We start from the raw sequence: 230,686 nt of genomic DNA on the forward strand, positions 1-230,686 counted from the left end.
CAGGCCCTGGTCGTGCAGGGTGAGCAGGAATTGTTTGACGAAAAAGGGGTTGCCGTTGGTTTTCTTCAGGATCAACTGGGTCAGGCCAATGAGGGAACTGGCAGGCTGATTGAACAGATCCGCCAGCATTTCGCCAATGGCCTGATTGGGCAGCGGCCTGACCGGCAGAATCGCCACAGGCGTCTCGGTGGCCTGAATCCGCTTAATGGTCTGGCTGAGGGGATGGGTGTCGTCGACTTCATTTTCCCGGTAAGCCAGAATCATCATCAGCAAGTTTATCTTACTGTCCTTAAGCAGTTCCTCGAGCAGCCGCAGGCTGGCCAGATCGCTCCATTGCATGTCATCGAAGAAAATCACCAGGGGCCGTTGCCGCTCGCTGAACACACGGAAGAATCGCAGCAATACCTTGCTGAACCGGCTGTCTGTGTAATCTGAGGGCTTGCCGAGGCTCTGCTGGCCCAGTATCGGCAGCAATTCCGGGACGAAGCCGGTAAGCAGATGGCCATCCTCACCTACCGCTTTTTGCAGATCCTGCCGCCAGCTCTGCAACTGCGATTCATTCTCCAACAGAAGTTGCTCGGCCAGCTCGGCGAGCGCCGCAAGCAAAGCTGAAAACAGGCTGCTGTTCTGGAACTGGTCGAACTTGCCCTTGATAAAGTTTGCCCGTTTGGCCAGCGTCTGGGTATCCAACTGTTCGATGATGCTGCTCTTGCCCACCCCTGAATAACCCCTGATCACCACCATGGAACTGGTGCGCTCGCGCAGCATTGCGGCGAAGTGCTCGCCAAGTTGCCTGACCTGCAGGTCCCGGCCATACAAGCGGTTGGGGAAATGCAGTTTCTGGCTGCCCAGGGCCACTGACAGGGGAAACATGGCCAGCTCCCCCTTTTGCTGCCATTCGGCCTGACAGTAGGCCAGGTCATGGCAGACGCCGCTGGCCGCGCCATATCTGTCATTGGGATTTTTCTGCAACAGTCGGTGGATCAAATTCGCCAGAGCCAGGGGGATATCGGGATTCAGTTGCCTGACCGGCGTAGGTTCCTGGGCAATCTGCGCATGCACCAGTTCGATACTGTCGTCCATCTCGAAGGGGAGCTGGCCGGTGGCTATCTGGTAGAGCAGACAGCCCAGTGAGTACAGATCCGAGCGGCTGTCTATGGGGCTGTTGATACGGCCGGTTGCCTCTGGCGACAGGGTACGCAGTACCCCGCTGTCGAGCAGGTTGGCCATATGATGACGGCTGACCTGCGCCACCTGGGTAGGATGGCCAAGCTCCAGAATCCCCACTTGCCGGCCATCCTTTGACCAGTAAATGGCTCTGGGATTCAGACCGCCGAAGATCATCTTCTGGGCATGAATGGACTCCACAAGGCGGCTCAGGGCCAGCATCATATCCAGCCGGCTGAGGATATCGTCCCCACTGAGTGCCGACGTCGTCTGCCAGGTGTCCAGCTCCAGGTCACCGGCTTCCAGCACTTCGTAGTCCGCATCCTGATCATGGAGTCTGTGCAAGACTCTGGGTAAGGCCGAAAACAGGGGAAGTTGCTGTTCCATCCCCTGGCCGGTGCCGGTTTTGCTGGCCTTGAGAAACACAGTCCGGCCGTCCATGTCCTGCGCCCTGAACAGCTTGATTTGACTGGTCAGAGCAGGTTTTTCGCTGATATTTTTGTAATTCTTCAGGCTGTCCATTACTAAGCCACACCAGGACGGATTCGGAGCCCTAGCTTAATGGACATTGATGACATTATTAAGGGATAAATTGCTCTCATGCCGGGCTTTTTTACGACTTATTTACTTTTTCGATGCACTATTTGTCATAAAAATCTGCTAATCTGCGCCATTATTTGAGGAAAGCAGGCAAAGGAAAGTGGTCATTGTCTGTCCGCTAGGGAAAGTGAAACGCGCATCTTGCTGCGAAGAAGGGACGTTTCGTGATGATGTTCAACTACAGTATTAACATTCATAACAACGATTAACGGCTTTCCTGGAACTTAACATGCAGCAACCCCTACTGAGCCTGCTCAGTTTTTCAATTCTCAGCACTTTGTCCGCAGCCAGCCACGCTCAGTCCGCACGGGTTCAGGCAGACAAGACGGAAGTCATTCATGTGTATGCCCAGAAGCGTCAGCAGGATATTCATGATGTGTCCGTCGCCGTCACGGTGGTGGACGGTGAAGACATCGCCCGCCAGCATATCAAGGATACGGTACAGCTTTCTGCACTGGCGCCAAATTTCAAGGCCTCATCGGTAGCGGGGGAGGGTACTACACCTTCATTCAATATCCGTGGCGTGGGGATGTTTGATTACAATACTTCCACTGTTTCGCCTATTGCCATTTATTCGGATGAGGTGGTCAGCGGCGGCGCCAACTTCCTGGCCACCAATCTCTACGATCTTGAGCGGGTCGAGATTCTGCGTGGTCCCCAGGGCACCCTGTTTGGTCGTAACACCACAGGTGGCGCTATCCTGTTGATGTCAAAGATGCCGGACAGCCAGTTCGGCGGTTATATCAGCGGTTCGGTGGCCGAGCGTGACCACCAGTCCGCCGAAGGCGCCCTGAATCTGCCTGTCAGTACCGATACCGCCCTGCGTTTTTCCTTCAATCACCAGGATTATCAGTATTCCATGGACAATCTGTTTCCCGGAGGACAGGACGGGGGCTTGCGCCAGAGCAGTATGCGCCTGATCGTTAAATCTGAATGGCAGGATGTAACGCTGATTGCCAAATTACATGGAGATGACTGGTCCGGAGCGCCAAAACCTGTGTACAGCGCTGGGATCCTTAAAGATCCTGCGACCGGTGAGCGCTGCGCGCCTTCTGAGGTCGGTACCCCGGCTTGTGTGGATGCCTTCGGTTTCTCCGTGGATTCGGACGACTACTGGGACACGGTTGCCGATACCGGCGACAAGCGCCACGATACCCAGAGCTGGGGCGGCAGCCTGAACCTGGCGTGGCACCCGGCGGACAACCTGACCCTGAAGTCCATTACCGCCTATAAGGACTTTGAACGTTTCCATTCGTTCGATTCGGACGGTCCGGGTAATTTTATCGAGGGCAGCCTGGGCTCAGAGAACGATTTCTTCAGCCAGGAGTTCAGTCTCAGTTTGCGTACTGGCCGCCAGTACTGGATAGCGGGTCTGTTTTATCTGCAGGAGGAACTCTGGCAGGACAGCGATCTGGACCTGTTCCGCGATTTCCGCGCGGTGGACGCCCTGGCCTCAGTGCCGGCGCAGTTTTTCTATCATAACCGGCTTAAAAGCGAATCCCTGGCCTTTTACAGCCAGGTGGATCATGAACTGACCCAGTCCCTGACCCTGACCGCGGGGGTGCGCTATACGGATGATTCTACCCGCTATCATGCTGTCAGCGATCTGGACGTGGTGGGCGCCTTTATCCCCGGTCTGTGGGATATTGAGGGCGAAGTGGCCGATGACGAAGTGTCCGGAAAATTGGCCCTGGTGCAGGCGCTGGATGCCAATGCCAGTGTGTATTACAGCTATTCGCGGGGATACAAGAGCGGCGGTTATAACGGCGGCTTTTCCACCAGTGAGGAGCAGGCGCGTAACTCCGAATATTCCCCCGAGCGGCTGGATGCCTTCGAAGTGGGCGGGCATTTTTACTTCACGCAGATGGATCTGAATCTGGAACTGGCTGCGTTTTACTATAACTATCGGGACCAGCAGGTGTTTGTAAACTACACCACCGGCGCCGCCCCTTACCATGTGCTGAAAAATGCCGGCGATTCCACCATCTATGGTCTGGAGGCGGCTTTTTCCTACACTCCCACCTCTGCTTTGCAACTGGATCTGAATCTGGGCTATATCCCGAAAGCCAAACTGGGTGAATACCGGGAAGGAGCGCTGTATGTGGCCAACACCCAACTGCCCTTTACCTCCGAATTGAATATCAGCGGTCTGCTTCAATATGAACTATCGCTGGGAGAGGGGCGACTGTTGAGCCAACTGGGATTTGATTACCAATCGTCCTTCTATTTTGACCAGAACGAAAATCCCTATCTGGAGCAGGAAGGCTACAGCCTCTGGCATGGTCGTATCGCCTGGTTGCCTGACCAGAACTGGGAACTGGGGCTGTGGGCCAGGAACCTGTTTAATGAAGAGTATGCGGAGCTGATGTTCGACTCCATTGCACCGCTCTCGGCGGTGACTCAGTTACGCGGGGAAGCCCGTCAGGTGGGTGTCGACTTCACTTTCCGCTTCTAGTCAGAGCACGGCTGGGGATCAGTCGAAGATCCTCAGCCAGTCATTTTGCATGTCTATGACCTGCCATTGATGGGCGCTGGCTGCCTGCAAGGTATCCTCGCCAGGGCTGTAACGGTATTCCCGCGCCTCGTCCGTATGATGCACCAGCATACATAAAGACACCGGCGCCATGCCGGCCCAGCGCAGCATGGGAATATCACCACTGCTGTTGCCAAAGGCGGCGATGGGCTGACGGGCGATCTGGCTTTCGATGGCAAGGACCTTGCCGGGCCCGTTGTCGAAGTAGGTGGGGATGGGAGTCATCTCCACTTCCAGTCCGTGGGCCTTCTCGTTCAGGCGGGTCAGCAGGGTACTGCCGATGACCTGCTCAGGCGGGATGCCATAGGCTTTTTCACACCAGGGACGGATAAAGTAACAACTGCCCCCGGAGACCAGGTAGGTACGAAATTCATGTGCCTGGAACAGAGCCAATACCTCACGCATGGGGGTGTAGGTCAGATCTGTGTAGGCTTTGTCGAATCGCGGATGCCTGGCTTTTTGCAGCCAGTCGCTGACCCACTGGTGATAATCCCGGGTACTGATACCCTGCCTGAACTCTTTCAGCAGCAGGTGACAGTCTTCAATCACTTCGTCATAGAAGCTGTCCCACCAATGTTCTATTCGTTGTCTGAGGCCTGCGGTGTGCAGCAGTGGCTGGATTTCATCATGACGGAACAGGTCATGGATAAACACCAGCTCAGTAATATGGGGCTTTTCCAGCCACAGGGTGCCGTCGTTGTCGAAGGTGGCGATTCTTTCTGCCGGCGGCACGAAATCCGGTGAGTCCGGGCTGCTGATGCGGCGGAGAAAATCCAGTATGGCGTTGCGGGCCGGGCCATCCTGCCAGGACGGGAGGGGAGTTGAGGTCATTTATCTGTCTTATTCGAGCCTGCGGTGCTGGCATCTTCCAATCAATTGACCTGGCCTGTCAATCGGCGCCCAGCCAGAGGCCGGGTTATGTCATCTGCTCCGATCTTTATCTAATGCTTTGACCAGTAAGGAAAAACTGGGCAGACTGATATAGCAAACGGCCGATCCGGCAGATAATGATTGTGAGGTCGCAGGATCGATAACAACAATAAATGGATTGTATTGGAGAAAACTCATGCGTTGGCAACTTATCTGGCCCGTGCTTCTGACCCTGCTGGTGCCTCTGGCAGTCGCCTGGTTCGTCTATCCTTCCCACCTTCCCCCCGGTTTTGGCATATTTCCGCCCCAGTTCATCGAAGATGCCCCGGGCTTTAACCTTTGGGTATTTCTGGCCACCGCGGCAGGCGGTGTGTATATCTTCGGCTTGATCCTGTTTCCGAAGAAGTACGGTTTTGCGGGTGCCCCCCCTAAACCGGCCGCCGCCAAAAAGCCGTTGCCCTGGTGGTTCTGGGCGGGTCTCGTGGTGATGCTGTTTTTCTGGTGGCTGCAGTGGTCCCACTCCACGGCCTTTGGTGAACTGGTTTACTGGTCCTTTACCCCTCTTTGGTGGGGTTTTATCCTGGTGCTGGACGGCCTGGTCTATCATCGCAATAACGGCCGCTCACTGGCATCCACCAAGACCCTGACCCTGCTGATTGCCGGGCTGGTGTCTATAGTCGGCTGGGCCTATTTCGAGTTCTACGATTACTTTGTGCTGGGCAACTGGTATTACCCATATGCCAATGACGCCCCCTGGTCACAGACCCTGTTGAGTATCGAGTTTCTGATCACTTACAGTACGGTTACCCCCGTCTTGTTTCAATGGTATAACCTGTTTAATACCTTTACCGCCTTTCCTGCCCGGTATAAGAACGGTCCCAAAATGGTTCTTAACGGCAATACCCTGATCCTGGTCGGCACGGTACTGATTGGGCTGATGGTGATCTGGCCTTATCCGTTCTTCTGGGTGGTGTGGATTGGTCCCTTTGCCGTGATTACCGGCATTTTGATGCGCCTGAATATCTGGAATCCCTTTATCGATATCGCCCAGGGCAACTGGAGTGCTGGAGTATTGATTGGCGTGGCGTCCATCTGCAACGGCCTGTTCTGGGAGTTCTGGAACCATGGCAGCATGTTCTTCCATACCACCCACACCAATCCCAACTTCTGGGTGTACAACATCCCCTACGTGGATGTGATTCACCTCTTCTCAGAGATGCCGCTGCTGGGCTATCTGGGCTACATTCCCTTCGGCGTGCTGGTCTGGCAGTTTTTTATCTGGAGCGGCAAACTAGTCGGTTTTAATACAGAGATAGACGTGGTCAACTGATGGCCACGCCCGTCCACTTTACCGTGGTAAAAAACCTGTTGCTGGGTGCAATCCCTTTTTTGCTGGCTTTGCACCTGTTTGTACTGGCGAGGGGACGCAATTTTCTGTGGTGGCTGCTGGCGGCGATATTCGTCGCCTTTCTGCCCAACGCCGCCTACGGTCTGACCGACATTATCCACTTTATTGCGGCGGTGAAGGACCCGGCACTGGATCGCACCCTGGTGTGGGGTGTCCTGTTGCCTGCCTATCTGATCTATATGCTGATCAATTTCGAATTCTATGTGATCTCAATCCAGTTGATGCAGCAATATATTCGGCGTCAGGGCTGGCTTCTGGCGGCCCGGTGGAGCATTCCTTTGATCCACTTGCTTTGCGCCTTTGGTGTCTACCTAGGCAGGGTGCAGCGCCTTAACAGCCAGGACATACTCGAACGCCCGGTGCTGGTGCTGATGGATTCCGTCCGGGATCTGACCCACGCCCAGCCCCTGCTGATAGTGCTGGGCTTTTTTGTTCTTTTTTACGCCCTGTCTCTACCGGTGTCCCGCCTTAACCTGATCCTGCTGGCTTATTTCCGGCACAGACTTCCTTCGTCCTTCGTCTGACCAAGTTCCGGCTCCGACAGTTGTCAAAGGCCGGATGTGGGACTAACTTCAAAGTCATGACTGAAGTGCAGGGAGAATCAATGATAGAGCTCTTCACCGCCGCCACACCCAATGGCCACAAGGTATCCATCACCCTGGAAGAAATGGGCCTGCCTTATAGTCTTAAGGTCCTCGACCTGGGTAAGAAGGAACAGAAGCAGGCCGATTTTGTTAACCTCAATCCCAATGGTCGTATTCCGGTGATCCGGGACAAGGACAATGATGATTTTGTGGTTTTCGAGTCAGGCGCCATTCTTGTCTATCTGGCAGAAAAGACAGGCATGTTGATGCCCACCGAACCCAAAGGCCGCAGCAAAGTCATGCAGTGGCTGATGTTCCAGATGGCGGGGGTCGGTCCCATGATGGGCCAGGCCAATGTCTTCTACCGTTACATGGAAGAAAAAATCCCCGCGGCTATCGACAGATACCAGCAGGAAAGCAAGCGACTGCTGAGTGTGCTGGACCGTCGCCTGCAAGACAATCAGTACCTGGCCGGTGACTATTCCATTGCCGATATTGCCAACTGGTGTTGGGCCAGGTCCTATGAATGGTCCGGCGTTGATATAGACAATTTGCCTTATCTTCAGCGCTGGCTGATGGATATTGGTGAGCGCCAGGCGGTGAAAAAAGGGCTGCAGATGCCGCCAAGGGCCGAAGACGAAACCATAGTGACAGGCGCCAGGAAGATGTTGGGAAGCTAACAGTATGATATTCCGGGATCGCAGTACCGAGGAGTGGATCCTGCTGAGTATCAGTGGCCTTGGCGCAATTAGCATTCTGCCCTTCAGTGTGTTACGTCTGATCGAAGAAGAATGGCTGCTCGCTGCACTGGACTCCTTCGCGGTTGTGGCCATGGCCAGTATCTTTCTGTATGTCTATCTCACCGGCCGCGCTGTATTGATGGCCCATCTGCTGTCCCTGATCTGCTTGCTCGTGCTGGTCGTGACTGTGTCGCTCAAGGGAGCGGCCCAGACTTACTGGACCTATCCGGCCGTACTGGTGGTGTTCTTTTTGCTGCGTCCCGCCCTGGCGCTGGCGTCAGTGTTACTGGTCATTGCGGCACTGACAACCCTGCTGGTGGGCGAAATGCCGCCGTTGATCTTTGCAGCCTTTCTGTTGTCCGTACTCGCCACCATTGGTTTTACGGCCATCTTCGCCTGGCGTACCCGGGCCCATAAGGAGCAGTTGTTGCGGTTGGCCACCAAGGACCCCCTGACCGGTGCCGGTAACCGAAGGGCCATGGAGGAAAAACTGCTTGAATGTCTGCACTCCTATCAGCGCACCCCCCTGCCCATGTCGCTAATCCTGTTGGATCTGGACAACTTCAAGGCGGTCAATGATAAGTTCGGTCATGAGGAAGGCGACAGGATCTTAAAGGCGGTTACTCGTTGTATCCAGCAGCGACTGCGTCGGATAGACCAGCTTTACCGCTTTGGCGGCGAGGAGTTTGTGGTGATTACCGAAAACACTTCGTTGCGCGAGGCAGGTCTGCTGGCCGAAGCCCTGCGCCAGGAGGTGGCCGATGCCAGTGCAGAGTTAAACGCCGTCACCATTTCACTGGGAGTAGCCCAGTACCACCCCGGGGAAACGGGCTATGAATGGCTGGGCCGCGCCGATCGGTGCATGTACCAGGCCAAGGGACAGGGCCGTAACAGCCTGTGTATCTGCAATCAGCCTGACCAAGCCACAGAAAGATACAAAGATCTGGGCTCTCCGACAAAATAGCGGTACTGACCAAAACCGATATCGGCCCGCTCCGCGTAATCCCGGTCAGTCAGGTTCAACAAACGGGCCGACAGAGTCCAGCCATCCGACAATTGCCAGTTGCCACGCAGGTTAAGCAGACTATGGCCTGGATACTCGGCGCTGTTTTGCGGATCCAGGAAGTAGGCGCCCATTCGGTTCCATTCCAGCTCCAGCCTGTAGCTTTGCTGCTGCCAGCCAAGTCGTGCATTGGCCATCAGTCTGGGGGCGGTGTCCATATCGTTGCCCAGGATCTCACCTTCTGCCAGCCCGGGATTATTGCGATACTGATGGCGCGCCCAACTGCCGCTGATCCTGGCATACCAGTGTTCGCCAGGTTGCCAGTTGAGCAGGGCCTCTAGGCCCTGATGCCGGGTCTTACCGTTACTGACATTCTGCCGCTCGGTGTCCTGGAAAATCACATTGTCTTTTTGCATATGGTACAGGCTGAACTCGTAGCTGAGCGCTCCGGTCTGACCGCGCAGACCAAGCTCAAGGCTGTCCATCTGTTCGGCGTCAAGCTCAGCCACCTGTTGCCCGGCCTGCAGGCGGAACAACTCGGTGGCCTGGGGAGCCCGGTAGCCACGACTTAGCTGCAGATAAAACTGGTGAGTATCGGCGAACTGCCAGACCAGTCCCGTGCTGGGTGACCACTGATGATAATCGACCTGCTGGCTGGCCGGCCGGAAAAAACGGCAACTCTCTACTTGTGGCGCACAGACACTGCCCGTGGGCAGGCGAGTCTGGTAATCGTATTGCTGCCAGTCATATCGAAGGCTGGCGGTCAGCTCCAGATCGGACCTGAGTGTCCAGGCGATGCTGGCGTAGGGAGATAGGTTGCGGGCTATGACCTGGTAGTCGTAATGCCGGCCTGCTGGGATGCTAGGCGCAAAATCCTGTGCCTGGGTTTCCACCAGTTCGCCATCTGTCCATTCCGTGTCCAGACCCAGGGTCCAGCTCAGCAATTCTGTTTGTGCACGATAGCGGCCCTGAAGGCCGACACCCCGCTGGTTATTCTGCTCGGTGGCTTGCCAGGGTAGGTAATGCTGCAGGAACTGCATGTCCTGAAAGCGCAGATAGGGGGTCAGGGTCAGGCTATGCCCCGGGGCCGTTTCCAGATGCCAGTCGGATGACAGGCGGGCGGATCGGGCGTCCCGATAGGCTTCGGGGTTATCGTTGCTGCGGCGAAGCGCCGGATCCCGATAGGCGTCCAGGCCTTGCACATAGCCGGCGGTTTCCTGATTGAGGTTGGTCAGGGCCAGCCGGGTATTACCCTGCCAGTCGCCCTGCTGGTGTCTGTGGATCAGATTCACTTTCTGCTGTTGGTAACCAGAGTCATCCTGATAGCCGCCATCATGGGCCAGGTTGCCGTAAAACAGCAGGTTGCCGGTTCCCAGGGCAAAGCTGCCCCTGAGAAAGTCGTGGGGGCCTGTTTCCAGGCCCAGCCTGGCCATGGGGCTGTCGGGTACCGTCGGCGAAACAACGTTGATCACCCCGTGTACGGCGTTGGAGCCATATCCACTGCTGGCAGGCCCCCTTAATACTTCAACTGCACCGGCCTGTTCGGTATTCAGTTCAAATAGCTGATTGGCATTGCAAAAACCGCTGGCGCGGGTGGGAATACCATCTTCGCTGACAAGAAAAGCCCCGCATGAACCCGCACCGGTCAGCACCGGGGAGCGGATGGCTGTAAGGTGTTCCTGCCCGTTTCCACGACTGATCCAGGTGCCCTGTACCTGATTGAGCAGTTCATTGATATGTACAGCCTGAAAAAGTGCGATATCGGTTTGCGCTATCCGGCTGACACTGAGGGGCTGTTGACCTTTGTTTGCCGGTTGACGGGCCGTAACGCTGATACGCTCCCACTGCTGAGGTGTGGTTTCAGCAGCGACGGGGGGGGTAAGGGCGCAGAAGCAAAGCAGGGTCAGTAGCCGGTTTATCAAAGCACAGTTCCTTTGGCATTGGAGGTTGAACACCCAAGGATACCTTATCGATGGGGCGTAAAAAAATATCAGTTGCCTGTTACCTTATGGACCTGGACTGGTTAGACTCTTAACCAATGGAGGCGCTCATGGAGGTCAGAGCTTGACGAGGGGTTGGCTGGGATTCATTGTCTGGTGCTGGATGACTGCTGCAAATGCATTTGAGCAGGAGGCAGATGTGCTGGTGCTGCCTATCCATGAACGTGACAAGCCGCCACTGGCCTACCTACAAAATGGTCAGCACACTGGCATTTATACCGAGTTGTTTCGTGCTGTGCTGGAGGGTGCCGGTATCCCCTTTCGCTTTATTCCCACTCCCAGCAAGCGCAACCAGAGAATGTTTTTGCAGGGGAAGATCCCCATGGCCTGCTGCGTCAATCCCGCCTGGTATATGGAGCCAGAGGAGCAATTGGTGCAGGTGTTCAGCGACCCACTCTATGTGACCCGTGACCTGTTTGTGTTTCCCCCCGGTAAGGCATTTGATGTGGACAGGACGGATGCATTTAAAGATAAGCGGGTTGCCCTGGTGCTGGGGTATGGCTATTTGGGTGAGCAGGCCTTTGTTGATCGTATCGATCTGCTCAATGAGGAAGCGGTACTGGGCTTTCTGGCCCTGGGCCGGGCTGATGTGGCCATTGTCAATGAACACATTCTGGACTACTGGCTCAGTCAGCATCCCGGAGAAGTCGAGCGTGGGCCGGTGCATGACCGGGCCACGCTGCATATCCAGTTGCATCGCAACTGGATCCATCTCCTGGAGTCTCTGAATCAGGCTATTAATGACTTGATTCAGGACGGGGCAAGGGACAGGATAGTCCAATCCTTTTTGCACGAGGGTGCACCAGATAATGAATAAAGGTTTATTGTTACTTCTGTTTTTCAGCTTTCCCCTGCTGGCTGAACAATGGCGGGATCCCAATCCGGACGACCTGGTTTATATACAGCTTCCCAAGGGCCAGATAGTCATCGAGCTGGCGCCTTTTATGGCCCCCCATCATGTCAGACAGTTCAAGGCGCTGGTCAGGGAAGGCTTTTATGACGGGCTGGACTTTTACCGGGTGATCGAGGGTTTTGTTGCTCAGGCCGGCGATGTGGAAGAAACCCGTCCGTCGAAATACAAGGGCATGCTCAAAGCGGAATTCAGCCGCAATATTGCTCCGGACTCGGCCTATACGCTGGTGCAATCGCCCGAATTCATTGCTCCCCAGACCGGCTACCTGCAAGGCTTTGCCGCAGGGCGCGACCCACAGGCGGGGTTGGAATGGTTGCTTCATTGTCCCGGCACTGTGGCCATGGCGCGCAACAATGAGGCCGACAGCGGCAGCACCGACTTTTATATCGTCATAGGTCAGGCGCCCAGGCATCTGGACCGCAATATGAGCGTATTCGGCCGTGTGATCTACGGCATGGAGTATGTGCAGGCCCTGCCCAGGGGCAACCCCGAGGTGGAGATGGGCGTAATTAAAGACGCTGGCCAGCGCGGCAAAATCGAGAAGGCCTGGGTGGCCAGCGACATGCCGGCCGACCAGCGCCTTATACTGCAGGTGCAGGAACAGGACAGCGAGGCGGTACAAAAGCGCCTGGCCAGTGCCCGCACTATGGATAGTCCGTTTTACCATTTCAGAGGCAACGGCAAACTGGATATCTGTTATTACCCGTTGAAAAGCCGTCTTCGGCCCTCTGACCAGCCGCCAGCCGGCACGGAGTGACGGGACCCGGTCGAATTTCTTAAAACATCAGGTTCAGCGTTACGCCATACACCCAGAGGGTTTTGCTATCCACTCTGTCGAGACTGACCGTCGGGCAATACCTAAGTTTTCTGTCAGGTGAAAATCATAGGCGGCGCTGAGCCTGAATAATACCAATCGGATTAATCTTTAGTGCCTTCAGCGAAAGCCAAAATGTTCGATACCAAGGCACCTGTATGAAGGTCGTCGTGCAATTCCGGGGTTTTCTCCCATATCAGGCCGGCGCCCCAGGCAGGGGTGAAAGGGTATTCGTATTCCAGACCCAAGGTGTCTTCACTGGCATGGTTCGTATCTGTGATGCCGTAAAATACCCCCAGTACCTGAGCCTTGAATGGGCCGGAGGCAGCGGATAAGGACGAGCCGCTTAACAACTATAGCGGCCCACAGCAGGTTAGTTCGGGCGGTCGGCATGGGAATATCCGTCAGGTCAAAATGCTATGCTAACCATTCCCGCCTTGGCGAAAAAGCCCAACAGCCCCTTAGTCAGGATGCTGCCATTTTTAGGGCTGGGCCTGCATATGAAACTCATACTGGTCTTCGCCGGTTATTTTAAAGCCAAGGCGCAGGTACAGATTCAGGGCCGGGTTCTGCTTGAGTACGGTGAGTTTCACCGGGCGTCCGTCCGCCCCGGCCAGTACCTGCCTGACCACCTGAGCCCCCAGTCCGCGACCCTGATACTCCGGATCGATTTGCAACTGCATAATAGTCACCTCGTCCCGACTTAACCGGTATTTCAGGTTGCCTATGCGCTGTCCCTGCCAAATCACCAGATGATAACAGTGGTAATCATGGGCAATCCGCCGCCAGTGTTCGTCATCGGAAAGAAACAGACCTGCCGCTTCCAGGTGTTCGACCATGGTCCGTTTTCGAAGGTCAAACAGATAGTCCTTGTCGGCGGTGGTCGCCGGCACCCAGGACAGGGTGGCGGATTTTTCCATCAGGTCTTTTTGCCCGCCTGGGGCTCCTCTATGGCATTCAAATCGACCAGATTCCAGGGCAGGTCTTTATTGCGGAACAGGCGCTTATTCAGCCTGGGATAGTCGGCCACATCATGGTCCAGCCGTTGTCCCACCACCAGACATCTGAGCACGACCTCGCCGCTGTTCTTCAGACTGTGGGCCAGACCGCCGGCCCGGTAGCCGATAAAGTCGCCGGGTCCGACCGCAAAAGTCTCATCGCCAAGGGTCGCCAGGGCTTCGCCTTCCAGAATATAGACGCACTCGTCCTCATGGTGATGGCAGTGCAGCTCTGTACTTTCAAAGCCCGGCTGTACTTCGATAAGGTGAATACCAAATCCGCTAAGACCGGTAGCATCACCCAGGGATTTATTGATCCGCCTGGCTTGGTCGTTCAGATAATGGGTCTTGACCAAGCCCTGCATGGATTCAATCTCTTCTTTTGTCAGCAGGTATTTTTCCATTGTCATTTTTTCGGTTGGAAGGCTGTCTCGCATGTTGGCGGGTCCGGTGCGTCATTGATCCACCACTTCCTCTCGGGCCTTCTCATATTCCTCATAGGAGCGATCCATCCCCTCCATGCAGCGATCATATTCAGTGGGCGGCAGCTTCAGGCATTCGTTGCGTTTATTGATCTGAAAATTGTTGTAAACGGCCTTGTTGCTGCATCCTGTTATGCAAAGAACGAGCAGCATCAAGGTCAGGGTGGTTTTCATATGAGGCTCTCCTTGGAATTAATTATCAGGGTAACTTCTATCACTGAAGGCCAAATTGCAAAACAAGATTTGTATGTTTTTTGTAACATCGGCAGATCAGCTCTGGGATGAAACATCTCTGGCTGACGTTTGTCCGGGGTGGCGTCTTTGTGGCGCGTACAGGAGATATCCCGGGGCCCAGTGCAAACCCCTGTCAGAACTCATGAATTGCTCACGTACCGGCATGGCAGATTTACAAGACAGTGAGTTGGGTGATAACGCCAACGGAAGAATTTCCTGAATCACAGACGCCGTATTCCTGTTCTGTCAGTTAACTCGCCCTTCCAATGCACCAACAAAGGCTGCATGCACAGGGGTGGAGGGATCCAGAAATCTGTAGTCCAGCAGATGGTCCAGGTCCTGATAATTGAGATGCCGGCATGTTGTCTGTCTAGTTGCATTCATACGCTGGCACACTGCCTCAGCCATTTGTGATGAAGGCCAGATCTCATCTTGCGTGCCGGTCAACAGGGTAACCCGTCCTTTGATATTTTCTACTGGAATATCCGCCTGGACTCCATCCTTGCGATTGGCCAGGGACTGATCGTAGAGATCCCGCAGGCTACTCACCGGACCGCCGGGGTTGAAGGGTACATGGGACAGCGGTTTGCCATCCAGAGTCCAACTGGAATCCGGCACTTTCTGCCAGTCCTTAAGGATCCCAGCCCACAATACTGAGCTGGGCGCTATGGCGACCACCCGCTGGATGCCTGCATCGTGCGAGGCGAGCAACAGCGCCAGCTCCGCTCCTTTGGACCAGCCTACCAGGATGATCCCATCTCGGCTGCCTCTATGCTTAGCGGCCAGCCAATCCAATGCCCGGTGGAAGTATTCCAGTGGGATTTTTTCCAGCTCATCGGGCAACCCCGGCGCATTAAAATACGCCAGCGCCAGGACCGGGAAACCCGCCTCTGCCACTGGTTTTGCCAGCTTATCCGGGATCCCTCCCTCGGAACCACCCAACACCAACACTGGCTGTTTCCCGCTCTGGCTGGCGGGTGTGTAGTAGTGGCCGACCAGTCCCTTGTCCCGCACAGATACAGGTCCAGCAGACTCGGCTAATGCAAACAGCGGCAGTACCAGCAAACAGATAATGCACAAAGTTCTTATCAGCATGATCCTCTCTTTAGATAAGACATTGAAACAAAACAAAAATTCAGTATCCACAATCAGCTAGTGCTTGCAAGCCGCAGGGGGCAATTCACAGCCATCCAATTAGGCAGTGAAAGTGCGCAGGGCATTGACAGGGCGTGGGTTGCTAGCGACAAAAGCAGGGAGTCTATTGTTTAGCCAATAAAGTTCAGAGTAATTGCGGCTAACCTTGTTCGGTAAAATCACCGGGAAGAGAGTAAGCCGCTCCCTGGCATTCCATATAGGCCAGGCAGGTGCCCTGGCGGGTGATTCCGCAGGCATCTACCACCGGCGCCTAAATCCAACGCTTTAATTTTTAGCTCGTTAATCAGGGCGCGACGGCTGGGTTTACCTTCGTCTGCCCTGGCCTGGCAATAAGATGCTCCTGTTATTCCCAGAAGCTCGGCGTTAAAACCGGCTATCTCGGCAACAAGAGTATTCTTCGACAATCAGGGTTTTTGTTTTGGCAAGAGTATAGGAACCAAGATTGCTGTTAAATGTCACCCCATGACAGCCGGCCAGCAGAGCAGATATGAGTAAAAGCCCGCTTTTTTTCATTTGCTTATCCTTCATTGTCTTTCCATGACTCCCCAGCATTATTCCAACCGGTGTGCCATTTTACACGCCATGGCAATAGGAATGCCCACTGCCAAGATATGAACCAACAGGGAAAACCCTTGCCAAAGGGGATCCTCCGGCGACGGGCCTGCCGCCGATAAAGGGACTACCACATAGGTCATGACCAGATACAAAAGCATGCCATATATGGCCCCCCAGACAAGCGGAGACCGATGCAGTCTGGCATAGCGTTGTGCCATCACAAAATAAGTGGCAGCCATCAGCAAGGCGATCATAAAATGCAGCAGCAGACCTGCCGCAGCAGTTCCCAGGCCACCCTGAAAACTCCCTTGCCCGAGCAGACCCGCGGCAACGGATTGTAAAATTCGCGTCGGGGGGAGTCCGGCTTTGACATACCAGAACAGGCAGGCATACAGAATATCCAGGCTACCGGCGATCAATCCTGCCATGAGGATAAAAGGAGAGAGGTAGGATCGGAGCATTGATGTTTGTGCCTGGACGGTGGATTTGCCCAAATTAGCAGACCGGACCATAAATCCCAACTTTGTTTGGATGCCTCAAGGTGCCTGGCGGTTTGCAGATGAGGATCTCTTTTGGGTCAATGAAAATGACTGCCATTTACATCCTGCTACCAGTATTCCTAGTCGACTGACTTGGGCAACAGCAGCCGGAAACGGGCTCCGCCCAGGTCACTGCGGTCAACCTGGATCCGCCCGTCGTGCCAGCTCAGTACCCGTTCAACTATAGCCAGACCCAGTCCGTAACTACCCGACTGACGGCAGTGCTGAAGGCTGACAAAAGGCTTGAGTATGTTGTCCTTCTGGCTTGGCTCTATGCCTGGTCCGTTGTCTTCTATGGTAACTCGATACCAGTCGCCCTGCTCATCAAGGGTGACCTGTAGTTTTCCTTTGGCGAAGCGCGCACCGTTGGCCAGCACATTGGTAATTGCCCGGCTGAGCCAGTGGCTGTCGCCCGTTAGCAGCAAGGTCCGTTCAGGAAGTTTGGCCGTCAACTCTGCACGGTGTTGGCTGGCCAGAGGCGCGAAGGCCTGCAAGTTGGTCTGCAGCAGCTCGGTCAAATCCAGGCGCTGGCGTTGAATCCTGGTTCCCTGACGCTCCAGGCTGGCAAAATCCAGAAAGGCGGCCAGCATTTTTTCCATTCGTTCCAGGTCCGCTTCCAATCGCTGCAGATACTGGTTTTTCTCGGCCAGGTCATTACTGTCCAGGGCCGCATCCAGGCCAAAGCGGAAACAGGCCAGCGGGGTGCGCAGATCGTGACTCAGGCTGCTGGCCAGGAGGCGGTTTTCGGCAATCAACTGCTCGATACGCTGGGCCATCTGGTTGAAGCTATGCTCCAGTTCGGCCACATAGGACGTGCGACTGGGAGGCACCCTGGCCTGTAGCTCTCCTTTGCCGAAGCGGGAGGCAACGTGAGTGAGCAGGGACAACCGGCGGGTCAGCGGCAGCAGCCAGATGCCCATCATCACTGCCAAACCGGAGTACAGGGAAAGGGTCAGGAGCAGGTCCCGTTCGCTGTCTGTTGGTTGCAAGGGGGGCAGGGCCAGTTTCAGCAGGTACTGGGGATGCCCGGGCAGGCTGGCCAGCAGATAGGGTCCGTCGCTGGACTCCAGCAACAGTCCACCTGGCTGTTGCAATGCGGGCTTGAGATCGCCGGGCAGCGCCAGGTCTGATGCGCCCTCCAGGCTCAACTGCAGGGGCAGGGCAGCGGCCAGCAGTGCGACTTGTTGTGGCAGATCCCGGCTGGTATCCAGATTGTGGCGCAGCCCTTCGAACAACTGGCTCAGGTGGGTATAGTCCTGGTGATTGGGTGTATCTCGGTGCTCCTCCACCCATCTGTCTATGCCCCAGCCCAGCAGAAACAAGGTGAGCAGGGCGGTCAAGAGTAAACTCACATAGATACGGCTCATGTCAGACCCGATCCTGGTCAGTCATACTTTTATTCCCAGGCGTCGGCGACAAACAGATAGCCCTTGCCCCAGGCCGTTTTTATCCGTTTTGGAGTATGGGTGTCGTCCCCGAGCTTCCTGCGCAGGGTGGAGATCATCACATCGAACCAACGATCCAGTCCGTCGTATTCACGTCCCTTAAGCTGTTTGAATGCTTCATCCCGATCGATAATCCGCCCGGCATGACTGGCCAGATACCACAACATGGCAAATTCGTTGCTGGACAGCTCCACTTCCTCGCCGGCCAGGACTGTACGGTTGGCATGGCGGTTCAGGTTCAACTGGCCAAACTGCAGCATATGCCCGGCTGGTTCCGCCTCCGGCTGCCGGCGCAACAGACCCTTGATACGGGCCAGTAAGGCACGCGGGCGCACGGGTTTGACCAGGTAGTCATTGGCACCCACCTCCAGGCCTAATACCTCGTCCAGCTCTTCGCCCTGGGCTGTCAGCATGATAATGGGAAGATCACTGTGGCGGCGCACTTCCCGGCAAACGGCCAGCCCGTCCATGCCCGGCAGCATCAGGTCCAGCAACATTAAATCTGGTTGGATCTGTGCGGCAACCTTCACCGCTTCATCACCCCGCAGTACATGAGTGACGGAAAAACCCTGGTTGGTCAGATAGTCGCTGACCCAGCGGGCCAGGGAGGCATCGTCCTCCACCAGCAGCAGTCTGGCGTAGGGTTCCTGACTGGCGCTTGGCAGGTCAGAAGAAGAATGCAGCGGAATGGACATGATAGGTGACCTCGTTATATCAGGCTCAGAACAAACGCCAGCCGCGCTTGCGTCTTTGCGATTTGTAGACCCAGTTTACCTGGATTTCATGTTTGGCCAGGGTCTGTTGGCCGTTGGTCAGCAACAAACGGGTGGACTGCTCGGCGGCAAATTCAAACTGCCAGTGTCCCTGATTGGCCTTCTGCCAGCAATGCAGCGGCTGTGTCTGGTCTTCCAGTTGCAGACAGTAGTCGCCAGGCAGCTCACTGTGCCAGGTGACAGCGATAGTGGCATAGCAGGTTCGCCCCTGGTTCAGGGCCACACAGGTATCCGGTGTGACGGTCAGAAGTCGGGGTTCGGCAGCCGTCTCACCGGATAACGGCAGACTGGCCAGCAGCAGCAAGGCCCGGGAGATTCCATTAGAAAACATAACGGATACTGACCATGCCGAGCGCTTCCACATTGCTCGCGACGATTGGGCTGTTGGCAATACTGCTACTATAACGGTTGAGACCCATTCCCAGGTCCAACAGCCAGTGCTCATTCAGAGGATAAAGGGCCGACAGGCCCAGGTGCAGCATATGGGCTGATCTGCCATGGTAAACGGGCCGGCGGGCAGTCGCCTCGGTGGGTAAAATGCCGAAGTAGTAATCCACCAGTTCGCCGCTGTAAAGGTGCAGACCTGCGGTCAGTTGTAAGTCCCAGTTTCGTAGTTGGGCCAGATAACTGTAATAACCCTGGAAAAGATAGCTGCTGTAGCGTTGGCTGATATCGTTGCCCAGTTCCAGGGACAGGTGGTGGGGGCCTCGGAAATGCTGCACCCGCAAGCCCAGGCTGCTGTCGCTGCCGCGGGTGCGGATACCTTTCAGCTCCGGCACTATCGTGTCGCCATGGTAACTGTAGCCGGATTCGCTGATGCGGTTCATATGAGAGCTCAGCACCACATCGGTCTGCCAGACTTCGTCAGCGTAAATCCGGTAACCGACCAGGGCGGAATCAAACAGGCCTGTGACCCGCCGCCGGACGGTTTCGAGGAAAAAATTCCGATACTTCAGATCGATCTGTAAGGTGACAATAACCGGATAGGCGTCATTGCCCTTTGCACCTGCCAGCAGGGACTTTTCATCCCAGACTGCCAGTCCGGGTGAGATCTGCCACTGGAAATCCTCGTCGGCCTGCACCGGCGCAACCAGCACTATCAGCAAAAGTAGAAAGATCCGGCCGATTCTCATCCGTGGAAAATCCAACAAGGGAAGTAATCCGGTTGGTATAAAACTAAAAAAGGTGGCCGCATCTTACCAGAGTGATGGCAGGGCGCGAGGGACAAACAGGGCAAAATTGTAGGGAAATTGTAAAGTCGGGTGTCTGCAGCATGGTTTGGGCAGGCATCAGCGCAAAAAAATGAAAAACCCGGGCGGGCCATGGAGAGCCCACCCGGTAAATGCCCCAAGAAAGACCAGTAGACTTGGGTAAGTAGTGCAGGATTAGAATACGGTTAATGATAACGATTATCAATAACTATTTTAAACTTTTCTATACTGAAGCAGAATAGCGTCGCCATTACCGCTCAAAGAATCGCTTAGAAACGGAAACACCGTTGCAGCAGTTTCAAATCACAGGAGGGAAGATGATACAGCCAAGTTCGAACACCAGGAGTGAGAAGGACAGTATGGGTGAGCTGCAGGTGCCTGCCGATGCTCTGTATGGTGCCCAGACACAGCGCGCCATAGAGAACTTTCAGATCAGCGGCCAGGGTATGCCGGATAATTTTATCCGCGCCCTGCTGCGTATCAAGCAGGCAGCGGCGCGGGCCAATCATAAGCTGGACTGTCTGGACAAATCGGTCAGCGAGGCCATCGCCGCCAGTTGCGAGGACTTGCTGCAGGACCGTCATCTGCTCAGGCATTTTCCCGTGGATGTCTTCCAAACCGGTTCAGGTACCAGCACCAATATGAACGCCAATGAAGTGATTGCCCGCCTGGCCAGCGACAAGCTGGGTGACAAAGTGGGGCCCAATGACCATGTGAATTATGGTCAGAGCAGCAATGACGTTATTCCCACGGCAATCCATGTCAGCGCCGCGATGGCCGTCAGAGAAGATTTATTGCCGGCCTTGCAGCATCTGGCCGATTTGCTTAAAACCCGGGGTATTGAGCTTAAGGATCACTGCAAGACCGGCCGCACCCACCTGATGGACGCAATGCCAATCCGGCTGGATCAATGTCTGGGTTCCTGGGAAGGGCAGATTCGGCAGAATATCCGCCATCTTGGCAGTCTGCTGCCGGCATTACAGACCCTGGCACAAGGTGGCACGGCGGTGGGCACCGGCATCAATGCCCATAAGGATTTCGCCGCGACGTTCTGTGAAGCCCTGAATCATCAGACCGGTATGGACTTTACCCCGGCCGACAATCCTTTTGTCCTCATCGGCTCTCAGGACACCGCCGTGTCCCTGTCGGGACAACTGAAAACCACGGCTGTGTCCCTGATGAAAATAGCCAACGACCTGCGCTGGATGAATTCCGGCCCCCTGGCCGGACTGGGGGAAATATCCCTGCCGGCCCTGCAGCCGGGTTCCTCCATTATGCCTGGCAAGGTCAACCCGGTGATCCCCGAGGCGGTGGCGATGGCGGCCGCCCAGGTAATGGGCAACGATACCGCGGTCAGCATCGGCGGTCAGGCCGGTAACTTCGAACTGAACGTGATGCTGCCGATGATCGCCCGTAACCTGCTGGAGAGCATCAAACTGCTCACCCACTGCGCCACCCATCTGGCTGACAAAGCCGTTGCCGGCTTTAAGGTCAACGAGGATAACCTGAAGCATTCATTGCATCGTAACCCCATTCTGGTTACGGCGCTCAACCCGGTTATCGGCTATGACAAGGCCGCAGAGATTGCCAAGCAGGCCTACAAGGAACAGCGTCCGGTGGTGGATGTGGCGGAGGAAAACACAGACCTGTCGCGGGAGGAGCTGGAGCAGTTACTCGACCCCATTAAGCTGACCGGCAGCGGTGTGTAACTCCTAAATCTGCAAGGGCGTGTTGCACAGAGGGCGCAATAACAAGGAGACAGTCTTCTTTGCGTCTTGGCGGCCTCTGCGCTGCTACCTGCTGACTTACATGGCCTCCTCTTGCTGTGCCACCAACTCAGCCCGCAGGGTTCTGGCGGAAGCCACCATATTTTTCAGGGCCGCCTCGGTTTCGGGCCAGGTTCGGGTCTTCAGGCCGCAGTCAGGATTAATCCAGAGGCGCTCGGCCGGAATAACCTGGAGGGCTTTCGTCAAGAGTCGCTTGATCCCTTCCTGGTCAGGTACATTAGGCGAATGGATATCGTACACGCCGGGCCCGATATCATTGGGATAGGCGTTGTCCCGGAAGTCGTCCAATAACGTCATATTGGACCTTGATGTTTCCACCGTCAGTACATCGGCGTCCAGGGCGATAATGGCGTCGAGAATATCCTTAAACTCCGAATAACACATATGGCTGTGGATCTGCACCTCAGAAGGAGCGCTGGCACAGGACAAACGGAAGGCGGTCACTGCCCAATCCAGATAGGCACCCCATTGACTCCGCTTGAGCGGCAGGCCTTCACGAATGGCCGGTTCATCGATCTGGATGATGTGGATACTGGCTGCAATCAGATCCTGGACTTCGTCGCCGACCGCCAGGGCAATCTGGCTGGCCACCTGGTCGCGGCTTAAGTCATCACGCACAAAACTCCAGCATAAAATGGTCACGGGCCCGGTCAACATGCCCTTCACCGGTTTATCGGTCAGGCTCTGGGCAAAACTCAGCCAGTGGGCGGTCATAGGCTCCTTGCGCTGAATATCGCCATAGATGATTGGCGGCTTGACACAGCGTGAGCCATAACTCTGTACCCAGCCGAAACGACTGGTGGCGACCCCCTCCAGGTAGTCGGCGAAGTATTCCACCATATCGTTGCGCTCCGGTTCGCCGTGCACTAACACATCCAGACCGATGGATTCCTGTTTACGGATGCAGCTTTCAATTTCCTGCTGCATCAGCCTGGTGTATTGGTCCCGGCTGATCTCCCCCCGTTTGTATTGCGCCCGGATATGGCGGATATCGCCGGTTTGCGGAAAAGAACCGATGCTGGTGGTGGGCAGCAGGGGCAGACCCAGAGACTGTTGTCGGGATTTACGCACGTCAAACGGCTCCGAGCGGGTAAAACTCTGCAGGTTTTGCAGACGGTCACGCACAGTGGGATTCACCGCCTGACTGGATTGCAGTCTGTCCCTGACTGGCGCTGAGTAATCTTCGATGGCCCGCGTATCGCCGCTCAGCAGGGCTTGTTTGAGCAGGGCAAGTTCCTGGCACTTTTGTCTGGCGAAGGCCAGCCAGGGTCTGATAGTTGTATCGAGATCGGACTCCAGTTCCAGATCCACCGGGCTGTGGAGCAGTGAGCAACTGGGGGCCAGCCAGGTGCGGCCGTTCAGTTGTGCATAGATGGGCTCAAGTTTCTGGTACAGGGCCTCCAGGTCCGTTTTCCAGATATTGCGCCCATCGATGACCCCCAGGGAGACCACCCAGTGCCTGGGCAGTATATCGATGGCTAACTGGATATCGGTCGGCTCGGCCACACAATCCAGGTGTACCCCGTGCAGGGGCAATGAGGCGATAAGGTCGAGATGATGGTCGACGCTGGCAAAATAGCTGGTCAGCAGCAGCTTGAGCTGGCCTTGTCTGAGCTGACTGTAGGCGCTGCGAAACGCCTTTTTCCAGCCTTCGTCCAGTTCCAGTCCCAGGATGGGTTCGTCAATCTGCAACCAGTTCACTCTGTCCCGGTTTAACGCGTCGAATATCTGCTGATAGCCCGCCAGCAACTGCGGCAGCAGTTCCAGTTTGTTCCCGGTGTAAGTGCCAAGGTAAAGGTAGGTGAGGGGGCCGAGCAGCACAGGTTTAACCTCATGTCCCAGGGCTCTGGCTTCCTCAATCTGTGCGAGCAGGGGCGAACAGTCAACCTTAATGGCAAGCTGAGGTTCAAACTCAGGCACCAGATAGTGATAGTTGGTGTTGAACCATTTGGTCATATCGCTGGCCTGCCCACAGCACCCCCCGGCGGACTGACCACGGGCTACCTGGAACTCCAGATCCAGTCGGCTTTGGCCACTTTGAACAAAACGGCTTGGCACGATACCCAGCATCAGGCTGGTGGCCAGTACATGATCATAATGGGCAAAGTCGCCCGCCGGCAGCAGTTCGATACCGGCTTCTTGTTGAAGCCGCCAATTGTCCTCACGCAATTGCCTGGCGGTGGACAGCAGGGCTTTCTCATCTGAGTCGCCCTGCCAGTAAGCTTCGAGGGCGAACTTTAGCTGGCGGTGCGTGCCAATGCGGGGAAATCCGAGGTTATGGAGTCGCATAGATTTGATTCCTTGTAGACGTCTGGATGTTTGGATGTTTATACTGGCCGGCAACGGTGCACGCCTCAAGCGCAAGATTTTCAACTTTCAATTGAAGGAAATTCATCTTGGCCGGGATAACGACAAAACAAGGATCTCTGTGCTGGAAGTCAAACACCTGAAAACCCTGCTGGCGCTGGAGCGGGCCGGCAGCCTAGCCCAAGCGGCGGATCTGCTGTTTGTCAGCCAGTCAGCCCTGTCTCATCAGTTGCGGGAGCTGGAGAATCGCATCGGTACCAGGCTGTTCGAACGCAAGACAGACCCGCTGCAGTTCACTTCCCAGGGAACTAGCCTGCTGAATCTGGCCAGGGAGGTGATACCCAGAATCCGCGCAGTGGAACAGGAGCTCAGACAGCACCAGGGGAGCGTCAGGGAACTGAAAATCGGCATAGAGTGCCACGCCTGCTTTCAGTGGCTGTTGCCGGCCATTGCCCAGTTCAATGGTCAGCAACAGGAAGTGAATCTGGACTTAATCGGTGAAAACCTGTTTGACGGTATCGGTGAGCTGGAACGGCAGTCGCTGGACCTGTTATTTACCGATGACAGAATAGCCGCCGACCGTCTCAGTTATGAGGCCATCGGGGAGTTTGAACTGGTACTGGTGATGGCGCCTCAGGACAGCCTGGCGCAAAGGCCGTTTATCCAGCCTGAAGATCTGCGCGACAAGAAGTTGCTCACCTATCCGGTGCCCCTGGCCAAGCTGGATATTTTCCGGCGCTTTTTGCAGCCCGCCAGGTGTCAGCCCGGCTCGGTGAAGACGGTGGCCAACAGTTCGGTGATGCTGCAGATGGTCGCGGCTGGGCTGGGAGTGGCGGCGGTACCTGACTGGCTGGTCAGGGATTTCGATCGCCAGCAGTTGCTGGTGGTAAAAACGCTGGCCAGGGAAGGGCTGTTCAGACCTCTCTATGCCGCGTATGCCCCTGAGCGACAAGACCTGCTGAGGGCTTTCCTGCCACTGGTTAAACAACGTTTTGCCGATCTGATGGCTGGCACCAGCTAAAAAATGCTTACCCCGCCCCTGATTCGGGGTAAGTGACAAAATGCCCTGTTCCCTGGTCACCCTGGATAAGGGCCGATTTACCGACCCCGTACCATTACCACCAAGTCCTGCTCCTGTTTGCCCTGACTCTGGCTGGCCACATCTTTGATTTCAGTATGGCCCTTTTGGATTTCCAGTCGCTGTAAAAGCCGAGCCACCCTATTGTTACCTGTCTGTTGGGCAAAATCGCCAACCAACTGATCATTACAATGCAGGTTATTGGCGAGGTAGCGCATCTTGTAACCTGAGCCCTTCTGCTTAATCAGAAAAGAAACCTGCGAGTCCATTGCTACACTGAGGCAAAGTTGTGTGGCCTTGGAGTCGTCGGCAGCCACGTAAGTGGTCTTAGCCAATGCGGTTAAGGGCAGACAAAGTAAACCGGCAATGGCAATGGTTTTGATACGAAACATAAGTAAATCCCTCTTGGTATTCAGGCGGATTGCCTGAGTTAAGTGTGCACTTTGTTGCTCCGAATGCTGTTAACCGCTGATGACCATCTGTAACAAGCCGTTTAAGTAAATTTACCAGTACTTATCTATATGATGTTAAAGAAGTTATTTTGTGTTGTTTGTAACAGGCTTGAAGTCCTGTTCGACAAGTGGCGGCTATCTTCCGATAACTGCCTGGAGGTTTTTTTTCTGTTGCGATTAAGGGGGGATTTTCAGGGTTAAGCGCAGGGCCGGGCCCCCCATCGGGACGTTGGTGGTGTCAACCCTCTTGCTTGGTGCAACTATCGCTTGGCAAGGACTGGCACATTTCACCAGTAAGCTGCGTTCTGTAATAAGTGGGAAAGGGTAGCAGGGGCTGTCTGCTCTTTCCTTCAACTTGTTGTTTGGCCGGGTCCGGCATTGTCTGACCCGGTCTTTTTTATGTGGCTCAACAAGTACTTGTCCCTGCGCCCCTGCTAAGGGGGTAATTCTCTGGCACATCCCCTTCCCGCTTTTCGATAACTGATTGCGCCCTGAACAGGTGCAGGCACCCCACCGGGCTCTGCATCGGGCTGAATTTATCCAATCAGAGGAAAGTTATGAGTGACCAGAACGTAACAATCGAACAAGTGCAGGAATTTGCCGGCAAGGTAATGGCGGATATAGGCGGTGCCTATGCGGTTTTACTGTCTTATCTTGGCGATCAGAGCGGCATCTACCGCACCCTGACAGAACATGGGCCCATGAGTTGCCAGGCCCTGGCAGATAAAGCCGGTGTGGATGGCCGTTATCTGCTGGAATGGCTGAGTGCTCAGGCTGCGGCAGGTTACGTGGAATATGATGAAGCCAGTGAGTGTTTCTCCATGTTGCCGCACAAAAGCATCGTGCTGGCACAGGAAGGGCATCCCGCCTGTATGCAGGGACTGTTTCAATGCCTGGTTGCTCAGTACGCCACCCATGACAAAGCTCTTGAGATCTTTGTTTCCGGTGCTGGCAGGCCCTGGGGAGAGCACCACAGCTGTTGTTTCTGCGGCACGGATCGTTTCTTCCGTCCAGGCTATGAGGCCAATCTGATCACCGACTGGCTGCCTGCACTGGATGGTATGACAGAGAAACTGCAACGAGGCGCCAGAGTGGCGGATGTGGGTTGCGGCCATGGATCGTCCACTATCCTTATGGCCGAGGCGTTCAAAAGCAGTCACTTTGTAGGATACGACTTCCACGCAGAATCCATTGCTGCGGCAGCGGAAAAAGCCGACAAGCAACTGGACCACCCAAACTGGCAGTTTGTCACCGCCAAAGCCACCGACATTCAGGAAGGAGACTTCGATCTTATCTGTCTGTTCGATGCCTTACATGACATGGGGGATCCCGTTGGCGTGGCCAGGCATCTGCGCTCAAGGCTGGTGGAAGGCGGCAGCCTGATGCTGGTGGAGCCGCTGGCCGGCGATAAACTGACCGACAACCTGCATTTGCTCGGCCAGATATTCTATTCGGCTTCCACCTTGATCTGTACCCCTGCCTCCAAGGCTCAGGAAGTGGGTCTGGCGCTGGGTGCCCAGGCTGGCGAAAAGCGCCTGACGCAGGTACTTACCGAAGCCGGCTTTACCAGCATCAGGCGGGTGGCTCAAACGGATACCAATATGGTGCTCGAAGCCAGGATGGTCTGATCTTAAATCCTTGCCAATACGCTTGCCGGAATCCTCCGGTAAGCGCTACTGATCTTCGCCGCATGGCACAAGGTGGGACGGACAATCTCTGTCTCCCACAGCCGGTTAAACAATCCCTGTATACCCTGGTATAGATTCGCATACCTGTTTGCTGGCGCAATATCGCAGTGAATTCCGAACAGCTTAATGTGGCGCTGTTGCCACTTGGCGCACGCGCCAAATTCAACGCATTGCGAGGAATAACCATGATAAAACGTTTCAGCACCGACCGGTTCAGGTGGGTCCTGCTGGCCGCAGGGACCCTGACGCTTGGGTCCGTCCTGGCTCAGGACGGCCCGTCGGCCTTGCCGCATCCTGTTGCCGGTATCTCTGGGGTTTATCCAGCGCCCTCGTCCAGTGACGTCAATGTTGAGGTGACGCCGGAGATCTTCTTTACTGCCAGCAGTCATTTTTCCTATACGGACGGCCAGATAGAACTATGGGATCTGACTAAAGGGCACCTGGTACAGAGTTTCGACCCTGAGCCCGGCGATGCCCAGCAGGGCCAGAGTTCATTTAAGCTGAACCTGCCGGATGGCTTGCTGCAAGCGGGCCATCAATATGAGGTCCGTGCCGGCCACTTGTTTGCACGAATTAACGGCTCACCCTGGAACATCAGTGGCATTGAAGCGGGCAACTGGCAATTCAGTATTGCCGGCGGAATGCCTGAACCTGAACCGGCTCCTCAGCCTCCCGCAGAAGAACCCAATGAAACGCCTGCCGCTGAGGTGGACATTGGCGGCATTGTCAGCTTGATGCCGGCGCCCGGTGCCACAGCAGTCGCGCTCAATACCCTGCCGACCATCCATTTTGTCGCCAACAGCCACTATGGCTACACAGATGCCTCCAGTATCCGTCTGTTCGATCTGAGCAGAGGAGAACTGGTGGCGACCTTTAATCCCGAATCCGGCGACGCTCAGGAGGGAACTGACAACTATCAGTTGCAGGTCAGCCTGCAGGCCGATACCGACTATGAAATTCAGGCCGATCATCTGTTCGCCAGGGTCAATGCCGAGCCCTGGAATGTCAGTGAAATCCCATCTGGTGCCTGGCGCTTTACCACCGCGGCCAGTTTTGGCGAGGATCCTGAAATGCCGGGCGACGATCCTGAGCCCCCTCCTGGTGACGGGGATGGCGACAATGACGATGGCAATGATGACGGCAGCGGTGGAGAGCGTGACTGGCGCGACATCGACACCGACCTGAGCTGGACTGCCAATATCCCTCAGACCAGGCCCCGTTTGTTGTTTAACCAACAGAGCCTGCAGCAGGCCCAGAGCTGGTATGCCAGCAACAGCTTCGAGCCTCGCAATACCACCAATCCGGTGTACAGCTCGTTCGATCCTGTGGGTAATGCCTTCAAATACCTGCTGACGGGGGAGGACAGATATGCCCAGGTAGCCATTCAGGGTGCCCTGAACGCCGCACAAAGCATCTACAACCAGATTGGCGGCCATTGTGATGAATGCCGCTGGCATGGCGACAGTGTTATTCTGGTCTATGACTGGTTGTATGAGGTGATGACCGAATCCCAGCGTGAACAAATCCGCAGCCAGATGGACGAGGCTTTCGCCTATTACCTGGACTTCTTCTGGGGTGCCGCCGAACCGCGTTTTGCCGAGAACAACTACTTCTGGGGCTATTTTCGCAATGCCGCCATGTGGGGCATCGCTAACTTCCACGAAAGTGATCGGGCCGAAATGTTCTTGCGCCGCTCACTGGGTGAGCGCTGGGATGAAATCGGCTTGCCTCATTTTAATCAGAAATCGCCATCCGGAATTGCCGCAGAAGGGGTCAACTACGGTCCGACCATGTTGTACTACAAGATATCCCTGCAGGAGAGCCTGAAGAATCTGGGCCGCGACCTGAACCAGGAAACTTACTGGTATCGCAACGCTGCCTGGTGGCTGCAGTATGCTTCCTTGCCAAAACAGACCTGGGACAATCCCACGTCCGGTGAACCGGGTTGGAGTTGGTTCCCCTACGGAGACGCCGGCGGTTTCTGGAACGGCAACAACTTCTTGAACGGCGGTATCAGCCGGTTCCTGACCTACGTATTGAGCCGCTGGAACGAGACCAACCTGGAAGGCTACAGCCGCCATCTGCTGGCGCGTACCGGATTGGATGCTATGGCGCCGGTGACGTTGAGGGCGTTGGATGACGGCGGCGAGCCCCGCAGCCCGGCTGATCTGCCGCTGGATTACTTTATTGATGGTGAACTGGCCTACGCCTATGTGCGCAGCAGTTGGGAGGACGATGCCACAGTGCTCAACCTGCAACTGGTATCTCCGCCTATGGTCGGGCATGAACACCAGGATTCCGGCAACTGGCAGCTTTGGAAAGACGGCGTATGGGCCAGTCGCGAGTCGCCGGCCCGCGGGTATGGCTCCAATAACGGGCAGATTCCGGGATTTGGCGGCGAGGGCTCGGTGAATGTTAACCATCCGCTGGCCCACAATACCCTGCTGGTGGACGGCCAGGGGCCGCGCTTTGCCGGCGGAGGCCATGTGACCGATATTACCAGTGAGCCGGAGTACTTTTTCGCCACGGTGGATTTGAGTGACGCCTACGATAGCGATAAGGCCGGCAGCGTGAAACGGCATTTCCTGTTTATCCGTGAGCTGGAGGTACTGCTGATTTCCGATCGGGTGGAGCGGCAGACTGAAGAGGTACAGTTGTCCTTTATCACCCACTTCCAGCAGGATGTCAGCCAGCAGGATGATGTCCACCAAAGCAGTAACCGCCATATCCAAACCAGGCTGCATACCCTGGTACCAGGCCAGTTTGACAGCCGCCAGGTGGATGAGCAGCGGGAACACCTGGACAATGCCCGGCGCCTGATGATCGAGAGCCGCAACGATCACCTGTTGCATCTGGTGAAAGCCTCGGGTGTCCAGGACGCAGAACTGGACGTCAGCAGAGTGGATGGGCAGATTCAACTGTCCACAGAGGGTCAAACCTGGACGGTACAACTGGACAACCAGGGGCGGTTCAGCCAAATCAGTGTTTCTGATGACGAGGGTGTCTCACGTCAGTTACCGATCCCCCAGGGCATTGAACAGCTGAATATCAGCGACAATGACCTCAATTGGACTAACAGTTATCACTAATAGCGTTTGGGGCCGCTTCGGCGTGCTTCTTTCTCTGTTTGTTGGGTCCTGCCGGCTTGCCGGCAGGGCCCAATACAACTCATGAGGTGCCCTGTTGGTCGCAGAGAGCAAAAGATCACTGGATTTCACGCACAGATGGATCATGTGGAGCCTATATGGGAGTATAGCAAGTAACCTCTGTACCCTTAGCGACGGACGTTCCCTTTGACAGCATTCCCTCAAATCCTGCCTGTTCTGGCTGTTATGGTCAGTTCCTGCCAATAAGACTAAGATAAATCAGAATTCTAAAATACAGCTGCCCATGAACAGTGAGTTGATAACCGGAGGGGGTGTTTCCCTGCTCGGGAAGGAGGATGATCCGGAGATTGAGGTTGCCCGGGTGGGTGATGTTTATGGTGCTTATCGCGCAGAGAAACTGATCTCAGAGACAAACCTGTCAAGGGTATTTCTGGCCAGCCGCAATGACGGCTTGTATGAACAGACCGCAGTCCTGAAAATCTTACATCCGCAACTGACCTTGTTTCATGCCGAGGCCTTTCGTAATGAATGGTCTATCCTGGCCCGACTCAGCCATCCCAATATCGCTCAAATTATCAATGCTGGGATCAGTGCGAATGGCTCACCTTATATGGTGATGGAGTATGTAGATGGCCAGCCATTGCACCAGTATCTTAATAATAAGAAAGCCTCGGTTAAACAGCGGTTGGTCTTGTTCCTGCAGGTGTTGGATGCAGTGGCCTATGCCCATACAAACCTATGCGTACATCAGGATTTAAAGCCCTCCAATATTCTGGTAACCCCCGACGGGCAGGTGAAGCTGCTGGACTTTGGTATTGCCAGCCTGCTCAACAGGGAAAGCGGTGATACCCGGCATCAACCATTGATTGGTTACACCCCAAGATATGCCAGTCCTGAACAATTGCGCGGTGAGAAAAGCAGTGTGTCGGTGGATATATGGCAATTGGGCATCATGCTTTTGGAAGCCGTGCTGGCCATAGACAGTAAAAGTGTTGGTTTGAAAAAGATCCGTGATGGTGAAACCAAGTCATTGCGCAAACAGTTATTCTCTGATTTGGGGATGAAGCAATGGAGACGTTGCGCCATTCGTACCGGACAGACGCCAAGACAAATTATTCGATATCTGAATTCAGAACTTTTATGGATCATTGATCGTTGTCTGTCTCAAGAGGCGGCAGCTCGCTACCCATCAGTGGAATCCCTGAGTGCCGATCTACAGGCATTTCTGAACCAGTATCCTGTCAGAGCCTTTCCCAAATCCGGTGTCGGTTATCGCACCAGGAAGTGGCTGGTCCGGAATAAAAGTGCGGTATTTGCTGCAAGTATGGTTGTGGGAGGAATAGCCACAACGACAGGGTGGTATATCAATGCACTGCAAACTTATAACCAACAACTTATCCTTGAGCGTAGCCGCGCTAATGAGCTGTCGCGTTTTCTGATCAGTGTCGTTGAGACAGTCGGAGTCGATACAATTGCCAAACATCCAGAGTCGACGGAAGAATTGTTGGCTAAAGCCGAAGCTTTTCTGGCCCAACAGGGCAATCGCAGCCAAAGCGCCCAGACAGAGCTGATGTCCATATTGGGCAACATCTATATTTCTATCGGCCTCAAAGAAACGGGTATCCAGCAGCTTGAGGCAGCACTGCAACAGTATAAGAGCCTGGGCACTGAAGATGTTCTGGTAAAGGCCAAAATTCTGCGCAATCTGGCCAATGGTTACAGCTTTGTCGGGGATTTCGTCCAGGCAGAAAGTCATATTATCGATTCCATCTCCCTGCTGAGCGACGAGCCTGGAAATGAACCCGCGTCACAGCTTGTCAGCTCATATCTGGCCCACTCGTTGATAAAAATAGCTCAGGGCCAGTATGACAAGGCCGTCATATTGGTTGAACAGGCGAAAAGGGTGTTTGAAAGTCGGACGCAACAGGATGAGGAACTGAAGCATCAACTGCTCTATCAAATGGCGTTTGCCTATCATTACAATGCCCGCTTTGATGAAGCGGAGCCGCATTACCAGCAGGTGTATGAGTTCTTTTTGCAACGCTATGGCGCAGGCAATCTGGAAACAGCGGAGCTGGTTGTGGATTACGGCTATTTACTGGCGCAACAGGGAAAGTTTGCTGCGGCGCGCAATCTGGTGAGTAATATGTTGCAGCAGATCCAGCAAAACCTGTATCCAGACACGACAGTGAAGGCAAAATTGCTGGGTTTGAGTGGATATATCCATTATGAACTTAATGATTTTGCCAACGCTTATGAACGATTTCACCAGGCTTACAGTTTGAACCGTAAACTTCTAGGCGATGAGCATAGATTTACCCTTGGTGATCTGTCCCGCTCAGCCGGGGCAAAAATAGGCCTGGGTCACCTTGATGAAGCCCGGCTCATGCTTAGTAAAGTGGAGCAGGGATATGCACAGACTCTGCCTGACGAGCACCCACGTTATGCAGGGCTGTTCGTTAATCTTGGTCTGTTGGCCCTGGCGGAAGGTGAAAATAAGACAGCCGTTTCCTGGCTTACCCAGGCTCTGTCATTACGGCGCAAAGTCTATGAGGAAGGCCATCCTTTGATCTCCAACATAAAAAGACACCTGGGCAAAAGCTATTGGTTGTTGGGAGATCCGGTGCGAGCGGCAGATTACCTGCGTGAGAGTTACAATGCATTGGTGATAGTGCCCGGCGAGCACCACCCCTATGTGGAAGAGATAAGCCAGATGTTGCAAAGCCTTGCCAGTCAGGCTCAGAGCAACAAACAGGATCTCTGAGCGCCCACCAAATAAACTGAAAGTCGTTGGCACTTTTTACAGCCAGAGCGCGTTAACAGGGTATCATCGTCGCCAAGGAATACCCCCGTGCTCTATCAGAATGTCCTCGACACCATAGGCAACACGCCGGTTATCAAGTTGCAACGCATGGCGCCGCAAGACGTCAATGTCTACGTAAAACTGGAGTCCTTCAATCCCTCTGGATCTGTCAAGGATCGTATGGCCAGGGCCGTGATCGAAGAGGCGGAAAATACCGGCGAGCTCAGGCCGGGTCAAACCATTGTTGAGGCCACCAGCGGTAATACCGGCATTGGCCTGGCGATGGTTTGTGCGCAAAAAGGTTATCCGCTTGTCATCGTGATGGCGGAGAGTTTCAGTATCGAGCGACGCAAACTGATGCGCTTTCTGGGTGCGAAAGTCGTGCTGACGCCCGCCTCCGAGAAAGGCACAGGCATGATCAGGAAAGCCGAAGAACTGGCCAGGCAGCATGGCTGGTGGCAGCCAAAACAGTTTGAAAACCCCGTTAACAGCCAGATTCACGAACGGACCACTGCGGTGGAGATACTGCAGGATTTTAAGGAGCTCGGACTGGACTATTTTGTCGCCGGTTTCGGTACGTCCGGTACCCTGGCCGGAGTAGCGCGGGTACTGAAGGACCAGTCGCCCCGCACCCGCATCATCGCCTGCGAACCCGACAATTCGCCGGTGCTGGCTAACGCACGGTTGCAACCCAGGGATGAACAGGGAAAAGCCATTGGCAGTCATCCGCTTTTCCGCCCTCACCTGATGCAGGGCTGGGCGCCGGATTTTGTGCCCCCCCTGATTGAACCTGTTATGTCTGATGGGCTGATCGATCAGATTTACGGGATCGAAGGTAACAAGGCGTTGAATACAACGCGGATGCTGGCACAACAAGAAGGCATCTTTGTGGGTATTTCCTCCGGTGCAGCGTTGTCTGGCGCGCTGGCGTTGGCGCAAAAGGTCCCTGCCGGCAGCAATATCCTTTGCCTGCTGGCTGACACCGGCGAGCGTTATCTGTCGACGCCCTTATTCGCTGATATCCAGGCGGAGATGGATGCGGACGAACAGGCCATCAGCAAGTTCACCGCCAATTACCGTTTTGACAGCAAAGGTTCACCAGCAGCCACCTTAGCGGTGTTTGAGCCGGATCCGGCCATTCGAGACCTGGTACAAACCGAGATCAGCGGCAACGAGGTTGTGATGTTCGCCCTGGAGTGGTGCGAATTCTGCTGGTCGGTACGCAAGCTGTTAGACAAATTGGGCATCGCGTTTCGCTCGGTGGATCTGGACAGTGTGGCCTATCAGCAGGACAACCTGGGGGGCGAGATACGTAAGGTTCTGACGGCGGATTTCGGTATTGCCACCCTGCCCGTAGTGCTGGCCAGGGGGAATCTGATAGGCGGTTGCACCGAAACCTTCGAAGCATACAAGAGCGGCCAGCTTGCTCACTTGCTGGAACGGCAACTGAAAGTACCGGACGCGGGTTTTGATCCTTACAGCCTGCTGCCGGCCTGGCTTCACAGCCGTTAAGGCAAAGGACTGAGCATGGAAATGATCATCGCCCTGTGCGTATTCGCCTTCTCGACCAGCATCACGCCAGGTCCCAATAACATCATGCTGATGTCATCCGGCGCCAATTACGGTGTGCAGCGAACCTTACCGCATCTGTTTGGGGTGGTGTCCGGCTTCGCTCTGATGCTGGTGTTGGTCGGTCTTGGCGGAGGTGTACTGTTCGAACAATTTCCGCTGGCTTATCAGTTGATCAAGTTTGTCGGCATCGGTTATATGGCTTACCTGGCATTCAGGATCGCTACTGCCAGCCGAGGCCAGTTGGACGATGCTGCCGACCGGCCTATGACAGCCATGCAGGCCGTGCTGTTTCAGTGGGTCAACGGTAAAGCCTGGATTATGGTCACCGGTGCCGTGGCAACCTTTACCAGCGCTGGTGACCACTACTGGCTGCAACTGGTGCTGATTACGGCTACTTTCTTCATAGTCGGAGCGCCGTGTAATCTGGCTTGGGTGCTGTTCGGTCGTTCTATGCAAAGCTTCATCAACGAAACCAGTAAGCAACGATTGTTCAACCGCATGATGGGGGGACTGTTGTTCCTGTCCATCTTACCGGCAGTGGTGGAAATAGCGCAGGAGTGGCAATAGCCCTCTCCCGGTTGAAGGTTGTCGGAAGGTTCTGTCAGATGGTCCTGTACAGCAGCAGTTATGCCCCTGTCAGCGGTATCAATCTGACCGTTAGTGTGGGCGTGGCCCAGCCAAACTGCGAGGCAGGAATCAGGTGGTGCTGACGCATAAGAGAGGTTGCTGACCGGACCTGGTCAACGATCCAAGCTCAGGGTTTAGTATTCTTGGCCTGACCCTGATCTCAGGAGGCTATCATTGGCACTTTTTACCACAAGCAGGCTGACCATCAGGGAAATAACAGGCAGCGACCTTAGTCAGTTAGCACCCATATTGTCAGATGCGTTCACCATGCGATACACCGCGACCGGTGCACAGAAGCCTGAACAGATGAAAGCCTTTGTTCAGCGTTGCCTGCGCCAATATTCTGAGCAGGAATTCGGTCACTGGGCCATCTTTGTTACCGGCACACAACAGCTAATCGGCCTTTGTGGCCTGAACCGGCACCAGGTTGACGACGAAGAGCTGGTCCACGTCAATTACCGATTAGGCAGCCAGTGTCAGGGCCGGGGATTCGCCACCGAGGCCGTCACCGGCTTAATGGGCTTTTGCTCTGAGGCATTCAATATCAGGAGGCTCTCCGCCATTATCGAACCTTCCAATACCAGCTCGATTAAGGTGGTGGAGCGGCTGGGCTTTGAGTTTTCCAGACGCACCGAATTCAAAAACCTGCAGGTAAATATTTACGGGAAGTGGCTTTGAAACAGCAATGGGTGGATATTCCAGGCTAACAGTTCTGTGGCGCATAGTTCTCGCGCAGATAGGTTTCTTTGAACCCTGCCCTGAGTAAATTTCTGTAGGATTGCTGGGGAAAGTCCGGTAATGCCTCTCCCGTGCAACTGAACAGCTGGGTGCAGCCCAATGTCCGGGCAAAGTTCAGGCGATGTGCCAGCAGTACCTGCTGACTGCCAAGCCGGCGCATCTCAGGGCGGGTAGCGGCAAAATCCAGCCATCCATATTTGCCTTCCACGAACAGCGCCGCCACGCCCGCCGGGATATGGCCTTCGTAGCTCATAAAAATATACCAGTTGGGATGCCAGACCAGCTCGCTGAGCCAAGGCACGGCTTCCTCTCCTAATGCGAATGTGCGGCCAACAATCAGACCAAAATCCCAGATGTTCTGCGGATTCAGGCGTCTTACCCGCAATTCACTGCTCGCGGGGTGAATACTATGCAGATCATGTTCAAACTTCTGCCAGCCACGTTGGCGTCGCAGGGCTCGCGCACTCAGGGCATCTTCAGGGACAGGCGGGTGACGCAGATTCTGGTGCAGGAAATACCGATTTACTCCGCGGGCATGATACAGCAATTGAACTTCCGTCAGTGACAGGGCTCCGGCGCTGCCATTGCCCATCAATGCCCGGTTTATCAGAACGGCAGTCGACGGCAACTTGCCGGCAATGGATACCAGACAGCCATCATGATCGATAAGCTCCAGACCCAACCTGGCCCGTATGGAAGGGCTGGCCACCTCATGCATTGCCCGCAGGGCCTGAGCCTCAAGTTGTTCACAGCGAAGCAGCTCAGGCCTGGTATTGGCCGCAATTATCTGATCCATCTTTATTCTTGTTTTTGTTGTTAGGCCTTTAAGAACACGCAAAACCTGAGTGGACTGTGCCAGGGGTAATTTCTTTTTCGGTCTGCCTGCCACCGAGGTCCACATCGGATCAAGTAGCGATATGAGTTGTTGCACAGGCTGGATCATCTGCGAGCTATGGCTTTGAGACCTCCTATCTGGGTGGACAGGGTGGGGTGGTCGTCCCATGGCTGCCCTTCAAAATATTCCCGTGGTTCCTGTCACATTGGGTCAGCACAACCCGTTATTGGCTTTGTAACATCAGCGGCAATCACAGGTCTTGTTCCTGTATGACCGCACCCGAGTTAATTCAATTGAGAGTGCTTCCATGCCCAAGACTGAAAATCTTAATTATCGTATCAATGCTATCGACCAGGTGCGGGGTATTGTCATTCTGCTCATGGCGCTGGATCATGTGCGGTTCTTTCTGACCGATGTGCGCTTCGATCCCATGGATATCGAGCAAACCAATGGCTGGTTGTTTTTCAGCCGGGTCATTACCCATCTGTGCGCGCCGCTGTTCGTGCTGCTGGCCGGCATGAGTGCCGGATTGATGCTGACCCGTCGCTCTGCAGAAGAGGTGCAGACCTACCTGTTCAAGCGGGGAATCTGGCTGGTTGTGCTGGACTTCGTATTGATTTCCACCCTGTGGAATGCCGGCGCTACTTCCCTGCCCGAGTTCGGCAGCGGCATTCCCCTGTACTTCCAGGTACTGGGTGCCATTGGCGTGGCCATGATAGTGCTGGCCTTGGCCCTGCGTTTGCCCAGATCTGTGCTGTGGGTAGCGGCTTTGTCGATAATCGGCCTGCACAATCTTCTCGACCCTATCTGGCCGGTGTCCAGCGGTGATAACGATCCGGTTTGGTACGCGCTGCACGGCTACGCCTCAGTGCCGGTGGGGATTTTCAGCATTGTCTTCTACTATCCAGTGTTGCCTTGGATTGGGGTGATGTTGCTGGGCTTTGTCATGTCACCCATGTACGCCGGACCAATGGCTAACCGCGAGCGTTATCTGCTGCTGGCCTCAGGTGCCGGGCTGGGCCTGTTCCTGCTGCTGCGCTGGTTCGGTCTTTACGGTGACAGACACAGCCAGTCACTCAGCCTGGCCAGTCCGGACTGGATGATGCGGTTACTGTCGGTGGAAAAATATCCACCCTCCCTGCATTACCTGCTGCTGACCCTGTCAATCGGCTTTCTATTGCTGGTCCTGGCATCGCAAAGCAATGGCCCTTTGCAACGCCTGCTGATGATGTTTGGCCGGGCGTCGCTGTTTTTCTACCTTTGTCATTGGGTGGTACTGCGCCTGAGCGTGACCCTGCTGGCCTGGCTGCAACTGGAAGACCCCCTGCCCAGCATGACCTTTCCGTTTTTCCTCCCCCAGGGGTTGGGAGTGAGCCTGCCGCTGGTCTATCTGTGTACAGCACTGTTGATCCTCGGTATGTGGCCCGCCTGTCGTTGGTTTGAGCAGAAACGGGCGGCCAGGAAGAGCTGGACCCGCTGGTTCTGACCAGCGGACCTGCAACTGTATTATCAGGGGCCTGCCGCCAAGGCATCCTGTGTCTATTTGTAAAGGGGTGAGGCGTCTGGGTTGTTCGTGCACAGATTCTGGTTGGCCTGAACATCGAAGGAAGGTCGATCTCATCTTGTTTTGCCGCAGAGATCCTCAGCACCAAATTACCCACAACCAAAGCAGGAGAAAAAGTATGGCAGGCTACACTTGTATTTGGGAGTTTGAGATTAAGCCTGGCAGTGAAGCCGAATTCCTTCGCCATTACAATAACGGTGGCAGTTGGGTGGCGCTGTTCCTACAGGCGCAGGGGTTCCGGGAAACCCTCTTGTTGCAGGACCGGCAGTCGCCTCTGCGGTATCTGACGATTGATCGGTGGGACAGTGTGGAGGCTTATGGCGCATTTCGTAGACAGTTCGCGGCGCTGTATGCTGATCTGGATGCTTTGTGCGAAAACCTGACGTTGACGGAGAACTGTATCGGTGAGTTTGGCGATAGTCTCTGAATCAGTAAACAGGTTTCTCGTTCCGCTACTGCACCCAGGCAAATACTGACCGATTTATGTTCAAAAATTGCCAAGAGTGGGGAGTCAAAATCATGATGTCACTCACCGGCGGCTGCCACTGTGGCAGGTTGCGTTATGTGGTAACAGGAGAACTGGTGGAGGCCGGTTATTGCCATTGCAATATCTGCCGCCGGACAACCGGCGCCCCGGTGCTGGCCTTTGCCTCCTTTGCTGTGGAAGGATTCAGCTATAGCCAGGGACAACCTGCTGTGTATCTTTCCTCATCACGGGGACAGCGCGAATACTGCGCCAGTTGTGGTACGCAAATCTGCCACCGGGCCTTGGCACCTGTCACCATAGACATCAACACCGGCACACTGGACAAGCCTGAGATGGCGCCGCCACAATTTCATATTCATGTGCAGGAGGCCCTTTCCTGGCTGCTAACAGACGACGGACTGCCACGTTATCAGCAGGGGCGCATGTCCGGTGGGTAAGGCAAGTCTGCTCACAGACCCACTGCCATCATTTTTCCCACAAAAAGCCGCACAATGCCATTGACTCGTCTATTGGCTGTGGAGTGAAGGCCGCCCGTGGAGTAAGCGGAAAGCCTGATGCTGACCATTGCTAACCTGGTGCGAGTCTGCCGGATATCGCGTGTGAGGTTGTTGTATGACGAGATAGAAGACCTGTTGCAACCGTCGCTGCTGGAGCATCAGGTTGAGCGATCAGGCGGGTGTCAGGTACGAACGACCTAGCCAGTTTGAGCAGGTGGAACCAGGGGCTCATCAGGAGTTTCTGGAACCCTTAGTATCTCGCCGGAGGAAATCGCTGGTATCCGGGCCCGTTGCCAGCCCTCAGGGGGAAAAGATGCCGCATCTCAGCTTAATGGGCAGAGCCTAAAAGGCTCTGCATTTAGTCCTGAGCTTGGCTCGTGGGGGTACAGACCCTGGCGCCAAAGCGTGAGCCGGTTACTTTAACCCGTTCGCAGGTTTGACCTTCCTCTGATGCTTTGGGTGCATGGCGAGCGATACAGGCCTGACGCTCATCTCCTTCAGGTGTATCAGCGCACTGATTCAGTACCTTGTTGCGTTCCGTTTCTGATAAATGTTCAAGATTGGCATGTTGACTGGTGCTGGCGCAGCCCCCAAGCAATGCAATAGCGGCCGCAATCGTCAGTGTGCGCAGAGTCATGGTTTTTCCTTCCATTAGGATTCAATCAGGCCACAGACTGACGCCCACAGGCGCAACAAACATATGGCAGGTTACTGTCCATTGCCATAAGCAAAGGACAAAAGGGCGCCTAAGGTAACAGAGACAGAGTTGAACATATACAGGGAAAACCGGTTTAATTGTGACGAAATGTAGCCAACATCATCGATACTTACTTTTGAATCAAGTCGAGCAGCGCCTGCCAGCCTCGTCCTGCAGTTCAGGCTCTCCCTTAGTAGATAGGGGCAGATGTCGGATTATTTGCACAAGTGAAGCCTGGCTTGGGGCCAGGCTCGGGTAATTATCGTTTATCAATCCAGATCTGGTGGTAACTGGTAGCTGGCTTCTATCCCCATCTCCAGGTAGAGCTGGTTGATAGCACGCTCAATGGCGCGTCGGGCCTCGGCGGCGCGGGCCTGGTCAGTGCTGGAGAACTTACTCAGATTGCGATACACCGCATCGTAGTCAAAGCCATGCTTGGCCGGATCGAAGACTACCTCGTCAATCATGCTTTCTTTACCCGCCAGCGGCGCCGCCATGGAAACCTGGCTTGCCTGGGCGATACGTTCATCACACCAGCTTGTATAGAGCGAGTCCTGGCTGGCGAAACTGAACAGGCTCTTCAGGGCCACCTGGTAGCCGATAGCATTATTACCCATGCCGTCCACCTGGCCGGGTGCCAGCGACTCGTCCTTTTCCATGTAGCCATCCAGCCGACAGCCAGGATACAGGCTGTGTACCAGTTTCACATCCTGATAGAAGTCGCCTCCAAGCAGACTGTTGAGCTGAGCAGGGAACTGAGCGGGATCAAACAGGCCGTTTTCATTGGGCAATGGTTGGGTGTCGGGCAAAGAGGCTGGGGACGGCAGGATCTGGGTGCCAGCGGCATATAGTTGCAGGGCTTGACCCGCGTCCAGTCTGGCGCGGACATCGGAGGCATGCAGTTGCGACAGCATCTGTTCGAAGGCCTCGGTAAGCTGCGGATCGGCCATCACATCCGCCAGGGTCAGAGTCGGTTCCGGCTCTGGCTCTGGGATGGGCTCGACGATCACCGGTTCAAGGTTTCTGGCCCAGAAGTCACGTATATGCTCTGGCCAGATATGGTAGTCGGCAGCCAGGGCCACCATGGCCGAGCCGCCGTTGGAGCGCCCTTCTATAACCAGGTTGTCCAATGACACGTCAGGGAACTGCTCCCTGACGGCTTTGTACAGGTACATATTGTCGAAGGCGCTGATATCCGGGGCGGCGTGCATGGGCCTGTCATCGCCGTCAATGTCCGAGACGCCATAGCCCTCAAAGTTGTAGGGTGGCAGGGTGTCGCGGCTCACACTGTCTTCATCGGTACGGTTCAGCCAGTAAAGGGCGTTGTCAAAATGGGCAGGGGAAGTGGAAATGTTGTAACGGCCCACCATAAACACATTGACCGGCGAGTCGAACTGGCTGAAGGCATCCTGCCAGTACCAGGCGGCAAACCTGCTGCTGCCGACAATCTTCTTCAGCATAAAACTTTCCAGCTTGCTGCCTACCGGAACGTGCTGATCACGGAAATCGGCCAGATACAGGCGCTCGCCATTGTCGCCGATCTCACAGAGTCCGGCATAAGGGGTGCCGTCGAAATCCCCCTCGGCGTTGACATGATCCGGTCCACAGGGACCAAAACTGCTGTCAATTTCATCGTACCATTCGCCGCCTGAGCCGTGATTGATAAAGATAGTGACAGGCTCACCCGTACCATCCGGGTTGAATACCCAACGATAAGCCTGTTTGTAGTATCCGTCACCTGTGTAGATGGCGAAGCGTTGCATGGCGTCGGGCTTAAAGTCGGAATCCACACTGGCCTGGGCCATCAAGGGTAGGTTGGCCAAAATCAGGCCAAACAGAAGTTTTTTCATCGGGTTGCTGCTCCGTTAAACATGTGCGGGCCAAAAGCTTGCCCGCATCAGGTATATATACGGATTAACAGATTAAATTGTGCCGGTAACGCAGACAGTATCTGGTATTGGCGTGCCAATTACAGGTACTCCTGTATGCTCACCTCACGCCTTTGATCATCCAACGCCAGCAAATCACGAAGAATGGCAATATGTCCCTGACCTCCCAGGGCAAACACCCGGCTGCCGGGTATAGCATGACGCTGGATATTGGCGTACATACGAAAGTTACGGTGCCACCAGCTAGCAGCCGCGTCTGCGCCCTCAAAATTTTCGCCGGCGCCCAGATGATTGGTGCTCAGATACAGTGCCTTGTTCAGGCGATCCCGCTCTGCATTGTTGTGGATCTGTAGCAGGGCCTGCAGCGTCATGCTGGCATGCTCCCTGGCCAGAAGGCTGGTGATCTCGGCGATTTTTTGCTGAAAGATGACCTGCTCTTTTGGGTAGTGGGCTGCCATCAGCTCAAACAGGGGCTTAGCCGCCCACTGTATCTGCCTTTCGTCGAATCCTTCTACCCGCTTGAGATTGGCGGCCATGGCGATACGAAAGCCCAGCTGATAGATCTCATTGGCCGGCAGGGTGAAGTGGCCGGCCAGATACGCCTGGTATTGTGCATTGATGCGCTCATCGTCCTGTGGCGCATATTCAAGCAACACGGGAGTGGGCTGAAAATCGGCGATTCTTGCTGCCAGTGCTTGCAGGTATTGCTGACTGGCGCTGCTCATCACATCGATTTGGTCTGTCTTGACCATATCGGCGCCAGGGTTGGCAAAATGAAAGCTGCCCATGAACAGCACCTGGGCTTTATCGGTATTGGCCTGGACCATGCCGGTATGTATGAAAAACAGAAGAATCAGTAGTCGGGGGATAAGGGTCATTGGCAATAGTCCTGCAGATTAAAGTCAAGGCAAACTCTTTAAATCCTGTATACGTAAAGCCAGCAAATAAACGGCCAGAATCACGCAGCTTCGTTCAGCGAAAAAATGAGCTGGGTAAGGTGCCTGTTTACTTCGCTGGGGCGTTGTGCCAGCTGGGCACATTGCCCTTGGCTCCCCAGGCGCAGGTAGTAAGGATGGCCAGGTTTCCTGCAAAATCCAGCAGCATAAGCTCTATTTCCCTTAGGCTTAGCGATAGCAGCCTGGTGGGCGGTGGAGAGTTGGCACAACTGAGGCTCCCTTTGCGTATAGCTAGTGACGAAACAGACAGACGGGGTAGTGACCTGATGGCAGAGACACCGTCCCCTGTTAGCCACTGAAATCTCAATTATACGGAGCGTGCCATGCCGGCGAATCAATCAGTCTTTGCAAACAATCTGATGTATCTGACAGATGGTGGACTGGAAACCACCCTGATCTTTCACGAGCAGTGTGAACTTCCCTGCTTTGCGTCCTTTATCTTGCTGGAAACCCCCCAGGGGCGCGAACAGCTTTACAAGTATTACCGGGAATATCTGGAACTCTACCAGGGCAGAGAATGCGGTTTTGTGCTGGAAACACCCACCTGGCGTGCCAACCGGGATTGGGCCAGAAAGCTTGGTTACGACGAAGAGCAGACAGACAGGTTCAATATTGAAGCGGTGGGTATTTTCCGGGAACTGGCCAAGGAGTACGAAAAACCGGGCTTTCCCATTCTGATCAGCGGCAATATCGGACCCAGGGGCGATGGTTATGTATCTGGAAAGATCATGTCGGTCCGGGAGGCGGAAGAATATCATAGTGACCAGATCAAGGCTTTCAAGAGGGCTGGGGCCGATCTGGTCACCGCCGTGACTATCAATTATCCTCAGGAAGCGATCGGGATCATCAACGCCGCCGTCAAACAGGATATTCCGGTGGTGATCGCCTTCACCGTGGAAACAGACGGGCGCTTGCCATCCGGCATGTCCCTGCAGGAAGCCATTGAAGAAACCGACAAGGTGACCCATGGCGCCTGCCTGCACTTTATGGTTAATTGCGCCCATCCCAGTCACTATCTGCAACCGGTTATCCGCGGTGGCGCCTGGCTGGATCGTATTGGCGGGGTCCGATCCAACGCTTCGGTGCTCAGTCACGCAGAACTGGATGAAGCCGAAGTGTTAGATGAAGGAAATCCACAGGAATTTGCTCTCCTGCATCAGGTTTTTGCCCAGCGTCTGCCCAATCTTAAGGTGTTCGGCGGTTGTTGTGGTACTGACTGCCGGCATGTGCAGGCCCTTGCCGAGACTTTTTTATATTAAGCTCAAGCGATGGTGGAAATGATGATTGAACCCAGACAGGTGCAACTGAAGTGCGAAGACGGGGTGGTAGTGCAAGGCACTCTGTTTAGCCCGGCGCAAGCGGCCAAAGCCTCAGTGCTATTGCTGCCCGGGGTAGGGATTAGTCAGCCGCTCTACCGTCCCTTCGCCCGATATCTGGCACACCGGGGCTATCAGGTTCTCACTCTGGATTACCGGGGTATCGGTCAGTCCTTTCTGGCAGATCTCAAACCCAGTCAGGCAAGTCTGAGCGCCTGGGCGAAAATGGATGCAGTGGCGGGCTTCCATTACCTGCAGAGTCTGGACGGCCAGGCCCCCTTGATATTTGCTCATTCATTTGGCGGCCAGGCCCTGTGTGTCGCTGATGCCCTTGGCAGCGCGCGGGGAGTCGTCATGGTGGCCAGCCAGTCCGGTTACTGGCGGCATTGGCAGGGCCTGGGACGATTAAAACTCTGGTTCTTCTGGCATCTGTATTTGCCCTTTATCAGTCGGCTGGGAAGCTATACGCCGTCCACCCTTTTGTTTAAGGGACGCTTACCCGCCGGAGTCGCCAGCGAATGGGCGAAATGGGGGCGGCACCCACACTACCTGAAGGGTTACCAGCACTCGGTGACTGACCAATTGCTTAATACGGAAGTTCCGATTATCGCCTATGCGTTCAGCGACGATGACTTTGCTCCACCAGATGCCGCCAAAGCACTCTGGCAGTGGTTTCCACAGCGCTGCCTGCAAAGCCACGTTCTGACACCTGATGAGCTTTCTGTGCCCAGGATTGGTCATTTCTCTGCCTTTAACCCATCCTTCGAGAATAGCCTGTGGCGACGCTGGACTGACGACTTCGACAGCCTCCTCAGCCAGGGCTTATCAACAGCCTGCTCGCAAAGGACTTAAAACACCCCTATCACAATGAATTGGTTTTTCTAAAAATTATCTTAGATCAAATAGCTATGTGGCAATTGGCACATTTTTCGATTTGGATTGACGACGGACACAACCAGTACAAATAAGTGTCTTCCTGTCTGCAAGGGAGTAATACTGAGCTAAGACACCAGGAGAGAACCGTGAAACCAGGGCAAAACAATCTGTTGTTAACCGGCGGTGGCGATATCAGTCAGCCTTTCCAGCAAGGGGGGTGGGGCGCTGCCGAGCAATTGCTGGGCTCCCTGGTGGGTGAGTTCCGGCTGGAAGAAGTCCTCGCCGTGTCTCATCAGTCCTGGGTCTATCTGGCGGTGAAAGATGATGGCCATGTACGCCAGCAGGTGGTGGTCAAGCTGCTGGCGCCCACTACCCTGAGCCCCCTGCAACAACAGCTGTTTGAACGCGAGAAACAGCTGCTGGCCAGCTTGTCCCACCCTGGCATTGCCACTTTTATCGATGCCGGCCGGGCTGCTAATGGCTGCTCCTACATTGTGATGGAATATATCGAAGGCACTAATATCCGTCGTTTTTGCGACCGTAAGCGTTTATCGGTGGCTAAGCGTGTGCAGATGATTGTTGAGGTGCTGGATATCCTTAAATTTGCCCACTCCAGACTGGTTATCCATCGCGATTTGAAGCCGTCCAATATTCTGGTTACCGATGACGGTTATATCAAGTTGCTGGACTTTGGTATTGGCAAATTAATCGATGATGTCAGTGACGAGCAAGGTGACAACACTTTAGTATTCACCCCCCAGTATGCGGCACCGGAGCAACTGTGTAATCAGCGGGTATCGGTGACCACTGATATCTATCAACTCGGGCATGTGCTTTATCTGTTGCTGGCCGGGGCCCCTGCGTTTAACGCCAGTGAAGGCAATATGGCCGAGCTGTATCAGGCCATCCTCAACAGCGATCCGCCGCCCCCTTCTCTACGTTTCAGGCGTTTTCCTTCGCGACTGGGCCGGCAACGCATTGCCCTGCGTCGGGATGTGTCGACAAGGGAACTGGGCACTACCCTGGATACGGATCTGGATAAAATTACCCTTAAAGCCATTGAGAAGCGTCAGGAGCAGCGGTATCTGACCACCGATGCCCTCAGTCAGGATCTGCGTGACTGGCTCGAAGGCAGGCCTATCTCCCTGTCGCATCATCTGTGGACCTATCGTCTGCGCAAATACCTGCAGCGTCACCGGCAGGTGGTGGCCTTGTCCCTGCTCTTTCTCGTCCTGATGACAGGGGGGCTGGCGAATCATCTCTACCAGTTGCAGGTGGAACAACAACGGACTGAACTGCAGGCCAGAAAAGCCGAAGAGGTAGCCAGCTTTCTTACCGACGTGCTGCTGAAGATGGAGGTTGGCCTGGAAGACGCCGCCCAGCCCACCATGGCCGATCTGGTCGGGTATGCGGGGCAGCGGCTGGATGCCGCCAAGGACATGACTGAGGATGTACGCACCAGGCTGGCAGTTATCGTTGCCAATGCCCAGGGGCGGGTGCAGCAGTTTGACCAGGCCAGGCAAACCCTGGAGAAACATACCGGAGTGACGCACTGGCTAAGCAGCGAGAGCCCTGGTGATGCCCGTATCCTGCTGGAATATGCCGAGGCCATGTTTGATCTTGGGGATTATCTGGCAAGCCGACAGCTCCTCGACAAGGTCCTCCTGGAACAATCGCTGACATTGTCGTTCCCCCTGAACTACCAGTTATACAAACTGGACGCCGAGGTGAACCGCAAGCAGGGGAATTACGAGCAGGCGTTGACCAGTGCTGAACAGGCCAGGACGATTCTTGTCGAGCACAGCGGAGATGACCTGTCAGGCCGGGATATCAATAATCTGCTTGGTGGGATCCTGATCAACCTGGGCCGTTACGAACAAGCCAGCGCCGCTTTCGAACAGAGCCTGGCCCTGTCCCATAAGATGGGGCAGCAGCGTGCTTTCGGCACCCTGGTTATCCAGAGCAACATGGCGATCCTGTACAATATTACCGGCAATACCGCTCGTGCTGAGGAACTGGTCAGGGAGAGTCTGACCCAAATGCGGGAGCTTTTCCCCGATCGCTATTCCAACATTGCCACCCTGCATAACACTTATGCCATGGTGTTTAAAAAGAAAGGCGACATTACGGCAGCGATTGAACAGGTGGAGCAGGCCATTGAACTCTACCGGCGCCATTTCGGCCCGGACTATGCCAAACTGATTTCCCCTTACTCCAACCTAAGTGAGTTGTACCGCCAACAGCAGCAGTGTGATCAGGCTCAGCTTGCCCATGATGAGGGGCGGCGTATCAGTCAGGTGGCATTTCCGGACAAACCGGTACCGGATTTCGACTGCCAGAGTGTTGCCAGTAACGAAAAGGTCTACTGACGGCACAAACCACCAATGATTTGCGTAATCCAGGGTAGATAAACCCACCAGGAGATGTCGCATGGCTCAGCCCCCTGTTCATATTCGTCCCGCTACCCGGGACGACGCTCTCGATCTCGCCCAGCTCATCGATATTGCCGGTGAAGGCATTCCTTCCTACCTCTGGCAACAGTCCTGCGCGCCGGAACAAACTGCGCTGGAAAGAGGATGCCAGCGCGCGGCCCGTGACGAGGGTGCGTTTTCCTATCGCAATGCGAGGGTGGCGATCGTCGATGAACAAATGGTCGGCATGGTACTGGATTACCCTATCCTGGAGCCCACTGAGCAGGAACTGGAGCAGGTCCCGACGCTGCCGGAAGTCGTCAGACCTTTTGTGGAGCTGGAATACCGTGCCATAGGTAGTTGGTACATCAATGCCCTGGCGGTATACGCACCATACCGTAACCTTGGGATCGGCAAGTGCCTGCTGAAGGATGCGCAGCAAAGGGCCATGGAAAAGGGATGTGACCTGCTGAGTATTCAGGTTTTTTCGCAAAACCTGGCAGCGGTGGCGCTCTACCATAAAATGGGATTCAGGCTGGCCCGATCCCGTCCTGTATTGTTACATCCCTGCCCGCCTTTTTATGATGAAGACGTGTGGCTGATGATTAAACCCTGCTTCAACCCGGCCGGTTGAGAAGCGGTGTCACTCTTTGACCCTGATCTGCGTTATGAAAAAGAGATGCTAACAGGAGCGGATAAAATGTCAGTCAATAACCATAATACTGCCCATCGTCTTTCGCCTGAGGATGAGGAATTTCGGCACAGGGTCGAAAATGGCCAGTTTCCTCTGGCGGAGTTTAATCATCTTGCCCACCTTCAACTTGCCTATTGCTACCTGTTGAACCAGGATGTGGTCGGCGCGCTAGACCGCTATCGGCAAACAGTAAAACGGTTGTTGGAGCTGAATAACAAGGACCCGGGCAAATATCACGAAACCTTGACCTGTGCGTGGTTGATGACGGTGAGTCAGAGAATGCTGGATGCTTTGCATGTCCGCTGTTTCGGGGAGTTCATCAGACTGCATGGGGATTTGACCGACGTGGGGCTAATACAGTAGCACTATTCTGAGGCGAGGCTGTTCTCGGCGCTGGCCAAGGAACATTTTCTGATGCCCGACAGACAACCATTTGGTCTGTTGGGTCAACACAGTGAAAGGAGTTTCACCCCGGCTCAGCCACCGGCCAGTTTTGTTTGAATCAACGCTTTGGCTTCGTCCCAGCGCCTGTGTACCGTGCGCCGGGAGACGTTGAGCGCTTCGGCCACTTCTTCATTGGACAGGCCCATATAGAACTTAAGCTCCACAATTCTGACCAGATCCGGGTTGGCAGCTTCCAGTTCGGCCAGTATTTCATTCACCTGCAGGACCTGTTGCTCCTTGTCATCGCTGGCAGCCAGTTCTTCCGAGTAGGTCACCTCCTGAACATTGCCTCCTCGTTTCAGGGCATTCTGGCCGCGGGCAATGTCCACCATTATCTGGCGCATGGCGGTAGAGGCGACGGCAAAGAAATGATCGCGGTTGTGCCAGGTCTGCTCGTTGGCAAACAATTTGAGGAACGACTCATGAACCAGTACTGTAGGGCTGAGATCCGCGCCGTTGAACTGTCTTAGCCTGACGCAGGCCGCCCGGCGAAGCTGATGATATATCTTGCTCATCAACTGATTCTGCTCCACCAGGGATTTCTGCTGGTAGGCGTTGAGCGCCATAGTGAGTTCTTCTTCGGCGATGCGTTTCATGGACAATTCTCCAATGCCGTCACGCTTTGATACTGCTTTACGTATTAGTTAAATAACATCATACCCGGAACCAGCCATTTGCGACTACATCAATTGGTTACCCTGGACACACAAGCCGGCCGCTTTCTTGTGGTTGGCGATGTGCACGGCCAGTTTGACTGTCTGCTGAGGCTGCTCGGTCACCTTGAGTATGATCCGCACAGGGACAAACTGCTGTTTGTCGGCGATCTGATTGACCGTGGCCCCGATTCCCTGGCCTGTCTTGAGATGCTGGACTCCCCTGCCGTCTATGCCTGTCTGGGCAACCATGAACAGATGGCCCTGGACAGTATGGCCGACAGTAGCGGCCTGATGCAGGAGTTCTGGTCCGCCAATGGCGGACGTTGGTTTGATAAACTGACCCATGAACAGCAACAGTCTGTGCAGTACCTGATTGTAAGGCACATGAGTTACAGCCTGGAATTCATCTGGAAAGGTTATCGAATTGGCCTGGTGCATGCCGAATTCCCCGCTGAACTGAGCTGGCAGGATATTCAGTCTTCAGGAAAGCCAAGCAAAACCCAGCTCAATCAGATGCTTTGGTCAAGGAACCGTATTCGCGGGCACATCCGAGGCAAGATCCCTGGTGTGGACCTGTTGGTGGTCGGGCATACCATGCTCGAAGACGCCCATCTTGAGGATAACGTTTTTTATCTGGATACGGGGGCGGCCTCCATGCAGCGGGACAGCGCATTGAGTTCGCCCAGGCTGTCTGTGCTGGTGTTTGATGACCAAGTGCGTCTGTACGGAATCGATCGGCAGAAAAATATTAGCCAGTATCCACAGCCGCTAAACGACTTTCTGAAGGCCTGTGGGGGAAAGAGTAAGGTTACTATTGTGTAATTGGCACATTATTTATCCGTCCTCCGTTAGTTTACAGAAGAGGAAAACTTCTTCTGCTGGGCAATGGATCCCAGCTTGGGCTTTTCAGAAATGATGAATTAAATGAGGATGTGAAGATGCGAGTAACTGTGTTGTTCAGCGCCATGGCAATCACCCTGCTGGCAGGTTGCGCCACCGATATTGAATCCAAATATGCCAGCCTGGATAACTTGTCGGATACGGATCGCAATAACGCCCTGAAGGAATGCTTTAAGATATCCGAAAAGACAGAGCGACAGGACTGTATTGCCCATTATGCGGATCCGGCAATAGGCTTTGAGTGCGAAAGGGTCCAGGTCACCGGCACCCGGTTCGGTTCCAGGGTCTGTACGACCAAGCGTCAGCGCGAGGAAGTGGCAACTGACAGCCAGGCTGCCTTCAGCCAGGTCCAGCAAAGAAATAAATTTACCAAGGATCAAGTGGCCCCCTCGCCACGCAGAGGCAACTAGCAGCGTTGGAAGAGGGGTAAGACGGCATTTTCCGGCCAGACTATGGTCTATTTGTTCCCTCTTGTTTTGTCAAATCTTTGCTAAAGTTAGGATTTGGACAACAATGGGGAACAGAATGAAAGCTTTGCTAATGGGGTTGGCAGTGACGGTCACTTTGGCCGGTTGTGCCAGCGATCCTGAATCTAAATATGCCAGCCTTGATAATCTTTCTGACACTGAGCAGAACCAGGCGTTGAAGGAATGTTTCAAGCTGGATAAAAAAAGCCAGCGGCACGAATGCATCGCGGCCTATGCCCCGCCGGAAATCGGCTTTCGCTGCGAGCGGGTGCAGGTGACCGGCACCCGGTTTGGAGAACGGGTCTGTACTACCCAGAGGCAACGGGACGAAGTACAGACTGACAGTCAGCGATCTTTCAGCGAAGTGCAGCGACGCAACAAATTTGTAAAAGATCAGGCTGATCTGTAGTTGGAATGAAGTAGTGAGAAAGCGCCGTTGGCGCTTTTTTTATTTGTTCAGCCGCACCGGGTTGGCTGCTGCCAGCAAAGGCGAATCAAAGGAGTGGGCGGTATTTAATATCGTCTGTTGGATCGGGTACTGCAACTTTATCGTTTGGCCGACGTACTGGAAGTTGAGCATGGTATTGTTTAGGGACGGAATGGATCCAAATAACAACAGTTTGAATGATTTGCTGGCGCGCACCGCATTGCAGGACAGGCGGGCTTTTCAGGAGCTCTATCGAATGACCAGCGCCAAGTTGAATGGCGTGGCATTTTGCCTGATGAATAATGTTGACTTTGCCAATGAAGTCACTCAGGAGGCATTTATCCAAATCTGGAGAAATGCCGCCGACTATCGGCCGGAAATGGGTGAGCCGATGACCTGGATGTACGCCATTGTGCGCTACCGGGCCTATGACAGGCTCAGGGCCGACAAACGCAGAGCGGAGACGAAACAGATAGTATCCTTTGAGCCGGATGAATATGCCTCCCACGACAACGATCCCGCGGCGAACTGTGGCGTCCGGCAGAGATTGGCCGAGTGTCTGCAAAGCCTGGAAAGGAATCAGCGCCAGGCCGTGTTACTGGCCTATTACAATGGGTACAGCAGAGATGAATTGGCGGCCAGGTTTAAAACGCCGGTCAACACCGTAAAGTCCTGGTTGAGACGCGCTTTGATGAGATTGCAGACATGTCTGAGTCAATAACCCGGTACGAGCGGGAAGAGATACTGGACCATCTGGCCAGTCAGTACGTATTGGGCACCTTGCCGGTGCGAGTCAGAAAGCGGGTAGAGGGTCTTTGCCGCACCAACCTCCGGCTCAGGCAGAAGATTCAGTACTGGCAGGCTCATTTCAGTGAACTTGATGAAGCGGTGCCGCCCCTGACGCCGGCAGCAACCCAGTGGCAGGGGATTACTGAAGCGCTGTTTGAGCCCGCCCGGGACAATGACAGGCGTTCTTCGGCCCGGCAACTGATGTTCTACCGCTGGCTGAGCGCCGGTAGTCTGGTGATTGCCGTCCTATTCGCCCTGGCACTTTGGCTTCCAACCCACCGCACCGACCCGTTAAGTTATGTGGCGGTGATGACGGGGCAGGCGCAGTCCGCCAATCTGGTAGCCACTACCTATGGGGACAGTCGCCTGCTGGCCCTGGAAGTGATCGAATTACCGCCCCTGGCCGAGAATGAAAGCTTCGAGCTATGGGTCAAATCGAAAACCGACCGGCAACTGCGCAGCCTGGGCACCCTGCCCAAGGATCAAACATCCTGGCAACGGCAGTTGAGTGAAGCCCAGTGGCGGTTAATCAAAGATTCCCATTCTTTGTTGCTAACGCGCGAGGAGAGGGGCGGCTCGCCCATAGGCGAGCCCATGGGCGAAGTGGTTTCCAGCGGCTTGTGTGTGCGGCTTTCCATGTGGGAAGATAAGGTTTGAGCCAATAACAGCAGCCAGGGAAAGATGCTTTTGACCAAATTTCGTTGGTGGTTACTGACCTTGCTCAGCCTTTCATATGGTCTGTCACAGGCGCAGGAATTCAGCCATGAGACTTCCCTGCGCTGGCGGTATCATGAGGTGCGTGATCCGGTCAGGGGGGACGCCCGGGCCCATACCCTCAGGGCTGCTGTCGGCGGCCAGTGGACCCTGGACTCCTGGCTGGTGAAGGCTGAACTCGAAGGGGTGGCGGCCTTTGAGGACGATTACAACTCAGTAACTGTTACCCGTCCCACCAGCCCGATTCCCGATCCTCAGGGTCTCGAACTCAACCAACTGTTTTTGCGCTACGACAGCTCAGCCAACTGGGTTCTGGATATGGGCCGCCAGACGCTTGCCCTGGCTGAGGAGCGCCATGTGAGTCCGGCCAGCATCTGGCAGAACGATCAGACTTTTGATGCTCTGTCATTCAACTACCGCGACCTCATGCACTGGTCTTTCCAATACAGTTATCTGCATGGGGTTAACCGTATTTTCGGTTCGGATGCGGATCCCCTGTTGCCGGAAAATGACATCCGCTACGAAACAGATCCCCAACGGCCGGTGGGAGAATGGGGCCGCCATCGTCATCAAAGCCATCTTCTGCACCTGACCTATAAACATGGGCCAGGACTGTCCGTCAGCAGCTATCTGTACAGCCTGGACAACCAAGATGCGGCCATCTTCAGCACCAATACCCTGGGGCTGAGGCTGGAACATGTATTCAAGCCCGCCTCTGTTAAATATGAATACAGCCTGGAACTGGCTCACCAGTGGGATAAAGCCGACAACCCCTGGGACTACCATGCGGATTTCTATGTCATCGAGGTGGGTGCCCAGTACCAGAGCCACCAATTGAGTCTGGCCCAGGAGCGCAGAGGTCAGCAGAATGGGTTTGCCTTTATTACCCCCTTGGGCGATAACCATCGCTATCTGGGGTGGGCTGACCTGTTCAGCGGATATCAGATCTCCCTGGGCATTCGCGACACCTTCGCCACTTATCGGGGAAGGTCGGGTAAGCTTCGCTGGCGTCTGGTGGCACATGAGTTTTCCGGCCTGTCTGACAGCTTACGGATAGGCCATGAGCTGGATCTGGAACTGGCTTATCGCTTCGACCGCAAATGGGAAGGCAAAATGGTTCTGGCCAGATACTGGGCGGATCAGGGTTACCCCGGTCTGACTCATACCACGGAGGACCTGACCAGTTGGTTCCTCTCCCTGTCCTATAATCTGTGATCCCTTGGTTGGCTACTTGACAGGAGACAGGCTTTGTCAGGACGGTTAATGTTTTTCGTTCTTTGTATGTTGTCACTAACGGTGCGGGGCGCTGGTCTGGAAGGCCCCTGGGCAGACAACAGGTTGCAGGCTTGCATACAGGATCTCATGCAGCAGAATCGCTGGCAGACACCGGAGCAGGTGACCAAGATCCAATGCCACAGCATGGAGATTCAACGGCTGGACGATCTGGCCCGCTTTACCCACCTTGAATCCCTTTCTCTTTTTAACAATCTGGTGACGGAAGCGGATCTGACTGCACTGAGCCGGTTGACCTTCCTGAATCTGGCCAACAACAGATTACATAGCCTGAAGATTGCCGGGCTGGCGAAGTTGCAGAGTCTGTATCTGTTTCGTAACGAGCTAAAGGGACTGGATCTATCAGGCTTGCATTCCCTCGAAAAAATGCGGGCCATGCAGAACCGCTTGACGGCGTTGGATGTCACGCCCCTTGTCAGTCTTCAGGAAGCCTATCTTTTCGATAATCAACTTGAGGATCTGGATATCGACAGCCTGTCCAAGCTGACATTTCTGGACGTCAAGCAGAATCCTATGTCCGATGAACTTTACGATCATTATGACAGCCTGGAAGGCATTACTATCATCCATGACGGCAATGCCGACGACTGGCAGTAGTTCTGTCCGCCGGCAGATCTAAAAATAGAGGTGGGCCTGGGCAAACAGCTTCTTTGTTGAGCGCTCGGGTTGTTGCGGGATCCCTTGTGAACTTCGCCATCCCATTCTCAGTTGCAAATTGGAAAGGGGGGTATACTCCACCACCACTGAGTAACGGGTCTGCTGGTTTTCCTCTATATCCCGGTCGGGATCCAGGTACTCGGAGGTCAGCTTCAGGTTCAGGCCGGGGCGCCACTGATAATTGACTTCAAACAGTCCGGCCCATCGCTCGTTATGGGTGCCGTCCTCATGATCGACGCGAATCAGATCGGCCTCCGCCAACAACGTCCATTCCCGCCAGCTCCAGCCGCCGTAGAGGTTGACAAGCAATTCATCTGCCTGATCCCCGGGATTACTGAGCAGGGTACTGCCCAGCCTGAAACCACCCAGCAGGTATTCTCCCCTGAGTCCGTAGAGGAAGTGCTTATCATTGTTGCTGACCGCCGAGGTGCCGTTCATGACGAACAGGCTCAGGCTGGCCCGATCAAACTCCAGCCCCACTTCCACACCGTTGTCACTGCTATCGAAGTTGTAACCGCTGGTCTGGCGAACAAGGGCCTCGTCGTCTTCCAGCCGCAGACCTACAGGCGCATACATCTTGCCGGCTTTGACATAATGACCCGAATCGAACCGGTACATGAGCAGGGCTTCCCGATTGATCGCCGATCCGGGAGCCACCCGCTGGTCCAGGTAGAAAGTGAGATTGCTGGAAGGCTTGAGCGCCAGATAGAGTTGGGCCGAATCCATCCGGAAGGTGGATGCTTCTGTATCAGAGTCGTCTTGCTGATACTCAGCGTTATAACGCAGATCTCCCCCCAGGCCCACAAAATCTGTGAGGCGACCCATTTGTGCGCTCGACAGATCGGAGACCGAGGCAGGCAACTGGTTGTAGCCGAAATAAGCGCCGAACTCGTTACGCATGCCACCACCGAGGGGATTGACATGGCAGGTTGAGCACTTGGCTTGCATACGGTACGCCAGATAGGGCTCTGCCAGCCCCGTCGGGCTGAACAGGTACAAAAACAGGGCACAAAGCATGCCCGGGCCGGCTCTAGAATTGATAAACATGACTGAATGCGCCTCCCTCAAAGTGATCGCCGTCTCCGTCCAGCAGTATCCCCTGCTGGCTTACCAGATTGGCCACGGATGGATGGTTGAGTTGAATGCTGAGCCGATCTGCCCCCAGATCCTGGCTGTCGATTCCGATACGCAGGCGATTTTGCTGTGGAAAATGCAGATGCACGTGGCTTACGTTCACCAGCCTGGAAGCGCTGCCGGATTCTGCCCATACAAGCACTTGTCCTTCCTTCACGCTGCCAGGGTCCAGGGTCGTGTTGAAGGTCAGCTCCAGGCGCAACTCGTCTGCAACCAGGTTGGTTTGGGCTGTGGTGACAAAGAAACGGCTGGCCTGGGTCTCCACTATTGCTCCTTGCTCTATCCACAGCCGGAAGGATTCCAACGCCGTATCTGATAAGGGTGCCTGGCCCAGTGGCATGCGGGATCCCACCGCCGGATCTCCGCTTAGCTTCAAATAAAGAACGCTGGCAAGAGCATCTCCTGGTTCCACCCGCCTGAGACTGGGGTCGGTTACCGAATCCACGCCTATAAGGTTGGCCGCCGATTGCTCCAGGCTGTCCATGCGCAGGCCCAAGGGTGCATTGGCGCCGCTATGGCAGGTGGCACAGACAGGGGTCAGCACTTGTTGCTGGAGCTGGGCGAGTGTCGGCTGGGGGGAGTCGGGGGGCGGCGGATTATCGGCCACCGGCTGGCCCGATTCATCCAGGCCAGTGCCGTCTCCTGCCCTGCAACCCGCCAACAAGAGAAGCAAAATGAGTCTTTTCATTATTCTCTCCTTGGGCCGGCGCGGCTGGTGCCGCGCCGGTTATGGCTTTGTTAAGGCTGAGCAATCACCCAGGTGCCGTAGACGCCAGTCACATCACCCGGCTGGCTGTCACCTATGTAGAAGTACAAAGGCCAGCCTTTGTAAGTCCATTGCAGGGTCTGTTCGCCGCCGCTTTCAGTGCGCTCAATGATCTCAAACTCACCAAACGCCTGATCGCTGGAACTGGCGTACAAAGGTGGCCAGACATTGACACAGCCGGTAAAGCAGGTGGACTCACCAGAACCTTGGGTGTCCTCGAGGAAGAAATAGAGACTCAGACCTTCCAGGTCATCGGCGCTGTGCCCCTGGCTCGGTAAAACCCCTGGAGTGGAAACCAGGCCCGGCCCATGGGCCTCGTGGTTCCTTACCCTGACAGGTGTCGGGCGGGCTGCCCACCACACTGAACCGACCGCTTCACCATTGGTGTCGGCGGCGCTTTCGTCGCCTGCAAAGAAATAAAGGGGTTTGCCGTTTATGGCCCACTGGTCCAGGCCGTCAGCACGGGTGAAGATGGAATAGGGAGCTGTTGCCTGGTCCCCTGCCTGGGCCAGCAACGCCGGCCAGTTGTTCATGCAACTGAGACTGGTGCACAGGCTGGTGCCTTCGGTGTCATTGTCAAAGGTATAAAGCTGGAAGCCGCTCTTGTCCTGGAGCTGGGCGCTGAAGCTGTCATCGCCGTTGTTAAGCAGGACAGAGACTGTGCCCTGTACTGTCAGGGTGGCGCCCAAAGTCGCGTCTTCCTCGCCAATCTGGGTGGTGGGTTGCACCGCATGCCAGACCCCGCCGACACCATCGCCGTTGGCCTGACCTTTTTGGCTGTCTCCGGCGAAAAAATACAATGGCATGCCCTGGTAGGCCCACTGCATCAGACCCTCTCCCCGGTCAAAACGGCTGAATGCGCCGATATCCTCATCGCCCTCTTTGGCCAGAAAGGCCGGCCAGTTGTCCAGGCAGTCGCCGCTGCAATTGGAGATCAGTTGTTCATCATTGTCGAAGGTGTAGAGGGTAAACTGGTCCTTGTCCATCTGGGTGGGGGTCATGTCTGAGGTCGCAATCTGCACCAGGCCAGTGGCGGACAGGCGGGTGCTGTCTTCCTGCGTACGCATAATCGCCGGCTCCAGCGTCGCCAGGTGCCACAGGTTGGCCACCCCGTCGCCGTTGGCCTCTCCTGGCTGCTGATCCCCTGAAAACAGGTACAGGGGCTTGCCCCTGAAGCTCCATTGCACAAATTCGTTGTCCTGGACCTCCAATGTCAGTTCTGCCTCTGCCTTGGCCTGTGCGTCGGCAATCAGTGGGGGCCAGTTGCCCATACAGGACTCAGAAGTACAAGTGCTGGTGGCGATGGGGTCATTATCAAACAGATACAGGGAGAAACCGTCTTTTTCCTGGCGCACGGTCTCAAGTGCGTCGCCGCTTAAGGACAGAGTCCGTACAGTGCCGTTGGCCACCTGACTGGACAGGCCACCGACCTGGGCCTGTTTTACCGGCGTAGGCCGGGCAAGATGCCAGACATTATTGATGCCTTCGCCGTTGATATCGCCTTGGGCACTGTCTCCGCTATACAGGTATACAGGGTAACCCAGGTATGCCCACTGCTGAGTGCCGTCGTTGCGCGTGACCATTTGCCACTGATGCATGTCCTGACTGTCAGGGAGGGCCTGGGCGCTGTCGGCTGCCAGCAATGGCGGCCAGACTCCCGCACAACTTTCCGGATCATTGGTGCCCCCCGCAGGATCATCCTCGGCGCCAAGACATGCAGACTGGCCTTCAACGTCATTGGCGAAGAAATACAAGGACAAGCCACTTTCGGCCACCAGTATGCTGCCTTGTGTGGAATGGGCAAAAGTATCAGGAGCCCCTGTCTGCATGGGAAATTCCACTTCCGGAGGAGTTGGAGTTGGAGTTGGAGTTGGAGTGGGTGTCGGGGTTGGAGTAGGGGTGGGCGGCGTATAATCGTCGTTGCCGGAATCACTGCCACCACAACCCGTCATCAAACCTGTGCTTAATGACATGATAATTAATAGAGATAATTTGCTGAGATTCATGGTTTACCTTCCTGTTGTTGGCTGTCTTCATTGCCTCCATACGCCAACAGATCGGGAAAGTTGCAGGTGGTGTAAATTTACCTGGCGTCATTGGCGCCGGCTCTACGGGAAAATGCTGAGCTACACTGTAACCAGGTCGGTTTGTGGATTATTCAGATGAAAACCTCTCATCTGGCTTTTGTACTTGTCTGGCTGTTCTGTCCGCTTTGCCAGGCTCAGGCTTTCCAGGCTGCGAGTAATAGTTCACTCAGTCCCCTGCCCAGGCTCACCATACTGACAGAGGACTACGGTCCTTTTAATTATCTCGATGGGACGGCGCTTCAGGGATTCTCCACCGAATTGGTCAGACTGATTCTGCTGGAGTTGGGTAGTGACATCAGTCAACATGATCAGCAGGTCATGCCCTGGGCCAGGGCCTATCAGATTGCGTTGGTGCGCCCGAACACCCTGCTTTATACCGTCACCCACACGGAGCAACGGGACATGCTGTTTCGCTGGGTTGGTCCGCTGGTGCATACCAGGGTGGCCATCGTCGCCAAAAAGTCCAGGAAGCTGCGTACCGATGATCTTAACCAGCTTGCCGGACTGCTCATCGGCACCATTCGTGATGATGTAGGAGAGCAATTGCTGGTGGAAAAAGGCTTTCCCCTGCGCAATATCGTCAGTAATACCAGCGCCAGCTATGTGGTGGAAATGCTCAGGATGGACAGAATCGACGCCCTGGCCCACGGGGAGATTGCCAGCAACTGGTACTTGTCCAGAATTGGAGAGAAGCTGGAGGATTACGAAGTCATCCATACCCTGCAGCGCTCGTTCCAATACCTGGTATTCAGCCGCAGTACCGGTAAAGAACTGGTGGATAGATTTCAGGAAGCCTTTATGCGGATCAAACTGTCGGATCGTTATCAGGCGCTGATAGATAAATATCCGGCTATTTCCTACAGTCTGGCAACAGGACTGGCGCAGGCTGATGTTGCCTCGCGGGATGTGACCCCGCAGCGGAGATAGGCCGGTTTAACGCAGTTCTTGATTTATCGAGACTTAAACGATTAAGATGATACTTCCCGTAGTCCTGCCCTGGAGAATCCCGTGCGTGTCATCTGTCCCGGCGAAATGCTGATTGATTTTGTCTGCCTGGAGGCGGGTAAAGAACTGAGTCAGGGGGAGACCTTTGTCAGGAAACCGGGGGGAGCCCCGGCCAACGTGGCAGCCTGCATCGCCAGACTGGGCGGAGAGGCAAGCTTTGTCGGTGCACTGGGCAGTGACGGATTCGGCGACTACCTGTTCGGACAACTGGAAAGGTATGGGGTGGAGCGGTGTGGCGTTCAGCGGGTGGATAAGCCCACGACCATGGCGTTCGTTTCCCGCCGGGAGGACGGTGAACGGGAGTTTCAGTTTAACCGCGGTGCTGACGCCGAACTGACCCTGAGCCAGCAGCAGGTGGAGGATTTGCTGGACAACAGTATCCTGCATCTGGGTGCTGCCACTGCATTTTTGCCGGGTCCGCTCAGACAGAGCTACCTGCAACTGGCCAGACGGGCGAGACAACGACAACAAATAATCTGTTTCGATCCCAATTACCGCCAGGATCTCTGGTCGGGGAACCCGAAGCAGTTTGTAAAGGACTGCCATTCCTTGCTGGCCCTGGCCAATCTGGTCAAAGTCAGCGAAGAGGAACTGGAGCTGTTAAGCGGTGAGTCAGACCTGGAGGCGGCTTGCCAGACACTGCTGCAGATGGGGCCTGAGCTGATACTGGTTACGCGGGGAAGTGAAGGTTGTCTGCTTTGCAGTGCCGGGCAATCCCAGATGATTCCAGCCAGCAGTGTAAAAGTGGTGGATACCACGGGGGCAGGGGATGCCTTTATCGGCGCTTTTCTCTACCAGGTGGCCCGGCTGCCTGAACCAGGCGCCTATCTTGAACATGCAGCCGCATTTACGGCCTTTGCCATCAGGGTCAGCGGGCTGGTCTGCACCCGTCTAGGAGCCATGACGGCCCTGCCCACCCTGGAGGAAGTCAGCCGGCGGTCGTGATCTGTCCGGCAACAGACTTAACCCTTTAAGCGCCCTCTCAGCCATGGTATACCTGCACTTCCATTTATCCACAAGCCAGCAGGATGCCCAAACGTCTTACCCTAAAACAAGTGGCGGAGGTGCTTCAGGTCTCCACTGCCACCGTATCCAATGCCTTTAACCGGCCGGATCAACTGTCAGCCAACCTGCGCGAGTCTATTCTCAAACGCTGCAGAGAGCTGGGCTACCACGGCCCCAGCCTGGCCGCACGCTCACTGCGGCGTGGCGAGTCCAACGTGATTGCGGTGATGCTGGCCGACAGCCTCAGCTATAACTTTTCTGATCCCGTGGCCAATCAGTTTCTGCAGGGGGTGGCCGATATCCTGGAAGTGCATAACAAGCAGTTGCTGCTGCTGTCCAGTGACGCAGATTCCTTGCAGCAGAGCAGCGCCGAATCGCTGCCAGACGGAATTATTTTCTACGGGACCCCCCACAAAGAGATCTTCGAACGCATTCTGGCTACCGGCAAGCCGGCTATCGCCGTTGACTTTGAGCAGGACAGACTGGCATCGGTCAATGTGGACAACTTCAGTGCCGCCAGGCAAGCCGCAGAGCACCTGTTCAGTCAGGGGATCCGCCACATCGCCGTGATGGGCCTGCGGCTGGTGGAGTCAAGACGGGTGTGCAGGCTGGTGGAAGCTGACCTGCATGCGCCATCCACCGAGATTTCCAGTCGTCGCCTTCAGGGGTATCTGGCTGCTGCCGAAGCAGCCGGTGTCAGCCTGTCCGCCGAACAGATCTGGCACATTCCCCTGAATAAGGAAGAGGTGGCCCGTCAGGCAATTCGCGAGGCGCTGACCAGCCAGCCCAGGCCCCAGGCACTGCTTTGCATGAGCGACGTCATCGCCCTGTGCGCAGAGCAACAGGCCAGGGAGTTGGGCATCTGTGTCCCTGATGAGCTGAAGATAGTGGGCTTTGACGATATTCCACAGGCCAGTCAGGCCGCTGTACCGCTGACCACAGTCTGCCAGCAGAGCCGGGAAAAAGGCCGGCTGGCTGCAAAACGCCTGCTGGATGGGGATCTCAGTGGGGAGTTATTGCTGGAGACCAGGTTGGTGGTCAGGGGCAGTTCCGTTCAGGCGGGCTCGTCTGCCACCAGCCAGAGCATTTCGTAGGGGGTAAGGATCAGACGCTGATCCTGATGCAACTGACGGGCTGACAGCAGGTCCACGGCCCTGGACGCCGCCAGGTGATCCAGTAAGCGCCCGTCCAGTTCCTGTGCCGCTTCGCTGAAGTTGGCCACTACCAGCAGCCGTTCGCCTTCTTCGTTCTGCCGGCTGAAGGCAAACAAATGGGCGCTGTTGGTGGTCAGAATCTGGGTCTCGGCCCGGCCAAATACGCCATGGCTCTGGCGACAGCCGATCATGGACAGGAGGCCCCGGTTGACCCTTTGCTGGGGGCTACCCTGTTCGTTTGCCTGCCCAAGTCCCTCACTGGTGAGGGGGATGCGATGTACCCAGCGATCGTCGTGGGCCTTATGGTCGTCCTGACGATATTGATAGTCGTTTAGCAGGGCCAGTTCATCACCGGCATAGATAAGCGGAATGCCGCCGATGCTCAGAATGATGCCGTGCAGCAGCAGGATGCGCTTGACGGCATTGTCCGTCAACAGACTGTCCTGCTGGAGCAACGCCTGTTCCAGACCGGCCAGGGAGGCGAGGGAGCCGCATACCCTGCAATCGCCGGTGCTGGGGTTTGCGCCAAACGCGACCCCCCTGGCAAAACTGCCTTCGAACTGGCCGGTATAGAACTGATTGAGAAAATGCCGATGATCATAGCCGTTAATGCCGAGTGCGCCGGCCACCGCATCATCGAACGTCCAGCCGATATCATCATGGCAACGCACATAGTTGACCCAACTGCAGTCGGGATGGATGGCAAAGCTCTTTTGCAGGGACTCAGTCAACAGACGGGTTTTACGCGTGGCCAGGCTGTTCCACAACAGGGCCATCAACAGAGGATTGTAGGAAAGCTGACATTCACCGGGGTCGATATACCTGACGACTTCATCAGGGTGGACGATGGCCTCTGACTTGAACACCACGGCCGGGGCGGCAATCTGCAGGCAGGCATTAAAGGCCCGGATCAGGCTGTGAGCCTTGGGGCGGTTCTCGCAGTTGGTGCCCATTTCCTTCCAGATAAAGGCCAGAGCGTCCAGGCGCAGGGCTTCACAACCTGTGTTCGCCAGAAACAGCATCTCGTCGCAGATGGCGTTGAAAACCGCCGGATTGGCGTAATTGAGATCCCACTGGAAGCTGTTGAAGGTGGTCCATACCCACTTATCCATCTGCTCATTAAAGGTGAAGCTGCCACGGCGCACCTGGGGAAATATTTCACGCAGATTCTGCTCATAAGCATCCGGCAGGCTGCGATCATCAAACAGATAGTAGTAGTCCTGGTATTCGGTATCCCCGTCCTTGGCGGCCAGGGCCCAACGGTGTTCGTCCGAGGTATGGTTAAACACAAAGTCCAGCACCAGGCTGATACCCGCCTTGCGCAGGGAATCGGCCAGTGTGCGCAGATCTTCCATGCTGCCCAGCTCATCGTTGACCTTACGATAATCCGATACCGCATAACCGCCATCGCTGTCGCCTTTGGGGGCGTCATACAAGGGCATCAGATGCAGATAAGTGACGCCCAGTGACTGCAGATAAGGGATTTTATCCAGCATGCCTTTGAGATCGCCGGCAAACAGATCCACATAGCAGGCCATGCCCAGCATCCCGGGATCCTGATACCAGTCAGGCCGGGACAACCGCTGTTTATCCAGTCGTTTCAGGGCGGGAGAGCGTTGCCTGTGGGCGAGCAACAGGTTGTTGATCAACTGTTGCAGATGGAAGTAGAAGTCATAGCGATGACCGTAAAGCTCGAACATCAGGACAAACAGATCGGTGAAATGATCATCCAGACGGGAGAGGAAGAGCTGCCGATCTTTTTCCTTTATGTTGTCCAGCTTCAACTGCTGCTTTATCCGGGCCAGGGATTTACGGCTTTCCAGGGTTAAATTCATAGTTATCTCTGATTCGTTTAAGCCTTGTGCTCTATTCAGGGTAGGCGTCTTCAAGCTTTTACATAAAGTATTTTTTCACAAACAATTTACATGATGTGAAATATTTGCTAACTTCATCTTAAACGTTTAAGTTAATTTTTCAAGTTGTATTTCAAACCCGGTTTATAACCATAACAGAACTGCTGCTTGCCTCCGGGCGTTTAGACTGGCAGAAAGTAAGAGGACAATCCATGCGAGTGAACCTGATGAAGACCCCTCTGGCCATTTCCCTGGCCGCCATTTTGAGTCAGCCCCTGCTGGCCCAGGAAGTTGAATCGACTGAATCGAAGAATGATGCCCTGGATTTTGAGCAGATCATGGTGACCGGTGTAGTCCGGGCCACCACCAAGATGGACTCCAGTGTGTCGGCCAGTACGATCAACCCGGGGGATGTGCTGATTGCCACGCCCCGGGCCACCGCCGAGATATTCCGCTCCATTCCCGGCATCCGTTCCGAGAGTACCGGCGGTGAAGGTAATGCCAATATTGCCGTACGCGGTCTGCCTGTGGCGGCTGGGGGAGCCAAGTTTCTGGTGCTGCAGGAAGACGGTTTGCCGGTGATGCAATTTGGTGACATTGCCTTTGGCAATGCAGATATTTTCCTGCGTGCTGACAGCACCATTTCAGGGATCGAAGCCATTCGCGGCGGTTCGGCATCCACCCTGGTCAGCAACTCCCCGGGCGGAGTCATCAACTTTATCAGTAAGACCGGCGATTTCGGTGGCGGCAGTCTCTCCACCACCTTTGGTCTGGACTACGAAAGCTACCGTACCGACTTCGAGTATGGTGACTATCTTAATGACGATACCCGCTTCCATATCGGCGGTTTCTACCGCGAAGGCGAGGGGCCAAGGGAAACCGGCTACACTGCTAATTCCGGTGGTCAAATCAAGGCCAATCTGACCAAGGAGTTTGATAGCGGATATATTCGCCTGTACTTCAAACATCTGGACGACAAGAGCGCGGGTTACCTGCCCATGCCCATGTATGCCAATGGCGATTCCATTTCCGGATTTGACGCCCAGCAGGACACCCCCCATTCAGTGTACCTGCAGTCCACCTTGCGGTTGAACGGCCAGAACCAGATCAGCAGCGGCGACATGGCTAACGGTATGCATCCCAAGGTCAGCAGCGTTGGCTTCGAAGCCTCTTTCGATGTGGGTGACAACTGGAGTCTGGAGAATCGCTTTCGCTTTACCGACGCCGCTGGAGAATTTATCGCGCCCTTTCCCGCAGAAGTGGCCGGTGCCTCGGGCATTGCCCAAAGCCTGGCCGGTGAAGGGGCCTATCTGACCTATGCCAACGGGCCGGACGCCGGGGAAAACTTTACTGACAGTACCGGCAATGGCTTGGTAATTCGGGTGCATACCTTCGATGTGGAAATGGAGAATTTCGACTCCTATGCCAACGACCTGAAGCTGAACAAGACATTTGGCGATTCCAGCCTGACCCTGGGCTATTACAAGGCCAGGCAGAATATCGATATGGCCTGGTTGTGGAATTCCTACCTGATGGAGGTCAAAGGTGACAATGCCGCTTTGCTGGATGTCTTTGCCGCCGATGGCACACCTTATTCACAGAATGGTCTGACAGCCTACGGGGTGCCGTTCTGGGGTAACTGCTGCCAGCGCAGCTATGATCTCAAGTACGATATTGACGCCCCCTACGTGGCGTTTTCCACTCAGGTGGACAACCTCACCCTGGACGCCAGTGTTCGCCATGACATGGGCGATGCCTTCGGCACTTATGCCGGCGCGGCCATCAGCACGGTGGACATGAACCGCGACGGCCAGATCAGCATCCCTGAGCAGAACGTGGCAGGTATCGATCTGGCCAATCCGCAGCCGGTCAACTATGACTGGGGCTATACCTCTTATTCGGTGGGTGCCAACTATCGATTTGACCAGGATATGGCACTGTTCGCCCGGCTCAGTCGCGGCGGCCGTGCTAATGCGGATCGCCTGGCCTTCGGCAAGATCCGCCAGGACGGTTCGGTGGCTGACGAGGATGCGGTGGATATGGTCAACCAGGCAGAATTGGGCCTGAAATACCGCAACGGCGGCCTGGGCCTGTTTGTGACCGGCTTTTTTGCCGAAACTGAAGAACAAAATTTCGAAGCGACTACCCAGCGCTTCTTCGACCGCGTCTATGAAGCCATGGGAGTTGAACTGGAAGCGGCTTACATCTGGCAGGACTGGACCTTTAAGGGCGGATTCACCTGGACTGATGCGGAAATTACTGAAGATGAGATTACCCCGGATGTGGTGGGTAACACCCCCCGGCGCCAGGCGGACCTCATCTATCAACTGACCGCCTCCTACAACTATGATGATGGCACCGCCGGGATCAACCTGATCGGCACCACCGATGCGTATGCCCAGGACAATAATGATCTGAAGTTCGACGGCTATACCCAGGTCAACGCCTTTGCCAGTTATTATCTGACCGATGCCCTGTCTGTGGCGCTGAACGTCAATAACCTGTTCGACGAAGTAGGGCTGACCGAGGCCGAGGAAGGCAGTATTCCGGCTAATAATATTATCCGGGCGAGAGCCATCAACGGGCGAACCACCTCACTGACCCTCAAGTACCAGTTCTGATGGTAAGCAGTGACAAACCCCTGGGGCCGCCGGCAATTGTCGGCGGCAACTTACCAGGCCTGACGGTATTCACAGAGGTGACCAATGCCTGATTTTCAACTCGGCAACCTGGATATAGGCCTGATCCTGGCCTATTTTGCTCTGGTGCTGTACATCGGCATCAAAGTTGGCGGCAGTCACAAGAATGCCGAAGATTACTTTCTGGCCGGACGGGGCATGGTGTGGCCCTTTATCGGCATCTCCCTGTTTGCTTCGAATATTTCCAGCACCACCCTCATTGGCCTGTCCGGTGACGCCTATGCCTCTGGCATTTCAGTCTTCAACTACGAATGGATGGCGTCTATCGTGCTGGTATTCTTCGCCATTTTCCTGCTGCCCCTGTATCTGCGCTCAAAGGTATACACCATGCCTGAGTTTCTCGAGCGCCGGTACGACAGTCGCAGCCGGTACTACTTTTCCATTCTGACCCTGATCGGCAATATTCTCATCGATACGGCCGGCGCACTTTATGCTGGCGGCATCCTGCTGAAGCTGATCTTTCCGGAGTTTGAGCTGTGGAGCATTATCCTGGTGCTGTCCCTCTGCGCCGGCGCTTACACTATCATCGGCGGACTGAAGGCGGTCATCTACACCGATGCCATCCAGACACTACTGGTATTGATCGGGGCGGTATCAGTGACCTGGCTGGCCTACGACAAAATCGGCGGCTGGCAGGCTGTGCAGGCGGTCACTCCGCCGGAGATGCTCAGTCTGGTCAGGCCTGCTGATGATCCCAGCCTGCCCTGGACCGGGTTGCTGTTCGGCGTACCTATTCTGGGATTCTATTTCTGGTGTACTAATCAGTTTATGGTGCAAAGGGTGCTGTCGGCCAAGGACGAACAGCATGGTCGCTATGGGCTGCTGCTGGCCGCGCTGCTGAAGCTGCCTGTGCTCTTTATCATGGTCTTTCCCGGCAGCATGGCCAGGGTCCTGTATCCTGAGCTGGACAATCCAGACCTGGTCTACCCGACCATGATGTTTGACCTTTTACCTGCCGGCTTGCTGGGATTGGTTGTGGCTGGCCTGCTGGCGGCGCTGATGTCCAGTATCGATTCCACCCTTAACTCGGCGTCGACTTTAGTGACCATGGATTTTGTCGCCAAGGCCAAACCCGAGCTGGATTCAGTGGCCCTGATGAAGGTGGGGCGCATTACCGCCTTCGTATTCATGCTGCTGGCGGCGGCCTGGGCGCCCTTTATCGAGCAGTTCGGCTCGCTGTTCAAATACCTGCAGTCGGTACTGGCCTATATTACCCCGCCCGTGGTGTCCATTTTCCTGCTTGGTGTGCTGTGGAAACGTATGACCAATAACGCCGCTTTTTTCAGCCTTATTGTCGGGGCCCTGCTGGCCGTCACCATGCTGGTGGCCCAGTCTCAGGGCTGGCTGGAATTGCACTTCCTGCATGCGGCAGCCTGGCTGTTTTTGGCCTGCACCATAATAGGAATAGTGGTCAGCCTGCTGGGTCAGGCGCCTGAGCTGTCCGGCAAACAGGTCTGCCTGTGGCATCCGGACATGCTCAAAGAGGACATCCAGCGTCAGGGTGCGTTACCCTGGTATCAGAACTATCTGGTATTGTCGGCCCTGCTCTTACTGGCAACCACAGCCCTGGTGGTGACCTTCTGGTAAGGTCACCACTTATTTCGCCTCGGGCACCCTGGCGATGACTTCAATTTCAATCATCATGTCGGGCATAAACAACCGGTCGATTTGATACCAGCTTGACGCCGGGTACTGACCCTCCCCGAACAGGGCCTTCCTTGCCGGGATGGCCGCTTTCAGAGCGTCCATATCGGTAGTGGAAATGCGTTCCTGCAGGATATCCGACAGACCGGCACCCTGTTCGTTGAGCACCATGCCAATCACTTTGTAGGCATTGAGCATCTGCTCTTCCACTGTTTTGCCGCCCGAGCCCACCCCGGACAGATACAGCATATTGCCGTCCCGGACCACCTGGGCGTAGCCAATGTCCTGCTGGTAGGGTTGTGTAAAGGTGCGTTTCAGCTCTGCGGCCTGCAGCGTGGTGGCTAAACAGGTCAGCAGCAAGCCCGTCAGGGCGGTTTTCAGGGGGGCTGTTTTCTTCATCTGCTGTTGGCTCATGAAATGGGAAACAGGCCTCAGTAGAGCAGAATCCTGACTTCCGTCGCCAGTTATTAATTGTTTCATTTTACGAACGCTGGTTTTATTGCTATCTAAGTGGGCAAGCATTTGTTTCAGAATATCTTTTTATCATGCCAAGAGCCGCGCTCAGTTCTTTAGCTTCGCCCCTTATCAGCCTGCTGATTTATTCGGTGGGCCACGGCCTGCTGACCACTTTGCTGACCCTGCGGCTGGCCGAAGAGCAGGTGTCGGTGACGCTGATTGGTCTGGTCTCCACGGCCTACTTTGCCGGGCTGATGGCCGGCACTTTCATCAACAGCAAGCTCATCGTGCGGGTCGGGCATATCCGGGCCTATGCGGCCTATGCCTCTATTCTGTGCAGCCTGGCGTTATTGTACGGGCTGTTTTTCAGTCCCGGGAGCTGGATTTTGTTTCGCCTGCTCGGCGGTTTTGCCGCCGGAGGCCTGTTTGTGGTGATCGAATCCTGGATTATGGTCTCCAGCCCGGTGCGATTGCGCGGAAGGTTGATGGCCTTGTACATGGTGCTGTTCTACGCAGCGATGGTGTTGGGCCAGTTACTGCTCAAACAGATGGATATCCTTGAGTTGCTGCCTTTTGTGGTGGCGGGCCTGGCAGCCTCCCTGTCGGTCATCCCGCTGGCCTTGTCGCGGGTGGATATGCCCAGGTTTGAGCGGCACGAAAAACTGTCCATTCCCACCCTGATTCGCCTGACCCCCACCGCGGTGTTCGCCTGCTTCGCCTCCGGGCTGACCCTGAGTGTGGCCTATGGCCTGCTGCCGCTGTTTTTCGCCAAAGAAGGCATGGCCAATGAGGATATTGCCGATATGGTGGCCTTTATGATCTTAGGCGGCATGTGTCTGCAGTATCCCCTTGGGCGGTTGTCAGACCGGTTTGACCGGCGTCTGGTGTTGTTGGGATTGTTCGGCGCTATTCTGGCGGTCAGTCTGGTATTTATGATGTTCAATACGGCCAGTAATGTGGGCCTGGCCAGTCTGATGGTGGCCTGCTTCGGCGGGGTGATTTTTGCGGTGTATCCCATCAGTCTCAGTCAGGCCTGTGACGAACTTAACCCTTCCCAGGTTATTGCCGGTAATCAGGGTCTGTTGCTCTGTTACAGCATCGGTGCCATGAGCGGGCCGATACTGGCACCGCTGTTTATGAATGCACTGGGAGCCAAGGGCATGTTTATCTACTTCGGTACCATTGCCGGTCTGACGGTATTGTTTCTGATCTGGCGTCGTGCGGTGCGGGCACCGGTACCCATAGAAGAACATGTGGCTTTCTCCGCTACCACTCCGAACAGTCCTGTCATGGCAGAGTTGGATCCACGCTCTGAGGCCCTGGAACCTGAGGAAAATATCGAAGAGGAGCCTGATAAACTAAAGGTTTAATTGCCCTGAGCAAAATCAGTTTTAATTTAAATCAAATAAGAATGGTTTGCATTTGTATTTAAGTCTTTGTATTGTGCTTGCGCACATAATCACGGACAAGGATACAAGATGACTGTCAAACCGCTCCCTCTGGCAATTTCCCTGCTTTTCACATCCACTGCCCTGTTAGCCGATGACGGTATCGAACACCTGCAGGTCTGGGGGACTCAGGTTAAGAGCTCATCCGTGTATGTGGGTGAGCAGGATATCGCAGCCAAACAGGTGGATCACCTCAGTGACCTGCTGCGGGATATTCCCGGGGTGGATGTGGGCGGCACACACTCACTCAATCAGCGCATCAATATCCGAGGCCTGGATGACACGGACCTGGCGGTGATAATCGATGGCGCCTCGCAGAACAACTACATGTTCCATCACATGGGTAACCTGCTGCTCAACCCGGATCTGCTTAAATCGGTGGATATCCAGGTGGGTACCAACTCGGTGGTCCATTCCGGCCTTGGTGGCGCGGTGGAGTTTCGCACCAAGCAGGCCCGCGATCTGCTGATGCCGGGTCAGCAGTTCGGTGGCCGGGTACTGGTGGGGATTAACTCCAATGCCTCCCGCTACCTGACCCTGACAGGTTTTGGCCAGTTAACAGACTCGGTGGATCTGTTGGTCTACGGCTCGGCCATGAACCGGGATAATTTCGAGGATGGCGAAGGCGTCGAAGTGCTGGGCAGTGACGGCAATATCTACAACGGCATGATCAAGCTGGGATGGACCATCGATGCCAATCAGCGCCTGTCTTTTAAGTATGATGCCTATCGGGACAAAGGCGACTACACGGCTCGCCCAGATATGGGAGTGCGCACCAATGCCGCCATTGGCAACGGGGAGGTGCCCCTTTATCCCACCGAATTTGACCGGGATACCTTAAGTGCCCATTACGAACTGGAACTGGGCAGCAGTCTGGATCTGCGCGCCGACCTCTACCAGAACAAAACCAACCTCTGGCGTATCTACAGTCCCTGGGAAACCGAGGGTACTGCCACCAATACCGGCCTGAACCTGATAGCCAACAGCAAATTGACAGGGGCCGGCCTGATTCATCAGCTCACATACGGTCTTAAATGGCAGAGATCAGATACCGACAGCTTTGATACCAACGGCACCGTCCTGTCTGTGGGTGGCGAGCAGTCCAAAGAGCTGGCCCTGTTTGTGGAAGATGAACTGGATTTCGGCAACGGTTTGTATATTACCCCCGGACTCAGATTCAACCGTTACAGCAAGACCCCTGACGTGGATCGCATGGAGGACAGTTGGACCGAGTGGCAAAGCGCCCTGGCCACAGAATATCGTTTCGACAACGGTCTGACGCTGCTGGCCAGCACGACCGAGCTGTTCAAGGGGCCCCAGTTGGGGGAGGTCTTTATCAACGAGCAATCGGGCAAGGTGCGCAACCCGGATCTTGAGCCTGAGACGGGCCGTAACAACGAGCTGGGTCTTCGTTATCATGCCGGGGACAAGCTGGGCGCCGACCAACTGACCTTCGCCTTTACCCGCTTCGATACCCGCATTGAGGGGTATATTGAGCCGGTGGATTACCCGCTGGATGACTGCAGCGGCCGGGGCTGTGTGCAGTGGGATCAGAATCTGGGCGAAGTGGAAATCCAGGGCTTCGAGGCCAGCCTGCTGTATGTCATCGGCAATCTGGATGCCCTGCTGACCTACGCGGACTCCGACTCCAGACGCATCGACGGTGGCAGTGAGGCCCAGCCCCTTGAGCGGGAAGTGGGGGATAGTGCCGGTATCTCCCTGAGCTATCTGTGGAGTGAATACGATTTGTCACTGTCCTGGCAGCTTCAGCATACCCGCCGCGAAGGTGACAAACCCAGTTACCATGTGCACACCTTGTCTGCTTCGTGGGCCCCTTCGGCGCAACTGGACGGCCTGACCCTGACCCTGGGGGTGGAAAACCTGTTCGACGAGTTTTATGTGTCACATGCTTCCCGTACCGGTTTTTCCAACCACCCGGTATTCGGGGTATTGCAGCTGGACGACTATGAACCGGGCCGCAATATCAAGGTTTCCGCGGCGTACCATTTTTAGGATTAAGCCGTGGCTCGCAAGTCATTAAGAAGCCTGTATCAGGTCTGTCGCTGGTTGCATATTTACCTGTCGACTGCCCTGTTCGGTCTGCTGCTGTTCTTCTGCATCAGTGGTCTGGTACTCAATCATATGGGCTGGCTTGAGGACAGCGGCCGGCAGGGCCAACTCAGCCTGCCAATGCCGACAGACTGGCAGCGTTTTCAGGCTACCCCTGTACAACTGATGCCGTTGATGCAGGACTATCTGTATCAGGAGTTTTCCCTGCGGGCACCGCGCAGTACCGAATGGGACGCCGACATGCAGGAAATCCTGTTCGACTATGCGATGCCGGCGGGCTATGCCCTGGTCAGCCTGGACCTGGCTTCTTCCACCCTGACACTGGAGTACCACCAGGGGAACTGGCTGGGGGTGTGGGCCGATTTGCACAAGGGCCGCCACAGCGGTGAAGTCTGGAGCTGGATCATCGATCTGTCTGCCGTGTTGATGCTGCTGTTTGCCCTGACAGGCCTGATTATCCTGTTTCAGAACCGCGCTAAATGGCGCACCGGGCTGCTGGCTGCGCTAACGGGGATAATCACGCCTCTGCTGTTTTATTACCTTTGTGTTCCCGCCATTTCAGGAGTCTGAAAATGAGAATTCACGGATTGTTACTCGTCCTGGGACTGTCGGTCCTGGTCAACCCGGCAATCGGCATGGAGATGCAAATAACGCTGATCCAGCCGCAACTGGATGTGCAACCCTATCATCGACCTTATATCGCCGTGTGGGTGGAAGATGAGAAGCGCCAGCCCAGAGCCACCCTGGCCCTTTGGAAGCAGCTTGAGAAAGGCGACAAATGGCTGAAGGACCTGCGCCAGTATTGGCGAAAGGCAGGCCGAAATGCCGGCGCTGAAATCGACGGCGTCACCGGCGCTACCCGCCGCCCCGGACAGCACCGCCTGGTCTGGGACGGCCGGGACAATCAGGGCCGCCCCTTACCCGCCGGTGAGTACCTGCTGAATATCGAGGCATCCCGCGAAGAGGGTGGCCGGGACTACCACCGGGTGCCTTTCCAGCTAGGGGGGCAGGGTCAGATTGAGCTGCCCGCCACAACCGAACTGGGCACCATACAGATTCGCTATCAACCCTGAATAAGGAACTTTCCATGCTTCTGAATCCCGTTAAAGTCATCGTTATCGCCGCCATGCTGCTCGCCAGTCAGGCCGCCTTTGCCCACGCACGGTGGATAGTGCCGAGTCACACCAACCTGTCCGGCGACGAAATCCATAAGATTGCCGTGGACTTCAGTATCTCCAACGATATTTTCCATCCGGATATGAGCTTTGGAAGCGCAGGAGATCCGCGAAGCCCGCAATTGGTGCTCAACGCGCCCGATGGCAGTCGTCAAGCGAAGCTACCCTTTGTGGATCTGCTGCGTAAAAGTGCCGCCGGCCTGACCCTGACGCAATCCGGCACCTATCGCATAGGCCTTGAACAGCCACCTGTGCTGTTAACCTTTTTTAAGCAGGCCAATGGCGAAAGAGGACGCATTTTTGGGGGTAAAGGCAGCCCAGACCTGCCACAGGGGGCAACGGATCTGTTTACCACCCGTATGCACGTCAGAGTGGAAACCTTTGTCAGCCGTAACCAACTCAATGCCTTAGTGCCTCAAAACCAGGGATTGGAACTGGGGGAAGGTACCCATCCCAATGATCTTTTTACCGGTGAGCCGGTGACCTGGCAGCTGATTCTGGACGGCAAGCCGGTGGGTGCCGATCTGGACGTCACCCTGATTCGCGGCGACAGCCGCTACCGAAACATCCGGGATGTCATCAGGCTGAAAACCGATCAGGAGGGAAGAGTTTCCCTGAGCTTTGACGAGCCCGGCCTGTATCTGCTGGAGAGTTCGCTGGACAGCAAGAGCCAGGCGGAAGGTATAGATAACGAGCGTGCGGCTCTGTTTGTTACTCTGGAAGTCAATCCGGCCTGAGGGCTATGATACCAGATCTGTCTCTTATTGGAGACGGTTAAATTGTTGTGTCCTGGTTGGGCAGGCGGGCAGAACGGACAGACTTCATTGCAGACTGTCTTCATTTGAAGACAGTTTGTGGCTGAGCTTCTAGCCTAAAAATGAATTGTCCGGGGGAATACCCTGGTATGCCTCGGCTGACCTAAGCTGGAACGAATCTTGAGTAGACTCTGTGGTGAACCTGATTAAGGAGTCTAACGATGATTCACACAAGCACTAAAATTATGAGCCTGGCTTCGGTACTGCTGCTGACCGCCTGTGGCGGTTCGAGCAGCTCGGATACCCCCGAATCGCCCGAGCCTCAGCCCCAACCTACCAGTACCAGTTTTTCCCTGGCCGTATCTGACGCGCCCATAGACGATGCCATCGCTGTGGTGGTGTATTTTGACGAGGTGGAGCTGATGGGCAATGGTGATCCGGTAAGTTTTACCGTCACCGGGGAAGATGACGGCCCCCGCAGTATCGATCTGCTCAGCGTGCAAGGCACCGACTTCGCCACGCTGGTTACCGACGAGGAGATCCCTCTTGGCGAATACACCCAGTTGCGGGTATCAGTCACTGAAGAATCCTATATTGAGATGGAGCAGGGCACCTTTCCGTTGGTGGTACCGAGCAACGAGTTAAAGCTGGATGGTTTTACCGCCATGGCCAATGTGACCGCCGCCTACACCCTGGAGTTTGATCTGCGTAAGTCTTTGGTGGATCCGGTGGGTCAGCCGGTGATTTTCCTCAAGCCCCGAGGCGTTCGCCTGGTTGCCAATACCGAGGTAGGGGTAGTAGAGGGCACGGTGGCAGAAAGCCTGGTGCTGGATGAGAGCTGCGCCAACAAGGAGGATCCCCTCAAAGGCAATGCCGTGTATCTCTACCAGGGTACCGATCTGAGCCTGGAGGTGCTGGGGGATGATGCCGACCAGCCGGCCGATGAGAATGAGGTCAGCCCCTATGCCATTGCGGAAGTGACCTATGATGAAGAGGCTCAGGTCTATCAGTATCAGGCCGGTTATGTTGACGCAGGAGACTATACCCTGGCCTTTACCTGCCAGGCCGCCCTGGATATGCCGGAAAGTGACGAAGGAACCGAAGACGGCTTTACCTTCCTGTTAGAACAGGAAGCTGCAGTGGTCGCCGAACAAACAACCGAGGTGCACTTTCCCTGATTAACTGGTCATTAAAGCAACAACAAAAGCCCCGGGATTCCGGGGCTTTTTATTGGCTGTCGCGGATTAACAACAACACATTGTACCAATATATTGCTTTTTATAATTAAGACATTGATAAATAAGGTCTATTAAGAGTTGGCCCGGCAATTGAATAGTAATGGTTCCTGGCAAGTCTGGCCCAATCACCGGGCTTGCTGGGATTCCAAACGGGCCGACATCCGCCCTTTTTAGGATGTCATTCCCTGAAGGTGTTTTGGCCGTACCGAAAGGTACGGCCTTTTTTATGTTCAGGACGAACGGTATGCCGTGGGCGCAGGACGCGCAGGAGCGGCGATGTTCAGGACGAACGGTATGCCGTGGGCGCAGGACGCGCAGGAGCGGCGATGTTCAGGACGAACGGGCAGAAAACCGTCTCCCTGAGTTTTCTGCACTTCCACCGTCCCTAGCGGTCGTATACGTGGGCGCAGGATGGAGCGGCAATCCCCGTTAGGAAAATGCACGGCTTCTTTAGGGGACTGGGCGAAGGCATGTGCGTTGACGTCGTGCCTTGCTGGAGGTCGCCAGTCTAACGGAACAACGTGGACTAACCCCAGGTTTTCATCATCAGGATAACCAATCCCACTTCAGTCGCATTGCCTATCCCATGTGCAATGATGGGGGCCAGCAGGCTTCCCGAACGTTCCATCAACCAGACATATATCAGACACCACACGAATGCATAAAGCTGTTGGGCTATTGCCAGATGCAGGGGATCCACCAGAAAGCTGTGGTAGTGAGCCACGGCAAACAACAGGCCAACAACAAAGGCGGCCACAGGTAAATCGACCGACAGGAAGCGGATCCTTCCCGGGATCAATACCACCAGCATGCCTACAAGCAACCCTCTGAAGATGGTTTCCTCGGCCAGGCCTGTAGCCATCATGATGGCCAACCAACCAGATGCTCCGGATAAGTCCGTATCATAACCAGCCCGAGGCGCCGTCTGAGACATAATCTGCGGCCAATAGTCGGCGAAAAGCATGGTCAGCCCCATAGCCAACCCAATGAGTACGGCCGCTCCGGTATACGAACGGCCAGGAGGCCAGCGTAAATGACCATCTGCCTCTGGCAGGCATTTGCGCATCAATAGTATGCCAACAAGGCCACTCAATGCCTGCAGCAGCATAGCCAGGCCTACAAAAGCCCAGGTCTCGCCCATCAACAGGCCGGGATAATTATGGTATGTCCAACGGGCGATCTCCCGGGCTGGCCACAGACATAGCTGCATCACCGCTGCAGCCAAGAGTATTGGCCATAAGCTGAATTTAACGTTGTAAGTTTGTATTAAGGCACTCATTCCAGTCACTTAGAGATTGATAATGGGCCCAGATTAACAATCTCCGAGTCGCGGATTCTTGAACGCATGTTGCAAGCTTGCCTGTCTGCGCCATTGGCCTGGTGAAAAACCTGTAAGACGTTTGATTGCCCGACTCATATGCGCTTGATCGGCAAAGCCGCAGTTGAGCGAAATTTCCGCCAGGGGTGTTGCACTGGTCAAGGTTGCCAGCCAGGCCTGACGGGTCCGGCTCTCGATTCTGTATTGGGTGGGATTAACGCCGTAGGCGGCCTGGAACTGCCTGAAAACCGTCTCTCGCCGAATGCCCTGATGCCGGGACCAGGCACCGATGGCCGGCGCATCCGACTGACAGAGCTGGTGTGCCAGTTCATCTATTTGATCCGATTCCCCCGCATCTGCCGGTTGAATGGTTTCCATCAGCCTGGCAACGGCCTGTACCGGATCTTTTTCTGCCTCCTGCACCACCATGTCCACATTTTCAACTCGCCAGAATCCCCCTCGTAACGACTCAGTCAGGTGCAGGGGCAAATTCAGTACTTCAGTGGGGGTAAAATGGATTCTGTCCATATGAAAAGAGAAGGGGGCGTGGATCAGCACATCGCCAGCGCTCACCCGCCACCGCCCGGCTTCCCCTGCTTCTGTATAGCCACCTTTTAACACTACTGCGGCGTAGGGTTGTCTATGCAAGTGGCGGGGAAGATGAGCTGACGGACTGAGGACTTGGCGCTGTTTCATACTGAGTAGGCTGACGACGACATGGTGGTAGCCTAAAGGGCAAGGCAGCTAAGTTCAACAATCAGGTGATGATTACAAAATGCCCTGCATCTGGCCCTTTTTCAGGTGGCCCACCAGAATGAAATAGTGCCGGCGAGAAAGGAAAGGGTGGCCAGGCAGATACCCCGAAAAGGAATACTGAACCAATAACAGGTAGCTAGAGCCAGCAAACTAAACAGCATGACTAATCCTGTACCAAGCAGAAACCAGGAATGAAACAACAGCACAGGGTGAACCAGTGCCAGGTAGCCATAGACTAAACCAAATAATATGGCGCCCAGGCTGTGGCTGGCATTAAAGCCGATCCAGGCCTGCCACATGCTGGTTTGTGAGGTAATTACCGGGCTTACCTGCTCCATTTGCGATTGCAGACTGGGATGGCGGGGCTTGAGCTTATTGCCGCTGAACGTATAAATCAGATGAACAGTGCCCAGCAACAGAATAATACCTGCACTGAGACATATCAGAATCTGCGCAATCATCAAATCTGCTCCTTGCCCTCACCGGGTTCAGTAATACTTCAATTCCGTCACCTTGCCCCAGAATACCCGGTAAGACCAGATGGTGTAGCCGAGGATGCAGGGCACCACAATGGCCGCCCCCACCAGGATAAAGCGAAGGGACTCTGGTGCACTGGCCGCTTCGAAGATGGTCAGTTGGCCGGGCACTATATGGGGGAAGAAACTGAAGGCCAGCCCCTGGAAGCAGCAGATAAATATCATCAGGGCGATAATAAAAGGCAGCCAGCAACCGGCGTCGTCCTCCAGAGGCAGTCGTTTGAGCACCTGATGACAAATCAGGAACAAACACAGGCTGACAAAGGGTATGGGCCAGATAAACAGGGCAAAGGGCAGGCTGGTCCAGCGCTCCCAGACCAACTGGTTGATCAGCGGGTTGACGGCGCAAACCGCCACTACCCCGGCAAAGCAGACCCAGGCGGCTTTGCGCGCCCAGTGGATGGCCTTTTTCTGCAATTCGCCCTCGGTCTTCATAATCAGCCAGCAGGCACCGATAAAACAGTAGGCAGCGGTGACGCCAATGCCGCTCAGAAAGCCAAACAGATGGGCTTGAATGCTTTGTTCAAAGGCCATGATATACATTCCCAGCATATAGCCCTGCATAAACCCGGCGAGCAATGAACCAAACTTGAATGCCTTGTCCCACACCGGCTTGCTGGTCTGTACCACCTTGGCGCGAAAATCAAAGGCTACCCCACGCAGGATCAGCCCCAGCAGCATCAAAGTGGCGGGCAGATACAGGGCCTTAAGCACGATATTGTGCGCAGAGGGAAAAGCGATAAATAAAATCCCCACCGCCAGCACCAGCCAGGTTTCGTTGGCGTCCCAGAAAGGACCGATGGAGGCGATCATTTTGTCGCTGCGATCTTCGTGGCCCAGCGGCAGCAATATGCCCACGCCCAGATCGTAGCCATCGAGAATGGCGTACACCAGTACCGCCAGGCCCATCAGGCCGATAAAGATATAGGGCAGGGATTCATCGGTAATCATGCATTCTCTCCATGGGCCAGGGGGACGTCCGGCTGTTCCTCAGGTTGTATTTCCTCGATTTCCACCGATTTGCGCGCCAGCAGAAACAAGGTGCGCAAATAGGCAATCAGCAATACCGCATACAGACTCACATACAGGCAGAAGGTAAACAGCACATTGCCCGACGGCACGTCGGTTACGGCCTCGGCAGTGCGCAGGATGCCGCTGACCAGGTAGGGCTGACGACCAATTTCGGTCACATACCAGCCTGCCAGGGTGGCCAGCCAGCCGGAAAAGGTCATGCCGATGGTGATATTCAGCATCCAGGGCGACAGGCTGCCTTTGCGGATTAGCTGGATGCTGCCACACCAGGACACCAGCAGCATCAGCAGGCCGATGCCGACCATAATGCGAAAGCCGTAGAAGACCGGCGCCACCGGCGGATGTTCGCCGATAAATTCATTCAGGCCGCGGATCTCGCCCTCCAGCTCATGGGTGAGGATAAAGCTGGCCATATTCGGTACTGCAATGGCCAGATGGTTGGTGCGTCGTTCCTCGTCAGGGACAGCAAACAACAGCAGCGGCGCCCCTTTTTCTGTTTCCCATACCCCTTCCATGGCGGCCACTTTCTGCGGCTGGTGCTCAAAGGTATTCAGGCCGTGCAGATCGCCGATCAGCACCTGTGTGGGTGTCAGGATGGCGGCCGCAAAAAGTGCCGTTTTCAGGGTCAGTCTGGGTGCCCGCTTGGGATCGCCCCGTTTGATCCGATAGGCCGACAGACCGGCCATCAAAAAGCAGGCGGTGAGACCCGAGGCCACCAGCATATGGGCGAAGCGATAGGGAAAAGAGGGATTGAAGATGACCGCCCACCAGTCAAGCACATGGGCCACTCCGTCCCGCAACTCGAAGCCGGCCGGGGTCTGCATCCAGGAATTGAGCGCCAGGATCCAGAAGGCCGATAGCGAGGTACCCACCGCCACCACCAGGGTTGCCAGGGTGTGGGTCCAGTTGGGCACCTTACCCTGGCCGAACAGCATCACGCCCAGGAAGGTCGCCTCCAGAAAGAAGGCAGTCAGTACCTCGTAGCCCAGCAAGGGACCTGACACATTGCCGACTGTTTCCATATAGCCGGGCCAGTTGGTGCCGAACTGGAAGGACATGGTAATACCGCTGACCACGCCAAGAGCAAAGGACAGAGCAAAGACCTTCACCCAGAAGCGATAGGCGCGCATCCATACCTCGTCACGGCTCAGATCATAACGGATCTTGAAGTAAGCCAGCAGCCAGCACAGGGCGATGGTGATAGTGGGAAACAGAATATGAAAGCTGATATTGGCGGCAAACTGCAGCCTGGATAACAGCAGGACGTCGTCCATTGTCGCTCTCCGGAAGGTTGAAATTAATTCAGGCCGGGCCGGTCAGTGGACCCTTGGAGCAAACCTGTCAGGCAGAACAGATCATGCCGAATCCTTGCCGATAAACTTGTCTTTCATGTCCAGCACTTTGCCCACCCCCGAGCTTAGCTTAAGCAAAGTGTTGAGCTTGTCCGGACTCAGCCGCTGAAGCTCGTTGGTCCACTTGGTCACCGACTCCAGCAGATCGTGGATCTCCTGCAGGCGTTGCTGGGCATAACGCTCCTGATCATTGGCCGGCTGGTCGAGCAGCATATCGCGCAGCAGCGACAGGGTAGGATCGATCTCCCGTTTGCGCCGCTCCTCCATGACCTTTTTGGCCATATCCCAGATAGTGCCCACGGCGCGGAAATAGTCCTTACGGTCTCCTTGCTGATGCTGCACCTGCACCAGTTGCCAGGATTGCAGTTCCTTCAGCCCCATACTGACGTTACCGCGGGAAATATTCAGGGCCTCGGCAATGTCATTGGCGCTCAGGGGGTGTTCGTGAGCCACCAGCAGGGCATACATCTGCCCGACAGTACGGTTAAAGCCCCAGCGGCTGCCCATCTCGCCGAAGTGCATCACAAAAGATGCCAGCATAGGTGTGAGTTTCATGGTGGTTTTCGAACTTTCAGTAATTTCTGAAAATTATAAATGTTGTTTGATGCAGATCAAGAAGTTTTGGAAAAAGTTTGTGTGGATTCTCATGAATGCTGTCAGAACGTCTCAAGCCGTTGTCATGAGTGTCTCAAGGCTTTGTCTTGAAAGGTAACAGAAGTGCCAAAAGCAACCAAACCAGGGATTTGTTCGCTGTCACTGCCTTACTACGGGCCAGCGGGATCAAACCTCTTGATCTCAACCATTATTGAGGTTTTACCCTGCCGCTTCGTTAAACAGGAGGCACTTTATGACGCAGCAATTCGATCAACGACAATATCTGCTGAGAATTGGTTATTCGGGAGTTCTGGCTCCCACCCTGGAGGTGGTCAGTGAGTTGGTGGCCCGCCACACCCGTTCCATTCCGTTTGAAAATCTCAGTTCGTTTATGGGGCAGCGGGTCGGGTTGGATCCGTCTGAGTTGCAGCAGAAAATGCTGCACGACGGACGGGGAGGCTATTGTTATGAGCAGAACGGGTTATTTCGCATGATGCTTGAGTCTCTGGGGCTGAAGGTGGAAGGTCTGGCAGCCAGGGTTCTGTGGAACGCGGACCCCGCCGTGATGCCGGCCATCTCTCATATGCTCCTCAAGACCCATATAGAAGGACAGCCTTACCTGTTCGATGTGGGCTTTGGCGTGCAGACTCCCACCGCGCCCCTGCGCCTGGTTACCGGCACACAGCAGATGACGCCGCATGGTCTCTACCGGCTCAGCGAATCGTCAGGAGAATACCTGCTGGAGGCTGACATCGCAGGCAAGTGGGTGGCTGTTTACCGCTTTGACCTCAAACCCCGGTATCCTGCCGATTATCAGATGTTCAACTGGTACGTTTCCACCCATCCCGAGTCGGTCTTCGTTAAAAATCTGGTGGCTGCAAAAGTGGTACCCGGTGCCCGCTATACGCTACGCAACAATGAACTGAGCATCTATCCCAATGGGGGCCCCAAGCAACGTAAGACCCTGCAAAATCCTGCGGAGATCGCCCACAAGCTGACCAGTCTGTTTGCGATCCGCCTGCCGCACAATCCCGGGCTGATGGTCGCTCTTGAACGTCTGTGTCAGTCAGCTACAGTCATATAAAGTGTGGAACACTCAGGGGATAAGGATGCCCATACCGCTCCGGCCTTTTCAACCTTGCCGACTGATAGTTGGCACAATCGTTCTTTCTTCTGCGTTCAGTTATACAGCAATCTGATCGGACTCACGCCCGGTCCCTACCGCCAGTTTCAATACTTAGTCGAGGAGTTTGTGATGGTTGAAAAATACCTCCCCCTGCTTTCAGTTTGCCGGATGAACAGTAAGTGGATCATTGTGATTTTGCTGAGCCTGGCGTCGTCGGGGTGTGGATCCGACGATATCAGAATCACCCCTCCCGACGTGCCGCCCCCGGCGGAGCCTGATTCCCACTTTGAATATCTGGGCCTTGAGGGCACCACCGTCAAGCATTTCGCACAGACAGACACCGAGTTGGTGGCGGCCACTGACCAGGGCATATTTGTCTATGAGAATAATGAAAACTGGCAACTGACGACTCCGGACGACTGGAATATCAATGCCATTGAGGCCCTGTATCCGTCGCATTTTATTGCATCGGTGCAGAGGGGGGAAACCGAGACATTCCTGGCCGAGAGCCTGAACTCCGGCAGGACCTGGCAGGTGATAGACAGTAACTTCGCTAGGAGCAACGGTGCTGACAGCGCCGAAGCTGTGACGGCTTTGTATTTCAGTCAACAGACTGGCGAGTTGTTTGCCACAGGCACCCAGGTGCTGGCACGGTCGGATGACTTCGGCAGAACCTGGACGGTGATAGAAGGGGAATACGGCGGCTTTGCCAGCGGTTATGACACCCTGGTTTACAACCAGGACACCAACGACTTCTGGTATGGCGGCCAGGGAGCGATAGAAAATCCGGTGTTGAAGACGCTGAACAACGATTCATTGGCCTCTGAGGATTTGTCGGATCGTATCAATGAGCATCTGCATAGTCCCAGTGTGGTCAAGAGCATCCACTTTGTCGGGGATGCCGTCTATGTGACCGCGGAGGGCGGCATTATCAAGTCCACCGATGACGGGACGAGTTGGGACTCAGTGATCAGTAGTGAGCAGTCCAGGTTCTATTTTGATCTCCTCGTTGATCCCGGCACCGGCACCCTTTACACGGCCGGCTGGGACAAGGATTTCGACAACCCTCAACCCTTAATTGTAGAGGTCAGTGAGGATGAGGGGGCAACCTGGACCGAGGTCGAATACCAGGGAGAGCCGATCCAGGGAGGCGTCTGGAGTATGCACCGGATGGAAACTGTCAGCGGCGCACAGATTTACCTGGGCTTGCAGGGCGGCGGGGTGTACCGCTTTTTACCCGAACAGGAGGGGTAGCCAGCCTGGATAAGGCCAACCGTCCATTCGTCCGACAGGCTGCTGACTCTGCCTCCTCGCCATTTGCTGGCGTTGGTCTTTCCTACTTTCGGAGATACTTATGATTGAACCGATAAGAAGTGAAATAACAGTCCCATGTTCTGTTAACAGAGCCTTCGATGTGTTTACTTCAGGCTTTGGGAACTGGTGGCCCCGGGAATATTCCTGGTCCGGGAAAGGGATGGAAACCATTGGTATTGAGCCCAAGGTAGGGGGGCGATGCACTGAAGTGGGTCCCCAGGGGTTTCAACTGGACTGGGGAATAGTTCTTGAATGGCGGCCCCCTGAGCAGTTGACTATCTCCTGGCATATTGGTCCTGACAGGGTTCCACATCCAAATCCGGAGCAGGCAAGTACCATTGCAGTGGCGTTCAAGTCTGTAGCAAAAGACAAAACCCGCGTTGTTCTTGAACACAGAGATCTTCATAAGCATGGAGAGCGTGCCCAAAACTACAGGGATGCACTCAATTCGGAATACGGGTGGCCATTTATTCTCAATAAGTACCTGGGTTGCGCTTGTGCCTAATGCCCTGGCAATTGATAGTCTTAGGAGGAACCATGATTGTCACTCTCGCCTATGTGACCGACTTCGACCAATTTCTGCGGACTTTTTCGAACGAAGGGGTTGAGAAGAGAAGGGAACATGGTTGTAAGGGCGCCCATGTGGTTCTGGATCCCGATGACGCCCACCGGGTGTGGGTGTTTTTCGACTGGGCAGACGAGGATTACGAGGGATTTCTAGCGGATCCGGAGATCCCCGCAATAGCACGGAAACTGGCGCTGCGGGAGCCGCCGGTGAAGATTGATCCTGTGGCACAATACGACGCCTGAGGCAGACTACTAAGATGCCTCCGCCCCCTTACCTGTAAAAAAACAATGAGCGGGCTTTGACAAGCCGACAACGACAGGTCGCCCAGTTGGAAGCAAAACTGCGAACGGAGGACCTGTTTTATCTCCCGGCAATCAGAGCCTGATACTGCGCTTCATTGGCCAGGCTGGCAAACTCCTCGCCCCTGATATCCTGCCAGGTGGCGATCTGGCTGAAGCCGGGGTCACGGGTCACCTGCTGTAAGGCGGCGATGGCCCGTTGTTTGTCCTCAATGCTTTGTGACTGACCGGCACGTCTGGCCAGGGTCCTGGCCAGCAGATAGTTCAGTTCCAGTCTGACTTTGTTCCAGCCTCCTTCGAACCAGCCGCCCTCAAAGGTTTGGGTAAAATGCAGCATATCCCGGGTCAGAGCCAGCGCCGTATCGATCTCTTCCTGAGTGAGTCTGATATCAACCAGCAATTGATTCAGTTTGACCAGATTCCACCTGGCGTTGTCGTGCATGGAAATATTGTACCCGCTGCTATAAGTACCGTTGCGGGCATGATCATCTCCTTCGAAGACGGCTGTTTGTGTCCTTTTGATGGCCTGTTCCAGTACCTCAGACAAGGGTGCGCTGGACGGGGCGGTTTGATTTTCAGGCAGGGAATAGTATTCCAGGGCCTGAAGCAGATTATCCGGCAGGTATTTGGGGTTAAAATGCAACAGGGTTTGCTGGTGGAAAGCCGCCGGATTGTTCTGGTCTACCGGGTCGTCAATATAGGTTCGGGCCAGGGCCCTGCTCGGCAATTGCCCTGTGGTGCGCAGCAGCCCCTGGTCCACCAGTTTATCCAAAGCACCGGAAGAGTATGCCGCTTCGTTTTCCAGAAGTTGCTGGTAGTCGCTGCTGGCGGCCGCTTTCTGGCCAGCCGCCTCTTTCAGCCTGGCCCGGATATAGAGATCCCGCCAGACAAAATCCCGCTGCCAGTGATGATGTCGAGGCTCACCGGCAACCAACCAGTTATACAGATGCAGATGTTGATCTGGGGGCAAAACGGTGATGGCCCCTTCCAGCAAAGTAAAGTGCATCCGGTCCGAGTATTCGTTCAGGATCCTGGTGCGTAACTCCTGTGTCAGTTGGAAGCCGCTTTGCATGGCTTGCTCAAGCGCCAGGATAAGGTAGCCAAAGGCTTTCTGCTGAGTGCCATTGGCGCTTCGCTCTGTTGCACGATGCAGCCACCATAACTGCAATTCCCGGGCAAAATGGTCATCTGGATCCTGATGGACAGCCAGAACAAAGTGATTTCTGGCCTGATCCAGCTTCTCCTCCGTTACGCCGCCTTGTCCGAGCAGCCAGGCAGCATAAAAAAGGTTGGCGTAAGTGCTTTTCTCATCCAGTGCCAGTGCCTGTCGGTACAGGCTCTCAATGTCGGCGTGTTCAATCAGCTGATTGTATATGCGGTATTGCGCCAGCCGGGCGATATGCGCCAGGGAATCTGCCTGTTGTGAGGCCGGCTGGCTGGAGATACTTTGATACAGGGCTTCGATAAGATCATTGGACAACGCATTCCCTTCTTCCACCGGTATGCCGAACTCCCTGGCCCAGAGCCGGGCCAGATCCTGTTGCTTTTGTCTGATGGTGGTTGCATTCGGGCTCAGGAGAAGTGCCCGGTGGTAAAGCTGCCAGGCCCGGCGGTAATCTTTGGCCTGAATCAGCCAGTGAGCGGCATCAGACAGCTCAGCCACGGCCTGTTCGCGGGCCACCCAGTCGCGGAAGATGCCGGACAGGGTCAGGGCGCCGATCACCAGTGACAGCACGGTGACCACCCCGCCCACCCATTTTAGCTGGGTAGCCAGACGTTCAGACCAGCTGTGATGCTGCTTGCTATGGCAATAGCGGCAAACGCCGGCCTGTTTGGGAATCGCAGAATGACAGGCCACACAGGACTTGGTTTGCAGATTACTGTCGGACATGGAGATCTCTGGTTGGATAACCATCAGGCAGTATAGTTAAGGCCTGCAAGTGGCGCTTATAGAAGGAGCTGCTGCCATGCAGCCAATCTTTGGTATCCGGCGTTTAAACCAATGCGGACTGTCGCACGACTAAAGTCTGATAAAGGTATGTCATAACCACAAATCGACGGAGGAGATTCCATGCTCAGCACCACAGGACGACTGTCTGTCTTAATTATTCTGGTCTTTGTCACAGCCTTCAGTTTGCCGGCCCGGGCCACCTGGTCTGTGATCGCGGTGGACAGAGATACCGGTGAAATCGGTATCGCCGGCGCGTCTTGCACTTTTGATGTTTCCGGGGTCGCCTCTATTGTGCCCGGCAAGGGCGCTATTGTGGTGCAGGCAGCGAGCAACTACTTTGCCCGTATGGAAGGGGTAAAAAAGATGCAGGAAGACAGCTCCGCTGAGACCATCCTGGAGGCCATGAAGGCGGATAATTTCAGCCCAGAACGGCAACAATACGGCGTTATTTTACTTCAGCAAAACACTGCCCCCTGGTTTATTCCGGCAAGGAAATCACATCATGGCAGGGTTCCAGGCTTGGCCATGACGTTGCGGTACTGGGCAATATCCTGGTGGATGAAAAGGTGATCAGTCAGGCCTATGCCGCGTTCGAGCAGGGCAGGAAAGGCGCCTTCGCCACCCGGCTGATGCTTGCACTGAAGGCCGGTGAGGAACAGGGGGGAGACAATAGATGCGACAAGCAGGCCGCGCGCTCTGCCTTTGTTTCTGTTTATAACCCGCATACAGGCGCCATTACTGAGCTGTCCGTATTTGGCACAGATAAGGGCGGCCAGCCGGCCGTGACCTTGCTGAAAAACAAGTTCGATAAGCTTTATCAGACTGACCAAGGAACGAACTAGCCGGCTATGTCCGCCTGTTGCGCAAAGGCCGCCAGCGGATGGTTGGTGGTGATGGCGATGCTAACCCGTTCGCCGGGCTTGCTATGTTGTTCATGGCTGACCCTGACGCGCAGGCTGTGTCCTGAGTCCAGAGTCACGCAATAAAGCTTGCTGCCGCCTTCGTAGCGGACCCAGTCTACCACCGCGTTGCCTTTATCGGTTTCAGCGACCAGTGACAGATCGTCCGGACGTAGCAGCAGTTCCACCTGTCCGCTCGCGCAGTCCATTGCCTTGCCCGGTACGTTACCCAGTTCGGTGAGCACGTCCTGTCCTTGAAGCTGGCCGGGCAGGAAGCTGGCTTCGCCTAAAAAGCGGGCAACAAAGCGATTCGCCGGCTCGGCAAAACAGGTTTCAGGATCGGCTATCTGTTCCAGCCTGCCGCGGTTGAGAATGCCGACCCTGTCGCCCACCGACAGGGCTTCTTCCTGGTCATGGGTGACCCAGATGGCCGGTACGCCGGCGGTTTTGAGGGCATTGCGGATTTCCCAGCGCAGACTGTCCTTAAGGGCGGCATCCAGGTTGGAAAGGGGTTCGTCCAGCAACACAAAGGCGGGTTCGTGGGCCAGGGTCCTGGCCAGGGCTACCCGCTGCTTCTGTCCGCCGGAGAGATTGGCCGGTTTGGCCCGACGCAAGCCTTCAAGGCCAAGCAACTTCAGCCAGTGATCGGCCAGTTCGGTGTTTTTCAGACGAAAACACACGTTCTGCTCCACCGTCAGATGGGGAAACAGGGCAAAGTCCTGAAACACCATGCCCACATTGCGCTTCTCCGGTGGCACCATCTTGGTGGCGGTAGCCGACCAACTGCCCAGATTGATTTCGCCTTCGGTAATGGGGATCAGACCGGCAAGCGCCTGCAATATAGTGGTTTTGCCACAGCCGGTGGGACCCACCAGCATCATGATTTCGTCCCTGTCCAACGCCAGGTTCAGTTGCTTCACCACTGGGGTGTCGCCATAGTTTACGGACAGATTGCTAACCTTCAGCATTAACGGCGGTGATCCTCTGTAAGTGCAAATTCGGCCCGGCGTTCACCGGATAACATCAGCGCCAGTCCCACAGCGGAAATCAAAATCAGCAACAGCCCGGGGACAGCGGCACGACCAAAGTAACCGGCTTCATAAACACGCCACAAATAGGTGGCCAGGGTTTCAAAGCCGGTTGGACCCAGCATCAGGGTGGCCGGAAGTTCGCGCATGGCTTCCAGGAAGACCAGGGCGGCACCCGCCACCATACCACGCATGGTCAGGGGCAGGGTAATACGGCGAAAAGCTTCAGCCGGACTGGCGCCAAGCAGACGGGCGGCCTTGACCATGCTGGGATCGAGTCGCTCGGCGGTGGAACGCACCGTGCCCACGGCAAGGGGCAAAAAGCGCATCACATAGGCCAGCACCAATAAGGCCAGGGTCTGATACAAAAACGGCAGTTGCAGGCCCAGATACACCAGCGCCGTGCCCATGACTATCCCTGGTACGCCAAAGCCCAGATAAGTAATACGCTCCAGCAGACGACCAAAAGGGCCGGCAATGGCGGCCAGCGCCACGGGTACCGCCAGAATGACCGCCACCAGGGCGGCCAGCAGGGAGGCATGGGCGGAATTCCAGGCAAACTGCCATTCAAAACCACCGGTGCCTTCGCGGATCAGCCAGGCGAAGAAAATCGTCAGCGGCAACACGATGGCCAGCAAAACAACCGGCATGGCACTTAACAGCATCAGGCTGGTCTGCCAGCGGGCCGGCCAGAGGGTCAGTTGTCGTCCCGGACGTTCGGTACTGCCTTTGACACGGGATTCCATAAACAGCACCAGACCGACGATCACCATCAACTGCAGCGACAACATGGCCGCCTGACCCAGGCCAAAAGCGTTGTACTCCACAAAGATTACCCGGGTGAAGGTATCCAACTGCATGATGGCCGGGGTACCGAAGTCCGACAGGGCATACAGGGCGGCCAGTAACGCACCGGCGGCAATGCCGGTGAACACCCTTGGCAGCACCACCCACCACAGACAGGCGATAAGCGACATACCCAGGGTGCGGGCGGCATTGACCAGGCTGGCATCCAGACTCAGCAGGGAGGCGCGGGTGGTCATCATCACAAAGGGATAGGTGTACAGGGACATCACCAGCGCCGCCCCCCATAAGCCATCCATGGTTGGGGTGGGCAGACCGAGCAGATTTTCGATTTCACCGCCGGGGCCAAAGGCGGCATACAGGGTGAAGGCGCCGATATAGCTGGGCAGGGCAAGGGGCGCTGCCAGCAGAATCAGCCACAGGCGAGGCCAGGGCAACTGCACATAGGCGGTGAGTAGCGCCAGGGGCACCCCAATCAGGGTGGCGCCAAGCATAGTCAGCACCAGGAGCAACAGGGTGTTGGTCAGCACCCGCAAGTTATGGCTGTCGAACAGCGCCAGGCTGTCTGAAGCCAGGGCAAACAGCACGCCGATCGGGGCCAGGGCCAGCAGTGCAATCAGCAGTGCGGGCAGGTAGGATCTGGGCCATCGGCTCATAGCACGCCGACTTTTCGCATCAGGCTGAGTGTGGGCCTTAAGTCCGCCAGTTGTCGCAGATCCACTTTTGGTGGCGACAGACTGGAAAGCAGGGGCAGGCCCTCTGGCGGTGAGAGCCCGGACACCATGGGGATCTCGTAGGCCTCGGAGGACAGATAGGACTGCACTTCTTTGGTCAGCAGGTAACGGATAAAGTTAATCGGCAGGTCGCCCTCGCTCAGCGCAAGGACCCCTGAGGCGTTGACCAGACAGCCGGCATCGTTGCGGGTAAAGGCCAGATCCAATCTGGCATCGGGCTTACCCGATTTCAGGCGCAGGGTGTAATAATGATTGGCCAGGCCGAGATCTACTTCGCCCCGTTCTACGCCCATCACTACGCCTAGCTCACCGGCATAGGTTTTGGCATGACGGCTCACACCGCGCAGCCAGTCCGCCGTGGCTTTTTCACCTTCGAGCAGGCGCATGGCGGTGACAAAGGACTGGAAGGCGGCATAGGCAGGAGCCCAGCCGATGGACAACTTACTGTCGGCCAGAGCCATAATGCTGTCTGGAATCTGTTCCTTGCTCAGTTTTTCGGTATTAAAGGGCAGGGTACGGATACGGCCGGTGACCGGCGTCCAGCGGGGGTACTGAAAACCAGTTTTGAGCTGCGCGGTCAAATCAGTGGGCAGCTCACGAGCCAGCCCTTCATCTGTGATAAGGCCAATGGCACCTGAGTCCACCGCCCAGAACAGATCGGCCCGGCGTACACCGGCCTTGGCCTCAGCAACGATGGTATTGGTCAGCGCCGCGGTGGCGCCGCGGCGGATTTGCAGATTCAGTTTTGGATTGCGCTTACGGATAGCATCCAGCACATTTTCATAAAGACCGCCTTCGCCGCGGCCCAGATACAGCGTCAGGTTACCTTCCAGGGCTGGTAACTGCTCCACCGACAAGGCTTGTGCCTCCTGTGCCAGCGCACGACTGACGCCGGAGGGCAGAAAGCCAAGGGCACCTACGGCAGCCAGCGACTGGATAAAGGTTCTGCGTTGCAAGGGAATGTCCTCTAGAATACGTCTTGTCGGTTTTTCTCGGCTTTTTCGAGCAAGGCCTTGGCCTCGTGCAGTTTGGCCTGCATGCTCTGCACTATTTGGCGGACTTCTTCCACATCGGCTTGGGCCTGCAAGGCTTTTGGCAGAGTCACGTTAAAATCTTTTTCCAGGGACTCGACCAGAGCGGCATCCTGCTCGATCAGTGCACCTTCCACTCCTTCAAAACGCTGCAGATAGGTGTCATGTACCATAGTGGTGGCCACATCAACGAGTTTTTCTGCGTACTTGGCGACTACCCGGTCGAGCTGATGCTTTATCTCTTCGAGCGTCTGTGGCCCTGAGGCCATTTCGGTTTCAGTAGTTTGCACTTTGGCCAGCAAACCCTGCTGCTGATACTGGGCTGCCAGCTTGACCGCGCCCAGGGCCTGGAAAAGGGCCTGCTCCAGTTTGAGCTGTTCTTCACGGACTTTTGCCACCGGCACGCCCTGGTCAATGGCTTGCTTGACCCCATAAATACCCTGCCAGATCAGGGCGTAGACAGGCACATAGTTGGTTTCGATGGCAGCGTGGAAGTTTACCTCTTCCCAGTACTCGATCATCACATCAGTGTTGGCTTCTTTGCCGGCTTTTTGGTAGCTGTCCACCACCGCGTCAAATTTATTCACCAGCCAGCTCACCTCTTCTGTGTACTGACTCAGGTGGGCGTGAAGATTGTTTACATGCTCGCCGACTTCACCGTTAGCCAGCGACGGCTGGCTGACCAGTCCAAGGGACAAACTCAGGACGATAAATAAACTGCGCGAATGTCTGATTAACTTAGTCATTATTTTCCCAGCGGAATTGTGGTCCGCAAATGATACTTATTATCATGTTTAAAGTAAAGTCAGGGGCCGGCAAGATGGCATCTTACTGCCCCGGAATCAAGCTGCTATCAAGAGGTACCTCCTCTGGTGAGGCAATACCTCCCGGGGAGGATTTCAGTGGTCACTTGCCAGTTGATAAAGCGATGTTAAGTATTCAGTGCTTTTCATTGTCAGGGTAAATCTTAATAATGAGGGCCGCTTGTTACCTGGTTGTTAATCTCCTATGGGCGGTATGTCTTGTCTATAAAGTCTTCCTCTGTGGCTTATCCCCACGGTCATCAGAGCGTCTGGGGGTTTTCATCTCACCTGTTGCTGGTAGTGCTGACTTGGAGTCTGCTAGCCCTGGGGGTGGGGGTGCTGGCTTATCGCCAGGGTGAAAATAGTATTGAGGAGCAAGCCAGGCAGCGCCTGGTGGAATTGAGTTCCAAACTGGAAATTGAACTGGACAAATACCGCACTCTGCCTAAAGTGTTGACCCTGCATCCGACGCTCGGCCTGGCACTGACAAACGCGGATGCCAGTTCACTGGAGGCTGCCAACAAACTGCTGAGCCGCTATAACCAATACCTGTCAAGCGATGTGGTTTATCTGGTCGATACCCGTGGGATTACCCTGGCCTCCAGCAACTGGCAGTCCCCGGAGAGTTTTGTGGGCAGCGACTATCGGTTCCGCCCCTATTTCCAGCAGGCCCTGGGTGGGGTGGCGGGCAGTTACTTCGCCCTGGGTACGGTGTCGGGCCGCCGTGGTTACTATTTTTCTTATCCGGTACTACAAAATGAAGAGGTCACCGGGGTGCTGGTGATCAAGGTAGCGCTGTCGGCGCTGGAGGATAGCTGGCTGGGGGACCCCTTCGACTTTTTGCTGACCGATATCCACGGCGTGGTCTTCTACAGCTCATATCCAGGTTGGAACTACCAAACCCTGGCGGCACTGGCTCCTCAGGTGGAGACGCAACTACTTGCGCAGAAACAGTACGGCAGCGGACCCATCGCCACCCTGACCAAGTCTTCCCATATGCAGAAGTTACTGGACGAACCCGGGCTCAGGCTGGAAAAAGACGGTCGCCAGGTGGCTTTTTTGCAGGTGCACAAGGACATGAGCCCGGTGGGATGGCGCCTGTTTGCCCTGGCACCGGTCTCCCTGATCCATCAGTATGTGATCTGGAGCCTGCTGCTGTATTCCCTGCTGTTTGTGTTGGTGTATCTGATCAGTTTTTCCTGGCGCAGGACAGTCGATGCACGAAAACAGCTGGCGGCTATTAACGAGCGCCTGGAGCACCGGGTGGAGGAACGCACTGCCGAGCTCAGCCAGTCCAATGAACAGCTTAAGGAAATTATCGACAAATACCGGCAAACCGAGCTGACCCTCAAACGCACCCAGAATGAGCTGATCCAGGCCGGCAAGCTGGCCATGCTCGGTGAGATGGCCGCCAGTATCAACCACGAACTGAACCAGCCCCTGGCTGCCATGCGTATTTATACCGAAACCCTGCAGATGCTGGCGAAGCGGGGGGAAACACGGGCCGTCAGTGACAACGCCGACGAGATCCTCAAACTGAATAAGATGATGGCCAAAATCATCGGCCAGTACAAACTCTTTGCCCGCAAGTCGGCTGGTAAGACCGGGCCGGTCTCGGTAGCCGAAACCCTGTCCGCCTCGCTGGCCATACTGGACAGCAAAATTCAGAAAATGGGTATCCACATTGAGCCCCAGGGCCTGACTGAGACCCTACAGGTCATGGCGGACGCAGTGCCGCTGGAACAGGTGATCATCAACCTGCTGAACAACGCCCTGCAGGCGGTGAGCGACCATCCCACCCCACAGATAGGGCTGAGAGTCGAAGTGCAGGATCAACAGGTGGTTCTGTTGGTGGAAGATAACGGTCCTGGTTTTGCCGATGACGAGCTGGATAAGGTGTTCGAACCCTTTTATACCACCAAGGGCCAGGGGCTGGGGCTGGGACTTACCATCTCCAAGCGGATTGTCGAATCCTTTAACGGGCAGATCCATGCCGAGAATCGCACCCGGGGCGGCGCCAGGTTTGTGGTCAGCCTGAATCGCCACATGACGGAGGAGAGCTTATGACGTCACCGGTTATCCTGATAGACGACGAGCCGGCCATTCTCAACGCGCTGAAACAACTGTTGCACCTTGAAGGCTATGGCACCAGTGTCTTCAGCCAGGCCAGTGAGGCATTGTCCACCCTTGAGCCCAACTGGCCTGGGGTGGTGGTCACCGATATCAATATGCCCGGCATGGACGGCATTGCTTTTCTCAAACAGGCACTGAAGCTGGATCCTGAATTGCCGGTCATCATGCTGACCGGACATGGGGATATTTCCACGGCGGTGGATGCCATGCGTATTGGTGCTTACGATTTTCTGGAAAAACCCTTTTCCAATGAACACCTGCTGGACGTATTAAGAAGGGCATCCGATAAACGCAAGCTGGTACTGGAAAATCGTGAGCTCAAGGATGAACTGTCGGCACAGGGGGCCGCCGGGCCACGCATTCTGGGTCATCATCCGCAAATCAGGGAACTGAGGCGGTTGCTGGCCCGGATCAAGGACATTCCGGCCGATGTGTTGATCCGGGGGGAGACAGGTTCGGGTAAAGATCTGGTTGCCCGCTACCTGCATTACAACAGCAAGCGGGCCAGCGAGAACTTTGTCGCCATCACTGCGGCGCCATTCCCGAAACCATGATCGAAAGTGAGTTGTTCGGCTTCGAAGCTGGCGCCTTTACCAGTGCCCAGAAGCGACGGGTGGGAAAAATCGAATATGCCAACGGCGGTACCTTCTTCCTGGATGAAATAGAAAGCATGCCCATGCCCCTGCAAATCAAGTTGTTACGGGTGTTGGAGGAGAGAAAGATCGAACCTTTGGGCAGTAACAAGGTGGTGGATCTGGATATCCGTTTTGTGGCTGCCGCCAAGGTGGATCTCAAGGAGCTGGTGGCTCGGGGCGAGTTTCGTGAGGATCTTTATTACCGGTTGAACGTACTCAATGTGCAGATTCCACCCTTACGGGAGCGCAAGGAAGATATTTCGCTGTTGTTCCAGCATTTTACCGCTATTGCCAGCAGCCGCTTTGGCACCGATGCGCCCAAGCTGGATGCTGAACAACTTTATCGTCTGCAATCCCACAATTGGCCGGGCAATATCCGGGAACTGCGCAATACCGCCGAACGCTTTGTGCTGATGGGCGGTGAATCGGTATTGGAAAAATCCGGTGACGGCTGCGCCCAGACCGGCATGACGCTGGCCGACAAGGTCGGCCATTTTGAGCGCTCCCTGTTGCAGGACGCACTGCAGGAGAACGAAGGCAGGCTGATTGACGTGCAGCAGCAGCTGGGATTGCCGCGTAAAACCCTGTACGACAAGATGCGTAAATACGGCCTGGATAAGGGCGATTTCAAAGGCTGAAGATGCTGGTCCAAAAAAGGTTTACTCCCCGGCGAAGGCATTTGGGCGGATTCCCGCCCGGCCCTTCTTTGAAATGGGTGGGGAACCACCCATTTCTACCGACCACGCCCCGTATATATTTATCAACTCTTTGTATTTAAAAGATTTATCCTTGTTTGCGAATGTTGGCCGGTATGTTGCAAATTGGTTAATGCTGTGAGTTTTTTGTGGGGAATTAAGCCATTTTCGACAAAACGTGCTCGCCCCTTGAAACATTGAATTAACATAACCAAGCACTGATCAGGTACAACAATGATAAATCCAATAACACAGATAATCAGACACAGATACCTTAGTAACAAGCCCCTGCAGTGGGTGGCGCTGGCCTCTGTTTTGAGCGCGCCGGCCCTGGCCCAAACTGCCCCCGCTGCGGCGGACGTGGAAAAGATCTCCGTGGTGGGTTCGCAGATCAAAGGAGCGGAAATCAGCGAAGCCCTGGCCATGTCGCAACTGAGCGGCGAAGAGATAGAGATGCTGGGCATCGATTCGGGTGACGAGCTGCTGCAACTGATACCTGAGAACGGGCAAAACTTTTTCAATGAGGCCGGCAACATCAGCGGTGGCGTCAACGCGGCCCGGGGTGACATCGGCGCGTTTAATTTGCGCAACCTGGGTACCGGCAATACCCTGGTCCTGCTCAACGGCCGGCGGATGGTGAACGCCGCGTCTTACCAGACTGAGGAAGTGGGCGGGAGTTTTGTGCCGGTCAATACCGTCAATTCCCAGACCATTCCGGTGTACGGTATCAAGCGGGTGGAAGTGCTGCGCGACGGCGCCTCGGCCATCTATGGCGCCGATGCGGTGGCCGGCGTGGTCAATACCGTCACCCCCACGGACTATGAGGGCTTCAATGTCAGGTTGAAATGGACTGAGTTCGAGCATCTGCCCCGTGACGACCAGACCCTGTCCATGCAGTGGGGAAAATTCTTCAACGAGGGTCGCACCAATGTCGGCATGATCTTCAACTACTACCAGCGGGGGCGGGTCAATTCCCAGGACGATCCCCGCTGGTCCAACGCCGATCTCACTGATCGGTTGTCGCCTGATTCGCCCTGGTACGGGCACTCCGAATTTGTCAACGACAGCGCAAACTCCCTATATGGACAATTCGATATTCTGGATCGTATAGGTGCCGGCCACAGCCTGCGTCAGAACGATCTGGTGGATGGTAGCGGTGAGTTTGAAACCTACCCGGTGGGCGATCCCCGCTGTATGTACGAAATTGGCAACGGACTGTGCGCTGCACCAGATGGGCAGGGCACCTACCGCTACAACATGAACGAAAATCGCGATCTGACCTCCAAGCTGGACCGCCTCAATCTGTTCATGAACATTAATCATGTATTCGACAACGGCTGGGAAGCCTTTACCGAGATCCTGGCCTATCAATCAAAGACCAACCTGATTCGCCATCCCACTGCGCCGGTTTCCACGTCCAAATTTATAATGCCGGCGGACAGCTATTACAATCCGCTGGGACCTTGCGGGTCACCGAATCGCCTGCCGGACAGCCTTATCGGAGGCGATGTACCCTGTGAGGGACTGGCCCTGGAGATAGACAACTATCGCTTTGCCGAACTGCCACGCACTGTGGATAACGACGGCCGTACCTTTCGCTTCCTGCAGGGGCTGCGCGGCAACCTGGGTGACTGGGACTGGGAAACCGCCCTGTCCTGGTCCAAAGACCGCAAAGAGGACATTACCCACAACCGGGTCTCCAACATCCTGATGCAAGAAGCGCTCAACGACACCACCGAAGCGGCCTACAACCCTTTCAGCGGCGGGGTGAACAGCAATATCGAGCGAGCCCTGATCGATGTGAGCCGGGTCAGCGAGTCGGAACTGAGGACCTTCGATGTCAAGTTTTCCACTCCTTATCTGTATGAACTGCCGGCCGGCTGGCTGGGTTTTGTCACCGGCTTTGAGTATAGGGAGGAGTCTTTCTTCGACGACAGGGATCCTCGCCTGGACGGCACTATCCAGTTCGTTGACCAGGACGGGGACACCTACCCCTATGTGTCGGATGTGGTGAATTCCAGTCCGACGCCGGACAGTCGCGGTGAGCGCGAGGTGTCATCGGTGTTTGCTGAACTGCAGGTGCCGGTGCTGGAAAGCCTGGATGTGCAGCTGGCCCTGCGTTACGAGGATTTCTCCGATGTGGGGGACACCACGGTGGGCAAGGTTGCCTTTGGCTGGCGGCCCTTTGAGCCAGTGTTGGTTCGCGGTTCCTGGTCCGAGGCTTTCCGTGCGCCGAACCTGGTGACCATTAATGAGGACATTGTCGCCAGGAACCAGACCCGAACTGATTATGTTTGCCTGTATGCGGCTGAAAACGGCGGCGATCCACAGCAGGAGGCACTGGACTGCAATTATTCTTTGCAACGGGTGGCCCAGGGCAGTGAGGATCTGCAGCCGGAAGAGTCCGACAATACTTCTGTGGGCATCGTAGTGGAGCCGCTGGAAGGTCTGGCGGTGACCCTGGACTTCTGGTCCATTAAGAAGAAAAACACTATCGGTTTGTTTGGCGAGGAAAACCATACCTTGCTGGATCTCATCCAGCGTCTGGAACAGGGACTGGATAACTGCAGCGGCGCAGGGTTTAACCCGGCAGTGAATCGTGAGGCGGTGGATGCGGATAACGCCGCATTCTTCACCAATGCCGGTATCTGTCCGGCCGGCAACATCAACTTCATCGATGATCGTTACGCCAATCTGGATACCCGCACGGTGCAGGGCTATGACCTGGGCATCTATTACGATCTGAATACCGATATTGGCCGCTTCAAGCTGGACTACAATGGCTCCTTCCTGGACAAGTTTGAGCAACAGGCCGGTGGCGATGCCGCCGTGCTGGTGGAGGCCCAGCAAAGCGGTCTGTTGCCTGAAAGTTATCCGGTGGGCGGCTTTGCCGACCTGGTTGGCCGCGACGGACACCAGGATGAGAAGCACAGCCTGCGGGTCAGTTGGCGCAAGGGGCAGTACGGGGCTTCGTTACTGGGGTATCGTATCGGCGAATTCTACCAGAGCGCCCTGACCCTGGAGGACGGCACCCGTTATGTGATTCCGGCCATGACGACGCTGGATGCGACCTTCGACTATCACACCAAGCTTTATGAGGCCGAAACCCGCTTCCGCCTTGGTGTTAAGAACCTAACTGACGAGCGGGCGCCGCTGGCGGCCTCTTCATTTGGTTTCTTCGAAGATGCCCATCAGGACTACGGCCGTTATTTCTATCTGGATGTGAAAGCCAGCTTCTGACCCATCACCTTGTCAAGGCGGGCCAGTCCCGCCTGTTTCACCACAGGATCACAATATGTTGCAACTAAGACTCATGTTACTGACAGCTTTGTTATGGGTGCTGGCCAGTCCGGCAATGGCTGCCCACAGCCAACCCTGGCAACACAGCGAAAAAGGCCACTACAGCTTCGGTGGCTGGGCCGGCGGCGAGCTGGATATCCAATTCAGCGTCCCGGCAGACAGTAACGCGGACACGCCCATACTGATGGTTATCCCTGGCGCCAGGCGCAATGCCGATCAATACCGTGACCACTGGCATGAACTGGCCATGCAGCACGGATTTATCGTCCTGGCCATTGGCTGTGATCGCCAGGTCTGCCCAACAGAATATGATTACAACCTGGGCGGGCTGCTGGACGCACGGGGTAACAGCCGGCCATCTGACCAGCAATTCTTCTTGGCGCCGGAGCAGGTTTTTAGCGATTTTGTTCAGGCCTTCGGCTCGAATCAGAAGCAGTTTGCCCTCTATGGCCATTCCGCCGGAGGCGGCTTTGTCCATCTGTATATGTTGGCAAGGCCCTCAGCTCCGGTCAGCCAGGCCGTATCGGCCAATGCAGCCTTTTTCACACTGCCTGAGCCGGACAGGCCCTTTCCCTTTGGTCTTAAAGGCACTTCTTTGGATGCCACACAGGTGGATAGCTGGCTGCAACGCCCCCTGACGATTATGCTGGCCGATCAGGATCTGGGGCCCAGAACCAAGCCTTTGAGTAACAGTGAGGCAGCCAACCAACAGGGGTTGAACGTATTTGCCCGAGGCCTGGCGTTTTATGCCGGTGTCATTAACCGGGCCAGCGCCCGGCAGATACAACCGGTCTGGAAGCTGGAGATCGTGCAGGGGGTGGGGCACAACAGTGCCCATATAGCGCCCCATGCTGTGAAGTATCTGTTCCCCCGGTTAACGGGGGATAAAGTATGACAGAGTTGCAACAAAATTTGTCGGCGGATGCCGGTAACGGCCAGGGTGGCCGTGGCCGGTACCGGCAGATCAGCCTGTTTGCCGGCCCGCTGTGTGCCTTGCTGATGCTGGCTATGCCCGTCCCCGAGACGCTGGGTCAGGTTGGCTGGGCGACGGCGGCGATTGGTATCTGGATGGCCATCTGGTGGTCCACCGAAGCCGTGCCGGTGCCCGTGACGGCCCTGTTACCCCTGGTCTGCTTTGCGCCGCTGGGCATACTGGATATCAAAGCCGCTGCGGCACCTTACGCCAATCCCACTATCTATCTGTTTCTCGGTGGCTTTGTCCTTGCCTCAGCCATGCAAAAGTGTGGGCTGCACCGGCGTATCGCCTATTTTATCCTGAGCTTTGTCAGCGCCGGGGCCCGCTCCATCATACTGGGGTTTATGCTGGTCAGCGCGATTCTGAGCATGTGGATGACCAATACCTCCACCACCATGATGTTGCTGCCCATTGGTCTGTCGATCATCTCCAGTCTGGAACTGGATGATCAGAATGTGTCGGCTCGTACCCGTCGCAATTTTCAGTTGTCGCTGTTGCTGGGTATTGCTTATGCCGCCACCATCGGCGGTATGACGACCCTGGTGGGCACTCCACCCAACGCCTTTCTGGCCGGTTTTATGAGCGAGACCTATGGCATGGAGATAGGCTTTGCCCAATGGATGCTGGTGGGGGTGCCGCTGGCCGTTGTCCTGCTGCCCCTGACCTGGTGGAGCCTGACCCGCTGGATCTATCCGGTGGATTTCAGCACACCGGCCCAGGCCAGAGAGAAACTGGTACGCCAGCGTACGGCCCTGGGCAAGACCAGTAAGGCGGAATGGCGGGTCGGACTAATCTTTTCGCTGGTGGCGCTGGGCTGGATGACGCGGCCACTGCTTGAGCAGTGGTTGCAACTGGAGGGGTTATCCGATGCCGGTATCGCGATGCTGGCGACTCTGGCATTGTTTGTCGTGCCGGCCGGAAACGATCAGCAGACGGCCCTGATGGACTGGGAGGATATGCGTGATATTCCCTGGGGCATCTTGCTGCTGTTTGGCGGAGGTCTGAGCCTGGCAGCCGCCGTATCCGGTTCCGGACTGGCACAATGGCTGGGACAGAGCCTGGTGCATCTCAATGCTTTCGGCATCCTGGTGCTGGTACTCAGCGCCACGGCCATGGTGATTTTCCTGACGGAAATGACCAGCAACCTGGCCACCGCTGCCACCTTTTTACCTGTGGTGGCGGCCATTGCCCTGGAGATCGGCGGGGCGCCGATCAGCCTGACGGTGCCGGTGGCACTGGCGGCCAGTTGCGCCTTTATGTTGCCGGTGGCCACCCCGCCCAATGCCATAGTGTTCTCGTCCGGTTACATCAGTATTCCGCAGATGGCCAGGGCCGGGTTGGTGCTCAATCTACTGTGCATAGGTTTGGTTACCTTCGTTTCCCTGTGGTTGGCGCCTATGATATTTGGCCGATGAGTTACTTTGTCAGTTCTGCGGCGATGGCACGCCAGCCAGATAGCCGTCCATCGATGTAATCAAACCTTGGAAGTGCCGGCAGTTGTCAGCACTTCCAATCTTGTGAAATGGTGCGCAGAGAACGCCATGCCACCAAGCAAAGCATGCCCTAATTGAGCCTCTGGCCTGCCAGCGTTCTTTGCGCGAACAGACAGCAGCCTGAGAAAATTTTACGCATATTTTACGCTACTTGTGACGGGTAATTGGGTACATTGATAGCAAGTCAGTTTGTAGAGTGAAGCCCTGGCTTCATCATCTTCTTGCAGCCTATTACCCAAGCCCTCAGTCGAAATCAAACTTTGTTCACTATCGTTGTGGTATTGGTGGCCGGAGTGGTCTGCTTCGTGCTGGATGCTTGGTTTATGCCCAAGCTGGGCACGCTGCTGGTGCTGCAGCTGGCGGTGGTCACAGTGGCGTTATTGAAGGAAAGGCCCTCGGCCATTCTGGCCGGTGTGCTCGGAGCGCTGGTGTTCAATTACTTCTTCACCGAACCCCGCTATTCCTTCCATATGACAGAGCTTGACGATATCGTCAATCTGATGATTTTTCTGGTAATTGCCCTGATTACCAGCCAACTGGCCGTCTACTACCGCAGCCAGCAGGAAGCCCTGAAAAAAGCCCAGTTGCGCTCCAGTATTCTGCTTTCCGTATCCCATGATCTGCGCACCCCCTTGTCCAGTATTATCGGCACCCTCAGTACCATGCAGGAGTATGGTCACAGGCTGACGCCCGCCGAGCAGCAAGAGCTGCTCACTGCCGCCCTGGACGAGAGCCACCGCCTGCACCGTTATGTGGAGAATCTGCTGCAGGCGACCAAGCTCCAGCACGGTGAACTGCGGCTCAACCTGTCCGAACAATCCATTATGCAGGTGATCAATGCCGTCACGGAGCGATTTGCCAGCCCCAGGATCCAGGTGCAGTTCGACAGGCCTCTTCCCCAGGTTCAGGTGCGTGAGTACCTGCTGGCTCAGGCCCTGTACAACCTGATTGATAATGCCCTTAAGTATTCACCACAAGGCTCCCCTGTTCTGATCCGTGTCAGTGCTGATTCTCAGTGGTTGAGCATCCAGGTATCCGATCAGGGACCCGGGATCCCCTTGCGTACCAGGGACAAGGTTTTTGAGCTGTTCTACTCCACCCGCCAGGGCGATGCCGGGGAAGGGGGCACTGGTCTGGGGCTGGCGGTGGCTAAAGGTATTGTTGAAGCCCATGGCGGCAGGCTGGAAATTCTGCCAGTGGACACGGGTAGCACCTTTGTCGTGAGGCTGCCGGTATGTAGGGGGGAGCAAAGATGAAATCACGAATTCTGGTAATCGATGATGAGGCCCAGATCCGGCGATTTATGCGGATCTCCCTGACCGCTGAGGGGTTCGATTATTTTGAGGCAAAAACGGCTGCAGAAGGTGTAGCTATGGCTTCCGGCGAGTCGCCGGATTTGATCGTCCTGGATCTGGGGTTACCGGATCAGGACGGCTACTGGGTGCTGCGGCGCCTGCGTCAGTGGAGCAAGGTGCCGGTGTTGGTTCTGACCGCCCGGGATGCCGAGGAAGAGAAAGTTAAACTGCTGGAAGGGGGAGCCAATGACTATCTGAGCAAGCCCTTTGGTGTCAAAGAACTGATGGCCAGGATTCGGGTGTTACTGAGGGATCTAGGTAGCCAAGAGGAGTCCCCACCTGCCTCGAGACTGGAATTTTCCGATCTTGTGATTGACCTGGTCAATTGGCAGGCATGGCTGGGGGGCGCGCCTTTGTCGCTTACCCGCAAGGAGTTTTCCCTGCTCAGTTTTCTTGCCAGCCGACCCGGCCAGCTTGTTACCCAGCAGCAACTGATTGAGGCCATATGGGGCAGCCTTCACGTTCAGGATACCCACTATGTCCGCATCCTGATCAGCCAGGTACGCAAAAAGCTGGGAGACGATGCCGAGTCGCCGCGCTATATCCTCACCGAGCCAGGCGTCGGTTACCGTTTTCAGCCAGACCCTGATCTTAGCGTCACACAGGATTGAGAGCGGTCTTCTATGGTCAATGCCAGAAATACCACTCGCTTGTTATCCATGCCTGTCCTGTGGATGGGAGTAGTGCAGCTTTGTTTCGGTTTGTTGTCCCTGTTTCTGTTCAGGGACAGGGTTGCGGCTGCCTTCTTGGAGCCGGCAGGGGTAATGCTGCTGGCTTCCTTGTTGATCACAGTGGCAACCAGCAAGACAGACCTTAGCAAGGTGTCGTTTCGTGATGCATTGATGTTCGCGACCCTGACCTGGATTGTGACCGGCCTGTTGGGTGGTTTTCCCATTATGCTGGTGACGGATGTCAGCTTTACCGATGCAGTATTTGAGTCCATCAGCGCTCTGACCACCACAGGGGCCACCATTCTGACCGGCCTGGACAATATGCCTAAGTCATTTCTGCTCTACCGGCAATTCCTGCAATGGATGGGGGGATTAGGCGTGGTGATCTTTGTGGTGGCCGTATTGCCCATGCTGAATGTGGGGGGTATGCGCCTGCTTAAAGCAGAGACTCCCGGGCCGGTAAAAGATGACCGGCTCACCCCCCGCATTGCCAATACCGCTCACTACCTGTGGTTTATCTACCTGCTGATCACTTTTTTATGTGCGCTGGCTTATTATTTCGGCGGTATGAGCCCCTATGATGCTATTGCCCATAGTTTTACCACTGTCTCCACCGGCGGTTTCTCCACCCATGACGCCAGTATGTGGTATTTTCAGAGTCATACGTTGCTGGCTGTTTCCAATGTTTTTATGCTGCTTGGGGCTATCAGTTTTGCCCTGCATTTCAGGGTGCTGCATTCCACCACCCCAAGGCTTTACTGGAAGGACGAGGAAACCCGCGTGTTCCTTTATCTGGTGGCGGGCCTTACCTTGATTCTGACCTTCTATCTGCACCAAGAGGGACGCTATCCGGACTGGGAGGAGTCACTGAGTTTTTCTGCTTTTCATGTGATTTCCTTTATCACCAGTACCGGTTACGGGGCGGCCGATCTGAGTAGCTGGCCTGCCGTCACTGCCATGTTCCTGGTGTTTTGTGCCTACCTGGGAGGTTGCGCAGGGTCCACGGCCGGCGGCAATAAAATCATCCGCGATATTATTACCTTTAAGGTGATACGGCGTGAGATCCGGCAGATTCTTCACCCCCAGGCTGTGTTGTCGCTGCGTTATCAGGGTGATGAAGTGGACAACGATATCCGCGACGCCGTAATGGGCTTTATGTCTTTCGCCGCGGGCAGCACGCTGGTGATTACCCTTATGCTGATGGGCACCGGGCTGGATTTCTGGTCTTCCTTTACGGCCGTGGCGGCCTGCATCAATGTGCTGGGGCCCGGGTTTGGCCAGGTGGGTAGCAACTTTCAGCCGGTTAGCGATATCGGCATCTGGATCCTGTCCGGCGCCATGATTCTGGGCCGCCTGGAATACTTCACCGTGCTGGCGCTGTTTGTGCCGGCCTTCTGGCGGTATTGAAACTCACTACCGGAAACCGAACAACCGCACACTTTACCCCAATCGGGTCAGGGCGGATTTGGCATTTGGCCAGCCCGCAACTGATTCACCTGGGGCAAGCATACTGTTAGCTTTCCCTGGTCCACGACTGGTAGACTGCTTGTCGTGTTTATAACCTTATGTGTGCGATGAGTATTCTGACCAGGCCAAAAAAATATCTGTGGGTGTGGTTCCTTTGGCTGGCCCTGTTCTACGGCGTCTGGCTTTGGCTGATGGCCGGGGAGGGGCTGTGGCCCACCGCCGTGGAACACTGGCCGATGGCGCTGGCCATGGCCATCGGCAGCTATGCGGCAGGCTCTACCCCCATGGGCGGGGGCACGGTGGGCTTTCCGGTGCTGGTGCTGCTGTTTGAACAGCCCGCCAGCCTGGGGCGGGACTTCAGTTTCGCCATTCAGGCCATCGGCATGACCAGCGCCAGTATCTTTATCCTGGCCAGACGCCAGCCGCTGGCCTGGGCAATTCTCACAGGTGCCATGCTCGGCGCTCTGGTGGGGACGCCGCTGGGCATATTTCTTATCGCACCGCATATCCCGGAACTTTGGATCAAGCTGGTGTTTGCCGTGGTATGGGCCAGCTTCGGCCTACTGCATCTGTACCGGCTGAATGAGATAGCCGGGCACAGCGGCATGACAGAATTTAACGAAAACTGGGACTTCCGGCTGGGGATCTGGATTGGTCTGCTGGCCGGCGCCACTGTCGCCTCTGTGACAGGGGTGGGCATCGACATGGTGCTCTATACGGCATTGGTGCTGATTTGCCGCGCGGATCTGAAAATCGCCATTCCCACTTCGGTGGTCATTATGGCGTTTACCTCCGTTCTGGGTGTGGCCGTCAAGACCGTTTCGGGTCAGGGCCTGCAATCCGGTGTATTCGAAAACTGGCTGGCGGCGGCGCCGGTGGTGGCCTTAGGGGCGCCACTGGGCGTTTTTATCGTGGCCAGGATAGGCCGCAAGCCCACCCTGATGGTCGTGGCCACGCTGTGTGTCGGCCAGTTTGTATGGACGTTGTTTTCGGAGCAAAAGGTGCTGGGCCTGTCCGGCATCCTGATTTCGCTCTTTGCCGTGGGGGCCTGTCTGGCAGGTTTTGAACGGCTGCGGGGCTGGGGTGCCGAGCTGGTCGGAGAAAACCCGTCGCAGACCCCATCCAAGGAAGGCGCTGTTTTGACTAAGCTGGCGGACTCCAGAGACTCCTGAGCCTCTGTTAGTGCACAAGATACAGGTAGCCTCTGTTCACCCGTTAATTTCCCACCGCGCCCCTGGGCAGGGGCGCCTTGCGTCACATACCAGCAGTTTTGTCAGTATTCAGACCCGGGACTCTTCTGTGCTCTGCAATGAGACTTTTGGCGGATTAATATCCCGGAACAGCAGCATATCCACTATTCGCATTGAGCCGCCTTCGTAATAGCCGTTTTCGTACTGGTAGCTGCGGGGATTGCGGAAGGTGCCGAACAGCATATCCAGCACCGGCAGATCAGCAAAGTTGTAATAGTGAATGCCCTTGCCGTGATGCACATGATGGCTTTCCGGACGTTGTACCAGATAACCAACCCACCGTGGTGTTTTGATATTCATATGCTGGAAAATGGCCAGGAAGAAGGTGATCTGCAATATCATTACCACTGCTTCCACCGGCAGTCCGATGATCAGGTTGAAGCTGAGGCTGACCAGCAGGGTAAAGGCCACCATATCCATGGGGCTGAACCAGAAGGCGCCTGCTGTATCGATTCGTTCTGCACTATGGTGCATCTGATGGAATACTCGCCACAAGGTGGCTGAACTATGCATACCGCGATGCCAGAAATACAGGCCGGTTTCAAAGACCAGCAGGCCGATGGGCACTGCCGCCCATAAGGGCAACTGGCTGGCGTCGATCAACTGATAGCGGGCGATATAACCATCCACTATCAGCGGCAGGTAGTTTGAAATCATAAAATACAGACAAAAGGCCACGATTCCCCGCAACAGCCAGAAGGGCGACGCCGGCATTTTTCTGGCCGGAAACAGGGCTTCCAGCAGCATCAGACCGGCATAAATAGCGAAGAAAGTGTATGAGAGCGGATTGAAGATCAGCTCAATTGGACTCGGCATAGGTCTCTCCATGTTGTGAATGTTCTCCATGCTTTACGCAGCCAGATTGGAAAATGTGCCACCCAACTTCCGACTTCTTATTTCCCCGCTCTGTGCCCCTGCCGCAACGGGGGATTGGCACATTCTGTCGTCCACAATCGTTTACCAACTAACGGTGACATCGCTTTGATCGGTAATAAACGGTGACATCGCTTTGATTGGTAATAACAGAGGAACTGACAATGAAGAAAACACTTATCCCCGCCGCTATCCTGATCCTGTCCCTGTGTGGCTGTGTCAGCCCCGCTCAGTACCAGGCAAGCCATGAGGCGGCCGGGGAGGCGGATCAATGTACCTGGAAGATGGTCAACCGCTCCGTGCCACCCAAGAGTCGTGGCAAGCGGATGAAGTGTGTTTATGAGCAAGCGAGCCCCGAATCACTGCTCAGCGCACAATAAAGTAACGGGACGCGAACCGGCGCTGGTTCACAAACCGGTTAGCCGAATCGCCCCGGGGCTTTATCACGGGTCGTCGCCCTTCGATTAGTAGGCTGCGTACCTTGTGTCAGATTAGCGCCTGAGTGAATAACTGACCTTAGCTCACTGGTATAATTGCGCAGCCCGCCTTATGTTTAAGGGACAATGGGGCGGGGTTGGCGTTGGCAGAATGAACCCAGGGGGGAACAGGTTGATCGGCGGAGCAGGGCGATGAGTTACCAGCAAACCGTTGCTGGTGTTGTCTATCGCTTTGCCGATCTTAAGGTGTTGATGGCCAGGGCCAGTCCGCTGCGCTCGGGCGACTGTCTGGCCGGTATCGCTGCACAGACGGCGACCGAGCATATGGCCGCCAGGTTGTGTCTGGCCGATATTCCGCTTCAGGCCTTCCTCAACGAACTGCTGATCCCTTATGAAGACGATGAGATCAGCCGGTTGATTGTCGACAGCCACGACAAGGACGCTTTTGCGCCTGTCAGCCACCTCACGGTGGGTGATTTTCGCAACTGGCTGTTACTGGACAGCACAGGCCCTGCCGAGCTGGCGGCCATCAGCACCGGTGTCACCCCGGAAATGGCTGCGGCGGTGTGCAAACTGATGCGCAATCAGGACCTGGTCCTGGTGGCGCGTAAGTGCCGGGTCAACAGTGCCTTTCGCAGCACTGTTGGGCTGCCGGGCAGGTTGTCCAGTCGTTTACAGCCCAATCATCCCACCGATGATGTCAAAGGCATTGCCGCCGCCATTCTGGACGGCCTGTTGTACGGTTGTGGCGATGCGGTTATCGGCATTAATCCGGCCAGTGACAGCATACCCCAGCTCAGAGAATTGTATTACCTGCTCGACGAAGTGATTAGTCACTATCATATTCCGACCCAGTCCTGCGTCCTGACCCATGTGACCAACCAAATTCAACTGATGGAAAAAGGCGCTCCGGTGGACCTGGTGTTTCAGTCCATTGCCGGTACTCAGGCAGCCAATAAAAGTTTCGGCGTGGACCTGACCCTGCTGAGTGAAGCCCAGTCTGCGGCCCTTTCCCTTAAACGCGGCACCCTGGGCGACAATGTGATGTATTTTGAGACCGGACAGGGTTCGGCACTGTCGGCCAATGCCCATCATGGTATTGATCAGCAGACCTGCGAAGCCCGAGCCTATGCCGTGGCCAGGCAATTCTCGCCGCTGCTGATCAATTCGGTGGTGGGCTTTATCGGGCCGGAATATCTTTATGACGGCAAACAGATCACCCGGGCGGGGCTTGAGGATCATTTTTGCGGCAAGTTGCTGGGTCTGCCCATGGGGGTGGATATCTGCTATACCAACCATGCCGAGGCCGACCAGAATGATCTGGACAACCTGATGATCCTGCTGGCCAACGCCGGCCTGACTTTTTTGATGGGGGTGCCGGGCGGCGACGATGTGATGCTCAACTACCAGAGTACCTCTTTTCACGACATTCTGGTTTTACGTCAACTGTGCGCCCTGGCGCCGGCACCGGAGTTTGAACAATGGCTGATCAAGATGGCAATCATGGATGCCAACGGGTGCATTTGCCCCGTGGCGGAGGCGCATCCGCTGATCCAGGGACTGCCCAGGCTGTTGCAGCCGATCAACTAGTACTGCCGGATCCCAATTCGATGCTCAATGTTCACACGCCGGCGCGGGTGGCATTGGGCCGGGTAGGCAGCAGCCTCAGTACCCGCAGGATACAGGAGTTGGAATTGGCCCATGGTATGGCCCGCGATGCCGTGCACCTGGCGCTGGACAAGCAGGCGTTAAAGCAGTCGTTGCAAGACCTGGGGCTGGATGTGATAGAGGTGCAAAGCCAGGTGCAGGACAGGGCCGAGTATCTGATGCGACCCGATAAGGGCAGAATGCTAAATCCAGAATGTCGCCGGCAACTGACAGAGTTGAAGGCTTCTTCAGTGCCGCTGCTGCTGGTCATAGGCGATGGCCTCTCGTCCATGGCCATCGCTAATCACGCCGTACCTCTGGTTAAAGCAATTCAGTCTGACTGTCCCTGGCCCCTGCCTTACCTGGTCCTGGCAGGCCAGGCCAGGGTGGCCCTTGCCGATGAGATAGCCCAACTGCTGGGCGCACAAATGGTCGCCGTGCTGATCGGAGAGCGCCCCGGGCTCAGCTCGCCGGACAGCCTGGGAATTTACTTTACCTACCAGCCTAAAACGGGCTGCACCGACGACGCACGCAACTGTATTTCCAATATCCGCCCTCAGGGCCTGAGCTATCAACGGGCAGCGCAGAAACTACTGTGGCTGGCCGCCGAGGCCATGCGTATCGGTGGCTCAGGCATTGTGCTCAAAGACCAGAGCGACCAGCGCTTGCACCAGATCGACCCCCAGGTCAGGTAGATTTGCCCTCTTCCTTATGCACTTGGCACGAGGTACGGCCCTTCGGATAAGCGGCTTGCCATGGCGGACTTCGCCGGAGATACTGAAATTGAAGCATTGGCGACATCAATGTCATGGTTCAAATCTGACATGGACAGTTCATCTCACTGTTTGGCTTTTCAGCGTGGCAGAACACTGGGAAAGGGGAGTCCATATCATTCGTTAGGCGTGTTAAGGAGTGATTATGACTGGCGACAATAAGATCAGCACTGGAGGTTGTCTTTGTGGTGCTGTGCGGTACGAAGTTAAAGGCCCGTTACGTGATGTGGTCAACTGCCATTGCAGTATGTGTCAACGCTTGCATGGCAACTTTGGCCCTCACTCCAAGGCTCGGAAAGTCAATATCAGAATAACGAAGGATGCCGGCCTTGCCTGGTACAAGACGTCAGATATTGCCCGGCGAGGATTCTGCCGAGAGTGCGGCTCCAGTCTGTTTTGGGACCCGTTTGAGCTGGATGCAACCGGTATTATAGCGGGCTCCCTTGATGGTCCTACGGGATTAAAGACGGTGGGGCATATCTTCGTCAGTGAGAAGCCAGACTTCTACCAGATCACAGATGATTTGCCACAGTTCCAAGAGTCTTCAAACGGTGTCTTAGTTAACGACTATAAATGAGTTGAACAGCATCCCTGATCTCGGGGTCCTGTTTTTCCTGCTGCGGTCAAGCCGGTCCGGGGGATTGGCCGCCGTTCTGTTAATGGTCGGGTAGGGAGAAAGTCTGTGGCTTATCTGTCTGTTGTTGCACCATCCGACTAAGTAGAGGAAACAGGACTGGTGAGATGCCATACTGGGTTCCAAAGGGACGCCGACCAATGCTTGGCAATTAGAAGTTCACTGTAAGAGCCTGGCCTCGGGCAACAGGAACAACAAGATGCATCCAGAGACTCTGACATACAACGGGAATCAGCAACCTCAACATAAAGAGGTCTGTGATTTGCTCGCCCGGGAAATCGACACGCATCTCTGCGGGGGGGAGAACAAACTATGGCATTCACATCCAGTCTGGTTTCTGGGAGGCAATCCCATTGTCGGATACAGCAAGCAGAAGCCGGGTATCCGACTGATGTTCTGGAGTGGGGCGGATTTTGCGGAAGCCGGCCTGAGCCTGATCGGCGGGAAATTCAGGGACGCATCCGTTTTCTATAACCGGGTCGAAGAAATAAACACAACAGAATTGCAGAGATGGCTCAAAAAAGCGCAAGAGATTCAATGGGACTATAAGAATTTAGTCAGGCGTAAGGGACGACTGGAAAGACTGAAATAATCCGGGCTGTACTGATTGCAGCGAGTGGTCCGTTACAGACAAAAAACCAAGGAGAAGGACAGAAATATGCGACCTTTACTGATTTTCTGTTTGATATTGCCATTACTGGCCTGCGCCAGCGCTCCAGATGGAGTGCAGCCGGTCAAGGACTTTGAACTGGATCGTTATCTGGGTACCTGGTTTGAAATCGCCCGTTTGGACCATGAGTTTGAACAAGGGCTGAGCCGGGTGACAGCCAACTACCGGCTGGCTGACAAAGGGGGCATAAAGGTGATTAACCGGGGCTTCAATACGGACACCGGCGAATGGCAGGAGGCCGAAGGCAAGGCCTACTTTGTCGAGGACCGCAACACGGGTCACCTGAAAGTGTCTTTCTTTGGTCCGTTCCAGGGTGCCTATGTGATTGTGGCGCTGGACAAGGAGGACTATCAATATGCCATGGTCAGCGGACCGGACAGGGACTATTTGTGGATACTGTCCCGCCAGCCCAGCCTGGAGTCCTCTGTGTTGGATAAACTGCTGGCACAGGCAGAAGGCCTGGGTTATGCCACCAAAGAGTTAATTTGGGTGGATCACCCCAACGATGAGCCTGAACAGGACTGATTCAGGCTTTTGGCGGTCCCGTTCTGGCTGACGGCCGCACCCGCCAGGCCCGGTGATCATCCAAAACCCCTGTTTCGCCACGCAAGTGCAAGTCGGTGCGTTTATCACCTGGTAGCGCAGTTTTTTACGCAATAGCAGACAGAAGAGCAGCGGCTGCCCGGGTCAGTTGGCAAGCCGGAAAGGCAGAGGGCTGATATGTCCGCCGCCTTGAAGGCAAAATGGATGGTGAGAGATAAGTGCTCCTACGGGCTGTGGTTATGGATACTTTCACTGAACGGTCAGGCCAACCCCTGCGGATTACTAGGAAATAGATATTCTTTTTCCTCGGCCTGCCTTGGATCCCGTTGTGGCACTCCCCATTGCCGGTTAATGGGCAATACCCCGGCCCACACTGGCCAGCCGTAATCGGCGTCATCACTCCCTCCCGGGCAGATCAACACCGCCACTGCCGGTGGATGGGCAAGGGGCCATGTTATCAGATACAGCCTCGGCTAAAGGAATAGCTATTCTTACTCCTGACCGACAATACCCACTGGGTATCGGCTCGGCCTCTGCATTGACCTTGCAGTCGGCCCTGGCTGAACTGGGAAAAGTCCCAAGGCGGCATGCGCCTGGAAACTGACCACCCTGTCTGGTCACTATTTTTCCCATCCCTGCCGGCAAAGCTTTGTGCTGGGATTTTCCCAGCCGGATGACACTGCTCTTACCTGCGGCATCGGACTTCTCAGACAATGCCTGCAAAAGGTACTATCCTGAGCGTTGCGGACTCCGTCCGCCCTACTGGATTATCAATAAATACAAGGACGTAAGCATGAAACGCTTTTTTTCCCTGCCATCCTGTTGCTTCACCCTGCTGTTCACCGGCATGACTTGCCTGGTATGGCTGCATTTGGCGCACAGCGAAGGTGGCACCCCAATGGCGATGGATAACCCGATGTTTATGCTGGTATTCGGCTGGAGTCTGATACTGGGCGGCTGTATCGCCGGACTGATATTTTTGCTCCGTCCTGCTGAAGGCTGATTGTCCCGGGGGCCAGCATAGCCAGGTATAAAACTATAAATTCTTGTTTCTTTTTCACGGATAGTATTGCATGAAGAAAGTCCTGATTATCCTGCTCATTGCGCTGACCCTGCTGTTTGCCCTGTTTCCTTCCCTGCTGGGGTTTTCCCTGTTGCGGATAGGCGATGCCGTCTCCGTTTCCACCGCCATGGGTGCCAAACTGGGTTGTTCGGCGCGTTTCATCACCGGGCAGGGGGAGACGCAAATCATTGAAGATTTGGCCTCTTATTCCCCGGCCAATCGCCTGCTTGATATCCATTATCAGGACAGCCGCGCCACCGCCAGCCTGCTGGGAATGGCAACCACAAGCGCCACCTACAGGCCTGGTCTGGGTTGTACCCTGGATGACGGTGATACCAGTGAGCTGGACAGATTGGTGGTCGCCGATATGCCGCCAAAGACAGCTCCCTGGCCCGCAGGTTTTCAGGTGTCGACCATTCTTCCTGAGGTGCAGGAGAAGCTGGATCAGATGCTGGCGGAAGACAATCTGGCGGGACTGGACAGCCGCGCGCTGCTGGTGGTTAAGCAGGGACAGATTGTGGCCGAGTCCTACGCTGAGGGCATCAGTCCCCAAACGCCATTGCTTGGCTGGTCCATGGGCAAGAGCCTGACGGCCATCCTCCAGGGCCGCATGCAGCAACTGGGGCTGGTGCATGTCAGCGATCAGGGCTTGTTCGAACCCTGGCAGCAGGACAAGCGTCAGCAGATAAGCCTTAAGCACATGCTGACCATGACCTCAGGCCTGATGTTCGATGAGACCTATGCGCCCGGCAGCGACTCCACCCGCATGCTGTTCCAGTCCCACAGCGCCTCTGAGGTGGCCATGGACACTGAGCTGGTCCATGCGCCAGGAGCGCATTTTTCCTATTCTTCCGGCACCACCAATCTGATCGCCCGCTACCTGCATGATCGCCTGGGCGGCGATCAGGCGGCACTGGATTTTTTCCAGACGCAGTTGCTTGCTCCCCTTGGCATGACCCACAGCCTGTTTGAGCCTGATCCAAGCGGGGTGTTTGTGGGTAGTTCTTATGTCTATGCATCGGCCCGTGACTGGGCAAGACTGGGTTTGTTGATGCTGTACGAAGGACAGTGGCAGGGTGAGCAATTCTTGTCCCAGGAGTGGGTAGCTCAGGCCAGATCCCCGAACAGCAGCCGCAATGACAGCCGCTACGGTTATCAGTTCTGGCTGAACCGCGGTAACGAGGGGGAAGCTCTGCGCTGGCCTGCATTGCCGGCTGATGCCTACGCTATGCAGGGCAATCGCAAGCAGGTGGTGATGGTGATCCCGTCAGAACAACTGGTGCTGGTGCGCCTGGGCTTGACAAAGGAACAATACCCGATGGAAGGCAATTTTTCTGCGCTTGTCACTCTGTTGGCTGGGATGGAAAGCAGGTGACACAAGATCTGTGCCCGGCAAATTCATCGCCCAGAGACTAAGGTTGAATACTGGATTTGAGGAAAGCAGACAGGAGTATACATGCAATGGCCCCGCCACTGGCGTGGGCGGCAATCTGGTAGTGTGCCGGCCCCGGCCCGTATTGGCAAAGGAATAAAAAGCCACAGCAGGCAATGGACAATGTTGCTTGGCCTGTGGTCTGTCCTGGCAACTGGTCAACCCATCGGGGTGGAAGCCGTGGTGGCGCAAAGCCGCCCCATCTTTGAGGACGTACCGATCAGTGGCACTTTGACCTCTCCCCAGGTATCCCTCTTGTCAGCCCAGGTTGAGGGCCTGGTCAGCGAGGTGCGTACCGATGCGGGGGATACCGTCGTGGCCGGTCAAAGCCTGCTTATACTGGATACCGAACTCAGCGAAATCGCACTGCAGGCGGCCAAAGCCAGAGTGGAAAGTGCCAGACAGACCTGGCTGGACAGCCAGCGGCGATTCCAGGAGGCACAGTCCCTGATCAATCAGCAAAGCATTGCCCAAAGCGAGGTCGACGCCCTGGCCGCCCGCATGCGTATTGATGCTGCCATGCTGGAGGTGGCACAGGTGAACGCCCGTGATCAACAGGCCAGGCTCCACAGACATACCATCAAGGCGCCGTTTGACGGCGTGGTCAGCCGCCGCCTTATCGACGTAGGTGAATGGGTGGCGCCGGGCACGGCTATGCTGGAACTGGTGGGGCAAAGTCAGCTATGGGCCGATTATCAGGTACCCCAACGATTTTATCCCCAGGTGGGTCCGCAGACCCGTTTGCGGCTCAGGTTTGATGCATTGCCAGGACAGATCCTGGACAAGCCCATGCATGCTAAGGTACCGCAGAGTCGCAGCAACGGACGAACCTTCCTGCTGCGGGTTGCCATAGACCCGAAGCAGTACCCTGAATTGATCCCCGGGATGTCAGCCTCAGCGAATCTGAGGCTGGATCTGCACAGACAGAGTCTGGTGATACCCAGGGATGCGCTGATCCGCTACCCGGATGGCCGAATCAGTGTCTGGGTCAGTCAGCAACAGACTAAATGGGGGCAAACCTCGAAGGTCACCGAACAACTGGTGGAGACAGGCATCAACTTCGGCGAATCGGTGGAGGTGACCCGGGGCCTCAACGCCGGTCAGCAGGTGATTGTGCGGGGTAACGAAGCCCTGCAAGAGGGTCAGCAAGTCAGGTTAGAACAGGCAAAATTCCTGAAGCCTAAGGAAAGCAGGCCCTAACTTATGTTTCAGGCTATCGTTCGCCACGGCATTCTGGTGACAGTGATCGTGTTGATCATTGCGGTACTGGGGATCCTGGCCGCGTTGCGTATTCCGGTGCAGATGATCCCGGACCTGGAAGTGCGCATTATCACGGTGCAGACCAGTTGGCCCGGCGCCACCCCTCAGGATATCGAGAAGGAGATTCTCATTGAGCAGGAGGAGTTCCTGCGCAACATTCCCTATCTGCAGGAACTGAAATCCACCGCGACGCTGGGCGCTGCTGAGATAGAGCTGGAGTTTCCCTTTGGCGTGGATATTACCGAGACCCTGATTCGGGTCAATAATGCCCTGACCCAGGTGCCGTCGTATCCGGTGAATGTGGATGAGCCGCAAGTCTATGCCACCTCCTTTTCTTCCAATTCCTTCATGTATTTCCGGGTGTCTCCCCTTAAGGGCAATCCGCGTAATCTGGATATGGATATGATGCGTGACTTTATCGAGGACAAAGTCCGTACAAGCATGTCCAGAGTCCCGGGGGTGGCAGATGTGAATGTAGGCGGAGGCGCCAGGCGGCAGGTTCAAATCCGCCTGGATCCGGAACGGTTGGCCGCCAAAGGACTGACCCTAAGCCAGGTACGCAGTGCCATCACCCAGCGCAACCGGGACATCTCTGCCGGGGAAATACAAAGCGGCAAGCGACGCTATCTGCTGCGTACTTTGGGCCGCTTCGAGGATTTGCAGGAGATTCGTCAGCTTATCGTCAGCCGCCAGGGTGACAGCCTGGTACGCTTGGGTGATGTGGCCGAGGTGGTGCTGGATCATTTTAAGATTCGAGAGGCCTCCTATGTTAACGGCCAGCCGGTTATCAGCCTGTCGGTGCGCAGGGAAAGCGGCTCCAACGTAATAGCCATCAAGGGTGCCATGATGGAGGAGGTTGGGCGCATTAACCGGCAGATGCTGGAGCCGCGCGGCATGGAACTGGAACTGCCCGCCGATGACGTGGTGTATGTGGAGGACTCGGTCTTCAATGTCTGGAAAAACCTGATCCTCGGCGCGCTGCTGGCAACCGGCATCATGTACCTGTTTCTGCGTTCCTTCAGGGCGACTGCCCTGGGTGTGGTGGGGATCCCGGTATGCACTATTGCTGCTTTTCTCGGTCTGTTGCTGGCCGGTCGCACTATTAATGTCATCTCCCTGGCGGGGGTCGCTTTTGCGATTGGCATGACGCTGGACAACAGCATAGTCGTGCTGGAAAGCATCGAGCTTGAACGTCGCCGGGGACTGAACAGGCTTAAGTCGGCGGTGGCCGGTGTCCAAAAGGTCTGGCCCGCAGTGCTGGCGTCCACTCTCACCACTGTGATGGTATTCCTGCCGGTGGTCTTTATCGAAGAAGAGGCCGGCCAACTCTATTCGGATGTGGCCATTGCCATCTCTTCTTCCATCCTGGTGTCGATGCTGGTGGCCATTACGGTGATCCCTACCGCCAGCGCACGGCTGAAGTTCGACAGCACCAGTCTTGCCGACAAGGGCAACGAACAGTCCCCCCCGATACTAAAGACGATCCACGCCCTGGTGGAAACGCCCCGGCGGCGTCTGACGACCATCGGTCTGACGGTCGTTATCAGTGCTGCCATTGTGCTGTTTCTGACTCCGCCAGCCGAATACCTGCCGGAAGGGGAAGAGCCCAAAACCTTCGCCACCATGAGCGCCCCGCCCGGCTATAACCTTCAAACCATGCAGCAGATAGGCGAGGAACTGACGGAGTATTTTATGCCCTTTGTGGGCGACGACCCGGACAGGTTTGCCAGGGGGGAGGTTCAGGTGCCGGCCATGGCGTATCTAAACTTAAGCATCTCACCGCAGAGTCTGCGCATCATTACTCAGTCCATCGACCCGGGACATATTGACGAGCTGATGCAGGCTATTGTGGAAAAGTATGAGTCTCACCCGGGTATGCGCGCCTTTGCCGCCCGTGGCTCCATTATCACCAGCAATGACGGCGGTACCCGCAGTGTGAACCTGGATATTGCCGGTCCGAATCTGGCCGATCTGTACCAGGTGGCCAGAATTGCCTACGAGCGGGCCGGGCAGATCTTCGATAATCCCAGAATTCAGTCCAATCCCTCCAGCCTGTCGCTGGCCCAACCCCTGTTGCAGATAAGACCGGACTGGGACCGGCTGGCCGAGGTGCAGATGAGCGCCGAGGATATCGGCTTTGCTGTGGCAGCTCTTACCGACGGGGCGTTCGTCAATGAGTTTTTCATGGGTGACGACAAGATAGACATGTATCTGTACAACCAGACGGGGCCGGGGGCGGACATTCAGACTTTGCGGAATATCCAGATTCAGACACCCTCGGGGCAAGTGCTTCCCCTGACGGATCTGGCAGATATTGAGGAGACAGTGGATACCAGTACCATCCGCAGGGTGGACGGCCAGCGTACCGTGACCCTGAATATTATTCCGCCTCGTTCAACGGCACTGGAAACAGGGGTGGCCAGGGTCAATGAGCAACTGGTGGAGCAGATGCGCCAGCAGGGCCAGATCCCTGTCGGTGTGGATTTGAGTATCTCGGGTGCGGCAGATCAACTGGATGCCACTCGTGAAGCCCTTGGCAGCAATTATCTGGTGGCGTTGGTGATCATCTATCTGCTGATGGTGGCGATTTTCAGCCACTGGGGTTACCCACTGCTGATTATGACCAGCATCCCGCTGGGGATTGCCGGTGGTATCGCCGGACTGGCGCTGCTGAATGGTCTGGGTGGGCTGCTGGCGTGGCTGGAACTGGCCGAGTTGCACCAGCCCTTTGACATGATTTCCATGCTCGGATTTCTGATCCTGATGGGGACGGTGGTCAATAACCCCATACTCATTGTGCACCGCGCCATTGATAACGTTAAACAGGAAGGGATGGCGGCTGTGGAAGCAGTACAGGAGGCAGTGGGCTCCCGCCTGCGGCCCATTGCCATTTCTTCCATCACCACCATCTTCGGACTGGCGCCGCTGGTATTTCTGCCCGGTGCGGGCAGCGAGTTGTACAGGGGAGTCGGGGTCATAGTCATGGCTGGCATAGTCGGCGCCACACTGGTGACCCTGACCATGCTGCCGGCCCTGACGGTGTCCGTACTCCAGTGGCAGGAAAGGCGGAACCGGAAACGACAATAGACCGGGGCTAAAAAGCCATTCAGGGCTCTGCGGATTTCTGCAATAATAAATATGACTTTAATCAGGCTGAGGACGCCATGACAGAACTGACTATCACCGCCCCGGACGACTGGCACCTGCATTTTCGCGACGGCGACATCTTAAAAGAAACCGTGGCGGCCACCGCCCGCTGTTTCCGCCGGGCCATTGTCATGCCCAACCTGGTTCCGCCGGTGACCAATGCGCAGATGATCCGTGAATATGAAGCGCGCATTCTCGAAGCCAGACCCTTTGGCAGCGAGTTCAAGCCATTGATGACCCTGTACCTCACCAATACCACCAGCGCCGAAGATATTCATCAGGCCAAGGCGGCCGGTGCCGTAGCGGCTAAGCTGTATCCCGCCGGCGCCACCACCAACTCGGCCGCGGCGGTGTCGGCGCTGGACGCCCTGTTTCCTGTCTTTGCCGAAATGGCTGAACAGGGCATGCTGCTGCTGGTGCATGGCGAGGTCACGGATGCTGACATCGATATCTTCGACCGGGAAAAGGTCTTTATTGACAGGCATCTGAGCCGTATCGTCGAGGCATTCCCTAATCTGAAAGTGGTACTTGAACATATTACCACCGCCGAGGCTGCCCATTTCGTGCGAGATGCCTCAGATAAGGTGGCGGCCACCATTACGCCCCAGCATCTGATGCTCAATCGCAACGACTTGCTGGTAGGCGGCATACGTCCACACAACTACTGCCTGCCTGTACTTAAGCGCAATACCCACCAGCAGGTGCTCAGGGAGATGGTGGCCAGCGGTTCGAGCAAATTCTTTCTCGGTACCGATTCGGCGCCCCATGAAAAGCACCGTAAGGAATCCGCCTGCGGCTGTGCCGGTTGCTACAGCGCCTGGAGCGCCCTTGAGCTTTATGCACAGGTATTTGAGGAGCTGGGTTGTATCGACAAACTGGAAGGCTTCGCCAGCCACTACGGCGCAGATTTCTACGGCCTGCCGCGCAACAGCGACACGCTTACACTGGTCAGGGATCCCTGGCAGATCCCTGAGCAGATCATCCTGCCCAATGGTAATCCCATTGTGCCCTTCCACGCCGGGCAGATGGTCAACTGGAAGCTCAAACAGGACTGATGTTGAGAACCCCATGCTGGTTAGTTTTCGGCTTACTGGCGGCCAGCGCGCTCGCCGGGGAACCGGGTGCCCAACAGCCGCCCCCGCTGACCATACTGACTCACCAGGAGCCTCCCTTTGTTTATCACGACGAGGAGGGCAAACTGACGGGCTATGCGGTGGAGCTGGTCCGGGGCATCCAGTCTGAAACAGGGGACGAGACCCCCATTTTGCTCAATCCTTGGGCGCGGATCTATTTTCGCGCCACCTCCGAACCAAATGTACTGCTGTTTTCCCTGGTGCGTAATGCCGATCGGGAGTCAACATTTCACTGGATCACGCCCATTACCCGTAACCTGCACGGGCTGTTTGCCGATCGCGATCTGCACTTAGAGATTCAAAGCCTTAAGGATCTGGAAAAACTCCCCGCCATCGGCGTACAGCGGGGGGATTTTCGCGAGCAACTTCTGATTGAGGCGGGTCTGACCAACCTGGTCTCCTATACCACCTGGCCGCAGGCGCTAGGGGCATTACTCAAGGGGCGGGTCAGTGCATTGTTTTTTTCGGCTGCTGGCATCGACTATTACTGCAAGGAGTTACAGGAAAATTGCAGTAATATCGTGAATATCTACCAGCATGAAGTGGTGGCTACCTACCTGGCTTTGTCCCGCCAGGGCACCAGCGACGAACTGGTCAGACAGTGGAAACAGGCTGCAGAAGATTATAAAGCCAGCGAAGACTTCGCTAAAATGGCCGGTGACTGGGTAAACAGATACCGCAAAGAGCTGGGTTTTCCGCTGCATTTGGGCGACGGCGCCCTGAATTTCTGGGTCAAACCCAGGGCTGGCACTCCTGCCGCTTCAATCCGCTCTGCTCACCCCGATCAATCTGGTTCCCTGAACTAGCTTGCAGATAGCCTCTTTGTGTCTGTGTGGTGACGTTTTAATGCTGGGGTTTATTCAGTTTATCCATCAAAGCCTGGATCTGTGCCTGCAGGGCCTGGATATCAGCCTGGCTGGCGGGTTTGGGTTCATCGGCCTGCTCTTGTTCATGCATCGTCTGCATGGCGTCCACTATGATACCGATAAACAGGTTGAGCACGGCAAAGCTGGTGATGATGATAAAAGGCAGGAAGAACAGCCAGGACCAGGGAAAAAGGTCCATGGTGGGCCTGACGATGCCCATGGACCAACTTTCCAGGGTCATCACCTGAAACAGGGTATAGGCCGATGCGCCTATGCTGCCGAACCATTCCTGCATATTGGCGTCAGGGTGATGGCCAAAGAGTTTGGTGACCAGTACCGCAGAGATATAGAAAATGATCCCCAGCACCCCCACCACCGAGCCCATGCCGGGCAGTGAGTGGCCCAGCGCCCCTATAACCCGGCGCATCTGCGGTACCACTGAGAACAGACGCATGACCCGCAGGATGCGGAATGCCCGCATAACCGCAAAGGGTCCACTGGCCGGAAGCCAGGAAAGACTGACGATGACCAAATCAAACCAGTTCCAGCCGCCACGGAAAAACTGGCGGCCATAAACCAGCAGCTTGGCCAGTAGTTCCAGGGTAAAGACGCACAGGATCAGCGTATCCACAATATGCAGGGCATGGATATTGGCCTGTCCCCAGTTGGTGGTTTCCAGGCCGAGGGTGACAGCGTTGATTAGAATCAGGGCGATAATGGCCTGGCTGAACCAGCGGGTTTCGATGAGGGACTGTAAACGAACCTGCCAACTTGGGGGGACGGTCTCTTGAAGCTCCACGGTTTCTCCTGATAGGGCAAAGACGAGGTTATCTGAGCCCGGTTTTGGGGGCAATCCGGCATAAAACAAGATGACTGATAGAATTATTCGGGTCCGCTTGGGTGGCAAATACGTTAGAATGCCAGCCATTTGAATTGCCGGGTTTTTTATGAGCACCGCGTTTTCCTCTTTGTCATTGCCACCAGCCCTGCTGAGCAACCTGAGCGACCTGGGCTACCAGCAGATGACTGAAATCCAGACAGCCAGCCTGCCCCTCATGCTGGCGGGTAAAGATGTGATTGCCCAGGCCAAGACCGGCAGCGGTAAGACGGTAGCTTTTGGCATTGGTCTGCTCAGTCGCCTGCAGGTGGACGATTTTACCACCCAGGCCCTGGTACTCTGTCCCACCCGGGAACTGGCCGAGCAGGTCAGTGGTGAGCTGCGTAAGCTGGCCAGGTTCCAGGCCAACATCAAAGTGTTGGCCCTGTACGGCGGTGTGCCTATGGCCAGTCAGGTTGCGTCTTTAGCCCACGGGTCCCAGATTGTGGTGGGCACGCCGGGCCGGGTCCGTGACCTGTTGTCGCGGCGTCATCTGGATCTCAGCCGCCTGAGCACACTGGTGCTGGATGAGGCAGACCGCATGCTGGAGATGGGCTTTGCCGAAGATTTGGCTGCGATCATAGGAACGGCTCCCAGGCAACGCCAGACCCTGCTGTTTTCAGCCACCTTTGCCGAGGACATCCAGCGTATCAGCGCCGATATTCAGCGTGAACCCCAGCGCGTGACAGTGAAAGCGGTGCATGATCAGCAACAAATCAGTCAGTTTTTCTATGAAGTAGCGGAAGAGAGGCGCGCCCATGCCCTGCGTTGCCTGCTGACGCACTTCGAGCCGGACTCGGCCATGGTGTTTTGCAATACCCGGGCGGAATGCCAGGCAGTAGCCGATGACCTGGCGGAAAAAGGCTTTGCTGCCCAGGCCCTGCATGGGGAATTGGAGCAAAGGGAACGCCAGGAAGTGCTGGTGCAATTCGCCCAACGCAGTATTGCCGTGCTGGTGGCCACCGATGTGGCTGCCAGGGGACTGGATATCAAGGAGGTGGATGCGGTGATCAACTACCATGTGGCCCAGGATCCACAGGCCCACGTACATCGTATCGGCCGCACCGGGCGAGCCGGACACAAGGGGCTGGCCCTGACTCTTTGTTCCCCCGCAGAGGCCGGCAGGGCTGCTGCCATCGAAGAATTCCAGCAGCAAAAACCGGTCTGGAGTGACATAGAGCGCATTCGCTTTAAGAACGGCGCCATTAAGGACCCCCTGTACAGGACCCTCTGTATTGATGGTGGACGCAAGGACAAAGTCCGCAAAGGTGACGTCCTTGGTGCCCTGACCAAGGATGCAGGCATTGATGGGGCTGATGTGGGCCAGATAGACATCATGGACAATCACACTTATGTGGCTGTCAAGCTGCGCAGCGTCAAACGGACCCTGGCTTATTTGCGTGAGGGAAAAATAAAGGGCCGGAGGTTCCGCGCCCGTAAACTTTGATGGTGGGCATAGGTGTTTCAGGACCAGCCTGCCTGACAACTGACAACTGACAACTGACAACTGACAACTGACAAGGGAACTAGATGTTTGGATTTTTTGAACGGCTGGTAAGGGCTTTTCCCGCAGAAGAACCCGGTCAGCCCCCTAAAAGCCTGCTGGCCTTCTGCCTGTATTACTCCCGGGGCATGAAACGGGCGCTGATCGGCCTGTCGCTGCTAAGCGCCCTGATTGCCGTATTGGAAGTCAGCCTGTTCGGTTATCTGGGCAAGCTGGTGGACTGGTTTGCCACCCGCGATCCGGCCACCTTCCTGCAGGAGGAGCAGACCAGCCTGTTATGGATGGGGTCTGTCATCCTGATCTTTCTACCCCTGGCGGTAATACTCCATTCCCTGATCAACCACCAGACCCTGCTGGGTAATTTCCCCATGCGGATCCGCTGGCAGGCCCATCGCTATCTGCTTGGCCAGAGCCTGGGTTTTTTCCAGAATGAGTTTGCCGGCCGGGTCGCCACCAAGGTTATGCAGACCGCCCTGTCGGTGCGCGAGACGGTGCGCAAGCTGCTGGACCTGATGGTGTATGTGACGGTCTATTTTGCCAGCGTGTTCGTGATGGTGGCAGCCATCGACTGGCGCCTGGCCATCCCCCTGGCAGTCTGGTTTGTGGTCTATGTGGCCATACTCAGGTTGTTGTTACCCAGACTCAAACAGGTCTCACAGAGACAGGCCGATGCGCGTTCGGCCATGACCGGCCGAATCGTCGACAGCTATACCAATATCACCACCGTCAAGCTGTTTGCCCACACCAACCGCGAGACCCAGTACGCCAGGGAGAGCATGGACGATTTTCTCGGCACCGTGTATCCGCAGATGCGTCTGGTAACAGTGCTCAATGGCTGTGTGTGGTTCAGCAATGCGCTGTTGATCTTCTCTATCAGCGCCCTGGCTATCTACCTGTGGCTAAACAGCCTGGCCACGCCGGGCAATATCGCCGTGGCCGTCAGCCTGAGTTTGCGCCTCAACGGTATGTCCCAGTGGATTATGTGGGAAGTGTCAGGTTTATTTGAAAACATCGGTACGGTACAGGACGGTATGAACACCCTGTCTGTCCCGGTGGCCGTGCAGGACCAGTCCGGTGCCAGGGCCATGCAGGTCAGAGGCGGTGAGATCCATTTCAGCCAGGTGAATTTTGCCTATGACAACCGTAACCGGGTGTTTGAGGATCTGAATATCCATATCCGTCCCGGCGAAAAGGTTGGCCTGGTGGGGCGATCAGGCGCCGGTAAGTCCACCCTGGTCAATCTTTTGCTGCGTTTCTATGATGTGCAGTCCGGTAAAATCCTGATCGATGGCCAGGATATCCGGGCCGTTTCCCAGGAAAGCCTGCGCGAGAAGATCAGCATGGTCACCCAGGATACCTCCTTGCTGCACCGTTCGGTGCGGGACAACATTTTGTATGGGCGACTGGATGCCAGTGAGGAAGACATGCTGGTGGCAGCCCGGCAGGCAGAGGCCCATGATTTTATCCAGAACCTCTCCGATTTGCAGGGACGTAGCGGCTATGAGGCCCATGTGGGTGAGCGGGGCGTTAAGCTGTCCGGCGGGCAGCGCCAGCGTATCGCCATCGCCCGGGTGATGCTCAAGGATGCCCCTATTCTGATTCTGGATGAGGCCACATCGGCCCTCGATTCGGAAGTGGAAGTGGCTATCCAGGAATGCCTGAACAAGATTATGCAGAACAAAACCGTACTGGCCATTGCCCACCGGCTCTCCACCATCGCCGCCATGGACAGGCTACTGGTACTGGATGAGGGGCGGATTGTGGAGTCGGGTACCCACGCTGAATTGCTTAAGCTAAACGGTATCTATGCCAAGTTATGGGCTCATCAGACCGGCGGTTTTCTTGGGTTGGAGTGAAAGGAGCACAGCTTATGTCTTGGAGAGAATTCAGGCCTCACGGTCATGTCAGCTTCAGCCTGGATGGACGGATATTGACCATTGAGGCCGAAGGTCCGGGCAATGCTGAACTGATCCACGAATACCAGCAGCATATGCAGGCCTACCGCCAGCAGTTACAGGGAGCTGCCTGGGCCAGCCTGGTCATATTCAACGGCGAGTCCCTGCTCACCCCGGATGCCATTCAACTGGTGGATGAGGCGGTTCAGACCAATCGCCACTATGGTATGGTAGCAACAGCAGTGGTGGTGACAGACGCCAGTTGCCGCACCCTGGTGCGACAGTTGTGGAGCAGTATCTACTGCCAGGCAGGGACGGTGCACCAGTTCTTCGATACCCCTGAGCAGGCCAGGCAATGGCTGCTCGAAAAGCTCTGATTGAGGAGAAAAGATGAGAACCCTTATTAACGGACTTTTATTGTCGGCAAGTCTGACGTTGCCGGTGTTGGCTGATCCACCGGCTTTTTCCGAGCAGCAGTACAAAGAATATGTAAGAACGGTGGCGTCTGATGAATTTGAGGGACGAGGACCAATGTCACCGGGAGAGGAAAAGACTATCCAGTATCTGGTGCAGGAGCTGAAGAAGCTGGGCGTTGGGCCCGGCTACCATGGCGACTATGTGCAAAACGTGCCGATGGCCGGCATTGCGGCTTCCCAGGATATGCAGTTAAAGCTTGGCGAGCTTACTTTTGAGCCGGGCAGGGATTTTGTCTCCCGTACCTTGCAGATGGCCAATCGGACAGAGCTTAAGGACTCAGAGGTGATTTTTGTCGGCTACGGCATCCACGCCCCCGAGTATGGCTGGAACGACTATGAGGGCCTTGATGTTAAGGGCAAGACCCTGCTGATGCTGGTCAATGACCCGGGCTACGCCACCCAGGATCCAGAGGTCTTTCGCGGGAACGCCATGACCTATTATGGTCGTTGGACCTACAAGTATGAGGAAGCCATCCGCCGTGGCGCCGACGGGGTCTTTATCATTCACGAAACCGGCGCTGCGGGCTATCCCTGGTCGGTGGTTGAATCGGGGGCCACCGGCACCAAGTTTGCGCTGGTGGATGACAGCGGTAATGCCAATGAGCTGGAAGCCATGGGGTGGATCCAGACCGAAGCAACCCAGAGGCTGTTCGGCCATCTGGGGTTGGATTTCGACAAGCTCAGGACTGCCGCGGCCCAGCCAGGCTTTAAGCCGGTTAAGCTGGGTATTAAAGCTGACCTGTCCACCCAGTTCTGGAACAAGATGGGCGAAAGCCGCAATGTAGTGGGACTGATCCCGGGCAGCAGCAGGGCAGACGAATACATTGTGCTGTCGGCCCACTGGGACGGTTTTGGCAAGAAAGTTGGCGTCAAGGGCGACAATATCTTCAATGCGGCGGTGGACAACGCCACCGGTGTCGCCGGGGTGCTGGAGCTGGCCCGCATGCTGCAAAGCCGGGATAAGCCTCTGGAGCGCTCGGTGATCCTGGCGTTTTTCACCGCCGAGGAAACCGGTCTTCTCGGCGCTTTTGCCTTTGCCAACCAGCCGCCTGTGCCGACCAACAAGATGGTGGCCCTGTTTAATATAGACAGTATGAATATGACCGGCCCCTCTGACCATGTGCTGCTATATGGTAAAGGCTTACAGGAGCTCGAGGACTGGCTGGCTGAGGCGGCAGCAAAGCAGGATCGTACGGTCAAACCTGACAGCCAGCCGCAAAATGGCCTGTTTTTCCGTTCCGATCACTTCGCCCTGGCGCAAAAAGGCGTACCGGGCCTGTTGTTTATGGATCTGGGCAGCAGTGACCCTGACTATATCGCCAACCGCTACCACAAGCCCAGCGACGAGTTTCTGGAGAGTTGGCAGTACGGCGGGGTAAAGCAGGATCTGACCCTGATCTACCGTCTGACGGAAAAACTGGGTAACTCAGATGCCTGGCCGAAGTGGAAGGCTGGGGCCGAGTTTAAGCAGATCCGTGAAGATGACTTGGCTGCACGCTGAAATTGATCCGCAACCAACCCGCCATTGAGGCGGGTTGGTCGCTTTTCTTGATTACACCTTTGGCACAGTGGCATTGTCCCAGTGCTCAACAATTTTCCCTTCTTTCACCCGGAACATATCAAACCAGGTGGTGGTGTAGCTCTTTCCTGCCTGATTCGGTACCGGCAGTTCGCGGCGAAAAGACAAAATAACCTTATCTCCCTCGGCAACGATAGATACCAGGTTGTCTATTTCGGCTTTGACCGGCTGCTGTTCGAAGCGGCTGAAAAATTCGATAAAGGCTTTTCGGCCATTGGCAAGATTGGGATTATGTTGGATATAGTCCTCAGCCAGGTAGTCCGCTGCTTTGCGCATATCCCGGGTCTGAAATACCTGACGCCAGAATTCAAACACCAGACGTTTGTTCTCCTGCAACTGAACTTGATCGCTCTCAAGCAGGCTGATTTGATCCGGATGCAAGGCGACAGGCTCCTGTGCCAGAGAAATATTGCAGAACAGAGCAAGCAAAACGAAGAGCAAACGAAACATTATAAAGTCCTTGTATGGGTATTGTTCACTTTGCGGACCGATATCATCAGAAGTTGATTTCCCCTTATCTGTCATTTGCAGAAAAATCAGGACTAACTGCACGAGGGCGTTTTAATCTAGGGCGTGTTTATCTTTCATATTGATGTTCTGCTGGAGGCCATTTTTTTGCCCAGCGAGGAAGAGGAAGTGCGGCTTAGTTGGCCTGAATAAGCGACTGACCAAAGGGAATGGAACCCATTGGAACAGCGAAGCTGGCCGCTTGTCGGCGAGTATCAAGGATGATACGAGTAAGAATGGCCCCAGCCCGACCGGTTGAGGCTAAAAATCCCTCACTCTGCGCTGCTCCCAACTTGTATAGATGGCTAAACGGCATTACTCGCGCCTTGATTGAGGGGTTTTTAGCTCTTAACAGAGACCAATATGAAAGATAATCACGTCCTTGGCTGGACGAATAGTTTTAACAGCCATAACACGATCACCAGTAAAATGATCTTATCAGGCAATTCCAGCCAGGCAGACTCCTGCAGGGCTTGGGGAAGTATGCCGGCCCCTTGTCCAATAAAAGAACCTACCGCAATAAACAGGGCAAATCCCATGCGCCACAAATGACGGGCCAGGCGCTGTGCCGGGTTCAACCCCTTCTTAACCAGCAGGCGAATATCCAGCAGGCAGCAGACAAGGGCGATAACGGCAAAGAACAGATAAGCGTCCAGTGAAAAGCCGTCTATCTGGTTTTGTCCGGCCTGCCAGGCCTGCCAGACCAGATAAGCCCCGCTAAAACTGATAGTTGCTGAAGCAACAGGATTCAGGTACTGGCGGTGGCTGAGGGTATTAGGTGCATCTTTCACCGACCACAGAGAGCTAAGTACCAGGTATGTCGTCAGGGCGCCGGCCAGCACCGAGATGGCCATGGGTTTGATAATTGCCAGTGCAATGCCGCTCAGTGCCATCAGCAACATGGTCAGTACAAAGCCTTTACCCGCCTTTCTGTGCAAAATACTGCCCTTTTTGACCAGCAAGGCAGTGAGTCCGGCTATGACTGCCACACTGCCAGTGGCGACATGTCCCCACAAGATACCTTGAAATTCCATCCTACTTTCCTTTTGTTTACCTTAGGAGTCAGTGTGGGGTGGTGGAGACCTTTTTTCGTCCGCGACTATAAGCGCGGACAAAATTGTTGCCGCTTCAGAGTCGGATTCGAATACACTCAGCAGGGTCTTAAGCGAATAACGGGAAACGTTGGATGCCTGAACTGGTGTTATCCATGATGAGCCTGGGAATCGTTGGTTTTGCCATCCACCTGCTGCTGTTCAGGGCTGGGCAGGAAGCCCACTTGCAACCCCTGATACTGGCGCTTGGCGCCCTGGGACTGATCGCCTGCGGTCCGCTGGCGTTTAAGCTCGGCCAGGTCTCCACTTATCTTTATATCGCCATCATACCAGTGGCATTCCTGATACTTTCGCCGAGTCTGTGGCTTTACACGGTGGCCGTGACGGCCCGTTCCACCTGGACTTTCAGATGGCAGTATGCAGCGCATTTCGCACCGGCGGTGGCCGGCCTGTTATTGGGCTTAATGTTGCTGCAATTACCCCTGGAGGAGCGGGAGTTGCTGTTTTTTTCTGAGCAGGATGCATCGGAAGGCATGCCATTGCTGATAGCTATCCTGCTGTTTTGTCTGTTACTTTTTTGGTTAGTGCAAAGTGCCGTTTACCTCGTCGCCATTGTCGGCCGTACTCTGACATACCACCGTTGGTTACAACAGGTCTTTTCCGAAACTCGCGCCCGGTCCCTTGGCTGGTTATTTTGGGTGGTGGGTATGGTGGTGATCTTATGGCTATGGTCGCTGCTGGCCTTGTTGCAGCCTGCAGCCCTGCCGAAAGAGTGGCTAAATGAGGCAACTGGGTTTTTGCTGCTGTTGCTGATGGTTTGGATTGCATCGTTTTATGGCCTTGCTCAGCAACCCGGTTTTACTGATCTTGATGATAAAACGGAACTGACTGAAATTCTGGATGGCAATGATGGTCGTTACCAGCGGTCAGCCCTGGGAGAGGACCAGGCCAGGCGGATTGCCGACAAACTGCAGCAAGCCTGCTACGGGGAGTCCCTGTACCTTGAGGCAGACCTGACCCTGCCAAAACTGGCCAGCCATATTGGGGTATCGGCCAACTATCTGTCGCAAACCCTGAACCAGACTCTTGGGATGTCGTTTTTCGACTATATCAATCAGGCCAGGGTGGAGGCGGCCAAGCAGAAGCTGTTGGCCAGAGAGGGTAATGTTCTGGATGTGGCCATGGCGGTGGGATTTAATGCCCGCTCGTCCTTTTATAAAGCCTTTAAAGCCAGCACCGGCATGACGCCGGGGCAGTTTCAGAAACAGCATCCACATTCCTGAGTGCAGGGAGGGCAGAAGGATGGTTATTCCTGTCCCTGGTCTTCCTCATAGACGGGTTCTTCGTCTTCAGGCCAGTCTTCCTCGTAGCTTTCAGGCTCCTCCATCTCGCATTCACCTGCGTATTCGCTGTCCGAATAGATAATATAGGTTCCTCGCTCGCTGGCGATTTTAGCGCTGAACCTGACTTTGGTGTCGGAGAGAATGTCCAGGGTGGCCTCGCCGCTGCCATCAACACAGGAAAGACGGGCTTTAATCTGCTTGCGGCTGCGCTGATACTCAGGCGGCTCACAGTCTGATTCCTCTTCGATGTCGAACGGATTGGATTCCATCCAATCTTCGGCCAGGCATTCTTCATCATTGCCTTCATGCATCAGTTTGCCTTCGGCATCGTGCATCCGGGTATGGGATTTCCACAACTGCCCCTGTTCGCCCGCCTCCAGTTGGACAGACGTAGCGGTCAATATGGCCAGAGCAAGGGACACTCCGACAATTCTAAAAGCACACATAAATGACTCCGTGGAGATTAAAAGCGCGCAGTATAAAGAGGGGAGTGTCTGGCGAACAGCCGCATAGGTATCACTTAAGAAAGTTTTAAGGTTCCGCTGACAGGCTCACCCGCCCCGGACTTTGCTGGCCTGGTAAGGTTAAGTATTTATGAGCCTTGTCATACCGATCATTTAGCGATCTGCCACTGTAGCAGCAGATAAACTTTGTCCATCATTACGATGGAGAGCATAAAATGAAACTCAAACCTTTACTCAGGGCCTGTTATCTGCCCTATTATCAGCCAGTGTGTCTGTCCCTGCCATGGCGGACGAATCCAACTCACAGCAGATAGCGCGCGGGCGCTACCTGGCCATTACCGCCGGTTGCAATGACTGCCATACGGATGGCTACATGCCGACTGCCGGCCAGGTACCTGAAGCGAGCTGGTTTACCGGCAGCGCCATAGGTTTCCAGGGGCCCTGGGGTACCAGCTATCCGAGTAACCTGCGTCTGCTGGTTCATAACCTCAATGAGGAACAGTGGCTGGAGCGGACCCGTCAGCCGATGCGCCCACCCATGCCCTGGTTTAACCTGCAGACTATGACTGAGCAGGACTTGCTCTCCTTATATCAGTACCTGAGAAGCCTGGGTCCAGCCGGGGAAATGGCCCCTGCTGCGGTGGCTCCAGGCGGAGAGGTCAACACGCCTTACTTTGATTTCACCCCTAGAAACCTGCCAGTTACGGCTGACAAATAAGGTTTCTAGCATGCATACATCTCAATATCAGATGGCGGAGCCGACAGACAAATCTCTGCAATGGCTTGAGCAGATGCAACTGATCCGCACCTATGAATTGCACCTGGCGGCCATGCAGAGCAAGGGCGTGCCAGGCACCTGCACCAGCGTCGGTCAGGAGGCCTGTGCAGTGGGGGTGATGGCAGCGCTGGATAAACGCGACCGCATACTGACCAACCATCGCAGCGCCGCTCACCTTTTGGCCCGCGGAGCCTCCCCGGGTCGACTGCTGGCTGAGGTACTGGGGCGGATAGACGGCTATTGTGGCGGCTTTAGCGGCAGTTTGCATATATCGGCCAAAGAGCTCGGAGTGATACTGACCTCCACCATAGTGGGAGGGGAATTATCCATGGCACCGGGTGTGGCACTGGCGCAAAAGATGGGCCAGGGAGAGGCTGGCGGCATAGTGACGGTGTTTTTTGGTGATGGAGCGGCCTGTGAGGGCATCTTCCACGAGGCCCTGAATCTGGCCGTACAATGGCAGTTGCCATTGCTATTTGTGTGTGAGAACAACCAGTGGCAGGCGTTTGTGCACCGGCTGGAAACCATGCCGGACAACGCCATCATCAACTGGGCCAGGGGTCACGGCTTGATGGTGGATACGGTGGACGGCAATGATGTGCATGCTGTTTTCGAGTCAGCCACTCAAGCGGTTTCAGCCATCCGCTCAGACAGCATGCCCCGTTTCCTGGAACTTTGCACCTATCGTCAGCGAGGTCACTTTGAGCCTGATGATCAGGCCTATGTGGATAGACAGGAACTGGCCCACTGGCTTGAGCGTGACCCGATCAAAAGGCTCTGTCAGCGCCTGCTGCAACAGGGCATGCTGACCCAACAGAGTCTGAACAATATGCAACAGGCCATTGATGAGCAAATCCAGGCTGCCCAGGCGTTTGCCGATGCCAGCCCCTGGCCCGATGCCGCCATGTTGACCCGCCATGTCTATGCCTGAGGTTAGGAGTAACGAAAGTATGGAAATGATGACAGTTGAACAGGCTATCTACCAGGCGCTGGCCGAGGAAATGCAGCGGGACAACAGGGTAATCGCCATGGGGGAGGGGATTGCTACCAAGCAATTGCAACTGGTTGAGGCTTTTGGCAAAGAGCGGGTACGCAACACACCCCTGGCCGAAGCTGTGGTAGCCGGTACCGCCGTCGGCGCCGCCGCCAGTGGCCTGCGTCCGGTGATAGATATGCTGTTTGCCCCTTTTCTGAGCTATGCCATGGATGCGCTGGTCAACAGCGCTGGAAAATTACGGCAGATATCAGGAGGACAATTCGAGTTTCCATTGGTGACCCTGGCGATGACCGGCAGCGGCTGGTGTGTGGGTGGTCAGCATAACCACAACCTGGAAGCAGCTTTTGTGCATATGCCCGGCCTCAAAGTCTTGATGCCCTCGACACCGGCCGACTTCAAAGGCTTGCTGAAATCCGCCATCCGCGACAATAACCCGGTGCTGCTGTTTACTGATTTGGGTCTGTTACACAGCCAGGGCGAGGTGCCCCGGGACACGGACTACCTGGTGCCGTTGGCTAAGGCGGCCATTCGGCGTATCGGAACGGATGTTACCCTGGTCAGTTATGCCAAGACGGTGGCCGTTTGCGAGCTGGCTGCCACACAGTTGGCTGAGCAGGGCATCGAAGCCGAGGTCATCGATCTGCGCTGTCTCAAACCCCTGGATGAGACGACAGTGCTGGCATCGGTGCGCAAGACCGGGCGGCTGGTCTGTGTGCATGAAGCCAGCGGTTTATGCGGGATGGCCGCCGAATTGTCGGCGCTGGTAGCAGAAAAAGCATTCGAATCGCTGCGCGCGCCGGTAATGCGGGTCACCGGGGCGGATGCCACACCGCCTGCATCCTGGATGTTGGAACAGGTCGGTGTGCCCAGTGTGCAGAATATTATGGGAGCCGTGATAGACCAGGTAGCCATCAAAACGATGCCGGCAGCGTACCGGCTCTCCTGACAGGATCCTTTGTCCCAGCCGGCTTAGTCGGACTGGGACAGCGTCAGGGGCCGTTTTACCAGCAGGCGGAACTTGCCGCGTCCGGATTTCTCAATTTGAATATGCTCGCTGCGCTCCTGCAAACGTCGTGACAACAGCAGCAGCCTGGCATCCAGGTTGTCGCTGATATCCGGTAGGGGCAGATCGGCATCCAGACGAAGCTCACGGTTGCTGAAATCACACCTGCCTTTGTGCTGGTGGACGTTGAGCAGATGCCAGAGTATCGCTCCGGCCACCCCTTTGATCAGATACTCTTCATCCATGAACAGGCTGTGATCACGGGCAAAATACCGGACTTTCAGGGCAGGTCCCGAACCTGGTTGCGGGCAGGGTTTAGCGGGACTGGCCTCCATGTTTTGACCGCCCTGGGTTTGCAGTTGCAACAGGCCCATGGCTTCGCCAACTTTGGCACATAAGGTCACCAGGGCATCTTCCATGTCATAACCAAACTGACAGGGCTGAGGGCTTTCCACATAAAGCACGGCCATCAGTTTGCCGTTACACATCAGCGGCACAGCCATCTGGCTGCCTGGGGAGGGCAGACCGGGCATGGGAATAGCGGCCTCCAGTTCACAGACCAGGCCATCTTTGATCGCCTGCTCACGTACGGTCCTGGAATATTCATATTCAGAAGCGGCGAACATAATTCGGATGGGCACCTGTTCCCTTGCGGCTACGCCTACCACTCCCGTCCCCAGGGGAATTTCCGCCCCAATGCCTGAATGACTGTAACCGCGGCTTGCCAGGGTATAAAGCCGGTTCCCGGCTCTGTCCAGCATCAGCAGCATGCTGTGACGGATATCAAAATAGCGGTCAAGAGAATCCAGCAGGCTGTCCACCAGGTGCTCCAATGAGCAGTATCGGTTGATAGCATCCACGCAGCGGCGCAGGTTAGGAAGAATGGGGGGCCCATATTGTGTGGAGGGTAACTCCCGGCCCGGCAGATGCTCGATGTTCAGAACCCGGTAAACGTCGGCGCCGCGTAACACAAACACTCCTTCCATACCTTCATGGCTTGCGATCCCGGCCAGTTTGGCGCGCATCTTTTCAAACAGGGGGCCGCTGGTCTCCGTTCTCAGATAATGCACCGTCAGCCGGTAACGGGCTGCCGTATCGGGATCCATCATCAGCACCGAGGCGATGGGATTGGCGAGGATATTCTCACGAGTCTTGTTGAAAAACTGGAAGGAGAGGGCGATATGGTAGGGATCCATATACATGGCCTGGGAGACCAGGGTTACATTGGGCATGCCATCCAGGCCGCAGGTGGCCACCCCACTTGGCACCAGCCCCTCCAGGCAGTGACGGATTGACTCCAGGCTAAGCATTCTGTTCATGGCAGCGGGGCTCCCGGAGGCAGGCGGCGTCCGGCTTCCGCCCCTGGCGACTGCTGATAGATACTCATAGGGGCAAAACTGACGGCCAGCATGTCGTCGGGTTCACAGGCGCACAGAGTATGGATATAGATTTCCTTTACGCCGTAGATCTTAAGTCGTTCGCTGAAACCCTGCAGGTAGGCGGGCAGACTTGCCTTGTCCTGTTCAGTGGCGGGCTCAATTCTGGCGTCGGTGCCTTTAAATTGTACGGTCCTGTGGGTTTCCGGTTGGTTGAACACGGCAGCGACAGAGTTGTTCCTGCCGATGGCGCGAACCAGCGGTTCGCTCTGTGAGCGGGGGGCCAGCACAGTGATGCGATCCCGGTTGTCGCTGACCCTGCAACCAATGCCTCTTACCAAGGTGACCTGAAGCTGATCATTGGCGGCTGCCATGTGAATGGACAGATGACTGGTGATAAAGGCCACCATAGCCGGATCCAGAGTCTGCACTGAGGGTTGCGGAGGCATGTCGATTCCCTGATTAAAAAGTCGGCGAATTATCCTCCAACTTTCCAAGACAGGGAATCGGCAAAGATGCAGATTACTAATTTGTTACAACTTGCCTGATTTCGGTTACGCCGCTGTAGCGAATCGATACGAATCTCTCTCTTGTTGAAAGGATTACAGTCCCAATTCGTCCATCAGTTGCTCGGCATCCTGATTCTGGCCGCCCTGTTGCAGCTTTTTCTGCAGCTCCAGCGCCTGTTGCTGCAGGGCACGGATCTGATCGGGATTGTTCATCAGTTGCTGATACTGGCTTATGTCCGGCATCTGCATTTGGCTGGCTTGCTGTTGCGCCTGTCGGTCCGCCAGTTCGCTGGCCTGCTCCTCCTTCTGCCAGTTACCCGCCAGACGGAAATAGTCTGCCGCCAGACGGGGCCGGTTCGCGGACAGGGCAGTGTCCCCCAATTGCTCAGCCTGTTGCAATATATGGTTCAGAGCGGGCTCGTCGTCCATTGCACGGTACAGGTTCATGGCTTCACTGAGCAGTTCAGGCACCTGACTGTAGCGGCTCAGCCTTTTTGCCAAATCTTTTTTAGCCTGAAAAATCTTGTCCTGCTGCAATTGTGCCTGCTGTGGATCCCGAAGCAGGTAGTGCCAGGCACCAGCGTCACTTAGGTGGTTTTTGACTTTACTGAGAGGATCTTGTGGCCAGCGGGCCTGGAGCTGACCGGCTTGTTGCTGCAGACTCAAGACCTTTTGCATATCAGTGCCGGCCTCTTGCTGTAATCTGAACAGATTCAGTCTGTCCTCCAAATAGGCATCCGGCAGGGTGCCGGGCAGGCTTTCCAGTAACCGGCCGATCTGTTCGACCGGCAGTTTGTTGGCATAGGCCTGATGGGCAGGGTCCATCCTGTACTGACCTGTGATGGCCAGTCGGGTCTTGTTATTGGCCTGAAATGATTCCAGTTCCCGGCCACTGAAATGGCTGATGGCCAGCTCGGCCAATTGCCGGTTTTGGGGCGTTGTCTTTAAAGCCTGAATCAACATCCGGTCTGCGTCGGCAAAGTGTCCCCCCAACTCGTACCACTGGAAGGCGCCGGGCTGGTCTGGCGTAAGGCTAAACCATTGGCCGGCATTTTCCGCTTGCTGGCCTTGAGCCTTGCCAAGCGGGGCGGCTAACCTGGCTGCCTGGGCGCCTATCTGTTGGCTGTCAGTGCAAAGGTAACCCTGGGCAAGATGGAGCGCTTGCATGGCAGGCCAGTATAATTGCTTTTGCGACAGCGTCTGGCCTTGTTGCAGATGCTGGCTGGCCTGCTCCGGTGTCAAATCAGCCGCACAACTGGCCTGTGCCTGGCGGGCCAGGGTTAATAGGGCGACCAGGAAAACAAGGTAAAAGCTTGGTTTCATGCTGTGTTACTCACTTAAAATCCGGGCATGCCGGGCATTTTGTTGTAACCGGACGGCAGTTCGAACAAATCAGGATCCTGGGTACCTGTCTCAATGTCCTTGAGCGTCATACTGATGCGCTGCTTGCTTTTACCCTCCACTGAGACAAAGTCCATTTTGACTGGAATATTCTGCTGGTTAAACCAGATAAAACCGCCGCCACTTTTATCCTTCATCAACAGTTTGTACTTATTGGTGGGCTGGCCGTCCAGACTCTCCTCCCCAACCAACTCTATCTGTACATCCTCAGGCGGCTGCCCGGACATTTCCTGCCCCTTGCTCAGGCTTATTTGCGAGTACATTTTCATCATCGGCATCAGTTGCCAGGCCAGTTGTTTGTCAGGACGCTGGATTAAAACCATTTGCATGCCCTCCATATCCATCTCAACCCGCTCTTTGCCCTTGCTGTGGTATAGAGTCTGGGAAAACTGTCCAGCTTCGGACTGAATCACTCGTGTTGCCTTATAGTCGGTCTCTGCCACCGGCAGGGGGGCGGCCGTCAAGCTCAGGCAGGTTAACAAGCCAATCAGGCCGGTGAAGATATGCTTACTGTTCATCTGATTTTTCCTCAAGGTATGTCAGGCAGCCAACCCAAGCACTTTGCTGAGCTTTTGCCACTGACTGTCTGGTAGTTGGGGTTTAAGTCCATCCAGCAATTCCTGAAACAGCTTTGCCGGCATCTGAGCCCTCAGGGAGGCGATTAACTGGTGTCGCTCAGTAAAGCTGATGCTGGTCAGTATCATCAGAGTAAGACGTAACCTGAGTGGCGGAGCGATGGCCGCCACCAGATTCTGCTCCAATTGATGGATTTCAGCATCACTGCACTTATCCCAGAGCAACTGGGCATTGTGCAGTTCTTCCACCTGCATATGCTCGAAATTTTCCGCAATGAACTGAGCCAGCGCCCTGTAAAGCTGCAACAGGGCAGTAGGACGATGGGCGGGATAGAATTGCCGGATCTGGCTGATCAGACCCCGCAGTTTGCGCATCCCATATTCGTGCTCCTGATGATCATGAATCGTACTGAGCTGCAAATTGGGATACTCGTGGCAGATAGCCTGGTGGATAAACTGGTTTTCATGGTTCAGGTGGGCCTGGCAGAGATCCAGAAGATCTTCGACGTGGAGCAATTGCTGTTCGATCTCCTGCTCGTCAGTATCATCCAACTGACCCAAACCGGTCAGCACCTGACACATCCTGTTTCGCAATGCTTTATGGATCAGGGTGTAAATATTGTATCGGCTTTGCTGCATGATAAGACCCTTCTGATATTCCTGAATCTATTCTAGGCAGTTGCAGGCTGACAGACCGGTAAGACATGACTAAGGCAATACTAAAAGTTTCTTAAGCAGGCTTCTTTTTGTTAACGCGTTGTGAAACTCTTAAGTTGAAAGGCGGGTCCTAATTCAGCAAGGGGAGGTTGATCAATCAAATTGCTATAAGATCTGTTTCGGTCGATACGCCAGCTTACATTTTGGCGGGATATCCGGTCTTGTTGGTCTGCCTGCCGAAGTCTACTGTAATAGTATCTGTTTCGCTGGAGAGGCCTTATGAAACATACCGCCATTCTGTTGTCAGCGTTTTGTCTGATGATCCTGGCCGGGTGTGCCAGTACCACTCAGAAACTGGTCGACAACCCAAATCTGCATTTTGCCGATCAGGCGTTCCCTGGTTTCCGGCAGGTGGAGATTGAAAGCGAAGAGGAAGTTTTTGCGCTGGATGATTACATGCGCGACTTTGTCGACAAGCATACCTTCAGGGTCGAGGATCCCAAACAGCGGATCAAGAAGTTGGTTGCGGGTATCTTTGATCGTTCCCATATGAATCTGCTCTATGTAAGCGACGCCAACACCAGCGCCCGTGATACCTTTCACAATCGATCAGCCAATTGCCTGTCCATGTCCATCATGACCTATGCCCTGGCAGATTACGCGGGTATGGATGTGTCGTTTCAGGATGTGCAAGTGCCGGAGTTCTGGACCCGTCGTGGTGGCTTTAGCCTGATGAATGGCCATATCAACCTGCGGGTGATGCCCCGTAACGAGCATAATACGACTTACGTCCGTAAAGGGGGCATGGAGGTAGACTTTGATCCGATGATCTTCAAGGTCCGCTTTCCCAGTGAGGGGATAAGTAAGCGCCGGGTACTGGCAATGTACTACAACAACAAGGCCGCAGATTTTCTGGTCAGGCAGAATTATGCAGCGGCCTATGCTTACGTGAGGAGCGCCCTGGTCGCTGAGCCGAATCTGAGTGAAGCCTGGGTTAACCTGGGGGTATTGTACCGGCACAACGAAATGCTGGACGAAGCGGAAGGCGTCTACAACCTGGCCATCAGTATCAACGATAACCGCAGCGCACAGGAAAACCTGGCGTTTGTGTATCGGATGACCGGACGGGATGAGCAGGCTGAGGCCATCATGGCGTACCTGCAAACGAAACGAACCAGTAACCCCTTTTATCACTATATGCTGGGGCAGGAGGAACTGGACCAGAAGCACTATCAGGACGCCATAGAACACTTTCGCGAGGCGATCCGCCTGAATCGCAATCAACATGAATTCTACTATGCTCTGGCCAAGACGTACTATCAGATGGGTGATCTGGTGGCCACAGAAAGGTATCTGCGGCTGGCCAAGCGCCGGGCAATATTCGACCAGGACGAAGATCGCTATCAGAACAAGATCAACCTGCTGACCCAACTCTAGCATGATGCGTTCTGGCCCACTGTTGGCGTTGTTGCTATGCCTGTCTTTTCAGGCCCAGCCTGAGGGGGATGAGAAGCAGGATGGTCCTTTTCTGACGCCTGACAGCTTGTGGCAAGATCTGACGGTACTGAGCAGCGACGAGATGGCGGGACGCAGAACCGGCCGACCGGGTTCACGTCTGGCCCAGAGCCATATTGCCGGACAGTTCGCCGGGGCCGGCCTGCAAAGCTTCAACGGGCAGTACTCCCTGCCGTTTCGCATCGACTCCACGTTATCCGATTTACAGGGCACCAATCTGGCGGGCTGGGTTGCCGGAACCGAAAAGGTGAGCCGGTACCTGGTGGTCACGGCCCATTATGATCATCTAGGTAAGAAAGGTCGGCGGATATACAACGGCGCAGACGACAATGCCTCGGGGGTGGCGGTGCTGCTGAGCCTGGCCCGGGCCATTGCGTCTCAACCGATGCGGCATTCAGTCATCTTCCTGGCCACTGACGCCGAAGAGCTGGGGCTCTATGGTGCTAAAGCCTTTCTGGACAATCCTCCGGTGCCGCTGCTGAACTTAGTCGCTAATCTCAATCTGGATATGCTGGCCCAGGGTGGACGGCGACAGCGCCTGTTCATCGGCGGAGCCAGGCATTATCCCCTGTTGCAGCCCGCCGTACAGCAGGCTTTGCAACAGGCGCCCCTGGAATTGGTTGAAGGTCATGACGGCATGAGCCGTGGCTACCAAAGTCGCAGCAGGATCAACTACCGGATTGCCAGCGACCATGCTGTATTTGCCGGACGTAGCATACCCTATCTGTTTCTCAGTGTTGCCGATCACCGGGACTACCACACCATCAATGACCGGATTGACAGGATAGACAGGGATTTTTTCGGCCGTGCTGCCCAAACCGCCCTGCTGGTCCTGCAGCAGATGGATAAGCTGGATTATCAGAAATAGGCCAGTTGTATGCCAAGGCTGATGCGCTTTTGGTGGCGGTTGTAATCAATCAGCGAATCGCCGTAACCGTTGAAGTATTGCAGCAGTATTTCGTACCTGTCGTTGATGGGATAGCTGAGGTTAAGTTCCACACTGCCTTTGTTGTCACTGGTCTTGAGATTGTTGCGCAGCAGGGTCATCAGCTTGAAGTTGCCAAAATAGGTGCCATAGCCAAACTCGAAATGCCCCAGGTAGTGCGTAATATCGGGGTTATCATCGCCACCCGGATCCAGCGGCTCGTCCTTGTTGTCCTCCTTGAAGCGATACCAGGCTTTAAGGAAATAAAATGAATCCTGATCGCTGAATAAGAGCGATGCATACAGACGGTTCCAGCTTCTTGAGCGTCTCTGATCCTGTCCGTTGGACTGATGAACCAGACCCAGTTGTGCCAGATTGAAACGAAATCCGAGCACACTCAGACGAGTCTGCCAGTTGTAAAAGACTTCCGGCTCGTAATTTGTCTCACGGAAGGGTTTGGACAGTTCATCGTTGTAGACCTGCCAGAGGGACATGGCAGTAAAGCCGAAGTACAGGCCTTCCAGGCCCTCGTTGATATCTGGCAGGTAAACGGGCATCTTGACGCTGATCTGGAACTTGGCCTCAATATCGTCAATGAGGCCCTGTGTGTTCGCGTAATCCTGATTGGGATTAGCCTGATAGCTGATCGGCAACAGATAGTTGAGTTTGTGCTGGGTGAAGGAGTAAGGATTCTGCAGGCTGCTGGTGTCGGCGTTGATGCGTCTGTCCACCAGGCTTGGAATCTTCTCTTCCACTACGGCCTCCTGTTGCGCCTGTGTTTGGGTACACCACAGAACAGCACAGCCAACCCAGGCCAGCAGGCATTGCCACCTCATCCTTTCTACTCCCTTGCCATAACTGCCTACAGGATGACAGATCTGTCCGATGCAAGGCAACGCCGTTACCAGCTTGCTCTATTTTGGTGCAGAGCTCTGGGTTGGCACGCTGTTGGTGCAGCAAATTGCGTCTCTTTCTGCCTATCTATTCGTAATGCATTGAATATTGTGGTTATTTTTAGATGGCACGGCTCTTGTTTGACATTCTGGGTCGACAGCAAGAATTAATCAAACCAGGAGCAACAAGATGAAATTAGTCAGTGCGATCATCAAGCCCTTCAAGCTTGATGATGTTCGTGAAGCGATTTCAGAAATAGGTATCGACGGGCTGACCGTGACTGAAGTCAAAGGTTTCGGCCGTCAGAAAGGTCATACCGAGCTGTATCGCGGTGCGGAGTACCAGGTGGATTTTCTGCCCAAGGTCAAGTTGGATATCGCCGTTCAGGACGACCATGTGGACCGCTTGGTGGAAGCCATTGTTGGCGCGGCCAAAACCGGCAAGATTGGCGATGGCAAAGTCTTTGTCTTCGATCTTGAACATGCGGTGCGGATCCGTACCGGCGAGACAGATAGCGACGCTATCTAACAGCACTAGGAGTCTGTAATGGAACAAACCTTTCACCTTCAGTATGCATTAGATACCTTCTACTTCCTGATTTGCGGCGCGTTGGTCATGTGGATGGCCGCCGGATTCGCCATGCTGGAAGCCGGCCTGGTGCGGGCCAAGAATACCACCGAGATCCTCACCAAGAACGTGGCCCTGTATGCCATTGCCTGCATTATGTACATGGTGTGTGGCTACGCCATCATGTATGACGGCGGCATTTTCCTGGCAGGTATTGCCGACGTGGATGTGGCCTCTACCCTGGGGGATTTCGCTGCCCGAGAGGATGGTTTCGAAGGCGGGGCAATTTATTCCGGTGCCTCAGATTTCTTCTTCCAGGTAGTATTTGTGGCAACCGCCATGAGCATTGTGTCGGGCGCAGTGGCCGAACGCATGAAGCTCTGGGCTTTCCTGATTTTCACCGTGGCGATGACCGGCTTTATCTATCCCATGGAAGGTAGCTGGACCTGGGGTGGTCAATCCGTATTCGGGCTGTATGTGCTGGGGGATCTGGGCTTCTCCGATTTCGCCGGATCAGGCATCGTACATATGGCCGGTGCGGCGGCGGCTCTGGCAGGCGTCTTATTGCTGGGTGCCCGTAAAGGCAAGTACACCAAGGATGGAAAAATCAATGCCATTCCTGGCGCCAACCTGCCACTGGCGACACTGGGGACCTTTATTCTGTGGATGGGCTGGTTTGGCTTTAACGGCGGCTCAGTACTGAAGCTGGGTGATATTGCCAACGCCAACTCGGTGGCCATGGTGTTCCTCAATACCAATGCCGCTGCCGCGGGAGGAGCGGTTGCGGCGCTGATCCTGGCCAAGATACTGTTCAAGAAGGCGGATCTGACCATGGCTCTTAACGGGGCCCTGGCCGGTCTGGTGGCGATTACGGCCGAACCCTCCACCCCCACGGCGTTACAGGCCACATTGTTCGGTGCCGTGGGTGGACTGATCGTGGTCATGTCAATCGTCGCCCTGGACAAGCTGAAAATTGATGACCCGGTGGGCGCCATCTCGGTGCATGGTACTGTCGGTCTGTTCGGCCTGCTGATTGTGCCACTGACCAATGAGGGGTCTACTTTCAGCGGGCAGATTATCGGTGCGGCCACCATTTTTGTCTGGGTTTTCGTCGCCAGTCTGGTGGTATGGGGCGTGCTCAAGGCCGTGATGGGTATCCGCGTCAGTGAGGAAGATGAATACCAGGGGCTGGATATGATCGATTGCGGTCTGGAGGCCTACCCTGATTTCACCGGCTCTCGTAAGTAAAACGACCGGCCGGCTGACCAACAAAAAACATTACAGGTCAGGCGGTGTAACCTGTTCTCGCAAGGGAACACACCAGTGCAGGACAATTGTCTGACAACTGGTGAGCTTTTCCACTGTGTCCTTTGCCCCGGCTCTGCCGGGGTTTTTTGTTTCCCTGAACGGCCGTAACCTGCCCTGGCAGGCCGTTCGCGCCGGGTCGACTTCCAAACACAGCAGCTTACAAGTAAGCTATCCTTATGATTCAATTAGTTAGCCGGTATCTGCAATGCGTTTATGTCATTTCTTCCTGGCCAGCCTCTGGCTGCTCAGTTTCCCATCCCTGTCTTATGACCGGATTACGGGTCTGCCCTTTGCCACGCGCTCTGAAGTCATTGCCCAGCAAGGGATGGCGGCGACCAGTCAGCCGCTGGCGACGCAGGTGGCACTGGATATCCTCAAACAGGGCGGCAATGCCGTCGATGCCGCTATTGCCGCCAATGCCATGCTGGGACTGGTGGAGCCGACGGGTAATGGGATTGGCGGCGATCTGTTCGCCATAGTCTGGGATGCCAAGAGCAAGCAGCTCTATGGTCTGAATGCGTCGGGGCGCTCACCCAAATCACTGACACTGGGTTACTTCAAAGAACACGGCATGGTCAGCATACCTTCTTACGGGCCTTTGCCTGTCTCCGTGCCGGGGGCCGTGGATGGCTGGTTTGAACTACATGGTAAGTTCGGCAGCCTGCCCATGACCAGTATTCTGGCGCCGACCATCCAATATGCCAAACAGGGTTTCCCGGTCAGTGAGCTGATTGCCTGGTATATGCAGCGCAGTGTGTCGAGATTGAGCCAGTATCCCGGCTTTAAGGAAACTTTTATGCCGGGGGGACAGGCACCGGTCAAGGGTCAGATTTTCAGAAATCCGGATTTGGCCAATACCCTGGAGAAAATAGCCACTGGTGGCCGTGACGCGTTCTATAAAGGGGATATTGCCCGCACCATTGCTGCCTATATGAAAGAGCAGGGTGGCTTTCTCAGCTACGAAGACCTGGCCAGTCATACCTCAGACTGGGTGGATCCGGTTTCCACCAATTACCGGGGCTATGATGTCTGGGAACTGCCACCTAATGGCCAGGGTATTGCAGCGCTGCAGATCCTGAATATTCTGGAGGGCTATGATATCCAGGGCATGGGATATGGTTCGGCTGAATATATTCATACTTTTGTCGAAGCGAAGAAGCTGGCCTTTGAGGACAGAGCAAAATACTACGCCGATCCGGCATTCAATGAGATCCCGGTGGACTGGCTGATTTCCAAGGAGTATGCCACGAAACGCCGGCAACTGATTGACCCCCGCAAGGCCGCCAAAACTTACGACGCCGGATTATACCAGGGGGATACCATCTATCTGACCACCGCCGACAAAGAGGGTAATATGGTGTCACTGATCCAGTCCAACTACCGGGGCATGGGCTCTGGTATGACGCCCACCGGACTTGGTTTTATTCTGCAGGACAGGGGGGAACTGTTTTCTCTCAAAGAAGGGCACTTTAATGTGTATGCACCAGGCAAGCGTCCTTTTCATACTATCATCCCCGCCTTTGTCACCAAGGATGGCCAACCCTGGCTGAGTTTTGGAGTAATGGGAGGCGGTACCCAGCCACAGATGCATGCGCAGATCGTGATTAATCTGGTCGATTTTGGCATGAACCTGCAGGAAGCGGGTGATGCACCGCGTATTTTGCACTCAGGTTCCAGCCAGCCCACTGACGAGAGGATGTCCGATGGTGGTTATGTCAGCCTCGAGAGTGGTTTCACCCCTCTGGTCAGAAGGCAACTGGTGCAGATGGGCCATACGCTGACCGATGTATCGGGAGCTTTCGGCGGCTATCAGGCGATTATGCGGGATCCACAAACTGGCGTATATTATGGCGCGTCGGAAAGCCGCAAGGATGGTCAGGCGGCTGGGTACTGACCAACAATGTTGAAGTGGAAGCGGAAGTTATCAGATGGCAGCTCTCACAATAGGCCTGATGATTAACCCGCTTATCTGTGGCTGAGAGTTAGACGAAGTTACCCTGAGTGACAACTGACAAAATCAACTAGGAATTGCATGTCGCAACCGCAAAAGGGCATTTGTGCCGAGCCCAATCTGCATGCTCTGTATCTGCTGTTTAACGTAGTCGATGAGGATACGGCCCAGTTGCGCATAAAGCTGGCAAAGATGCTGGATATTTTCGATCATTATGATCAGGAGCATTATGAGGCCATGGTTACCGGCGTGGTGGCCATAGGCAGTAACTACTGGCTGGAACTTTATCCTGGTCTGATCCCGCTGGAGCTGGCGCCTTTTCCGGATATCCACTGCGAAGATCGGCAGGCCCCGGCAGTGCCCTGCGATCTCTTTGTCCAGATCCGGGCCGATCGGGCGGATGTCTGCCATGCCGTGGGGTCGGAAATCTATGACCTCCTCAAGGATCAGGCCGAATTGGTGGAGCAGGTAAAGGGCTTTCGTTATCTGGAAGGACGTGATCTGACCGGCTTTATGGAAGGCTCGGACAATCCCCGGGGCATGAAGAAGTTGGCTGTTGCCATAGTGGGTGACGAAGATACGGATTTTGCCGGTGGCAGCTATCTGCATATACAGCGTTACCGGCATGACCTGGACAGGTGGAATCTGCTCAATATCGCCCAGCAGGAGGTGATCATGGGGCGAACCCGGGAAGAAGGCGTACCCTTTGCCTCAGAAGATGATTGTTCCAGCAGTCACTACCAGCGTTGCCGGGTATTGGACGAGCAGGGTAACCCTGTGCAGATCCTCACCCAGAATATGCCCTATGGCGATATGCAAAGCCAGGGACTGTTCACCGTCTCCTGCTCCAGAAGTCCAAAAGCCTTCAGCCGCATTCTGCAAAGTCGGATCCTGGGTGACCGGCTGGGCAATTATGACAAGCTGCTGGATTACACCAAGGCAGAAACGGGGGCGGCATTTTTCGCCCCCTCCATCCAGTTTCTTAAAAGAAACGGAGTCTAGTCACTTCAACACTTCAGTCAGTACCTGGCCGGTGGATTTGTCCGGGTAGCTGATTTTCATCAGGGCCGAGAGGGTGACGGCCAGATCCTCCGGGGATACCTGACGGTAAATGGTTCTGGGCTTGATCTGCCAGCCGGCGAAGAAGAGCGGCACATGGGTATCATATTTGTACGGTGAACCATGGGTGGCTGCCGAGTAGGCTTCCAGCATGGTAGAGGGTTGCTGGACCAATACCAGATTACCGGCCCGCTCGGGCACATAGGCATTCTGAACCTTGCGGGCAATAGGGTCAAAAGACCAGTCCTGGCTTGTCAGCTCGGTACGGGTAAATACCCGGGCCACACCTGGCAGATCCCTCGCGTGTTTGGCCACGGCGTTCTCCACCATTGTCATATCCAGCTTGTGCTGCTTAATCAGTTGCAGATCCAGATACAGGAAGGGTAACTGAACGTCCCGTACCAGTTTGCCGTCGATTTGGAACTGTTCAGCCAGAGCCTGATTGATGGCCACAAACTCTTTACCGGTATTGCCACGAAAACCAGCGAAGCCCATGGACTTCTTGTATTCCGGAATAGCATCCACGCCATGGTCTGCGGACAGGGCCAGCAGGACGTTGTCCAGGCCGATTTCCTTGTCGAGGAAATAGAAAAAGTCTGCCAGAGTGCTGTCCAGTTTAATCAGGTGATCTTCAGCTTCCAGGCTGTTGGGTCCGAACATGTGGCCTACGTAGTCATTCACCGAGAAACTGACAGACAGGTAATCGGTTACCTCATCCTTGCCCAGTTTGTGTTCTTTCACCAGTTGTCTGGCAAATTCGGCAGTAATCTGATCGCCAAAAGGGGTGTAGCTCAGCATACCGTAATAGGCGCTGTCGGCTTTGGCTGGCATCTGGTGAGGAAAGCCGCTGTTGAACCCCTTGGGCGGGATCTGAAAGGGGCGGTTGCCCGCATCGTTGCGGTAGCTGCTTTCTTCCCTGCTCAGCTCCCAGGCTTTGCCGGCAAAACTGTCCACATAACCTGACTGGTTGAAAGATACCGCATAAGCGGGCAGGTCATCGTAGTAGTAGCTGCTGGTGACCATCTGACCGGATTTCTTGTCAAGCCAGAAGGCTTTGCCAAAGTGGCCTCCGGTCAGTACCGCACCTCTGTCCTTGGTGGACACTGCATAGATCTTTGCCTGCCCGTTGGTGGAAAAATGCAGCTCATCGGAAAAGGTGGACGCCATCAGGTTAGCCGGCGAGGCGCTGTAGCCCTCAGCGCCGAGCAGGGTGGTGTCGGTATCGGATACGCAGTAAACCCCTTTGCCTGTTTGCCTGTCCATCCATTGGTTGGCCGCGATACCGTGCTGGGAGGGCAGAGCCCCGGTGGCCAGGGTTGCATGGCCCACGGCAGTCAGGGTGGTGGCGTGGCGATAATGGGCATTGGTGTAAAGGGTGCCCTGCTCGAGGAATCGGTTAAAGCCCTTGCGATTGCCCTTGTTGAGAAAGTGGTCCTGATACTTGTGCAGCACATCGCCCCGCAACTGATCCACGGTAATCTGTACGATGAGCTTGGGTTGTGCTGCAAGAGCCTGACTGCCGATAACAACGCAGAGTGCAAGGGAGCCGAACAGGGTTCTATTCATTGTTTTCATCCTTTGATATTCAGTCTCAGATAACACCCAGTTCACGCAGGCGCTCTTTAAGATAGCTGTCGGCCGTATGCCGATCTGACAATACGACGTCGGGCCTGGGATGCAGGAACAGCGGCAGTGAGATACGTGACTTCTTCTGATCGGTGCCCTGGGGGTTGATCACCCTGTGCGTCGTGGAAGGGAAGTAGCCCCCCGAGGCTTCCTGCAGCATGTCGCCGATATTAACGATCAGGTTGCCAAAGTCACAGGGTACGTCGATCCACTCCCCGGATTTACCTTTTACCTGCAGGCCGGGCTCATTTGCCGCCGGCAGGACGGTTAACAGGTTTATATCTTCGTGGGCTGCCGCACGTATGGCGCTTGGTTCCTCGTCGCCGGACAGGGGCGGGTAATGCAATACACGAAGCAGTGTCTGCTGGCTGTCCTTGATCATATGGGACAGAGGCTGGGAATACTTGTCGGCTACCTGGGCAGGCGAATGCTTCTCCACCCAGGACAGCAGGGTCGCGGCAAAATCCGTGGCTTGCTGGTAGTACTCTGCCAACTGCGGGCGTAAGGCTTCAGGACAGCGGCCCCAGGGATAGTAGTGGAAGTATTCCTTTATGTCCTTGACAGTAAAGCCTTTAGCGGTCTCTGAAACCGATGGCGGAAAGTAACCGTCCTGGGTTTCCTTGCTGAACAGAAAATCCTGTTTTTCCTCTGAGTCGAAGAAGGCCTGCCAACGCCTGTAAATATTATCCACCAGCGACTGCTGAATGGGATGGTTCTTCAACACGCCAAACCCTGTCTGGTGAAGAGACTCGACAAACGCCTGTTCGGCATTGGGGGCTAGGTAATCAACGGCGACTAATTTCATACTGGCACCTGTATAGCTAATTTCTCGATATAAACCTGTGTTTTAAGCCTGTCACAAAAACAGAAAAAATCCTGCGATGGCGGCGCTCATCAGATTGGCCAGGGACGCGGCCAGCACGGCGCGCAGACCCAGCTCGGCGATATCATGCCGGCGGCTGGGTGCCATGCCGCCCAACCCGCCCAGCAGAATGGCAATGGAACTGAGATTGGCGAAACCGCACAGGGCAAAGGTCACGATGGCCTGGGTACTGGCGCTGAGCTGTTCCTTGTGGCCGACAAAATCAAGGTAGGCGACAAATTCATTGACCACTACCTTTTGCCCGATAAAGCTGCCTGCCAGTCTGGCTTCTTCCCAGGGCACGCCAATGATGAAGGCCAAGGGCTGGAAGATGATGCCCAGAATCGCCTGCAGGGTCAGGTCGCCCTGGCCAAAAAAGCCACCCACCCAGCCGATAATGCCATTGAGCAAGGCAATAAGTGCCACGAATGCCAACAGCATGGCGCCAACATTCAGAGCCAGCTTCAGACCACTGGCGGCACCGGCTGCGGCGGCATCAATCACATTGACACTGCGCTCCTCAACATGAGCGAGATCCTCAAGGTCATTTTTAGGTGTCTCGGTTTCCGGCAGGATCAGCTTGGCCATCATCAGGCCGCCGGGCGCGGCCATAAAGCAGGCGGCAATCAGGTACTTGAGTTCCACGCCCAGACCGGCGTAGCCTGCCAGGACGGAACCCGCCACTGACGCCAGACCACCGACCATTACCGCAAACAGCTCCGAGCGGGTCATGGTGGGAATAAAAGGTTTGACCACCAGCGGCGCCTCGGTCTGACCCACAAAAATATTGGCGGTGGCCGACATGGCCTCCGGACGGCTGGTCTTCAGCAGGCGCTGAATGGCGCCGCCGATGAGACGAATCACCCAGGTCATGATGCCCAGGTAATAAAGCACAGCAATAAAGGAAGAGAAAAACACGATAATGGGCAGCACATGGATCGCAAACATAAAGCCATACTTCTGCTCCCCAAGGTCACCAAAGAGGAAGGCGATGCCCTCCCTGGCATAGAGAATGATCTGCGATACCGTACCTGAAATGGCCAGCAGCATGTCCTTGCCAAAGGGAATATACAAAACCAGGGCGCCCAGCGACAACTGCAGGGCAAAAGCGCCAAGGACGGTGCGCCAGTTAATGGCTCTGCGATTGGTGGAGAGCAGATAACCTATGCCAAGCAGCAGTAAAATCCCAATCATACTGACCATGGGTGTTCCTTCTTATTATTATTTCAGAACCTGCTGGATATGGGACTTCAGCACATCCAGCGCGATACGATTCTTGCCGCCCTGCGTCACTATGACATCCGCCGTAAAGCGGCTGGGGGCGACAAACTTGTGATACATGGGTTTGACCGTGGACTCGTACTGCTCGGTGATGGATTGCAGCGAGCGGCCGCGCTCCTGCAAGTCCCGGGTGATACGACGCAGCAGGCAGATATCCAGTGGCGTGTCGATAAACACTTTGATATCGAACAGGGGCAATAACTCCGGACTGGCCAGCAGCATGATGCCTTCCACTATGATCACAGAAGCCGGGGTAATGGGCTGTGTGTCAGGCAGTCGGGTATGGGTCTTGAAGCAATACTGGGGGTAATCGATGCTTTGCCCCTGTTTAAGTTCTTCCAGGTGCCGGATCAGCAGCTCATGCTCAAATGCCTTGGGGTGGTCATAATTGGTTTGCAGGCGATCTTCCATGGACAGGTGGGTCTGATCGCGATAGTAGTGATCCTCACAGAGCACACGGATATCCAGACCTTCGTCGAGAATTTCAGCTATCAGGGTTTGCGTGAACAGGGATTTTCCTGAACCTGAACCACCTGAAATGGCGATGATCCGCGTGTTTGGCATGGTGAGTAAAATCGGTCGCTGGCAAGTGAGGCAAGAGTACCAGCGAAACAGAAAAAAGCCAGTGACAGGCAAGGAAAGGGATTAATTAGCTTTACGTAAAGATATATCTTCTTGATTCAATTCAACACAGCCGGCTTAGTCGTTATTTACCGATAAATTCCAGTTCGGCCTGACGGATCTCCTCAAGGGCATAATTGTGCAATTTGGACCGTGAGCCCTCACCCTGTGCCTTGGGGGGATAGAATGGCGCTTTGAGCTCAGGCGCGTCCCGGAACACGTCGTCAAGAGCGGCGCGAATTTCACTGAGCATCTTATCCAGGTTGGTACTGAAATCCGGCCGCTTGCGGATTGTGTGGCCCAGTTCCATCAGCCGCGAAAAATAGCGGTTGGCCAGTTCCAGCAATTCGGAGGGAATGTTCTTGTTGTGGTTGAGGGCAGCATTTTGGTTATGCAGACAATATTCCAGCAGGGCCACATAAAAGCAGAACGGCTTGTTTGAGAGTTGTATCTGCCGTTCGTCAAGTCCGTTGGAAAGTGTCCGGTTACGCAGGTCGATAATCAGTTTGGGGAGGTTGTTGCCATGCTCGGCATGCTGGTGCTGAGATTGCTCCTCCACTGCAACCAGACGTTGTCTGATCAGAAAACCCAGCAGCAGCGCCGCCAGCAATGGAACCACTGATAAGGCCTGGGACAGTGGCAAGGCAGGGTGGAACAGGGTCAGTGCCAGCATCTGTCCGGGCGCCTGCATCTGATGGGTTACCTCAATGCCTGGCTGGTTATGCAGAATCTGCGGCGCATTGATGCCGGCAAGGTTCAGCACCCTAACCGGTTGTTGCCTGGCCTCGGCCTGCTGGTTCAGCTCGGCGAGGTATCGCTGCACGGCTTGTTCATCAGCCACTTTGTTCATTATGTCGTTTGGCAGTCTGAGCCAGGGAAGATCCAGGGCTATCCGCTTCTCCAACGCCTGCGCCACTGTCTGTGTATATTGCTGATGGGCTGATCTGGCCGCCAAAAAATACAGGGTCTGAAAAACCATATAGCTGGCCAGGATAAACAACCCAAGGGTCAGCCGGTTGTCGGCAACTAATTTGTTCAGGCCTGACATCTGGGCTCCGCGGTTAACTGGCTGAAATAGCTGGAATCCTGATCATGGGCTACCTGTATTAATGTCTGCTGGATAGCGCAGAACAGATCGATGTTGTTGGTTTCCATCTTCAGGTACCACTTGCTGCCACTGACCTGCTGCTCTATCGGCGTGATGTAGTTGCGGGACAAAATTGCCTCGTCCGAATCCTGCCAATAAGACGAGACGATATCCACACGGCCGGATGTGAGCAGGTTGCGCAGTTCCGAATGAGAGTTGGCGTAGGTAATCTGCATATTATCCAGGTTCAAATTCAGGGATTTGAACATCTGGATAGGAATAATATGGCCCGAGCGACTGGTAGGGTAATCCAGCAGGCCGATGCGCTTGTCCAGCAGGTATTCCTTACTGATCCTGGGCTGTTCGCGCATGGCGATCAGGTAGGCCGGATAATCCGGATAGGCGGCAACCACCCGATAGCCATAGGTGGACTCGCCTTTTACCGCTTCCATCAGGTTTTCCTTTACCAGGGCCAGGTCGGCAATGCCCTTACCCACATATTGCAGAACCTGATCCTCATTATGGTTCCAGACAGCGCGAACTTTGCCAAATTGCTTTGCGACTACTACATTGGCACAGAGTGATTTCGCCAGATTTTTCGCCACGGACTCGGCGCCGATAAACACCGTCAGGGCCGCCCTGTTGTTTTCTGCCTGGGTCTGACATTCAAAATATTGTTCAAGGATCGGACTGAAATCGATAACCTGTTCCGGTACGAGCTGCCGTCCCATCAACCACATCAGAGTGGCCAGCAATGCTGCCAGGCTGATCAGTGTGGTTTTGGACAGGGCGAATCGCGTTCGGGGCATGGATTTGCTTGGACCGACTTGAGTAATGGGGTGTATTTCAACAGCTAATCTTACTTGTTTCAATGGGTAAAATTATTTGTATGGCGTAACCCATTGAAAATAAAGGTATATGAACAAGAAGTTATGAATCTTGTTGAAGGCTTCCTATTTATGGCTGAGAAAGGACAATTTCAGTCGGGAAATTCGAGGGATGGGTAAACTTTAATCAAGTTCTGTTCGGGCCATAAGCAGTAGTACAAGCGTCCGTCAGAAATAAGTTTGCAATAAACTCTTACTAAACTGTGACTCGCACACTACAACCTAGGAAAGCACAATGTTTAATAAATCCAAGCTCAATCGCGTAGCCTTGGCCGTGGCTTTGTCAGTTGGCATGACAGCCAGCGTCATGGCTCAGGAAACCGCTTCTGATATTCGTGGTAGCATCACTGCGCAGTCGGGCCAGACTGTCTCAGGTGCTACGGTTACTATTACCGATAACCGTACCGGTTCTACCCGCGTCCTGACCACCAATGAAACAGGCTCTTTCAGCCTTCGTGGATTGCAGGTTGGTGGCCCCTACACTGTGACCGTTACAGACGAGTTGGGTTCAACCAAAGTTGAGAACCTGTTCCTGAAGTTGGGTGAAACCACCAGTTTGAACGTGCAACTGGAGCCCAAAGAAAACATCGAGACTATTTCTGTTACCGGTACTATCACCAACTCTAACTATGGTGCTACTGGTCCTGCTGCCAACTTTGATCTGGCAGCGCTTGAAGCGGCTCCGGCCATCAATCGTGATCTCAAAGACCTGATTCGTATTGACCCCCGTGTGTATATCGACGAAGGCTTCAATGATTCAGTACAGTGCGCTGGTGCCAACTCCCGCTTTAACAGCCTGACCGTTGATGGTATTCGTACCAACGATAACTTCGGTCTGAACAGTAACGGTTACCCCACCGTACGTATTCCTTTCTCTTATGACTCCATAGCCCAGGTATCAGTCGAACTGGCACCTTTCGATGTTCAGTACGGTGGCTTTACTGCCTGTAACATCAACGCTGTAACCAAATCCGGTGGCAATGAGTTTCACGGTGGTGCCTTCTTCGATTACACCAACGACTCACTACGTGGCGACAAGCTGGAAGGTGAAGATATCAACGTCGGTGCATTTAATGAGCGGCGTTACGGCTTCCATGTTGGCGGTGCCCTGATTGAAGATAAATTGTTCTTCTTCACCTCCTATGAAAAGCTGGAAGGTTCGGATCTGTTTGATCGTGGTCCGGCCGGCTCCAATGCTGCCGTTGAAGTACTGGGCTTCTCCGAAGCGCAGTATCAGGAAATTCTGGATATCGCCCGTAATCTCTACAACTACGAGCCAGGCCCGTTGGTCTCCAGCCTGCCGGTTGAAGATGAAAAGATCATGGCCAAACTGGATTGGAATATTAACGAATTCCACCGTGCCTCTTTGGTTTATAACTACAACGACGGTAACACCATCCGAGAATCGGACGGTGACTCTGACGAGTTTGAATACTCCAACCACTACTATGACCAAAGCGGTGAGTTTGAGTCTTATGTAGCCTCCTTGTACTCCGACTGGACGGATAACTTCTCAACTGAGTTACGTATCGGTACCTCTGACTTCGATGCCAATGTAATCCCGCTGGGCGGCACTGAGTTTGGTGAAGTGCAGATTCGAACCAGTAACAATGGTGCTCGCGCAACGGTTTATCTGGGTGCGGACGACTCCCGTCATGCCAACAAACTGACTTATTCCAACGACACCTTTAAGCTGGCCGGTACTTACCTGCTGGGCGACCACGTAATCACTGGTGGTTACGAGTACGAAAATCTGGACGTATTTAATCTGTTCGTCCAGGAAGCCGAAGGTGAGTATCGCTTCGACTCAATTGAAGACTTCCGCAATGGTACGCCAGAGCGGATCATCTACGAGAGCGCTGCGGGCACCAATGATCCTACCGATGGTGCGGCAGAGTTTTCTTACCAGATTCACACCGCCTATATCCAGGATGAGTACTATCATATCGACTGGGATGCCACCTTCACGTTCGGTATCCGTTATGACTGGTACACCAGCGACGACTACCCAATCGAAAACCCGCTGATTGAAGAAACCTATGGTTTCTCCAACGTACAGAATATGGATGGCAAGGACCTGATCCAGCCCCGCTTTGGCTTTAACATGATGGCCACTGACTCTTTGGAGCTGCGCGGTGGTTTCGGTCTGTACTCCGGTGGTAACCCTAACGTCTGGATTGGTAACAACTACCAGAATAACGGTATTATCCTTAAGGAGAATCAGGACCGTTCCGGTACTTCAGTATTTGATATGGACTTTACCGGCGAAGGTCGTCCTCTCTACGATATCCCGCAGGATTTGTATGATGCGGTGGCCAATGGTCAGGGTCGCAATGGCGGTATCAATGTGATGGATCCCAACTTTGACATCCCGTCAGAGTGGAAATATGCCCTGGGTCTGACTTACACCACAGCGGATGACTATGTGGTTATGGCCGATGTGCTGTACACGGATAAGAAAGACGCTGCCATTATCAGTGACTTGTCTCGAGAGCGTACTGGTGAACCGGCTCCTGATGGTCGTCCTATCTACATCAGCGCCAATGGTCGTTCCGAAGACTTTATGCTGACTAACGTTAAGGGTGATTCTGGTGAATCCACTATCTTCTCGGTGTCACTGAGCAAGTCTCATGACTTTGGTCTGGACTGGAGCCTGGCCTATGCCTACACCGAGTCCAAAGAAGTCAGCCCTATGACCAGCTCGGTGGCATTCTCCAACTACTTCAGCCCTGCTGTGTCTGATGCGGAGAATCCCGGTGTGTCTACTTCTGCTTACGAGATTCCGCATCGTTTTACTCTGCGTATGACCTACGAGCGTGAGTTCTTCGATGGTTATGCCACTCGTTTCAGCGTATTTGGTTCGGCTAACGAAGGGCGTCCTTACAGCTTTGTATTTGACGGTGACCCGGGCTTCGGCAGTACAGCTGGCTTTATCAGCCATAACCTGGTGTATATCCCGGAAGAGAATGATGCCAACGTAATCTATGCCGATGGTTTCGATAAGGCCGCATTCGATGCCTTTGTTGAGTCGCAGAATCTGGCCCGTGGCGAGATCATGGCTGCCAATAGTGTTAACAGCGATTGGTGGACCAAGTTCGATATCAAAGTTGAGCAGGAATTCCCCGGTTTCTACGAAGGTCACAAAGGTAAGGCCTTCCTGGTTATCGAAAACTTCGGCAACCTGTTGAACGATGATTGGGGTGTAATGTACGAAGCCAGCTTCCCTCGTCAACAGGCTATTGTTGATGCGTCCATTAACGACAATGGTCAGTACGTATTCGAAGAGTTCATTACCCCAGCGCTGCAAACCCGTGTGGCCGATGCCTCCTTGTGGGAAATTCGTGTCGGTGTGAAATACAGCTTCTAATCGCCCATGTTGGGATAGAATAAAAGCCGGCCTAGTGCCGGCTTTTCTTTTTATAGAAGCCCTGTTTGCAGATAACAAAGATAAGATAATGATTAAAAGACTTTTACCCTTACTGGTGATGATGTTGAGTGCCACAGTGCAGGCCGATATCCGAATTGCGACCTTTAATGTCAGTATGGAAGCGGAAAATTATGTGCCCCGCGACACACCTGTTTCCGGGCAGGAGCTGTTTGAACTGCTGGCACTGGGCGAACATCCGCAGATCCGCAATACCGCCGAGATTATCCAGCGGGTGCGGCCGGATATCCTGCTACTGAATGAATTTGACTACCATCCGGATCCTCAAAAAGGCATTGAGGCCTTTGTGAATAACTTTCTCAATGTCCCTCAACAGGGCGCAGAGCCTATCGATTATCCCTATTTCTACATCGCGCCGGTAAATACAGGAGTCGATTCAGGACTGGATTTGAACGGCGATGGGGTGGCCTCCGGCACTGAGAACGACGCTTTCGGATACGGTAAGTATCCGGGGCAGTACGGCATGGCGCTGCTGAGCAAATATCCCATCGATACAGAGAATGTGCGTACCTTTCAGGAATTTTTGTGGAAGGATATGCCCGGTAACCTGCTAGGTGCCATCAGGGATGAGCGGGACCAGCCTTGGTATTCACCTCAAGCTCAAGCCATATTGCGTTTGTCGTCCAAATCACATTGGGATGTGCCGGTGCAGGTAAATGGCAAGACAGTCCATGTATTGGCCAGTCATCCCACGCCGCCGGTATTCGACGGCCCTGAGGACAGAAACGGCAAACGTAACCATGACGAAGTGCGCTTCTGGGTGGATTATCTGTCCGGCCCTAAGCAATCTGCTTATCTGTATGACGACCAGGGCAGACAAGGGGGGGTTAAAGGACAGCGTTTTGTGATCCTGGGCGATCTGAATTCCTCCCTGGCCGAAGGCAACTCCATGAAGCAGGCCATTGTCGGCCTGCTGACCCACGACAAGGTCAATGGTCGTGTGGTGCCTACCAGCACCGGTGGAGCGGCCCACAGCCCGGATAATCCCCTGGGCGCCATGCATACCGCAGGATGGCGAATGCGGGCTGACTATGTGCTGCCCTCGGCAGATGGCTGGCAGGTCAGAAACAGCGGGGTATTCTGGCCTGCGGAGGACTCAGAGCTGTACAGACTGGTCAAAGACAGACGCAGTTCCTCTGATCATCGCCTAGTATGGGTGGATTTGGATCTAAAGTAACCAGTAACGGGTGACAAGTAACAACTGGTGATAAGTGATAGTTGAAAAAATAAACTTACTGTTCAAACTATAGCTATATCATGTTTCGTCACTCGTCACTCGCTTACACATTCTCAAACAACCGCTCGACCCGCTCGCGGGTGTCCTCGATACGGCTGACATCGGCCGGGGCGATAAAGATGGTATCGTCGCCGGCAATGGTGCCCAGTACCCCGTCCGATTTGCTCAGGGAGTCCAGCAGGCGGGCGATCAACTGGGCGGCGCCTGGGCTGGTGCGGATAATGACCATCACATTGTTGTGCACTATATCCAGTACCAGATGCTTAAGAGGGCTTTTGGCGGTGGGCATGCCCAGCTCTGGCGGCAGGCAGTAGACCATTTCGCCCAGGGCGTTACGGGTGCGAACCGCACCGAACTTACTGAGCATACGCGAGACTTTTGACTGGCTGATATTGTCAAACCCTTGTTCTTTCAGGGCTTCGACAATTTCTCCCTGAGAGCCAAAGTTTTCTGCTTTGAGGATTTCCTTGAAAGATTTGATCAGTTCGTCTTGTTTTCCGGCCATCTTTGTCCTGCCTGATAGTCTTTTGCGGTACTTTACCGCCCAATCGTGAGTAATACCAATAACTCTGGCCCCTTGATTGTTTTTTGCCCCCTTATCGCTATACCTTGGTAGTAGACAGACTGGACCCGGATCATTTTCTGGTTATGCTTACGCCAACGCGGTGCCGTCAGCTGACTTGCCACGCAGGCATGGAGCCAGTAGACTTTGGCCGCAAATTTCTGATCAATCCGGCGGCACAGCCGGAGCCCAAGGGAGTCGTCTTTCTCCCGATACGAATCTTTTTTAAGCATGCGGCGCGTACGGTTTGGCTGGTCGGCATGCCCATTTAACATTTCACAGGAGATCACAATGAAAGTAGCGGTATTAGGTGCTGCCGGCGGTATCGGTCAGGCCCTGTCTCTTTTACTTAAAACTCAACTGCCAGCAGGCTCAGAGCTTTCCCTGTATGACGTTGCACCTGTCGTCCCCGGTGTGGCCGTTGATCTGAGCCATATCCCTACCGATGTGAAAGTCAAAGGTTACGGCAAGGAAGACCTCAATTCTGCCCTGGAAGGCTGTGATATCGTCTTGATCCCAGCCGGTGTACCCCGTAAGCCGGGCATGGACCGCTCTGATCTTTTCAATATCAATGCCGGTATAGTGCGCAACCTGGTGGACGCCATTGCCGATACCTGTCCCAAGGCCTGTATCGGTGTGATCACCAACCCGGTCAACACCACGGTGGCCATAGCTGCAGAAGCCCTCAAAGCCAAGGGCGTGTATGACAAGAACAAGCTGTTCGGTGTCACCACCCTGGATGTGATTCGTGCCGAGACTTTTGTGGCCGAACTTAAGGGGCTGAATCCGGCCAATGTGCATGTGCCGGTTATCGGCGGCCATTCCGGCACCACCATCCTGCCCCTGCTGTCTCAGGTGGAAGGAGTGAGCTTCACCGATGACGAGATTTCCAGCCTGACGCACCGTATTCAGAATGCCGGTACCGAAGTGGTGGAAGCTAAGGCCGGTGGCGGCTCAGCCACCCTGTCCATGGGCCAGGCCGCAGCGCGTTTCTGCTTGTCGCTGGTGGCAGCCATGCGGGGCGAAAATGTGGTGGAGTACACTTATGTGGAAACCAACAGCGATGATGCCCGCTTCTTTGCCCATCCTGTGCGCCTGAGCGCTAATGGCGTGGAAGAAATCCTGCCCTACGGCAAACTGAGTGATTTCGAACAAAAAGCCAAACAGGATATGCTGGAAGGCCTGCGCGGCGATATCAAGCTGGGCGAAGAGTTCGTCAACAAAGCCTGAACCTCAGTCTGAAGTAAAAAACCGTCTGCGGACGGTTTTTTTAGCTCTGCCATTTAAGCAGGTTCAGAAATTCCCGCCGGGTCTTAGGGCCATAGGTCTGGAAATGGGGGGTGGGATGGTTGCGATACTCCTCCTTGTTCAGGGCAATCCTGTCCCGGCTCATCATCTGACTCACCTCATCAAGGCTTATCTGGTAAGGCTTGATGGCGTTAAGACCAAAAATGCGGGCTTTCAGGTCGCGGGTCAGAGCTGGGTAGCCGTACTGATCCTGAAAGGCCTGACTTATCTGGAAGGCCCGCATGGCCTGGATCTGATCCTGGGGTGAGCCGTACCAGATGGAATCGGTTCCCCACAAGACATTGTTCTCACCCACATATTTAAGCAACTTGCCGAGCAGGTGTGCGGCCTGATCCGGATGCCGCATCACATAACGCCAGGTAGAGCCCAATTCCGCATACACATTGGTATTGGGTGCAATCTGGTTTTCCAGTAGGGAGCGCACCAGGCTGTCCACTCCGGCGCGATTGCTGCCGGAGGCAAAGGCTCGCTCTTCAACGGCAGGATCGAACCCTGAATGGTAAATGATAAAGTTTACGTCCGGGTATCGTCTGGCCACAATGCCGATATCGCTGCAAAGACTGTGTTGGTAAGACTGCGCGCCAAACGGAATACCCTTGTGAATGCAGATATTCCGGATGCCCAGAGTGCGGGCTTTTTCGATAAAGGTCAGCCCCACATCGTCATGCAGGAAGAAGCCGTTACCCTCAGGGCCCCATTGGGTATAGGTTTTCCAGGCGCTGACCTGCCATTTCTCAGCCAATTCGTCCATCCCCTGTAAATCCCCGTCCTGGTTCGGGTTGACCCGTCCGTGCAGCAGCAGGCGGTGGTCGCCGTCCAGTTGCTCGATGATCTGTCTGGTCGCATCTGCCTCTTCAATGGTCAGGGGCTCTGCCTCGCGCCTGGAGGGCACAAAAGAGAGCACCATCATCTGTGTATCGCTGTCCAAAAAGACGTCTTTGATAAACTGCTCAGGGCCCAGACATTGCAGATAGGAGCGGTCTGTGGGCAGCTCCGCCAGCGGACAGTCTGCCCCGGGCATCGATGAAAATGGATTGGCATCTGCCGGGACCTGATGGAGCCATCGTCCCTTAGGGTCGACAAAATGCCCCTGGATATCGAAGATGAACTCCTCCCCCTTAAGGACGCTATCTGAAACCGTCTCCTCCATTGCGCTCTCTTTTGCCAGTTCGTAGAAGCCCCCAGTCTGACCAAAAGCCGCATTAACCTTGTTGGCGCACAACAGCGTGGTGGCCGCCGCACAACTGGTTTGCAGGAAGGTTCGTCTGTCCAGTCCCAGCTTACCGGCATTCAAGTTAAGACGGTGGCAGGCCAACTGGTTAACCTGTTTCTCCCTCAGGCTCAGGTGTGGAGGGCTGAACTCGCCGTTAGAGGTACTGTCCATCTTGATGGGGAGGGGCGCATTTTTCATCTGGGTGTACTGGCAAATAGACCAGTTTTTAAGCTAGCAGGGGATCGGCAAGCCTGCTGGGAAAAATAGCGGAAACTTGCGGACTCACTCATCCGGCTGGCGAATAAATGCCTGTGTCTATAATTAGGGCGTGTTTATCTTTCCTATTGACACTCTGCTGGAGGCCATTTTTTTGCCCAGCAAGGAAGAAGGAGTGCGGTTTAGTGGGCCTAAATAAGCGACTGATGACGCCGCTGGACGGAAAAATGGCCCCAGCCCGAAGGGTTGAGGCTAAAACCCCCTCACTCTGCGTTGCTCCCAACTTGTTTAGATGGCTAAACGGCGTTACTCGCGCCTTGATTGAGGAGTTTTTCGCTCTCAACAGAGGCCAATATGAAAGATAAACACGCCCTAGTTAGAGGAAAGGGCAAAGTTTCAGTTTTTTGCACTGGCAGGCATTAGGGAGAAAGGCATGAAGGTAGTTGTCGCCCTGGGGGGCAATGCATTGGCATCGACAAAGGAAGGTTCCGGCTTTGCCGGCCAGATACAGCAGATCAGGTATTCGGGCCGGATCCTGGGAGGTCTGGCCGGTCAGCATCAACTGATAGTGACCCATGGCAATGGACCGCAGATAGGTGTGCTTGCTGCCCAGGCACGGGAATCTGAGCAGGGTTCGCTACCCCTGGATGTGATCGGGGCCCAGACAGAGGGGATGCTGGGTTACCTGCTTGAGCAGGAACTGGTCAATCACCTGCCGGAAGACAGGATGACCGTATCCCTGATTACCATGGTTGAAGCCGACGCGGAGGATCCGGCCTTTGCACAACCCACCAAGCCTATCGGGGCCAAATACAGCGCCGAGCAGGGGGAAGCACTGGCGCAACGTGAAGGTTGGCAGTTTCGTAAGTCGCCGGACGGATGGCAAAGACTGGTTCCCTCGCCAAAAGCCATGAAAATCTTTCAGATCCCGGCTATTAAAGTGTTGCTCGCACGGGGCGCCCTAGTGATTTGTTCGGGTGGGGGCGGCATTCCCATGATCAACAAGAACAACCGTTACCAGGGAGTAGAAGCAGTGGTGGATAAGGACGATACCAGTGCCTTGCTGGCCACTGAACTGGATGCGGATGTGCTGGTACTGGCCACCGATGTGGATGGAGTATATGAGAACTGGTCTTCACAGAATCCCAGCAAAATAACCGCAACCACCCCTGATGAGCTGGAGCAACACGAATTTGAAGCGGGCAGTATGGCCCCCAAGGTCGAGGCGGCCTGCCGTTTCGTCAGGCATAGAGGCGGCAGAGCCTGTATAGGCGCTCTGGACGATCTGCAAAGTCTGGTGGCCGGCCAGGCGGGGACACAGATTCTACAAGCGGCGGGTTCAAATGCGTAAAGCCAATCTGCCCGGCAGCCACAATCATCCCCTCAGGGCCTATGAGCCGAGGCCAAGGATGCCGGACGAGCATCCCACCCCCCAATCCAGTTGCGTACGCAGAGCGGCACTGGTGTGCATTGATCTGCAGTATCTGGGGGCCAGCGAAGGCCACGGACTGTTTGAAAACCACAAGGAGTCCGGGGTATCCGAACAGGCCATACAGTATTACCTGGACAGAGTAGAGAATACCGTGGTGCCCAATACGGCCAGGCTACAGAAAAAATCCCGCCAACTGAGCCTGGAGGTAATACACTCACGAATCCAGAGCCTGACCCGGGACGGCCGCGATCGCAGCCCGGAACACAAAAGGCTGGGCGTGCATGCCCCACCTGGCTCCGAATTGGCCGAGTTCCTTCCCGGAGTAGCTCCAGAGGGTGATGAGATCATTATCAACAAAACCGCCAGTGGCCTGTTTACTTCGACCAACCTGCATTATGTGCTGCACAACCTGGCCATTACCGACCTCTACATAACCGGGGTCTACACCAATGAATGCGTCAGCAGTGCAGTAAGAGGAGCAGCCGATCTGGGTTACGAGGTCACCCTGGTCTCGGATGCCACAGCTGCCATCACCCCGGAACTGCACAGGGCGACCATTCTGACCACCAAGGGACGTTATGCCAACGTCAAGACGACCACAGAGGTGCTCAAAGAGCTTGAAACCTTTGGTGAATCGGCCGAGGCAACCGGTTAGACAGGAAGCGGATTACGCCACTCTTTCAACCGACAGCCTGGCCAGCGCAGCCAGTGCCTGCTTGAAGGGCGAGTCCGGCACAGGAGCCAGGGCTTCCACGGCTCGTTGAGCTGCCTGCAAAGCCTTGTCGCGGGTATACTGCAGTGCGCCGGTTTCCTCCATGGCCTGCAAAATTGTGGCAAGGTGCTGCAGACCATCACCTTTTTCTATGGCGCTGCGAATCATCGCCTGTTGTTCGGCCGAACCCTTCCACATGGCATACAGCAAGGGCAGGGTGGGTTTTCCCTCGGCCAGGTCGTCGCCGACATTCTTGCCCATCTCTGCGCTGTCTGCCGCATAGTCTAGAATATCGTCCACCAGTTGGAATGCCGTGCCCAGATATTTGCCGTAGTCCTGCATGGCCAGCTCAATCTCCTGCGGCTGGTCGGTCAGTACCGCAGCAAGTTGGGTGGCGGCTTCAAACAGACGTGCGGTCTTGCTGTAAATCACCTGCAGGTAACGTTGTTCGGAGGTATCGGGATCGTTGCAATTCATCAGTTGCAATACCTCTCCTTCAGCGATGACATTGGTGGCATCGGACAATATTTCCATCACCCGCATACGGCCGAGACTGACCATCATCTGGAAGGACCGGGTGTACAGAAAATCTCCCACCAGCACGCTGGCCTGGTTGCCGAACAGCTCATTGGCGGTTTCACGGCCCCGGCGCATGGTAGACTCGTCCACCACATCGTCATGCAGCAGGGTGGCGGTATGAATGAATTCGATGATGGCCGCCAGGGTATGATGATCCCGGTTGTCTATGCCCAGCGTTCTTGCCGCCAGCACACAGATAAGCGGACGGATCCGTTTGCCGCCGCTGTTGACTATATAAAAACCAAGCTGGTTGATCAGGACCACATCGGAGCTGACCTGTTGTTGAATCAACTGGTTGACGGCCTGCATGTCGTCGTCGGCTAACTGGCGAATCTGTTCAATATCCATTGGCTCAGGGGTACTTCTTTGGCTGGATTGACGGGATTTTTGCAGGCATTTTTGCAGAAATTGCCCAAGGGTTCCAGTGAACTTGACCGGCCATTGAGGTAAACTCGGCAGGCCGCGCCACAGGCTGTGTCAGCGCCTAAATTTCTTCATTTTATCTATTGCGGCTTCTGCACACTTCACGTACAATTCGCGCCCTGTTTTAGAATTGTGGCGTCAAGCAGACGCAAAGAGCGGAGTTAAGTATGTACGCGGTTTTCCAAAGTGGTGGTAAACAACACCGTGTGGCTGAAGGCCAAACCGTTCGTCTCGAAAAGATCGAAGTTGCACCGGGCGAAACTGTCGAATTCGACAATATTCTCATGGTCAGCAACGGTGACGATATCAAAATCGGCACACCTTACGTAGACGGTGGTAAAATCAAAGCGGAAGTGGTTACTCACGGTCGTGGCGACAAGATCAAAATTGTCAAGTTCCGTCGTCGTAAGCATTCACGCAAGCAGATGGGCCACCGTCAGTGGTTCACTGAAGTGAAAATCACCAGTATCAGCGCTTAAGAGGAGTACTGAAAGATGGCACACAAAAAGGCGGGTGGTAGTACTCGTAACGGTCGTGACTCAGAAAGCAAACGCCTGGGTGTAAAACGCTTCGGTGGTGAGTCTGTATTGGCTGGCAGCATTATCGTTCGTCAGCGTGGCACCAAGTTCCATGCTGGCAACAATGTAGGTCTGGGCAAGGATCACACTCTGTTCGCTTTGTCTGATGGCAAGGTACAGTTCGAAGTGAAAGGTCCTCAGAACCGCAAGTTTGTGAGCATTGTCGCTGAGTAATCAGCCTTCTCACTACTTGAAAAGCCCCGCTTCTGCGGGGCTTTTTGTTATCAGCAGCTCTGCTAAAGTAAGCATAGTTCCCCAATGAGGTTGCGTAATGAAATTCGTAGATGAAGCCGAAATCCGGGTAGAAGCCGGTGACGGTGGCAACGGCGTGGTAGGTTTCCGCCGCGAAAAATATGTGCCAAAAGGTGGTCCTGACGGCGGCGATGGCGGTGACGGCGGCAGCGTGTATCTGATTGCCGATGAAAACCTCAATACCCTCATCGACTATCGCTTCGAGCGAATTCATCGTGCCGAAAGGGGACAGAATGGCCAGGGTGGTAACTGTACTGGCAAAGCAGGATCCGATCTGGTGCTGAGCGTGCCGGTGGGAACCAGGGCATCGGATGTGGACACCGGAGAAGTGCTGGGCGACCTTACACGGCACGGAAAGCGCCTGATGGTGGCCAAGGGCGGATTTCACGGGCTGGGCAATGCCAGGTTTAAGAGCAGCACCAATCGTGCGCCCAGACAGAAAACCAACGGCACACCTGGCGATGTGCGCAATCTCAAACTGGAACTGATGCTGCTGGCCGACGTGGGCCTGCTGGGCATGCCCAATGCTGGTAAGTCGACTTTTATCCGGGCCGTTTCAGCCGCCAAGCCCAAGGTGGCGGACTATCCGTTTACCACGCTGGTGCCCAACCTGGGCGTTGTGCGGGTGGACGCCCAGCGCAGCTTTGTCATCGCCGACATTCCCGGTCTTATAGAAGGCGCCGCCGAAGGGGCCGGGCTGGGAATCCGCTTCCTCAAGCATCTGGAACGGTGTCGCATATTACTGCATCTGGTGGATATCCTGCCGGTCGATGGGTCGGATCCGGCTCAGAACGCCAGAGCCATAGTCGGCGAGTTGGAGCAATACAATCCAAAACTGGCTGCCAAGCCACGCTGGCTGGTCTTTAACAAGACAGATCTGGTCTTGCCGGAAGAGTGCGAAGAAATTACCCGGCGTATTATTGAGGAGCTGGACTGGCAGGAACCGTATTTCTGTATTTCTGCCATCAGCGCAGAAGGCACCAGCAAGGTCTGTCAGGACGTGATGGGATTTATCGAATCCCTGCCGGCAGAAGATGACAATACACCGGAAATACCCTCCGAGTTCAAATGGGACACCTACCAAAAGGAACAGTCTGAAGACTACGGTGAAGACGACTGGGATGATGATCTGGACGATGAGGATGATGAGGACGACGACGAGTCTGATGTGGAAGTCATCTACAAGAGGTAAGGAAAGGATGCGTATATCGATGATTGTGGCCATGGCCATGAACCGGATTATCGGGGCGGGCAATCAAATGCCCTGGCACCTGCCGGCGGACCTGAAACATTTCAAGCAGGTCACACTCGGTAAGCCGGTGGTAATGGGTCGTAAAACCTTTGAGTCCATTGGCCGGCCCTTACCGGGCAGAACCAATATTGTGATCACCCGGGATGCCAGTTTCCGGGCGTCAGGGATTGAGATCGTCACCAGCCCGGAGGAAGCGCTGGACCTGGCCGAGGAGCTGGGAGTCGAAGAACTGATGATTATTGGCGGGGGAGCCATCTACCGGCATTTCCTGCCACTTTGTGAGCGCCTGTACCTGACAGAAATCAAGCTGGATGTGGAAGGTGACACCCGCTTTCCAGATTACCGGGCTGAAGGTCGCTGGAAGCTCCTCGAGGAGCAGCATTACCAGGCCGACAGTGCCAATCCCTATCCCATGGTATTTAAGACATTACAACGGGCCTGATACCAATTGGTATAAAGCCCGTTTAAAGCAAAAAGCGCGGTAGGATTACCGCGCTTTTTTGTTATTAAAGGAAGGATTCCTTTGTTGTCAGACCCTGAACTGGCGGATGGAGCCCTGCAGCTCATCGGCCAGGCGCGCCACCTCATGGCTGGAGTCTGTGGTCTGCTCGGCGCCGGTGGCCGTTTCTTCGGCGATGGCCACGATATTCTCCAACTTCTCGCTGATCTCCTGGGAGACCTGGTACTGCTCGCGAGCCGACTGCTCTATCTGGCTGGATACGTCGTGTGCCTTGTGTACAGCGTTGGTGATCAGATCCAGGGCTGAGGTGGCCTTTTCAGTCTGGGTCACACAGACCTCGGCCTGCTGTTTGCCCTGTTGCATCACAGAGACGGCCTTCTCGGCGCCAGCCTGCAGGATTTCGATCATGGAATGGATTTCCTGGGTGGACTCCTGGGTGCGGCTGGCCAGGGTGCGAACCTCGTCGGCCACTACAGCAAAACCTCGTCCCTGTTCGCCGGCACGGGCCGCTTCGATGGCGGCGTTCAGGGCCAGCAGGTTGGTCTGGTCGGCCACGCCGCGTATCACATCCAGGATACTGCCGATGCTGGCGCTGTCCTGATGCAGCTTGTTGATAACCTCGGCTGCCTGCTCCACGTCCTTGGCCAGCACCATAATGGTATTTTTGTTTTCCAGGGAGATGGCCTTGACCTTCTCGGCTTCCGAGTCGGCGTGGCGGATCTGGTTCAGGGTGTCTTCTGCACTCTGGGAGACCAACTGTGAAGTACTGTTCATTTCAGTAGTGGCCGTAGCGACCTGGGCAATTTGTGATTTCTGCTCCTGGATGGACTTGGTGGTCTGGGCGGTCACCGCAGAGGTTTGCTCCGAGGCTGCCGCCAACTGGGCAGCACGGGAGGTGATACCAGATATCAGGGCTTTGAGGCTTTCAATCAGGTTATTGCAGTTGGTGGCCAGTTCACCAAATTCATCCTGGGACGAGTCATCCAGCTTCTGAGTGAGATCCCCGGAGGACACCACGTGCAGCATTTCGTTGACCTTGTTCAGGGGCACTGTAATGGCACGGACACTGAAGAAGGCAATGGCTGAGGCAATCACCGCCGATACCAGCATAATGACAATGGTGCTGGTGGTGCCGGTGGAGACCGCATCGGCCACATCGCCCTTGACCTTGGTGGTGATCTGGTTGGCCTGGGCCAGCAGGTTCTCAAGCCCTGCCATGGCAGTCTTAATGTTAGCTTCAGAGGCTTGCAGGGCGCTGACGGCTTCAAGCTGGTTGTTCAGACGCTTGACCTGGTTGGCCAGAATGCCCTGTTGCTCGGCGCCAATGATATTGTCAATCTCAGCGACCATCTCCTGAATCTCATCCAGCATGCCACTGCTATCACGGCCCCCGGCGGCATCAGCCATCTTGCTGGCGGAACTGCGCACGTTGGCCAGCATCAGCTTGAGTTCGTTGCCGATGGTTTCGGCCTTGGTCAGATCCTGGGTTTTGGCATACTGGTTACCGACTGTTACCAACGACATAAGAGCGGTCTCCAGCTCTGTGCCTATCTTCGAGGCCTGGGCCAGGGGACCGTTGCCGCGTGCCGCGTCCAGATCGGAGAAATCCAGCAGCAGAGTGGAGGTGTCGTCGGTATTGTCTTCCAAATCACCCAACTGTGAGGCTATCCGCTGGCCGAGCTCCAGATCTGTGCGGCGGTTGTCGAACATGCGATTTACATTGCTGTGGTATTCCTCATAAACCCTCTCCACTTCGGCCAGGGTGCTCTTGAGTTCGGGCTGACCGCTGACGGTGCCGGTCAGGGACTGAAGCTCCTGTTCGAAATTGGTACTGCTGGTTTCAAAGCGTGCCAGGATATTGCCCAGTTGTTGCAAATCGCTCTCGTAGAAGGCTTCAATGGTCACCCTGCCCATATTGACATAGGAGACCTTCAGGCTACTGCTACCCTGGAGGGTCGGCAGGGCGAGGGTGTTCACTTCTTCGGTGGCAGAGTCAACACTGTCGAGATTGACCAGCGATACAATACTGACAAGGAAAAGCAACAGAGTGATGATGGCAAAACCACCGATGACACGCATTGCTACTGTTAATTTCATACGGGTTCCCCAACAAAAAACGCACGTGACCGGCAGATTGTCACAAATTTGACCGGTCAAATCAGCAAAAAAACCGACTAAAGGGCAAACTTTCCTTGTCCGGATTCCATTCTAACCATAAGCCAAGTCTTTGTATCGACGCAAAGATTTTATTTATGAGCCGGGCCTGAGCTCAGATATACCAGGCTTTCAACGTGAAAACTGAAAAAACTCTCCGCTTTCCAAGGCATAGGCGGTCAGTTTTCCCCCCCAGATATATCCGGTGTCCAGGGCAATCACCGCCGGATCGCCGGTGACGCCCTGCAATGCCGCCCAATGGCCAAAAATGATCCTGGCGTCTGCCGGTCGCAATAGTGCGGGATGGCGGAACCAGGGATACAGCTCGGATGGGGCATCCTTCAGGGCGGATTTGACCTTCAGATCCAACTGGCCTTGCCGGTTGACATAGCGCATACGGGTAAAGGCGTTGATACCAAACACTTGCTTGTCCATTGTCGACTGCACATCCGACCAGGCTTTTGCTTCGTTGCCATACATGGACTGCAGGAGTTGTTGCCAGTCCCTGCCCTGCAGTGTCTGGCTGATGTCACCAGCGATATCCAATGCCTGATGAAAGCTCCAGCCAGGATAAAGACCCGCATGTGACAGGAAGGTGCGCTCATCCAGCAGGACACTGACCGGCCTGTGGCGTAGCCAGTCGATCAATTCGTCTCGGTCAGGTGCAGCCAACAGATCGGCCAGTTTGTCCGATTCCTTGGCCATGCGAATACCACAATGCACGGCCAGGCAGTGCAGATCATGGTTTCCAAGGACGGTATTGAAGTGCTCCCCCAGGCCGGACAGAAAGCGTAGGGTCTGTAACGCTTCTGTGCCCCTGCCCACCAGGTCCCCGGCTGCCCAGAGTTTGTCCGGTCCGGGCTGAAAGTCCACCTGCTCGAGTAATTTTTGCAGGGCACTGTAGCAGCCCTGAATGTCGCCAACAACGTATGTAGTCATCAGTTGATCAGGTTGGGAACGGCCAGGCTGAACACCTGTATCGGCGCCTGGAACAGCCCGCCATCCGCTTTTTGCATTTCATAATGACCCTGCATGGTCCCCACCGGAGTTTCCAGCATGGCGCCACTACTGTATTCATAGGTCTCCCCCGGCCCAATCATCGGCTGCTTGCCGACTACACCGGCACCGGACACTTCGGTTGTCTTGCCATTAGCGTCCGTAATCAACCAGAAACGGTTCAGCAACTGGACGGGCTCCATGCCCCGGTTTTCGATAGCGATGTGGTAGGCAAAGGCAAACTCGTTGTTCGCCGGCCTGGAATTGTGCGGCAGAAACCGGGTCTGCACCTGAATGTGGATGGGCTTCATCATATCAGCCATGTTCCCTGTTGAGACAGTGATTAGCCAGTACGGCAAACTCCTGCAATGACAGATTTTCTGCCCTGCAGTCAGGGTTCAGGCCAAGGGCGAGGATCTCGGCCTCAGAAAGCAGCTCCCTGAGGCTGTTGCGGATGGTTTTTCGACGCTGATTGAATGCCATGGCGCATACCCTGTTAAGCATACTGATATCTGCCACCTCAACCGGCCTTTCGGCATAGGGGATCAACCTGACCACGGCCGAGTCCACCTTAGGTGCCGGCTTGAAGGCACCCGGCGGCACTTCCAGCACCGGCATGACCTGACAATAATACTGTGCCATTACCGACAACCGGCCATAATCCTTGTTGCCCGGACCGGCGGCCAGGCGCTTGACCACTTCTTTTTGCAACATGAAATGCATGTCCTGGATATGCCCGGTAAAGCTGAACAGGTGGAACATCAAAGGTGTGGAAATATTGTATGGTAGGTTGCCGAATACCCGCAGCGGCTGGCCATCAGTGGCCAGGCTGGCAAAGTCAAACTTCATGGCGTCCGCTTCGATAATATTCAGCTTACCGGAGATAAAGGGATGGCTGCGCAATCGGGCCGCCAGATCCCTGTCCAGCTCCACAACAGTCAGTCTGTCGACTTCATCGCACACTGGTTCTGTCAGGGCGCCCAGGCCGGGGCCAATCTCAACCAGGTTCTGTCCGGGCCTGGGTCCGATGGCATCGACGATCTGAGAAATAATGTACTGATCGTGAAGAAAATTCTGGCCGAAACGCTTGCGCGCCGTATGACCCAGATGCTGCTTGCTCACGAACGAACTCCTGCCATTTCTATGGCCTTGTGCAACGCGATGGCGAAACTGCCCGTATCGGCCTCGCCGGTGCCAGCCAAATCCAGCGCAGTGCCATGGTCTACTGAGGTGCGGATAAACGGCAATCCCAGGGTAATATTCACGGCGGCGCCAAAGCCTTTGTATTTAAGCACGGGTAGTCCCTGGTCGTGGTACATGGCCAGCACGGCGTCGGCCTGCTGGAGATACTTGGGTTGGAATATTGTGTCGGCGGGTAACGGGCCTTCCAGGTGGATACCTTCGGCCCTTAGCTCCTCCAGGGCCGGAATAATCACGTCCAGCTCCTCACGGCCTATATGTCCGCCTTCCCCTGCATGGGGGTTGAGACCGCAGACAAATATCCTGGGCCTGGCAATGCCAAACTTAAGCCTCAGATCCGTATTAACGATATGAATTACCTTGTGCAGGCGCTCACGGGTAATGGCACGGGATACATAGGCAAGCGGAATATGGGTAGTGGCCAGCACCACCCGCAGGCCCTCAGTGGCCAGCATCATGACCACATCAGGGGTGTTGGCCTGATGGGCGAAAAACTCGGTATGACCGCTGAACGAGACGCCAGCCTGATTGATGATGCCTTTATGAACCGGGCCGGTCACCACCGCATCCAGCTCACCGCTCATATTCATTTCGCTGGCCTGGCGCAGGGTTTCCACCACGTAGCCGCCGTTGGCGGCATCCAGCCTGCCGGGTACGACTTCGGTGGCCAGCGGAACATCGACAATGTAGGCCTGGCCTGCAGCCTGGGGAGCCATATTCTCCCGCATGTAGGGGATCAGCGTCAGCGGCAGGGCCAACTGCCTGGCCCGTTGCTGTAACAATTCACCACTGGCGACCACCACCAGTTGGGCTGGCCAGCGGCGCTGCAGCAGCTCAAGCACCAGATCCGGCCCGATGCCGGCAGGTTCACCTGGTGTGATGGCTATTCTGGGTAGTGAAGCCAATCTTTACTCCAACACCTCAATATAGGCCGAATCGCGCATTTCCCTTATCCAGTTGTCGGCTTCCTCGGCAAACTTGCGGTTAAACAACAACTGATACGCTTTGTCTTCCTGAACTTTATCGGTGACATCACCTACCCGGCGATCCAGTAACTGCGCCAGGTGCCAGCCGTGTGTCGTACGAAAGGGCTGGCTGATCTCCTGTGGTTGCAACTGGTTGAGCGTGTCCCTGAACTCCGGCACATAGACACTGGGGTCTGCCCAGCCCAATTCGCCCCCTTTAAGGGCCGAGCCGGGATCGGCAGAATGTTCTTTGGCTAATTCGGCGAAATCCGCCTCACCGGCAAGCACCTTGCTTCGGAAATCCTTCAGCATTTGCTCAGCTTTGTCCTCACTGAGGATAACGGAAGGTTTGATCAGGATGTGGCGGGCATTAACCTCGGTAATTTCCACTGTCTGCACGCCTCGCAGGTCTTTTATCTTGAGGATATGGAAGCCCGCTCCGCTGCGGATGGGGCCGATTAGTTCGTCTTTCTTCCTGTCCTGTACCACTTCGGCGAACAGGGTGGGCATGGCGTTGATGTTCAACCAGCCCATATCACCGCCTTCGAGCGCCTTGGGGCCCGAGGAAGAGGCAATGGCGATTTTGGCAAAGTCAGAGCCGTTGTTGAGGAGTTCCAGCACCTTGTCGGCCCGCTCGCGGGCGGACTCTATCTCTTCCGGACCGGGTTCGGGCGGAAAGCCGATCAAGATGTGGCCCAGATGATATTCGGCCTGCTGCAGGCCCTGCTGCTCCATCAGGCGGACCAGGCTTTCCACTTCCTGTGGCGTAATATAGATTCGGCGACGCACATTGGCGCGCCTGACTTCGCCGGTAATCAGTTCCTTGCGGACTTCTTCCCGGTAGTTGTCGTAGCTCATTCCTTCGGCTGCCAGCTTTTCTCGCAGTTCTTCCATTGTCATGCCTTCACCGCGGGCAATATTGGCAATGGTCTGCTCAAGCTGAGGGTCACTGATCTGGATGCCCATGCGCTCGGCCATCTGCATTTGCAGGTTGGTCAGGATCAGCCTTTCCGTTGCCTGGGTGCGCAGGGCTGCATCCGATGGCAGTTCCTGGCCGGAGGTGACGGCGCTTCTTTTCACCGAAGCCACCAGATCCTGAATTTCGCTTTCCAGCACCACGCCCTGATCGACGATGACTGAGACTTTATCCAGCTCCACCGGCTGGGCATACAAAGTGGTGCTGGTCAGCAGCAGGATAGAACAGAGTACGGCTTTAAATTTCATAGTTAACTTCATTAATTATTCAAAAAATAGGGTTGTCGGTAACCAAACAGGCCTTCATCCAGCAGGGACCGGGCGGCATTCTTGCTGCCCATGCCCTTGAACACGAATTGCAGTGAAATACCCGAATCAAACTCATTGGTGCTCTGACCGCCCAAGGCGTCAAATCTGTTGCTCAGATAGCGCTGTGCGACAAGCTGTACGGCCCAACAACAGGATTCGTATTGTATGCCAGTAAAGCTCTCAATGGTACGTTGGCCATCCAGATCCTTGTACCAGCGTCCTACCCAGTGCCAGTTCCTGGCCAGAGGCCAACTGGCCGTGAGGCCCAACTGGTCTATGGTCTGACCGGAAATGTCGCGCACATATCTGTGGTTGATCTGCACCAGTTTATTCTCTGCCAACTGGTAGTCCAGCGACAGGTTACTGCGTTCGACCTTTTTATTGGAGGACGACAGTTGTACTTCCGAATGCACGAACCACTTGCTGCTAAGTCGCCAGTCTAGCTCTGCCGCCAACGCGGACTTGTCGCCCTCACGAGTGGATTCCAGCAGCCGGGCATCGCTGAAATAGAATATCTGGCCCAGACTCAGCCGCAGTTGCTCCTGGCTGTTGGCATCCAGCAATCTTGTGGTCACCCCGACCGTCAGGTGGTTGGAATCGCTGATGCGGTCCAATCCGGTAAATTCCTGGCCGCGAAACAAGCCGATATAATCATTGAGTAACCGGCTGGTGTCATAAAGACCTATCTGCTGCTGCGCTTCGTAACTGGTATACAGATATTGGAATTTCGGCTCCAGTGTCTGAGTCATCTGATTGCCGAAGAGTTCAGTCTCCCGCTCAAAATTGATCGCCCCATACAGGCGGCCCTGTCCCAGCGTGCGGCTGACCTGTTCGGCCAGCGGCGAACCCTGCGGCACATCCTGACGGTACCAGGTCTGCAACAGACTGGCCTCAGTGACCAGTTCGCCCCAGGCATTATGCAGCGGCACACTCAGGGTGGGCGCCAGGTGGAGGCGGCTGGCCGAGGGAGTATTCTCCTCACCATCGTCGAAATAGGCCAGCTCGGAATCAAAGCGGAACTTGAGCCATTCAGACAGAGGGCGACTGTAATCGAGCTTCAGTTCCGGAATGGCGCGGTAACTGTTGGGATGGTCGCCGATAATCTCGAAGTCCTTGACCTCGGCGCTGAAATTCAGATTGGCCGAGTAGTAGCTGATACCCACATTCTGGTACAGGTGGGTGTCGGCGCGACTGAAATAATCCGAACCGAGATCGACAATATAGTTGTCATCGCTCAGGCCATTGACTTCGGCATTGACCTGCCAGTTATCCGATAGATCCCCATGATGCAGGTAACGGTAAAAATAACGGGCCTCATCGAACTCATAACGGCTGTCGTCGTGCAGGTATTCAAGATTAACCTGTCCTTCATGGGCTTCGGTCAGGTAACGAAACTCCGTCTTGAGTTGCAGGCCCCTGTCCGTCATGGCGCGGGGACTGATGGTGGCGTCGTAGTTAGGCGCCAGATTCCAGTAGACAGGTTGTTCATAGCTGATGCCAACCCGATCTGAGGTGGAAAACTGGGGAAATAAGAAGCCTGTCTGGCGCTGATTGGTGACCGGGAACTTGAAGTAGGGGAGGTAAAGTACCGGAACATCACCCAGATAGAATCTGGTATGACGCGCCGTGCCCCAGATTTCGCCGGGTTCCAGGCTGATGCTGCTGGCCTTGATTTGCCAGTCTTCCTGGCCAATGGGGCAGGTGGTGAAACTGACGTCCGTCAGTTCAATACCCTGGTCACCATTGACCTGGATACTCTGGGCCAGGCCGCGACCGGGAAAGTCCAGCATCTGATAACGGGTTTGGTCCAGTGCCAGCCTTCCTGAAGCCAGATCGACGGCAATCTGCTCGCTTTTAACCTGGATCTGCCCATCGATAAAACGAATATTGCCGTCCGCCTTTAATTGACGGCTGCTCTTGTCGATAACGGCGTGCTCGGCCTGGATCTGGCCCTGACGGCTGTGGATTTCCACTTTTCCACTGAACTCCGCCAGATTGTCCTGCTGAATATCGGCCTTTTGCGCCTTCACCTGAATGTTATCCGGATGCTCCAACTGCGGAACCTCATAAATCAGCGGCGCCTCCAGCGGACACAGCATATCCTGTGCGGCTGCATTGCTGCCAAGCAGCCAGACAAAGAGCAGTGATAAGCGCTGAAAATTCATGGGCAGTGGAGAAACTCTCAGGAATGTTTTAGTTATTGGCCGGTTAATCCGGCAATTTTAAGGGTTTCGACCAGTTTTACCAGCAGAGTTCAAAAAAAGCCGGGAATAACCTCTTTGATGGAGGGCCGGTGGCGCGATGCTTCTCTTCAAAGGGTTGATTCGTTATATTACCCGGGCATTGACAGACCTGTTGGTGTCAGTCCAAACCCGGTATTCCCGGGACAAGTTCATCCCGATTCGTCCTAAACAAGTAAAAGGAATCTTTCATGCCCATCTGGGGAAAACTGCTCGGTACCTTTTTCGGTTTCATGTTTGGCAGGATCCCCGGCGCCATACTGGGGTTTATTGTCGGTCACCTGTTCGACAAAGGCTACAGCCAGGATTTTGATCAGTTGGGCGGGTTTGGGCGTTTTTTCGGCCAGGGACAGGATTTCAAGCGCCAGGCAATTTTTTTCCATGCCCTGTTCGCCAGTATGGGACACGTGGCCAAGGCCAGCGGCCAGGTGACCAGCCAGGAAATCAATATGGCCTCTGCGTTGATGGATCAGATGGGGCTGAGGGGGGAAACCCGCAAAGAGGCCCAGCAGGCATTTCGTGAAGGTAAGGCAGCCGATTTCCCACTCAAAGATACCCTGCTGGAGTTCCGTGAGTCCTGTCATGGCCGGCGGGATATTATGCAGGTATTTCTGGAGATTCTGATCCAGGCTGCCTATGCCGATGGCAGTCTGGACGCTGCCGAACAGAAAGTGCTGGAAAATGCGGCTAACCATCTGGGCTTCCGTCGCCACGAGTTACTCTATCTGCTGTCTGTCTACGAAGCGGAGTTACGATTCCGTACCCGCAGTCATCAGCAGCGCAGCCGGCAGGGGGGGCACTCCCAGCAGGCTTATACGGAAGCGCACAGCCTGGATGATGCCTATAAAATTCTTGGAGTCAGTAAATCAGACGATTTGGCCAGTATCAAAAAAGCCTACCGCAAGCTGATGGCAGAACATCACCCGGATAAACTGGTGTCCAAAGGGCTGCCGAAACAGGCCATGGAAATAGCCAAGAACAAGGCGCAGGATATCCAGGCCGCCTACGAGATGATTCGTAAACACCGGGAGGGGTGAGGGAAAAGTCGTCACATGTCAGAAAAGCTATAACTTACAAATAGTTAAGTTACGCTTTTTCTTGCTCCTCCACTCAGAACTCCTGTGGCAGCAAGGTGGCTTTTTTCAGTATTACCGGCTCCTTGGGCACATCGGGCCAGCCCCAGGTGGGATCCACATGGGTTTCCACTGCAGCTATCTTGTCCAGAACCTCCATGCCATTTACCACCCGGCCGAACACCGCGTAACCCCATTTACGACCGGGATCCAGACTGGGATTGTCATTCATATTGAAGAAAAACTGCCGGCCGGCGGAGTGGGGATCGTTTTCCCTGGCCATGGCCAGTGTATAGATCTCATTTTTATTGCCGTTGCCTGATTCATTAAAGATGGTTTTCATCACGGGCTTGGTATTGAATTCCTTGTCATACCCCCCGCCCTGGACCACAAAGTCTTTGATAACCCGATGAAAAATCGTGTCCTCGTAGCTGCGTTTGTCCACGTAAAGCAGAAAATTATTGCTGGTAATGGGTGCCTTGATCCTGTCCAGCTCCACTACGATGTCACCCATGCTGGTTTCCAGCTTGACCTTAGGAAACAGATTGCCCGGTTGTAGTTTGGCCCCGTCATCCACGGCAAAAACCAGGGTGGACACCAGGGTCAGACAAATTGCCAGTAATACACGCATTGGCATGCCTCCTTAACCTTAACGTTTGAATGCAGATAAAATAACGAATTTATTGCTGGCTGCAACCTGTTGGCATCCGCCAAACAGTCGCTTCAGCTTGTTGTGATAGCCCAGATGGCGATTGCCGACAATTCTCAGTTCACCGCCGCGTCGCAGGGCCTGACGGGCCTCGACAAACATCTGCCAGGCAATATGGTCAGTGATGCGCTGCTGCTGGTGAAAAGGCGGATTGCACAGGATAAGATCCAGATCTTTTGAACCCACCTGCTCCAGACAGTTACTGGCGATAAACTCGCAGCGCTGAAGGTGTTGGGGGAAGTTATCGGCTACATTCAGTCTGGCAGAAGCCAGCGCCATGTAGGATTCATCGACAAAAACCAGTTTGCCGGGGGCAGAACGATCAAGCAGGCTCAGGCCCAGCACACCATTGCCGCATCCCAGATCCAACACCTCTTTGTTAGCTGCCTCGGGCAGATATTGAAGGAGGAACCTGGCCCCTATATCCAGTTGTTGGCGGGCGAACACATTGGCATGGTTATGGACGTTCAGTTGAGTCCCGTCCAGCTTCCAGACGGAGGGGTAAGGGGACGCATCGTCTTTTTTCCCTGTGGGAGTGCAATGGATTAGCCGGGCCTTCTTCCTGGCCAGGGAGGTGTGGGTGAGCCCCAGGTACTTTTCGAATAATGCCAGAGTGGATTTCTGGATCTGGTTGACCTTGGCACCGGCGATAATCCGGGTGCCCGGCGTGATGCGGGACTGCAGCAATACCAACTGATGTTCCAGTAAGGCCAGGGTCTTGGGTATTTTTATCAGCACAAGATCAAAAGTCGATACGGGCAGAATCAGGCTGTCACAAAAAGTGACATCGTCTGGGCTTAAACCGTTGAGGACCAGGTTCTGCTCGCAGGCCAGTCTGGACACATGAGAATCTCCGGACCAGACGGGGCGACACTCCGACAGCCAGCAGGTCAGGGCACCACAATCATCATTGAGGATCAGTAGCTTACCGGCGGCGCAGGGCTGGGGCTGTGCCTCCAGGGCTTCGATAATCAACTCATCGGCCGCATCCCAGGCCTGTTGACTCTTGTCCTGCAGCCTGGCCGGATAACGTTGCAGCTTAAGGCTGCGGTCAAAAAGCGTTAGAATCAGATTCATGGGTTTCCAACAGGGTAATAAAGATTGCAGCAAAGTCTGTTTGCCGAACCTTCTTTGATGCTGCCCGATGCGACGCTGACGTATCGGCAGGACTTCCTGGCGCCCGGCAAAGCCATGCACTTGCTGGACAGCCTCAAAGCCACGCTACAATGGCGGCAGGATCATATCAGACTCTTTGGCCGATTGGTCAAAATCCCCCGGTTGCAGGCCTGGTATGGCGATCCTGACACAAGCTACGTGTATTCCGGGCTGGAACTGCAACCCATGCCCTGGACCAATGAATTGCTTAATATCAAAGCCGCCTGCGAGCAGGTATGCCAAACCCGGTTTAACTCTGTACTGGCCAACTGGTACCGGGACGGGCAGGACAGCATGGGCTGGCATTCCGACAACGAACCGGAGCTGGGCGTGAACCCTGTTATTGCGTCTGTCAGTCTGGGGGAGATTCGGAATCTGGACTTTCGTCACAAAGTCACGGGACAGAGACTTCGCCTGCCGCTGGCGTCGGGCAGCCTGCTGATAATGGCAGGGACCACTCAGCTATATTGGCAGCACGGCATTGCCAAGAGTCGTAAACCAATGGGTGAGCGCATTAATCTGACGTTTCGCACTATCAGAGGTATCACTAGACAAAACTAAAACAAAGTAAAACAAAAGGTTACATTCACTTATCTGTCAAATGCAGCACAATACTCATGGCAGGAGTGATCCGGGGGGCCGTTATAAAAGGTTGAGAATGACCGTCGAAAAAATATATCAATGGGTGTCAGTGAGTTAGCTGCTGAATCCTTTCAACTGACTAAAAAGGGGGTTGTAACCCCCCCCGCAAAGGCTAAATTTAGAGCTGAGATGCAGACCATGGCTGGGGCCGCCAGATGACCCCCTACGGCAATGACGCCAAGTTAAGCTGTAAAAAGGATACCGAGATGAATATCCAGACCCGAATCGAAGAAAAACTCATCAATCACTTCCTGCCGGATTATCTGGAAGTGATTAATGAAAGTCACAAGCATAATGTGCCCCAGGGCTCTGAAACGCACTTTAAGGTGGTACTGGTTTCTCCTTCCTTTGTGGGAGAGCGCCTGATTAACCGGCACAGGGCAGTCAACGCCGTGCTCAAAGACGAATTGGCCGATCATATCCACGCCCTGGCCTTGCATACCTATACCGACAGCGAGTGGCGTGGCCTGTATGGCGGTGCACCGGACTCACCTGCCTGCCTCGGTGGCATGAAAAAGCCGGCCCAGAGTGTCAGCGCCTGACAGCAAGATAAAGTGAACAGAAAAGCGCCGGGGAGCGCTTTTCTTTTGGCCTGACAGGCCGCTCCCATTCCAATTCAGTTAAGTTTTTGTTAAAAGCTTGGGGCAAAGTACAAAACACTAAGAAGACATGACCTGCCCTTCAGCCCCTCCAGTTTGTGATTTTATTGACCGGACCAACCGGCGCCTCTGTGACCTGATCAGTTGGCTGACATTGCTGATGGTGCTGATTGTATTCACCATTGTACTGCTTCGTTATGGCTTCAATCTGGGCTGGATAGCCATGCAGGAATCGGCCATGTATCTGCATGCAATAGTCTTTATGCTGGGAGCTGCCCATACCCTCAAGGCTGATGGGCACGTCAGGGTGGATATCTTTTACCGCAGGATGTCGGCACGCGGTCGTGCCAGGGTGGATATGCTCGGGGCTCTGCTGCTGCTGGTGCCGGTCAACCTGTTTATACTGGCGATGAGCTGGGATTATGTGTTGAACTCCTGGATGCTGCTGGAAGATTCGCCGGAAGCCGGCGGGCTGCCCCTGGTCTTCCTGCTCAAGAGCCTTATTCCCCTGTTTTCCATCACCATGACTCTGCAGGCACTGGCCCAGACCTACTTGCATTGGCAAACCCTCAGGAAGGGGCGGAAAAACTGATGGAATTCCTTGCCCTGATATTGTTTGTGCTGGTCTGCCTGGTATTGATGCTGGGCTATCCTGTGGCTTATTCACTGGCCGGCACCTCTTTGCTTTTTGCCTGTCTGTGCTGGATGTTCGGGGTCTTCGATATGGCCTACCTGCATGCGTTGCCCAGCCGACTTTACGGGATCATGACCAACCAGACTCTGCTGGCGGTACCACTGTTTGTCTTCATGGGGGTAATGCTGGAAAAATCACGGGTTGCAGAGCAGTTACTGACAGCCATGGCGCAATTGTTTGGTCGCTATCGGGCGGGTCTGGCCATTTCGGTAATCCTGGTGGGAATGCTGATGGCTGCCAGTACCGGCATAGTCGGGGCCACGGTCGTTACCATGGGGTTGTTGTCTCTGCCCTCCATGCTTAAGCGTGGTTATGATCCGGCCCTGGCTACCGGCAGCATCTGCGCCACCGGCACCCTGGGGCAGATTATACCGCCATCCATTGCCCTGGTGCTGCTTGGGGATGTTTTGTCCAGCGCCTATCAGCAGGCCCAACTGGATATGGGCATCTTTTCGCCCGATTCAGTATCGGTGGGCGACTTGTTCGTCGGCGCTATAATTCCAGGACTGATGCTGGTCGGAATGTATCTGTTATATGTGCTGGGCATGGGGTTGTTCCGTCCACAGGCATTTTCCCGGGACACGCCTGGACCGGCCGAGAAGCTCAGGTTGGGCCTGCTGTTGAGGGCTCTGCTTCCGCCCCTGATGTTGATGGTGGTGGTGCTGGGTTCAATTCTGTTGGGGCTGGCCACCCCTACCGAGGCGGCCGGGGTCGGCGCGGTGGGCGCCATTGTGCTGGCTGTCTCAAGCAGGGAGTTAAACCTGCAAAGGCTCAAAGAGGTGATGCTCAGCACCACCAAAGTGACCAGTATGGTATTTCTTATCCTGATTGGTGCGTCGGTTTTTTCACTGGTATTTCGCGGGCTGGGCGGTGAGACGCTGATTGAGGATTTCTTTGCTGGTCTGCCCGGGGGCGTGGTCGGTGCCATGATGCTGGTGATGCTGGTCATCTTCCTGCTCGGTTTTATTCTGGACTTTATTGAGATTACCTTTGTGGTGGTGCCCATCGTCGGGCCGGTGCTGCTGGCCATGGGGGTGGATCCGGTATGGCTGGGTATTATGATTGCCATCAACCTGCAAACCTCTTTTCTCACGCCCCCATTTGGCTTTGCGTTGTTCTATCTGCGCGGCGTGGCGCCACCCGAAGTCCGGACCTCGGACATGTATCGGGGGGTCGTGCCATTTATTGGTATCCAGCTTATGCTATTGGCCATGCTGGCGCTCTGGCCGGAACTGGCAACCTGGCTACCAGAAGTCTTGTATAACTAACAAGGAATCACAATGACGTTGAAATCAATACTGTTGGCTGTGCTGCTGACAGGGATCATTGGCTGTGGCCAGAAAACGGACCAGCAGGGTCAGGCGACAGCCGACCAACAAACCTTTGAGTGGAAACTGGTTACCTCCTGGCCAAAAAACTTTCCGGGTCTGGGACGGGGACCTGAGACCTTCGCCAAGTATGTTGAGCGGATGTCAAATGGTCGGTTGAAAATTAAAGTCTACGGAGCCGGAGAACTGGTGCCCGGATTTGAGGTATTTGATGCGGTATCCAGTGGCACGGTGCAGATGGGGCATGCGGGCAGCTATTACTGGAAAGGCAAGGCGCCGGCTGCACAGATATTCACGGCTATTCCCTTTGGCATGAACGTGACCGAAATGAATGCCTGGATCCATTACGGAGGCGGGCTGGAACTTTGGCGCGACCTGTACAGGCCGTTTGGAGTCATCCCCTTTGCCGGCGGCAATACCGGTGTGCAGATGGCCGGCTGGTTCAAGAAAGAGATTAACAGTATCGAAGATCTGCAGGGTCTGAAGATGCGTATACCGGGGTTGGGAGCGGAAGTGCTGAAAAAGGTCGGGGGCGTGCCCGTGGCGCTGACCGGCGGCGAGATATTCACCTCCTTGCAGACCGGCGCCATTGACGCCACCGAATGGGTGGGGCCCTATAATGATCTCGCCTTTGGTTTGCATAAGGCAGCCGACTACTACTATTACTCAGGCTGGCATGAGCCTGGTGCCATGCTGGAATTTACCGTGAACGAGAAGGCGTTCAACAGCCTGCCCCAGGATTTGCAGGCCATAGTCGAAATCGCCACCCGGGCGGTAAATCAGGACATGCTGGATGAGTACACGGCGCGCAACAATGAAGCCATGGCAGCGCTTCGGGACAAGCATGGTGTCGATGTCCGCCCTTTACCGGATGATGTAATGCAGGCACTGCATGATGCTTCGGTTCAGGTGATGGAAGAACAGGCGGTCCAGGATCCCCAGTTTGCCAAAATCTATGCGTCCTATCGCCAGTTTCAGCAACAGGTAAGCAGATATCACAAGCTCTCAGAATATGAGTATTACAAGAATCGGGCGAATACTTCCGACTGAGGGGCGTTTTACGCCCCTTTCTTTTCTTCGCTTTGTGGCACTATGCTTGAAACGGGCTACTGATACCAAAAGGGGAGAACTCCATGCAAAAAGTCAATCCGGTTAACCTGATCCTGGCTATTTTTCTGCCGCCCATCGGAGCGTTGCTGCAAGTGGGATTGACCACCCACTTCTTTATCAATGTACTGCTGACTATCCTGGGTGTTATCCCCGGCGTCATTCACGCAGTATGGCTGGTGCTGACCGACAAGAAGGGCTGACAGGACAATAGTCGGGTGGGAAGCTGCTCAGAGTTGTTTCCTGGCTCATGCCTTATACAATGGCGCCACTTTTCAAAAAGGAAGACATGATATGGTAATTCAGCCCAAGATCCGTGGCTTTATTTGTACCAACGCTCACCCCGTGGGCTGTGAAGTTAACGTACAGAAACAGATAGACTATGTAAAACAGCAGGAAAGCAGCAGCAAGGGGCCGAAAAATGTGCTGGTGCTGGGATGTTCCACCGGCTACGGTCTGGCTTCCCGCATTGTGTCTGCCTTTGGCCATGGGGCCAAAACCCTGGGAGTCTGTTTCGAAAAAGAACCCAGTGAGCGCAAGACCGGTACCGCAGGCTGGTATAATACCGCCGCCTTCCATGACAAAGCCAAAGCTGAGGGGCTTTATGCCCGCACGCTCAACGGCGACGCCTTCTCCAACGAAATGAAAAGGGATGTGATCGAGGCCATCAAGCAGGACCTGGGTAAGGTAGACCTGGTGGTTTACAGCCTGGCGTCCCCACGCCGCACCGATCCCAACAGTGGTGAGACCTTTAAGTCCGTGCTTAAACCTATAGGTCAGGCCTACAGTACCAAGACTTACGACACTGACAAAGATCTGGTGCATACCATCGACCTGGAGCCAGCCACCGAGGAAGAAATCCGGCAGACAGTCAAAGTCATGGGCGGCGAAGACTGGGAAATGTGGATCGATGCCCTGGATCAGGCCGGTGTACTGACCGAAGGGGCCATCACTACAGCCTATACCTATATTGGCAAGGAATTGACCTGGCCCATCTATGGCCATGCCACTATCGGCAAGGCCAAGGAAGATCTGGACCGGGCCGCTTCCGCCATCAACACATCCAAGGCAGATAAAAATGTCAAAGCCTACGTTTCCTCACTCAAGGCCCTGGTGACCCAGGCGTCTTCCGCCATTCCTGTGATGCCTTTGTATATTTCCCTGATTTATAAGGTAATGAAGGAAGAAGGCACCCATGAAGGCTGTATCGAACAGATCCAGGGACTGTTTAACGAGAAGCTCTTTGATGCCAATCCCGACACGGATGAGGCCAACAGGTTGCGTATGGACGGCAAGGAAACCAATGAGGCCACCCAGGCAAAGATCAAAGCCCTCTGGGACCAGGTTACACAGGAAAATTTTCATCAACTCAGTGATTATGCCGGTTACCATCAGGAGTTTTTGCACTTGTTCGGATTTGGCTTCGATGAAGTCGACTATGACGCCGATGTCAGTCCGTTAGCGGACTGGTAATACTGATTGACACAAAGCCGCTTACAAAGCGGCTTTGTTTTTTCAGATAAAAAAACCACCTTCGCCCGGCGGCGAAAACTGCGTTCTATACCACCAAAGTCACAGGACAAATCAAACATTTGCATGGCGAAACAGGCCAGGTTGATGCTAAAATGCCGGGTTTGAGAGATAGGTCTATCTTTTTCAAAGATTCCATCCAGTGACACTCAGTATGTTGGCTTTCTGGCCGGCAGGTCTGCATGGTGTCGCATTGTCCCCTTTGGCTTAACAGGTCGGACGGGGATTCAAAACGGTTGTCGGCCGCTTTGATGAAGGTGGAAGCCTTAAGCTGGAAATTGCAGGCGCTTGTTACTGGATAACAGACAACAGGTGGGGTTAGTTTCGAATACTCATCAGCATGGGTTGTCATACAGCGGCAGCTTATCCTGATGAGTATTCAGTAAATAAGTAGTGCAATTACATATGATTAAAATCACCAAAGGGTTGGATCTCCCGATTAAGGGAGCGCCACAACAGCAAATCCATGACGGTGCCCGGGTCAACCGCGTAGCGATCCTGGGTGAGGAATATGTCGGAATGCGGCCTACCATGGCTGTTCAGGAAGGCGATAAAGTCAAAAAAGGCCAGGTGCTTTTCGAAGACAAGAAAAATCCCGGCGTCAAATTTACTGCTCCTGCGGCAGGGACTGTCAGGGAGATTAACCGTGGCGCCAAGCGTGTGCTGCAATCTGTTGTGATAGAGCTGGAAGGGGACGAACAGGAAACCTTTGCCAGGTATGAGACAACGCAACTGGCTTCTCTGAGCCGTGATGAGGTGGAAAAGAACCTGGTGGATTCAGGTTTGTGGACTGCCTTGCGTACCAGGCCTTACAGCAAGTCCCCGGCACTGGGCAGCAGTCCAAGGGCCATCTTTGTTAATGCGATGGACACTAATCCCCTGGCTGCCGATCCTGCTGTGATTATTGCCGAGCGCAAAGACGACTTCGTCAATGGCCTGGCTGTGCTGCGGCGGCTGACCGAAGGCAAGCTCTATGTCAGCAAGGCTCCCGGTGCCGATATTCCTACTGGGGATATCAAGGCGGAGGTTAACGAATTTGCCGGTCCCCATCCAGCCGGCCTGGTCGGTACCCATATCCATTTCCTGGATTCTGCAGGCGCCGGTAAAATGGTCTGGCATATCAACTATCAGGATGTGATGGCCATCGGCAGTCTGTTCACCACGGGTGAGCTGGATAACCGCCGGGTCGTCTCCCTGGCCGGCCCGGCGGCGAAGAATCCCCGTCTGGTGCGCACTGTGCTGGGCGCCAACACGGAACAGCTGACCGTCGGTGAAATGACAGGTGGAGAGGTCCGTGTGGTATCGGGTTCCGTGCTCTGTGGTACGCATGCCCACGGCGTGCATGGCTATCTTGGCCGCTTCCACCTTCAGTTGAGCCTGCTGGCCGAAGGACGCGAAAAAGTACTGTTCGGCTGGTTGCGTCCGGGCAGCGACATGCACTCCGTGACCCGTGCCTACCTGGGGCATTTGAGCCCCAAGCGCTTGTTCAGCATGACCACCAGCACTAACGGCTCGGATCGCGCCATGGTGCCCATTGGTAACTACGAACGCATCATGCCTCTGGATATTCTTCCCACTCTGTTGCTTCGTGACCTGTTATCCGGCGATACGGACAGCGCCCAGACACTGGGTTGCCTGGAGTTGGATGAAGAAGATCTTGGATTGTGCACCTATGTGTGTCCCGGCAAGTACAACTATGGACCGGTACTGCGTGACTGTCTGACCAAGATTGAGAAAGAGGGCTGATCCATGAGCTTGAAAGAATATCTCGAGAAAATCGAACCCAACTTTGAGCCGGGTGGTAAATACGAAAAATGGTATGCCCTGTATGAAGCAGCCGCCACCATTTTCTATACCCCCGGACTGGTGAACAAATCCGTTACCCATGTGCGCGACAGCATCGATCTGAAACGCATCATGATCCTGGTCTGGATGGCGACCTTCCCGGCCATGTTTTACGGTATGTATAACGTCGGTCTGCAGGCGCACAACGCCCTGTTGGCCGGTGCATCCTGGTCTGCCACGGTGGACGCCTACTGGCAGGCCGGCCTGTTCGCAGCCCTGGGCGGTGAACTCGGTACTGAAGCGACGGGTGGGCTGGCCATGTTCGGCTATGGCGCCTGTTTCTTTGTGCCCATCTACGCGGTGACCTTTATTGTCGGCGGCTTCTGGGAAGTCTTGTTTGCTTCGATACGTAAACACGAGGTGAATGAAGGCTTCTTCGTTACTTCGGTGCTGTTTGCCCTGACCCTGCCGGCAACCATCCCCCTGTGGCAGGTGGCCCTGGGTATCAGCTTCGGTGTGGTCATCGCCAAGGAAATCTTCGGTGGTACCGGCCGTAACTTCCTTAACCCTGCCCTGTCCGGTCGTGCCTTCCTGTATTTTGCCTACCCGGCACAAATTTCCGGTGACACCATCTGGACAGCGGTTGACGGTTTCTCCGGTGCCACATCCCTGAGTCAGGCGGCATCCGGTAGTCTGGATTATGCCAATACCCAACTCTGGTGGGATGCTTTCCTGGGTAATATCCAGGGTTCAGTAGGCGAAGTCTCCACCCTGGCCATTATGATTGGCGGTTTGTTCATCATTTATATGCGCATCGCATCCTGGCGTATCGTGTTTGGTACCCTGGCCGGTATGGCGTTGTTCGCGACCCTGCTAAACATGATCGGCAGTGACACTAACCCCATGTTCGCCATGCCCTGGCATTGGCATCTGGTAACCGGTGGTTTTGCCTTTGCCCTGTTCTTTATGGCAACGGACCCGGTTTCCGCGTCCTTTACCAATCAGGGCAAGTGGGCGTTCGGTCTGTTGATCGGCTTTATGACTGTAATGATCCGTGTGCTTAACCCGGCCTTCCCGGAAGGCGTGATGTTGGCGATCCTGTTCGCCAACCTGTGGGCACCTTTATTCGACTACTTCGTTGTTCAAGGCAATATCAAACGGAGGATGGCGCGTGTCAGCTAAGAAAGAAACTCTCGGAAAAACCGTCGGCATCGTTGTCGCGGTCTGTCTGGTTTGCTCCATTGTGGTATCCGGTGCTGCGGTAGGCTTGCGCTCACTGCAGCAAACCAATGCGGCTCTGGACAAGCAAAGCAATATCCTTGCAGCGGCGGGCCTGCTGGCTGACGCCAAAGGTGACATCGCCGGCACCTACGAAGCGCGTATCGAAGAGCGTTTTGTCAACCTGGAAACGGGTGATTATGTAGAGAATCCACAGGACTACCAGACCTACGATATGTACAAGGCAGCCAAGGATCCTGCTACCAGCACCAAGGTGGAAAACAGTAATGTGGGCTTCCAGCGCAAACCCAATGTGGCGTCCGTCTATCTGGTCGAGAACGAGGCCAACGAAGTCACCCGTATTATTATCCCTGTGCACGGTAGCGGTCTGTGGGATCTGATGTATGGCTTCCTGGCGATAGATGCCGACGGCAACACGGTGCGTGAGCTGGTTTACTACCAGCAAAAAGAAACCCCCGGACTTGGCGGTGAAGTGCAAAATCCAGACTGGATGGCCAAGTGGGACGGCAAGAAGCTTTACAGGGATGGCGAGGTAGTCATCGAAGTAAAGAAAAATGCGTCACCCGACAATCCTTACTCAGTGGATGCGCTGTCTGGCGCCACCCTGACCAGCAACGGCGTGCAGAATACGCTGGATTTCTGGCTGGGTGAGCAGGGCTTCGGTCCGTTCCTGTCCAAGCAACCCTGGAAGTCTTGAGGAGGCAATAACAATGGCAATGTCCAAAGAAACCAAAAAGGTATTGTTCGGGCCGATTCTGGACAATAACCCCATCGCCCTGCAGATACTGGGTATCTGCTCGGCACTGGCGATTACCACCAAGTTGGAAACGGCACTGGTTATGTCCCTGGCCCTGACCTCGGTGACCGCTTTCTCCAACCTGTTTATTTCCCTGATCCGGAATCAGATCCCGTCCAGCGTGCGGATCATCATCCAGATGACCATTATCGCCTCGCTGGTAATCGTAGTGGATCAGATCCTCAAGGCCTATTCCTATGAGATCTCCAAACAGCTCTCGGTGTTCGTGGGCCTGATTATCACCAACTGTATCGTGATGGGACGGGCAGAGGCGTATGCCATGAAGAATCCGCCCATGATGAGCTTCCTGGATGGTATAGGTAATGGCCTGGGCTATTCCTTTATTCTGGTCATTATCGGCACCATCAAGGAACTGTTCGGCTTCGGCACTATTCTGGGCTTTGAAATCCTGCCGTTGGTGCAAAACGGTGGCTGGTATCAGGGCAACGGTCTGCTGATTCTGCCGTTCAGCTCCTTCTTCCTGATCGCTGGCATGATCTGGTTTATCCGTACCATTCGTCCTCAGCAAGTTGAGCCCAAGGAGTAAGCCATGGAACATTATCTGAGTTTGTTTGTTCGCTCGATCTTTATCGAGAATATGGCCCTGTCTTTGTTTCTTGGCATGTGCACCTTCCTGGCGGTGTCCAAGAAAGTGAAAACCGCCATGGGCCTGGGTGTGGCTGTGGTGGTCGTGTTGGGGATCTCAGTACCGGTTAACCAGGTGATCTATACCAGCATCCTGGCCCCCGGCGCTCTGGCATGGGCCGGCTTCCCGGAAGCGGATCTGAGCTTTTTGAACTTCCTGACTTTTATCGGTGTTATTGCTGCACTGGTACAGATCCTGGAAATGGCCCTGGATAAGTTCTTCCCGGCCCTGTACAACGCACTGGGTATCTTCCTGCCCCTGATTACGGTGAACTGCGCCATCTTCGGTGGTGTGGCCTTTGCGGTGCAGCGAGAGTACAACTTTACCGAAAGCATTGTCTATGGCGTGGGCAGTGGTCTGGGTTGGGCCTTGGCCATTACCCTGCTGGCGGCAGTGCGTGAAAAGCTCAAGTATGCCGATATGCCAGACGGCATCCGTGGTCTGGGTTCGGTGTTCATGATCGCTGGTCTGATGGCGCTGGGCTTCCAGTCCTTCACCGGTATTGCCCTGTAATTGCGCGACACGTAGGAGTATCTAATGAACCAAATTGAGATTTATCTTGGTGTCGGCATGTTTATCGCCATCGTCCTGGCCCTGGTGTTCATCATTATGTTCGCCAAGTCCAGACTGGTGCCTGCCGGTGAAGTGACCATTAATATCAACGATGATCCGGAAAAGTCCATCACAGCCCAGCCCGGCGACAAACTGCTCGGCGCCCTGGCCAATGCAGGCATTTTCGTATCCTCTGCCTGTGGCGGCGGTGGCTCTTGTGGTCAGTGCCGTGTTCATATCCATGAGGGAGGCGGAGAAATACTGCCCACCGAGCTGGATCACATCAGCAAGCGTGAAGCCCGTGAAGGCTGCCGTCTGTCCTGTCAGGTGGCCATCAAGCAGGACATGAAGATTGAGCTGGAAGAAGAGATCTTCGGCATCAAGAAATGGGAATGCGAAGTTATCTCCAACGATAACAAGGCCACCTTCATTAAAGAGCTGAAACTCAAGGTACCGGCCGGTGAAAGCGTGCCGTTCCGTGCCGGCGGTTATATACAGATTGAAGCGCCACCTCATCACGTCAAGTACAGCGACTTCGACGTACCGGAGAAATTCCGTGGCGACTGGGAGCGTTTCGGCTTCTTTAAGCTGGAATCCAAAGTGGACGATGAGACCATCCGCGCTTATTCCATGGCCAACTATCCGGAAGAGAAAGGCATTATCATGCTGAACGTGCGGATTGCCACGCCGCCGCCGAATAACCTGAGCCTGCCCTGCGGTAAGATGTCTTCTTATATCTGGAGCCTCAAGCCGGGTGACAAGGCCACCATTTCAGGACCCTTTGGTGAGTTCTTCGCCAAGGACACCGATGCGGAAATGGTCTTTGTCGGTGGGGGCGCCGGTATGGCTCCGATGCGGTCACATATCTTCGATCAACTTCGTCGCCTCAAATCCAAGCGCAAGATCACCTTCTGGTATGGTGCCCGCTCCCTGCGTGAAATGTTCTATGTGGAAGATTTCGATATGCTGCAGGAAGAAAACGACAACTTTACCTGGCACGTGGCCCTGTCCGATCCTCAGCCTGAGGACAACTGGGAGGGATACACAGGTTTTATCCACCAGGTTCTGCTGCAGAACTACCTGAAGGACCACCCTGCGCCGGAAGACTGTGAGTTCTACATGTGTGGACCACCCATGATGAACGCGGCCGTGATCAACATGCTCAAGGAACTGGGTGTGGAGGATGAAAATATCCTGCTGGATGATTTCGGCGGCTGATAGTAAAAAAGGGGCTTCGGCCCCTTTTTTGTCGTTGTCAGTTATCAGTAAAAAGAGATCCTAATGCGAAAGTTATTACTTTGCAGTGCATGGTGGTTGCTGTTGTGTTCGCTGGTGGCATGCAGCCCTGCGCCTACCGAATCCGTGCTGTCCGGTAACACAATGGGCACGACTTACCATATCAAGTTTGTCAATCAGCCAGGCCTGGACGAACAACAGTTGCAGGCCGATATCGATCAGGCGCTGCTCAGGGTCAATAAGCTGATGTCCACCTATGATCCAGAATCTGAGCTGTCCCGTTTTAACCGGTGGCAAAGCACCGAACCCTTTCCTCTTTCTCAGGAAACTTTAATGGTGATGCGGGAAGCCAAACGCCTGGGTGAATTAAGTGGCGGCTTACTCGACATCACGGTGGGCCCCCTGGTTAATCTCTGGGGATTTGGCCCCAGGGCCCGTCCTGAGACCATACCGACACAGACACTGATTGACACCACCCGGGATCAGACCGGGCTCGATAAGCTGATAGTGGAAGAAAGTTCTGCCCGTAAGACCCAGCCGCAGCTTTATGTTGACCTGTCCACCATTGCCAAAGGCTACGGAGTGGATGTGGTGGCTGACCTGATGGAAAGCCGGGACCTGAGTAGCTATCTGGTGGAAATCGGCGGCGAGATGCGTCTGGCCGGGCACAAGGCCAATGGTGCGGACTGGCGGGTCGCCATCGAAAAACCTGTGTCCGGCGAGCGGGCGGTGCAGCAGATTATCAGCGTGGGTAATAACGGCCTGGCCACATCAGGGGACTACCGTAACTATTACGAAGAGGGCGGGGTACGCTATTCTCATCTTATCGACCCCACCACAGGTTACCCCATTCAGCACAATCTGGTCTCTGTGACTGTGGTGCATCCGTCCTGCATGACGGCCGACGGCCTGGCAACTGCCATCAGCATCATGGGGCCGGAAAGAGGACTTGCCTTCGCCGAAAAGTATAATCTTGCCGTGATGTTGATCAGTCGCGAAAAAGACGGATTTAGGGCGTATAATAGCGCCGAATTTGAACCTTACTTGCGGTAGGACCTTGTTGTGAGCACCTTTTTTCTCGCCTTCGGCTTTTTTCTTATTGTGGTGGTAGCCATGTCAGTAGGTTACCTGCTGCAGCGTAAAACCATCTCAGGCAGTTGTGGCGGCCTGGGTGCGCTGGGTATCGAAAAAGCCTGCGACTGCCCCGAACCCTGTGACCGTAAAAAGGCCCGTCAGGAAAGAGACGCAGCCAGAGACAAGAAACTGCAGGAATGGCAGCGTAATCAGATACTCTAAGCTATTCAATATGTTGCAAAGCCCGCTTAATGCGGGCTTTTCTCTGTAGGCCCTTTGTGGAAGGGGATAGTGCTCTTGCTTTGAAAGCACTGGCATTCTGTCTTTTGGGCAGTTAACTTACCCTTTGTCCTCTGATTGAAAAAACAACAAAAAGAGATTTGTCATGTGGAACAATAAATCCCTCAGTCAACGCCTGATACTGGCCAGCGTGCTTTGTGTGGCCTTCCTCTTCACTTTGTATGGCATCTGGCAGGTAAGGCAGGTGCAGGGTGAGACACAACAACAGGTGGAATCCGACATCCAATCGTTGGTCAAACTCAATGCCTCCCGTATCCTCGGCTTCTTTAACGCCAAGGGACAGATTATCCATAGCGTCTTCGCCAGCCCCCAGGTACTGGACTGGTTCGAGGCTTATGACGACCGTGGCGGGGTGATCGCCGGTAATCCCCAATACCAGGCGGTAAAACAGTATTTCCGCTTCTTTTCCGATAAAGACAAGGCCATCAAGAGCGTCTTTTTCGGTTCGGCCAACACCTTTGAGTATTTCGATCTGGACGGCAGGTATGAGGGCGACCCTAACTATTACACCAATAAGCGGCCCTGGTGGTCCGAGGCTCAGGACAAGGGGCGTTTGTATGTGTCAGATCCGGCAGTGGATGCCAACGACGGTTCCATTTCTGCCACCGTAAAGACGCCAGTGACACGCGATGGCCGTTTTCTGGGTATTGGAGGCATGGATATTCTGATTACCACCATCGGCGAACAACTGCTCAGCCAGATTAAGTATCAGGGGGTGGGGAATGCTTTTCTGGTCACCGATAAAGGCGTGCTGGTGTACTTTCCCGGATTCAGTGACAAATTTCCCCCTGGCAGCGATATGGAGGATGTGGACAGCAAATTCGCTGATTCTTCGGGTTTTGCTGAACTCAAACAACTGACATCCGGCCAGCCCAATGGCCAGGCGAGTCTCACATGGAAGGGCGAACAGTATCAGGTGATTTTCGCGCCGGTAGCCAGCGACTATCCGCACATGAACTGGAAACTGGGTTTTATGGTGCCGGAATCGGTGGTGACCGATCCGGTCTGGCAGGCCACAACCTCCACCAGCCTGTATCTGCTGATTATGCTGGTCATTATTGCCATTGCCATGGCGGCTATTATCCGTCCCATCGTCAAACCACTGAGCAGCATGTTGGCGGCCATGCGAGACATTTCCCGGGGAGAAGGTGACCTGACCAAGCGTATTGAAGTGAAGCGGCAGGATGAAATAGGTCAGTTGGCAGCGGAGTTCAACGGCTTTATCGGCAAGATCCAGGAACTGGTCAGGCAGACCATGGATATCACCAGCGAGGTTGGCAAAGCTACCGAAACTGTCTCGCGCATCACCGAGCACAATGTGCGTCTGGTCAATAACGAAAAAACCGAAATCGAGACAGTGGCTGAAGCCAGTCAGGAAATGGCCCAGACTAGTCGTGATGTGGCAGCCAGCACCGAACAGGCCATGGAAGTGTCGGACCTGACCCGACAGCGTATGGCGGACGGTTCAGGCGTAGTCAGGTCGGCCGTGGTCGGTATTGAAAGGCTTTCTGAGGAAATCAGCCGTTCCGCAGAGGTGGTCAGTGCCCTTGAAAAAGAAACCGAAACCATAGGTTCGGTACTCGAGGTAATCAACAATATTACAGAGCAAACCAACCTGCTGGCGCTGAACGCCGCCATCGAGGCGGCCCGTGCAGGGGAGCAGGGCAGAGGTTTTGCGGTGGTCGCAGACGAAGTCAGAACCCTGGCCAGCCGCACCCATGAATCGACCCGCAGTATCCAGGAGATTATCGAGAAACTGCAGGCCACCGCCAAGCAGGCCAGCAGCGCCATGCAGGGCAGTAACAGCCAGGCCGATCAAGGGGTGGAGCAGGTTGGTCAGATTCAGCAGGTGCTGGATCAGGCCCTGACTGACATAGAGCGCATCCAGGAGCAAATGCACAGCATTGCAGCGGCCAACAGCCAACAGGCCCAGATTGCCGAAGAAGTGGCCAGAAATGTCAGCCATGTGCGTGAACTGGCCGATGAATCAGTCAACGAGTCTCAGGATGTGGAGCAAAGCATTCTGCAACTTAAGCAATTGTCCAGTGGGCTGGATAAGGTGTTGAAACAGTTCAGGGTCTGATAGGGAAATGCCGAGGTCATATGGGCTTGGCAATTCCATATTGACTTATCCCCAGCTTTATTCAGAATAACTGTATTGATATACAGTTACATGTCCGGCATTGCGTAAAATTATCCACATCGATATGGACTGCTTCTTTGCGGCGGTGGAAATGCGTGACCATCCCCAGTGGCGGGACGTGCCCATAGCCATCGGCGGCAGTGCCGATCGGCGCGGCGTGATCGCCACCTGCAACTACCCCGCAAGACGGTTTGGCGTCCGGTCGGCCATGGCCACCGCCCACGCGTTGAAACTCTGTCCGGAGCTGGTGCTGGTGCGAGGGCGCATGGCGCTCTATGTGGAGGTGTCACAGCAGATACGCGAAATCTTCCATCGCTATACGGATAAAGTCGAACCTTTGTCCCTGGATGAGGCTTACCTGGATGTCAGCAACTCAAGTCTTTACGACGGCAGCGCCACCCGCATTGCCCAGGCGTTGAGGGCGGATATTTACCAGGCCACAGGCCTTACCGCTTCAGCCGGGGTCGCACCCTGTAAATTTGTGGCTAAAATCGCCAGCGATATCAACAAGCCTGACGGCTTATGCGTGATCACGCCGGACCGGCTGGATGACTTTGTGCGCAGACTGGAGCTGAAGAAAATACCCGGTGTGGGTAAGGTGACCTGGGAAAAACTTCAACAACTGGGCCTGCACACCTGTGATGACGTACGCCGTTATCCCTTTGAAAAGTTGCTGCGGCAGTTTGGTAAGTTTGGTCCGGTGCTCTGGCAACGAGCCCATGGTCAGGATGAAAGAAGAGTGAATACCGAACGGCAGAGAAAATCGGTCGGTGTGGAAGTAACCTTGCCTGAGGATATTCGCGACTTCGGGCAATGCTGGTCTATAGTGGAGGAACTGTATCCCAGGTTGCATAAACGACTGGCCAGTACTCAGCCCGATATGAGCATTCAGAATCAGGGTATCAAACTTAAATTTTCTGACTTTCAGCTCACCACGGTTGAACACAAATATCCCCGGCTTGAGCGGCAGTACTTTCGAGAGCTCCTGGCCGAAGCCCTTGACCGGCAGGCGGGACGGGGTATCCGTCTGGTGGGTTTACACGTGATGCTGCCAAGGGAAACTGACACCCAGCAACTGGACCTGCCGCTAGAGCACCGAGTGGTTAGATAATGAGCACCAGCGGAGGCAGAAATTTTTCCAGGCAATCCAGGCCTTTTCACGGGTTTAGTGGTGCTAAATCCTGAAAAGCCAGGGGCAGGCTCTGGTGGTCATTATTTAATCATTCGGCGCTCAAAGTTTGGTTGAGAGCGACTGAGCATGCAGGCACAATAACCTTATCTAATCTGAAGCGTCGGCCATCGCAGCCAAGGACGCCCTTGCGAGGTAACATATGGCATTTCCCCTTCCCAAAGACGAATCCAATCTGGATAGTGCAATCACATCCGGCAGCCAATGGGATGCCGTAATCCTGGTGGCCCCTGATCACAAAGGCCTGGATAATTTGTTGCTGCGCCAGACTATCGAAGCTCACCAGCGTATCGATGCCCGGGTGGGCCAGGAGGCTATCCTGTTGATTTCCAGTGAAATAGCCGGCGGTCGGCTGATCTATGCCCCTACCGGTGCGCTGAACCGTGATTATGACGATGTGCGCAGTTTTGCCGATGCGGCTAAAAAGGCCATCGTCATGGCCCGGGATGCCGGCGCCCGAAAACCGCTGTTGGTGGTAGCCGGTGTGCCTGACAGTCGACTCTATCAATACAGTCTGGAGGTAGCCTACCTGGGAGCTTGTCAGGCCCTGTGGCAGCCACTGGAGGCGAGGGAAGCCTTGGGGGAAGAGAGTACAGAGCCGGTTGAGTGTATCGGTCTTTATGCCCGTGGCAAGCTGGACCTGACATGGCTACAGGCAGTAGAGGCAGGTCGGCGGGTAGCCAGGGACCTGTGCGGCACAGAGCCTGAGCGGATGTCACCGCCGAAATTTGCAGAGTACTGCGAGCAGACCTTTGCCGGCAGCGCGGTTAAGGTTAGGGTTATAGCTGACGATGCCCAGTTGCGGCAGGATTATCCACTGCTGCATGCGGTGGCACGCGCCTCCACCCATGTGGAGCGCCACCAGCCCAGGGTTATTCGGATGGAATACCAGGGCGAGGGCGAACCCCAGCGCACCTTATTGTTTGCCGGTAAAGGTATCACCTATGACACAGGTGGAGCGGATCTGAAGGTGGACGGACATATGGCCGGCATGAGCCGGGATAAGGGCGGTGCTGCTGCTGTGGCCGGCTTTATGCAGACGGTGGCCCGGCTCAAACCCAAAGGTCTGAGAGTCGTCGCTGAGATTGGCGCCGTACGCAACAGTATCGGTTCCGATGCCTTCGTCGCCGATGAGATTATCAAAAGTCATGCCGGCACCCGGGTTCGCATCGGCAACACGGATGCCGAGGGGCGATTGGTGCTCGCCGATCTGCTGTCCCATCTCCGTGAAGATGCCAAGGGCGCCACTGACGCCAAGTTGTTCTCCATCGCCACCCTGACCGGCCATGCCGCCAGGGCCTTTGGTCCCTACACGGCCTATGTGGAAAACGGCCCGTCCCGAGACCACCAATGCGCACAGAAGCTGGTGGACCTGGGAGATTTGTGGGGCGATCCAGGCGAGGTCTCCCGTTCCCGTCGCGAAGACTTTCACTTCATCCGCCCTCGCAGCAAGGCCGACGATGTGTTGTCCTGCAATAATGCGGCCTCATCCGTCACCGCCCGTGGGCATCAATTCCCCATGGCTTTTCTGGTCAGGGCCTCGGGCCTGGAAGAGCATGGTCTGAGCAGTGCAGAGCCCTTGCCTTACATGCATATTGATATCGCGGGCAGCGGAGTGGAAGGGGGGGACTGGCAGCACGGTATGCCGTCTGCGGCACCTGTTGTGGCGCTGGCCGCCAGGTATTTACGTTAGCTGTAAGGAACAAGACTATGACGCCGGCCCGCAGAGAAGGCTTTGAGAAGCAATGGCAGCAGATGCTGGAAGCCTTTGCGCAGCAAAACTGGCAAACAGCCTTTTACCACCTCGAGAATGCCCACGTGCTGGGCCAGCCCAGCACCCGTCTGCATGTGAGAAGTCACTGGTGGATGCTTAAAGTTGCCTGGTGCCAGGGCAATAGCAGGGAAGTAGTTGGCCAATGGCTGAGGATCACAGCTGCTTTGCTGTTTTCGCGGATCTGGGTGCCCGTGGGAAATACCGGCGGGGCCAATGTGTCGGCCATCAAACCCATGCCTGTTCGCGACGAGCTTAAGGTCTATTTACAGTGAGCCAGTCAGTCGTACCCGGTCGCTACCGGCATTACAAGGGCAAAGATTACCAGGTGGTAGGAGTGGCCCGCCACTCAGAAGATGAAAGCCTGCTGGTGGTCTATCGTCCGCTTTACGGTGACGGGGCCTTGTGGGTCAGGCCTCTGGAGATGTTTACCGGAAAGGTTGAGGTGGAAGGCAGGCTGGTGGACAGATTTGCCTACCTGAATTCAGAATAGATCACCGCGCCCTGCCCTGTAGGTGCCATGCCAGTATCCCCTGTTCACTTTCTATTGGGGAGCACTTCTCTACCTTAAGGCCACAAGTTTCCAGTTGTTGAGCGGTCTGTGTTATCTGGCCTGCATCCATAGCCGCACCCAGCATGGAGGCCATTCTCTGGCGGTAGCTGAGCAGCTCCTGTTCCATTCTGTCCAGCCAATCGAGAATGGCAGTCAACTCATAGGCTTGCATATTGTTGAACATCTGACCCAGGTCCCGGTAGAACTGCAGCACTATGCCACCGGCTACGCCGGGGCCAAAGCGCTGCAGCACTGCTGTGACCTGACTTACGGCTGGAGCTAAAGACTGGTCGGCCTGACGAAAGGCAGGATCAGCTTCGGGTGAGCCACTCGTTGCAAAACCTGCTTTGAACAGCACCCGGGCGCGGGCAAAAATCAGGCTGGCTTCGACCTGGGACAAAGCCGCATGATTATTCTGGGATTCCATAGAAATGGCGCTTTCCCTATAATGGATAAGAGCCGAGAACAAGCCGTTTTTTCTCAGCAGCCTGGCGCATTCCAGGATGGCTTCCTTACCGGCATATTCAATGCCAAACTGACTGAAGATAAGATCCACGGAGCCAGGCTGGAGGGGCAGCCTGGCGGCATCGGCCACCAGGCCTGCATCCGGATTGGCCCGCTGACAGCTTGTCTTAACCGCCGCCAGGGAGTAATCCAGACAAAGATGGGTGGGGGACGGGCCGGGAATCTCTTCCATACAGTGTCGGGCTATTTCACTGACGGCGCCTTTGCCGCAGGCCACCTCCAGCATTATGGCCGGGCAATGTTGCCGGAACTCTTCCAGGAACAGTGATCGCCACAGGCGGCTCAATAGGGGCTGGTCTACCTCCTTGTCCGTAAAATCCGCCGAACAGGCATTCTGCCAGTAGGCATCCCAGGCATCCGCGTAAGCCAGACTCATAGAAATCACTCTTGGAAATGAATGCTTACAACTATATCGGTATAGGCGATAGACTTGAAGCCTGAATACCTCTCCCCTTTTTCATACGGCTGCGGGTAAGAAAAAGCCACCGGCTTTGAAGTGCCCCCATAAAGTTGGACACTTCACTGAGGGTGGCTTTTTGTCTTCGTATCGGCCTAGTAGGTCAGGGTGACACCGGCAAATATATAGCGGCCCAGGCCGTCATAGAAGCCGGGGAAGGTGTTACCGTTACCTGAGCCGGTAGGCGCATTGGGTAGCAGCGGCGGTTCCCTGTCCAGCACGTTGTTGATACCCAGACGTACAGAAATGTTCTCATGGGCCTGCCAGGTGCCTGCCAGATCCAGATAATTCTGGGCGCTGAAGGAGGTGGGACCGACTGGCTGGTTAAAGCCGGTATATTCATCCACCTCACCCAGGTAGCGCCAAGTGGCCGATATGCTCGCATCCCAGGGGGTGGTCCACGTCAATCGCAGGTTATGCCGCCATTCTGGAGTCGGCTGCCCACATGAGGTGCGGTCCCAGACGCCGGCACATTCAATGACGTCTCCCCCCGGGATAGGCAGGTTGTCCAGCGTATCAAGCCAGGTGCCGACCAGGCCGATCTTTAACCCGCCCATTTCGCCAATTTCCATATCATAGTTGGCTTCCAGGTCGACCCCTGAGGTCTCCAGATAACCGATGTTGATATCGGTTGCCGTTACTGCCGCTGTGCCCACCCAGAGGTTGCCGTTAGGACCACGATTGATCAGGCCGCAGAAAGTGGGGTCACCCGTCGCGCCGCAATTGGCCAGAATAGTGGTCTGGGGAATGTTGGTAATGGCTTTTTGCACATCAATATTGAAATAGTCGATGTTCATATTGAAGCCGGGCAGGAAACTAGGCGAGAACGCCAGCCCGAAAGACAGGGTATCGGACTCTTCGGGTTCCAGGTTTGGGTTACCGCCTGTAATAGTGTTGTACTGTCCGGCCGGACTGGTCAGGGCAGGGGACTTGTACTGAGAAGGATCCAGGCCTGTGCGTACGCAGTCTTCCAGTGACATGGTGCCGGTGGCGCCACAGGGATCATCGTTCATATTAAACAGACCCAGCGTCTGGGGGCGGAACAGGTCACGGACGTTACCGGCCCTTACTGCCCGCTGGAAGCTGCCGCGAACCCTCAGATCCTCGCTCACTTCCCAGTTCATGGCGTATTTATAAGTATTGGTGGTCTGGTCGGTGGAGTAGTCGGAATAGCGATAGGCAAGCTCCAGGGTCAGTTGGTCCGCAAAGGCCGTGTCTTCCACAAGGGGGATATTCAATTCACCGAAGAACTCTTTCACATTGAAGGCGCCACTCACCGCACCGGTGGGGCCCCCCTGACCCGCGCCGTCACCAGACTGGAAGCCCTGATCCGGTGCAAATACGAGCGACTCGCGACGGTATTCCACACCGGCCACTACGCCCACCCCTGTACTGGTGCCAGGCACCATGATGCCTGCTTCAGTCAAATCGCCGGTAACATAGCCAGTCACCTGGGTGCTGGTGGTATCACCGCGCGAATACAGCGGCAGGACCAGGTAGTTGAGCATGGCCTGCGTCACAGCGCCTTCCTCAAAGACGTTCCAGGGTACACAGGCGGGATCGGATCCGTCGATGACAGATTGGCAGACGGCGTTACCGTTGCCATCATCCACCACGTTCAGGGCACGGATGATGCGGGTAGTGGAAAGATCATTCTGATAAGTCTGCACAAAGCCCACTGAGCCATAGTTGGCAAACATGTCGTAAGACCAGTTGTCATTGATAATGCCCCGTATCCCCAATACGCCACGGTAGGAAGTGTGACGCAGGTCATCCTGCCTGGGCGCTCCCTCGACATTGCGTCGGCCGATATAAACGCCGGTGAGGGTATCGTCACGGGTCAGACCCTGAGAAGCACAGATGGTCTGAAACTGCTGTTCGGACATCAAGGGGTTGCCACAGAACAATGTGCTGGTGACGAAGAAGGCACCGGAGGGAGCAATCTGCGCCACGCTTCTGTCGTCCATGAAGCTGACTTCCCCATAGATCTCCGCATGCTCGTTCACCTCATACTGACCGAGCGCACCAAAGGTCTTACGCTCATCCGGGCGTTGGTAGTAGTTCAGGGGGCCGTAGTTATAGAGGGAGGTCCTGGGCACAAACTCATGTCCTGATACCTGGTAGTCGTAATTGACGAAATCGGTAAAACGGCCTTCTGGAATGGTGCCTGAGCCGCCACAGATAAATTCATTGTTGGCATCATAGAACAGCGCACAGGCGCTGTAATCACGTTCGGACTGGGTGAGGGCCTTGATGTCCCGGAATGTGGCATACATGGTGACATAGCCACGTCCGTCCGCCGTATTGGCTCCAATCATAAATGAAAAATCATTGGAGTGGCCGTCGCGGACATTACTGTCGGGTAATTCAAAGCCCAGTGCCCGGACCTGTTCCTGCACCAGATCATTGTCGTTATTGTGCTGATAGAAGCTGTGCTGGAAGTCGAATGAGAAACCCTCAAAGTCATCCTTAAGGATAAAGTTGACTACCCCGGCGATGGCATCCGATCCGTAAGTCGCAGAGGAGCCGCCGGTCAGTACCTCAATGCGCTCAATCAGGGAGGCGGGGATCTGGTTGACGTCAGGTGCAATACCGCCGGCATTGGGAGAGCCGGCAGGCAGCCTGCGACCATTAACCAACACCAGGGTTCTGGTCGGACCCAGATTTCTGAGGTTCAGGGTTGCTGTGCCGGTAGAACCATTGGCAGCCATACCGGTCTGCGCGGCAAACAGGGCCGGCATGTCATTGAGAATATCTTCAACCCTGGTCAGGCCGGTAATGGCGATATCGGCGGCAGTGATTTCCGTCACCGGACTGGCACTCACCATGTTCACCCGTTGTATACGAGACCCTGTCACGGCAATTTTTTCGACAACCGACTCTTCAGCGTTGTCCTGTGCCAGAGCGACGGATGAAAGTAGTGAAGCGCTGCTGCCGGCCAGAGCCAACTGCACGGCCAGGGCTATCTTTGAGCCTCTGTTCATGTGTATCTCCTGTAAAACTTATAATGGTTATGTCAGATAACCTTTGTTATCAGGAATTACGCTAGTGCCTGCACGAGACCGACGACACAAGGGATCCGCCAGCACACATAGGGGTGGGATAAAAGGCCAGGGTGGTGTGATGAGTGGGCGAAACCCGTTGACTGGTTAAATATTGTGCATTGCAAGTGTTTGATAAATAAAGATTTAATTACTCAAGGGGTGAAAGGTTTTGAGTCAGGGATAAGCTGCTGTTTGCCTTTGACTATCGGGCTGGTGAATAATCCAGCTTTGATTTGCAGGATTCCCATGTTGTTACATTTTCTTCGTAACCTGCCATCATGGCGGTTCTGGGTGATTGGCCTGGTCATCTGGTTATTGATGAACAGTTATTCGGCCGATCTGGCCTACCGCAGCTATATCAGAGCCGGAAGGGAGATGGAGTGGACCACCATGTGGCTTTACTACTCAGGCTGGTGGATGCCCTGGGCAGTGATCAGTCCGTTGATCGTGGCGGGGACCCGGATCATCCCGCTGGACATGCAGCGATGGAAACTGACGGTATTGAAATTGGTCATCATGACGGCGGTGTCCTTTCTGGGCTTTCTCCTATTGGCGGTGCCTCTGGTGGCTTCCTTTGAATTAGGTGGTGCCGGTCTGGAAAAGCTTCAGGAAGCACTTCTTATCATGGTCAAGCGCGGAGCATGGCATATGGACTTTCTCGTCTATGTGGCGGTGGTCTCCGTGGGATACATCACACAATTTTATGAAAAAGCAAGAAAGGAAGAAGCCAGGAGCGAGAGTCTGTTACGTCAATTGATGCAGTTGGAGCTGCAATCACTCAAATCCCAGCTAAACCCGCATTTTTTGTTCAATACCCTGAATACCGTTGCCAGTCTTATTCGCCTGGACAAGAAAGACCAGGCAGTCAAGGCGTTGAGTGAGCTTAGTCTGATGCTGAGAAAAGTGCTTGAAAATCAAAGCAATCAGTTAATCAACCTGGCCCAGGAGATGGACTTCATCAACAGTTACCTGACCATCCAGAAGATGCGTTTTGATAAGAAACTGCAAACCCGTGTGGAGGTGGAACCAGCTTGCCTGCGAGAAGAAGTTCCCTTCATGCTGCTGCAGCCTTTAGTGGAAAATGCGGTGCAACACGGCTCACAACTGGAGAGCGACCAGAATCTGCTCGATCTGCGCGTCAGTTGCAGTCCCGGTAAGCTACATATCAGGCTGATCAATAAAGTGCCTGAACAGGATGAGCATCATGGCTTTGGCATTGGCCTGAAGAACTGCCGGGAAAGGCTGCAAAAACTGTATGGCCGGGAGTTTGAGCTGACGCTGTCAAAGCTGGACAGCGGATACTTTGAAACCTATGTGATGATACCTACAGGAGGGGACGATGATTAAGGTACTGGTGGCGGACGATGAGACCCTGGCCAGGCAAACCATCCAGTTGCTTCTGAAAGATCAGAAAGACATCACTACAGTGCTGGAGGCCGCCGATGGCAATCAGGCCCTGAAGCTGTTTGAAAAGGAACAACCACAACTGGTGTTTCTGGATATCCAGATGCCGGGACTGACGGGCATTCAATTGGCAGAGCGGATAGGAGATAAGTGCATGGTGGTATTTGTCACCGCCTATGACCAATATGCCATTACGGCCTTCGAGCTCAATGCCATCGATTATCTGCTTAAACCCTATGATGATGAGCGGTTCTACGCAGCCCTGAACAGGGCGAAGGAAAAGCTTAAGGAGCAGGCATTTGGCGACTATCGGCAGGTAGGGCAGTTGATCCGTCATATGATGGATGAGCGGCACCGTCAGTACAAAACTCGCCTGGTAGTCAAAGATCCGGGCCGGATACGCCTGGTGGATGTAGACAAGGTTGAGTATATCCTGGGGGCCGGTAACTATGCAGAGGTGCATCTGTTCGACGGTAAGTCCGTTCTGCACAGGGAGACCCTGACTACCCTGGAAAGCCAACTGGATCCTTCAGTATTCGTCCGGATACATCGTTCGTCCATTGTCAGGAGCAGCAGTATTGCAGAACTCAGGCCCAACGAAAAAGGCGACTACAGCGTACTGCTGAAAAACGGCCAGGAACTGACCCTTTCCAGGCGCAACAAACATAAACTCGGTGATTTGCTGGGCTGAAGGGTTCCAACTCCTGACCGAAAGACTATATTGATAAATCCAATAACAACAGGGAAACCAACATGCGCTTTTTCATCTTACTGTGCTTTTTCACTACCTCTTTGCTGGCAGATGACAGGTTTGCCAACGTCAAGATTGAGCGACAACACCTGGGCGACTCGGTTTACATGCTGACCGGTGCGGGGGGCAATATCGGCGTGTCGGCAGGCAAAGACGGGGTGCTCATTATCGACGACCAGTTTGAGCCCCTGGCAGAGAAAATTGCCGCCAGCCTGGCAGATGTAAGCCAGTCTGATGTCAAATATATAGTGAACACCCACTATCATGGGGATCATACGGGCAGCAATGCCTGGTTCAAACAACATCACCACGCCACTATTTTCGCCCATGACAATGTGCGCTACCGGCTGGCGGACAAGGAAGATCATAAACCCGCCGCCCTGCCGGTAGTGACTTATAAGGACGGTATCAAATTCCACTTCAACGACGAAACCGTCAAGGTCATGCATCTGCCAGCCGGCCACACTGATGGCGACAGCGTAGTGTGGTTTAACAATGCCAATGTTTTGCATACAGGGGACTTGTTCTTTGAAGGCCGTTTTCCTTACATCGACCTGGAAGGCGGCGGTTCGGTAGCGGGTTATATGAACAACGTTCAGCGACTGATCAGTATGTTGGATGAAAACTCACAGATTGTCCCGGGCCATGGCAAGTTGTCCGGCAAAGCTGACTATCAGAAATTTCTCGCCATGATTGAGGAAACCGCAGCTTTTGTGAAAGAACGCAAGGACGCTGGTATCGCCCTGGATCAGATAGTCAAGGACGGTCTGGAAGATAAATGGCAGGACTGGAGCTGGGAGTTTATTACCGAGGAGCGCTGGATTAAGACCCTTTACGAAGGACAGTAAAGGCTTGGCGCCCGGTTATCCACCTGATGTGTGGATTTAGTGGCAGGGCGAGACCTGCCACTGATTTTCAGCGCTTCTGATCACCCGCTACCCAGGTTTGCAGCACTTTAGTCTGCCATATCTGCCCGGCGGGAATATTGAAGATATCCCGATCGATAAGGATAAAATCCGCCCACTTACCGGGTTCCAGATTGCCCAGAATCTTTTCCTGGTGCGCCGCATAAGCCGCATCCAGAGTGAAGGCTCGCAACGCCTGCTCCAGAGTCAGTTTCTGCTCTGGTTGCCAGCCGCCGGGAGGTTCGCCCTCGTGATCCTGGCGGGTCACCGCAGCGTGCAGGCCGTGGAAGGGATTTGCCAGTTCCACCGGGAAATCGGACCCGGCGGCAAGCACAGTGCCTTGGTCAATAAAGCGTTTCCAGGCATAGGCGCCTTCCAAACGCTTTTTCCCAATGCGGTCTTCGGCCATATTCTTATCACTGGTGGCATGGACTGGTTGCATGGAGGCGATGATATCCAACTCCTTGAAGCGGGGGATATCATCGGTTGAAACCACCTGCGCATGCTCTATTCGATGACGAAGTGAGCGGCCACCCACCTGCTCATAAGCTTTGGCATAGTGATCCAGCGCCAAACGGTTGGACTTGTCACCGATAGCATGAAAATTAAGCTGAAAGCCATGTTTCAGCACGGTACGAAAGAGTTCAGGCAGATCCTGCTCTGCCGTGACCAGCAGACCCTTGTTGTCCTGATCATCTGAATAGGGCGCCAGCATCGCCGCTCCACGACTGCCTAGGGCGCCATCTCCATAGGCCTTAACGCTCTGAATCCAGAGAAAATCTTTCTTATCCCGCCTTGGTCCCTTTTCCAGCATTTGTATCAGCTTGGGATCGGAGGCGGCGATCATGGCATAGATGCGGATATTCAACGTCTGCTGCTCGGCCTGCTGCAGGTAGAAATGGTAGGTCTGGTGGTCAATACCGGCATCATGCATGCTGGTGATACCCTGTTCCAGCAAGTGACTGGAGGCCTCGTTCAGGGCTCTTTGCATGCTTGCTGAATCTGTTTCTGGCAGATGATCAGCCACCAACCCCATGGCATTGTCGATCAGGACGCCTGTGGGGTTTCCTTCTTTATCTCGTAAAATCTGTCCGCCGGGCGGGTCAAGGGTGTCTTTGCCTATTCCGGCGATGGCCAGCGCCTTGCTGTTGACCCAGGCGGCATGGCCGTCGATCCGTTCCAGCCACACGGGCGTATCGGGCAGGAATTCATCCAGTTGACGGGCGGATGGATACTGCTTGTCATGCCATAGCACCTGATTCCAGCCCCGGCCAATGATCCACTCTAATTGAGGATTTCTGGCGGCATAGTCATTGACCTTTTGCACCGACTCCCTGGCACTGGTCAGGCCGCGCAGATCCACCTGGAGCAGGTTCTGGCCCAGCCCCAGGAGGTGCCCATGGGCATCGATAAGGCCGGGTAGCAGGGTCTTGCCTTCCCCGTCCACCACCCAGGCGCCGGGATACTGACCGATCAGGGTCTTGTCACCGGTTGCCAGGACCTTGCCGTTCTCAAATGCCAGGGTGGAAAAGCTCTGCAAACCTTGTTCCGGAAGGATGTGGTACCCCTGTATGTTGGTCACCAGGGTTGGCTGTGCCGCCAGATCTACGCAAACGGCAAATAGTGTTGCGGTGAATATCTTAAGCCTTGATTTCATGATGTTTTCCTTATGTTAGGGCGTGTTTATCTTTCATATTGGCCTCTGTTGAGAGCGAAAAACTCCTCAATCAGGGCGCGAGTAACGCCGTTTAGCCGTCTAAACAAGTTGAGAGCAACGCAGAGTGAGGGTTTTTAGCCTCAACCCGTCGGGCTGGGGCCATTTTTACTCGTATCATCCCTGATACTTGCCGACAAGCGGCCAGCCAAGCTGTTAAAAAATGCTCCGGGCATTTTTTTCCGTCCAGCAGCGTGATATTAAATATGTCCCTATATTTCACCGCTTCGCGGCCAGCTTCGCTGTTCCAATGGGTTCCATTCCCATTGGTCAGTCGCTTGTTTAGGCCCACTAAACCGCACTCCTTCTTCCCTGCCGGGCAAAAAATGGCCTCCAGCAGAGCGTTAATATGAAAGATAAACACGCCCTAGAGGAGATGTTGTAACACGAAGCAACGGATAAAAGAACGGCAGCCTGACGCTGCCGTGACGGTTTTTAACGCGTTGATACTCAATGCAGAAAATACTGCTCTGCCAATTGCTGGTGGATATCGGCCAGATCGATCTGCAATTCATCAATATAATCATGCAGGGCACTGCCCTTGAGTTGCGTGACTTCTTGATTGGCAAGTTCATCGATGCTGTGCTCGATGCGCTCTACCATCTGTGTGTTGTTGGGCAGGTCCTGATTGAGGCGTTTGAGCTGCTTCAGGCAGAAGGTGACCGAGCGGGGGAAGGTTTCGCTTTTCAGCATAAATTGCAACACATCCTCTGCCTTTACCCGCACGCCCATCTGCTGTCGATACATCTGGTATGCACTCAGTGAACGCAGCACGCTGATCCACTGGATGTTCTCAAAGGGTGCCCCATCAGGTGAGTCGATGAGGGTAGCAGAACGCACATCGATGATACGGCTGGTCATATCCGCCCGTTCCAGCAAAGAGCCAAAGCGGATAAAGGTATAGCCCTGATCATGGTTGATGGTGGCATCCAGGGCGCCAAAAATCATGTGCACTGATTCCACTACGTGCTTGAGGAATACAAAGCGTCCCCGTTTGCTCAGACATTCGTGGGGATTTTCCTTTACATAGTGATACAGGCTGTTTACCGCTTCCCATACCTGCCTTGGCATCACCTCCCTGACGGTACGGGTGTTGTCCCTGGCATACAGCAGTGAGTTGAGGATAGAGGAAGGATTGCGACCGTCTACCGTGAGAAATTTGATCACATGCTTTTCCGGGAATTCCTCATGCAATTCCTCATAGAGCTCCCGGTGGCCGATAATATCCACCAGCGGCTCCCACCCCGGGGAGACGCCGCGGGGCAGATCCATCAACAGGAGATTGTTGACATTCACCAGGCGGGCGACATTTTCCGCCCGTTCCACATAGCGGGCGGTCCAGTACAAGGTTTCTGCTACTCGGGATAACATATCAGCGTCCCTCCTCTTCAACAATCCAGGTATCCTTACTGCCCCCTCCCTGAGAGGAATTCACCACCAGTGAACCCTTAACCAGGGCCACCCGTGTCAGGCCGCCGGTGGTCACATGGGTTTGATGTCCACTGGAGAGGATAAACGGCCGCAGGTCCACGTGTCGGCCTTCTATGCTGTTGCCGTCCAGGGTGGGCACGGTAGACAGGCTTAAGGTCGGCTGGGCGATAAAATTCCGAGGATCGGCCTTGATCCGTTCAATACATTCCTGTTGCTGCTTCTTCGTCGAGCGGGGGCCTATCAGCAGGCCGTAACCGCCAGATTCATTGGCAGGTTTCACCACCAGCTTGTCGATGTTTTCGGTCACATAGTTAAAGGCATCCGGCTCATAGCAGCGATACGTCTCCACATTCGGGATTTTGGCGTCCTCGCCCAGATAGTAGCGGATGATATCCGGCACATAGGCGTATACGACCTTGTCGTCGGCCACGCCTGCCCCCGGTGCATTGACCAGCGCCACGTTGCCACTGCGCCAGGCCCGCATCAGCCCCGGCACGCCCAGTTGTGATTCGGGATTAAAAGCCTCTGGGTCGAGGAACAGGTCGTCAATACGCCGGTAGATCACATCCACCCGACGCCTGCCAAAGACGGTTTTCATGTAAACGATGTCGTTATCGTCCACCATCAGGTCACGTCCTTCCACCAGTTCACAGCCCATTTCCTGGGCCAGATAGCAATGTTCAAAGTAGGCTGAGTTATACACTCCCGGGGTCAGCACCACGACCTCTGGGGTATCCTGAGGGCGGGGAGTCATGGCGCAAAGCATATCGAACAGCTGTGAGGGATAGTCGTTCACCGGCAGCACCGAAACCTGCTCAAACAGTTCCGGGAAGACCCGCTTCATCACGGAACGGTTTTCCAGCATATAGGAAACGCCGGACGGCACCCGCAGATTGTCTTCCAGTACGAACATGGTGCCCTGGCCGTCCCGCACCAGATCGGAGCCGCAAATATGGGCCCAGATGCCATGAGGGGGCTTAATGCCCACACACTGGGGGCGGAAGTTTACCGATTTTTTCAATAAGTCGGCGGGAAACACCCCGTCCTTGATTATTTGCTGTTTGTGATACAAGTCGTCGATAAACAGATTCAGCGCTTCGACCCGTTGCTTTAAGCCGGCCTCAATACCTTTCCATTCAGAGTGGCAGATAATTCTGGGGATGATGTCGATGGGCCAGGCCCGGTCAATGGAGCTGCCTTCTCCGTAGACGGTAAAGGTGATGCCCATTTCCTTGATGGCATATTCCGCTGACGAACGGGCAGTGGCCAGTTCCTGTTCGGACAGCCCGGCCAGAAAGTTCGCCAGGGTGTGGCCGCACGGCCTGGGTCGGCCCTGCTCATCGACCAACTCGTCATAGAGCTGTTGGGATGGATAGTCACGCCAGTCAAAAGCCATATTGCTCCCTCCGTTGCTTATTCCCCTCTGCCGCCATATGGCCCGTACCGCTGTGGTCCATGGCGGGCGTTTACCCTTCAGTCTAGACGATGCATATCCACCGCCACCTTTAATTGATGCTCGCCGCCGCCGAACATGATGCCCTTGAGGGGGGTGATATCGGCAAAGTCCCGGCCGCTGGCCAGGGTAATGTGCTGTTCGCCGGGCTGCAGGTTGTTGGTCGGATCGAAATCCAGCCAGCCCAGCCCCGGCACATACAGGGCGAACCAGGCATGGGTGGCATCGGCTCCTTCCAGTTTCGGCTGACCAGGTGGTGGAAGGGTCTCGATGTAGCCGCTGACATAGCGGGCTGCCAGTCCCAGGCCGCGCAGGCAAGCCAGGGCCAGGTGGGCAAAATCCTGACAGACGCCCCGTTTATGGGCAAAGACCTCCGAGACCGGCGTATTGATAGTGGTAAAGCTGGCATCAAACTGAAAATCCGTAAAGATTCTGTTCATCAGTTCCTCACAGGCGTCGATGATCGCCCTGCCTGGAGCAAAGGATTGCCGGGCATACTGTCGGATCGCCTCATCAGAGCGGGTGTAACGACTGGGCAGGGCAAACTCGGCACATTGCAGGGTGACGGGATCGGCCGGCTGACTGAGCCTGTCCCGCACCCATTCCCAGGGCAATTGCTGATCAAACAGTCCCTGCTGGGGACGACTGTAGATTTCCACCTCGCTCAGCGCCGTCACCACCATCTGATCATGCAGGGTCGGCACTTCGAACACCGTCACCTGGTTGGCAAAGTAGTCATGATACTCCTGCATGAAATCGGCATTGGGGCTGATGCTTATCTGATGATTCAAACAGCGCTGGAACTCATTATTCTGGGGGATTAGCCGGGCATGATTCTGACTCAGGCTGACCTTCTCCGCGTATTGATAAGTGGTCACGTGTCTGATGCGGTATTTCATACCGGCTCTCCCTTTTCACTGGACCAACTGAGTTTGCGGGACGTCCGGGTATGGGAGAAGTATTCCACCTGCAGGATCTCCTGCAGGGCGTCCAGATGATGGCGGATGGACTGCATCAGACGACGCAGGGCTGGACGTTCACCCCCCTGTTCGGTAAACAGCTCATCCCGCTCCACCAGGCTGCATTCGGCGGTCAGCCTGAGCAGGGCTTTTTGGGTAGCGCTCATAAAACCCGGTTTGTTCTTGGCCGGGAGACGACGGCACAGGGAAACCAGCTTATCCGTCTGGTACGCCAGTGAACGGGGGTATTCCGCATCCAGCAGCAACAGTTCCAGTCCGGTTTCCACGCTCTGGTACATGCGGTAGCGGCGCCGGTGGGTTACCGAACTGACCTGGGCAACCAGCACCGCCTCAAGTACACTTTGTTGTTCAGCCTCCGGCAGGCTTTCACACAACAGGCCTTCGACCATGGCTGACAGTTGCCTGCTGCGTTCCACGCGTCTGCCGATGTCGAGCATAAACCAGCCGTTGCTGTTGGACATGCTGTCCAGCACCGAACCGTTGAAAGCCATCAACTGCCCGACGATGCGATCCAGTGCCGACTGCATCATATGGGTGGCGGTTTGAGGGCCGGTCTTTTCCAGCCTGTGCATTTCCGTTTCGAGGCTTTCGATAATCCTCAGGCTGTCGTAGGAAAGCAGTTCCCTGGCCTGCATGGCGGATTTGAGCAATGTATCCAGGGTGTTGTAAAGGCTGCCCGCAAGCTCACTGCTGCCGATACTGGCCTGTGCCAGTTTCTTGCATTCGGCGGTGCCCGGGTTGCCCCCTTCCGCCGGCAGGCTGTGGTAGGGATAGAGCAGGCTGTGTTGTTCTATGCCAGCCTTCAAACGGGCGACGGCGATGCGATTCTTGGCATCCGGATAAATGGCCAGTTCAGTGAAGCGGTCGATAAACAGGCGTAGCAGCCGACAGATGTCTTCACATCGTTCAAGATAGCAGCCAAGCCAGTACAGGTTTTCTGCCGTGCGGCTGGGGATAAGGCCTTCCACCAGGGCCAGGTCATGCAGCTTTCGCGGTTTGGGCAGACTCAGGGGAGCCAGATCCATGGGCGCCGCCGTCTGCGCCCAGGTGTCTTTGATGCCCTGGCCATTTGCGGCCAGACAAAGAGCGGAGGGCATCACACTGATGCTCTCCGGCTGACACAGGGCATAACAGCGCAGGAACACGGGCCTGGCAGTTAATTGACGTTTATGCAGGAAAGGCGCGCTTTCCAATGTGACCTTGCGACGGAAAAATCCTTCGGCCAACTGGCCGGTGGACAGCTTGTCCATGGCTTCCCGTTGTCGTTCTCCATCCAGCCGGACCTGGGGATCCAGGTAACTGTGGAACTCATAATCCCGCCAATACTGACGCTCGAGGTTGCCGGCCGCCACGCACTCAGGCTCACTCAGCAGCAAAGGTTCGCCCGACAGGCGCTCGGCGAGGGCAGGCAACTGTGTCCTGACAGTGGGAATGTTCAGCAGGCTTGAGCCGAGGGGGTTAAGCAGTTTGACTGTCTGCATGCGCACCGCCTGCAACAGGCCGGGCACGCCTTGCAGCGAATAATCGGCCTGCTCAAGAGGGTCCAGGTAACGGTCTTCCAGCCAGCGGACAATCACGTCCACCTTGCGCAACCCGTCCAGTGATTTCATCCAGACCTTGCCTTTTCGCACGGTCAGATCGGCGCCCCTGACCAGGGTGTAGCCGAGATAGGTGGCGAGATAGGCATGTTCGGAGTAGTTGGGGTCCTCCGGGCCAGGGGTCAGGATAACCACCCTTGGGTCACGCAGACTGCGGGTGGACTGGCCAATGGCCTGTTGGATCTGTTGCAGAAAACTGGCGATACGCTGCACACCGCATTCGGCAAAGACTTCGCTCATGACCCGGCGGGAGACGATGCGGTTCTCCAGCAATAAGCCCAATCCCAGTGGCACCTGGCAATGGTCGTCCAGGATAAACCACCGTCCGGACTGGTCCCTGCCGATATCCATGGCCAGTACAAACAGCCCCTGCTCCTCCGCCGGCAGACTGTAGCTTTCACGCAGGTACAGGGGATGCTGGAACAGGTGTGACGGATTGATCAGGCCCTCACTCAGTAGTGTCTTGTTACCCATCAAATCCTGTAAAACGGTCTGCAGCAGTTTGGCCCGTTGCCGGATGCCACGTTCCAGAAAATGCCAGTCCGCTTCGCTAATCAGCATAGGCAGCGGGTCCAGAGGCGAACGATGCTGATCCCGGGTATCGAGGAAACCACTGTTTTTCAGCAGGCGACGAATTTCTGTGGCGCGGTGGCTGATATCCTCAGCCGACAGGCCGGCCAGATATCCAAACAGACTGGCCAGGGGTCCGGGAACATTCCCTGAACCGGACATTTGATCTTGCAGAAACTGACTAAGCCAGCCTGGCAGGCTCAGTTCAGGATGTTTGTCGACAGCGGTCTGATTCATAAGGTCCTGCTGGGCTATTCAGGGTTTCGACGCAGATCCAGAGTGTTGGGGTAATCCGGGTTCACCGGCTCATCCTCTGGCAGATGGAAGTTTGCCATGCTGTCGTGAGAGGAGAAAGTTCTTTGACTGGCCTGGGGTATCTGATCAGGCTGATGCAAGGCCGGTGGCGTATGTCCATGCTGCCAGAAACGGGCGATACGCCGTCCTTCTGCCTCGAAAGCGTTGACCGGGAAGGTGGCGAAGTTACGTCCGCCAGGGTGGCTCACATGGTAGGTGAAACCGCCCACGGAACGGCCGGACCAGCTGTCATACAGGTCGAATACCAGAGGGGCATGGACGCCGATAGTCGGATGCAGGGCAGAAGGGGGGTGCCAGGCGCGAAAACGGATACCGGCGACAAACTCCCCGCGTCTGGCGGTGCGGTGCAGCGGTACTCGCCGGCCGTTGCAGGACACTATATAACGACCTTCGGGCAGATTAGTCATACGCAACTGTACCCGTTCAAGGGATGAGTCGACGAAACGGGCAGTGCCCGAGGACGTGGCTTCCTCGCCAAGCACATGCCAGGGTTCGATGGCGGCGCGCAGCTCCATCTTTATCTCATCGACAAAGCGTACTCCGCACAGCGGAAAACGAAATGCCAGAAAGGGCTCGAACCAGGCCATTTTTACCGGATAACCGGCCTGTTGCAGATCCCGGCAGATCTCCTGAATATCCTGTTTGACGAAATAGGGTAGCAGGAACTTGTCGTGCAATTCGGTGCCCCAGCGCACCAGCTTCTTCTGATAGGGCTGTTGCCAGAACCAGGCCAGCAGGGTGCGCAGCAGTAACATTTGCACCAGGCTCATACGGGCATGGGGCGGCATCTCAAACCCGCGAAATTCCACCAGCCCCAGCCGGCCCGTGGGAGAGTCAGGGGAATACAGTTTGTCGATGCAGAACTCCGCGCGATGGGTGTTACCGGTCAGATCCACCAGCAAATTGCGCAGCAACCGATCCACCAGCCAGGGGGCCGGGGTTTCACCGGCCGGCATCTGGGAAAAGGCGATCTCCAGTTCATACAGGGATTCGTTGCGTGCCTCATCCACCCTGGGGGCCTGACTGGTGGGACCGATAAACATGCTGGAGAAGAGGTAGGATAATCCGGGGTGGTGCTGCCAGTAGGTAATAAAGCTGCGCAACAGATCCGGTCTGCGCAGAAACGGACTCTGCGCAGGGGTGGCACCGCCCAGGGTCACATGGTTACCCCCGCCCGTGCCGGTATGCCGGCCATCCAGCATAAACTTTTCCGTGCCAAGGCGGCTTTCCCTGGCCAGATGGTAGAGATTTGTGGTGTTGTCCACCAGTTGTGACCAGCTCCGGCAGGGATGCACATTGACTTCGATCACCCCCGGGTCTGGTGTGACGGCAAACTTCTCCAGGCGCGGATCATGGGCCGGGGTGTAGCCCTCCAGCACCACAGGCTGCTTGAGCTCCCTGGCGGTGGCTTCCACTGCGGCCAGTGCCATCAGATAGTGTTCCAGGTGGCTCAGTGGCGGCATAAAGACATACAAACGGCCGTCCCTGACCTCAACTGCCATGGCGGTGGTAACGAGTTTCTCGCTCAGGTAGCCTTGTTGTTTGTCAGGCAATGGGTCCAGAGCGGCGGGGATATCTGCCGGATCGCGCTCCGGCGGTGTTTCGGCCTGGCCCAGACTCTGCAGGGGCAGGCGATAGCCCATGGGCGAGTCGCCGGGTAGCAGGAAACAATGAGCCCGGCGGAACGTCCAGATACAGCTTTGCCAGCCTTCAAAGGCCGGATCCCACTGCAGGGGCAGCACATAGCCGGCGGGCTTTTCCAGCCCACGTTCCAGCTTAGCGAGAAATCCTTGGCGGGTCATGGCGTGCAACAGCTCCGGAGCATCCGGCCCGGGATCCTCTGCCAGGTTGCCTTCCTGCCAGAGATGGTAGAGCACATCCTCATAGGCTGGTTGGGCTGCTTTTTCCTTCAGCCCCAGTTGTCGCGCCAACTGGTGGGCAAACTTCCCAGCCTGCCGGTGATCGGCTGTACCGGACTGATTAATATCGGCCAGCAGGGCGGGATCCTGCCAAAGGGGCTGGCCGTCTTTGCGCCAGTAGCAGGCGTACTGCCATCTGGGCAGGGGCTCGCCCGGGTACCATTTACCCTGTCCGTAATGGCGCAGTTCCCCTTCGGCAAACGTGTCGCACATCTTCAAGAATAAATTGTGCGCCAGGCGTCGTTTGTCCTTGCCGTCCGCCGCGGTGTTCCACTGGGCGCTTTCCATATCGTCGATGGAGATAAAGGTGGGCTCTCCGCCCATGGTCAGTTCGACCCCGTCCCTGGCAAGCTGTTCATCCACCTGATAACCCAGGGCTTCGATGAGACGCCACTGTTCTTCTGAGTAGGGCCGGGTCACCCTCGGGGTCTCCTTCAGCCGGGTCACCTGGTTGCTGTAATCCAGGGTGGACTCACATTGATCGATGGCGCCGGTAACAGGGGCGGCAGAAGCAGGTTCAGGGGTGCAGGCCAGGGGAATATGCCCCTCACCGGCAAACAGACCGGAGGTGGGATCCAGTCCGATCCAGCCGGCCCCCGGCACATAGACTTCGGTCCAGGCGTGCAGGTCGGTAAAATCCTGCTTTGGACCGCTGGGGCCGTCCAGGGACTTCTCGTCTGCGGTCAGTTGTATCAGATAGCCTGACACAAAACGGGCCGCCAGGCCCAGATGACGGAACAGCTGAACCAGCAGCCAGGCCGAGTCGCGACAGGAGCCGGAGGCCTTTTCAAGGGTCTCATCAATGGTTTGCACCCCCGGTTCAAGACGGATGCCGTATTCAATCATGCTATACAGGTGCTGGTTGACGGACACCAGAAAATCGACAGTGGGGGTCTGTTTCTCCGGCCGCACCGCGTCCACCAGTTCCCGGAACGGCTGCTGTCCTGACTGGCATTCCAGGTAGGGTTGCAGATCCTGTTGCAGGCGGGGTTCATAGCTAAAGGGAAACGTCTCCGCATGGCTTTCAAGAAAAAAGTCGAAAGGATTGATCACCGTCATTTCGGCAACCAGATCCACGGTGAACCAGAATTTGCAGGTTTTCTGCGGAAAGACTACCCTGGCCAGGTAATTACCAAAGGGATCTTGCTGCCAGTTGATAAAGTGATCTTCCGGGTAGATCTTCAGGGAGTAACTCTTAACGGGGGTGCGGCTGTGGGCTGCCGGACGCAGACGAAAGACGTGGGGTCCGAGGTTGATGGCCTTCTCGTAATGGTACTCGGTATGGTGCGTGATCCCTACGGTAATGGTCATCTGGCTCTCCTCTCCTGGCAGTGGAATGATGGTTATACCAACCTGATCAATCAGATAGGTATAAGGTTTAGCACATAACCACCGCTAGCGTGGCACAGTCGGCCCCTGTCGGGGCGATCATCCACAATCAGGAAAGAAACTGCCGGCTTTTATGGGCCGGCAATCTGCGGTTTAAAGGATCGGTGGCTGATCCAGATAATCTTCGGCCCAGATTTGCTGCATCCGTTGCTGGTCAATATTACCACCAGACAGAATGACCAGTGTGGTGCTGGGACTGTCCTGCTCCTGCAGCCAGCCTACCACTGCCGCCATGCTCATGGCGCTGGTGGGCTCCACGTGAATTTTCAGCAAATGCTGCAACCACTGGGTCCAGTAAGCGATCTGCGCTTCCTCCACTTCATAAAAACCGTCCAGTTGCTGAAGGAAGGGAAAGGTCAGATCCCCCACGGCCGGGGTGGCGGCGCCGTCGGCCAGGGTCTGTGGCGAGCCGTCCAGCCGGACGATGCGACCCTGGCGCAGGGAATTGGCCGCGTCATTGGCGATAAGCGGTTCGGCGCCGATGACCTGGGCATCCGGACACAGCTCCCTGGATGCCAGCAATGTCCCTGAAATCAGGCCCCCTCCGCCCACCGGGGTAAATACCCCGTCCACCTGCTTGAGATCCTGCAGGGCTTCCAGCGCTGCCGTTCCCTGACCGGCGATAATCTGACTGTGATTAAACGGCGGGATCCACAGGACGCCCGGCTGTCCGGCAGCCTCCTGCACGGCATCATCGGCCTGGGTGCGGGTATCGAACAGGGCCAGCTCCGCCCCATAATATTCGGTCGCAGCGGCTTTCACCCGGGATACTGAGGCTGTGGTAAAAATTGTTGCCGGTATGTCGAACAGGCTGGCGGCATAGGCGATGGCCTGGGCGTGGTTACCGGAACTGTTTGCCACGATATGCTCAGGCAACCGGTCATTTTCCTTCAGCCAGGCCAGCACATTGGTGGCGCCACGCAGCTTAAAGGCGCCGGTACGCTGCAAGCATTCCACCTTGAAAAATATCCTGTGGCCGGCACCTTCCCGCTCCATCTCCTCCGGCGTCAGCCAACTGTCCAGCAGGCTGGAAGTGAGTATGGGGGTGCGATGCACATAGGGGTGGATTCGCTCGCTGGCGGCAAGTACATCCTCAAAGGTTGGCAGACTCATGGGGCTCCTTCTGTTAGCCGGTATAATACTCGGACGACTTTATCACTATTGCCAGGGAAAAGCTGCGACCGGTGCTGGTGGCCACAAGCTGTCTACAGGGTTGGCAAGCTCTGTTACCATAGGGCCAACATCAACAAAATGAACAACAGCATGCAAAGAGTCGAACTGGTTAAAGACAGCTTGAGTTTTTCCCGGATGATTCAAGGTTACTGGCGACTGAATGACTGGGAGATGAGTGCCCAGCAACTGGTGTCCTTTATTGAACAGGGGCTGGAGCTGGGTATTACCACCACAGACCATGCGGATGTGTACGGGGCCTTTACCGAGGAAAGACGATTCGGCCAGGCCCTGAAACTGGCCCCGCACCTGCGTGATAAAATCGAGATCATCTCCAAGTGTGGCATCCTGTTTCCGTGCGAGGAGCAGCCCCGGGTTATAGAGAAGCACTATGACACCCGTCGCGACTACATTATCCGCGCGGCGGAGCGATCCCTGCACGAGCTGGGCATTGAGAGGCTGGATGTGCTGTTGATTCACCGCCCAGATCCGCTGATGGACGCGGATGAAGTGGCCGAGGCCTTCCGTTGCCTGAAACAGGCGGGCAAGGTGAGGCATTTCGGTGTATCTAACTTCAGCACCAGCCAGTTTGCCCTGTTGCAGTCCAGAGTCGATGAGCCGCTGGTCACCAATCAGTTGGAGATCAGTGTCGTGCATCCGGATTATCTGTTCGACGGCACCCTGGATTATCTGCAACAGCACAGGATCAGGCCTATGGCCTGGTCCTGTCTGGGCGGCGGCGAGGTATTCCATGATTACCAGTACAAGGACCTGCGCGTCAGGGCTGCCGAAATCGGTGAACAGATGGGCGCCAGTCTCGACCAGGTGTTGCTGGCCTTTGTACTGGCGCTGCCCTGCCAGGCGATGCCCTTGCTGGGTAGCGGCAACCTGGACAGAATCCGCACCCAGGTGGGGGCGTTGGATCTGAAGTTTGATCGTCAGCAGTGGTTCAGTCTGCTGGAAGTGGCCCGCGGGCAGGCGGTGCCTTGATATGCCGCCTCAAACAACCGCTGTCTGTGTGGTGAGCGGCGGCTCGGCAGGCATTGGCCTGGCTTGTGTGGAAAAATTTATCGCCGCCGGCTTTCGAACCTATAACCTGGATATCCAGGCAGGCCCTGCCGGCGAGTTTATCCCCTGTGATATGCAGGACGTTGCCCAAATCCAGGCCGCCCTGGCAAAGATTGAGCAGGACAGCGGCCGGCTGGACTGTCTGGTCTGCAATGCCGGTATCCACTATTCGGCCAGTATTGAAGACACCAGTGAGGCCATGCTGGACAAGGTACTGGATATCAATGTCAAAGGGGCTTTCAGGCTTATCAGGCACGGTCTGCCCCTGATGAAAGCACAGGGGGAGGGGCGCATTATCCTGTTGTCTTCTGACCAGGCACTGGTCGGTAAGCGTAATTCCTTTGCCTACAACCTGTCCAAGGCGGCGCTGGCTTCCATGGCCCGCACCACGGCATTGGATTACGCCCGGTACGGGATTCGCGTCAATGCGGTGTGCCCCGGTACTGTCGAAACACCCCTCTATCATCAGGCTATTGAACAGTATTGTCTCCGTTCTGGCGCCGACAAGGCTCAGGTGCACGCCGAGGAAGCGGCCGCGCAGCCCGTCGGCCGTCTTGGTCGGCCCCAGGAAGTGGCCGAACTGGTGTATTTTCTCGGCAGCGGCAAGGCTGACTTTATAACCGGCAGCCTGCAGGTGATAGATGGGGGCTTTACCGCTCAATAGGGGCGGGCATACCCGGCTGTCATCAATATGTCATCTGCCGGCCTTACATTGAGTACTTCTCAGTTAAGGCGGTGATTATGTTGTTCAAGCCGTTTGACAGAGTCAATGCATTACCTTTGGCTCTGTTTGCTGTCCTGTGTCTTATCTTCAGCCTGGTTAGCCTGTATCTGGAAAACCAGGAACAGCGGCGTCTAGCCTCCAAGGCCAGGGTGGTTGCCCAGCAGGTTACCAACAGTATTGAAGTCTTCTCCGCCGACCGGCTGCGGGCGCTGGAGGATTTGATGATCACCTGGCCCGAATACCACCCCAATCATACAGACTGGTTTAATTCTCACGCCGTGACCATGCACCACGTGTTGCCGGGATTTGACGATATTCTGTGGGCCGATGAAAACAAGCTTGTCCAATGGAACATCAAAGGCCAGGCAAGAAGCGCACTGCTGCATCAATCCCTGTCCGACCTGGGGCTGCACCTGGAAAGGTATGATCAGGTGGATTTTGTCAGCTCGCTGCAGGGGAAGGAACAGGGGTACTACGCCTGGGTCGCCAGAGCCATCAATCCCTACGATGACAGCTACGGCTATGTGGCGGCCAGTTTCGATATTCAGGCCACGCTGTCGGTGATGGTGGGGGAGCTAATCGGACCCGACTTCAATTTCCTCATGCTGGATGGGGAAAAGCCGATGATGATAAACGGCAAGCTGGTTGACGACGAGCCGGTAATAGAACAAAAGGTGAGCTTTGCAGGCCGGCAATGGACACTCGAACTGCAGGGTAATCGCGGCAGTTTGCAGATCGGCAGGATAGTGTTCGGCCTGGGCATGCTGATGTCGCTGATGATTAGCATCATCCTGCAGCGGCAATTGCGCAGCGCATTCAAACTCAGTCAGTCGCAGGAACGTTACCAGGCTGCCAGCGAGTCCTCCCTGGACGCCATCCTGGTTTTGCAGGCCGAGCATTGTGACAAGGGGCAGGTGGTGGATTTCCGCCTGCTGGAGTCCAACCGCATGGCTAGGCGAATCTTCGTCCACCAGGACGGCTGCCTGCAACATAAGTCCCTGGGCGAGCAGTTGGCTGCCCTGGGCCACCCGGAACTGCTGCAGGCCTGTATCCGGGTCTGTGAAACCGGCGCTGCATATGAGCAATATCTCGCAACCCCCAGTGAACTCATACGTGCCCAGTGGATCAAGATCCAGGTGGTCAGGGCGGGCAGCGGCATTGCCATCACGGTCAGGGACATTACCGCCCGGCGCCAAAGCGAGCAGGCATTGCGTGAAAGTGAAGAGAAGTTTCGCCGGCTGGTGGACGGTCTTAACGGCCACTTTATTTATTCCCATGATCTGGCGGGCAATGTGAGTTTCGTCAGCCACAGTGTGCAGGATATTCTGGGCTACAGCCCGGCCTATTTCCGGCAGAACTACCGCCGCTGTGTTAAACGCGCCCCTGAGGATATGGAGAAGATTCGCCGGCAATTGCTCCAGGGCAAGCGACCGCCCCCCTATGTAGTGGAGTACTACACCCGGGAGGGACAGACCAAGCAGATTGAATACCGGGATTCGCCGGTGTTCGATACGCAGCGCAATCTTATTGCAATTGAAGGTATAGGCCGGGATGTGACTGCCGATCTGGCCCTTCAGCAACAGGTATATCACCAGGCCAACCACGACCAACTGACCGGCCTTTACAACCGCTATGCCTTCGATCGCCTGCTCAAGGAGCAACTGGCCAGAGCCAGGGAACAGGGTAAGCCGTCGGTGCTCTGTTATATCGACATGGATCAGTTCAAACTGGTCAACGACTCCTGTGGTCATCAGGCTGGCGACGAACTGCTCAGACAGGTGGCCAATCTGTTGTCCGGGAACCTGCAGTCCGCCGATATCCTGGCCAGGGTAGGGGGCGATGAATTCTGTCTGGTGTTTGCCGATACGCAGGTCAGCGAGGTGCTGCCCAAACTGAATGACATGCTCAATGCCATACGCAGCTTTCGTTTTATCTGGCAGGACAAGGTTTTCCATATCGGTGCCAGTATCGGCGTTGCCGAAATTAACGCCAGGACCCTGAGTAGCACCGAGCTGATCAAGGCGGCCGATCACGCCTGCTACAGTGCCAAAAACCTGGGACGTAACCGCTACCATGTGTTCGATGCCACGGACCAGCAACTTAACTATCAGCAAAATGAGTTGGAATGGGTCAACGACATCCAAAAAGCGTTGCTGGAAGACAGATTTGAACTCTTTTATCAGACCATTGAACCCCTCAACCAGCCCGGTGAAGGATTGCACTATGAGATCCTGGTCCGCATGCTGGGCAAGGAAGGCGAATACCTGAATCCCGGCGTCTTCATTCCCGTGGCGGAACGCTATGGTCTGATGAGCAAACTGGATGAATGGGTTTTCAATCACACGATTGGGGCACTGGAGGCGCATCCGGAGCATCTGGACAGGCTGGGGAAATGCGCCATCAACCTCTCCGGTGTGACGCTGGGCAGCGAGGAATTTCTCGATAAGATTGTCCTGCGTCTGAGGCATTCCATGGTGCCGCCGGAGAAAATCTGCTTCGAAGTCACCGAGACCGCAGCGGTCACCAATCTGGCGTCGGCCAGTCGTTTTATCAATACCTTACGTGAACTGGGCTGCCGGTTTGCCCTGGATGATTTTGGTGCAGGCATGTGCTCTTTTACCTATCTGAAAAACATGGCGGTGGATTACGTGAAGATCGACGGCTCCTTCGTGCGCAATATGTGCCGGGACCGGTGCGACTATGCCACAGTCAAGGCCATTCATGAGATTGCCAGCAGTATGGGTAAACTGACCGTCGCCGAGTTCGTCTCCGACCTGGAGACCCGCCAGGCCTTGCTGGAACTGGGTATCGGCTACGGTCAGGGATTTGCTTTGGGCAAGCCTGCCCCACTGCAGGTACTGCTGGGCAATACCCCGTCATTAGTGCAAAAGCTGGCCTGAAAAACGCAAACAAATTTTTCTGTTAAACCCCTTCCGGACTATCTGGCTGAGTGATTTTCTGATAATACTTGAACTGTGATTCATCGACTGATTCTCTATGCCGCTTGTTTTGCTGTTGATGCTGTTCTTGCCTGCTTTGGTGAAAAGCCAGGAAATCCTCTGGCTTCGCCCGGACTTTCCGCCTGCCACTTTTGTAAGGGGTCCCCTGCAGGACAAGGGTTACAATGATTTAAGCCGGTTGTACCTGGCTGATCGGTTGCCGGAATATACCCACAGGGTGGAGGAAGCCAGCTATGAACGGATCGCAAGGGTCATGAAAGAGCGCAATGCCTGCATTGTCGGTTTCTATAAATCCCCCCAGCGTGAAAAGCATATCCTCTATTCCCAGCCCAGACTGATGATACTGGCCAACGGTTTGATTATTCGTGCCAGTGACAGGCAGCGCTTCGCTCCGTTTCTGCGGGAGGATGGCATAGATGTGGAAAAGTTGGCCGAGCAGAAAAGTTTGCTGGCAGGCGTGGCGGATGGCCGTCTGTACAAGGGCAGTATCGACCCGCTCATCGAGCGTCATCGGACCGACGGACACTTTCATTTACGTAGCGGCCAGGATGTGTTTTTCGGTTTACTGCGAATGCTGGACAGGGGAAGAATCGATTATACCTTCGGCTTCCCGGTGGAGCTCACCTACCAGCAGCGGGCCCAGAGCCTGTCCCAGGCCATGGTTTTCCTGCCGGTGGCCGGCATGCCCAAAGCGACACAAAGCTATGTGGCCTGCAGCCGCAATCCCTGGGGTGAAAAGGTGATCGCCAGAATTAACGGGATTATTGCAGCCCACCGGCTGGATCCGGAATATCTGAGTTACTACCAGTCTTGGCTTGACCCGGACAGCCGGGCCTTTCATCAGCGACTGACTGAAGCACAATAGGGGAGGAATACAATGGGACTACTGGATGCCCTGATGGGCAATGCATCGGAAGTGGACAGTGGCGAGGTGGCCAGGGAACTTGAGCCAATCCTGGGCGACAATGAACAGGTCGATAAGGTCTACAAACTGGTCAGGGACATGTATGTGTTCACCAACAAGCGACTGATCCTGATCGACAAGCAGGGAATGACGGGACGCAAGGTGGAATATCACTCCATCCCTTACCGGGCTATTACCCAGTTTAAGGTGGAAACCGCGGGACATTTCGATCTGGATGCGGAGCTCTCAGTCTGGATCTCCGGCAGCAGCGATCCTATCAAACGCGAATTGAAGAAGAATACTGCTGCGGGTATCCAAAAGTGCCTGGCAAACTGGATGTTCGCCTGATAAAACGTTAATTTGATCGGACGAACTGAACAGTTGCTTTAATCGGTCGGCTCGGTCACGAGGCATTAAGTAGGGAAGCGAAATGAGAAAGGTATTGAAGTCTGCTGGCCTGATAGCGCTGATCTATACCCTGCTGGGGGCCAGTTGGATCCTGTTCTCGGACTTGGCAGTGGAAAGGTTTGTCAGCGACCACGACCTGCAACGGCAGGTACAGACCTACAAGGGCTGGGCTTATGTGTTGGTCAACGCCACGCTGTTGTTTTTGCTGATTTCCCGCGCCCTGAGCTATTTTGACAAGGCGACCCAGCGGGATCCCCTGACCAAGCTTTACCGCCACTACCAGTTCACCGGTTATCTCAAGGAAATGCTGAGTCGTCAGTTGCCGGCTGGGCGTCAGGTCATACTGCTCTACCTGGATATCGACAAGTTCAAGAGCATCAATGAAAAGCTCGGCTACCAGGGCGCGGATATTTTTCTGCAAAGCTTTAGTGACAGGTTGCGCAGTCATTATCAGGCAGACACCCTGATGGCGAGGCTGGGTGCCGATCAGTTCGCCCTGGCCAAGCCGCTTGGCGGCAGCGGGGATGATTACGAGGCGGAAGGGCATTATCTGCAGCAGTTATTTGCCGAAGGCGCAGCAGAAGCTGGCCTGGATATAGGATGCAGCATCGGCGTGGCGCTGGCGCCTGAGGACGGCAGAAATGCCCGTGAGCTGCTGTCGGCGGCCTTTATCGCTCTGAAGAACGGCAAGCAGGAGCAGCCGGGTACGATTCAATTGTATAATCGCAATATGTCCCGGGATGAAAATGAGCGTCAGGCCATGCTGACAGACTTGCGGGAGGCTATTGCCGGGCGCCGGCTGTCACTGGTGTATCAGCCCCAGTTTGACTCCTTCAGCCAGGAACTGACCGGCTGTGAGGTGTTGTTGCGCTGGCATTGTCCGAAACGGAGTTTTGTCTCGCCCGCCGAGTTTATCCCACTGGCTGAGGCCAATAATCTGATGTCAGCCATCAGCGCTTTTGTGGTCGAACAGGCCAGCCTTGAGCTGCAGCAAAGTGGTCTTCTGGGCCAGCAGGTTCAGCGGGTGTCGGTGAATGTTTCTGCCATGGAATTCAGCAATCCGGCGCTGATGGAGAACCTGCTGACCCGGCTTCGTGCCAACGAGTCTCTCTATCCCTACCTGCAGTTGGAAATTACTGAAACCGCTGCCCTGTCGGATCTGGGGGGCAGCGTCAAACTTCTCGCCGAACTGCGCCGCCAGGGCCTGAAATTTTCCATTGATGACTTTGGTACCGGCTACTCGTCGCTGATGATGCTCAAGGAACTGCCCATTGACGAGATCAAGATAGACAGAGCTTTTATCCATGACATGCTGGATCAACCCAAAGCCATTGCCATTATCGAAACCCTGGCCAGCGTTGCCCGCAAACTGGGCATCAGCGTGGTTGCCGAAGGAGTGGAGACAGAGGAACAACTGCAGCGGCTCAAAGATTGCGGTTGTCACGAAGTGCAGGGCTATCTGCTGGCCCGGCCAATGAAAATTGCCGAGTTTGTCACCTTCCTGCAACGGGGCAGTCCATCCGGTACCGGCCGTCGGCGCAGTGACGCGACGGCCGACAAAGTGCTCTAGTCAGAGATCGGAAAGACCTCCTGTTGGGATGGCTTGCCCAGATGCCGGTCAAAAAAGCCTGTGATGGTGCGATACAGGTGAATACTGGTCTGTTTGCCGCGAATGCCGTGCTTCTTGCCCGGGTAGTCCATCATTTCAAAGGGCAGGGCCAAATCCTGCAGGGCCTTGTACAGACGCGTGCTGTGGGTAAACAGCACATTGTCATCGGCCATGCCATGGTAGATCAACAGGTCGCCTCTGAGGTTGCCGGCATGGGGAAATACCGATGATGCCTGATACCCTTTGGCATTATTGGCGGGGTGGTCCATATAGCGCTCGGTGTAATGGGTATCATACAGCAGCCAGTCGGTGACGGGCGCCCCGGCGACGCCGGCGGCAAAGGTATCCGGAGACTTGAACATACTCATCAGGGCCATATAACCACCGTAACTGTGGCCGTAGATACCGAGCCGCTTGCTGTCCACATAGGGCAGTTGGCTGAGAAACTGCACACCCGCCACCTGATCCCGCACTTCCACTTCGCCCATGTTGCGGTAAATGGGCTCCTCAAATGCCTTACCCCGGAAGTTTGAGCCGCGATTGTCGATGCTGAACACCACATATCCCTGACTCACCCAGTATTGCATCACCAGGCCACGCGGACCGGCCCAACTGTCCTGAACCACCTGGGCATGAGGCCCGCCGTACAGGTAGACGATGGCCGGATGCCTGCCCGACAGCTTCTGGGGAGTATAAAGGCGGTAATAGAGCCTGATGCCTTCTTCAGTGGTGAAATGACCAAAGGTGGGTTTTACCCACTGATGCTGATAAGGGGCCAGCGGGTGTTGTTCGTCGATGATATTTTCCGCCAGCCAGGCCAACTGTTCGCCGTCCGGCTTATGCAGGCTTATCTGTGGAGGCTGATTGACATTGGAATAGCTGTCGACGAAGAGTTTGGCCTGCTGATCGAAGCTGATACTGTGGAAGCCCGGCCGGGTGGTGATGCGTTGGGGTTCCCCGCCGTCCAGACTGACCCGGTACAGATGCTTTTCCAGCGGCGAGTCCCTGCGGCCGGTAAAATAAATCTGCCGGGCGGTTTCGCTGACTGCGCTCAGGTTGTCCATCACCCAGTCGCCCCTGGTCAGTTGCCTGACCAGCTTGCCGCTGTTATGGAACAGATACAGATGTTTGAAGCCGTCCCGCTCCGAGGCCCAGATAAAATGCGGGCTTTGTTTCAGAAAATGCAGGTCCTCATGCAGGTTGACCCAGGTGGGGCTGGTCTCGCTCAACAGTAACAGCGATTCACCGCTTTGGACATTGACCTTACGTAATTCGAGTCCCTTCTGATCGCGGCTCTGCCACTGGTAAGCCAGGTGGAGACTGTCGCGCATCCACTTGACCCGCGGCAGGTACATGTCCTGCTCACTGCCCAGATCAATCCAGCGGGTCTGCAAATCGTCCAGGGTGGTCACGGCCAACTGGACTTTGACGTTGGCGGTGCCGGCCCTGGGATAACGCTGGGTGATAGTGTCTATCTTGTCGGCGTAGATTTCGCTGCGGGTGACTTCCTCCACCGGCGTTTCGTCGATTCGGGTATAGGCAATCCGGCTTTCATCCGGCGCCCACCAGTAGCCCGTCATCCTGCCCATTTCCTCCTGTGCAACGAATTCGGCCATGCCATATTTGATGGGGCCCTGGCCATCCGTGGTGATAGCGGTTTCCTGACCCGTGGCGATATCCATGACGTGCAGGTTTTGGTTACGGATAAAGCTGATCTTGTTGCCCTTTGGTGAGAATCTCAGGTCGGTCTCGAACTCCTGCGTATTCAGCAAACGCCGGGGCTGGCTCTCCCCCAGGCGAAAATAGTAGGCATCGCCGGCCAGGGGAAACAGCAGTGCTTTGCCATCATCAGACCATTGGTAGTCGACAATTCCGCTGCCATGCAGGCGCAGGCGTTCACGACGGGCTTTTTCTTCATCGGAAAGCTGTTCCTGGCCCTGGTGCAATGTGTCAGAATCTAGCAGTCGGCGGGTCTTGCCGCTGGCGATATGGTATTCCCACAGATCGTATCTTTCGTAGTCGGACTCCTTGCCCTTTAAAAAGGTGACCCGGCTGGCGTCGGGGGAGATTTTCAGTTTTACCGGCGTCCCGCCTTCCAGCGAGGGCGAGGAGAAGATGCGTTCCAGAGTCAGGGTTTGTGGTTCAATGGCCATGGCAGACAGACTCATCAGCAGCAGGGCCAGGCAACAGGTTGTTTTCATGAGACATGGGATCCTGTGGGTTCAGTGTTGCAAATATGCCGACATTCTAGAGGTAAAGGATGCAGACAGGAAATATGACGGCCCTTGTGCTGGGCGCGACAGGCCTGGTGGGCCGGGAACTGGTCAGACAATTGCTGGCGGATGGCCGCTACACCAGGGTGACCTGTCTGCTCCGCCGACCCCTCAATGAGTTCTCTCACCCCAAACTGACTGTTGTGCAGGCCGACTTCGGGCTGTTGCAGGAATACGAGGGCTATTTCAAGGCGGATCATCTGTACATTTGCCTCGGTACCACAATGAAAAAGGCGGGCAGCCGGGAAGCCTTCCGGCGAGTGGACTTTGACTATGTGCATATCGCAGCGCAACTGGCCAGGGCGCAAAAGGTTAAAAGTCTGGTCTGGATCTCTTCGGTGGGCGCCGATGCCGGCTCCTCCAGCTTCTATCTGCGCACCAAAGGCGAGTTGGAAAATGCCATTTTCAGAATACCTGGGCTGGGGCCCGCGGCAGCTGTACGTCCTTCACTACTCCTGGGCAAACGCAGCGAAGCCCGGCCGCTGGAACAGTTAGGCATGCTTCTCGGCCGGTTGCTGGGTCCCCTGATGAGAGGGCCGCTGGCAAAGTACCGACCAGTGCCGGCGGCTCAGGTCGCATCGCAGATGATCGGATTGCAACGCTTTGACTAAGGGCTTTCAGTTTAAACAGTTCTTTGTTCGCCACGATCGTTGCGCCATGAAAGTGGGCACCGACAGCATCATGCTGGGTAGCTGGGTGATGCCGGGTCACGCAAAGACTGTTCTGGATATCGGCACGGGCAGCGGCCTGCTGGCCCTGATGCTGGCTCAGAAATGCCTGCCGGCTGCCAGCATATCGGGCATTGACATAGATCCCCATGCCATCGAACAGGCCCGTGACAATGCACAAGTTTCTCCCTGGGCCAGGCAGCTTGTCTTTGATTGCATCGCACTGCAGGATTTTAGGCCGGACTGTCCGCTGGAGCTGATTGTCAGCAATCCACCCTATTACCCTGCAGGGCAGCGTTTCGACAAGGCCCGGGAGCAAGCCCGGCACACCGGCATGCTAAGTCATGCTGCGCTGCTCGGTTGGGTCAGTGGCCATCTGGCCGAAAACGGCCGCTTTGCCTGCGTATTGCCGGTGAGTACAGCGCTGCCACTGATGGACAAAGCGGCCGGTTATGCCCTGAGTCTCAGCCGCCGCCTGGATGTCAGCACCACAGCCAGTAAGCCCGTCAGCCGTGTGCTGATGGAATTTATCCGTACAAAGAACCAAGCCAGTACGCCACAAGAGGAGCAATTGACTATTTATGCGCAAGGGCCGCAATATAGTCAGGCCTACCGGCAGCTTTGCCGGGACTATTATCTGAACTTTTAAGAAAAGCCGTTCGCCGGCAACTATAGTGAAAGGAAAGAGGACTTCGATAAAGACGAACCATTTATTCCAACCGGATTAATCTTTCGCTGAATGCACAAAAGATTAATCTGGCTGGTACTAAGACTTAAGGGGGGAGCTATGCGCGCTACCAGGTTACCCGAGAGTATTGCTTCATTGTTCGATCATCTTCAGTTAGTCGAGCTGGAATGGCAAAACCGCTGTATCCAGATCCCCAAATTCGCTGTCTATGCCATCCTTGACCGCCCGGTCTTCGACCGTTACATGTACCGGGAGGGGAAGCGCATGGGCATTATTCAGATGGAGCCCTATCATATTCCGGTACTGGACCCATTCCTGGGTGGTATCGATGCCGAGCCGCCCCATGTGGTGGTCATCAGCCACAGCAAGGGCAATAAGTTTGGTCTGTTTGGCTACCCGGCCGAGAGAGTGCGGGATGATATTATCCTGTCCATCAGGAATCAGGCCGTTTCCCGTATTGTCAGGGCGTTCTGCTGAATGAGGACGGATTGACGGATATCTGGCTGGCCGAGGGATTCGGCGCCCTGGCGCTGGTATGCAACTTTATTGCTTACCGGCAAAACCGGGTGAACCATTATCGCTTTATATCAGCGCTGGGATTGACTTTTCTCAGCACCCATTTCTTTCTGCTAAGTGCGATGGCGGCGGGTATCGGCTGCGGGTTGGCGGCCATCCGCAACCTGATTGCCCTGCGCTACCGGCCCCTCTGGCTGGTGTACTTCTTCGTCCTGCTGCACCTGCCGTTCTTTATTTACGAATGGTGGTGGCTGAACCACGGCTGGCCCATTATCCTGGCGTATGTGTCGGCCATTATCTTCACCCTGGGTTCCCTGCTATTACAGCATACCCATCGCATCCGCCAGTGGTTTATCCTCGCCGAAGGCCTGGGCCTGGCCTATGCCCTGCTGGTAGGCAGCCTGTTCGGCAGCCTGTTTAATATCAGTAATCTGAGCAGCATCGGCATTAAGCTTTACCAGGATCGCAGGCCGAAGCGGGCACGTCAGTCAGACGCCGACTGATCCCCGATTTGCCTGGTCCGTTGCATCCTGCCTATACTGGATTCGCTTAAACAGGGAGTAAAATAATGAAAAATAAAGGTTTGCTATCGGTTCTTCTGCTGCTGGTCAGTTTGCCGCTGCTGGCGGTGGAAACCCGCACCGCCAATAACGGCAATCTGGTGATGGAAGACATCCCCCAGATCCCGGACACCATAGTTCAGGATCTTAATCGGTACCAGAATGTCCGCTCCGCCCCATTCCAATCTTTCAGCCAATCCGGCGACAGTCTGTACATTACCACCCGTTTCGGTGACGTGGCGCAACTGCACCGGGTAGACAAACCGGCCGGCGCCCGTCATCAACTGACCTTTTTCGACGAGCCCATCGGCTCGGTACAAAGGCGTCCTGGCAACGATCACATAGCCTTTACCATGGATGCCGGCGGCAGCGAGAATGCCCAGATTTTTTTGTTTGACCCCAAAGACGGCAGCAGCAGGCTGCTGTCCGACGGTGAGTCCAGAAACGGCGCCGTCCTGTGGAGTAACCAGGGGGACAGGCTGGCTTTCCAGAGCACCCGGCGTAACGGCGCCGCCAACGATATCTGGCTGCTTGAACCGGACAAGCCCGAAGCGGCCACCTTGCTGATGGAATCCGGCGATGGCAGTTGGTGGGGACCGTCTGACTGGAACAGTGACGACAGCAAGCTGTTGATCCAGCAATATGTCAGTGCCAGCGATTCGCGCATCTACCTGCAAGCCGTTGGCGCTAAGGACAAGACGCTGCTGGCCGGCTCGGCTGACGCGCCTACCACTAACTTTGCCCTGGCTTTCGATAGCAAAGACAAGGGGATGTTCCTGATCACCGACCGTTTCGGTCAGTTCCAGCAACTGGCTTATCAGGCCTTTGACGGCAGCGAAGCCAAGCCCATCACCCGGGACATCCCCTGGGATGTGGACGGCTTTGCCATCAGTAAAAAAGGTGACAGGGCGGCCTTTATTGTCAATCAGGACGGTTTCCATGCCTTATACCTGCTGGACACCCACAGCTTGAAATACCAACAGGTGGACGGGCTACCTATTGGGCTTGCCGGGGGATTGCAGTTCGATGAGCAGGGCAAGACCCTGGGACTGACCCTGAATACCGCCCAGACCCCCAGCGACAGTTTTGTGCTGACGCTGGGTAAAAAGCCGCTGGAATACGGCAAGCTGACCCGCTGGACCTATAGCGAGGTGGGCGGTCTGGATACGGATAAGTTTGTGCAACCCGAGCTGGTGCGATATGAATCATTCGATGAGCGACGGATCCCGGCCTTTGTCTATAAGCCCAACAAGCAGGGCCCCCACCCTGTGGTCATCAGCATTCACGGCGGACCGGAAGCCCAATACCAGCCTTCTTTTTCCAGCACCTTCCAACTTTGGGTGGAAAAGCTTGGGGTGGCGGTGATCGCGCCCAACGTCCGCGGCTCTGCAGGATACGGTAAGGAATACCTGAGCCTGGACAATGGCTTTAAACGTGAGGACTCAGTGAAAGATATTGGCGCCCTGCTGGACTGGATTGCCACACAAGAGGATCTGGACAGCAGCCGGGTCGCAGTCTTTGGCGGCAGCTACGGCGGGTACATGGTGCTGGCCAGCAGCATGCATTACAGCGACAGGCTCAAAGCCGCGGTGGACATAGTGGGGATTTCCAACTTTGTCACTTTCCTGGAGAACACCGAGGACTATCGCCGCGATCTGCGCCGGGTGGAGTACGGCGATGAGCGCGACCCCGAGATGCGCGAATTCCTGGAAAAAATCAGCCCCAGCAACAATGTGGACAAGATCAATGTGCCCATGTTCGTCATCCAGGGCCAGAACGACCCCAGGGTACCGGTGAGCGAGGCCGAACAAATAGTCGCGGCCCTGCGCAATGCCGGCAAACCGGTGTGGTACATGAACGCCCTGAACGAGGGCCACGGCTACCGTAAAAAGGAAAATCGCGATATCTACCAGCAGGCGGTGGTGTTGTTCTTCCAGCAGCATTTGCTGAAATAACTGGTTCTGAAGGCGGGCCACGGCCCGCCTGAGTCGCCGCAGGAGCCGGCAATTTTTGCCGTTGCCCGTTAGAAAAGATAATGCGGCAGACACCGTCCTGAAAGCATCCCCTCTGCTATACTCTCTGAGCGCCGGGCCCCAAGGGCCTTCTAGCCTTATCCCCCCAGCCAGGCGGCTTATCTTCTCTTTGTTTCTTTGTGACGTTTCACAGTCAGTTGTCATGACTCAACTTAATCCTACCCAGGAGTCCAGCTATGGAAGCAAGACAATTGCAGTCAAATCCCGAAGCCGCGCAAAAGAACGGCGTTATTAATCCCTTTGCCTTGGCCGAATACGTGTCGGGCCGCAAGATTGATTGGCGCAAGGTAGACAATCCCGATGAGTTGCTGGAGAGCATCCTGCAAACCCCTTACCAGGAACTCTTCGATCCCAAGTTCGAGGGCCCCTTGTACATGGGCCTGAAACTAACCAGTAAAGGCACGTTGGAGCGTTTCCACAGCCCTTTGTTTTCGGCCGAAGTGGAAATGAGTGTCAATGATCTGGATATTCCGCTAAACCGCTTGTCGGATGTCCAGGTGCTTGGCGACCTGGGCGCCCGGTTCCAGGTTGAGGATGTGTCCAGACTGAAAGTGCATAAGATAGATATCTGCAATCCCTATGTCATCAGTCTGCAGATTCGCTTAC

At 55.2% G+C, this 230,686-nt stretch carries 203 protein-coding genes and 1 pseudogene (2 of these 204 cut by a window edge); 129 read left to right on the forward strand and 75 right to left on the reverse strand.

What is annotated here, in order from left to right:
• Positions 1–1,689, reverse strand: the 5' portion of a protein-coding gene (locus tag J0A66_RS09100; protein ID WP_206573485.1) for an ATP-binding hybrid sensor histidine kinase/response regulator. It extends 4,947 nt beyond the left edge of the window; only the first 1,689 of its 6,636 coding nucleotides appear in the window; it begins with the start codon at positions 1,687–1,689; the stop codon falls past the left edge of the window.
• Between the two features lie 307 nt (positions 1,690–1,996).
• Here J0A66_RS09100 and J0A66_RS09105 point away from each other — a divergent pair, with 307 nt between their 5' ends.
• Positions 1,997–4,222, forward strand: coding sequence for a TonB-dependent receptor (locus J0A66_RS09105; RefSeq protein WP_206573486.1), 2,226 nt, complete (start codon positions 1,997–1,999; stop codon positions 4,220–4,222).
• Between the two features lie 18 nt (positions 4,223–4,240).
• Here J0A66_RS09105 and J0A66_RS09110 read toward each other — a convergent pair whose 3' ends face one another.
• The gene (locus J0A66_RS09110) at positions 4,241–5,131 is read right to left on the reverse strand and encodes an HAD family hydrolase (RefSeq protein ID WP_206573487.1); all 891 of its coding nucleotides are present in this window, start codon (positions 5,129–5,131) and stop codon (positions 4,241–4,243) included.
• 235 nt (positions 5,132–5,366) lie between these two features.
• Between J0A66_RS09110 and J0A66_RS09115 the strand changes: the two genes are divergently transcribed.
• From J0A66_RS09115 to J0A66_RS09130, 4 genes are all read left to right on the forward strand, one after another.
• A complete protein-coding gene (locus tag J0A66_RS09115; protein ID WP_206573488.1) occupies positions 5,367–6,500 on the forward strand; it encodes a hypothetical protein in 1,134 nt (377 codons plus the stop codon).
• The gene (locus J0A66_RS09120) at positions 6,500–7,102 is read left to right on the forward strand and encodes a DUF1361 domain-containing protein (protein WP_206573489.1); all 603 of its coding nucleotides are present in this window, start codon (positions 6,500–6,502) and stop codon (positions 7,100–7,102) included. The genes J0A66_RS09115 and J0A66_RS09120 overlap by 1 nt, the downstream gene beginning before the upstream one ends.
• Before the next feature lie 80 nt (positions 7,103–7,182).
• Positions 7,183–7,842 carry a glutathione S-transferase family protein gene (locus J0A66_RS09125; protein ID WP_206573490.1) on the forward strand — a complete coding sequence of 220 codons (660 nt, stop codon included), beginning with the start codon at positions 7,183–7,185 and terminating at the stop codon, positions 7,840–7,842.
• A gap of 4 nt (positions 7,843–7,846) precedes the next feature.
• Positions 7,847–8,866 carry a GGDEF domain-containing protein gene (locus J0A66_RS09130; protein ID WP_206573491.1) on the forward strand — a complete coding sequence of 340 codons (1,020 nt, stop codon included), beginning with the start codon at positions 7,847–7,849 and terminating at the stop codon, positions 8,864–8,866.
• On the opposite strand, the gene J0A66_RS09135 is transcribed toward J0A66_RS09130, so the two are convergent.
• Positions 8,812–10,827 carry a TonB-dependent receptor gene (locus J0A66_RS09135; protein ID WP_241264109.1) on the reverse strand — a complete coding sequence of 672 codons (2,016 nt, stop codon included), beginning with the start codon at positions 10,825–10,827 and terminating at the stop codon, positions 8,812–8,814. The two genes, J0A66_RS09130 and J0A66_RS09135, sit on opposite strands and share 55 nt — an antisense overlap.
• 181 nt (positions 10,828–11,008) lie before the next feature.
• On the opposite strand from J0A66_RS09135, the gene J0A66_RS09140 reads away from it, so the two are divergent.
• Positions 11,009–11,722 carry a substrate-binding periplasmic protein gene (locus J0A66_RS09140; RefSeq protein WP_206573492.1) on the forward strand — a complete coding sequence of 238 codons (714 nt, stop codon included), beginning with the start codon at positions 11,009–11,011 and terminating at the stop codon, positions 11,720–11,722.
• The gene (locus tag J0A66_RS09145; RefSeq protein WP_206573493.1) at positions 11,715–12,575 is read left to right on the forward strand and encodes a peptidylprolyl isomerase; all 861 of its coding nucleotides are present in this window, start codon (positions 11,715–11,717) and stop codon (positions 12,573–12,575) included. Before J0A66_RS09140 ends, J0A66_RS09145 begins: the two co-directional genes overlap by 8 nt.
• Positions 12,576–13,114: 539 nt before the next feature.
• On the opposite strand, the gene J0A66_RS09150 is transcribed toward J0A66_RS09145, so the two are convergent.
• The 10 genes from J0A66_RS09150 to J0A66_RS09195 form a co-directional block, all read right to left on the reverse strand.
• On the reverse strand, positions 13,115–13,552 hold the full coding sequence (locus J0A66_RS09150; RefSeq protein WP_241264110.1) for a GNAT family N-acetyltransferase: 438 nt from the start codon (positions 13,550–13,552) through the stop codon (positions 13,115–13,117).
• Complete coding sequence (locus J0A66_RS09155) at positions 13,552–14,034, reverse strand: cupin domain-containing protein (RefSeq protein WP_206573494.1); 483 nt, start codon at positions 14,032–14,034, stop codon at positions 13,552–13,554. The genes J0A66_RS09150 and J0A66_RS09155 overlap by 1 nt, the downstream gene beginning before the upstream one ends.
• A 51-nt stretch (positions 14,035–14,085) precedes the next feature.
• Positions 14,086–14,286 carry a hypothetical protein gene (locus J0A66_RS09160; protein ID WP_206573495.1) on the reverse strand — a complete coding sequence of 67 codons (201 nt, stop codon included), beginning with the start codon at positions 14,284–14,286 and terminating at the stop codon, positions 14,086–14,088.
• Positions 14,287–14,592: 306 nt separating this feature from the next.
• Positions 14,593–15,441, reverse strand: coding sequence for an acyl-CoA thioester hydrolase/BAAT C-terminal domain-containing protein (locus J0A66_RS09165; RefSeq protein WP_206573496.1), 849 nt, complete (start codon positions 15,439–15,441; stop codon positions 14,593–14,595).
• 423 nt (positions 15,442–15,864) lie between these two features.
• Positions 15,865–16,029: a hypothetical protein gene (locus J0A66_RS09170; protein WP_206573497.1), complete on the reverse strand. Its 165-nt coding sequence runs from the start codon at positions 16,027–16,029 to the stop codon at positions 15,865–15,867.
• A 23-nt stretch (positions 16,030–16,052) separates the two neighbouring features.
• Entirely contained in the window at positions 16,053–16,517 is a 465-nt protein-coding gene (locus J0A66_RS09175; RefSeq protein WP_206573498.1) for a hypothetical protein, read from the reverse strand.
• A 158-nt stretch (positions 16,518–16,675) separates the two neighbouring features.
• Positions 16,676–17,962: an ATP-binding protein gene (locus J0A66_RS09180; protein ID WP_206573499.1), complete on the reverse strand. Its 1,287-nt coding sequence runs from the start codon at positions 17,960–17,962 to the stop codon at positions 16,676–16,678.
• A gap of 29 nt (positions 17,963–17,991) precedes the next feature.
• A complete protein-coding gene (locus J0A66_RS09185) occupies positions 17,992–18,735 on the reverse strand; it encodes a response regulator (protein ID WP_206573500.1) in 744 nt (247 codons plus the stop codon).
• 25 nt (positions 18,736–18,760) lie between these two features.
• Positions 18,761–19,144 carry a DUF3019 domain-containing protein gene (locus J0A66_RS09190; RefSeq protein WP_206573501.1) on the reverse strand — a complete coding sequence of 128 codons (384 nt, stop codon included), beginning with the start codon at positions 19,142–19,144 and terminating at the stop codon, positions 18,761–18,763.
• The gene (locus J0A66_RS09195; RefSeq protein ID WP_206573502.1) at positions 19,134–19,946 is read right to left on the reverse strand and encodes a MipA/OmpV family protein; all 813 of its coding nucleotides are present in this window, start codon (positions 19,944–19,946) and stop codon (positions 19,134–19,136) included. The genes J0A66_RS09190 and J0A66_RS09195 overlap by 11 nt, the downstream gene beginning before the upstream one ends.
• Before the next feature lie 395 nt (positions 19,947–20,341).
• On the opposite strand from J0A66_RS09195, the gene J0A66_RS09200 reads away from it, so the two are divergent.
• Positions 20,342–21,733: a class II fumarate hydratase gene (locus J0A66_RS09200; RefSeq protein ID WP_206573503.1), complete on the forward strand. Its 1,392-nt coding sequence runs from the start codon at positions 20,342–20,344 to the stop codon at positions 21,731–21,733.
• Between the two features lie 96 nt (positions 21,734–21,829).
• On the opposite strand, the gene metE is transcribed toward J0A66_RS09200, so the two are convergent.
• Positions 21,830–24,100 (reverse strand): 5-methyltetrahydropteroyltriglutamate--homocysteine S-methyltransferase, encoded by a 2,271-nt coding sequence (gene metE, locus J0A66_RS09205; RefSeq protein WP_206573504.1) that lies wholly within the window; start codon positions 24,098–24,100, stop codon positions 21,830–21,832.
• A gap of 34 nt (positions 24,101–24,134) precedes the next feature.
• On the opposite strand from metE, the gene J0A66_RS09210 reads away from it, so the two are divergent.
• A complete protein-coding gene (locus J0A66_RS09210; RefSeq protein ID WP_206573505.1) occupies positions 24,135–25,139 on the forward strand; it encodes a LysR substrate-binding domain-containing protein in 1,005 nt (334 codons plus the stop codon).
• Between the two features lie 77 nt (positions 25,140–25,216).
• Here J0A66_RS09210 and J0A66_RS09215 read toward each other — a convergent pair whose 3' ends face one another.
• Positions 25,217–25,588, reverse strand: a complete 372-nt coding sequence (locus J0A66_RS09215; RefSeq protein ID WP_206573506.1) for a DUF3718 domain-containing protein — start codon at positions 25,586–25,588, stop codon at positions 25,217–25,219.
• Positions 25,589–26,205: 617 nt separating this feature from the next.
• Between J0A66_RS09215 and J0A66_RS09220 the strand changes: the two genes are divergently transcribed.
• The 6 genes from J0A66_RS09220 to J0A66_RS09245 all read left to right on the forward strand — a co-directional run bounded on the left by J0A66_RS09220 (position 26,206) and on the right by J0A66_RS09245 (position 36,123).
• Complete coding sequence (locus J0A66_RS09220) at positions 26,206–27,276, forward strand: class I SAM-dependent methyltransferase (RefSeq protein WP_206573507.1); 1,071 nt, start codon at positions 26,206–26,208, stop codon at positions 27,274–27,276.
• 245 nt (positions 27,277–27,521) lie between these two features.
• Positions 27,522–30,425 carry a heparinase II/III domain-containing protein gene (locus J0A66_RS09225; protein ID WP_206573508.1) on the forward strand — a complete coding sequence of 968 codons (2,904 nt, stop codon included), beginning with the start codon at positions 27,522–27,524 and terminating at the stop codon, positions 30,423–30,425.
• A gap of 301 nt (positions 30,426–30,726) precedes the next feature.
• Complete coding sequence (locus J0A66_RS09230) at positions 30,727–33,207, forward strand: serine/threonine-protein kinase (protein WP_206573509.1); 2,481 nt, start codon at positions 30,727–30,729, stop codon at positions 33,205–33,207.
• Positions 33,208–33,294: 87 nt separating this feature from the next.
• Complete coding sequence (cysK, locus tag J0A66_RS23695; protein WP_206573510.1) at positions 33,295–34,758, forward strand: cysteine synthase A; 1,464 nt, start codon at positions 33,295–33,297, stop codon at positions 34,756–34,758.
• A gap of 15 nt (positions 34,759–34,773) precedes the next feature.
• On the forward strand, positions 34,774–35,385 hold the full coding sequence (locus tag J0A66_RS09240; protein ID WP_206573511.1) for a LysE family translocator: 612 nt from the start codon (positions 34,774–34,776) through the stop codon (positions 35,383–35,385).
• 234 nt (positions 35,386–35,619) lie between these two features.
• A complete protein-coding gene (locus J0A66_RS09245; RefSeq protein ID WP_206573512.1) occupies positions 35,620–36,123 on the forward strand; it encodes a GNAT family N-acetyltransferase in 504 nt (167 codons plus the stop codon).
• Between the two features lie 25 nt (positions 36,124–36,148).
• Here the strand turns inward: J0A66_RS09245 and J0A66_RS09250 are convergent, their stop codons facing one another.
• Complete coding sequence (locus J0A66_RS09250; protein WP_206573513.1) at positions 36,149–36,979, reverse strand: GNAT family N-acetyltransferase; 831 nt, start codon at positions 36,977–36,979, stop codon at positions 36,149–36,151.
• Between the two features lie 346 nt (positions 36,980–37,325).
• On the opposite strand from J0A66_RS09250, the gene J0A66_RS09255 reads away from it, so the two are divergent.
• From J0A66_RS09255 to J0A66_RS09270, 4 genes are all read left to right on the forward strand, one after another.
• Positions 37,326–38,504: an acetyltransferase domain-containing protein gene (locus J0A66_RS09255; protein WP_206573514.1), complete on the forward strand. Its 1,179-nt coding sequence runs from the start codon at positions 37,326–37,328 to the stop codon at positions 38,502–38,504.
• A 196-nt stretch (positions 38,505–38,700) separates the two neighbouring features.
• The gene (locus tag J0A66_RS09260) at positions 38,701–39,009 is read left to right on the forward strand and encodes an antibiotic biosynthesis monooxygenase family protein (RefSeq protein WP_206573515.1); all 309 of its coding nucleotides are present in this window, start codon (positions 38,701–38,703) and stop codon (positions 39,007–39,009) included.
• Between the two features lie 92 nt (positions 39,010–39,101).
• Complete coding sequence (locus J0A66_RS09265) at positions 39,102–39,506, forward strand: GFA family protein (RefSeq protein WP_206573516.1); 405 nt, start codon at positions 39,102–39,104, stop codon at positions 39,504–39,506.
• Positions 39,507–39,623: 117 nt separating this feature from the next.
• On the forward strand, positions 39,624–39,767 hold the full coding sequence (locus tag J0A66_RS09270) for a hypothetical protein (RefSeq protein WP_206573517.1): 144 nt from the start codon (positions 39,624–39,626) through the stop codon (positions 39,765–39,767).
• Between the two features lie 157 nt (positions 39,768–39,924).
• Here the strand turns inward: J0A66_RS09270 and J0A66_RS09275 are convergent, their stop codons facing one another.
• The 3 genes from J0A66_RS09275 to J0A66_RS09285 form a co-directional block, all read right to left on the reverse strand.
• Positions 39,925–40,203, reverse strand: coding sequence for a hypothetical protein (locus tag J0A66_RS09275; RefSeq protein ID WP_206573518.1), 279 nt, complete (start codon positions 40,201–40,203; stop codon positions 39,925–39,927).
• A gap of 329 nt (positions 40,204–40,532) precedes the next feature.
• On the reverse strand, positions 40,533–42,113 hold the full coding sequence (locus J0A66_RS09280; protein ID WP_206573519.1) for a hypothetical protein: 1,581 nt from the start codon (positions 42,111–42,113) through the stop codon (positions 40,533–40,535).
• A 119-nt stretch (positions 42,114–42,232) separates the two neighbouring features.
• Positions 42,233–43,030 (reverse strand): DUF5694 domain-containing protein, encoded by a 798-nt coding sequence (locus tag J0A66_RS09285; RefSeq protein WP_206573520.1) that lies wholly within the window; start codon positions 43,028–43,030, stop codon positions 42,233–42,235.
• A 401-nt stretch (positions 43,031–43,431) separates the two neighbouring features.
• Here J0A66_RS09285 and J0A66_RS09290 point away from each other — a divergent pair, with 401 nt between their 5' ends.
• The 5 genes from J0A66_RS09290 (at position 43,432) to J0A66_RS09310 (ending at position 48,768) form a co-directional block, all read left to right on the forward strand.
• Positions 43,432–44,367, forward strand: coding sequence for a homocysteine S-methyltransferase family protein (locus J0A66_RS09290; protein ID WP_206573521.1), 936 nt, complete (start codon positions 43,432–43,434; stop codon positions 44,365–44,367).
• A gap of 21 nt (positions 44,368–44,388) precedes the next feature.
• Positions 44,389–45,276 (forward strand): alpha/beta hydrolase family protein, encoded by an 888-nt coding sequence (locus J0A66_RS09295; protein ID WP_206573522.1) that lies wholly within the window; start codon positions 44,389–44,391, stop codon positions 45,274–45,276.
• A 170-nt stretch (positions 45,277–45,446) separates the two neighbouring features.
• Positions 45,447–47,669, forward strand: a complete 2,223-nt coding sequence (locus J0A66_RS09300; protein WP_206573523.1) for a protein kinase domain-containing protein — start codon at positions 45,447–45,449, stop codon at positions 47,667–47,669.
• Positions 47,670–47,730: 61 nt separating this feature from the next.
• Positions 47,731–48,345: a GNAT family N-acetyltransferase gene (locus J0A66_RS09305; protein ID WP_206573524.1), complete on the forward strand. Its 615-nt coding sequence runs from the start codon at positions 47,731–47,733 to the stop codon at positions 48,343–48,345.
• Positions 48,346–48,411: 66 nt separating this feature from the next.
• Complete coding sequence (locus J0A66_RS09310) at positions 48,412–48,768, forward strand: hypothetical protein (RefSeq protein ID WP_206573525.1); 357 nt, start codon at positions 48,412–48,414, stop codon at positions 48,766–48,768.
• Between the two features lie 113 nt (positions 48,769–48,881).
• Here J0A66_RS09310 and J0A66_RS09315 read toward each other — a convergent pair whose 3' ends face one another.
• Positions 48,882–49,445: an ECF-type sigma factor gene (locus J0A66_RS09315; protein WP_206573526.1), complete on the reverse strand. Its 564-nt coding sequence runs from the start codon at positions 49,443–49,445 to the stop codon at positions 48,882–48,884.
• Positions 49,446–49,523: 78 nt separating this feature from the next.
• On the opposite strand from J0A66_RS09315, the gene J0A66_RS09320 reads away from it, so the two are divergent.
• The 7 genes from J0A66_RS09320 to J0A66_RS09350 all read left to right on the forward strand — a co-directional run bounded on the left by J0A66_RS09320 (position 49,524) and on the right by J0A66_RS09350 (position 54,692).
• Positions 49,524–50,327, forward strand: a complete 804-nt coding sequence (locus J0A66_RS09320; protein WP_206573527.1) for a metallophosphoesterase — start codon at positions 49,524–49,526, stop codon at positions 50,325–50,327.
• Between the two features lie 116 nt (positions 50,328–50,443).
• Complete coding sequence (locus J0A66_RS09325) at positions 50,444–50,815, forward strand: hypothetical protein (RefSeq protein WP_206573528.1); 372 nt, start codon at positions 50,444–50,446, stop codon at positions 50,813–50,815.
• A 115-nt stretch (positions 50,816–50,930) separates the two neighbouring features.
• Positions 50,931–51,281, forward strand: coding sequence for a putative periplasmic lipoprotein (locus tag J0A66_RS09330; protein WP_206573529.1), 351 nt, complete (start codon positions 50,931–50,933; stop codon positions 51,279–51,281).
• Positions 51,282–51,471: 190 nt separating this feature from the next.
• Positions 51,472–52,020, forward strand: coding sequence for an RNA polymerase sigma factor (locus J0A66_RS09335; RefSeq protein ID WP_206573530.1), 549 nt, complete (start codon positions 51,472–51,474; stop codon positions 52,018–52,020).
• The gene (locus tag J0A66_RS09340; protein ID WP_206573531.1) at positions 52,005–52,745 is read left to right on the forward strand and encodes an anti-sigma factor; all 741 of its coding nucleotides are present in this window, start codon (positions 52,005–52,007) and stop codon (positions 52,743–52,745) included. The genes J0A66_RS09335 and J0A66_RS09340 overlap by 16 nt, the downstream gene beginning before the upstream one ends.
• Before the next feature lie 30 nt (positions 52,746–52,775).
• Positions 52,776–54,017, forward strand: a complete 1,242-nt coding sequence (locus J0A66_RS09345; RefSeq protein WP_206573532.1) for an alginate export family protein — start codon at positions 52,776–52,778, stop codon at positions 54,015–54,017.
• Positions 54,018–54,065: 48 nt separating this feature from the next.
• Positions 54,066–54,692, forward strand: coding sequence for a leucine-rich repeat domain-containing protein (locus tag J0A66_RS09350; protein ID WP_206573533.1), 627 nt, complete (start codon positions 54,066–54,068; stop codon positions 54,690–54,692).
• An 18-nt stretch (positions 54,693–54,710) separates the two neighbouring features.
• Here the strand turns inward: J0A66_RS09350 and J0A66_RS09355 are convergent, their stop codons facing one another.
• The 3 genes from J0A66_RS09355 to J0A66_RS09365 are packed head-to-tail and all read right to left on the reverse strand — an operon-like array spanning position 54,711 to position 58,481.
• Positions 54,711–55,799 carry a hypothetical protein gene (locus J0A66_RS09355; protein WP_206573534.1) on the reverse strand — a complete coding sequence of 363 codons (1,089 nt, stop codon included), beginning with the start codon at positions 55,797–55,799 and terminating at the stop codon, positions 54,711–54,713.
• Positions 55,783–56,574, reverse strand: coding sequence for a hypothetical protein (locus J0A66_RS09360; RefSeq protein ID WP_206573535.1), 792 nt, complete (start codon positions 56,572–56,574; stop codon positions 55,783–55,785). Before J0A66_RS09360 ends, J0A66_RS09355 begins: the two co-directional genes overlap by 17 nt.
• A gap of 50 nt (positions 56,575–56,624) precedes the next feature.
• Entirely contained in the window at positions 56,625–58,481 is a 1,857-nt protein-coding gene (locus J0A66_RS09365) for a hypothetical protein (RefSeq protein ID WP_206573536.1), read from the reverse strand.
• Positions 58,482–58,814: 333 nt separating this feature from the next.
• Here J0A66_RS09365 and J0A66_RS09370 point away from each other — a divergent pair, with 333 nt between their 5' ends.
• The 3 genes from J0A66_RS09370 (at position 58,815) to J0A66_RS09380 (ending at position 61,843) form a co-directional block, all read left to right on the forward strand.
• Positions 58,815–59,666 (forward strand): substrate-binding periplasmic protein, encoded by an 852-nt coding sequence (locus J0A66_RS09370; protein WP_206573537.1) that lies wholly within the window; start codon positions 58,815–58,817, stop codon positions 59,664–59,666.
• 81 nt (positions 59,667–59,747) lie between these two features.
• Positions 59,748–60,689 carry a PfkB family carbohydrate kinase gene (locus tag J0A66_RS09375; protein WP_206573538.1) on the forward strand — a complete coding sequence of 314 codons (942 nt, stop codon included), beginning with the start codon at positions 59,748–59,750 and terminating at the stop codon, positions 60,687–60,689.
• Between the two features lie 83 nt (positions 60,690–60,772).
• Complete coding sequence (locus J0A66_RS09380) at positions 60,773–61,843, forward strand: LacI family DNA-binding transcriptional regulator (RefSeq protein ID WP_206573539.1); 1,071 nt, start codon at positions 60,773–60,775, stop codon at positions 61,841–61,843.
• Here the strand turns inward: J0A66_RS09380 and J0A66_RS09385 are convergent.
• A complete protein-coding gene (locus J0A66_RS09385; RefSeq protein WP_206573540.1) occupies positions 61,804–63,738 on the reverse strand; it encodes an alpha-amylase family glycosyl hydrolase in 1,935 nt (644 codons plus the stop codon). The genes J0A66_RS09380 and J0A66_RS09385 overlap by 40 nt on opposite strands.
• A 230-nt stretch (positions 63,739–63,968) precedes the next feature.
• Between J0A66_RS09385 and J0A66_RS09390 the strand changes: the two genes are divergently transcribed.
• The gene (locus J0A66_RS09390) at positions 63,969–66,377 is read left to right on the forward strand and encodes a TonB-dependent receptor (RefSeq protein WP_439098864.1); all 2,409 of its coding nucleotides are present in this window, start codon (positions 63,969–63,971) and stop codon (positions 66,375–66,377) included.
• Positions 66,378–66,461: 84 nt separating this feature from the next.
• On the forward strand, positions 66,462–68,042 hold the full coding sequence (locus J0A66_RS09395) for a sodium:solute symporter (RefSeq protein WP_206573541.1): 1,581 nt from the start codon (positions 66,462–66,464) through the stop codon (positions 68,040–68,042).
• 9 nt (positions 68,043–68,051) lie between these two features.
• On the opposite strand, the gene J0A66_RS09400 is transcribed toward J0A66_RS09395, so the two are convergent.
• The gene (locus J0A66_RS09400) at positions 68,052–68,498 is read right to left on the reverse strand and encodes a RidA family protein (protein ID WP_206573542.1); all 447 of its coding nucleotides are present in this window, start codon (positions 68,496–68,498) and stop codon (positions 68,052–68,054) included.
• Positions 68,499–68,644: 146 nt separating this feature from the next.
• On the opposite strand from J0A66_RS09400, the gene J0A66_RS09405 reads away from it, so the two are divergent.
• The 6 genes from J0A66_RS09405 to J0A66_RS09430 all read left to right on the forward strand — a co-directional run bounded on the left by J0A66_RS09405 (position 68,645) and on the right by J0A66_RS09430 (position 75,181).
• A complete protein-coding gene (locus J0A66_RS09405; protein WP_206573543.1) occupies positions 68,645–69,925 on the forward strand; it encodes an MFS transporter in 1,281 nt (426 codons plus the stop codon).
• Positions 69,926–70,033: 108 nt separating this feature from the next.
• Entirely contained in the window at positions 70,034–72,016 is a 1,983-nt protein-coding gene (locus J0A66_RS09410) for a TonB-dependent receptor domain-containing protein (protein WP_206573544.1), read from the forward strand.
• A gap of 9 nt (positions 72,017–72,025) precedes the next feature.
• A complete protein-coding gene (locus tag J0A66_RS09415) occupies positions 72,026–72,643 on the forward strand; it encodes a PepSY-associated TM helix domain-containing protein (protein ID WP_206573545.1) in 618 nt (205 codons plus the stop codon).
• Between the two features lie 2 nt (positions 72,644–72,645).
• Positions 72,646–73,146 carry a DUF2271 domain-containing protein gene (locus J0A66_RS09420; RefSeq protein ID WP_206573546.1) on the forward strand — a complete coding sequence of 167 codons (501 nt, stop codon included), beginning with the start codon at positions 72,646–72,648 and terminating at the stop codon, positions 73,144–73,146.
• A 14-nt stretch (positions 73,147–73,160) separates the two neighbouring features.
• Complete coding sequence (locus tag J0A66_RS09425) at positions 73,161–73,985, forward strand: DUF4198 domain-containing protein (RefSeq protein WP_206573547.1); 825 nt, start codon at positions 73,161–73,163, stop codon at positions 73,983–73,985.
• A gap of 239 nt (positions 73,986–74,224) precedes the next feature.
• Positions 74,225–75,181, forward strand: coding sequence for a DUF4382 domain-containing protein (locus J0A66_RS09430; RefSeq protein ID WP_206573548.1), 957 nt, complete (start codon positions 74,225–74,227; stop codon positions 75,179–75,181).
• A gap of 586 nt (positions 75,182–75,767) precedes the next feature.
• Here J0A66_RS09430 and J0A66_RS09435 read toward each other — a convergent pair.
• From J0A66_RS09435 to J0A66_RS09460, 6 genes are all read right to left on the reverse strand, one after another.
• Entirely contained in the window at positions 75,768–76,520 is a 753-nt protein-coding gene (locus tag J0A66_RS09435) for a CPBP family intramembrane glutamic endopeptidase (protein WP_206573549.1), read from the reverse strand.
• A 33-nt stretch (positions 76,521–76,553) separates the two neighbouring features.
• Complete coding sequence (locus tag J0A66_RS09440; protein WP_206573550.1) at positions 76,554–77,255, reverse strand: helix-turn-helix domain-containing protein; 702 nt, start codon at positions 77,253–77,255, stop codon at positions 76,554–76,556.
• Between the two features lie 101 nt (positions 77,256–77,356).
• The gene (locus J0A66_RS09445) at positions 77,357–77,776 is read right to left on the reverse strand and encodes an LIC_13387 family protein (protein ID WP_206573551.1); all 420 of its coding nucleotides are present in this window, start codon (positions 77,774–77,776) and stop codon (positions 77,357–77,359) included.
• Positions 77,777–77,803: 27 nt separating this feature from the next.
• Complete coding sequence (cydB, locus tag J0A66_RS09450; RefSeq protein WP_206573552.1) at positions 77,804–78,802, reverse strand: cytochrome d ubiquinol oxidase subunit II; 999 nt, start codon at positions 78,800–78,802, stop codon at positions 77,804–77,806.
• Positions 78,799–80,157, reverse strand: coding sequence for a cytochrome ubiquinol oxidase subunit I (locus J0A66_RS09455; RefSeq protein WP_206573553.1), 1,359 nt, complete (start codon positions 80,155–80,157; stop codon positions 78,799–78,801). Before J0A66_RS09455 ends, cydB begins: the two co-directional genes overlap by 4 nt.
• Before the next feature lie 81 nt (positions 80,158–80,238).
• Positions 80,239–80,790: a GbsR/MarR family transcriptional regulator gene (locus tag J0A66_RS09460; RefSeq protein ID WP_206573554.1), complete on the reverse strand. Its 552-nt coding sequence runs from the start codon at positions 80,788–80,790 to the stop codon at positions 80,239–80,241.
• A gap of 292 nt (positions 80,791–81,082) precedes the next feature.
• On the opposite strand from J0A66_RS09460, the gene J0A66_RS09465 reads away from it, so the two are divergent.
• The 4 genes from J0A66_RS09465 to J0A66_RS09480 all read left to right on the forward strand — a co-directional run bounded on the left by J0A66_RS09465 (position 81,083) and on the right by J0A66_RS09480 (position 84,079).
• Positions 81,083–81,913, forward strand: a complete 831-nt coding sequence (locus J0A66_RS09465) for an arylamine N-acetyltransferase family protein (protein ID WP_206573555.1) — start codon at positions 81,083–81,085, stop codon at positions 81,911–81,913.
• A 171-nt stretch (positions 81,914–82,084) separates the two neighbouring features.
• Entirely contained in the window at positions 82,085–83,209 is a 1,125-nt protein-coding gene (locus J0A66_RS09470; protein ID WP_206573556.1) for a WD40/YVTN/BNR-like repeat-containing protein, read from the forward strand.
• Between the two features lie 100 nt (positions 83,210–83,309).
• Complete coding sequence (locus J0A66_RS09475; protein ID WP_206573557.1) at positions 83,310–83,774, forward strand: SRPBCC family protein; 465 nt, start codon at positions 83,310–83,312, stop codon at positions 83,772–83,774.
• A 32-nt stretch (positions 83,775–83,806) separates the two neighbouring features.
• On the forward strand, positions 83,807–84,079 hold the full coding sequence (locus J0A66_RS09480) for an antibiotic biosynthesis monooxygenase (RefSeq protein WP_206573558.1): 273 nt from the start codon (positions 83,807–83,809) through the stop codon (positions 84,077–84,079).
• Positions 84,080–84,197: 118 nt separating this feature from the next.
• Here the strand turns inward: J0A66_RS09480 and J0A66_RS09485 are convergent, their stop codons facing one another.
• Positions 84,198–86,027, reverse strand: coding sequence for a tetratricopeptide repeat protein (locus tag J0A66_RS09485; RefSeq protein ID WP_206573559.1), 1,830 nt, complete (start codon positions 86,025–86,027; stop codon positions 84,198–84,200).
• 180 nt (positions 86,028–86,207) lie between these two features.
• Between J0A66_RS09485 and J0A66_RS23580 the strand changes: the two genes are divergently transcribed.
• Positions 86,208–86,657 carry a DUF1028 domain-containing protein gene (locus tag J0A66_RS23580; protein WP_206573560.1) on the forward strand — a complete coding sequence of 150 codons (450 nt, stop codon included), beginning with the start codon at positions 86,208–86,210 and terminating at the stop codon, positions 86,655–86,657.
• On the forward strand, positions 86,582–86,929 hold the full coding sequence (locus J0A66_RS23585; protein WP_338143879.1) for a DUF1028 domain-containing protein: 348 nt from the start codon (positions 86,582–86,584) through the stop codon (positions 86,927–86,929). The genes J0A66_RS23580 and J0A66_RS23585 overlap by 76 nt, the downstream gene beginning before the upstream one ends.
• Here J0A66_RS23585 and J0A66_RS09500 read toward each other — a convergent pair.
• The 4 genes from J0A66_RS09500 to J0A66_RS09515 are packed head-to-tail and all read right to left on the reverse strand — an operon-like array spanning position 86,926 to position 91,329.
• Positions 86,926–87,954, reverse strand: coding sequence for an ABC transporter ATP-binding protein (locus J0A66_RS09500; RefSeq protein WP_206573561.1), 1,029 nt, complete (start codon positions 87,952–87,954; stop codon positions 86,926–86,928). The genes J0A66_RS23585 and J0A66_RS09500 overlap by 4 nt on opposite strands.
• Positions 87,954–89,474 carry an ABC transporter permease gene (locus J0A66_RS09505; RefSeq protein ID WP_206573562.1) on the reverse strand — a complete coding sequence of 507 codons (1,521 nt, stop codon included), beginning with the start codon at positions 89,472–89,474 and terminating at the stop codon, positions 87,954–87,956. The genes J0A66_RS09500 and J0A66_RS09505 overlap by 1 nt, the downstream gene beginning before the upstream one ends.
• Positions 89,471–90,508, reverse strand: coding sequence for an ABC transporter substrate-binding protein (locus tag J0A66_RS09510; protein WP_206573563.1), 1,038 nt, complete (start codon positions 90,506–90,508; stop codon positions 89,471–89,473). The genes J0A66_RS09505 and J0A66_RS09510 overlap by 4 nt, the downstream gene beginning before the upstream one ends.
• A gap of 11 nt (positions 90,509–90,519) precedes the next feature.
• Positions 90,520–91,329 carry a hypothetical protein gene (locus J0A66_RS09515; RefSeq protein WP_206573564.1) on the reverse strand — a complete coding sequence of 270 codons (810 nt, stop codon included), beginning with the start codon at positions 91,327–91,329 and terminating at the stop codon, positions 90,520–90,522.
• 276 nt (positions 91,330–91,605) lie between these two features.
• Between J0A66_RS09515 and J0A66_RS09520 the strand changes: the two genes are divergently transcribed.
• The 10 genes and pseudogenes from J0A66_RS09520 to J0A66_RS09560 all read left to right on the forward strand — a co-directional run bounded on the left by J0A66_RS09520 (position 91,606) and on the right by J0A66_RS09560 (position 105,283).
• A complete protein-coding gene (locus tag J0A66_RS09520) occupies positions 91,606–93,453 on the forward strand; it encodes a sensor histidine kinase (RefSeq protein ID WP_241264111.1) in 1,848 nt (615 codons plus the stop codon).
• Positions 93,450–94,531 (forward strand): annotated as a pseudogene (locus J0A66_RS09525) (sigma-54-dependent transcriptional regulator); the annotation flags it as partial. The gene J0A66_RS09520 and the pseudogene J0A66_RS09525, both read left to right, overlap by 4 nt.
• Positions 94,532–94,621: 90 nt before the next feature.
• Positions 94,622–94,792 carry a helix-turn-helix domain-containing protein gene (locus J0A66_RS23385; RefSeq protein ID WP_241264133.1) on the forward strand — a complete coding sequence of 57 codons (171 nt, stop codon included), beginning with the start codon at positions 94,622–94,624 and terminating at the stop codon, positions 94,790–94,792.
• Between the two features lie 291 nt (positions 94,793–95,083).
• A complete protein-coding gene (locus J0A66_RS09530) occupies positions 95,084–98,089 on the forward strand; it encodes a TonB-dependent receptor domain-containing protein (RefSeq protein WP_206573565.1) in 3,006 nt (1,001 codons plus the stop codon).
• Positions 98,090–98,144: 55 nt separating this feature from the next.
• Complete coding sequence (locus J0A66_RS09535; protein ID WP_206573566.1) at positions 98,145–99,044, forward strand: alpha/beta hydrolase family protein; 900 nt, start codon at positions 98,145–98,147, stop codon at positions 99,042–99,044.
• Positions 99,041–100,540, forward strand: coding sequence for an SLC13 family permease (locus J0A66_RS09540; RefSeq protein ID WP_206573567.1), 1,500 nt, complete (start codon positions 99,041–99,043; stop codon positions 100,538–100,540). The genes J0A66_RS09535 and J0A66_RS09540 overlap by 4 nt, the downstream gene beginning before the upstream one ends.
• A 338-nt stretch (positions 100,541–100,878) precedes the next feature.
• Positions 100,879–101,874: a sensor histidine kinase gene (locus tag J0A66_RS09545; protein ID WP_206573568.1), complete on the forward strand. Its 996-nt coding sequence runs from the start codon at positions 100,879–100,881 to the stop codon at positions 101,872–101,874.
• Entirely contained in the window at positions 101,871–102,584 is a 714-nt protein-coding gene (locus J0A66_RS09550; RefSeq protein WP_206573569.1) for a response regulator, read from the forward strand. The genes J0A66_RS09545 and J0A66_RS09550 overlap by 4 nt, the downstream gene beginning before the upstream one ends.
• A gap of 12 nt (positions 102,585–102,596) precedes the next feature.
• Positions 102,597–104,051 carry a TrkH family potassium uptake protein gene (locus tag J0A66_RS09555; RefSeq protein ID WP_206573570.1) on the forward strand — a complete coding sequence of 485 codons (1,455 nt, stop codon included), beginning with the start codon at positions 102,597–102,599 and terminating at the stop codon, positions 104,049–104,051.
• Positions 104,052–104,218: 167 nt separating this feature from the next.
• Positions 104,219–105,283, forward strand: coding sequence for a sulfite exporter TauE/SafE family protein (locus J0A66_RS09560; protein WP_206573571.1), 1,065 nt, complete (start codon positions 104,219–104,221; stop codon positions 105,281–105,283).
• Positions 105,284–105,391: 108 nt separating this feature from the next.
• Here J0A66_RS09560 and J0A66_RS09565 read toward each other — a convergent pair whose 3' ends face one another.
• The gene (locus tag J0A66_RS09565) at positions 105,392–106,177 is read right to left on the reverse strand and encodes a sterol desaturase family protein (protein ID WP_206573572.1); all 786 of its coding nucleotides are present in this window, start codon (positions 106,175–106,177) and stop codon (positions 105,392–105,394) included.
• Positions 106,178–106,398: 221 nt separating this feature from the next.
• On the opposite strand from J0A66_RS09565, the gene J0A66_RS09570 reads away from it, so the two are divergent.
• The 12 genes from J0A66_RS09570 (at position 106,399) to J0A66_RS09625 (ending at position 119,779) form a co-directional block, all read left to right on the forward strand.
• Positions 106,399–106,614, forward strand: a complete 216-nt coding sequence (locus J0A66_RS09570) for a hypothetical protein (protein WP_206573573.1) — start codon at positions 106,399–106,401, stop codon at positions 106,612–106,614.
• A gap of 249 nt (positions 106,615–106,863) precedes the next feature.
• Positions 106,864–108,261, forward strand: coding sequence for an ethanolamine ammonia-lyase subunit EutB (locus J0A66_RS09575; protein ID WP_206573574.1), 1,398 nt, complete (start codon positions 106,864–106,866; stop codon positions 108,259–108,261).
• Positions 108,262–108,281: 20 nt separating this feature from the next.
• Entirely contained in the window at positions 108,282–109,013 is a 732-nt protein-coding gene (gene eutC / locus J0A66_RS09580) for an ethanolamine ammonia-lyase subunit EutC (protein WP_241264112.1), read from the forward strand.
• A gap of 223 nt (positions 109,014–109,236) precedes the next feature.
• The gene (locus J0A66_RS09585) at positions 109,237–109,668 is read left to right on the forward strand and encodes a GFA family protein (protein WP_206573576.1); all 432 of its coding nucleotides are present in this window, start codon (positions 109,237–109,239) and stop codon (positions 109,666–109,668) included.
• Between the two features lie 256 nt (positions 109,669–109,924).
• Positions 109,925–110,317, forward strand: coding sequence for a DUF1801 domain-containing protein (locus tag J0A66_RS09590; protein WP_206573577.1), 393 nt, complete (start codon positions 109,925–109,927; stop codon positions 110,315–110,317).
• A gap of 66 nt (positions 110,318–110,383) precedes the next feature.
• The gene (locus J0A66_RS09595; RefSeq protein WP_206573578.1) at positions 110,384–110,920 is read left to right on the forward strand and encodes a lipocalin family protein; all 537 of its coding nucleotides are present in this window, start codon (positions 110,384–110,386) and stop codon (positions 110,918–110,920) included.
• An 811-nt stretch (positions 110,921–111,731) separates the two neighbouring features.
• Positions 111,732–111,941, forward strand: coding sequence for a hypothetical protein (locus J0A66_RS09600; protein WP_206573579.1), 210 nt, complete (start codon positions 111,732–111,734; stop codon positions 111,939–111,941).
• A 70-nt stretch (positions 111,942–112,011) separates the two neighbouring features.
• On the forward strand, positions 112,012–113,376 hold the full coding sequence (locus tag J0A66_RS09605; RefSeq protein ID WP_206573580.1) for a serine hydrolase domain-containing protein: 1,365 nt from the start codon (positions 112,012–112,014) through the stop codon (positions 113,374–113,376).
• 81 nt (positions 113,377–113,457) lie between these two features.
• Positions 113,458–114,633 (forward strand): efflux RND transporter periplasmic adaptor subunit, encoded by a 1,176-nt coding sequence (locus J0A66_RS09610; RefSeq protein WP_206573581.1) that lies wholly within the window; start codon positions 113,458–113,460, stop codon positions 114,631–114,633.
• 3 nt (positions 114,634–114,636) lie between these two features.
• A complete protein-coding gene (locus tag J0A66_RS09615; RefSeq protein WP_206573582.1) occupies positions 114,637–117,780 on the forward strand; it encodes an efflux RND transporter permease subunit in 3,144 nt (1,047 codons plus the stop codon).
• Positions 117,781–117,857: 77 nt separating this feature from the next.
• Complete coding sequence (gene pyrC / locus J0A66_RS09620; protein ID WP_206573583.1) at positions 117,858–118,895, forward strand: dihydroorotase; 1,038 nt, start codon at positions 117,858–117,860, stop codon at positions 118,893–118,895.
• A complete protein-coding gene (locus J0A66_RS09625; RefSeq protein WP_206573584.1) occupies positions 118,895–119,779 on the forward strand; it encodes a substrate-binding periplasmic protein in 885 nt (294 codons plus the stop codon). The genes pyrC and J0A66_RS09625 overlap by 1 nt, the downstream gene beginning before the upstream one ends.
• 37 nt (positions 119,780–119,816) lie before the next feature.
• On the opposite strand, the gene J0A66_RS09630 is transcribed toward J0A66_RS09625, so the two are convergent.
• On the reverse strand, positions 119,817–120,638 hold the full coding sequence (locus J0A66_RS09630) for an ion transporter (protein WP_338143878.1): 822 nt from the start codon (positions 120,636–120,638) through the stop codon (positions 119,817–119,819).
• A 148-nt stretch (positions 120,639–120,786) separates the two neighbouring features.
• On the opposite strand from J0A66_RS09630, the gene dbpA reads away from it, so the two are divergent.
• The 4 genes from dbpA (at position 120,787) to J0A66_RS09650 (ending at position 126,092) form a co-directional block, all read left to right on the forward strand.
• Positions 120,787–122,163: an ATP-dependent RNA helicase DbpA gene (dbpA, locus tag J0A66_RS09635; protein ID WP_206573586.1), complete on the forward strand. Its 1,377-nt coding sequence runs from the start codon at positions 120,787–120,789 to the stop codon at positions 122,161–122,163.
• Positions 122,164–122,246: 83 nt separating this feature from the next.
• On the forward strand, positions 122,247–124,076 hold the full coding sequence (locus J0A66_RS09640; protein WP_206573587.1) for an ABC transporter ATP-binding protein: 1,830 nt from the start codon (positions 122,247–122,249) through the stop codon (positions 124,074–124,076).
• 14 nt (positions 124,077–124,090) lie between these two features.
• Complete coding sequence (locus J0A66_RS09645) at positions 124,091–124,492, forward strand: hypothetical protein (RefSeq protein WP_206573588.1); 402 nt, start codon at positions 124,091–124,093, stop codon at positions 124,490–124,492.
• Between the two features lie 13 nt (positions 124,493–124,505).
• The gene (locus J0A66_RS09650) at positions 124,506–126,092 is read left to right on the forward strand and encodes a M28 family metallopeptidase (RefSeq protein ID WP_206573589.1); all 1,587 of its coding nucleotides are present in this window, start codon (positions 124,506–124,508) and stop codon (positions 126,090–126,092) included.
• 51 nt (positions 126,093–126,143) lie between these two features.
• Here the strand turns inward: J0A66_RS09650 and J0A66_RS09655 are convergent, their stop codons facing one another.
• Both J0A66_RS09655 and J0A66_RS09660 read right to left on the reverse strand, forming a co-directional pair.
• Positions 126,144–126,620: a nuclear transport factor 2 family protein gene (locus tag J0A66_RS09655; RefSeq protein ID WP_206573590.1), complete on the reverse strand. Its 477-nt coding sequence runs from the start codon at positions 126,618–126,620 to the stop codon at positions 126,144–126,146.
• A 431-nt stretch (positions 126,621–127,051) separates the two neighbouring features.
• Positions 127,052–127,711 (reverse strand): DUF2306 domain-containing protein, encoded by a 660-nt coding sequence (locus J0A66_RS09660; protein WP_206573591.1) that lies wholly within the window; start codon positions 127,709–127,711, stop codon positions 127,052–127,054.
• A 152-nt stretch (positions 127,712–127,863) separates the two neighbouring features.
• Here J0A66_RS09660 and J0A66_RS09665 point away from each other — a divergent pair, with 152 nt between their 5' ends.
• The gene (locus J0A66_RS09665) at positions 127,864–129,012 is read left to right on the forward strand and encodes a helix-turn-helix domain-containing protein (protein WP_206573592.1); all 1,149 of its coding nucleotides are present in this window, start codon (positions 127,864–127,866) and stop codon (positions 129,010–129,012) included.
• 23 nt (positions 129,013–129,035) lie between these two features.
• Here the strand turns inward: J0A66_RS09665 and J0A66_RS09670 are convergent, their stop codons facing one another.
• Positions 129,036–129,518 carry a DUF3617 domain-containing protein gene (locus tag J0A66_RS09670; RefSeq protein ID WP_206573593.1) on the reverse strand — a complete coding sequence of 161 codons (483 nt, stop codon included), beginning with the start codon at positions 129,516–129,518 and terminating at the stop codon, positions 129,036–129,038.
• 286 nt (positions 129,519–129,804) lie between these two features.
• Between J0A66_RS09670 and J0A66_RS09675 the strand changes: the two genes are divergently transcribed.
• The 3 genes from J0A66_RS09675 to J0A66_RS09685 are packed head-to-tail and all read left to right on the forward strand — an operon-like array spanning position 129,805 to position 132,257.
• On the forward strand, positions 129,805–130,254 hold the full coding sequence (locus J0A66_RS09675; RefSeq protein WP_206573594.1) for a c-type cytochrome: 450 nt from the start codon (positions 129,805–129,807) through the stop codon (positions 130,252–130,254).
• Between the two features lie 10 nt (positions 130,255–130,264).
• Positions 130,265–131,245: a thiamine pyrophosphate-dependent dehydrogenase E1 component subunit alpha gene (locus J0A66_RS09680; RefSeq protein ID WP_206573595.1), complete on the forward strand. Its 981-nt coding sequence runs from the start codon at positions 130,265–130,267 to the stop codon at positions 131,243–131,245.
• Positions 131,246–131,264: 19 nt separating this feature from the next.
• Positions 131,265–132,257, forward strand: coding sequence for an alpha-ketoacid dehydrogenase subunit beta (locus J0A66_RS09685; RefSeq protein ID WP_206573596.1), 993 nt, complete (start codon positions 131,265–131,267; stop codon positions 132,255–132,257).
• Positions 132,258–132,280: 23 nt separating this feature from the next.
• Here J0A66_RS09685 and J0A66_RS09690 read toward each other — a convergent pair whose 3' ends face one another.
• The 5 genes from J0A66_RS09690 to J0A66_RS09710 all read right to left on the reverse strand — a co-directional run bounded on the left by J0A66_RS09690 (position 132,281) and on the right by J0A66_RS09710 (position 136,814).
• Positions 132,281–133,633 (reverse strand): GAF domain-containing protein, encoded by a 1,353-nt coding sequence (locus J0A66_RS09690; RefSeq protein WP_206573597.1) that lies wholly within the window; start codon positions 133,631–133,633, stop codon positions 132,281–132,283.
• The gene (locus J0A66_RS09695; protein ID WP_206573598.1) at positions 133,630–134,139 is read right to left on the reverse strand and encodes a hypothetical protein; all 510 of its coding nucleotides are present in this window, start codon (positions 134,137–134,139) and stop codon (positions 133,630–133,632) included. The genes J0A66_RS09690 and J0A66_RS09695 overlap by 4 nt, the downstream gene beginning before the upstream one ends.
• A 153-nt stretch (positions 134,140–134,292) precedes the next feature.
• A complete protein-coding gene (locus tag J0A66_RS09700) occupies positions 134,293–135,522 on the reverse strand; it encodes a hypothetical protein (protein WP_206573599.1) in 1,230 nt (409 codons plus the stop codon).
• 14 nt (positions 135,523–135,536) lie between these two features.
• Positions 135,537–136,118, reverse strand: a complete 582-nt coding sequence (locus J0A66_RS09705) for a DUF4412 domain-containing protein (RefSeq protein ID WP_206573600.1) — start codon at positions 136,116–136,118, stop codon at positions 135,537–135,539.
• Between the two features lie 21 nt (positions 136,119–136,139).
• Positions 136,140–136,814, reverse strand: coding sequence for a hemerythrin domain-containing protein (locus J0A66_RS09710; RefSeq protein ID WP_206573601.1), 675 nt, complete (start codon positions 136,812–136,814; stop codon positions 136,140–136,142).
• Positions 136,815–137,111: 297 nt separating this feature from the next.
• On the opposite strand from J0A66_RS09710, the gene J0A66_RS09715 reads away from it, so the two are divergent.
• Complete coding sequence (locus J0A66_RS09715) at positions 137,112–138,269, forward strand: tetratricopeptide repeat protein (protein ID WP_206573602.1); 1,158 nt, start codon at positions 137,112–137,114, stop codon at positions 138,267–138,269.
• A 4-nt stretch (positions 138,270–138,273) separates the two neighbouring features.
• A complete protein-coding gene (locus J0A66_RS09720; RefSeq protein WP_206573603.1) occupies positions 138,274–139,215 on the forward strand; it encodes a M28 family peptidase in 942 nt (313 codons plus the stop codon).
• On the opposite strand, the gene J0A66_RS09725 is transcribed toward J0A66_RS09720, so the two are convergent.
• Positions 139,206–140,108 carry a phospholipase A gene (locus J0A66_RS09725; protein WP_206573604.1) on the reverse strand — a complete coding sequence of 301 codons (903 nt, stop codon included), beginning with the start codon at positions 140,106–140,108 and terminating at the stop codon, positions 139,206–139,208. The genes J0A66_RS09720 and J0A66_RS09725 overlap by 10 nt on opposite strands.
• Before the next feature lie 247 nt (positions 140,109–140,355).
• On the opposite strand from J0A66_RS09725, the gene glnK reads away from it, so the two are divergent.
• From glnK to J0A66_RS09745, 4 genes are all read left to right on the forward strand, one after another.
• Positions 140,356–140,694 carry a P-II family nitrogen regulator gene (gene glnK, locus J0A66_RS09730; protein WP_206573605.1) on the forward strand — a complete coding sequence of 113 codons (339 nt, stop codon included), beginning with the start codon at positions 140,356–140,358 and terminating at the stop codon, positions 140,692–140,694.
• Positions 140,695–140,712: 18 nt separating this feature from the next.
• Entirely contained in the window at positions 140,713–141,981 is a 1,269-nt protein-coding gene (locus J0A66_RS09735; protein WP_206573606.1) for an ammonium transporter, read from the forward strand.
• A 265-nt stretch (positions 141,982–142,246) separates the two neighbouring features.
• A complete protein-coding gene (ggt, locus tag J0A66_RS09740; protein WP_206573607.1) occupies positions 142,247–143,935 on the forward strand; it encodes a gamma-glutamyltransferase in 1,689 nt (562 codons plus the stop codon).
• A 138-nt stretch (positions 143,936–144,073) separates the two neighbouring features.
• Entirely contained in the window at positions 144,074–144,994 is a 921-nt protein-coding gene (locus J0A66_RS09745) for a Dyp-type peroxidase (RefSeq protein WP_206573608.1), read from the forward strand.
• Here J0A66_RS09745 and J0A66_RS09750 read toward each other — a convergent pair whose 3' ends face one another.
• The 6 genes from J0A66_RS09750 to J0A66_RS09775 all read right to left on the reverse strand — a co-directional run bounded on the left by J0A66_RS09750 (position 144,995) and on the right by J0A66_RS09775 (position 151,337).
• Positions 144,995–146,617 (reverse strand): alkaline phosphatase family protein, encoded by a 1,623-nt coding sequence (locus J0A66_RS09750; RefSeq protein ID WP_206573609.1) that lies wholly within the window; start codon positions 146,615–146,617, stop codon positions 144,995–144,997.
• Between the two features lie 25 nt (positions 146,618–146,642).
• Positions 146,643–147,482, reverse strand: coding sequence for an isopenicillin N synthase family dioxygenase (locus J0A66_RS09755; RefSeq protein ID WP_206573610.1), 840 nt, complete (start codon positions 147,480–147,482; stop codon positions 146,643–146,645).
• Positions 147,483–147,533: 51 nt separating this feature from the next.
• Complete coding sequence (locus J0A66_RS09760) at positions 147,534–148,742, reverse strand: NupC/NupG family nucleoside CNT transporter (protein WP_206573611.1); 1,209 nt, start codon at positions 148,740–148,742, stop codon at positions 147,534–147,536.
• 18 nt (positions 148,743–148,760) lie between these two features.
• Positions 148,761–149,384 carry a uridine kinase gene (udk, locus tag J0A66_RS09765; protein ID WP_206573612.1) on the reverse strand — a complete coding sequence of 208 codons (624 nt, stop codon included), beginning with the start codon at positions 149,382–149,384 and terminating at the stop codon, positions 148,761–148,763.
• A 142-nt stretch (positions 149,385–149,526) separates the two neighbouring features.
• The gene (locus tag J0A66_RS09770; protein ID WP_206573613.1) at positions 149,527–150,489 is read right to left on the reverse strand and encodes a hypothetical protein; all 963 of its coding nucleotides are present in this window, start codon (positions 150,487–150,489) and stop codon (positions 149,527–149,529) included.
• Positions 150,477–151,337, reverse strand: coding sequence for a type 2 periplasmic-binding domain-containing protein (locus tag J0A66_RS09775; protein WP_206573614.1), 861 nt, complete (start codon positions 151,335–151,337; stop codon positions 150,477–150,479). The genes J0A66_RS09770 and J0A66_RS09775 overlap by 13 nt, the downstream gene beginning before the upstream one ends.
• A gap of 313 nt (positions 151,338–151,650) precedes the next feature.
• On the opposite strand from J0A66_RS09775, the gene J0A66_RS09780 reads away from it, so the two are divergent.
• Positions 151,651–154,782: a TonB-dependent receptor gene (locus J0A66_RS09780; protein WP_206573615.1), complete on the forward strand. Its 3,132-nt coding sequence runs from the start codon at positions 151,651–151,653 to the stop codon at positions 154,780–154,782.
• 88 nt (positions 154,783–154,870) lie between these two features.
• Positions 154,871–156,037, forward strand: coding sequence for an endonuclease/exonuclease/phosphatase family protein (locus tag J0A66_RS09785; RefSeq protein WP_206573616.1), 1,167 nt, complete (start codon positions 154,871–154,873; stop codon positions 156,035–156,037).
• 103 nt (positions 156,038–156,140) lie between these two features.
• On the opposite strand, the gene argR is transcribed toward J0A66_RS09785, so the two are convergent.
• Complete coding sequence (gene argR, locus J0A66_RS09790) at positions 156,141–156,602, reverse strand: transcriptional regulator ArgR (RefSeq protein ID WP_206573617.1); 462 nt, start codon at positions 156,600–156,602, stop codon at positions 156,141–156,143.
• A 348-nt stretch (positions 156,603–156,950) separates the two neighbouring features.
• Between argR and mdh the strand changes: the two genes are divergently transcribed.
• Positions 156,951–157,889 carry a malate dehydrogenase gene (gene mdh / locus J0A66_RS09795; protein WP_206573618.1) on the forward strand — a complete coding sequence of 313 codons (939 nt, stop codon included), beginning with the start codon at positions 156,951–156,953 and terminating at the stop codon, positions 157,887–157,889.
• A 40-nt stretch (positions 157,890–157,929) separates the two neighbouring features.
• On the opposite strand, the gene J0A66_RS09800 is transcribed toward mdh, so the two are convergent.
• Complete coding sequence (locus J0A66_RS09800) at positions 157,930–159,378, reverse strand: amidohydrolase family protein (protein ID WP_206573619.1); 1,449 nt, start codon at positions 159,376–159,378, stop codon at positions 157,930–157,932.
• A 451-nt stretch (positions 159,379–159,829) separates the two neighbouring features.
• Between J0A66_RS09800 and J0A66_RS09805 the strand changes: the two genes are divergently transcribed.
• On the forward strand, positions 159,830–160,747 hold the full coding sequence (locus tag J0A66_RS09805; protein WP_206573620.1) for a carbamate kinase: 918 nt from the start codon (positions 159,830–159,832) through the stop codon (positions 160,745–160,747).
• Positions 160,740–161,483, forward strand: coding sequence for a cysteine hydrolase family protein (locus J0A66_RS09810; RefSeq protein WP_206573621.1), 744 nt, complete (start codon positions 160,740–160,742; stop codon positions 161,481–161,483). Before J0A66_RS09805 ends, J0A66_RS09810 begins: the two co-directional genes overlap by 8 nt.
• Before the next feature lie 12 nt (positions 161,484–161,495).
• Here the strand turns inward: J0A66_RS09810 and ispB are convergent, their stop codons facing one another.
• Positions 161,496–162,467, reverse strand: coding sequence for an octaprenyl diphosphate synthase (gene ispB / locus J0A66_RS09815; protein WP_206573622.1), 972 nt, complete (start codon positions 162,465–162,467; stop codon positions 161,496–161,498).
• A gap of 242 nt (positions 162,468–162,709) precedes the next feature.
• Here ispB and rplU point away from each other — a divergent pair, with 242 nt between their 5' ends.
• The 4 genes from rplU (at position 162,710) to folA (ending at position 165,066) form a co-directional block, all read left to right on the forward strand.
• Positions 162,710–163,021 carry a 50S ribosomal protein L21 gene (rplU, locus tag J0A66_RS09820; protein ID WP_206573623.1) on the forward strand — a complete coding sequence of 104 codons (312 nt, stop codon included), beginning with the start codon at positions 162,710–162,712 and terminating at the stop codon, positions 163,019–163,021.
• A 15-nt stretch (positions 163,022–163,036) separates the two neighbouring features.
• Positions 163,037–163,294 (forward strand): 50S ribosomal protein L27, encoded by a 258-nt coding sequence (gene rpmA, locus J0A66_RS09825; protein WP_206573624.1) that lies wholly within the window; start codon positions 163,037–163,039, stop codon positions 163,292–163,294.
• A gap of 97 nt (positions 163,295–163,391) precedes the next feature.
• Entirely contained in the window at positions 163,392–164,564 is a 1,173-nt protein-coding gene (gene cgtA / locus J0A66_RS09830; RefSeq protein WP_206573625.1) for an Obg family GTPase CgtA, read from the forward strand.
• Between the two features lie 7 nt (positions 164,565–164,571).
• Entirely contained in the window at positions 164,572–165,066 is a 495-nt protein-coding gene (gene folA, locus J0A66_RS09835) for a type 3 dihydrofolate reductase (protein ID WP_206573626.1), read from the forward strand.
• An 87-nt stretch (positions 165,067–165,153) separates the two neighbouring features.
• On the opposite strand, the gene J0A66_RS09840 is transcribed toward folA, so the two are convergent.
• The 7 genes from J0A66_RS09840 to J0A66_RS09870 form a co-directional block, all read right to left on the reverse strand.
• Positions 165,154–167,181, reverse strand: a complete 2,028-nt coding sequence (locus J0A66_RS09840) for a HAMP domain-containing methyl-accepting chemotaxis protein (RefSeq protein WP_206573627.1) — start codon at positions 167,179–167,181, stop codon at positions 165,154–165,156.
• 189 nt (positions 167,182–167,370) lie between these two features.
• Positions 167,371–168,177 carry a symmetrical bis(5'-nucleosyl)-tetraphosphatase gene (locus J0A66_RS09845; protein ID WP_206573628.1) on the reverse strand — a complete coding sequence of 269 codons (807 nt, stop codon included), beginning with the start codon at positions 168,175–168,177 and terminating at the stop codon, positions 167,371–167,373.
• On the reverse strand, positions 168,177–168,548 hold the full coding sequence (apaG, locus tag J0A66_RS09850; RefSeq protein WP_439098865.1) for a Co2+/Mg2+ efflux facilitator ApaG/CorD: 372 nt from the start codon (positions 168,546–168,548) through the stop codon (positions 168,177–168,179). Before apaG ends, J0A66_RS09845 begins: the two co-directional genes overlap by 1 nt.
• Position 168,549: 1 nt before the next feature.
• Positions 168,550–169,356 (reverse strand): 16S rRNA (adenine(1518)-N(6)/adenine(1519)-N(6))-dimethyltransferase RsmA, encoded by an 807-nt coding sequence (gene rsmA, locus J0A66_RS09855; protein WP_206573629.1) that lies wholly within the window; start codon positions 169,354–169,356, stop codon positions 168,550–168,552.
• Complete coding sequence (gene pdxA, locus J0A66_RS09860; protein ID WP_206573630.1) at positions 169,353–170,339, reverse strand: 4-hydroxythreonine-4-phosphate dehydrogenase PdxA; 987 nt, start codon at positions 170,337–170,339, stop codon at positions 169,353–169,355. Before pdxA ends, rsmA begins: the two co-directional genes overlap by 4 nt.
• 3 nt (positions 170,340–170,342) lie before the next feature.
• Positions 170,343–171,623, reverse strand: a complete 1,281-nt coding sequence (surA, locus tag J0A66_RS09865) for a peptidylprolyl isomerase SurA (protein WP_206573631.1) — start codon at positions 171,621–171,623, stop codon at positions 170,343–170,345.
• Positions 171,624–171,634: 11 nt separating this feature from the next.
• Positions 171,635–173,848, reverse strand: a complete 2,214-nt coding sequence (locus J0A66_RS09870; RefSeq protein WP_206573632.1) for an LPS-assembly protein LptD — start codon at positions 173,846–173,848, stop codon at positions 171,635–171,637.
• A gap of 266 nt (positions 173,849–174,114) precedes the next feature.
• On the opposite strand from J0A66_RS09870, the gene djlA reads away from it, so the two are divergent.
• On the forward strand, positions 174,115–174,960 hold the full coding sequence (gene djlA / locus J0A66_RS09875; RefSeq protein ID WP_206573633.1) for a co-chaperone DjlA: 846 nt from the start codon (positions 174,115–174,117) through the stop codon (positions 174,958–174,960).
• A gap of 73 nt (positions 174,961–175,033) precedes the next feature.
• Here djlA and J0A66_RS09880 read toward each other — a convergent pair whose 3' ends face one another.
• Positions 175,034–175,627 carry a peptidylprolyl isomerase gene (locus J0A66_RS09880; protein WP_206573634.1) on the reverse strand — a complete coding sequence of 198 codons (594 nt, stop codon included), beginning with the start codon at positions 175,625–175,627 and terminating at the stop codon, positions 175,034–175,036.
• Positions 175,628–175,645: 18 nt separating this feature from the next.
• Positions 175,646–176,782 carry a methyltransferase gene (locus J0A66_RS09885; RefSeq protein WP_206573635.1) on the reverse strand — a complete coding sequence of 379 codons (1,137 nt, stop codon included), beginning with the start codon at positions 176,780–176,782 and terminating at the stop codon, positions 175,646–175,648.
• 24 nt (positions 176,783–176,806) lie between these two features.
• Between J0A66_RS09885 and J0A66_RS09890 the strand changes: the two genes are divergently transcribed.
• From J0A66_RS09890 to J0A66_RS09985, 20 genes are all read left to right on the forward strand, one after another.
• Positions 176,807–177,421, forward strand: coding sequence for an alpha-ketoglutarate-dependent dioxygenase AlkB family protein (locus J0A66_RS09890; RefSeq protein WP_241264113.1), 615 nt, complete (start codon positions 176,807–176,809; stop codon positions 177,419–177,421).
• Between the two features lie 287 nt (positions 177,422–177,708).
• Positions 177,709–178,044 (forward strand): transcriptional regulator BolA, encoded by a 336-nt coding sequence (gene bolA / locus J0A66_RS09895; RefSeq protein WP_206573636.1) that lies wholly within the window; start codon positions 177,709–177,711, stop codon positions 178,042–178,044.
• Between the two features lie 127 nt (positions 178,045–178,171).
• Positions 178,172–178,693, forward strand: coding sequence for a TRAP transporter small permease subunit (locus J0A66_RS09900; protein WP_206573637.1), 522 nt, complete (start codon positions 178,172–178,174; stop codon positions 178,691–178,693).
• Positions 178,693–180,063, forward strand: a complete 1,371-nt coding sequence (locus J0A66_RS09905; RefSeq protein ID WP_206573638.1) for a TRAP transporter large permease — start codon at positions 178,693–178,695, stop codon at positions 180,061–180,063. The genes J0A66_RS09900 and J0A66_RS09905 overlap by 1 nt, the downstream gene beginning before the upstream one ends.
• Before the next feature lie 12 nt (positions 180,064–180,075).
• Positions 180,076–181,173, forward strand: coding sequence for a TRAP transporter substrate-binding protein (locus J0A66_RS09910; protein WP_206573639.1), 1,098 nt, complete (start codon positions 180,076–180,078; stop codon positions 181,171–181,173).
• An 83-nt stretch (positions 181,174–181,256) separates the two neighbouring features.
• On the forward strand, positions 181,257–181,433 hold the full coding sequence (locus tag J0A66_RS09915; RefSeq protein WP_206573640.1) for a YqaE/Pmp3 family membrane protein: 177 nt from the start codon (positions 181,257–181,259) through the stop codon (positions 181,431–181,433).
• A 91-nt stretch (positions 181,434–181,524) separates the two neighbouring features.
• Entirely contained in the window at positions 181,525–182,703 is a 1,179-nt protein-coding gene (gene fabV, locus J0A66_RS09920; protein ID WP_206573641.1) for an enoyl-ACP reductase FabV, read from the forward strand.
• Between the two features lie 462 nt (positions 182,704–183,165).
• Positions 183,166–184,506, forward strand: a complete 1,341-nt coding sequence (locus J0A66_RS09925) for a Na(+)-translocating NADH-quinone reductase subunit A (protein ID WP_206573642.1) — start codon at positions 183,166–183,168, stop codon at positions 184,504–184,506.
• Positions 184,507–184,509: 3 nt separating this feature from the next.
• Positions 184,510–185,727 carry an NADH:ubiquinone reductase (Na(+)-transporting) subunit B gene (locus tag J0A66_RS09930; RefSeq protein ID WP_206573643.1) on the forward strand — a complete coding sequence of 406 codons (1,218 nt, stop codon included), beginning with the start codon at positions 184,510–184,512 and terminating at the stop codon, positions 185,725–185,727.
• The gene (locus tag J0A66_RS09935; RefSeq protein ID WP_206573644.1) at positions 185,717–186,481 is read left to right on the forward strand and encodes a Na(+)-translocating NADH-quinone reductase subunit C; all 765 of its coding nucleotides are present in this window, start codon (positions 185,717–185,719) and stop codon (positions 186,479–186,481) included. Before J0A66_RS09930 ends, J0A66_RS09935 begins: the two co-directional genes overlap by 11 nt.
• Before the next feature lie 13 nt (positions 186,482–186,494).
• Entirely contained in the window at positions 186,495–187,127 is a 633-nt protein-coding gene (locus J0A66_RS09940) for an NADH:ubiquinone reductase (Na(+)-transporting) subunit D (protein WP_206573645.1), read from the forward strand.
• Positions 187,128–187,130: 3 nt separating this feature from the next.
• Complete coding sequence (gene nqrE / locus J0A66_RS09945) at positions 187,131–187,739, forward strand: NADH:ubiquinone reductase (Na(+)-transporting) subunit E (RefSeq protein ID WP_206573646.1); 609 nt, start codon at positions 187,131–187,133, stop codon at positions 187,737–187,739.
• Positions 187,740–187,763: 24 nt separating this feature from the next.
• Positions 187,764–188,996, forward strand: a complete 1,233-nt coding sequence (gene nqrF, locus J0A66_RS09950; RefSeq protein WP_206573647.1) for an NADH:ubiquinone reductase (Na(+)-transporting) subunit F — start codon at positions 187,764–187,766, stop codon at positions 188,994–188,996.
• Positions 188,997–189,059: 63 nt separating this feature from the next.
• Positions 189,060–190,067 (forward strand): FAD:protein FMN transferase, encoded by a 1,008-nt coding sequence (locus tag J0A66_RS09955; RefSeq protein WP_206573648.1) that lies wholly within the window; start codon positions 189,060–189,062, stop codon positions 190,065–190,067.
• A 9-nt stretch (positions 190,068–190,076) separates the two neighbouring features.
• Positions 190,077–190,310 carry a (Na+)-NQR maturation NqrM gene (gene nqrM / locus J0A66_RS09960; RefSeq protein WP_206573649.1) on the forward strand — a complete coding sequence of 78 codons (234 nt, stop codon included), beginning with the start codon at positions 190,077–190,079 and terminating at the stop codon, positions 190,308–190,310.
• 163 nt (positions 190,311–190,473) lie between these two features.
• Positions 190,474–192,471, forward strand: coding sequence for a methyl-accepting chemotaxis protein (locus J0A66_RS09965; protein ID WP_206573650.1), 1,998 nt, complete (start codon positions 190,474–190,476; stop codon positions 192,469–192,471).
• A 100-nt stretch (positions 192,472–192,571) separates the two neighbouring features.
• On the forward strand, positions 192,572–193,642 hold the full coding sequence (gene dinB, locus J0A66_RS09970; RefSeq protein ID WP_206573651.1) for a DNA polymerase IV: 1,071 nt from the start codon (positions 192,572–192,574) through the stop codon (positions 193,640–193,642).
• A 220-nt stretch (positions 193,643–193,862) separates the two neighbouring features.
• Positions 193,863–195,413 (forward strand): M17 family metallopeptidase, encoded by a 1,551-nt coding sequence (locus tag J0A66_RS09975; protein ID WP_206573652.1) that lies wholly within the window; start codon positions 193,863–193,865, stop codon positions 195,411–195,413.
• A gap of 17 nt (positions 195,414–195,430) precedes the next feature.
• Positions 195,431–195,766 carry a DUF3703 domain-containing protein gene (locus J0A66_RS09980; RefSeq protein WP_206573653.1) on the forward strand — a complete coding sequence of 112 codons (336 nt, stop codon included), beginning with the start codon at positions 195,431–195,433 and terminating at the stop codon, positions 195,764–195,766.
• Positions 195,763–195,984, forward strand: coding sequence for a DUF1653 domain-containing protein (locus tag J0A66_RS09985; RefSeq protein ID WP_206573654.1), 222 nt, complete (start codon positions 195,763–195,765; stop codon positions 195,982–195,984). Before J0A66_RS09980 ends, J0A66_RS09985 begins: the two co-directional genes overlap by 4 nt.
• A 1-nt stretch (position 195,985) precedes the next feature.
• Here J0A66_RS09985 and J0A66_RS09990 read toward each other — a convergent pair whose 3' ends face one another.
• Entirely contained in the window at positions 195,986–196,945 is a 960-nt protein-coding gene (locus J0A66_RS09990) for a class I SAM-dependent methyltransferase (RefSeq protein ID WP_206573655.1), read from the reverse strand.
• A 176-nt stretch (positions 196,946–197,121) separates the two neighbouring features.
• A complete protein-coding gene (locus J0A66_RS09995; RefSeq protein WP_206573656.1) occupies positions 197,122–200,010 on the reverse strand; it encodes a TonB-dependent receptor domain-containing protein in 2,889 nt (962 codons plus the stop codon).
• Between the two features lie 306 nt (positions 200,011–200,316).
• Here J0A66_RS09995 and J0A66_RS10000 point away from each other — a divergent pair, with 306 nt between their 5' ends.
• From J0A66_RS10000 to J0A66_RS10010, 3 genes are all read left to right on the forward strand, one after another.
• A complete protein-coding gene (locus J0A66_RS10000) occupies positions 200,317–201,417 on the forward strand; it encodes a sensor histidine kinase (RefSeq protein ID WP_206573657.1) in 1,101 nt (366 codons plus the stop codon).
• Positions 201,410–202,165 (forward strand): LytR/AlgR family response regulator transcription factor, encoded by a 756-nt coding sequence (locus J0A66_RS10005; protein ID WP_206573658.1) that lies wholly within the window; start codon positions 201,410–201,412, stop codon positions 202,163–202,165. Before J0A66_RS10000 ends, J0A66_RS10005 begins: the two co-directional genes overlap by 8 nt.
• 62 nt (positions 202,166–202,227) lie before the next feature.
• Positions 202,228–203,073, forward strand: coding sequence for an MBL fold metallo-hydrolase (locus tag J0A66_RS10010; RefSeq protein ID WP_206573659.1), 846 nt, complete (start codon positions 202,228–202,230; stop codon positions 203,071–203,073).
• 67 nt (positions 203,074–203,140) lie between these two features.
• Here J0A66_RS10010 and J0A66_RS10015 read toward each other — a convergent pair whose 3' ends face one another.
• From J0A66_RS10015 to J0A66_RS10045, 7 genes are all read right to left on the reverse strand, one after another.
• Positions 203,141–204,787 (reverse strand): amidohydrolase, encoded by a 1,647-nt coding sequence (locus tag J0A66_RS10015; protein WP_206573660.1) that lies wholly within the window; start codon positions 204,785–204,787, stop codon positions 203,141–203,143.
• Between the two features lie 507 nt (positions 204,788–205,294).
• Positions 205,295–206,215 carry an alpha-E domain-containing protein gene (locus J0A66_RS10020; protein ID WP_206573661.1) on the reverse strand — a complete coding sequence of 307 codons (921 nt, stop codon included), beginning with the start codon at positions 206,213–206,215 and terminating at the stop codon, positions 205,295–205,297.
• 1 nt (position 206,216) lies between these two features.
• Positions 206,217–207,671: a circularly permuted type 2 ATP-grasp protein gene (locus J0A66_RS10025; protein WP_206573662.1), complete on the reverse strand. Its 1,455-nt coding sequence runs from the start codon at positions 207,669–207,671 to the stop codon at positions 206,217–206,219.
• A gap of 77 nt (positions 207,672–207,748) precedes the next feature.
• Positions 207,749–208,627 (reverse strand): transglutaminase family protein, encoded by an 879-nt coding sequence (locus J0A66_RS10030; protein WP_206573663.1) that lies wholly within the window; start codon positions 208,625–208,627, stop codon positions 207,749–207,751.
• Positions 208,624–211,113, reverse strand: a complete 2,490-nt coding sequence (locus J0A66_RS10035) for a circularly permuted type 2 ATP-grasp protein (protein WP_206573664.1) — start codon at positions 211,111–211,113, stop codon at positions 208,624–208,626. Before J0A66_RS10035 ends, J0A66_RS10030 begins: the two co-directional genes overlap by 4 nt.
• A 14-nt stretch (positions 211,114–211,127) precedes the next feature.
• Positions 211,128–214,421, reverse strand: a complete 3,294-nt coding sequence (locus J0A66_RS10040; protein ID WP_206573665.1) for a transglutaminase family protein — start codon at positions 214,419–214,421, stop codon at positions 211,128–211,130.
• 171 nt (positions 214,422–214,592) lie between these two features.
• Positions 214,593–215,612, reverse strand: a complete 1,020-nt coding sequence (locus J0A66_RS10045; RefSeq protein WP_206573666.1) for a serine/threonine dehydratase — start codon at positions 215,610–215,612, stop codon at positions 214,593–214,595.
• A 150-nt stretch (positions 215,613–215,762) separates the two neighbouring features.
• On the opposite strand from J0A66_RS10045, the gene J0A66_RS10050 reads away from it, so the two are divergent.
• The 6 genes from J0A66_RS10050 (at position 215,763) to J0A66_RS10075 (ending at position 223,303) form a co-directional block, all read left to right on the forward strand.
• Positions 215,763–216,659 carry an aldo/keto reductase gene (locus J0A66_RS10050; protein WP_206573667.1) on the forward strand — a complete coding sequence of 299 codons (897 nt, stop codon included), beginning with the start codon at positions 215,763–215,765 and terminating at the stop codon, positions 216,657–216,659.
• Between the two features lies 1 nt (position 216,660).
• The gene (locus J0A66_RS10055) at positions 216,661–217,401 is read left to right on the forward strand and encodes an SDR family NAD(P)-dependent oxidoreductase (protein WP_206573668.1); all 741 of its coding nucleotides are present in this window, start codon (positions 216,661–216,663) and stop codon (positions 217,399–217,401) included.
• A 77-nt stretch (positions 217,402–217,478) separates the two neighbouring features.
• Positions 217,479–220,361, forward strand: coding sequence for a putative bifunctional diguanylate cyclase/phosphodiesterase (locus tag J0A66_RS10060; RefSeq protein ID WP_206573669.1), 2,883 nt, complete (start codon positions 217,479–217,481; stop codon positions 220,359–220,361).
• Positions 220,362–220,458: 97 nt separating this feature from the next.
• On the forward strand, positions 220,459–221,286 hold the full coding sequence (locus tag J0A66_RS10065) for a TIGR02285 family protein (protein ID WP_206573670.1): 828 nt from the start codon (positions 220,459–220,461) through the stop codon (positions 221,284–221,286).
• Between the two features lie 12 nt (positions 221,287–221,298).
• A complete protein-coding gene (locus J0A66_RS10070) occupies positions 221,299–221,673 on the forward strand; it encodes a PH domain-containing protein (RefSeq protein ID WP_206573671.1) in 375 nt (124 codons plus the stop codon).
• A gap of 82 nt (positions 221,674–221,755) precedes the next feature.
• Complete coding sequence (locus tag J0A66_RS10075; protein WP_206573672.1) at positions 221,756–223,303, forward strand: putative bifunctional diguanylate cyclase/phosphodiesterase; 1,548 nt, start codon at positions 221,756–221,758, stop codon at positions 223,301–223,303.
• Here J0A66_RS10075 and J0A66_RS10080 read toward each other — a convergent pair.
• A complete protein-coding gene (locus tag J0A66_RS10080) occupies positions 223,300–225,543 on the reverse strand; it encodes a S9 family peptidase (RefSeq protein ID WP_206573673.1) in 2,244 nt (747 codons plus the stop codon). The genes J0A66_RS10075 and J0A66_RS10080 overlap by 4 nt on opposite strands.
• A 59-nt stretch (positions 225,544–225,602) precedes the next feature.
• Here J0A66_RS10080 and J0A66_RS10085 point away from each other — a divergent pair, with 59 nt between their 5' ends.
• From J0A66_RS10085 to J0A66_RS10110, 6 genes are all read left to right on the forward strand, one after another.
• A complete protein-coding gene (locus J0A66_RS10085) occupies positions 225,603–226,226 on the forward strand; it encodes an NAD(P)H-binding protein (RefSeq protein WP_206573674.1) in 624 nt (207 codons plus the stop codon).
• A complete protein-coding gene (locus J0A66_RS10090; RefSeq protein ID WP_206573675.1) occupies positions 226,219–226,932 on the forward strand; it encodes a tRNA1(Val) (adenine(37)-N6)-methyltransferase in 714 nt (237 codons plus the stop codon). The genes J0A66_RS10085 and J0A66_RS10090 overlap by 8 nt, the downstream gene beginning before the upstream one ends.
• 138 nt (positions 226,933–227,070) lie before the next feature.
• The gene (locus J0A66_RS10095) at positions 227,071–227,448 is read left to right on the forward strand and encodes a hypothetical protein (RefSeq protein WP_206573676.1); all 378 of its coding nucleotides are present in this window, start codon (positions 227,071–227,073) and stop codon (positions 227,446–227,448) included.
• A gap of 11 nt (positions 227,449–227,459) precedes the next feature.
• Positions 227,460–227,990, forward strand: coding sequence for a YgjV family protein (locus tag J0A66_RS10100; protein ID WP_206573677.1), 531 nt, complete (start codon positions 227,460–227,462; stop codon positions 227,988–227,990).
• 65 nt (positions 227,991–228,055) lie between these two features.
• The gene (locus tag J0A66_RS10105) at positions 228,056–230,002 is read left to right on the forward strand and encodes a S9 family peptidase (protein ID WP_206573678.1); all 1,947 of its coding nucleotides are present in this window, start codon (positions 228,056–228,058) and stop codon (positions 230,000–230,002) included.
• Positions 230,003–230,256: 254 nt separating this feature from the next.
• Positions 230,257–230,686, forward strand: the 5' end (the start) of a protein-coding gene (locus tag J0A66_RS10110; RefSeq protein WP_206573679.1) for a C2 family cysteine protease. 935 nt of this gene lie beyond the right edge of the window; only the first 430 of its 1,365 coding nucleotides appear in the window; it begins with the start codon at positions 230,257–230,259; its stop codon lies off the right edge, out of view.

The sequence above is a fragment of the Bowmanella dokdonensis genome, assembly GCF_017254865.1.
GTDB classification, from domain to species: Bacteria; Pseudomonadota; Gammaproteobacteria; order Enterobacterales; family Alteromonadaceae; genus Bowmanella; species Bowmanella dokdonensis.

Coding starts and splice junctions, on each gene's coding strand:
- J0A66_RS09105 (WP_206573486.1), top strand. CDS start 1,997: ATGCAGCAACCCCTACTGAGCCTGCTCAGTTTTTCAATTCTCAGCACT.
- J0A66_RS09110 (WP_206573487.1), bottom strand. CDS start 5,131: ATGACCTCAACTCCCCTCCCGTCCTGGCAGGATGGCCCGGCCCGCAAC.
- J0A66_RS09115 (WP_206573488.1), top strand. CDS start 5,367: ATGCGTTGGCAACTTATCTGGCCCGTGCTTCTGACCCTGCTGGTGCCT.
- J0A66_RS09120 (WP_206573489.1), top strand. CDS start 6,500: ATGGCCACGCCCGTCCACTTTACCGTGGTAAAAAACCTGTTGCTGGGT.
- J0A66_RS09125 (WP_206573490.1), top strand. CDS start 7,183: ATGATAGAGCTCTTCACCGCCGCCACACCCAATGGCCACAAGGTATCC.
- J0A66_RS09130 (WP_206573491.1), top strand. CDS start 7,847: ATGATATTCCGGGATCGCAGTACCGAGGAGTGGATCCTGCTGAGTATC.
- J0A66_RS09140 (WP_206573492.1), top strand. CDS start 11,009: ATGACTGCTGCAAATGCATTTGAGCAGGAGGCAGATGTGCTGGTGCTG.
- J0A66_RS09145 (WP_206573493.1), top strand. CDS start 11,715: ATGAATAAAGGTTTATTGTTACTTCTGTTTTTCAGCTTTCCCCTGCTG.
- J0A66_RS09150 (WP_241264110.1), bottom strand. CDS start 13,552: ATGGAAAAATCCGCCACCCTGTCCTGGGTGCCGGCGACCACCGCCGAC.
- J0A66_RS09155 (WP_206573494.1), bottom strand. CDS start 14,034: ATGGAAAAATACCTGCTGACAAAAGAAGAGATTGAATCCATGCAGGGC.
- J0A66_RS09160 (WP_206573495.1), bottom strand. CDS start 14,286: ATGAAAACCACCCTGACCTTGATGCTGCTCGTTCTTTGCATAACAGGA.
- J0A66_RS09165 (WP_206573496.1), bottom strand. CDS start 15,441: ATGCTGATAAGAACTTTGTGCATTATCTGTTTGCTGGTACTGCCGCTG.
- J0A66_RS09170 (WP_206573497.1), bottom strand. CDS start 16,029: ATGAAGGATAAGCAAATGAAAAAAAGCGGGCTTTTACTCATATCTGCT.
- J0A66_RS09175 (WP_206573498.1), bottom strand. CDS start 16,517: ATGCTCCGATCCTACCTCTCTCCTTTTATCCTCATGGCAGGATTGATC.
- J0A66_RS09180 (WP_206573499.1), bottom strand. CDS start 17,962: ATGAGCCGTATCTATGTGAGTTTACTCTTGACCGCCCTGCTCACCTTG.
- J0A66_RS09185 (WP_206573500.1), bottom strand. CDS start 18,735: ATGTCCATTCCGCTGCATTCTTCTTCTGACCTGCCAAGCGCCAGTCAG.
- J0A66_RS09190 (WP_206573501.1), bottom strand. CDS start 19,144: ATGTTTTCTAATGGAATCTCCCGGGCCTTGCTGCTGCTGGCCAGTCTG.
- J0A66_RS09195 (WP_206573502.1), bottom strand. CDS start 19,946: ATGAGAATCGGCCGGATCTTTCTACTTTTGCTGATAGTGCTGGTTGCG.
- J0A66_RS09200 (WP_206573503.1), top strand. CDS start 20,342: ATGATACAGCCAAGTTCGAACACCAGGAGTGAGAAGGACAGTATGGGT.
- metE (WP_206573504.1), bottom strand. CDS start 24,100: ATGCGACTCCATAACCTCGGATTTCCCCGCATTGGCACGCACCGCCAG.
- J0A66_RS09210 (WP_206573505.1), top strand. CDS start 24,135: ATGTTTATACTGGCCGGCAACGGTGCACGCCTCAAGCGCAAGATTTTC.
- J0A66_RS09215 (WP_206573506.1), bottom strand. CDS start 25,588: ATGTTTCGTATCAAAACCATTGCCATTGCCGGTTTACTTTGTCTGCCC.
- J0A66_RS09220 (WP_206573507.1), top strand. CDS start 26,206: ATGAGTGACCAGAACGTAACAATCGAACAAGTGCAGGAATTTGCCGGC.
- J0A66_RS09225 (WP_206573508.1), top strand. CDS start 27,522: ATGATAAAACGTTTCAGCACCGACCGGTTCAGGTGGGTCCTGCTGGCC.
- J0A66_RS09230 (WP_206573509.1), top strand. CDS start 30,727: ATGAACAGTGAGTTGATAACCGGAGGGGGTGTTTCCCTGCTCGGGAAG.
- J0A66_RS09240 (WP_206573511.1), top strand. CDS start 34,774: ATGGAAATGATCATCGCCCTGTGCGTATTCGCCTTCTCGACCAGCATC.
- J0A66_RS09250 (WP_206573513.1), bottom strand. CDS start 36,979: ATGGATCAGATAATTGCGGCCAATACCAGGCCTGAGCTGCTTCGCTGT.
- J0A66_RS09255 (WP_206573514.1), top strand. CDS start 37,326: ATGCCCAAGACTGAAAATCTTAATTATCGTATCAATGCTATCGACCAG.
- J0A66_RS09260 (WP_206573515.1), top strand. CDS start 38,701: ATGGCAGGCTACACTTGTATTTGGGAGTTTGAGATTAAGCCTGGCAGT.
- J0A66_RS09265 (WP_206573516.1), top strand. CDS start 39,102: ATGATGTCACTCACCGGCGGCTGCCACTGTGGCAGGTTGCGTTATGTG.
- J0A66_RS09270 (WP_206573517.1), top strand. CDS start 39,624: ATGCTGACCATTGCTAACCTGGTGCGAGTCTGCCGGATATCGCGTGTG.
- J0A66_RS09275 (WP_206573518.1), bottom strand. CDS start 40,203: ATGACTCTGCGCACACTGACGATTGCGGCCGCTATTGCATTGCTTGGG.
- J0A66_RS09280 (WP_206573519.1), bottom strand. CDS start 42,113: ATGAAAAAACTTCTGTTTGGCCTGATTTTGGCCAACCTACCCTTGATG.
- J0A66_RS09285 (WP_206573520.1), bottom strand. CDS start 43,030: ATGACCCTTATCCCCCGACTACTGATTCTTCTGTTTTTCATACATACC.
- J0A66_RS09290 (WP_206573521.1), top strand. CDS start 43,432: ATGCCGGCGAATCAATCAGTCTTTGCAAACAATCTGATGTATCTGACA.
- J0A66_RS09295 (WP_206573522.1), top strand. CDS start 44,389: ATGATTGAACCCAGACAGGTGCAACTGAAGTGCGAAGACGGGGTGGTA.
- J0A66_RS09305 (WP_206573524.1), top strand. CDS start 47,731: ATGGCTCAGCCCCCTGTTCATATTCGTCCCGCTACCCGGGACGACGCT.
- J0A66_RS09310 (WP_206573525.1), top strand. CDS start 48,412: ATGTCAGTCAATAACCATAATACTGCCCATCGTCTTTCGCCTGAGGAT.
- J0A66_RS09315 (WP_206573526.1), bottom strand. CDS start 49,445: ATGAAACGCATCGCCGAAGAAGAACTCACTATGGCGCTCAACGCCTAC.
- J0A66_RS09325 (WP_206573528.1), top strand. CDS start 50,444: ATGCGAGTAACTGTGTTGTTCAGCGCCATGGCAATCACCCTGCTGGCA.
- J0A66_RS09330 (WP_206573529.1), top strand. CDS start 50,931: ATGAAAGCTTTGCTAATGGGGTTGGCAGTGACGGTCACTTTGGCCGGT.
- J0A66_RS09335 (WP_206573530.1), top strand. CDS start 51,472: ATGGATCCAAATAACAACAGTTTGAATGATTTGCTGGCGCGCACCGCA.
- J0A66_RS09340 (WP_206573531.1), top strand. CDS start 52,005: ATGTCTGAGTCAATAACCCGGTACGAGCGGGAAGAGATACTGGACCAT.
- J0A66_RS09350 (WP_206573533.1), top strand. CDS start 54,066: ATGTTTTTCGTTCTTTGTATGTTGTCACTAACGGTGCGGGGCGCTGGT.
- J0A66_RS09355 (WP_206573534.1), bottom strand. CDS start 55,799: ATGTTTATCAATTCTAGAGCCGGCCCGGGCATGCTTTGTGCCCTGTTT.
- J0A66_RS09360 (WP_206573535.1), bottom strand. CDS start 56,574: ATGAAAAGACTCATTTTGCTTCTCTTGTTGGCGGGTTGCAGGGCAGGA.
- J0A66_RS09365 (WP_206573536.1), bottom strand. CDS start 58,481: ATGCAGACAGGGGCTCCTGATACTTTTGCCCATTCCACACAAGGCAGC.
- J0A66_RS09370 (WP_206573537.1), top strand. CDS start 58,815: ATGAAAACCTCTCATCTGGCTTTTGTACTTGTCTGGCTGTTCTGTCCG.
- J0A66_RS09380 (WP_206573539.1), top strand. CDS start 60,773: ATGCCCAAACGTCTTACCCTAAAACAAGTGGCGGAGGTGCTTCAGGTC.
- J0A66_RS09385 (WP_206573540.1), bottom strand. CDS start 63,738: ATGAATTTAACCCTGGAAAGCCGTAAATCCCTGGCCCGGATAAAGCAG.
- J0A66_RS09390 (WP_439098864.1), top strand. CDS start 63,969: ATGCGAGTGAACCTGATGAAGACCCCTCTGGCCATTTCCCTGGCCGCC.
- J0A66_RS09395 (WP_206573541.1), top strand. CDS start 66,462: ATGCCTGATTTTCAACTCGGCAACCTGGATATAGGCCTGATCCTGGCC.
- J0A66_RS09400 (WP_206573542.1), bottom strand. CDS start 68,498: ATGAAGAAAACAGCCCCCCTGAAAACCGCCCTGACGGGCTTGCTGCTG.
- J0A66_RS09405 (WP_206573543.1), top strand. CDS start 68,645: ATGCCAAGAGCCGCGCTCAGTTCTTTAGCTTCGCCCCTTATCAGCCTG.
- J0A66_RS09410 (WP_206573544.1), top strand. CDS start 70,034: ATGACTGTCAAACCGCTCCCTCTGGCAATTTCCCTGCTTTTCACATCC.
- J0A66_RS09420 (WP_206573546.1), top strand. CDS start 72,646: ATGAGAATTCACGGATTGTTACTCGTCCTGGGACTGTCGGTCCTGGTC.
- J0A66_RS09425 (WP_206573547.1), top strand. CDS start 73,161: ATGCTTCTGAATCCCGTTAAAGTCATCGTTATCGCCGCCATGCTGCTC.
- J0A66_RS09430 (WP_206573548.1), top strand. CDS start 74,225: ATGATTCACACAAGCACTAAAATTATGAGCCTGGCTTCGGTACTGCTG.
- J0A66_RS09435 (WP_206573549.1), bottom strand. CDS start 76,520: ATGAGTGCCTTAATACAAACTTACAACGTTAAATTCAGCTTATGGCCA.
- J0A66_RS09440 (WP_206573550.1), bottom strand. CDS start 77,255: ATGAAACAGCGCCAAGTCCTCAGTCCGTCAGCTCATCTTCCCCGCCAC.
- J0A66_RS09445 (WP_206573551.1), bottom strand. CDS start 77,776: ATGATTGCGCAGATTCTGATATGTCTCAGTGCAGGTATTATTCTGTTG.
- cydB (WP_206573552.1), bottom strand. CDS start 78,802: ATGATTACCGATGAATCCCTGCCCTATATCTTTATCGGCCTGATGGGC.
- J0A66_RS09455 (WP_206573553.1), bottom strand. CDS start 80,157: ATGGACGACGTCCTGCTGTTATCCAGGCTGCAGTTTGCCGCCAATATC.
- J0A66_RS09460 (WP_206573554.1), bottom strand. CDS start 80,790: ATGAAACTCACACCTATGCTGGCATCTTTTGTGATGCACTTCGGCGAG.
- J0A66_RS09465 (WP_206573555.1), top strand. CDS start 81,083: ATGACGCAGCAATTCGATCAACGACAATATCTGCTGAGAATTGGTTAT.
- J0A66_RS09470 (WP_206573556.1), top strand. CDS start 82,085: ATGGTTGAAAAATACCTCCCCCTGCTTTCAGTTTGCCGGATGAACAGT.
- J0A66_RS09475 (WP_206573557.1), top strand. CDS start 83,310: ATGATTGAACCGATAAGAAGTGAAATAACAGTCCCATGTTCTGTTAAC.
- J0A66_RS09480 (WP_206573558.1), top strand. CDS start 83,807: ATGATTGTCACTCTCGCCTATGTGACCGACTTCGACCAATTTCTGCGG.
- J0A66_RS09485 (WP_206573559.1), bottom strand. CDS start 86,027: ATGTCCGACAGTAATCTGCAAACCAAGTCCTGTGTGGCCTGTCATTCT.
- J0A66_RS23580 (WP_206573560.1), top strand. CDS start 86,208: ATGCTCAGCACCACAGGACGACTGTCTGTCTTAATTATTCTGGTCTTT.
- J0A66_RS09500 (WP_206573561.1), bottom strand. CDS start 87,954: ATGCTGAAGGTTAGCAATCTGTCCGTAAACTATGGCGACACCCCAGTG.
- J0A66_RS09505 (WP_206573562.1), bottom strand. CDS start 89,474: ATGAGCCGATGGCCCAGATCCTACCTGCCCGCACTGCTGATTGCACTG.
- J0A66_RS09515 (WP_206573564.1), bottom strand. CDS start 91,329: ATGACTAAGTTAATCAGACATTCGCGCAGTTTATTTATCGTCCTGAGT.
- J0A66_RS23385 (WP_241264133.1), top strand. CDS start 94,622: ATGACGCTGGCCGACAAGGTCGGCCATTTTGAGCGCTCCCTGTTGCAG.
- J0A66_RS09530 (WP_206573565.1), top strand. CDS start 95,084: ATGATAAATCCAATAACACAGATAATCAGACACAGATACCTTAGTAAC.
- J0A66_RS09535 (WP_206573566.1), top strand. CDS start 98,145: ATGTTGCAACTAAGACTCATGTTACTGACAGCTTTGTTATGGGTGCTG.
- J0A66_RS09540 (WP_206573567.1), top strand. CDS start 99,041: ATGACAGAGTTGCAACAAAATTTGTCGGCGGATGCCGGTAACGGCCAG.
- J0A66_RS09550 (WP_206573569.1), top strand. CDS start 101,871: ATGAAATCACGAATTCTGGTAATCGATGATGAGGCCCAGATCCGGCGA.
- J0A66_RS09555 (WP_206573570.1), top strand. CDS start 102,597: ATGGTCAATGCCAGAAATACCACTCGCTTGTTATCCATGCCTGTCCTG.
- J0A66_RS09560 (WP_206573571.1), top strand. CDS start 104,219: ATGAGTATTCTGACCAGGCCAAAAAAATATCTGTGGGTGTGGTTCCTT.
- J0A66_RS09565 (WP_206573572.1), bottom strand. CDS start 106,177: ATGCCGAGTCCAATTGAGCTGATCTTCAATCCGCTCTCATACACTTTC.
- J0A66_RS09570 (WP_206573573.1), top strand. CDS start 106,399: ATGAAGAAAACACTTATCCCCGCCGCTATCCTGATCCTGTCCCTGTGT.
- J0A66_RS09575 (WP_206573574.1), top strand. CDS start 106,864: ATGAGTTACCAGCAAACCGTTGCTGGTGTTGTCTATCGCTTTGCCGAT.
- eutC (WP_241264112.1), top strand. CDS start 108,282: ATGCTCAATGTTCACACGCCGGCGCGGGTGGCATTGGGCCGGGTAGGC.
- J0A66_RS09585 (WP_206573576.1), top strand. CDS start 109,237: ATGACTGGCGACAATAAGATCAGCACTGGAGGTTGTCTTTGTGGTGCT.
- J0A66_RS09590 (WP_206573577.1), top strand. CDS start 109,925: ATGCATCCAGAGACTCTGACATACAACGGGAATCAGCAACCTCAACAT.
- J0A66_RS09595 (WP_206573578.1), top strand. CDS start 110,384: ATGCGACCTTTACTGATTTTCTGTTTGATATTGCCATTACTGGCCTGC.
- J0A66_RS09600 (WP_206573579.1), top strand. CDS start 111,732: ATGAAACGCTTTTTTTCCCTGCCATCCTGTTGCTTCACCCTGCTGTTC.
- J0A66_RS09605 (WP_206573580.1), top strand. CDS start 112,012: ATGAAGAAAGTCCTGATTATCCTGCTCATTGCGCTGACCCTGCTGTTT.
- J0A66_RS09610 (WP_206573581.1), top strand. CDS start 113,458: ATGCAATGGCCCCGCCACTGGCGTGGGCGGCAATCTGGTAGTGTGCCG.
- J0A66_RS09615 (WP_206573582.1), top strand. CDS start 114,637: ATGTTTCAGGCTATCGTTCGCCACGGCATTCTGGTGACAGTGATCGTG.
- pyrC (WP_206573583.1), top strand. CDS start 117,858: ATGACAGAACTGACTATCACCGCCCCGGACGACTGGCACCTGCATTTT.
- J0A66_RS09625 (WP_206573584.1), top strand. CDS start 118,895: ATGTTGAGAACCCCATGCTGGTTAGTTTTCGGCTTACTGGCGGCCAGC.
- dbpA (WP_206573586.1), top strand. CDS start 120,787: ATGAGCACCGCGTTTTCCTCTTTGTCATTGCCACCAGCCCTGCTGAGC.
- J0A66_RS09640 (WP_206573587.1), top strand. CDS start 122,247: ATGTTTGGATTTTTTGAACGGCTGGTAAGGGCTTTTCCCGCAGAAGAA.
- J0A66_RS09645 (WP_206573588.1), top strand. CDS start 124,091: ATGTCTTGGAGAGAATTCAGGCCTCACGGTCATGTCAGCTTCAGCCTG.
- J0A66_RS09650 (WP_206573589.1), top strand. CDS start 124,506: ATGAGAACCCTTATTAACGGACTTTTATTGTCGGCAAGTCTGACGTTG.
- J0A66_RS09655 (WP_206573590.1), bottom strand. CDS start 126,620: ATGTTTCGTTTGCTCTTCGTTTTGCTTGCTCTGTTCTGCAATATTTCT.
- J0A66_RS09660 (WP_206573591.1), bottom strand. CDS start 127,711: ATGGAATTTCAAGGTATCTTGTGGGGACATGTCGCCACTGGCAGTGTG.
- J0A66_RS09665 (WP_206573592.1), top strand. CDS start 127,864: ATGCCTGAACTGGTGTTATCCATGATGAGCCTGGGAATCGTTGGTTTT.
- J0A66_RS09670 (WP_206573593.1), bottom strand. CDS start 129,518: ATGTGTGCTTTTAGAATTGTCGGAGTGTCCCTTGCTCTGGCCATATTG.
- J0A66_RS09680 (WP_206573595.1), top strand. CDS start 130,265: ATGCATACATCTCAATATCAGATGGCGGAGCCGACAGACAAATCTCTG.
- J0A66_RS09685 (WP_206573596.1), top strand. CDS start 131,265: ATGGAAATGATGACAGTTGAACAGGCTATCTACCAGGCGCTGGCCGAG.
- J0A66_RS09690 (WP_206573597.1), bottom strand. CDS start 133,633: ATGAACAGAATGCTTAGCCTGGAGTCAATCCGTCACTGCCTGGAGGGG.
- J0A66_RS09695 (WP_206573598.1), bottom strand. CDS start 134,139: ATGCCTCCGCAACCCTCAGTGCAGACTCTGGATCCGGCTATGGTGGCC.
- J0A66_RS09700 (WP_206573599.1), bottom strand. CDS start 135,522: ATGAAACCAAGCTTTTACCTTGTTTTCCTGGTCGCCCTATTAACCCTG.
- J0A66_RS09705 (WP_206573600.1), bottom strand. CDS start 136,118: ATGAACAGTAAGCATATCTTCACCGGCCTGATTGGCTTGTTAACCTGC.
- J0A66_RS09710 (WP_206573601.1), bottom strand. CDS start 136,814: ATGCAGCAAAGCCGATACAATATTTACACCCTGATCCATAAAGCATTG.
- J0A66_RS09715 (WP_206573602.1), top strand. CDS start 137,112: ATGAAACATACCGCCATTCTGTTGTCAGCGTTTTGTCTGATGATCCTG.
- J0A66_RS09720 (WP_206573603.1), top strand. CDS start 138,274: ATGCGTTCTGGCCCACTGTTGGCGTTGTTGCTATGCCTGTCTTTTCAG.
- J0A66_RS09725 (WP_206573604.1), bottom strand. CDS start 140,108: ATGAGGTGGCAATGCCTGCTGGCCTGGGTTGGCTGTGCTGTTCTGTGG.
- glnK (WP_206573605.1), top strand. CDS start 140,356: ATGAAATTAGTCAGTGCGATCATCAAGCCCTTCAAGCTTGATGATGTT.
- J0A66_RS09735 (WP_206573606.1), top strand. CDS start 140,713: ATGGAACAAACCTTTCACCTTCAGTATGCATTAGATACCTTCTACTTC.
- ggt (WP_206573607.1), top strand. CDS start 142,247: ATGCGTTTATGTCATTTCTTCCTGGCCAGCCTCTGGCTGCTCAGTTTC.
- J0A66_RS09745 (WP_206573608.1), top strand. CDS start 144,074: ATGTCGCAACCGCAAAAGGGCATTTGTGCCGAGCCCAATCTGCATGCT.
- J0A66_RS09750 (WP_206573609.1), bottom strand. CDS start 146,617: ATGAATAGAACCCTGTTCGGCTCCCTTGCACTCTGCGTTGTTATCGGC.
- J0A66_RS09755 (WP_206573610.1), bottom strand. CDS start 147,482: ATGAAATTAGTCGCCGTTGATTACCTAGCCCCCAATGCCGAACAGGCG.
- J0A66_RS09760 (WP_206573611.1), bottom strand. CDS start 148,742: ATGGTCAGTATGATTGGGATTTTACTGCTGCTTGGCATAGGTTATCTG.
- udk (WP_206573612.1), bottom strand. CDS start 149,384: ATGCCAAACACGCGGATCATCGCCATTTCAGGTGGTTCAGGTTCAGGA.
- J0A66_RS09770 (WP_206573613.1), bottom strand. CDS start 150,489: ATGTCAGGCCTGAACAAATTAGTTGCCGACAACCGGCTGACCCTTGGG.
- J0A66_RS09775 (WP_206573614.1), bottom strand. CDS start 151,337: ATGCCCCGAACGCGATTCGCCCTGTCCAAAACCACACTGATCAGCCTG.
- J0A66_RS09780 (WP_206573615.1), top strand. CDS start 151,651: ATGTTTAATAAATCCAAGCTCAATCGCGTAGCCTTGGCCGTGGCTTTG.
- J0A66_RS09785 (WP_206573616.1), top strand. CDS start 154,871: ATGATTAAAAGACTTTTACCCTTACTGGTGATGATGTTGAGTGCCACA.
- argR (WP_206573617.1), bottom strand. CDS start 156,602: ATGGCCGGAAAACAAGACGAACTGATCAAATCTTTCAAGGAAATCCTC.
- mdh (WP_206573618.1), top strand. CDS start 156,951: ATGAAAGTAGCGGTATTAGGTGCTGCCGGCGGTATCGGTCAGGCCCTG.
- J0A66_RS09800 (WP_206573619.1), bottom strand. CDS start 159,378: ATGAAAAATGCGCCCCTCCCCATCAAGATGGACAGTACCTCTAACGGC.
- J0A66_RS09805 (WP_206573620.1), top strand. CDS start 159,830: ATGAAGGTAGTTGTCGCCCTGGGGGGCAATGCATTGGCATCGACAAAG.
- J0A66_RS09810 (WP_206573621.1), top strand. CDS start 160,740: ATGCGTAAAGCCAATCTGCCCGGCAGCCACAATCATCCCCTCAGGGCC.
- ispB (WP_206573622.1), bottom strand. CDS start 162,467: ATGGATATTGAACAGATTCGCCAGTTAGCCGACGACGACATGCAGGCC.
- rplU (WP_206573623.1), top strand. CDS start 162,710: ATGTACGCGGTTTTCCAAAGTGGTGGTAAACAACACCGTGTGGCTGAA.
- rpmA (WP_206573624.1), top strand. CDS start 163,037: ATGGCACACAAAAAGGCGGGTGGTAGTACTCGTAACGGTCGTGACTCA.
- cgtA (WP_206573625.1), top strand. CDS start 163,392: ATGAAATTCGTAGATGAAGCCGAAATCCGGGTAGAAGCCGGTGACGGT.
- folA (WP_206573626.1), top strand. CDS start 164,572: ATGCGTATATCGATGATTGTGGCCATGGCCATGAACCGGATTATCGGG.
- J0A66_RS09840 (WP_206573627.1), bottom strand. CDS start 167,181: ATGAAATTAACAGTAGCAATGCGTGTCATCGGTGGTTTTGCCATCATC.
- J0A66_RS09845 (WP_206573628.1), bottom strand. CDS start 168,177: ATGACTACATACGTTGTTGGCGACATTCAGGGCTGCTACAGTGCCCTG.
- apaG (WP_439098865.1), bottom strand. CDS start 168,548: ATGATGAAGCCCATCCACATTCAGGTGCAGACCCGGTTTCTGCCGCAC.
- surA (WP_206573631.1), bottom strand. CDS start 171,623: ATGAAATTTAAAGCCGTACTCTGTTCTATCCTGCTGCTGACCAGCACC.
- J0A66_RS09870 (WP_206573632.1), bottom strand. CDS start 173,848: ATGAATTTTCAGCGCTTATCACTGCTCTTTGTCTGGCTGCTTGGCAGC.
- djlA (WP_206573633.1), top strand. CDS start 174,115: ATGCCCATCTGGGGAAAACTGCTCGGTACCTTTTTCGGTTTCATGTTT.
- J0A66_RS09880 (WP_206573634.1), bottom strand. CDS start 175,627: ATGCGTGTATTACTGGCAATTTGTCTGACCCTGGTGTCCACCCTGGTT.
- J0A66_RS09885 (WP_206573635.1), bottom strand. CDS start 176,782: ATGAATCTGATTCTAACGCTTTTTGACCGCAGCCTTAAGCTGCAACGT.
- bolA (WP_206573636.1), top strand. CDS start 177,709: ATGAATATCCAGACCCGAATCGAAGAAAAACTCATCAATCACTTCCTG.
- J0A66_RS09900 (WP_206573637.1), top strand. CDS start 178,172: ATGACCTGCCCTTCAGCCCCTCCAGTTTGTGATTTTATTGACCGGACC.
- J0A66_RS09905 (WP_206573638.1), top strand. CDS start 178,693: ATGGAATTCCTTGCCCTGATATTGTTTGTGCTGGTCTGCCTGGTATTG.
- J0A66_RS09910 (WP_206573639.1), top strand. CDS start 180,076: ATGACGTTGAAATCAATACTGTTGGCTGTGCTGCTGACAGGGATCATT.
- J0A66_RS09915 (WP_206573640.1), top strand. CDS start 181,257: ATGCAAAAAGTCAATCCGGTTAACCTGATCCTGGCTATTTTTCTGCCG.
- fabV (WP_206573641.1), top strand. CDS start 181,525: ATGGTAATTCAGCCCAAGATCCGTGGCTTTATTTGTACCAACGCTCAC.
- J0A66_RS09925 (WP_206573642.1), top strand. CDS start 183,166: ATGATTAAAATCACCAAAGGGTTGGATCTCCCGATTAAGGGAGCGCCA.
- J0A66_RS09930 (WP_206573643.1), top strand. CDS start 184,510: ATGAGCTTGAAAGAATATCTCGAGAAAATCGAACCCAACTTTGAGCCG.
- J0A66_RS09940 (WP_206573645.1), top strand. CDS start 186,495: ATGGCAATGTCCAAAGAAACCAAAAAGGTATTGTTCGGGCCGATTCTG.
- nqrE (WP_206573646.1), top strand. CDS start 187,131: ATGGAACATTATCTGAGTTTGTTTGTTCGCTCGATCTTTATCGAGAAT.
- nqrF (WP_206573647.1), top strand. CDS start 187,764: ATGAACCAAATTGAGATTTATCTTGGTGTCGGCATGTTTATCGCCATC.
- J0A66_RS09955 (WP_206573648.1), top strand. CDS start 189,060: ATGCGAAAGTTATTACTTTGCAGTGCATGGTGGTTGCTGTTGTGTTCG.
- J0A66_RS09965 (WP_206573650.1), top strand. CDS start 190,474: ATGTGGAACAATAAATCCCTCAGTCAACGCCTGATACTGGCCAGCGTG.
- J0A66_RS09975 (WP_206573652.1), top strand. CDS start 193,863: ATGGCATTTCCCCTTCCCAAAGACGAATCCAATCTGGATAGTGCAATC.
- J0A66_RS09980 (WP_206573653.1), top strand. CDS start 195,431: ATGACGCCGGCCCGCAGAGAAGGCTTTGAGAAGCAATGGCAGCAGATG.
- J0A66_RS09990 (WP_206573655.1), bottom strand. CDS start 196,945: ATGAGTCTGGCTTACGCGGATGCCTGGGATGCCTACTGGCAGAATGCC.
- J0A66_RS09995 (WP_206573656.1), bottom strand. CDS start 200,010: ATGAACAGAGGCTCAAAGATAGCCCTGGCCGTGCAGTTGGCTCTGGCC.
- J0A66_RS10000 (WP_206573657.1), top strand. CDS start 200,317: ATGTTGTTACATTTTCTTCGTAACCTGCCATCATGGCGGTTCTGGGTG.
- J0A66_RS10005 (WP_206573658.1), top strand. CDS start 201,410: ATGATTAAGGTACTGGTGGCGGACGATGAGACCCTGGCCAGGCAAACC.
- J0A66_RS10010 (WP_206573659.1), top strand. CDS start 202,228: ATGCGCTTTTTCATCTTACTGTGCTTTTTCACTACCTCTTTGCTGGCA.
- J0A66_RS10015 (WP_206573660.1), bottom strand. CDS start 204,787: ATGAAATCAAGGCTTAAGATATTCACCGCAACACTATTTGCCGTTTGC.
- J0A66_RS10020 (WP_206573661.1), bottom strand. CDS start 206,215: ATGTTATCCCGAGTAGCAGAAACCTTGTACTGGACCGCCCGCTATGTG.
- J0A66_RS10025 (WP_206573662.1), bottom strand. CDS start 207,671: ATGGCTTTTGACTGGCGTGACTATCCATCCCAACAGCTCTATGACGAG.
- J0A66_RS10030 (WP_206573663.1), bottom strand. CDS start 208,627: ATGAAATACCGCATCAGACACGTGACCACTTATCAATACGCGGAGAAG.
- J0A66_RS10035 (WP_206573664.1), bottom strand. CDS start 211,113: ATGAATCAGACCGCTGTCGACAAACATCCTGAACTGAGCCTGCCAGGC.
- J0A66_RS10040 (WP_206573665.1), bottom strand. CDS start 214,421: ATGACCATTACCGTAGGGATCACGCACCATACCGAGTACCATTACGAG.
- J0A66_RS10045 (WP_206573666.1), bottom strand. CDS start 215,612: ATGAGTCTGCCAACCTTTGAGGATGTACTTGCCGCCAGCGAGCGAATC.
- J0A66_RS10050 (WP_206573667.1), top strand. CDS start 215,763: ATGCAAAGAGTCGAACTGGTTAAAGACAGCTTGAGTTTTTCCCGGATG.
- J0A66_RS10055 (WP_206573668.1), top strand. CDS start 216,661: ATGCCGCCTCAAACAACCGCTGTCTGTGTGGTGAGCGGCGGCTCGGCA.
- J0A66_RS10060 (WP_206573669.1), top strand. CDS start 217,479: ATGTTGTTCAAGCCGTTTGACAGAGTCAATGCATTACCTTTGGCTCTG.
- J0A66_RS10065 (WP_206573670.1), top strand. CDS start 220,459: ATGCCGCTTGTTTTGCTGTTGATGCTGTTCTTGCCTGCTTTGGTGAAA.
- J0A66_RS10070 (WP_206573671.1), top strand. CDS start 221,299: ATGGGACTACTGGATGCCCTGATGGGCAATGCATCGGAAGTGGACAGT.
- J0A66_RS10075 (WP_206573672.1), top strand. CDS start 221,756: ATGAGAAAGGTATTGAAGTCTGCTGGCCTGATAGCGCTGATCTATACC.
- J0A66_RS10080 (WP_206573673.1), bottom strand. CDS start 225,543: ATGAAAACAACCTGTTGCCTGGCCCTGCTGCTGATGAGTCTGTCTGCC.
- J0A66_RS10085 (WP_206573674.1), top strand. CDS start 225,603: ATGCAGACAGGAAATATGACGGCCCTTGTGCTGGGCGCGACAGGCCTG.
- J0A66_RS10095 (WP_206573676.1), top strand. CDS start 227,071: ATGCGCGCTACCAGGTTACCCGAGAGTATTGCTTCATTGTTCGATCAT.
- J0A66_RS10105 (WP_206573678.1), top strand. CDS start 228,056: ATGAAAAATAAAGGTTTGCTATCGGTTCTTCTGCTGCTGGTCAGTTTG.